At 38.5% G+C, this 172,460-nt stretch carries 132 protein-coding genes and 1 riboswitch; of the genes, 59 read left to right on the top strand and 73 right to left on the bottom strand.

The window, feature by feature from the left end:
* Positions 1–893: putative metal-binding motif-containing protein (locus tag AAC073_RS17330; RefSeq protein ID WP_339925062.1), on the bottom strand; the 893-nt coding region annotated here is incomplete at its 3' end.
* Positions 894–1,130: 237 nt separating this feature from the next.
* Here AAC073_RS17330 and AAC073_RS17325 point away from each other — a divergent pair.
* Together AAC073_RS17325 and AAC073_RS17320 are read left to right on the top strand one after the other, a co-directional pair.
* Positions 1,131–3,455, top strand: a complete 2,325-nt coding sequence (locus AAC073_RS17325; RefSeq protein ID WP_339925061.1) for a dienelactone hydrolase family protein — start codon at positions 1,131–1,133, stop codon at positions 3,453–3,455.
* Positions 3,456–3,484: 29 nt separating this feature from the next.
* Complete coding sequence (locus tag AAC073_RS17320) at positions 3,485–4,969, top strand: NAD(P)H-hydrate dehydratase (RefSeq protein WP_339925060.1); 1,485 nt, start codon at positions 3,485–3,487, stop codon at positions 4,967–4,969.
* Positions 4,970–5,177: 208 nt separating this feature from the next.
* Here AAC073_RS17320 and AAC073_RS17315 read toward each other — a convergent pair whose 3' ends face one another.
* The 6 genes from AAC073_RS17315 to AAC073_RS17290 all read right to left on the bottom strand — a co-directional run bounded on the left by AAC073_RS17315 (position 5,178) and on the right by AAC073_RS17290 (position 13,451).
* Positions 5,178–5,759, bottom strand: a complete 582-nt coding sequence (locus AAC073_RS17315; RefSeq protein WP_339925059.1) for a ribonuclease HII — start codon at positions 5,757–5,759, stop codon at positions 5,178–5,180.
* A complete protein-coding gene (locus AAC073_RS17310) occupies positions 5,734–8,406 on the bottom strand; it encodes a glucosidase (RefSeq protein ID WP_339925058.1) in 2,673 nt (890 codons plus the stop codon). The genes AAC073_RS17315 and AAC073_RS17310 overlap by 26 nt, the downstream gene beginning before the upstream one ends.
* Before the next feature lie 229 nt (positions 8,407–8,635).
* Positions 8,636–9,754, bottom strand: a complete 1,119-nt coding sequence (locus tag AAC073_RS17305) for a glycosyltransferase family protein (protein WP_339925057.1) — start codon at positions 9,752–9,754, stop codon at positions 8,636–8,638.
* 8 nt (positions 9,755–9,762) lie between these two features.
* Positions 9,763–10,575: a UDP-2,3-diacylglucosamine diphosphatase gene (locus AAC073_RS17300; protein ID WP_339925056.1), complete on the bottom strand. Its 813-nt coding sequence runs from the start codon at positions 10,573–10,575 to the stop codon at positions 9,763–9,765.
* Positions 10,576–10,738: 163 nt separating this feature from the next.
* The gene (locus tag AAC073_RS17295; RefSeq protein ID WP_339925055.1) at positions 10,739–12,082 is read right to left on the bottom strand and encodes an ATP-binding protein; all 1,344 of its coding nucleotides are present in this window, start codon (positions 12,080–12,082) and stop codon (positions 10,739–10,741) included.
* Positions 12,072–13,451, bottom strand: coding sequence for a sigma-54 dependent transcriptional regulator (locus AAC073_RS17290; protein ID WP_339925054.1), 1,380 nt, complete (start codon positions 13,449–13,451; stop codon positions 12,072–12,074). The genes AAC073_RS17295 and AAC073_RS17290 overlap by 11 nt, the downstream gene beginning before the upstream one ends.
* A gap of 203 nt (positions 13,452–13,654) precedes the next feature.
* Here AAC073_RS17290 and AAC073_RS17285 point away from each other — a divergent pair, with 203 nt between their 5' ends.
* A complete protein-coding gene (locus AAC073_RS17285) occupies positions 13,655–14,083 on the top strand; it encodes a peptidylprolyl isomerase (RefSeq protein ID WP_339925053.1) in 429 nt (142 codons plus the stop codon).
* 54 nt (positions 14,084–14,137) lie between these two features.
* Here AAC073_RS17285 and AAC073_RS17280 read toward each other — a convergent pair whose 3' ends face one another.
* From AAC073_RS17280 to rsfS, 5 genes are all read right to left on the bottom strand, one after another.
* On the bottom strand, positions 14,138–14,572 hold the full coding sequence (locus AAC073_RS17280) for a hypothetical protein (protein ID WP_339925052.1): 435 nt from the start codon (positions 14,570–14,572) through the stop codon (positions 14,138–14,140).
* A 152-nt stretch (positions 14,573–14,724) separates the two neighbouring features.
* Complete coding sequence (locus AAC073_RS17275; protein ID WP_339925051.1) at positions 14,725–15,606, bottom strand: hypothetical protein; 882 nt, start codon at positions 15,604–15,606, stop codon at positions 14,725–14,727.
* Positions 15,539–16,324 carry a UDP-2,3-diacylglucosamine diphosphatase gene (locus AAC073_RS17270; protein ID WP_339925063.1) on the bottom strand — a complete coding sequence of 262 codons (786 nt, stop codon included), beginning with the start codon at positions 16,322–16,324 and terminating at the stop codon, positions 15,539–15,541. The genes AAC073_RS17275 and AAC073_RS17270 overlap by 68 nt, the downstream gene beginning before the upstream one ends.
* 163 nt (positions 16,325–16,487) lie before the next feature.
* Complete coding sequence (gene ftsH, locus AAC073_RS17265; protein WP_339925050.1) at positions 16,488–18,524, bottom strand: ATP-dependent zinc metalloprotease FtsH; 2,037 nt, start codon at positions 18,522–18,524, stop codon at positions 16,488–16,490.
* Between the two features lie 68 nt (positions 18,525–18,592).
* Positions 18,593–18,946, bottom strand: a complete 354-nt coding sequence (rsfS, locus tag AAC073_RS17260) for a ribosome silencing factor (protein WP_339925049.1) — start codon at positions 18,944–18,946, stop codon at positions 18,593–18,595.
* Between the two features lie 100 nt (positions 18,947–19,046).
* Here rsfS and AAC073_RS17255 point away from each other — a divergent pair, with 100 nt between their 5' ends.
* The 7 genes from AAC073_RS17255 to AAC073_RS17225 all read left to right on the top strand — a co-directional run bounded on the left by AAC073_RS17255 (position 19,047) and on the right by AAC073_RS17225 (position 25,643).
* Positions 19,047–19,808, top strand: coding sequence for a biotin--[acetyl-CoA-carboxylase] ligase (locus tag AAC073_RS17255; protein ID WP_339925048.1), 762 nt, complete (start codon positions 19,047–19,049; stop codon positions 19,806–19,808).
* Between the two features lie 66 nt (positions 19,809–19,874).
* Entirely contained in the window at positions 19,875–21,194 is a 1,320-nt protein-coding gene (ahcY, locus tag AAC073_RS17250) for an adenosylhomocysteinase (protein ID WP_339925047.1), read from the top strand.
* Between the two features lie 380 nt (positions 21,195–21,574).
* Positions 21,575–21,970 (top strand): DoxX family membrane protein, encoded by a 396-nt coding sequence (locus tag AAC073_RS17245; protein WP_339925046.1) that lies wholly within the window; start codon positions 21,575–21,577, stop codon positions 21,968–21,970.
* Positions 21,971–21,976: 6 nt separating this feature from the next.
* Complete coding sequence (locus AAC073_RS17240) at positions 21,977–22,642, top strand: Crp/Fnr family transcriptional regulator (RefSeq protein WP_339925045.1); 666 nt, start codon at positions 21,977–21,979, stop codon at positions 22,640–22,642.
* Between the two features lie 324 nt (positions 22,643–22,966).
* On the top strand, positions 22,967–23,134 hold the full coding sequence (locus AAC073_RS17235) for a hypothetical protein (RefSeq protein WP_339925044.1): 168 nt from the start codon (positions 22,967–22,969) through the stop codon (positions 23,132–23,134).
* Positions 23,135–23,163: 29 nt separating this feature from the next.
* Positions 23,164–25,350, top strand: a complete 2,187-nt coding sequence (locus AAC073_RS17230; RefSeq protein WP_339925043.1) for an alpha-L-fucosidase — start codon at positions 23,164–23,166, stop codon at positions 25,348–25,350.
* A gap of 128 nt (positions 25,351–25,478) precedes the next feature.
* Positions 25,479–25,643: a DUF1328 domain-containing protein gene (locus AAC073_RS17225; RefSeq protein WP_339925042.1), complete on the top strand. Its 165-nt coding sequence runs from the start codon at positions 25,479–25,481 to the stop codon at positions 25,641–25,643.
* 96 nt (positions 25,644–25,739) lie between these two features.
* Here the strand turns inward: AAC073_RS17225 and AAC073_RS17220 are convergent, their stop codons facing one another.
* Together AAC073_RS17220 and AAC073_RS17215 are read right to left on the bottom strand one after the other, a co-directional pair.
* Positions 25,740–26,123 carry a DUF3037 domain-containing protein gene (locus AAC073_RS17220; RefSeq protein WP_339925041.1) on the bottom strand — a complete coding sequence of 128 codons (384 nt, stop codon included), beginning with the start codon at positions 26,121–26,123 and terminating at the stop codon, positions 25,740–25,742.
* Positions 26,101–26,895, bottom strand: coding sequence for a HipA family kinase (locus AAC073_RS17215; protein WP_339925040.1), 795 nt, complete (start codon positions 26,893–26,895; stop codon positions 26,101–26,103). The genes AAC073_RS17220 and AAC073_RS17215 overlap by 23 nt, the downstream gene beginning before the upstream one ends.
* Before the next feature lie 337 nt (positions 26,896–27,232).
* On the opposite strand from AAC073_RS17215, the gene AAC073_RS17210 reads away from it, so the two are divergent.
* The 4 genes from AAC073_RS17210 to AAC073_RS17195 all read left to right on the top strand — a co-directional run bounded on the left by AAC073_RS17210 (position 27,233) and on the right by AAC073_RS17195 (position 31,601).
* Positions 27,233–27,805, top strand: a complete 573-nt coding sequence (locus AAC073_RS17210; protein WP_339925039.1) for a Crp/Fnr family transcriptional regulator — start codon at positions 27,233–27,235, stop codon at positions 27,803–27,805.
* A 280-nt stretch (positions 27,806–28,085) separates the two neighbouring features.
* Positions 28,086–29,459, top strand: a complete 1,374-nt coding sequence (locus tag AAC073_RS17205) for a TolC family protein (protein WP_339925038.1) — start codon at positions 28,086–28,088, stop codon at positions 29,457–29,459.
* Between the two features lie 18 nt (positions 29,460–29,477).
* Complete coding sequence (locus AAC073_RS17200) at positions 29,478–30,434, top strand: efflux RND transporter periplasmic adaptor subunit (RefSeq protein ID WP_339925037.1); 957 nt, start codon at positions 29,478–29,480, stop codon at positions 30,432–30,434.
* A gap of 6 nt (positions 30,435–30,440) precedes the next feature.
* Positions 30,441–31,601: an ABC transporter permease gene (locus AAC073_RS17195; protein WP_339925036.1), complete on the top strand. Its 1,161-nt coding sequence runs from the start codon at positions 30,441–30,443 to the stop codon at positions 31,599–31,601.
* Between the two features lie 124 nt (positions 31,602–31,725).
* Here the strand turns inward: AAC073_RS17195 and ygiD are convergent, their stop codons facing one another.
* The 9 genes from ygiD to AAC073_RS17150 all read right to left on the bottom strand — a co-directional run bounded on the left by ygiD (position 31,726) and on the right by AAC073_RS17150 (position 40,793).
* A complete protein-coding gene (gene ygiD, locus AAC073_RS17190; protein ID WP_339925035.1) occupies positions 31,726–32,553 on the bottom strand; it encodes a 4,5-DOPA dioxygenase extradiol in 828 nt (275 codons plus the stop codon).
* A 375-nt stretch (positions 32,554–32,928) separates the two neighbouring features.
* Positions 32,929–33,126: a hypothetical protein gene (locus AAC073_RS17185; RefSeq protein ID WP_339925034.1), complete on the bottom strand. Its 198-nt coding sequence runs from the start codon at positions 33,124–33,126 to the stop codon at positions 32,929–32,931.
* The gene (locus tag AAC073_RS17180) at positions 33,116–33,955 is read right to left on the bottom strand and encodes a class I SAM-dependent methyltransferase (protein WP_339925033.1); all 840 of its coding nucleotides are present in this window, start codon (positions 33,953–33,955) and stop codon (positions 33,116–33,118) included. The genes AAC073_RS17185 and AAC073_RS17180 overlap by 11 nt, the downstream gene beginning before the upstream one ends.
* A gap of 815 nt (positions 33,956–34,770) precedes the next feature.
* Complete coding sequence (locus AAC073_RS17175; protein WP_339925032.1) at positions 34,771–35,379, bottom strand: DUF975 family protein; 609 nt, start codon at positions 35,377–35,379, stop codon at positions 34,771–34,773.
* Between the two features lie 493 nt (positions 35,380–35,872).
* A complete protein-coding gene (locus AAC073_RS17170) occupies positions 35,873–36,268 on the bottom strand; it encodes an endonuclease domain-containing protein (RefSeq protein ID WP_339925031.1) in 396 nt (131 codons plus the stop codon).
* Positions 36,269–36,441: 173 nt separating this feature from the next.
* Positions 36,442–37,470 carry an alpha/beta hydrolase gene (locus tag AAC073_RS17165; protein WP_339925030.1) on the bottom strand — a complete coding sequence of 343 codons (1,029 nt, stop codon included), beginning with the start codon at positions 37,468–37,470 and terminating at the stop codon, positions 36,442–36,444.
* A 4-nt stretch (positions 37,471–37,474) separates the two neighbouring features.
* Positions 37,475–38,275 carry a pyrroline-5-carboxylate reductase gene (proC, locus tag AAC073_RS17160; RefSeq protein ID WP_339925029.1) on the bottom strand — a complete coding sequence of 267 codons (801 nt, stop codon included), beginning with the start codon at positions 38,273–38,275 and terminating at the stop codon, positions 37,475–37,477.
* A gap of 70 nt (positions 38,276–38,345) precedes the next feature.
* Entirely contained in the window at positions 38,346–40,016 is a 1,671-nt protein-coding gene (locus tag AAC073_RS17155) for a M1 family metallopeptidase (RefSeq protein ID WP_339925028.1), read from the bottom strand.
* A 15-nt stretch (positions 40,017–40,031) separates the two neighbouring features.
* Positions 40,032–40,793, bottom strand: coding sequence for a creatininase family protein (locus tag AAC073_RS17150; protein WP_339925027.1), 762 nt, complete (start codon positions 40,791–40,793; stop codon positions 40,032–40,034).
* Between the two features lie 156 nt (positions 40,794–40,949).
* On the opposite strand from AAC073_RS17150, the gene AAC073_RS17145 reads away from it, so the two are divergent.
* A complete protein-coding gene (locus AAC073_RS17145; RefSeq protein ID WP_339925026.1) occupies positions 40,950–41,801 on the top strand; it encodes a sugar phosphate isomerase/epimerase in 852 nt (283 codons plus the stop codon).
* Between the two features lie 49 nt (positions 41,802–41,850).
* Here the strand turns inward: AAC073_RS17145 and AAC073_RS17140 are convergent, their stop codons facing one another.
* The 3 genes from AAC073_RS17140 to AAC073_RS17130 are packed head-to-tail and all read right to left on the bottom strand — an operon-like array spanning position 41,851 to position 45,047.
* Positions 41,851–43,221: an amidohydrolase family protein gene (locus AAC073_RS17140; protein ID WP_339925025.1), complete on the bottom strand. Its 1,371-nt coding sequence runs from the start codon at positions 43,219–43,221 to the stop codon at positions 41,851–41,853.
* A 44-nt stretch (positions 43,222–43,265) separates the two neighbouring features.
* Entirely contained in the window at positions 43,266–44,243 is a 978-nt protein-coding gene (locus tag AAC073_RS17135) for an NAD(P)H-quinone oxidoreductase (RefSeq protein WP_339925024.1), read from the bottom strand.
* 3 nt (positions 44,244–44,246) lie between these two features.
* Positions 44,247–45,047: a universal stress protein gene (locus tag AAC073_RS17130; RefSeq protein WP_339925023.1), complete on the bottom strand. Its 801-nt coding sequence runs from the start codon at positions 45,045–45,047 to the stop codon at positions 44,247–44,249.
* Between the two features lie 103 nt (positions 45,048–45,150).
* Here AAC073_RS17130 and AAC073_RS17125 point away from each other — a divergent pair, with 103 nt between their 5' ends.
* Positions 45,151–45,666, top strand: a complete 516-nt coding sequence (locus AAC073_RS17125) for a thioesterase family protein (RefSeq protein ID WP_339925022.1) — start codon at positions 45,151–45,153, stop codon at positions 45,664–45,666.
* Between the two features lie 253 nt (positions 45,667–45,919).
* Here AAC073_RS17125 and AAC073_RS17120 read toward each other — a convergent pair whose 3' ends face one another.
* Entirely contained in the window at positions 45,920–46,861 is a 942-nt protein-coding gene (locus AAC073_RS17120) for a hypothetical protein (RefSeq protein ID WP_339925021.1), read from the bottom strand.
* Between the two features lie 287 nt (positions 46,862–47,148).
* Complete coding sequence (locus AAC073_RS17115; protein ID WP_339925020.1) at positions 47,149–49,158, bottom strand: dienelactone hydrolase family protein; 2,010 nt, start codon at positions 49,156–49,158, stop codon at positions 47,149–47,151.
* Positions 49,159–49,550: 392 nt separating this feature from the next.
* Here AAC073_RS17115 and AAC073_RS17110 point away from each other — a divergent pair, with 392 nt between their 5' ends.
* Positions 49,551–50,381, top strand: coding sequence for a phytanoyl-CoA dioxygenase family protein (locus AAC073_RS17110; RefSeq protein ID WP_339925019.1), 831 nt, complete (start codon positions 49,551–49,553; stop codon positions 50,379–50,381).
* A gap of 74 nt (positions 50,382–50,455) precedes the next feature.
* Here AAC073_RS17110 and AAC073_RS17105 read toward each other — a convergent pair whose 3' ends face one another.
* From AAC073_RS17105 to AAC073_RS17070, 8 genes are all read right to left on the bottom strand, one after another.
* On the bottom strand, positions 50,456–51,781 hold the full coding sequence (locus AAC073_RS17105) for a DEAD/DEAH box helicase (RefSeq protein ID WP_339925018.1): 1,326 nt from the start codon (positions 51,779–51,781) through the stop codon (positions 50,456–50,458).
* A gap of 140 nt (positions 51,782–51,921) precedes the next feature.
* Positions 51,922–52,503, bottom strand: a complete 582-nt coding sequence (locus AAC073_RS17100) for a DUF4136 domain-containing protein (protein ID WP_339925017.1) — start codon at positions 52,501–52,503, stop codon at positions 51,922–51,924.
* A gap of 383 nt (positions 52,504–52,886) precedes the next feature.
* The gene (locus tag AAC073_RS17095; RefSeq protein WP_339925016.1) at positions 52,887–54,548 is read right to left on the bottom strand and encodes a ribulokinase; all 1,662 of its coding nucleotides are present in this window, start codon (positions 54,546–54,548) and stop codon (positions 52,887–52,889) included.
* 288 nt (positions 54,549–54,836) lie between these two features.
* The gene (locus AAC073_RS17090) at positions 54,837–55,346 is read right to left on the bottom strand and encodes a hypothetical protein (RefSeq protein WP_339925015.1); all 510 of its coding nucleotides are present in this window, start codon (positions 55,344–55,346) and stop codon (positions 54,837–54,839) included.
* Positions 55,347–55,761: 415 nt separating this feature from the next.
* Positions 55,762–57,447, bottom strand: a complete 1,686-nt coding sequence (locus AAC073_RS17085; protein WP_339925014.1) for an NAD-binding protein — start codon at positions 57,445–57,447, stop codon at positions 55,762–55,764.
* 142 nt (positions 57,448–57,589) lie between these two features.
* Positions 57,590–58,102 (bottom strand): hypothetical protein, encoded by a 513-nt coding sequence (locus tag AAC073_RS17080; RefSeq protein WP_339925013.1) that lies wholly within the window; start codon positions 58,100–58,102, stop codon positions 57,590–57,592.
* 442 nt (positions 58,103–58,544) lie between these two features.
* Positions 58,545–58,898 (bottom strand): hypothetical protein, encoded by a 354-nt coding sequence (locus AAC073_RS17075; protein ID WP_339925012.1) that lies wholly within the window; start codon positions 58,896–58,898, stop codon positions 58,545–58,547.
* A gap of 343 nt (positions 58,899–59,241) precedes the next feature.
* Positions 59,242–59,439: a hypothetical protein gene (locus AAC073_RS17070; RefSeq protein ID WP_339925011.1), complete on the bottom strand. Its 198-nt coding sequence runs from the start codon at positions 59,437–59,439 to the stop codon at positions 59,242–59,244.
* A 263-nt stretch (positions 59,440–59,702) separates the two neighbouring features.
* Between AAC073_RS17070 and AAC073_RS17065 the strand changes: the two genes are divergently transcribed.
* From AAC073_RS17065 to AAC073_RS17030, 8 genes are all read left to right on the top strand, one after another.
* Complete coding sequence (locus AAC073_RS17065; protein ID WP_339925010.1) at positions 59,703–62,111, top strand: PSD1 and planctomycete cytochrome C domain-containing protein; 2,409 nt, start codon at positions 59,703–59,705, stop codon at positions 62,109–62,111.
* Between the two features lie 3 nt (positions 62,112–62,114).
* Entirely contained in the window at positions 62,115–63,572 is a 1,458-nt protein-coding gene (locus AAC073_RS17060) for a DUF1501 domain-containing protein (protein ID WP_339925009.1), read from the top strand.
* A gap of 201 nt (positions 63,573–63,773) precedes the next feature.
* A complete protein-coding gene (locus tag AAC073_RS17055) occupies positions 63,774–64,499 on the top strand; it encodes an aldo/keto reductase (protein ID WP_339925008.1) in 726 nt (241 codons plus the stop codon).
* Between the two features lie 35 nt (positions 64,500–64,534).
* Positions 64,535–64,729 (top strand): hypothetical protein, encoded by a 195-nt coding sequence (locus AAC073_RS17050; RefSeq protein WP_339925007.1) that lies wholly within the window; start codon positions 64,535–64,537, stop codon positions 64,727–64,729.
* Between the two features lie 27 nt (positions 64,730–64,756).
* Positions 64,757–65,713: an aldo/keto reductase gene (locus tag AAC073_RS17045; protein ID WP_339925006.1), complete on the top strand. Its 957-nt coding sequence runs from the start codon at positions 64,757–64,759 to the stop codon at positions 65,711–65,713.
* A gap of 604 nt (positions 65,714–66,317) precedes the next feature.
* On the top strand, positions 66,318–66,746 hold the full coding sequence (locus tag AAC073_RS17040) for a response regulator (protein WP_339925005.1): 429 nt from the start codon (positions 66,318–66,320) through the stop codon (positions 66,744–66,746).
* A 443-nt stretch (positions 66,747–67,189) separates the two neighbouring features.
* Positions 67,190–68,665: a sulfatase gene (locus AAC073_RS17035; protein WP_339925004.1), complete on the top strand. Its 1,476-nt coding sequence runs from the start codon at positions 67,190–67,192 to the stop codon at positions 68,663–68,665.
* Positions 68,666–68,809: 144 nt separating this feature from the next.
* Complete coding sequence (locus AAC073_RS17030) at positions 68,810–70,228, top strand: Glu/Leu/Phe/Val dehydrogenase (protein WP_339925003.1); 1,419 nt, start codon at positions 68,810–68,812, stop codon at positions 70,226–70,228.
* Between the two features lie 126 nt (positions 70,229–70,354).
* Here the strand turns inward: AAC073_RS17030 and AAC073_RS17025 are convergent, their stop codons facing one another.
* Together AAC073_RS17025 and AAC073_RS17020 are read right to left on the bottom strand one after the other, a co-directional pair.
* Positions 70,355–71,221, bottom strand: a complete 867-nt coding sequence (locus AAC073_RS17025; protein WP_339925002.1) for a DUF1080 domain-containing protein — start codon at positions 71,219–71,221, stop codon at positions 70,355–70,357.
* A 25-nt stretch (positions 71,222–71,246) separates the two neighbouring features.
* Positions 71,247–72,335: a hypothetical protein gene (locus AAC073_RS17020; RefSeq protein ID WP_339925001.1), complete on the bottom strand. Its 1,089-nt coding sequence runs from the start codon at positions 72,333–72,335 to the stop codon at positions 71,247–71,249.
* Between the two features lie 186 nt (positions 72,336–72,521).
* On the opposite strand from AAC073_RS17020, the gene AAC073_RS17015 reads away from it, so the two are divergent.
* Positions 72,522–73,934: a Gfo/Idh/MocA family oxidoreductase gene (locus tag AAC073_RS17015; protein WP_339925000.1), complete on the top strand. Its 1,413-nt coding sequence runs from the start codon at positions 72,522–72,524 to the stop codon at positions 73,932–73,934.
* 204 nt (positions 73,935–74,138) lie between these two features.
* Positions 74,139–75,728 (top strand): arylsulfatase, encoded by a 1,590-nt coding sequence (locus AAC073_RS17010; protein ID WP_339924999.1) that lies wholly within the window; start codon positions 74,139–74,141, stop codon positions 75,726–75,728.
* A gap of 137 nt (positions 75,729–75,865) precedes the next feature.
* On the opposite strand, the gene AAC073_RS17005 is transcribed toward AAC073_RS17010, so the two are convergent.
* From AAC073_RS17005 to AAC073_RS16980, 6 genes are all read right to left on the bottom strand, one after another.
* Entirely contained in the window at positions 75,866–77,029 is a 1,164-nt protein-coding gene (locus tag AAC073_RS17005; protein ID WP_339924998.1) for a VCBS repeat-containing protein, read from the bottom strand.
* 1 nt (position 77,030) lies between these two features.
* Positions 77,031–80,120 carry a PVC-type heme-binding CxxCH protein gene (locus AAC073_RS17000; protein WP_339924997.1) on the bottom strand — a complete coding sequence of 1,030 codons (3,090 nt, stop codon included), beginning with the start codon at positions 80,118–80,120 and terminating at the stop codon, positions 77,031–77,033.
* Positions 80,121–80,471: 351 nt separating this feature from the next.
* Entirely contained in the window at positions 80,472–80,660 is a 189-nt protein-coding gene (locus AAC073_RS16995) for a hypothetical protein (protein ID WP_339924996.1), read from the bottom strand.
* Between the two features lie 144 nt (positions 80,661–80,804).
* A complete protein-coding gene (locus tag AAC073_RS16990) occupies positions 80,805–81,584 on the bottom strand; it encodes a DUF1080 domain-containing protein (RefSeq protein WP_339924995.1) in 780 nt (259 codons plus the stop codon).
* A 57-nt stretch (positions 81,585–81,641) separates the two neighbouring features.
* Positions 81,642–83,159, bottom strand: coding sequence for a DUF4301 family protein (locus AAC073_RS16985; RefSeq protein ID WP_339924994.1), 1,518 nt, complete (start codon positions 83,157–83,159; stop codon positions 81,642–81,644).
* Positions 83,160–83,520: 361 nt separating this feature from the next.
* Entirely contained in the window at positions 83,521–84,861 is a 1,341-nt protein-coding gene (locus AAC073_RS16980; protein WP_339924993.1) for a DUF5723 family protein, read from the bottom strand.
* Positions 84,862–85,004: 143 nt separating this feature from the next.
* Here AAC073_RS16980 and AAC073_RS16975 point away from each other — a divergent pair, with 143 nt between their 5' ends.
* Both AAC073_RS16975 and AAC073_RS16970 read left to right on the top strand, forming a co-directional pair.
* Positions 85,005–85,793: a hypothetical protein gene (locus tag AAC073_RS16975; protein WP_339924992.1), complete on the top strand. Its 789-nt coding sequence runs from the start codon at positions 85,005–85,007 to the stop codon at positions 85,791–85,793.
* Complete coding sequence (locus AAC073_RS16970; RefSeq protein WP_339924991.1) at positions 85,787–86,794, top strand: S41 family peptidase; 1,008 nt, start codon at positions 85,787–85,789, stop codon at positions 86,792–86,794. The genes AAC073_RS16975 and AAC073_RS16970 overlap by 7 nt, the downstream gene beginning before the upstream one ends.
* Before the next feature lie 13 nt (positions 86,795–86,807).
* On the opposite strand, the gene AAC073_RS16965 is transcribed toward AAC073_RS16970, so the two are convergent.
* Together AAC073_RS16965 and AAC073_RS16960 are read right to left on the bottom strand one after the other, a co-directional pair.
* Positions 86,808–89,846: a PVC-type heme-binding CxxCH protein gene (locus AAC073_RS16965; RefSeq protein ID WP_339924990.1), complete on the bottom strand. Its 3,039-nt coding sequence runs from the start codon at positions 89,844–89,846 to the stop codon at positions 86,808–86,810.
* 10 nt (positions 89,847–89,856) lie between these two features.
* Positions 89,857–91,437 (bottom strand): hypothetical protein, encoded by a 1,581-nt coding sequence (locus AAC073_RS16960; protein ID WP_339924989.1) that lies wholly within the window; start codon positions 91,435–91,437, stop codon positions 89,857–89,859.
* A gap of 607 nt (positions 91,438–92,044) precedes the next feature.
* Here AAC073_RS16960 and AAC073_RS16955 point away from each other — a divergent pair.
* Positions 92,045–92,923 (top strand): arylamine N-acetyltransferase, encoded by an 879-nt coding sequence (locus AAC073_RS16955; RefSeq protein ID WP_339924988.1) that lies wholly within the window; start codon positions 92,045–92,047, stop codon positions 92,921–92,923.
* A gap of 110 nt (positions 92,924–93,033) precedes the next feature.
* Here AAC073_RS16955 and AAC073_RS16950 read toward each other — a convergent pair whose 3' ends face one another.
* Positions 93,034–93,285 carry a hypothetical protein gene (locus tag AAC073_RS16950; protein WP_339924987.1) on the bottom strand — a complete coding sequence of 84 codons (252 nt, stop codon included), beginning with the start codon at positions 93,283–93,285 and terminating at the stop codon, positions 93,034–93,036.
* A 793-nt stretch (positions 93,286–94,078) separates the two neighbouring features.
* On the opposite strand from AAC073_RS16950, the gene AAC073_RS16945 reads away from it, so the two are divergent.
* Positions 94,079–95,410 carry a Gfo/Idh/MocA family oxidoreductase gene (locus AAC073_RS16945; protein ID WP_339924986.1) on the top strand — a complete coding sequence of 444 codons (1,332 nt, stop codon included), beginning with the start codon at positions 94,079–94,081 and terminating at the stop codon, positions 95,408–95,410.
* A gap of 145 nt (positions 95,411–95,555) precedes the next feature.
* Here AAC073_RS16945 and hmpA read toward each other — a convergent pair whose 3' ends face one another.
* The 3 genes from hmpA to AAC073_RS16930 all read right to left on the bottom strand — a co-directional run bounded on the left by hmpA (position 95,556) and on the right by AAC073_RS16930 (position 99,965).
* Positions 95,556–96,761: an NO-inducible flavohemoprotein gene (gene hmpA, locus AAC073_RS16940; RefSeq protein ID WP_339924985.1), complete on the bottom strand. Its 1,206-nt coding sequence runs from the start codon at positions 96,759–96,761 to the stop codon at positions 95,556–95,558.
* A 446-nt stretch (positions 96,762–97,207) separates the two neighbouring features.
* Entirely contained in the window at positions 97,208–98,362 is a 1,155-nt protein-coding gene (locus tag AAC073_RS16935) for an SGNH/GDSL hydrolase family protein (protein WP_339924984.1), read from the bottom strand.
* Between the two features lie 163 nt (positions 98,363–98,525).
* Positions 98,526–99,965 (bottom strand): sulfatase-like hydrolase/transferase, encoded by a 1,440-nt coding sequence (locus AAC073_RS16930; protein WP_339924983.1) that lies wholly within the window; start codon positions 99,963–99,965, stop codon positions 98,526–98,528.
* A 173-nt stretch (positions 99,966–100,138) separates the two neighbouring features.
* Here AAC073_RS16930 and AAC073_RS16925 point away from each other — a divergent pair, with 173 nt between their 5' ends.
* The 9 genes from AAC073_RS16925 to AAC073_RS16885 all read left to right on the top strand — a co-directional run bounded on the left by AAC073_RS16925 (position 100,139) and on the right by AAC073_RS16885 (position 114,611).
* A complete protein-coding gene (locus tag AAC073_RS16925; RefSeq protein ID WP_339924982.1) occupies positions 100,139–101,695 on the top strand; it encodes an arylsulfatase in 1,557 nt (518 codons plus the stop codon).
* Between the two features lie 51 nt (positions 101,696–101,746).
* The gene (locus AAC073_RS16920; RefSeq protein ID WP_339924981.1) at positions 101,747–103,099 is read left to right on the top strand and encodes a nucleoside hydrolase-like domain-containing protein; all 1,353 of its coding nucleotides are present in this window, start codon (positions 101,747–101,749) and stop codon (positions 103,097–103,099) included.
* Between the two features lie 116 nt (positions 103,100–103,215).
* Complete coding sequence (locus AAC073_RS16915; RefSeq protein ID WP_339924980.1) at positions 103,216–105,198, top strand: heparinase II/III family protein; 1,983 nt, start codon at positions 103,216–103,218, stop codon at positions 105,196–105,198.
* Positions 105,199–105,381: 183 nt separating this feature from the next.
* A complete protein-coding gene (locus tag AAC073_RS16910; protein ID WP_339924979.1) occupies positions 105,382–107,262 on the top strand; it encodes a sulfatase in 1,881 nt (626 codons plus the stop codon).
* A gap of 73 nt (positions 107,263–107,335) precedes the next feature.
* Positions 107,336–109,111, top strand: a complete 1,776-nt coding sequence (locus AAC073_RS16905; protein ID WP_339924978.1) for a sodium:solute symporter family protein — start codon at positions 107,336–107,338, stop codon at positions 109,109–109,111.
* A 672-nt stretch (positions 109,112–109,783) separates the two neighbouring features.
* Complete coding sequence (locus tag AAC073_RS16900; protein ID WP_339924977.1) at positions 109,784–112,132, top strand: TonB-dependent receptor; 2,349 nt, start codon at positions 109,784–109,786, stop codon at positions 112,130–112,132.
* Between the two features lie 6 nt (positions 112,133–112,138).
* On the top strand, positions 112,139–113,059 hold the full coding sequence (locus AAC073_RS16895; RefSeq protein ID WP_339924976.1) for a DUF4249 domain-containing protein: 921 nt from the start codon (positions 112,139–112,141) through the stop codon (positions 113,057–113,059).
* 672 nt (positions 113,060–113,731) lie between these two features.
* Positions 113,732–113,965 (top strand): hypothetical protein, encoded by a 234-nt coding sequence (locus AAC073_RS16890; protein WP_339924975.1) that lies wholly within the window; start codon positions 113,732–113,734, stop codon positions 113,963–113,965.
* A 388-nt stretch (positions 113,966–114,353) separates the two neighbouring features.
* Positions 114,354–114,611: a hypothetical protein gene (locus tag AAC073_RS16885; protein WP_339924974.1), complete on the top strand. Its 258-nt coding sequence runs from the start codon at positions 114,354–114,356 to the stop codon at positions 114,609–114,611.
* A 247-nt stretch (positions 114,612–114,858) separates the two neighbouring features.
* On the opposite strand, the gene AAC073_RS16880 is transcribed toward AAC073_RS16885, so the two are convergent.
* From AAC073_RS16880 to AAC073_RS16870, 3 genes are all read right to left on the bottom strand, one after another.
* The gene (locus AAC073_RS16880; RefSeq protein WP_339925064.1) at positions 114,859–115,092 is read right to left on the bottom strand and encodes a hypothetical protein; all 234 of its coding nucleotides are present in this window, start codon (positions 115,090–115,092) and stop codon (positions 114,859–114,861) included.
* The gene (locus AAC073_RS16875; protein ID WP_339924973.1) at positions 115,082–115,297 is read right to left on the bottom strand and encodes a transposase; all 216 of its coding nucleotides are present in this window, start codon (positions 115,295–115,297) and stop codon (positions 115,082–115,084) included. Before AAC073_RS16875 ends, AAC073_RS16880 begins: the two co-directional genes overlap by 11 nt.
* A 289-nt stretch (positions 115,298–115,586) precedes the next feature.
* Positions 115,587–116,201 (bottom strand): DUF4230 domain-containing protein, encoded by a 615-nt coding sequence (locus tag AAC073_RS16870; protein WP_339924972.1) that lies wholly within the window; start codon positions 116,199–116,201, stop codon positions 115,587–115,589.
* Positions 116,202–116,401: 200 nt separating this feature from the next.
* Between AAC073_RS16870 and AAC073_RS16865 the strand changes: the two genes are divergently transcribed.
* Entirely contained in the window at positions 116,402–118,084 is a 1,683-nt protein-coding gene (locus tag AAC073_RS16865) for an AMP-binding protein (RefSeq protein ID WP_339924971.1), read from the top strand.
* Here the strand turns inward: AAC073_RS16865 and AAC073_RS16860 are convergent.
* Positions 118,081–118,656, bottom strand: coding sequence for a sugar O-acetyltransferase (locus AAC073_RS16860; protein WP_339924970.1), 576 nt, complete (start codon positions 118,654–118,656; stop codon positions 118,081–118,083). The two genes, AAC073_RS16865 and AAC073_RS16860, sit on opposite strands and share 4 nt — an antisense overlap.
* Positions 118,657–118,659: 3 nt before the next feature.
* Positions 118,660–119,199, bottom strand: coding sequence for a DinB family protein (locus AAC073_RS16855; RefSeq protein WP_339924969.1), 540 nt, complete (start codon positions 119,197–119,199; stop codon positions 118,660–118,662).
* Between the two features lie 171 nt (positions 119,200–119,370).
* Here AAC073_RS16855 and AAC073_RS16850 point away from each other — a divergent pair, with 171 nt between their 5' ends.
* The 3 genes from AAC073_RS16850 (at position 119,371) to AAC073_RS16840 (ending at position 122,769) form a co-directional block, all read left to right on the top strand.
* Positions 119,371–120,738, top strand: a complete 1,368-nt coding sequence (locus tag AAC073_RS16850) for an exonuclease domain-containing protein (RefSeq protein ID WP_339924968.1) — start codon at positions 119,371–119,373, stop codon at positions 120,736–120,738.
* Between the two features lie 42 nt (positions 120,739–120,780).
* The gene (gene mgrA / locus AAC073_RS16845) at positions 120,781–121,800 is read left to right on the top strand and encodes an L-glyceraldehyde 3-phosphate reductase (RefSeq protein WP_339924967.1); all 1,020 of its coding nucleotides are present in this window, start codon (positions 120,781–120,783) and stop codon (positions 121,798–121,800) included.
* Between the two features lie 171 nt (positions 121,801–121,971).
* Positions 121,972–122,769, top strand: coding sequence for a hypothetical protein (locus tag AAC073_RS16840; RefSeq protein WP_339924966.1), 798 nt, complete (start codon positions 121,972–121,974; stop codon positions 122,767–122,769).
* Between the two features lie 368 nt (positions 122,770–123,137).
* Here the strand turns inward: AAC073_RS16840 and AAC073_RS16835 are convergent, their stop codons facing one another.
* The 6 genes from AAC073_RS16835 to AAC073_RS16810 form a co-directional block, all read right to left on the bottom strand.
* The gene (locus tag AAC073_RS16835; RefSeq protein ID WP_339924965.1) at positions 123,138–123,788 is read right to left on the bottom strand and encodes a hypothetical protein; all 651 of its coding nucleotides are present in this window, start codon (positions 123,786–123,788) and stop codon (positions 123,138–123,140) included.
* 20 nt (positions 123,789–123,808) lie between these two features.
* The gene (locus AAC073_RS16830; protein WP_339924964.1) at positions 123,809–124,507 is read right to left on the bottom strand and encodes a Sir2 family NAD-dependent protein deacetylase; all 699 of its coding nucleotides are present in this window, start codon (positions 124,505–124,507) and stop codon (positions 123,809–123,811) included.
* A gap of 31 nt (positions 124,508–124,538) precedes the next feature.
* A complete protein-coding gene (locus AAC073_RS16825; protein WP_339924963.1) occupies positions 124,539–126,518 on the bottom strand; it encodes an OmpA family protein in 1,980 nt (659 codons plus the stop codon).
* A 5-nt stretch (positions 126,519–126,523) separates the two neighbouring features.
* A complete protein-coding gene (locus AAC073_RS16820; protein ID WP_339924962.1) occupies positions 126,524–127,684 on the bottom strand; it encodes a hypothetical protein in 1,161 nt (386 codons plus the stop codon).
* Between the two features lie 483 nt (positions 127,685–128,167).
* Positions 128,168–131,575, bottom strand: a complete 3,408-nt coding sequence (locus AAC073_RS16815; RefSeq protein ID WP_339924961.1) for a DUF1080 domain-containing protein — start codon at positions 131,573–131,575, stop codon at positions 128,168–128,170.
* Positions 131,576–131,603: 28 nt separating this feature from the next.
* Positions 131,604–132,869 (bottom strand): Gfo/Idh/MocA family oxidoreductase, encoded by a 1,266-nt coding sequence (locus AAC073_RS16810; protein ID WP_339924960.1) that lies wholly within the window; start codon positions 132,867–132,869, stop codon positions 131,604–131,606.
* A gap of 169 nt (positions 132,870–133,038) precedes the next feature.
* Here AAC073_RS16810 and AAC073_RS16805 point away from each other — a divergent pair, with 169 nt between their 5' ends.
* A complete protein-coding gene (locus tag AAC073_RS16805; RefSeq protein ID WP_339924959.1) occupies positions 133,039–133,263 on the top strand; it encodes a hypothetical protein in 225 nt (74 codons plus the stop codon).
* A gap of 11 nt (positions 133,264–133,274) precedes the next feature.
* Complete coding sequence (locus tag AAC073_RS16800; RefSeq protein ID WP_339924958.1) at positions 133,275–133,529, top strand: Rho termination factor N-terminal domain-containing protein; 255 nt, start codon at positions 133,275–133,277, stop codon at positions 133,527–133,529.
* Positions 133,530–133,913: 384 nt separating this feature from the next.
* On the opposite strand, the gene AAC073_RS16795 is transcribed toward AAC073_RS16800, so the two are convergent.
* Positions 133,914–134,180 carry a hypothetical protein gene (locus AAC073_RS16795; protein ID WP_339924957.1) on the bottom strand — a complete coding sequence of 89 codons (267 nt, stop codon included), beginning with the start codon at positions 134,178–134,180 and terminating at the stop codon, positions 133,914–133,916.
* 438 nt (positions 134,181–134,618) lie between these two features.
* On the bottom strand, positions 134,619–136,982 hold the full coding sequence (topA, locus tag AAC073_RS16790; protein ID WP_339924956.1) for a type I DNA topoisomerase: 2,364 nt from the start codon (positions 136,980–136,982) through the stop codon (positions 134,619–134,621).
* A 169-nt stretch (positions 136,983–137,151) separates the two neighbouring features.
* Between topA and AAC073_RS16785 the strand changes: the two genes are divergently transcribed.
* Together AAC073_RS16785 and AAC073_RS16780 are read left to right on the top strand one after the other, a co-directional pair.
* A complete protein-coding gene (locus tag AAC073_RS16785; protein WP_339924955.1) occupies positions 137,152–137,628 on the top strand; it encodes a histidine phosphatase family protein in 477 nt (158 codons plus the stop codon).
* Between the two features lie 84 nt (positions 137,629–137,712).
* Positions 137,713–139,107, top strand: coding sequence for an MATE family efflux transporter (locus tag AAC073_RS16780; protein ID WP_339924954.1), 1,395 nt, complete (start codon positions 137,713–137,715; stop codon positions 139,105–139,107).
* A 1,832-nt stretch (positions 139,108–140,939) separates the two neighbouring features.
* Here AAC073_RS16780 and AAC073_RS16775 read toward each other — a convergent pair.
* The 5 genes from AAC073_RS16775 to AAC073_RS16755 all read right to left on the bottom strand — a co-directional run bounded on the left by AAC073_RS16775 (position 140,940) and on the right by AAC073_RS16755 (position 145,890).
* Positions 140,940–142,895, bottom strand: a complete 1,956-nt coding sequence (locus tag AAC073_RS16775; RefSeq protein WP_339924953.1) for a hypothetical protein — start codon at positions 142,893–142,895, stop codon at positions 140,940–140,942.
* A 297-nt stretch (positions 142,896–143,192) separates the two neighbouring features.
* Positions 143,193–143,474: a Trm112 family protein gene (locus tag AAC073_RS16770; RefSeq protein ID WP_339924952.1), complete on the bottom strand. Its 282-nt coding sequence runs from the start codon at positions 143,472–143,474 to the stop codon at positions 143,193–143,195.
* Between the two features lie 2 nt (positions 143,475–143,476).
* On the bottom strand, positions 143,477–144,118 hold the full coding sequence (locus AAC073_RS16765) for a thiamine phosphate synthase (protein ID WP_339924951.1): 642 nt from the start codon (positions 144,116–144,118) through the stop codon (positions 143,477–143,479).
* Complete coding sequence (locus tag AAC073_RS16760) at positions 144,115–145,167, bottom strand: AIR synthase-related protein (RefSeq protein ID WP_339924950.1); 1,053 nt, start codon at positions 145,165–145,167, stop codon at positions 144,115–144,117. The genes AAC073_RS16765 and AAC073_RS16760 overlap by 4 nt, the downstream gene beginning before the upstream one ends.
* Positions 145,168–145,890 (bottom strand): class I SAM-dependent methyltransferase, encoded by a 723-nt coding sequence (locus tag AAC073_RS16755; protein ID WP_339924949.1) that lies wholly within the window; start codon positions 145,888–145,890, stop codon positions 145,168–145,170.
* Positions 145,891–145,959: 69 nt separating this feature from the next.
* A riboswitch (TPP riboswitch) is annotated at positions 145,960–146,055 on the bottom strand.
* A gap of 168 nt (positions 146,056–146,223) precedes the next feature.
* Between AAC073_RS16755 and AAC073_RS16750 the strand changes: the two genes are divergently transcribed.
* Positions 146,224–148,140 (top strand): D-arabinono-1,4-lactone oxidase, encoded by a 1,917-nt coding sequence (locus AAC073_RS16750; protein ID WP_339924948.1) that lies wholly within the window; start codon positions 146,224–146,226, stop codon positions 148,138–148,140.
* A gap of 781 nt (positions 148,141–148,921) precedes the next feature.
* Here AAC073_RS16750 and AAC073_RS16745 read toward each other — a convergent pair.
* The 5 genes from AAC073_RS16745 to AAC073_RS16725 form a co-directional block, all read right to left on the bottom strand.
* Positions 148,922–150,274 (bottom strand): hypothetical protein, encoded by a 1,353-nt coding sequence (locus AAC073_RS16745; protein ID WP_339924947.1) that lies wholly within the window; start codon positions 150,272–150,274, stop codon positions 148,922–148,924.
* Positions 150,275–150,523: 249 nt separating this feature from the next.
* Positions 150,524–151,999 carry an IS1634 family transposase gene (locus tag AAC073_RS16740; RefSeq protein WP_339924946.1) on the bottom strand — a complete coding sequence of 492 codons (1,476 nt, stop codon included), beginning with the start codon at positions 151,997–151,999 and terminating at the stop codon, positions 150,524–150,526.
* A 295-nt stretch (positions 152,000–152,294) separates the two neighbouring features.
* Positions 152,295–153,254 (bottom strand): catalase, encoded by a 960-nt coding sequence (locus AAC073_RS16735; protein WP_339924945.1) that lies wholly within the window; start codon positions 153,252–153,254, stop codon positions 152,295–152,297.
* Positions 153,247–154,656: a peroxidase gene (locus AAC073_RS16730; protein ID WP_339924944.1), complete on the bottom strand. Its 1,410-nt coding sequence runs from the start codon at positions 154,654–154,656 to the stop codon at positions 153,247–153,249. Before AAC073_RS16730 ends, AAC073_RS16735 begins: the two co-directional genes overlap by 8 nt.
* 4 nt (positions 154,657–154,660) lie before the next feature.
* Positions 154,661–155,986 carry a peroxidase gene (locus AAC073_RS16725; RefSeq protein ID WP_339924943.1) on the bottom strand — a complete coding sequence of 442 codons (1,326 nt, stop codon included), beginning with the start codon at positions 155,984–155,986 and terminating at the stop codon, positions 154,661–154,663.
* A gap of 389 nt (positions 155,987–156,375) precedes the next feature.
* Between AAC073_RS16725 and AAC073_RS16720 the strand changes: the two genes are divergently transcribed.
* The 10 genes from AAC073_RS16720 (at position 156,376) to AAC073_RS16675 (ending at position 172,084) form a co-directional block, all read left to right on the top strand.
* Positions 156,376–158,250 (top strand): sulfatase-like hydrolase/transferase, encoded by a 1,875-nt coding sequence (locus tag AAC073_RS16720; RefSeq protein ID WP_339924942.1) that lies wholly within the window; start codon positions 156,376–156,378, stop codon positions 158,248–158,250.
* 3 nt (positions 158,251–158,253) lie between these two features.
* Positions 158,254–160,482 carry a metallophosphoesterase gene (locus tag AAC073_RS16715; RefSeq protein WP_339924941.1) on the top strand — a complete coding sequence of 743 codons (2,229 nt, stop codon included), beginning with the start codon at positions 158,254–158,256 and terminating at the stop codon, positions 160,480–160,482.
* A 206-nt stretch (positions 160,483–160,688) separates the two neighbouring features.
* Positions 160,689–161,810 carry a Fic family protein gene (locus tag AAC073_RS16710; protein WP_339924940.1) on the top strand — a complete coding sequence of 374 codons (1,122 nt, stop codon included), beginning with the start codon at positions 160,689–160,691 and terminating at the stop codon, positions 161,808–161,810.
* Positions 161,811–162,047: 237 nt separating this feature from the next.
* Positions 162,048–163,004, top strand: coding sequence for a Fic family protein (locus AAC073_RS16705; protein WP_339924939.1), 957 nt, complete (start codon positions 162,048–162,050; stop codon positions 163,002–163,004).
* Between the two features lie 181 nt (positions 163,005–163,185).
* Positions 163,186–163,419, top strand: coding sequence for a hypothetical protein (locus AAC073_RS16700; protein ID WP_339924938.1), 234 nt, complete (start codon positions 163,186–163,188; stop codon positions 163,417–163,419).
* An 88-nt stretch (positions 163,420–163,507) separates the two neighbouring features.
* Positions 163,508–164,155 (top strand): hypothetical protein, encoded by a 648-nt coding sequence (locus tag AAC073_RS16695; protein ID WP_339924937.1) that lies wholly within the window; start codon positions 163,508–163,510, stop codon positions 164,153–164,155.
* Between the two features lie 377 nt (positions 164,156–164,532).
* The gene (locus tag AAC073_RS16690; protein WP_339924936.1) at positions 164,533–165,117 is read left to right on the top strand and encodes a hypothetical protein; all 585 of its coding nucleotides are present in this window, start codon (positions 164,533–164,535) and stop codon (positions 165,115–165,117) included.
* A gap of 263 nt (positions 165,118–165,380) precedes the next feature.
* A complete protein-coding gene (locus tag AAC073_RS16685; RefSeq protein WP_339924935.1) occupies positions 165,381–168,104 on the top strand; it encodes a family 78 glycoside hydrolase catalytic domain in 2,724 nt (907 codons plus the stop codon).
* 624 nt (positions 168,105–168,728) lie between these two features.
* A complete protein-coding gene (locus AAC073_RS16680) occupies positions 168,729–170,000 on the top strand; it encodes an SIR2 family protein (protein WP_339924934.1) in 1,272 nt (423 codons plus the stop codon).
* The gene (locus tag AAC073_RS16675) at positions 170,000–172,084 is read left to right on the top strand and encodes a DUF87 domain-containing protein (protein WP_339924933.1); all 2,085 of its coding nucleotides are present in this window, start codon (positions 170,000–170,002) and stop codon (positions 172,082–172,084) included. The genes AAC073_RS16680 and AAC073_RS16675 overlap by 1 nt, the downstream gene beginning before the upstream one ends.
* Positions 172,085–172,460: the final 376 nt, after the last annotated feature.

Raw genomic sequence — 172,460 nt, 5'->3', positions numbered from 1 at the left:
CCATCCTTATCCAGGTCATCATCTAGTGTATTTGGATCACAATCGTCATCTATGCCATTGTAAGGGATTTCCGCTTGCTCTGGGTTGATGTCTGGATTGGTGTCGTCACAATCCTCCACAGCAATGAAACCATCCTTATCCAGGTCATCATCTAGTGTATTTGGATCACAATCGTCATCTATGCTATTGTAGGGAATTTCCGCTTGATCTGGATTGATATTTGGAAAAGAGTCATCACAATCAAGATTATTGGTTGCATAATCTGAACAGTATTCATCACAAATTAAAACGGCTTCAGCATTTGCATCACCAAAGCCATCTCTATCCAGGTCAGGGTAGGCCACAATTTCTTCACCCCAGGTTGATCTTATTAGATCTATGCTTCCTTGAACATAACTTGTCCCGTTGTACACATTTCCCAAGTGATCTGGGATTGCTAAATTATCCGATAAGGAACCAGAATAATTGATTAAGGTTCCATCCGTTCCTGTCGCTTCTATACTTACTTTCCAGTCAAATTTCACAAATTCTCCAATCATTCCACAATCATCGAATAAACCGCTTTCTATCTGTAGGTCCTGAATAGATGGTCCTGTAATTGGTGTATTTAAAACCTCCAGTATACCATTTTCATCGAAGCGAATACTATTTAAATCTGAAAATGACCTTATCCTGGATTTATAATGACCTCCTCCATGTCCATAATTCGCAACGGTAACCTTTACAGAAGTAACAGTAACTCCTTCAGGGATATTAAACTCGAATGAAGGACTATTGCCTTCATTTAGTAAAAGTTCGTAGAGATCTGAATTATTAATGAGTCTACATTGACCAAAAGCGTGCAAAGTGAAAAAGAATAAAATTGCAGCGAAAAAATAAAAGGATTTGGGCATGAATTCGGCTTGTTTATGTAGTGATCATTAGGATTTCCTAAATGAGAACCTTCAATTCACCCTGATTGAAATTGTATAGGGCAAAAATACAGTTTAATATTAATTTTTGAAACTAAGCTTTAATTATTTTACATGCTCTGCTGATGATTTTATGGTTGTAATTCAAATCATTATTAGTTTTTGGAGCAGTCATTTATTATTTTACCTTTTAATTATTAGCTATTCCTAAGACCCCTTATGATAAATTTATCACTACTACTTTTCTATAGTGTTATTTCATTGGTCGACAGCCTGCCTCAAGTTCTACCAGGAACGAGAGAAGGTATAGCACCTGTTTCCCAAGAAGCCTTTTCCAGAGATTTATTGAATGGGGCGCATCGTTTTGTGGAGGTGAAAATCGAAGAGGCCAAGAAAAAAAGAATGCAAGACTGGACGAATGGATTTTCATCTAATGAACATAAAGAGGATTTTTTGTCCGAAAAGCGCGATAAATTGAGGTCCTTATTAGGGCTAGCCTCCCTACCGGTAAAAGAGAACAAAATTGAAATAATAGCCAATGTTTCAAACCCTATTGCAGTAGCAGAAACAGAAAAATACACCATATACCAGATCAAGTGGCCGGTGATAGAAGGTATGTTTGGTGAAGGGCTCTTACTCAAACCTAAAGACCATCCGAAAGGTCATGTTGTGGTTTTACCTGATGCGGATCAGCTTCCTGAGCAATTTGCTGGATTGGTTCCGGGAATAGCTGAAAGTTCTCAAATGGCGAGACATTTGGCTGTAAATGGTTTTGAAGTAATCCTTCCAACTTTGATCAATAGACAAGTGCTAGAAAAAGACCAATCGGCCAGGGAATGGATTTATAGACAAGCCTATCAAATGGGCAAACACCTGATAGGTTTTGAGGTGCTACAAGTGATGGCAATCACGCAATATTGGCAAGACCATGGGGCTAATAAAATAGGTTTGGCAGGTTTCGGAGAAGGAGGCCTGATTGCTTTGCTTGCTGCTGCCTTGGATACAAACATTGACGCAAGCTTAATCTCTGGTTATTTTGGCCAACAGCAAGCGAAATGGGAGGATCCCATTTATCGAAACATTTGGGACTTTTCCACTCATTTTGGTGACATTGAATTGGCCGCCATGGTAGCTCCAAGAGGCTTGGTGATTGAGCACAGCCAACTGCCGGAAGAAGTCATCCTTACTACCCAAAAACCTCTGGAGTATAATCCATTTAGCTATTCCGGATATAAAGGGGCGCTTAAACAAACAGATTTTAAGGTTTTACAGGAAACCTTTAATCGAATACCTCTTATTGAGAAAAATGCCAAGGATAGTAGGGTAATGGTGGTAGGGGAAAACAGTAACTCCATTGCTTACGGGTCAGCGAAAGGGCTCAATACCTTGCTAGGTTTTATGGGAGTGGAGGGAAAAATTGTTCTTTCCGATGATATACCCAAAGACCAAAGAAAAGGTTTTAACCCTAAGGATAGGCAGCTTAGGATAAGAAAAAGCATGGAAGCTTATGTTCAACAGCTGATGCATTTATCGCCGGTTACTAGAAATGAGTTTTACCTGCATAAAGTGATGCCCGAATGGGCCAATAAAAAATGGAGTACGAAAAGCTATCATCCCTATGAAAAACCAAATCAATTTATTAAAAAGAGTCAGAAGTATAGAGCATATTTCAAAGATGAAGTAATCGGAAGCTTTTCCGACGATTTATTACCGGGAAACCCAAGCAGTATTCAGGTTTATGAAGAGGAAAAGTGGAAGGGATACTCCATTGAGTTGGATGTTTTTCCGGAATTTGGAGGCGGAGGGATACTGTTGCTACCTAAGGACATTGGTAAGGGGGAGCAGCGTCCGGTAGTGGTGGTGCAACATGGTAGAAATGGAGTGCCTGAAATTGTAATAGAAGGGCATACAAGCTATAACAATATGGCAGCAAAACTGGCAGAGGAAGGATTTGTAGTATTTGTCCCTTATGGTTTGTTTTCAGGAGAAGATCGATACCGCTGGCTGGACAGGAAAGCCAATAACATAGGGAAGAGCCTTTTTTCTTTTGTTTTGGCACAACACCAGCAATATTTAAAATTCCTTGGGGGTTTGCCTTTTGTGGACAAAAACCGCATCGCCTTTTATGGTAAAAGTTACGGGGGCGAAACAGCTATGAGAATCCCATCCATACTGGAAGGTTATGCCCTCTCCATATGTTCCGCAGATTTTGGAGATTGGACGAGGAAGGTCGCCGATACCTCTTTTTATAACAGCTTTATGCATACCATAGAATGGGAAATGCCCTACTTCAATATGGGCAATACTTTCAGTTATGCAGAAATGGCCTATTTGATATTTCCCAGACCATTCATGGTAGAGCGGGGTAGACATGACTTGGTTCAGCCAGATGAATGGGTGGCTTATGAATACGAAAAAGTCAGGTCCCTTTACACTCAGTTTGCTAAGGGGGATAAAACAAACATAGAATATTTTAATGGAGGTCATGCTTCGAGAAATAAAGGAGTATTTGATTTTCTTCACCAGCATTTGAACTGGCCTTAATTAACCGTTGATTTTTATTAGATCAAATTATGCAAAAAATAATATCTGGAACTCAAGTGAAGGAGCTTGATAAATTGTATGTCCAGGCATCGGGCATTACTCCCTACCAATTAATGGAGAGGGCGGCAAATGAATTTTGCCATTGGTTTACGGCTAATTTCAACAAAGAAAAGACCATAAATATTTACTGTGGCATCGGTAATAACGGAGGAGATGGCTTGGCCATTGCCCGCTTATTGTCGGAAAAAGGGTATGTTATAAAGGTGACGACAATAGGTGATCGTGAAAAAGGGTCCACCGATTTTGTTAAGAACCTCAAAGCCCTGCCACCAGGGATTGTTACAAGCAGTTGGCAAGAATTAAAGTCCTCAGAAATCACCATTGATGCCGTTTTCGGGGTGGGGATAAATAGGCCCCTTGAAGGTGAATACCTTGAATTGATTAGAAGGATTAATGAAGAAAAAGGCCTGAAGATCAGTGTAGACCTTCCATCGGGCCTTCCTTCTGATACACCTGCTGACGGGGAGGTGTTTCATGCAGATTATACTGTAAGTTTTCAGTTTCCCAAGTTGTCCTTACTTTTCCCCGAACATGCACAGTATGTAGGTCAATTGGTTGTAAAAGACATTGGAATGGAGCAAAAACACTTTGATGATTTCCCTTCGGAGCGATACTTTTTTTCGGGAGAATCTCTTGCAACCTTCCATAAGAAATTCCATGCCTTTAGTCATAAAGGAGATTTCGGGCGCATAATTTTAGCAGGAGGTAGTTATGGTAAAATGGGCTCCATTTGCCTTAGTACTAAGGCCGCTTTGCGTACTGGTTCAGGGTTGGTTTTTTGTAAAATTCCAGGTTGTGGTGTAAACATTATTCAATCTACCATTTCTGAGGCCATGGTCTTGAGACCAGAAGATGAAATGGATATTGATGCTAGCATCGAACTTTCAGGGATAGACGCCATAGGCGTTGGTCCCGGATTGGGCAATGGAGAAAACGCCCAAAACCTTGTAAACTATATTCTTGAAAATTATGCAGGTCCTACGGTTTTGGATGCAGACGCCATTAATATTTTAGGGGAAAATAGAGATTGGCTCACTTTATTACATGAGAATGTAATTCTAACGCCTCATTTAAAAGAGTTTGAACGGCTAACAGGAGTTAAATCCGATAATCACCTACAGCGAATTAATTTGGCTAAAGCGTTCTGTATGGAAAATAACTGTAGCCTGGTTTTAAAAGGAGCATTCAGCCTAATGAGTTTTCCCGATGGAAGCCAGGTGTTTAATAATTCAGGAACCGTATATATGGCCACTGGCGGATCAGGAGATGTGCTTACAGGTATGCTCACCTCATTTTTAGGACAGGGTTATACTATGAAAAATGCAGCCATCTGTGCCGTCTTTCACCATGGCGATGCTGAAGAACTTGCTGGGAAAAAGCTACGAAGAGGAACTTTGGCTTCGGATATCGTTGAAAACATTCCGCAAAGTTTTCTGGCATGGGACATTAAGTAAAAGTCAAATTACTTGATTTAGCGTTGATTATAGCTTAAAGTAGACAAAAGCGTCACTGCGAACCCTATTTTAGGTGGCACTTTGGCGGGTAAGGGTGTGGCAGTGTCTTTTTTTTGAGAATTATTGCAATTTACGCTTCTCAAACTACCTTAAATGCCCAGATGATCAAATTTATTTTTTAAATAAAGTCGACCTAGGTTTATTGTTTTTACTTAGGCAAAAGACGGAATGATTTTCTATGATGTGGGCTTGCCCCCAGTTCTTTGATTCCCAAGCGGTGGATTTTTGTAGGATATCCTACGTTTCTTTCCCAACCATATCCTGGGTAGGCTATTGCAAGATCGGCCATTAATTCATCCCTGTAGGTTTTTGCTAGAATGGAGGCAGCCGCTATGCTGGCATATTTCCCATCACCTTTAATGATACATTCATAAGGTATATCATAAACCGGATTGAATCGGTTGCCATCAATCAACAAGAATTCAGGTTTGGTTTTTAATGCCTCAATGGCCCGGTTCATTGCCAGAAAGGATGCGTTCAAAATATTGATTTTATCAATTTCTTCTACCGTCGCACTGGCAATGGCCCAGGCCAAAGCATTGGTTTTTATTTCTTCAGTAAGTTTCTCCCGGTTGCCTTTCGTCAATTTCTTTGAATCATTAATCCATTCATTGGCGTAGTCGGCGGGTAAGATCACTGCAGCAGCCGTTACCGGACCACTGAGGCAACCCCTGCCCACCTCATCACAACCAGCCTCTAATCTATTAGGAACTAAATTCGGTAGCAGCATTGGGGTAATATTCTTGTTCCTTATGGTATTTATGAATTAACTCAGCAACCAAGCCTGTCCAACCTGTTTGATGCGAAGCACCTAAACCACGGCCATTGTCTCCATGGAAGTACTCGTAAAATAGGATCAAATCCTGGAAATGCGGGTCTTTTTGCATTTTTTCATTGTCTGCATAGATGGGGCGGTTTCCGTGTTGATCTTTCATAAATATATTGATCAGCCTGAGGGATAGTTCTTTAGCAATAAGGTCTAAAGTGATGTATTTCCCCGAACCTGTAGGATACTCGATCGAGAAGGTACCGCCATAGTAGTAATCAAATTTTTTCAGTGATTCAATAATCAAATAATTGATAGGGAACCAAATAGGACCACGCCAATTGCTATTTCCACCAAACATGGTCGTCTCAGATTCGCCCGGAGCATAGCTGATTGAGAATTTATTTCCATTGATTTGGACCGAGTAGGGGTGTTCTAGATGATCTTTGGAAAGGGACCTAATGCCAAATTCAGAAAGGAATTCTTTTTCGTCAAGCATTTTATTAAGAATACTTTTCATGCGATGCCCTCTCAACAATGAAAAAAGCCTTCTTTTATCCCGGCCAGGATGAATCCAGTTCGAAACCAACGCGGCCAATTTGGGTTTTTCTTTAAAGAAAAAGTTCAGTCTCCTTTTAAATTCCGGCAGGTCATCAAATAATTCTTCCCGAATAGGTTCCACTGCAAACATTGGAATAATGCCTACTATGGATTTTACTTTCATAACCTTTGGCTCTTCTCCAGAAAGATGGAGTACATCGTAGAAGAAGTTATCCTCATCGTCCCAAAGACTAATGTTATCTTTAGAAATATTGCTCATGGCACCTGCTATGTTCAGGAAGTGTTCCAGGAACTTAGTGGCCGTATGTTGGTATACTTTATTGAAGACACAGAGATCTAGGGAAATCCTTAGCATATTGAGGCTAAACATGGCCATCCATGAAGTAGCATCCGCCTGTTCTAGCTTGCCAAAAAACTTATCTACATGACTTCTGTCAAAAACACTGATATTATCAAGGCCGAGAAATCCTCCTTCGAAGATATTCTTGCCTTCCATATCTTTTTGGTTGACCCACCAGGTAAAGTTCAGCAGCAATTTATGAAATGCTCGTTCAAGAAATTCCTGGTCGCCGACCTTATCTTTGTTGTTTTTTCTATCTATCTGATAAACACGCTGCACTGCCCAGGCATGGACAGGAGGGTTAACATCATTGAAATTCCATTCATAGGCAGGCATCTGCCCGTTTGGGTGCATGTACCAATCATTCAACAACACCAGCAATTGGTCCTTGGCAAAATCAGGGTCCAATCGGGCTAGCGGGATGGTGTGAAAAGCGAGGTCCCAAGCCGCATACCAGGGGTATTCCCATTTGTCAGGCATGGAAATAATGTCATAATTCTGTAGGTGTCGCCAATTGCTATTTCTCCCTGATTTTCTTTCTTCGGGGGGCAAGTACCTTCCAGAATCACCTTCCAACCAACGCTCGACGTTGTAATAATAAAATTGTTTGGTCCACAACATGCCTGCATAAGCTTGTCTTTGGATCAAGCGCATTTGCTCGTCTTTTACTCTTTCCTGAAGGACGTCATAAAATGAATTCGTGTCCTCAATTCGATTTTGAAGGATGCTTTCAGCATTTTCAATAGGGTCTTCAGTTTGTAATTTTTGCATTCTGAAAACAACCTCAGCTTGGCCTCCTGCTGGAATTGTCAATTGGTAAATTGCTGCTGCTTTCGTTCCTGTATTTTTTGGATTCAGGTGCTGCTCATCTCCATTGATCACATAGTCATTGATAGCATCTTTGAGGTATTTTTTTTGATTGCCAATGTGATATAACCGTTCTCTATTGGTTTCATTGTCACAAAATTTCAGCTCAGGATCTCCTTTGAAGTTAAAAGTGTAGTTACCTGATTTGGGTGAGTAGGCTTTAATTTTATTTTTCCCATTTTTCCGCATTGTAGGGATAAATGGTTCATCGCCAGTAAACCAGGTTTTTCTAAACCAGATAGTGGGCATAACACATAGGTTAGCTTCCTTAGCCCCCCGGTTATGGATAGTGGCTTTACAGACAATGTCTTCAACATCTTCTTTGGCATACTCCAAATAAATATCAAAATAGGCATTGTCATCAAAGATACCAGTATCTAATATTTCGTATTCTTTGTCGGTTTTACTTCTTCTTTGATTTTCATCCAACAATTCCTGATAAGGAAATTTGCTCTGCGGGTATTTGTAGAGCATTTTCATGTAACTATGGGAGGGAGAAGAGTCCAGGTAATAGTACAGCTCTTTTACGTCTTCACCATGATTCCCCTGATTCCCTGTAAGGCCGTACAACCTCTCTTTGATCATTTCATCCTTACCATTCCAAAAAGCCCATGAAATGCATAGTTTTTGTTTGTTATCGCTGATACCGCCTATACCTTCTTCACCCCATCGATAAGCCTTACTTCTGGCGTCATCATGGGTCACATTTTCCCAAGCGGATCCATCAGGGCTATAGTCTTCTCTAACAGTACCCCATTGCCTTTCAGTAAGATAAGGGCCCCATTTCTTCCAATGCCGGGTTTTTTCCCGGTCTTCCTTCAATCGCTTTAACTCTATATTCATGGATAGTTCGCACCTAATTAATAAAGAGCGAATTTAAACTATTTAGATTTCTTTTTGCCAAATTTCCCAAGTTGTATTTTGCTTTTTTTTTATACCCCTTATTTTTTATTGGTATATAGCCTTGTAAAATTAGGCTTATAAAGTCACCATATTTTTAGGTTTTCGGTCTAAAATAAGAAATAGACAGTGTTTTGGATGGTGCTTTTGGAGAAAGATACCAGAAATAGTATCAATAAGCATTGACTTTTTCATCGGAAGAAATTTCATTCACCATTTCAAAAACATGTTCTTCCAATGAGTTTTGCCATGCTTTATAAGTGGCATTCTTATGCTGAGTATCTTTTAGACTGCCAATGTATCGTTTCAAAACCTTAAGATCAAAGGTTTTAGACGCTTTTCCTGCGCCAGCTTTTTCGGCATCAATGGCATTACAATGCTGTTCATATTGTCCTTTTACGGGCACCATGAGAATGTTTTTACCTAGGTACATGGCCTCTCCTATAGATTCAAAACCTGCCGTAGTGAGAAATCCTTTGCATGTTGCCATCTTCTCTAAAAATAGGCTTTCATTGATTTGGTGAAAAACAAGGTTTGGAAGTGCTTCATAGGGATCCGAGACCCCTGAATTGTCCCAAAATGCCTGAATATCTGAATCTGGGTTTTCTTTAGCAGATTGGATCAATTCCTGCGCATATCCAGGGTTTACCACATAGGCCAGAAAAAAATTTTCTTCTCTTACCGCTGTTTTTTTTATAATTTCTTTTACCAGTGGAGGCCATACTTTTAGTCCATTTTTCCGATTGGCCGCAGATGGCTGCCAGAGGGACAAAGCAATTTTCACTGCAGCACCATGGCAAGTGATTTTAGTATTTAACTTAAATAAGAACTTGTTGATTTCACCCTGTTTGTAAAAATTGAAATCAGGATGAAAGGAGAGGTATTGATGTCCTATGGCAATAAATTTGGTTTTTGGTCTAAATATTAAATTGTACAGTCCACCCAAAATATCGTAAAAATTAATGATTCCATCTGGCTGGTGAAAACTGACTTGATGGTCAATTTGCTTTAAAGTCCGAAAAAACTGAGGGGATTTTTTTAAATTTTCGAATATCGTGGCCCTCAATTTAATGGATTTATTTGCCTTGTCGGTGATGAAATTAGGACTTGGAATGCTATAAACAGGACAATTAAATGAAGCTAAAAAGTAGGAGGGAATTTTTCTCCTTTTGCTTGTCCCTAAAATAACAGCAACGATAACGTGTCCCTGTTTTTCTAAAACATTTTTTAAAACCTGAGCTTGGGTCATGTGACCCCTGCCTTCTCCCTGAACGATAAACAAAAATTTCATTCTTGACTTTAGTAGAATTTTTTCGCCTGATTTACAGGTATATCTTTCATTTTTACGACCTTCTTGTTGTTCAGTTGACTAAAATCCAATTCATTATAGTATATGAGTTGCCAGTTTCCCTCATGATCTTCTGCTAGCGCACTTAGGGTTTCCACCCAGTCGCCCGAGTTATAGTAGTCAATCCCGTCTATGTTTCTTATCTCAGCTTTATGGATATGGCCGCAGATAATTCCATCACAATTCTTAGATTTAGCCACCTTGCATAACTCTTTTTCAAAATCATCGATATAAGTCACCGCCGATTTAACCTTAGATTTTACGTATTGAGAAAGTGAAAAATAGGGGAGTCCTTTTTTTCGGCGATACAAGTTAACTTGTGTATTGACCCAAAGTAAAAAGGTATAACCAATGTCCCCAAGATAGGCTATCCATCGAAGGTTGGTAGTGATATTGTCAAAGACATCTCCATGGGTTACAAAATACTTTCGTCCATGACTTTCGTATACCATGTCTTTGAGAATTGAAAGCCGGCCGATTTCCAGAGGGAGAATTTGATCTAAAAAATCATCATGATTGCCTCTTAAGTAGAATACCCGCGTACTGTTAGCATCCACCATTTTCAGGATCCTATTGAATACCCTGGTGTGTTTTCGCTTCCAACTGCCTGATTTTTTCAGTTGCCATCCGTCAATAATATCGCCATTAAGGATAAGGTTTTCGCAATGATATTGCTTTAAAAACCTGACCACTTCCTTTGCTTTGGAGCCTTTGGTCCCAAGGTGGATGTCGGAAAGAATAATTGTTTTAAAATCTGTTTCCAAAATGAATCTGTTTTGGAAGCAATTTAAGTAGTACAAATGAACTGGTAATGAACTACTTATTGTATAAATGCTAATTTAATGGCATTTTCATTCTGTTATGTGAACAAATTGTTATTTAGTGGTGTAGGGGTTCCATACAGCAACAGAATGGAATTGATGTAAATCAGGCATTAAAAATCAATTTGAAAACAGTGCCCACACCTACGCTAGACTTTACCTGCAAATTTCCCTTGTGGCGGCGCATGATTTGCTTAGATAAGCTAAGCCCTATGCCTGAGCCTTTTTGTTTGGTAGTGAAAAAGGGTATGAAGATTTTGTTTAGCGCCTCTTCTTCTATCCCTTTGCCTGTATCGGCTACTTCTAAAATGATCTTACCATTGTCATCTATATAAGCGCGGAGGTTAATTTTCTTTATCTCGGTCTCTTCCATCGCATGGACGGCATTTTGAGTCAGATTTATAAGCACCTGTTCGATTAATGCGCAATCCGCAAATAGCAACAGGTCTTTGGGTAAAATGTCCTTGTTGATTTTGACGGCTTTTTCTTCACATTGATTTTGAAACAAGATTTCTAGTCTGTCAAAAAGTTCCTCTATTTTGATTGCTGTAAATTTAGGATTGGGAATGTGGGCAAGACTTCTAAAATCACTGACAAAATTAATAAGCCCTTCGCTTCTTTTTTCTATAGTGGAAATTCCCATTTGATAATCCTGTAAATCTTCATGTGCTACAGAACCTTTATTTTTAATCTTACTTTTCAAATCAGAATTTATGGTTGCAGCCAATGAGGAGATAGGAGCAATAGAATTCATTATTTCATGGGTAAGCACTCTGATGAGATTTTGCCAAGCCTCCATTTCTTTTTCCTCAAGCTCGCTTTGAATGTTTTGTAAGGAGACTAATTTGAATTTCACATCCCTTAATACCAATTCAATCGCATAAACCGACAATTGCATTATCCCATCGGGATGGGCGATTTTGATTAGCTCACTTCCGCCAGTTCTCAGTTGGTCTATGGCCTGGTACAATTCCTTGTTAATTCCTGATATTTCCTGAATATGAGTCAATTTGTCAATGTTTAGCATTCGCTTGGCAGCGGTATTTAATATCTGCACACTTCCATCTGCCTCAAAGGTGATAAGGCCTATGCTTAAGTGCTGAAATACGGTGCGGAAATATTGAAAATTTGCTTCTTTCTCTAATTGGTCTTCCTTGAGTTTCGCCAGAATGGCGTTGAACTCTATGTGCAGGTCGTCAGTTTCAGTCCCATCAAACTTTACAGGATATACAGTAGCATAATTATTCTTTTTAATATTATCTAGGAACTGCCTGACTTTTTTGAAGCTACTTTCTGCATACCTGATCAAAAGAATCAATTGTACAAAAGTGACAATGAAAAACAATGAAATAGCAAATGCTCCTGCTTCATTGGTAATAATATACCCCAGTAAAAACAGACTCAATGCAAGGACAAAGACCCTGCCCATTAATCCGATTTTATAATCCATATTTTTCCAACCTTCTATAGAGTGAAGCCCTGGTTAATCCCAATTCTTTAGCAGCTTTGGAAATATTTCCACCGTTTTTATCGATCGCCTTTTGTATCATGTTTTTTTCGACCTCATCAAGGTTCAAGGAATTTGTATTTATTTTATCATTGGCAGGCTTTGCCGAAAGAAAAAAGAAATCTCTGCTGTCCAATTCTTCTCCTTCAGCCATTATTATGGCCCTTTCTATGGCATGTTGTAGCTCTCTGATATTTCCTGGCCAACTGTATCTTTGCAACAATTGGTGGGCACTGTGCTTTAATCCTTTGAATTGCTTTCTGTATTTAGTGGCGTAGACCTTTAGAAAATGATCTGCCAAGGTAGGTATGTCATCCTGTCTATCCCTTAGCGGAGGTAGGAATATTTCTACAGTGTTGATTCTATACAACAGATCTTGGCGGAAGGTGCTTTCTAAAATCATGTTGTGAATGGGCATATTGGTGGCGCATATCAACCGGATGTCTATGGGCAAAGATTTATTACTTCCAATCCTGGTGACCTCTCTTTTTTGGAGGGCTGTGAGTAACTTTGATTGAAGGGGCATACTAAGATTTCCTATTTCATCAAGAAATAAGGTGCCGTTGTCCGCTACTTCAAACCTTCCCGCCCGGTCTTCTTTTGCATCTGTATAGGCTCCTTTTTTGTGCCCAAAAAGCTCACTTTCAAATAGGCTTTCTGTAATGGCTCCCATGTCTACCCCTACAAAAATTTCATCATTCCTCTCAGATTGGTCATGGATAGCCCTTGCTATGAGTTCCTTTCCTGTGCCATTTTCACCCAAAATCAATACGTTGGCATCGGTTTTTGCTACTTTTTCGATAATGGAAAAAACATTCTTCATGGCAGCACTATGGCCGATGATTTCTGAAAATGGTTTTTTCATATCTGCCTGCAATTGCTTCTGCCGACTGGATAGTTTGTCTACCTGGTTGTAGCTTTCTTTAAGCTTAATGGCTGCAGACAGTGTGGCCAGCAATTTTTCGTTTTGCCAGGGCTTTAGAATAAAATCTGTAGCCCCTTCTTTAAGGGCCTGCACCGCCATTTCCACATCACCAAATGCGGTGATGAGTATGACCACTGCTTTGGGATCCATTTCTTTGATTTTTCTGAGCCAGTGAAACCCTTCCTTACCGGAAGTTGTGTCTTCAGTAAAATTCATATCCAGAAGGATGACATCGTAATTGTTGTTGTTGATCAAAAAGGGGATCCTTCTTGGATCCTTTTCGATGAACACTTCTTTTGCATGTTTTTTCAATAACATCTTGGCTGCAAAAAGAAGGTCCTCGTTGTCATCTACAATCAATATTTTGCCTAAATATTTATCCTCCATTGTTTTTTGGTTTACTACTGCTGAAATTATGCCAACCTTTTATCCCTCAATTTAGCAATATTTGTACGTTTTGACCTATAATCATGTTCGAAAGTGGACATTTTCTTTTCGATATTGAACACTAATGTAATCGATCACCCATATTTTTTAATCCCCTAAAATTTCTGTTACCTTTGTGCATCAAACAAAAAAAGATACAAACTATGTCTGTAGCAACTAAAGGAAATACCGTAAAGGTACACTACACAGGAAAACTTAACGACGGAACTATATTCGATTCTTCTAAAGATAGAGAACCTCTTGAGTTCGTATTGGGAGATGGCAAAATGATAAAAGGATTTGATGTTGCCGTAGAAGGCATGACGGTAGGAGATGATATCAGTGTAACCATTCCCACTGAAGAAGCTTATGGTCCAAAAAGAGAAGACATGATGTTGGATGTTCCTATTGATCAGGTACCAGCAGATATTAAGCCTGAAGTAGGTATGGATTTATCGATCCAAAACCAACAAGGTCAGCCTACCCCAGTAAAGGTTGTACATATTGACGAAACAAAAATCACATTGGATGCCAATCACCCACTAGCTGGAGAAGATTTGGTATTTGATATTAAACTTGTTGAAGTAGTTTAAAAATTGCTTCTCATCTTTAAAACAAAAAAAGGACTTGGTATTCAAGTCCTTTTTTTATTCCTCCAAACTGGCATCTTTTTCAAGCGTTCCGTGCGGATTGGCATAAATGCTTTTGGTCTTGTTGTATTTGGCATTACCAACTTCAACAACGAAAATTTTGCTATTGAGGTGGGTGAAATCATAATTTTTTTGTAGGCCTCCATCCGGCAAAAGTTGGTCTTGAAGGATCAAATTGCCTAAAATGTCAAATATTTTTACGTTTGTTAACTGGGCATTGGGTTTGTCTAAAATCAGCTTGAACTTTTTATTTCCAACTGATTTTAAATCAAAATTAATGGCAGGGGTGTTCAATTCCTTAGGGAATGAAATCTCGGTCTCAAAGGACCTGCTAACACTCTGGGCCTCTGCAGAAAATTTTCCGGAATAGAAAAAGATTAAAAAAAGGAGTACAGATAATATTATTGTAACGGTATATTTTTCTTCATTCATTAACGTCCAAATTGCAAAGATCGATCCGAATAATTTTAAAAATTCAACTTTAATTAATATAATTTAACAAAATTATAATTAATAAGGGGAATTATGGCCATAAAGCAATAAATATTATTTTGTTTTATGTAAGTGGTATCATTGCAATAGAATTAAAAATTTTTTGGACGCTCAAAAACCGAAACACCTTTTTCATTGGCTAAAATGAGCTGTTGATTGGATAATGCTAGGCGATTATATGTTTTAGCCGTAGGTAGGGCAATAGATTTAGAAACTTTTGTTAGATAGTTTGTTTTTACCAGTTGATCATTTATAATAGCATAAATAAAATCGCCATCGATTATAGCGCTATTATTGGCCGATAATGAGATTTTCTCTATAAAATTAGCCTGATTATCAAATATATATATCCCTTCACCTGCTACTTGAAGAAATAATAAATTATACCTCTCTATTAACAGGATAATCTCCAGCTCATCATCCTGAATTATAGTATTAATGGCTTGCGCTTGTTGCAGCTCATTATTGTTGAGGTTAACCTTTTTCAGATTGAGATCTGATTCATCATATACCCAAAGGCTATTGTTATTTCCCAAGCTGGCTTGGCTTATCCATCCGAATACACCTGCTTCAGCTATGGATTTGCTGATGATGGGATTCAAAAATCTGTCAAGAATTTCAAAACGCTGCAAAGGCGAGCTGAATAGAAAAATATTTACAGTTTTGAAAGCGTCCAAATGGGTAAGGGGAGCACTTAAGGAGGTGGCCAATTGATTGATTGATTCTCCTTTGGCATTGTATTGATAAAGGTAGCCTTGCTTATCAGTTATAAAAACATTTTCCTTGCCATCGGTTGATATTTTATCCATGCCAAGGATTTTAGCATCCCATAGTTTGACAAAGTCTTTTTGTTGTCCGAAGGTCAAAGGGACTATTGTAAAGGCCAATAACCATGTTAAGATCGTTTCAATTAGCCTTGATAGCATAGCCATTGTATTGCTTAAGTTGAAAGCTCTGCCCATCAAATTCTCCATAATAACATTGATTAACCCATTCCCCAAGATTAAAATATACAGAGGTGGAGCTAATCGGTAAGTTTAGCGGCAAATGTCTGTGACCAAACACATAATAATCAAAATGGATTTTACTTTCTATCTCCTTGCTGTATTGATACAACCATTCGTGTTCTTGCCCTTTAAATTCATCTTCTTTCTTTAACTCATTGGTCAGTCGGCTGTCTTTGGACCAGGCTTGGGCTATGGCTATTCCAATATCTGGGTGCAGCCATTTGAACATCCATTTGCATGCGCTGCTTGTGAAAAACTTTTTAAGTAGTTTGTACTTATTGTCACCAGGGCCTAGGCCATCTCCATGACCGACCAAAAATCGCTTTTGGTTTACCTGAATTTCTTGTGGATGGTGGAATACAGGGATGCCCAATTCCTCAGAAAAATAATCTTTCATCCATAAATCATGGTTGCCGGTGAAGAAAAACAAGGGAATGCCCCTGGTTCTCATCATTGTGATCTTGGCAAAGAATCGAAAAAATCCTTTTGGAATCACTTTTTCATATTCAAACCAAAAGTCAAATATGTCTCCAACGAAAAAAACCGCGGCAGCATCATCCTCAATTTCACCTAGCCATTTCACTATTTTCTCCTCTCTTTTTCGACTTGATTTGTCATCAGGTGTACCCAAATGAAAGTCAGAAACAAAATAGACCTTCTGAGATTTGTTTAAAGAGATTTTCATTTTATTGTCCAGATGGGTCGTACTTTGATTTGATGACATGGCTATTAAAGGATCGGTTTATCGTAATAAAATTACAGTTTACAAATAACTATTACTAACAATTGCTAAATCAAAAAAGGAGGGTTTCCCCTCCTCTTATCATATTTCGCACAAAGATTTAGATTTAATCTTTATTCTCTATAACGTCTTCTTTTTTATCATCTGAATCAGATGTTCCTTCCTTAACCTCAATTAAGGCAGTTTCTTCTTCTGATAACTTAGTAAACTTTTCGTAGGTTGTTTCCTTATCAAAGGGTCTTTTACCTATTAGTTTTTCTAAGTCTGCTTGAAACAAAATCTCTTTTTCTAATAGTTCCTTGGCAATTTTCACCAATTCTATTTTTTTATCTTTCAAAAGGTCAAGTGTCTTTTTATAGGCAAACTCGATCAACTTACGTACTTCTTCATCTATGGTCTGTGCCGTATTTTCAGAGTAAGGTTTGTCAAATTTGTAGTCATTGGATTTACTGTCGTAAAAGGACACATTACCAATTTTGTCATTCATACCGTACACAGAAACGATAGAGTAAGCCATTTTAGTAATTCTCTCAAGGTCACTCAATGCACCTGTAGATATTTTACCAAAGGTAATTTCCTCTGCAGCTCTTCCTCCTAGTGCCATGCACATCTCATCTATAAGTTGTTCTGTTTGGTATAGGAATTGTTCCTTAGGTAAGTACTGGGCATATCCCAATGCAGCTATTCCTCTAGGCACTATACTTACTTTAACCAATGGATCGGCATGTTCTAAGAACCAACCCGCAACAGCATGTCCTGCTTCATGATAAGCAACAATTTTCTTCTCTTCAGGAGAAATAATCTTATTTTTCTTCTCAAGACCTCCAATTACTCTGTCTACAGCATCTTGGAAATCCTGCATGTCTACAGCACTTTTATTACGTCTGGCTGCTATCAATGCAGCTTCATTACAGACGTTAGCAATCTCAGCACCTGCGAATCCAGGTGTTTGAGCCGCTAATTTTTTTGGCTCTATGTCATCAGCAGTTTTTATAGGTTCCAAATGAACTTTAAAAATTGCTTCTCGACCTACCATATCTGGCTTGTCTATGCTTATCTGTCGGTCAAACCTACCAGCTCTTAGAAGGGCACTGTCCAGAACGTCAGGACGGTTGGTTGCAGCAAGTACAATTACACCTGAATCTGTTCCAAACCCATCCATTTCAACTAGTAGAGAGTTGAGGGTGTTTTCACGCTCATCATTGGATCCAGGCATTTGACCTTTTCCTCTTGAACGGCCTATTGCATCTATTTCATCTATAAAAATGATACAAGGTGCTTTTTCTTTGGCTTGTTTGAAAAGATCACGTACCCTAGCAGCACCTACTCCAACAAACATTTCTACGAAATCAGAACCCGATAGGGTGAAGAACGGCACTCCTGCTTCACCTGCCACGGCTTTGGCCAGCAAAGTTTTACCTGTACCTGGAGGGCCGATTAATAGAGCACCTTTTGGTATCTTACCACCTAGCTTGGTGAATTTGTCTGGTGTCTTAAGGAATTCAACAATTTCTTCTACTTCTTCTTTTGCTTCGTCCAATCCAGCGACATTGTCAAAGGTGATTTTCACCTTGTTCTCAGCATCAAATAACTGCGCCTTTGACTTGCCAACATTAAAGATCTGTCCACCTGGTCCACTTGGTCCGGACATTCTTCGCATCATCATCCAAAACAGAAAGAATATTAGAATAAGGAAGCCAAAACTAGAAATCCAATTGCCCCAACTTTCTTCCTCTTTAGCGGAATAACCTATTCTTTCACCTTCGGGTAATTTTTCTTCCAGTTGGGTGTAATTCTCTATAAAGTTGTCAACTGAAGCAATTTTAATTTTATACTGCGGTCCTGTAGGATTAGAAAACCTGTTTTGGCCCTCAAGTTCGTCTTTATAACGTTGGTTTTCAAGTGCCTCATCTTTGAGGGTAACTTCTACATAGTTTTGGTTAAATATTACCGTTACTTTTTTAACATCGTTACTTAAAACCATGTCCTCAAAACGCTTCATCGTAATTTCAACTGTGGCAGTGTTTTGATTAAACCAAGTAACGCCGATCAAAACAATAACCGCAGTGATAATCAAATAAAGTTGAACATTCGGTTTTTGGGGAGGTTTTGGAACAAATTTTTTAGATTTATTATTACTCATGTCTATATTTTTAATGCTTAAATTTTTGTTAGAACGAATTAGATAAAGGAAAGTTTTTATCCATGAAGTTATTGAGGATTTATTTTAGTGATTTTTGCATCACCCCAGAGTTCCTCTAATTGATAAAATTCCCGCTTATCTTTTAAGAAAACATGAACAACTACATTTACATAGTCCAACAGTACCCATTGGCTGGTGCTTTTCCCTTCACTCATCCAAGGTTTTTCTTTATTCGTTTTGTAAACTTCTTCTTCAATCGCGCTGGAAATTCCCTCCACCTGTGTGTCGGATGTAGCTGAACAAATCACAAAAAAATCAGTCATCGTGCTAAAGATATCTCTTAAGTCCATCATTACGATGTCAGAAGCCTTTTTATCTTCCATTCCTTTTACTATAACTTTGCACAGCTCTTCTGCCGTCATATGTTTATTTATGGTGTATTTTAATTTTATTTACTTTTTATCCATAACTTGAGATGAATCAATAAATATCCAGATTATGGGATGAAATAACTAATTATAGATGCATAAAATCCTTGCCAATACTGTTTTTTTAGGAAAAGAAATTATAAACCTGACAGACTGTCATTCTACTAACGAAGTTGCCCTTTCTATGGTTCGGTCAGGGTTGGCAAAAGAAGGTACTGTCATCATTACCCCAAAACAAATACGAGGAAAGGGACAACGTGGAAGTCTATGGGAATCAGCGCCAGGTTGTAATTTGACTTTTAGTATGATTTTTTATCCGACATTCTTGTCTGTCGATGAACAGTTTATGCTTAATATGGCTATAGCCATTGGCGTACAGCAAGGGCTGAACCGTTTCATTAAAGGCGTAAAAGTAAAGTGGCCAAATGATTTTTATCTTGATGATAAAAAATTGGGAGGAATGTTGATAGAAAATCGCCTTAAAGGGAGGTTGTTGGAAAGTAGCATTATTGGACTGGGTATCAACGTTAATCAAATTGACTTCAGTGTAGGCAACGCCATTTCTTTAAGAAACGTTTCTGGTGAGAAATTTCATTTAGATGAAGTGCTAAATGTAGTTTTAGAAAAAGTAGAGCAACAATATCTTTACTTACAAAGTGAATCCTACAAATCCATAAAAGAGAATTATCAAAAGGTACTTTACCTGTTTGATGAGTGGGCGACTTATGATGATGGAGCGCTTTTTAGTGGTAAAATTACTGGAATTGGAAATTACGGGCACTTAGAAATGTGTAAACAAAATGGACAGTTTGTACGTTATGAGCTCAAACAAATAAAATTAATTAAAAAAGACTGATTTTCATTTGTGTCTACTTATAACTAAATTTGTCAAAAATTTCCTAGAAACTATATAATAAAAAATATGTCAGCGACAAAATCACAGGAATTCGTTCAGTATAAAGTGAAGGACCTTTCACTTGCAGCTTATGGACGTAAAGAAATCCGACTTGCAGAGAGTGAAATGCCCGGACTAATGGCACTTAGAGAAGAGTTTGGGGAAACCCAACCTTTAAAAGGAGCTAGAATAGCAGGATGTCTACACATGACCATACAAACTGCAGTATTGATCGAAACATTGGTTGCTTTAGGGGCTGAAGTAACCTGGTCTTCTTGTAATATCTTTTCAACACAAGACCATGCTGCTGCTGCAATTGCCGCTGCTGGTATTAGTGTATATGCATGGAAAGGACTTTCAGAGAAAGATTTTGATTGGTGTATCGAACAAACCCTCTTTTTTGGTGAAGAAAAAGCGCCTTTAAACATGATTCTTGATGACGGTGGAGATTTGACCAATATGGTTTTGGATAAATACCCTGAATTGGTAGGGAATATCAAGGGACTTTCCGAAGAAACAACTACTGGTGTCCATAGACTCTATGAAAGGATGAAAAATGGTACTTTACCAATTCCTGCCATAAATGTCAATGATTCTGTTACCAAATCTAAATTTGATAACAAATATGGATGTAAGGAATCCTTGGTAGATGCCATTAGAAGGGCTACCGATATTATGATGGCAGGTAAAGTAGCTGCTGTAGCTGGATATGGTGATGTAGGAAAAGGATCCGCAGCCTCACTTCGTGGAGCAGGTGCCAGAGTGATTGTATCTGAAATTGACCCTATTTGTGCCCTTCAAGCAGCCATGGATGGTTTTGAAGTGAAGAAAATGATTGATGCGGTCAAAGAAGCAGATATCGTTGTAACTGCAACGGGAAACAAAGACATCATTTCTGAAGCCCATTTCAGAGCCCTTAAAGACAAAGCCATTGTTTGTAATATTGGTCATTTTGACAATGAGATAGACATGGCTTGGCTCAATGGTACCTATGGAGACACTAAAGACGAGATTAAACCTCAAGTAGACTTATATAACATTGATGGCAATGATATAATTGTACTTGCTGAAGGAAGACTTGTGAATTTAGGTTGTGCTACCGGACATCCTTCGTTTGTAATGTCTAATTCATTTACCAACCAGACTTTGGCCCAATTGGAATTGTGGAACAACACTGACCAGTACGAGCCAGGCGTTTACATGCTTCCAAAGCATTTGGACGAAAAAGTTGCTGAATTACATCTTAAAAAACTAGGTGTAGAACTGGATCAATTGTCTGAAGACCAAGCAGAATACATAGGTGTGAGTGCTCAAGGGCCATTCAAGCCTGAATATTATAGGTATTAATAGTTGTCATTCATTTATATGGAAACCTCAACCTTACAGGTTGAGGTTTTTTTTATTGTATATTTTTACGATTGGGAAGTGCTTAATACCAGCTACTTAATAGGTCAGTCCAGCTATTTCTGGTGAGTTTGGACTGCTACCAGCTTTATACCTTTCTATGAATTGGGGAAATAAAAATCAGTTGACATTGTCATGCCTAATGTTTGATTTAGTATTTTGTGTAAATAATTTTAAAGCATCATTTGATAAGGGTTTTTCTAACTCTCCTATAGAAGTTTTTTATTGAAAGTAAAGCAGATTAATAGGGTTTTGAGAATAGAAAAACTGTTAATTTCGGAAATTGACGAAATGACCCTTTTCCATTTTAAAATAAGCATTTTATGAAATCAATTTCTTATGTATTCATTAGGTTAGGGATAGGAATTAGTATGTTGGGCCACGGGTTGGTGAGGATTCCTAAACTTATGGCTTTTAGTGAAGGAATGGTTGATAATTTTAAAGATTCAATCTTACCCGAGTTTCTGTTAATTCCATTTAGCCTTGCATTGCCATTTATAGAGTTTTTTATAGGTTTATTTTTGGTACTGGGTTGGCAAACCAAAACAGCAGCTTTTGGAGGAGGGGTTTTAATGCTTGTGTTGATAGGAGGAACTACTTTAATAGAGAATTGGGCAGGTTTGCCCACACAAATGATTCATTTATTGTTTTTTGTTTTGGTTTATGAGTTTAACAATGCCAATGGCTGGGCACTGGATCGCTCACAAGAAATTAAGTAAGGAAATATGATTCTTAAAGAAAACCTATCTGGCTTTTTGCCATTCTTTTCAGATTTACGCCTCTTAGATGCGCTAGCAAATGAAGGGAAAATCATGGAAATTAAAAGCGGTGAGACGATAATACAGCCAGGTCAATTCATTAAAATGGTTCCAATATTATTAAGTGGAAGCATTAAAGTTTTGCGTTTGGATGAAGAAGGGAGGGAATTGTTACTGTATTATATTGATCCAGGTGAAACTTGTGCCTTGTCACTGACTTGTTGCTCTTCCCATAGAGCTAGTGAGATCAGAGCAGTAGCAGAAGAGGACAGTGTATTGCTTAGCGTTCCTGTAGACAAACATGAAAAGTGGACGGAGGAATTCAAGCAGTGGAAAGATTACGTTACGGATTCCTACCGGATTAAATTTCAAGAACTGTTAAAGACTTTAGATGCTGTTGCCTTCAAGCGCATGGATGAAAGATTGATGCGCTATTTGGTGACAAAAATGAAGCAATTGAAAACCAATGAACTTGCTACCACCCATCAGGAGATCGCAAATGAATTGGGTACTTCCAGGGAGGTGATTTCAAGACTGCTCAAGCAATTGGAAAAAAAGAAATGGATCGAATTGGGTAGAAACGTAATCTATATCAGAGATGATTTTGAGGAATTGATTCACAAGTTGAATTGACCCCAATTTTAAGTCAGGTTCACTAGCTGAAAGCGCGTCAATAAAAGTCCGAATAATTGTGTTACTTGTTACCTGTTATTTAAGTTCCAGCTATTGTCTTTGTACTGGATTTATGAATCGTTTGTTTTCAGCATTTTTTATACTTAATTTTTCATCAGTATAATTTTCTTCTCAAAAGGGGATTAATGGCCCGAATATGACAATGGTGCCATTGACGTTTTGTCAGGGAATTATTTTAAATTAATCCCAACAGACCTGGAGATGAATGGCGTTACATTGTTCAGAATCTGATCTGTAGAAACCTGTGAATCAGCGCTGAAATCTTTGGAAGATAAATTTACCAGAGGCAGTTGCAATGGTGGAAAAGGAAATAGAGTGTTTTGCTTTTTCTTAGAAGCTTTGATCAAAGAACTAGGCAGGGGCAGGATGCATTTGAATAAAACACCAACTCCTTTACCGGAGAAAGCCCACTGGAATTTATTAGATCCTTAAGACTTCAAAGAGCAGCACTACTTTAGAAAATGTACCAATTTTCTATTTCAGAGGTGACCTATAAAGTAGGCTTTTACAATGCGAAAAATTTCTCAAACCCTGTAAAAATAATTTTGGTGTCTTATCTTGCCAATAAAAAAACAATAATGAACAGTAAATTATTTCTTTTTGGCCTTTTAGTAGTCTTATTTGTGAAGTGTCAACCCTCCCAGACGGAGCCACTGACTCCAGTACTTCCGATACCCGATGAAAGGCAACTTGATTGGCAAGGAATGGAGTTTTATGCTTTTGCCCATTTTAATATGAATACTTTCACCAATATGGAATGGGGAATGGGCGATGAAGATCCCGCACTGTTTAACCCTACAGATTTTGACCCCAAACAGTGGGCAAAGGTTTGCAAAGAGGCTGGGATGAAAGGAATTATCATTACTGCCAAACACCATGATGGCTTCTGCCTTTGGCCTACCGCTACCACTGAGCACTCTGTTAAAAATGCAGCTTGGAAAGATGGTAATGGAGATATTATCAAAGAAGTAGCTGAAGCTTTTAGAGCTGAAGGACTCAAATTTGGGGTTTACCTATCACCTTGGGATAGGAACAACCCAGAATATGGAACCCCTAAATATGTAGAGATTTTTAGAGCCCAACTTAGGGAGTTGCTTACCAACTATGGGGAGATTTTCGAGGTGTGGTTTGATGGAGCCAATGGTGGTTCTGGTTATTACGGAGGAGCGAATGAAGAACGTAGGGTCGATAAAAAGAATTATTACGATTGGCCTGGGACGATTGAAATTATCCGAGAACTTCAGCCTAAGGCCGTGATTTTTGGCGATGCAGGCCCAGATGTTAGATGGGTAGGAAATGAACATGGTTTCGCTTATCCAACTACTTGGTCCAATCTTTTGAGAGATTCTATTTATGGTGGAATGCCTGAATATTCAAAAAAATATTCATCAGGTCAGGAAAATGGAACGCATTGGGTACCGGCTGAATCGGATGTATCTATCCGCCCAGGTTGGTATTACCATCCTTATGAAGATCACAAAGTGAAATCACTACCCGAGTTATTGGATATCTATTACAACAGTATAGGAAGAAATAGCGCTTTATTACTTAATTTCCCTGTAGATAGGACAGGGCAAATCCATGAAAACGATGTAACACAGCTGATGAAATTGGTTGATAAGCTGAAGGAAGATTTCAGCCAGAAAATTTCATTGAACAGCGGTGATCTCTCTGCCTCTTCTGAAAATGGTCAATATGCTGTTGAAAATCTATTGAGTTCAGAAATGGGATCCTTCTGGAGCCCTGCTTCAGGCGAGGTATCTGCTAGCGTTACCATTGACTTTGATGGAGCCCGGACTTTCAATCGTTTTTTGGTTCAGGAAAATATTTCACTAGGACAAAGAGTGAAGTCATTTGAACTTGAAGTTCAAAATGAAAAGGGTGAATGGCAAAGCATAGCCAAGGAGACGACCATAGGCTATAAGAGAATCCTAAGACTTCCAGATACGAAAGCAACAGCTGTGAAATTCACCATTCATGATGCAAAAGACAGTCCCGTAATAAGCCATTTGGCCTTTTATGATGCGCCTAAATTATTACTGCCTCCAGTTGTGGATAGAGACAAAAATGGAACAGTAAAATTAAACGTTGTTGAGGAAGGGGTGCAAGTGTATTACAGTCTGAATGGTAAAGATCCTGTTCAGTCTGGTCAAGTTTATACCCAGGCTTTAGAAGTAATGCATCCGACCAAATTAAAGGCTGTGACCAAAGATCCAATTTCAGGTAAATTCAGTGAGGTGGTTGAGGTTAATCTGCAATTGGCTAAAAAGAATTGGACGGTAGTGGATGGAGGTGAGAACTCAGGAAATCTTATAGATGAAGATCCAACTACCAATTATATAAGTGATCAAAACTTAGCAACCATAGATCTGGGAGAAAATCAGGAAGTTTCAGGCTTCACCTATTACCCAATGCAAAACAGGTATTTGTCTGGCTTGATCAAAGAATTTGAATTCTACACGAGCCTGGATGGAAAAAGCTGGAAAAAAGCTACAGCCGGAGAGTTTGGTAATATCGCCAACAGTCCAATTGAACAAAGAATTGAATTTGACGCGAGGGCGGCAAGGTATATTCAATTAAAAGCAAAGAGTACCACTGATGCTGAGCCAGCAAGTTTTGCTGAAATTGGGGTGATATTGACCCAATAAAACAGAAAATTATCTCAAATGAACAAAATGGGTGTAAATTATTTGTATTTAGGGTAAAGTGCAGAATTTTGGATTGGTTTTTGTCTATTGGATTGGAAATAAATTCTTAACCAAAAACCACTGATACTATGTTAACTTGGGTAATCACATTTCTAGTAGTCGCTTTAATAGCTGCCGTTTTAGGCTTTGGAGGACTGGCTTCCAGCCTTGCATCAATTGCAAAAATCATATTTTATATTTTCATCGTCTTGTTGGTGATAAGTCTTATTGCTGGAGGAGTGAATGGATTTTAAATAAAAACCTACCCGATTGTAAAGATCGGGTGGGTTTTCATTTTTTAGCATCATCGATTATCAATAAGCTGATTGGAATTATGACAAAATTTTTCACTACATCACAGATTCTTCGAAAAGCTTTTGCAAGGTTTTCGTTAGGTCTTTGCTCAACCCAGGGTGAGGCCTTGAAGTTTGAATAATAGAACTTCTTACAGCAGTAAGCCACCTGAAGCGTGAAGCCAGGTCCATGGTTGCAATTTGTCCTCCATCAGATTTTCCATTACAAATTTTTTCAAATGAATTCAAGTTCAAAAGAATCATTTCAATATCAGCATCTGGATCTAAGGCTAAAATCTTCTCCTTGGAGAAATGGATTTTTACCCCTAAGAAGCCACTTTTATGGTCACATATAATCACACCAACATTAATAAATTCTTCGCGTTCCACCCTTGGTACCACGCGCAAGACCGCATATTCATATAAGTGATTTTCTTGCATCGTCTGCTTCTTTGGTGAATTGATCTGCATAAGACAATCTTAGCTTTAGAAAATCAGCATAGACTGTTCGCAGTTCCTCTGCATTTTCTCCGTCTCTTCCTGCCAACAACCACTCATCTGGTATCAGCGAAACAATGGCTTTAATCTTATCTTCATTTAAAATAGAAGTGAATTCATCATTCACCTCAGCCAAACTTTCAGCTTGTTGCAGTAACACATGGTTGGCGATAATCGGGAATGATTTGGTTGCATTTTCTTTCCATCTTGTCCATCCATGCTGAAATAGAAATGCGGCACCATGGTCAATGAGCCAAAGCTCTCTGTTCCACATCAACATATTTGTGTTTCTAAAGGTCCGGTCCACATTGGTGATGAACATGTCAAGCCAAACGATTTTTGAAGCCAACAAGGGATCTACCTTTGAAACCAAAGGATCAAAATTGATGGCTCCGGATAAGAAATGCAAAGCGAGGTTTAAGCCTTGGCTACCCTTTAATAAATCCTGTATCTCTTCGTCTCCTTCAGATCTGCCAAATGCTGGGTCCAGGTTGGCAAAGACAAGTTCGGGAATTTTAAGCCCCAGCAATCGTGCGATCTCTCCGCCAAGGAGTTCTGCTATCAATGCTTTTTCACGTTGGCCTGCACCACGGAATTTTAATACGTAATTAAAACCATCATCAGCAGCTGCAAGTGCTGGAAGTGATCCACCTTCCCTTAAAGGCTGCATGTACCTGGTCACATTTACTGTTCGCAATTGTGGTAATTGTTCCATAGATTTTTGTATATGGGTTTGTATGGAAATTGTGTAAACCCTTCCTACCTGCAATTTGGGGCTAATTAATGAACTAAACCTGAATAGAGAACAGAATTTTAAATAAGGATTGAAAATTATTATTAACCAAATGTTTTTTTCTTGCTTTATCGAATCAAGAAGACACAGGCACTGCAAATTCATCTTATTTTTTTGTAGCTTCACCTTTAATGATTATCACCAATTGGGTAGTAGGACCATAGCTCAAGAGCTGCCTGATTAAAGAAACAATAACTGTAGCAACTTTGCAGGAGAATTTCGCTTTTAAAACAATTGTTTTCCTATACCCTAGACATTTATGAATATTTCGGATTTTTTAAAAGCACTGGTGCCATTTACAAACGATGAATTGGATGACATTCTCAAACACTTTAAAAAAGAAGGTTTTTCAAAGAATCAAATGCTTGTTCACCAAGGTGAGGTTTCTAAAACCTTGTACTTTATAGAAAGTGGACTGGGTAGAAGCTTTTACCTCAATCAGGCGGGGAAAGAAATCACCCAATGGTTTTTTGGTAGTGGGAAATTTATGGCCAGTGCGGATAGCTTTTTTCAGCAATGTCCCAGTTTGTATTTCATTGAGGTTTTAGAAGATGCCGTGATATACAGTATCACAAAAGAGAAGCTGGATGAATTGTTCGATACTTATCCTAAAATGGAAAAGCTAGGAAGGTTGGTCAGCACCGAAATGCTCACCAAAGTAGTGAATAAATTAAATGCCATTCAATTTCAGACTGCCAAAGAACGGTATGAATACATGCTGGCTGAGTTCCCAGACATTTCTTATCAAGTTTCATTGGGTCACATCGCTTCCTATTTGGGCATGACGCAAGAAACATTGAGCCGTATCCGGAAAAGCAATTCAAGTAAGTAGGTTGTAATTGAAAAGTTTTTATCGAAATCGGTCACTCTTGACAAAATAAAATACCAGACTTTTTCTGGCCTTCAAAGGTTATGGTTTTTGGAGTAGGGTGGAAGGCGTTAAAAAGAAGAGTTAGCTCCATAAAGAGATCCACTCTTTTTTAGCCAATAAGGATAAGATACAATTTTAGAATATTCGCCCGACATAATCTATATTTCACTTTTTGATATAGGTCAAAAGATAATCGCTGCTACCTCAGGATCTTTGTATTGTAATTATAAAACAATTTACAATGAAACCATACAAAGGAGCATTTGCGATTCTATTGATTTTGCTTTTAACGGTGATGCCTTCGCTAACTAAGGGGCAGGAGTTAGATCCAATATTGAAAGGATTGATCAATAAAGGGCTGAGTAAAAGCCATACCATAAATGGTAAGTACTTGGATGCGGAACAGGCCAAAGTTGACCAACAATTGGCGAAATCAGTGTTTTTGCCCAAAATTACATTAAATGGGAGCTATACCCATTTGAATGATGACATTACTTTTGATGAGAATACGAGAACCCTATTAACAGAAACCCAAAAGCTTGTCATTAAAGACGCTGCAGGATTGCCTTTTAACTCAACTTTCCCAAATACCATCCCACTTCAGGAGGTTCCGGTTTTGCAAAACCAAAATATTCTGAGGTCATCAGTAGATGTTGATTGGGTGTTGTTTAGTGGGCTGGAAGCAAGCAATGCCCTCCAAGCGAGCAAACACAAGGAAGCCTCACTGAATTATCTAGGGATGGCAGAGGAAGATAAAATCGCTTTGAAAATCATAGAAGCCTATGATAAACTTGCCTTGGTAAAAGCTTCAAAAAAAGTTCTTACTACTTCAGAAAACTACTTGAATGAGCAGGCAACTTATGTCAATAAGGCCATTGAAAATGGTCTGGCAACACCTATCAGTCGAAATAAAATTGAACTGGCAAGGCAACAATTGAAAGCCAAAAAGCTTGAATTTGAACACAACAATATCCTGCTAATAGAAGTACTTCACCAGCTTACTGGAGAGAGTAGATCGGATTTAAGAATGCTTCATCCGCAATTGCATTCGTTTTCTGTAGATGGTGATGCCAACGGTCAGAAACGCAATGAAATCAAAGCTTTAGAAGAAGCTGAACAAGCGACCCAATTTCAGGCCAAAATGATAAAGAGCAATTTCATTCCTAAAGTAGCCCTGAAAGGTCACTATGAATTTATTGAAGAAAATTTATCATTGCTAGATCCAAAATGGTATGTAGGCGTAGGGCTAAAATGGAATGTTTTTGACGGCAACCAATCGCGCTTAAAAAGAAGAAAAGTTCAATTGGAGACTGCTAAATATAGAGAACAGATTGAAGAGGCCAATGAAATGATTGCCTTAGGAATATCCAAGGCTGAAATAAGCTACGAATCGGCCTTATTAAACAGTAAGATAGTTCAAAAGGAAATTGACCTGGCCAATGAAAATTATGAGATGGTCGATACGCAATACAAAAACAACCTGGCTTCGATCAATGATGTGTTGGATGCTCTAACTGATGTTGAGAAGGCCAATTTCAAATTGCAGGAATCTTATTTTAAAGAACGCCGAGCTGTGGCAGATCTGCTTCATGCCAAAGGAATACTTAATTACTAACCCATCAAAAATATAAAAATGAATACTTATAAAAATATACTACTAGGCAGTTTCGCAGTACTCGCATTGAATTCATGTCAGCAAGAGCAGTTAACCCCCAATAGAGGTAAAGTGAAATTTGAAACCATTTCAGTAAGTAACAAACTTGCCGGAAGAGTTGACAAAATATTTGTAGAAGAGGGGCAAAAAGTTAAGAAAGGAGATACCTTAGCCACAATTAATATTCCAGAAGTCCAAGCCAAAATGCTTCAGGCTGATGGAGCCATTTTGTCAGCTCAAGGACAATTCAATATGGCTTTAAATGGTGCTTCAATAGAACAACTAAACCAGATTGATGGCCAACTAAATGCTGGTAAAGCACAGTTGAATTTTGCTCAGGAATCTTTTACCCGTCTTGAAGCCATGTACAAAGATTCCTTGATAACCCAGCAGCAATTTGATGAGGTCAGGATGAAGCTCGACATGGCGAAAGCTCAGGTAGCTGCTTTAGCGGCCAAGCGAGATGAGGTGAAAAAAGGAGCGAGGGAAGAGCAAATTGAGCAAGCCAAAGGACAGTTGGATAGAGCAAAGGGGGCTAGGGAAGAAGTTGCCACCGCTTCTCTAGAGCAGTTTCTTATTGCTCCAGCAGATATGTCGGTAGAAACCATTAGCCTGGATGAAGGAGAGTTACTTACCCCCGGTTTTACCTTGTTCAATGGTTACAAAACCAACAGCATCTATTTCAGGTTTACTATTCCCGAATCAAGGATTTATGATTTTGAAGTAGGGCAGGAGTTAAGCTTAGTCAATCCTTATACCGAAGAAGAAGTAGTAGGTAAGATTGCAGCTATCAAGCAACTTGCCAAGTATGCTGACATTACAAGCACAGCACCCTTGTATGAGTTGTCCGAATCAATTTATGAATTAAAAGTAGTACCTACTTCAAATGTTCAGGGACAGAAGTTTTATATCAATGCTACTTTTCTGATAAAATAAAAAACAATGAAAAAATTCATAGGCTTATTAAAACTGGAATTCAGGCGTATTTTTTCCAATAGTGTCCTGATGGCAATCTTCTTTGGGGCGCCCATAGGCTACGGTATTTTATTTGGCTATGTGTACCAACAAGCCAAAGTCAAGGATTTGCCCATCGTTATAGTGGACCAAGATCAAAGTCCTGCATCGGATAAAATAATTGATGCTTTTGAAGACAATGAAGGCTTACATGTTTTTGATGTAAGGGCAATCCCTGGGGATATCATAAATGAAATGCCTGTAAATCAGTATGTCGCAGTAATTACCCTGCCCACTGATTTTGAAAAGGATCTTTTGCAAAAAAAACATCCAGAGGTGCGTGTAGATTTGAACATGGCAAATATTTTAAATGCCAACACAGCAAGCAATCATATCAATACGGTATTGATGACAATCAATGCTGGAATTGAAATAGAAGGGCTTAAAAAGCAAGGTTTCCACCCAGATCAGGCGAAAGCATCTTATGAAAGTTTTAAAATTAATTTCAATAAACTATATAATTCTACAGGAAACTATGTGACGTTTATGTTGCCTGGACTGCTAGCTGCCATTATGCAACAAATTATCTTTTTGGCAATGGCCTTGGCTTTCTCTCGAGATTTTGAGGATGGTTATTTTGGTAAGCTTGTAAAAGAAAGCAAGTCTTCGATTTATCACATAGGCTTAAAGGCAACTCCATTTCTGATTATGCTTCCCTTTATGTGGTTCATTATTAGTTTATTGTTGACCTTTTTTAATGTTAATTTGGATCTTTTAAATCTCCCCATGTTGGTTTTGACCACCTTGTTAACATTTGCTTCCATGTTTATTGGTATGTTGTTTTCAATAGCCATTCCAAGTCAGTTGAAAGCGACAGAGTTGTTGATGGTAATTTCTACGCCGGCATTTATTTTAAGTGGTTTTACCTGGCCTACTTCAGCTATTCCCGAACTTATTACCAATGTTGCCCAGTTTATTCCTGTTACACAATTTTTAAGTGGATTTAGGAAAATCGCTTTTTATGGAGGGGATCTGTCTTCAATTGGACCTGAAATTAGGATTTTAGTCGGGATAATTTTAGGGACTTTAATTGCAATGGTTTTCCTACTTCAATTCAAAATTAATCGCTTTGATAAAAAGAAAAATTGATATCCAATGAGGGGGTATTTTTCTGGTAAAAGGGATTTTGTCAGTGTTGTTGCAAAGATATTGTAACGATGCTGACAAGGTCAAACCTTTGCTAGGGAATTTTACCAAGGTTTAAAATCCAAATTCAATTAAACTTCACTGAAGTCATAGACAATGATCCTCCAATGGGCTGATCGTTAAATATAGTTGTTTCATCCTTTTTCTCCTTTAATGCCAAAGCATAGAGCAAGGGCAAATAGTGTTCAGGGGTTGGGATTGCTAGGTCAAATGCCCTTCCTTGACTTCTAAAGTCTATTAAACTTTGAAAATCCCCATCTTCAATGAAGGCCTTCATTTTCTCGTTGGCTTCTATGGCCCATTCAAATGCAAACGGTTCTCCCTGCAGTTTGTCCCAAGCGACTTTCCCCAAGTTGTGCACCATATTCCCGCTGCCAATAATTAAAACTCCTTTTTGCCGTAACAGGGACAATTGCTGCGCCAGTTCGAAGTGGTATTTTGCAGGCTTAGTATAATCCAGACTCATTTGTATAATGGGAACATCTGCTTTGGGGTAAAGGTGTTTGACCACGCTCCAAGCCCCATGGTCCAGCCCCCAACTCTCATTCAGTCCAATTTTAGTATTGGTGATTAAATCCTTTGTTTCCTGGGCCAGAGAAGGGCTGCCCGGGGCAGGATATTGCACGTCAAATAGGGCTTGGGGAAAACCTCCAAAATCATGAATGGTTCTTGGGTTTTCCATAGCAGTTACATAAGTGCCTTTGGTTTCCCAATGGGCAGAAATACACAATATAGCCCTTGGATATTGAATTTCTTCCCCTACCTTTTTAAAACCCTCTACAAACACATTCTCTTCAATTCCGTTCATCGGGCTGCCATGTCCAAGAAATAATACAGGCATTTTTTGGGTTCTAGAAAAGGATCCGGAGAGTTTGTTTAAAGCTTTAAGTGGCATGGATAATTTGATTATTGGGTGGCTTGAAATTTTAAATTTTAGGGGTTAGGATTAAATGTATTCATCCCCTATATAGGTATACTTTTGTTTATAAATAAAGGGTTACCTTAATTTTTTTTAATTGAATAAAAGAAAAAAAAAAAGACCCTAGCCATAGATTTTGTTAGGATTATAACAAGTGATTTTGGCGGAATTGTTGCACAATAAAAGCAACTAAACCACCAAAATCAGTTTTCAATCAGCCATTTACCCGGAGACTAGTGCCCCGGCAATCAAAATGTCAGCCCTAGTGGTTTTATTTAAAAGATAAATTTCATCCCAAGATCAATTTAGAAGCAATGCAATGACACAATGGGATTCCTGTACCACCTATACTTATGCTTTTTTGTGCTTCATAGGAGAATAACTACAAATCCCTTGGCGTTCATATTTGATTTTATTTTCGGACAGGAGCATCACTAGTATTTTTCTGGTTTCTTCCTCTTCCAGACCAATTTGCTCCCCTAGGTCAATTTCGTTAATCCGACCTTTACTTTGCTTTAATGCTTTGAAGTAATGTGCTTTATTTTTCATAGGGGGATATTTTTTTAATTGCGATCATCATGTGTGGACTTAAAGGCAGTAGGTTGCCATCATTTTCAGTGAGCTGAATTAGTTCTAACAATGTTTTTCTTCGTTCACTATTTTCCATATTGGCAAAATAATTTTTGTCCAACCAGGCCATGCCTTCCACTGCATAAGTATTTATATGGATAAATTCTTGGTTCAAGAACTCATCTTTAAGTTGATTGGGCGTGTGATAATAAGCTTCAGCCAATAGCCATGGGAAATCCAAGGGTGGGTTGTGTATTCCTGAGGTTAATTCTTCTTTACACATTTCGAAAAATGATTTTTTGTGAATCAATCCATTTAGGAGGCCCACCAAAGTTGAAGCAGTGTAGTTGATCGCGAAGCCCAAAACAATGCCGTTGGTTTTTAAAACCCGTTTTGCTTCTCGAATGGTCAATTCGCGGTCAGCCTCCTTTTGAAGGTGGTAAAGTGGTCCGTGGAGAATAATCAGGTCAGCAAAATTATTTGGAAATTGTAAATTCCTAGACTCACCTCTGTGAACATGAAATTTATTATTCGGTTTATTGGCTCTTTTTAAGGCGATTTTAATGTGCTTTTCAACTGGTTCTACCATATGGACTTGATGCCCTTTTTGGGCAAGCCATTCCGAATACTTTCCGGTACCGCCACCTATGTCTAGGATACAGGAAGGAGAAGGAGGCAAGTATTTGTCTATAAGTGATTTTATTCTTTCAAATTCAAATAGGCCCATGCCTTTGTCCAATCGGGTTTCTTCAGAAGCTTTGGTGTAGAAATGGTTGATGTTGTTATTGATTAAGTGTTTACTTTTCATCTAAAACATTAATGTCCCACACATTTATAAATGTTGAAAACATTTAAAAACGAAGCGGCAATTGATTAAAAAATCAACTGGTCTTGGTTAAATAATTAAAAAGGGTGTGATTATCTGTTCATAGGAAATCAGGAGATTCCCATGGAGCAATTGCTCGTTAGACGAGTTTGCCTTTTAAAAAGACACAGATAATATGTTGATTTCAGTATAACAGATGATAAAGGTAGGGGATTAGATTTAATTTTTACTGATTTTAAAGGATTTTTTAAGATGGTATTACTTTTCGATTGAGGTTAAGATTTTGTCAGTATTGTTGCAGGAAAAAAGCAACAATACCGCCAAAATCAGTTGAGGTACAGACAATATTACAGGGGCTATTGCCCCTGCCTACAAAAATGTCACCCCTGACCGGGGTTTTATGTTTATTCGAAATTTAATGCGGTTGACAATTTTAGCCTACCAGCCTGAGTTTGATTTTATATATACCTCAGCTTGAATTAAATTATCATTAAGAATGGTTAAAGCCTCACTGAAAGCACTTTTGGGGGTTTGCTGAGGGTAGGAAAGGGTGAAGCAGTCTCGCCCGTTTTCGATCCCTGAGCCTGTCGAAGGGTCCCATGACTTCTTCTACGCAAATTCCTCCCTAAGCTTCGGAATGACGATTTTCTCATAATTGTAAGCCGAACTCAGATAACCAATAGTTAAATTGGCTGAGTTAAAAAAAGAAAACCAACTCCCTTGACAATATTCGAGAGAGTTGGTCTATTGATTAATTTATTTGCGAGATAGCTTTACTCTTTGCTAGAAAAATGATTTTAGATAACCTCAGGGATGACATTCCTGTCTTTTATGTCCATATAAAATTTAGCCAGCGTCACATTGGCAAAGGGGATAAACCACAAAAATCCAATTCCCAAGGTAAGGATACAAAGCAAAGCCATACCAAGAAACATCAAGAACATAAGGAAAAGCTTCATTTTGTAACCATTCATCATTTGCTTGCTTTTGTCAATGGCATCCAGTGGGCCGATGTTTGGGTCATCAGCGATGATATAGAAAGTCATGGCATAGGAAAGGGCGGCAATGATTCCCGGGATTATCAATAAAAGCATCCATAGAATAACAAATATTATTATCAGTAAATAGGCGCCTAAAGCTGTACCAAAATTCTGGAAGCCATCAAATATTTGTTGCAGTCTTACATATTGATTGCGGGCAATGCTTAAAGAAAATAGGGCAAGACCTAATGTCATAGGTCCTGTAATTAACAAGGTTCCCAAACTTATCATGGGGTAGTATTCCGCCATCCCTTGTAAAAAACCCATAATGATATAATATACAAGAAAAGTACCTATGGCCAGCCCCCAATTACCCTTTAGGGATTCACGTGCCATTTTCATTAGTTCTACATTCTCTGTTCCCATGTTTTTATCTTTCAGGTTTTAGGTGGCTAGGTAGCGTTTGTTCTTTTATAATTGTTGGAAAAATATTAAGAGCTTAGCCCTTAGGATTGAATATAAGTTAAATTTTAGACGAGACCAATAGTTTGAAATATTATTTGCCATTTTGGTGCGTTTTGATTTATACCGGACCCTGATCGGAGGAAGGAGCAGGATATACGGATACGTTCCCCTATGGCTTCGGCTCCGCTCAGCAGTCGGGTTTGAAGTGAAGCAACTTGATTTAAATAGGTGCTTAGAGGTGTTTGATTAAGTACCGCGTAAGTTAGACAGTTACGTAAAAAATCCCCCTTGCCCCCTTTTGAAGGGGGACTTTGTTACGTTAGGATTTAACATATGCGGTTTACCTTCAAGCTTTATCAGCACAATTAATTTCAGAAAATCAGCCTAAAATGTCATTTGCTGCAACTCCCCCTTATTAAGGGGGCAGGGGGATTTTTAATCAAATATCCCAAGTTTAGAATGAGGTTTTAGGAATATCATTTTTCAATTCCCAATTATCAATATAATTTCCTATCTCCATTAAAACATAGGGCATAGATTTCTTGACATCCCTGTCCAAAAACCTTAGAAAAAAGAGATCCATTTTCACCAAAATCAATTGCCGTTTTTGGTCTTGAACCACCGATTCAGGATATAAATGGCTATCTCCATCAATTTCGATTACCAATTGTAATTTCTTAGAGTAAAAATCAACAATAAAATGCCCTAATGGTTTTTGCCTATTGAAGGCATACCCTCGAAATTGTCTGCCTTTTAACTTTTGCCATAATAAAACTTCGGATAGGGTTGAATGAGTTCTTAAGTCTCTGGAAAATTCTTTTAAATTTTTATTATAAGGAAGAAAATGCATGGTAAAATATAGAAATTTTTACGCTTATTTTCTAGATTTCCTCTTTAAAAACAGGGTTTAGCGTTTTAAATTTTATTATATTATTTAAAAACACGTAACAAAATCCCCCTTGCCTCTTAGAAAGGGGGATTTGGATATTTCTCCAATTGACGATTGCGTTACTGACTTTAAATTTATTTCTCCATTACATTCACACTATCCGCCGGGCTAAGCTGAATCACCTCCTGCAGAAACCTTATGCTTTCCGCTAGCACTTCGTCCCAACTATCCGTTTTTAAGCTGGAAGCGATCACATGGTCACCGGCCTCAGGGAAAGCTACTTTTCTTTTTTTGTTTTCTGGGGTACTTACACTGGCATACATGTCCAGCATGGCAGGAACAGAGACCACTTTATCCTGTTCTTCCTCATTTTTGTAATAATAGGCCAGAAACAGCGGTTGTTTTACTTTTTCAAAAGTCTCCTTGTTCATTTTACTTTTAAGCAACACAGCCAGACTTGTGTAGGCATTGATATGATAATTCTTTGCCCAATATTTTCCTTCTTCGGGTTCTCTTTCTATCACCTGCACCCCATTTTCATTGGTCATGGTCATTTCCATTAACTGCTTCATCCAAGGCTGAAACAAGGGATCAAGTCGATCACCATAGATGGCGATACATGGGGAGTATAAAACCAAGGAATGAATTTCCGGTCTTTCCTCCGCCAAGATCAATGACAAAGCCCCACCCATAGAGGTTCCTACTACGATCACGCTATCGCCCAATTGTCTGCTGATCATATAGGCCTTTCTTGCCCCATCCACCAGACTTTTGGCATTTAAGTGTTCAAAAGCATTTGCTCGCTCTATGCCATGTTCCGGTAGTCTGGCCAAGTAGAGGTTGGCACCAAAATGTTTGGCCAATTGCTGATGTACAGGATCACCTTCCATCTGGCTGGCACCAAAGCCGTGTACATAGAGAATACTGTAAGCGGTTTTTTCCTTTTTCTCAGGGTCAGCCCAGACTATCTTGGCTTCATTATTAGGTTTAAGGCCTTGCACAGTGTCTTCACCCTGCTGTATATAGGCTTCCAGGTCGTTGAGATTTGATGGCACTTCAGGATAGCTGCCTGATAGGTCCTGAATACTTTCTTTTGGTCCGAGCATATAAAAGATGACAATAAAAATGGCTGAACCCATCAGCCAGGGAAGGACTCTTTTCATGATTTTATTTTTTGATGTCTTCGTAAGAGGCAACTACCCCTCGAACCATGGCAGAACTGAAGCCATGGTGCTCCATTTCATTTAAGCCCTTGATGGTAGAGCCTTTTGGCGTCGTTACCTTATCTATGGCAGCTTCAGGGTGAATCCCTTTCTGAATAATCAATTCGGCTGCACCTTTTACGGTTTGGGTCACAATTTTATTGGCTGTTTTGGCATCAAAACCTATTTGGATACCTCCCTGTGTCATGGCACGCATAAAGCGCAAGACAAATGCAGTGCCGCAAGCCCCCAACACCGTAGCGGCTTCCATCAGGTGTTCTTCTATCGTTATGCTTATGCCTACACTATTGAATATTTCCTTGACTGTATTTTCGGTTTCTGGGATGAAATCATCACCACAGATACAAGTAATGGATTCTTTAATATCTGCCGCTATATTGGGCATAACCCTAAAAACCGTAGTGCCGGGTTCGAGTTCAGCCTTTATGGCCTGCAAGGTAATACCGGCAGCTAGCGAAGCAATAACTTGCTTGTCTTTCTTTAAAAATGGTTTGATCTCCTGTAAAATAGGCTGAATATTGTAAGGTTTTACACCTAAAATTACAAAGTCTGCATCCTTCACAGCCTCTTTATTGTCTGCCAATACCGTGACACCTTGGGATTCCAGGTAAAACAAACTTTCCGGATGTCTTTTGGTGACGATCAGTCTTTTACCATCAAATCCTTCTGTACTCAATAAGCCGTTTGCTATAGATAGCCCAAGGTTTCCGCAACCTATGATGGCTATTTTTTTATTATTGTCCATTGATATAGTCCTTATTTAAAATCCAAGCGATAAATTTACTCATAATTTATGAGATATCGAGAATGCTTGTTTATTCGATGGCTTGGATTTGTTGCACATAAATGAGAAAGTTAGGTTCTACTTCAATGGCTACATTAGCTGCAAATTTTTCAGCCCTTTTCCAGCCCTTTTCCGGATCAATCCAATGCGTCTTTTCCTTTTGATTGATTTTCAAAGGCATGGCAAAATTGGCAACCGTGTTCTCCCACCGGTAAAACAATTTGTTATCCTTCCAGTAGTATTGAAAAATAGGCACCTTTTCGGTGCGTAGGTATTGGTCAAAAAAAGCCTGAAGATTCAAACCACTTTCTTCAGCCAAAAAGGTCTCTATTTCAACGGTAGTTACCGTCTGATGGTAAAAAACCTTGTTCATTTTCCTTAATATGCCTCTCCATTTTTCATCATTGTCAATCAACTGCCGTAGAGTATGCAGAATATTCGCCCCTTTGAAATACATGTCTCCGGAACCCCGTTGATTAACATCATAATCCCCAATAATTGGCCCATCGTTTCTTATGATATTCCTAGCCCCTTGAAGGTATTGATTTCCGGCAATGACGCCATAATGATAGTCCAAGAAAAGACTTTCCGAATAAGTGGTGAAACTTTCATGAATCCACATGTCGGCAATGTCTTTATAGGTGATGTTATTGGCAAACCACTCGTGACCTGCTTCGTGAATGATGATATAGTCAAAGGTAAGTCCCCAGCCTGTTTCACTAAAATCCTTGCCCTTGTACCCATTGGAATAGCCATTTCCATAGGTGACCGCCGACTGGTGTTCCATGCCAAGATAAGGTACTTCGATTAGCTTAAAACCATCCTCATAAAAAGGGTAGGGGCCAAACCAATGTTCGAAGGCCCGCATTAATCGAGGCACATCCCTGAATTGCACTTTGGCTTTTTCGAGGTTTTCTTTGAGGACATAATAGTCCAAAGTTAAAGGCCCTTTTTCACCCTGATACATTTCTGAAAAATGCGCATAATCCGCTATGCTTAGGTTTACCCCATAATTGGCTATAGGATTGCTTACAAACCAGTGATAAGTGCTTTTCTTGTCCTGGTGTTTTTCTATTTCACGAAGCCTGCCATTGGATACGTTTACAAGCGGATCGGGTACTTTTACACTGATCAACATGCTATCAGGTTCATCGTACATGTGGTCTTTACAAGGCCACCATAGACTAGCTCCATCCCCTTGGTTAGAATTGGCGATAAATGGTTTTCCCTTATTATCTTCTCCCCAAGTCAGTCCGCCTTCCCAAGGAGGATTAGGGCTTATTTTAGGTGTTCCACTGTAGGTAACTTCCAGAAAATTTAAATCTCCTACCTTTTGGTGCTCAACAAGGTTAACAAAGTAAGCGTTGCCCTCCCTTTTAAATTTTAAGGATTTTCCTTTTTGAGAAAATTCCTGAATTTTCATAGGCTGTTGCAGGTCAATTTGCATGACCTGTCCGGGCTTTAATACCTTATAATAAATGGTATTGCTACCTTCAATGGATTTTTGTTTGGGCTTGACCTCTATGTCGAGGTGATAATAAACCAGGTCCCACCATTCTCGTTCGGGAGTAATGCTTCCACGCAAACTATCCTGTCTGGAATAAGAATGTCCTGTTTGTTGGGCCATTCCGGTAGGAACAAAATAGGTAGTGAAAAGTAAAAGGATTAGGGCAAAGGTTATTTTTTGCAAAGGTTTTTTCATTAATTATTTTGTGATTTATTCATACCTGTCATTGATATCCAAATTGGACAGATCAATCATCAGCTCAGCAATTTTTTCACTGGTGTCCTTTAAGAAGCGTTCGCCTTTTTCTGCTGTGGAGGCTTTAGGGTTTCCTATGCCGGTATCTTCTGTGACCATGGACCATTTTCTCTCTGCCCAAGCCCAGCCTTCACGAATGGCTTTCACTTTTGATTTCTTGTCTTTACCCTCCCCAGCTTCTTCCAAAGGCATTACCAAATGGCTGTGAAGATGCATGATAAGGCTGGTTTCCATCTCATCTGCATGGTCTCCCATGTGTTCAAAATACTTGGGTTTGTCCATGGCTTGAAACCAATTACATGTACTAAAAAACATGTCAGGAAATAATAAACCTATTTCTCTCAATATGGTTTTAAAATCATTGCCCCCATGGCTGTTAAGGATAAGCAGTTTTGGAATACCTTGTCTATGCAGAACAGTAACAAGGTCCTTCAAAATGGCCAATTGTGTACTGGGATTCAAATTCATGTCTAAGTAAATATCCGACTGACCGGTGTTTACCCCAAAAGGAATGGTAGGGAGAATCATTACCTTTGCTCCGGCTTCCCAGGCAATTTTACCGGCAGCAGCTCCAAAAGCATCCGCTTCATAAACATCGGTCCCATAGGGAAGGTGATAATTATGGGCTTCCGTAGCGCCCCAAGGCAACACCGCCAACTCAATTTTCTCTTCTTTTAATGCTTTCCAGTTGGTCTCGGCTAAGATATATGGTCTCATTTATAAAAGGTTTGGTAATGCGAAATATCTCTAAAAATGTAAATAAACCACAAATTTTTAGAATTCCCATCCATAAAATTCCTTAGTTCCCTCTATATTGCAAGATCAAAATGTAACGCTGACAATAAACAGTAGCATAAAATAAACCTAATCATCATGTCACAATCAAAAAACAATAGAAGAGACTTTGTCAAAAAGAGTATCTTCGGTACTATAGGAGGAGTGGCTCTGGCTGGTTCCAGCCTAAAAGTAAACGCGGCAACATTGGCAAAGCCCTCTGATCTTAAATTGGCATTTGCTGGCTATACTTTTGTTCATTTCAAGTTGGAAGAATCATTGGAAATGATTCAAAAAGTAGATGTAAATTACCTTTGTATCAAAGATTTCCATTTGCCTATGGACAGTACTGATGCTGAAATAGCCGCATTTCACAAGCGTTTGGCAGATGCAAATATAAAAGGCTATGCAGTGGGTCCAATTTATTCGAAAACGCAGGAGGCCATAGACAAGGCCTTTGATTACGCCAAAAGGGTTGGAGTAGATATGATTGTTGGTATTCCAAGAATTGAAGATTTACCCTACCTTGATGCTAAGGTAAAAGAGTTTGATATCAGGTTTGCCATCCATAATCATGGTCCGGAAGATAAATTGTATCCAAATGCAACCGTTATCATGAGCCATATTAAAGATTTAGACGAGCGTATCGGGATGTGCTTCGACATTGGACACAATATGCGTGATGGACACGATCCTGTAGCGGACATTAAAAAGTACAAAAGCCGTATTTTTGATTTACACTTAAAGAATGTTTCTAAGGCAGAGGCAGAAGGCAAAACAATTGAACTTGGAAGAGGAGTTATCGATATACCAGCAGTGGTGAAAATGCTTGCCAAAGTCAACTATACAGGACACTTAGCCATGGAATATGAAAAAGACATGAAAGATCCAATGGCTGGAATTGCTGAATCAGTAGGTTATTACCGAGGCGTTGTTGATGGCTTAGGTTGATAGTGAATTGGCATGAAAAATAATAGCGAGTAGCTTTACTTTAATGGAGCTACTCGTATTTTTTTGCTATTTCGCTAAGTTTTTCTTTTATGGTTTTTTCATCGAGCCACTGCCCTCTAGCCATCACCCCAAGAGGAGCTTTCAGATGTCGCAGATCATCCAATGGATTTTCCTTCAACAGAATCAAATCTGCCTCCATTCCTTCTTCTATTTCGCCGAAGTTCCCGTCAAAAAATAAGGCTGGGTTAATTGTTCCTGTTTGTAATATTTCCAATGGCCTTAAGCCGGCAGCCAGCATTCCTTGGATTTCATGATGGATGGAAAATCCTGGAACATTAAATACTTGGGGAGCATCAGACCCTAGAAGCAAACCCTGACCATCCTCCTGCAAGGCTTTGATCAATTGGTACCGCAATTGATTGAATTGCTTCCATTTTACCTCATCGAAATTGTCAGCTTTGGTCAGGTTATTTTTACTGTTTACCCAATTTTCTCTGGTTTGAGGACTCATGTATTGCATTTCTTCCTGATTGACCAATTTTTCAGCCGGAATTGGGGAGAACCAACGCTCAAAAAGGGACTGTGTAGGGACCACCCATACTTTGTTTTTTTTGCTTAAGGCTACCAGTTCAGGGATTGTATTTGAGTCTGCCAAATCCGTGAAATTATAGCCAAAGAAACCATTCTCAGTAGGGTTAACGCCTGCTTCTTCAGGGACCAACCCTTCAACAAATCCGTCGATATGATCAATGGTTTGGTAGCCGTTTTCCAAAGCATGTCTGATTCTGACCAAATTGGAGACATGCCCAGCATAGGATATTCCATATTCTTTCGAGGCAATAACAAGGGTATCAAATACATGTTTTCTGATACCCGGATGGAGTTTTAAAAAATCATAACCTGCTTCTGCATAGTCTTTGACTTTTTTGCGTGCTTCCTCCGGAGTAGTGACGGTATTCCCATTTAAAGAAGGGCTGGACGTATAGATCCTTGGGGATAAAATTTCTTGGTTTGCAGCTTTCTCTCTCAAAGGAAGGTGGACATCATTCCCAAGCATGCCTCTAATGGTAGTTATCCCATTGGAGAGGTACAAGAATAAGGTCTCCTGAACCAAAGGGTCATCCCAGGGTTTGTCAGGAATATGAGCATGCATTTCTGCTAATCCTGGAAGCAGGTAATTTCCTTTGCCTTCAATTACTCTGGCCTCAGCAAAATCAATTTCTTCTTCCAAGGAGAGGATTTGTTCAATTTCTCTTCCCTTAACAATGACATGAGAAGGAGTGATGGCTCCCGATCTGACATCCACAATATTTACATCCTTAAATATGATCTGATCAGCCGTTAAGACCCGGGTTTCTTTTTTTGCATTAAATCCAAAAAGGGCTACTATAATGAAAAGGGCAAGAAAATGATTTTTCATAACAGGTGATCGTTTTCTGGTTAGCGGATATTTTTTGTTTTATTTTATGCCAAAAGCAATATCTTACCGATATGCTTTGAACTCTCTAGTAACTTGTGTGCTTCCGAAGCCTCAGCAAGTGGAAAAGCAGTATGGATCACAGGCTTAATTTTATCAGGGAACAAAGGCCATATTTTTGCCATTAATTGGGTAGCGATATGTCCCTTGTATTCCTTTGATTGGGGCCTCAGGGTAGATCCTGAGAGTACCAGTTCCTTGGTCATTATTCGAATTAAATCTACTTCCCCAATTCTATTCTTCATCGCATTAATCATGATTAACCTTCCTTTTCGATTCAATAGGCGAAGGTTTTTGAGGGTATATTCTCCACCCACCATGTCCAGAATTATATCTATTCCTTTTTTGCCAAGGGAATCTTTAATGGCCACCTCGAAGTCTTTTTGCTTGTAATTGATTGCCAGAATAGCACCCAAATCCAGGCAGGTTTCACATTTTTCTTCGGAACCTGCTGTAGTAATTACCTGACCGCCCATGGCTTTAATCATTTGTATGGTAGCCACCCCTATGCCACTGCTACCTCCATGTACGAGGACGGTTTCATTCTTTTTAAATTTGCCAATTTCAAAGACATTGTTCCACACTGTAAAAAAGGTTTCTGGAAGGGAGGCTGCTTCTTCTAGACTAAGTCCCTCCGGGATTGTCAAACATTGCTCCTGAGGGGCAGATGCATATTCAGCATAACCACCCCCACTTACTAAAGCGCATATTTCGTCGCCGATTTCCCAAGACTTCACATTTTCACCAAACCCAGCCACCCAGCCGGATATCTCCAGCCCTGGTATATCCTTTGAGGCCCCTTCCGGGGCGGGGTAATTCCCTTGTCGCTGCGCTATATCAGGTCTATTGATGCCTGCTGCCCTGACTTTTATTAATACTTCATCTTGACCAATTTCAGGAATGTCCCTTTCTGTGATTTTTAAAACCTCAGGTCCTCCAGGTTTTGTGATAACTACTGCTTTCATAATTTATTTGATGACCAAAAGTGGAATATGTGTATGGTAAACCATTTTCGCACTATGGCTATTTTTGAAAATAAAATCGAGAAAACTCCTGTCCTTCGAAAACATGACCAGTAGGCTATCTGATTTATTTTTGATATAATTTTCTAATCCTTTATCTGTATTCACTTCTTGAAGCATTTCAAAACTAAACTCGCTGTCGGGGAAATTCTCGTTCAAATATGCTTCTAGACCCTTGAAAATGATGTTTTTATTGAAATCCGGCTTATTTTCTACATGAATAATCTTATAAGGCAGGTTCCATGTTTCTGTAAGTGTGATCAGTTTTTTGAAAATGCCTTCCTTTTCATTCTTCAAATCAACGGCTACTTTGATGTTTTTTATGCTTTCGAAAGAAGAACAAAATGGTACCGCTAAAACAGGAATTGCACTTTCTTTAATAACTGTGGCAGTATTTGAGCCGATAAGATTTTTCTTAATCCCACTGGCACCCTGAGTACCCATGATGATAAGGTCATAATCACCATTATTTGCCGTAGTGAAAATCGCTGAGGTGACAGTCCCTTGAATAATTTTAAAATCAATGTCGACAGCGTCCCCTATTCTTTCTTTTATTTTTTTTAATTCAGTTTTGGCATTGTTTTCGATTGTTTGAGCCATTCTAACAGCTTCAGCTGCAAAATCATAGACGGCAAAATAGGAAAAAATTAAAGTGATAGAAGAACATTGTTGCTGAGCATAGGACACAGCAAATGACAGTGCATTGTCTGCATTTTCTGAGAAATCAGTTGGAACAAGGATCTTCATAGTAGGCTTATTGTTTCCATTAAGTTAATGAATATTAATCTAATTCACACAATGATTTAAATCATATATCTTTGTAGGATAGAAGCATCAAACTTAAAAAATTATGTTCGAATATAATAAAGACAAACACTATCCTAAGGAAACGGAAAGTAGAGTAGTAATTCGATTCCAGGACTGTGATCCTTTACAGCATCTTAATAATGCGAAGTATTTCGATTATTTTTTCAATGCAAGGGAGGACCAGGTGCCAAAGCTATATGGCGTGGAGATGATGGATTTTATCCGGAAATACCAGGCCGCATGGGTGGTTTACAACCACAATATTTCTTATATCAGGCCAGCTCGCGTAGGAGAGTGGATCAGGATCATGAGCAGGATAATATGGCATGATCATCAAACTGTAATCGTTGAGTACTACATGACGGATGACAATAAAGAAGAACTAAAAACTTTGATGTGGACCACTATGCGTTATGTTGACATGAAACAAGGTAAATCCTTGGATCATTCAGGTGCTGTTAAAGATTTTCTATTGGCCACTTCTGATGAGGTGGATATAGCTAAAACCACATTCAAATCAAGAATTAAAGATATCAAAACAAACCTTTTAAAATCATAAGGAGGTTGTGATTTGATGGTAATATTGCGGTAAATTGGTCCTATTACCGTCACTATCATTTATTGCTGTCCAATTTGTAAGAAGCTAAACCACTGGAGTTGTTTTTCTATCCGCTTGAGACTATTTTATCTTAGTGGTTTATCAACCCTTTCCATTCAGAAAGAGACCGTAAGTCATTGTAGCTTTAGATGAAATTTAGGATTAGGAATTATAGCTTTCAATAGGGGACATAAGGTAAATTGACTAATTTTTATCAACTGAATAAATTGTAGCGAACAATTAGCCTGTCACCTGATTTCCATTTAATCCATCCTTGACCAATGGTAGAAAAATCACTGTTTGTCAGGTTTACTTTTAGCCAATCCCCCCGGACGGCGACAGGTTGAAGGAATGCATAAGCTGTGACATTTTCCGAAGCCTTGTCCAATGGTTTAATCCTTATTTTCTGTGGATATTCTTTCTGGATCTCTACGCTATTGATGTTAAGAATAAATTCCGGCCAATAGATTAAATCTCCACTAAACTTGTCGATAAGCACCGATTGACCGGTTTGTTGATTGATTTCCACTTCTAACATATATTTACCAGAGGTAAGTACTTTTATCATCAACCAATCGTAATCAAGTTTCAATATCTCCGGTAAAAAATAGGCAGGTGCATATTGTATATCGTATTGTCCTTGTAACGTTTTGGTAAATACCAAACTGTCAATGGGTTCTCCAATGCCATTCCAAGCCTTTGGCTCAGATGGAGAATAAAAATACAAAGTGCTGTTCTCTGTAAAGCTGGGGCTAAAGAATCCTTGCCCCATACCGTTTTCAAAGGTTAAATATCGGATAGATAGTGCAGGTGCCGTTGGTTTTGGTGGGCTTTCTTTTTGTTGGGGTAAATCTTTTTTTTCTTCGATTTCCAAATGTCGCAAGTACCCAAGAATGAGTAATATAGCCAGGACAAGAAAGAGGGCAATATTTAAGTAAATAATGGCGGTAGTCTTTAATCTACCGGCCAATACAATGGCTAGGATTAAAGCCCCCAATGCGTACAATAAAGCATAGCCAAAGACTATTGTTGCTCCGGCGAGTCCTTGGTTTTTACCTACGCCCATGTAACTGGAAAAAAGACCTCCAAGGATAAAAAACACAGTTATTGTGAGGAAATAAAATAAAAAACTAGAACCTTTTAGTGCTTTTTTCATGGATCAATTGTTTGTTTAATCCGAAATTAATTGTGCCATTAAGTAGTTGGTACAATAGCTGGTTGGGCAAATACTTTATTAAGAAGACTGACTAAATTCTGCATTTTTAGGATTGGCGATTGAACTGGCCAAACTTCTTTTGTTTCGTTTTATGGAAATGAATTAATGGGGTAAGAAACCCTATTTGACCTAGGTTTTAATGATAATATCCCCTATAAATTTAAAGTTTTTTTATAATAAACAAAATAATAAATTTGAAATTCCAATCTTTTCCAAGTGTGATTATTTTATTTAATAAGTTGCAGTTGTTGGTTTACAGCTTTTTTCAGCACATTATCTGACCAAGCAAAAGCTGGAGGAATTTCACCTGCAAAGTAAGTTTTTGTAGGATAGGCTAAAGCAGGTATCTGATAAGTATCTGTAATTCTAAGTACATTCAGTAGCTCCAATGCGAAATCTCGTCCATTTTTTGGACTCGGTTGGTCGTGCGTTTCGGGTGGATTTGACAGGTACATGCTTTCACATTTCTCATCCATCATGGCAGCATACATGGCTATGACTGCCATTCCATCCCTACCTGCGATACTGATTTTGGTAGGATCTACTTCTGGTAGGGTCCTGCAATATTCAAGGGCTCTCATGGCATCATATATTTGCATAGAGGCTTTAGTTCTTCCGATCCAAGCAGCAGCACGCCTTACATGCCAATCGAGTTCTGGGGCCCATCCGACTTCACCAACACCTCTTACTTCCAGGTAAGCGATGTTGTGATTCTCAGCCAACTTATTGGCATAACCTTCACTTTCCCATCTTTCTTCTCCTGGGCTTCTTAGTACTAGAAGTAGAGGAGACTTCTCCTCTTGAGGCTGCCTAAAGAATATATTTACTTTGAGCCGCCATCCCTTTTCACTGTTGAAACTATAAGTTTTATTGCCAAATTTGGATAAATCTGCAGTTCGGTAAATCATTTCACCTTCAAATTCCATGGCCGAATCTGGGAATGCCCCGAAAGTTCTGGATTTAAGGTAATTTTTCACCTTCTTTTGATGGGCATTGAGTGCTTCAGGGCTCTCTATAGCTGGTAGCGCTACCTTTTGTATGAATGAATCCTGTATGGTTTTGGTAAGGTCAGTCTCCGGAGGAGTACCCATATAGACATCGAGGCTATCGGATGGTAGTAAATTGTCAACGTTGGTTTCTACATCCGCTATTGTTTCAGGCGCTACTTTTTTGTCCATTAGGTGTTGGAGAAAAAAGGAGAAAATGGCTTTTCTTGAAATGGGATGGTAGGAATGACCTCCTGTCGTTTCTACCAGGGAAACATTATTTTCCGCATCAAAATTACCATAAAATTGCGATAAGGTCTTGTAAAACTGCCGGGTTGACTCAATTCCATAAAGTTCATCCCTATCTGATTGCGCAATAAGCAGCGGTCGTGGTGCTATTAATGCCCCTACATCCGTAAAATCTATCTGAAAACCATTGTTAACCATCATGCAATCACAATGGCCATCTATCCTTCTTTCTCCCACTTGAGAATCCATTGTCCCCGCGCCACAAACGGGCGCGGTGGCTTTAACTCTAGGATCTGCTGCAGCAAAGTACCAGCTTTGGGAGCCACCTCCGGAAATCCCCGTGGCGCCAATGTTTTCCATGTCCACATCAGTACGGGTAGCGAGGTAATCCAAGCCTCTAATGGCATTCCATAACTCTACAGCTGCAGGGTTATAGCCTCTAGAATACCAATTGAACCAACCCTTATTATAGGCTCCCCAATGATGTCCCCAAACCTCCCCGAATTGAATGGTATCAAAAATTAAGGTAACAAAACCCAACTCGGCTAATCTTCTGGCATGGGCCTGATAATTTGTTTTTTGACCATGAGAATGGCCTGAAAGATAGATTACGGCAGCACGTGGTTTTTTGATATTGTCAGGAACATAAAGATTTGCCGGCACGAAGAGATCAGGAAGGGACTCGTAGTAAAATTTTTCAATGCGAAAACCTTTTTGCTGCAGGGTACCAGTAGGATATATCTTTGGTGGATCTCTTTCCTCGTCCATACTGAAACCCATCATTTCTATAAATTGATCGTATTTTAAAGGCCGGATTGAATCCCAGTCCGCTATTGTGGAAGATCTCGAAGTGAAACCGTCAGAAAGACTTTCCGCTTCCTGGTTTAGGTAATGCATGATATTATTAGAAGCGATTTCGTTTACGGCTCTTGGCAACTCTTCTTTGCATGCTGAGGTACTTAATATCAACAAGCTGATTAGGCTCAGGATTAAATATTTCATTTTTGAGATTTCAATGAAGTAGTAAGATAACAATTGCAATTTTTTAAAGCCAATACTTTTTTATTAGTGTCTTGTCCAGACAATCAAAAGTAGCTTAAATATCAATAAGGGTTCTGTTACAGCCATGGCGTTATTAAATGAACGATGTAAAATTAAATAGGCTTCGATTTGATTTTAAGGGGAATATACTACATATTGGATTAGGTTTTGTTTATTTATGATAGGTTTGAAAGTTAAATCACTAACCGCATCTCTAATTGGTATTTGTACTTTTAAGTACAACTGGCAATTGAAGGATTTATGCTTCCCTCATAAGAAACTGAAATGTTGATTTAACTCAATTTTATCCTAAAATGATTCCTTTTTTATTAACTATGTTTTGCTTGTAGATTATGAGATTGAACAAAGAACAAATTGCGCAATTCCACAAAGATGGCTATGTACTCGTAAAAGGTTTTTGTAGCCAGGAAGAAACCAAAAAACTTTATAAAGTAGCTATAGAGGATGAGGCCATGGGCAAAAATGCCATGGATCTAAATGATCAGTCCGGAAAAAAAACCAAGCTTTCCTTGTGGTTTAAGCCAGGAAATGATGTATTTGGTTATTTAACTAGGAGTGAAAAAATGGTGAATTCTGTAGGGCAATTACTAGAGGGGGATGCCCCTGTTTGCCACTTCCATTCCAAACTGATGCAGAAAGAACCCAAAGTAGGTGGTGCATGGGAGTGGCACCAGGATTACGGTTATTGGTATAAAAATCAATTTATGTTTCCCGATCAACTGATCAGTGTGATGGTCGCATTAACAGAAGCGAACCAACAAAATGGCTGTTTGCAGGTGATCAAAGGTTCTCATAAGCTTGGAAGGGTAAATCATGGATTTGCAGGAGAGCAGGTAGGTGCGGACATGGTGATGGTAGAAAATGCCTTGAAGACCATGGAACTTGTATATTGTGAGATTGACCCAGGAGATGCTTTGTTTTTCCATAGCAATTTGCTACATAGGTCAGCAGCCAACCTTTCGGATTCTCCAAGATGGTCGATTATATCCTGTTTTAATTCTCAGTCCAATATTGCTTACAGCGAAACATCTACAGCATGGACAGAGGCCATAAAACCGATTCCTGACGAAGCCATTATTAATTGGCAGGCTGATTCTCTATCAAATGCTGATTTTCTCAAGAAGGAAAACGACCCTGCTTTGAAAAAAACTGGCTGGGAGTAAGCGGTATTGAGTTGAGGGAAAGGATGGAATTGACCTGATAGAAGTTATTCAATTTGGGCAATAAAAACCCAGTGCTAATTGGCCACTTCCATTTTGACTTTTAGCTTTTTGAGTTTTTCTCCGGCTGTATTGGCAAATAGCTCGTCTACTTTATCTGTAGGGATGGCTACATAGGTAGCATTTTCCAGAATACTAATCTTGCCTATCTCACTTCCCTTTAAGGCGCCTTTCTTGGTGAAAAAACCAACAACATCCCCTTTGCTGATTTTGTTCTTTTTACCAACGCTGATATAAACGCAGGTAAGGTTGGAGGGCTCAGGGACTTTAAAGTCCTGGCGAAGTTTGTATTCTGGTAGGTTACTGTCTACATAGTCTGGCATTGATTCCTCATTGGCCAGGACCAAGTAACTTTGTCCTTCAGCCATCATTCTGGCAGTTCTGCCATTTCTATGGATAAAGGCATCCTTCCTTGGTGGAAGTTGGTAATGTACGATATGTTTGATTTCGGGGATGTCCAATCCTCTGGAAGCAAGGTCAGTGGCGATAAGCAAAGAGTGCGTACCACTTCTGAATTTGATTAGGTTTTTTTCCCTGTCGATTTGTTCCATACCTCCATGTAAAACGGCATGTTCGAAACCAAAATCTGTTAAGAGAAGGCTTATTCTATCTACTGCATCGCGGTGATTACAAAAAACCAATGTACTTTCTTGTTCAAAATCAGCAACAAGCCGCATCAAAGTGTCTATTTTTTCTACGCTTGAGGTTTTGACTAGTTGTAACAGCAAGGTCATGACCTCGTCATCTTTTAAGAAATTCACCTTTTCATAAGTGCTAAAAGGAAGGAATTCAGGTATGTTGTCTAGTGGAGTAGCAGAGGTTAGGAAATATTTTTGCTCTTCGCCCAGGCCTTCAAAAATAACACTTAGTTGTTCATGAAAGCCAAATTGTAAAGATTTATCAAATTCATCAAGAATAACCATGCTGATGTTCAGGTCTTTTAAGTTGCCTTTTTGAGCATGTTCTGACAATCTTCCTGGGGTACCTATCACCACCTGAGGTTTCTCTATTAACCTATTCTCTTCCGTCCTCATAGAGTGTCCACCGTAGCATAGGCATGCATGGAAGTCAGTTTTCAAAGATTTGAAGACCTCCGTAATTTGGATTGCCAACTCTCTTGAAGGAATGATTATTAGGGCAGTTGAATCAGCAGCTGCCGATTCCAAATGCTGGACCATTGGTATAAGGAAGGCCAAGGTTTTCCCTGATCCTGTTGGAGCCAAAAGCATTAAAGGGGTGTCGGCAGTGGCTTTTTCCATAAATTCCAATTGCATCTTATTGAAATTTTCTAAAGAAAGCCTATTTAAAAAAGTCTCCTTACTTGTTTGCTTATTCGTCTCCATGATGCAAAGATACAGATAGGCAGCGAGACAAAGATGGTTTATGCAAAGAATTAAAATGCCAATGCAGCAACAAATTTATTTTGCTGCTGCATTGGCATCGTTAAGGGTAGGATATGTAAGCCCAGTTTTACTTTAATTTTTTAGTTTCTTGTTAAAATTTTGAATTGGTCCATTACCTTGTAGGTGGCTCTGGTCAAGTCAATATGGATGTTTGGAGAATTGTAGTCAAAGTAGGCTGAAGTATAACCTTGCCAGATCGTATTCCCTTTTTTATGGTCTATTACCAATACCACAAGCATGCCATCGTTTTGGGTATATTTAATGGCATTGTAATTTTCTCCTCTTTTTTGTCTTTCCAAGCTGTCCAATACAGATTCTTCCACAAGTTCTATTCCTTGCTTTTTAAGCCAATAATCAAAATTAGGTTGATTGTAACCCCTATACCGAACCTCACTCATGTAAAGCTTGTGTATGATAAGTAGGTCGGGATTGTTGTCTCTTTCTCTAAATCCCTGAGATCCCAAACGAGAGGAAATGGATTTTTCAATAATTCCTGTAAAATCTCTTTCGTTTTTTCCTTCTTCGGCAACAAATCCAAAGGTTTTGTATTTTTTAAAGGTTCCCCTGTAGTTATAATCGTACTCTGCGATAAAATCTCTCTGTGACAAACAGCCTGAAGTTATTATCAGTAAAACAAAGGTAAAGTAGTTGAAGTTTTTCATAAATTTTTCCTGAGAAGAGGTGAAGCATTTTAATCTAAAATATTTTAATGATGTATTTCAATAGATAGGTCAAAATATAAAATTGTAATCTTAAAATTAACTTCAGAATTAAATTTTTGTTTAGGGTTTTCTCACTAATAATAGAATTAATGTTAGTGAATTCCAGTATTAAATCCAAGTTATTGACTGATTTTTGAATAAACTTAGGGTACTGAATACTAATGGACTATAAAAGGGGGCCTTCTAAGATTCAATTTGGAATTAAACCTAGTAGTATAAAATGTTGTTCCTCTTTAAAGCGACTTAAACTAAAAAATGGCAACCAGAATTGGCTGCCATTTTAAGTCTTTTTAAATATATACTGTATAAAATCGAGTGATCTTTTAGCGCTGATTTTCTATGAAATTACCAAAAGTAAGGTACTCTTCATATTTGGTTTTATAGATTTTAGCATTTTCAGGATTAGGGAAGTATACTTTGTCAAATCCATTCCCCATTGCCGCTATTGCATCCGTGACTGTGGGGTATATACCAGCGGCCGTAGCAGCGTAAATGGCAGCTCCCAGTGCTGGAGCCTGTTCTGATTTAGCTACTTTGATAGGCATATCAAGCACGTCTGCTAGTGTTTGCATGACCAAAGTTGACTTTTTAGCTACTCCTCCCAGTCCTATCACTTGCTCGATGGTTACCCCTTCTTGCCTAAATCTCTCAATTATTTTTTTAGACCCATAACAAATACTTTCTACCAAGGCTTTAAAAACATGCGCTGCATCTGAACCCATGTCTAGCCCTTTTATAGCCCCTTTGAGGTTTTGATTGGCATCTGGAGTCCTTCTTCCGTTGATCCAATCCAAGGCCAATACTTGTGTGGTTTCTGGTGATATTTTTTCCGCATCATTAGAAAGCGTCAAAATTAAATTCTGCTCCAACAGGTCTATTGTTTGCTCTTTTAAACCTTCTTCGAGTGAAGAATCGTTAATCGTATTCCTAACAGGTTTGAGCAATAACTTAACAAACCAGGCCAAAACATCACCAAATGCTGACTGCCCAGCCTCAAGTCCTATTTTACCAGGAATTACCGAGCCATCCACCTGACCACAAATACCTTTTACCGTTTTTTCTTCCAACGATTCATAAGAACTAACCATGATGTCGCAGGTAGAGGTGCCCATTACCTTTACGAGGGTTCCTTCTTCTACTTCACCACCTATGGCTCCTGCATGTGCATCAAAAGTGCCAACGGCCACAGGGATTCCTTCTTCTAAATCAAGCTTTATCGCCCATTCTTTGGACAATAATCCGGCTGCTTGATCAGATGTATAGGTTTCTTTGTAAAGTTGCTCTTTTAATTTTACCAACCTTGGATCTAATTTTTCCAAGAATTCAGCATCAGGAAGACCTCCCCAGCTTTCATGCCAGAGGGCTTTATGACCTGCAGCACACCTACTTCTTTTGAAGGCGATAGGGTCTTTCCCACCGATAAGGGTGAAGGTTAAATAATCACAATGTTCCATCCAGGAATAAGCGGCTTCTGCCACTTCAGGGTCCTCTCTAATAATGTGGAGAATCTTTGCCCAAAACCATTCGGAGGAGTAAATACCACCTTCATACTTAGTAAAATCTTCACCTCCCCAAGTTCTGGCCAGGTGATTAATTTCATCCGCCTCTGCGATGGCTGTGTGGTCTTTCCATAAGATCATTTGTGCATTGGGGTTTTCTGAAAATTTTTCGGAAAGTGCCAATGCATGACCATCTTTATTAACAGGCAGGGGTGAGGAGCCAGTCGTGTCTATGCAAAGTCCTTTTATTTGAGATTTTTCCAAGCCTGATTTTTGAATTACGGCTTTTACCGTATGCATTAGGCCCTCCAGGTGATCTTTTGGATGTTGCCTGTATTGGTTTTTTGACGGATTGCAATATTCCCCTGCTTTCCAGCGAGGATAGTTAAATACTTCGGAGGCAAGGGTGACACCATCAGAGGCATTGACCAAAATGGACCTGACAGAATCTGTTCCATAGTCTATACCCAATACATAATTGTCCATATTGATAATTTTGGATTGTTAAAAGCGTGAAAATAAACTTGAATTCGGTAGAGATTTTCAAAGATGCACAGAAATATCAAAGTAAGCCAACCATTTCAACTTGTCCTTTAAGCCTAGTAAAACTAAGCTGGGTTGTTCAAATGGATAAATTTACTTGAGACTTGAGTACGGAAAATGAATCCCAATGCGTATTTCGAGTTTGATGTAAAAATATACGGAAAAAATCTTAAATGGCCCATTAGGACCTATAAAAATACGGAGACTTTATCTCAATTTACGTGTGGGCTTTTAATCCTCTTCAAGTTGGTGCCAGGTTTGAATTTCTAAAATCTTATTTGCCTCGGTTTTGATAGCCATATGGTACTCGTAAGAAATTGATTTTAATGTTTTGCTATCCAAAGCAGAGAATACTGTCCATACCAAAGTCCAATCTCCTTTTAAAATGCCACGATTTACACGGACACTGGTCAACTTAGGCTCACTAAATGACAGATGATTCATGAGGTTGTGTTCAGATTTCCAGTGGGTAATCTCCTCGATACTGTTGTGAATAGAATCTGTATTCGTATTGATGCATTTAAATTCAGGATGGATAATTTCCTTTATATAGTCGTAGCTTTCTAGCTGCAGCCCCTTGAGGTATTTTTTTATTAACTCTTGATCACTTACTTCTGTAGGGTTTTTGGTTACAGGAGGATTATGATCTTCCTTGTTTTTCTGAATCTGGTCTTCATATTTGCTTGAATACAAATATCCCGGAAGGAAAGCGAGTGCTAAAGAGTTTTTAATGTTGGTCATACTCGGGTATCAATCTTAAAAGAATTATTTAAGGTGATTTATATGTAGATTTAATAGCAACATTTTACTTGGCAATGTTTTTATTTACAATAATACGCATAATAAATTCAATTTTAATGGTTTAACCGATGATTTTTTGTAAATGGATACTAATGAATATAGCCTTTTTTTACCGTTATTAAAACGTTTTAAGCATCTTTTCTAATGACACGGTACCAAAGTTTAGGGTAATAATACTATTAAAATGGTAGTTGGTAGACTTCTTAAGGTAGCCTATTTTACTGTTGGCTTTGATTATTTAACTGTTGTATGGGAATTAAGTTGCTTGAGTTGATTCGATTTATCAAGGCTTTCTTTCTTTCCTTGTGGCTTTTAATAAATATAAAAAGGTGTTTGTAATGACTTTAGGATAAAATTATCCAAACTTTTTAAAGAATATATTTTCAGCTTCGGAGGTACCTATGAGTATAATTTCGTCGTCTTTATTTAAAACAGAATTGGGCTCAGGATTTAAGATCAACTTTCCTTTTTGTTGTAATGCAATGATCGTACATCCTGTAACCTGACGAACACATGAGGAGGCAATTGATTTACCTATCAGTTGATCAGGGACCTGTATTTTAATCAAATCAAGTCCTTCGGCAACCATTAAAACGTCACTTTTTTTCAATAAGTTATAAATTGCATTGGCACCCATCGAAGCATAGGACATGACAAAGTCCGCTCCAGCTCTATGCATGGTGTCCAGATTTCTTTCACGGGTAGACCTGGTAATTATTTGAATGTCAGGCCTTAATTTTCTGCAATAAATACTAAGATAGGCATTGATGTCATCATCGTGCGTAGTGATGATGACACATGGTGCGTCATTAATTCCAGCCTCTACCAGTACCTCTAGGTTTGCCGCATCTCCATATATGTATTTGCCATTGGATTTGATTCTTTCCTTTTGTTTTTCAACTATTTTATATTCCAAATTTCTCGCTTCCAGGGCTTCACCAGTGGCTCTTCCTACACGCCCTCCTCCGATAATGAGCAGCGGGTAAGTAGTCTCTTTTTGAATACTAAAAAGTGCATTGTAGGCTTTAATTTGTTCAGAAGTTCCAGCCAAAACCAATACTGCGTTTGTAGTAATTATTTCATCAGGTTGAGCGGTATGAAATGCACCTCTGATCCAAAAACCCAATACACTTACACCTACGGTCTCGCGGAGCTTCGTTTCGCGCAAGCTCTTGCCGACTAAAACAGACCCTGTAACGGTAGCTTCCGCGATACTTAATTCTTCAAATTTCCCAATGATCAAAGCGTTGGCTTTGCCAACACTCGCCCTTCTTGAAAGGGAGGTGCCCATCATTTTTCCCAGACTTAAAACATTATTACAACCTGCCAGACCGAGAATATCCTCAGAAGCCTCGAAATTGCAGGTAGCTATGATTGGGATATTTTCGTTGACCTCTCTTATCGTAAAAGCCACATTGGTATTGACTACATCTGAGGAGGTGGAGGCCACAAGGTTGGCTTTGTCAATGCCTGCATTTATGTAGGTAACGGGATCGTCAAGATCTCCCAACATTACTACTATTTCCATCTCGCTTAACCTCAATCCTTCTGTGAAATCCTGAACAAGAAGTACGTAGGAGGTCTTGAATGTTTTAAGTTTTTTTATCAAGGCGATTGATACCTCATCGTAATGAGTAAAAATAACATGTCCACTAATCGATGGATCTAATATTTTTGGCACCCGAGATTGTTCCTGAGCTTTCATCCAAGGAGAATAAAAAAAATTAATGAAGGTAAAGGGAAACAAAACCAGCAAAAACAACATGCCAGAAAGTAAGACAATCATGGTGTAAACACGGCCCCAATCTGTTTCAAAAGTGATGTCCCCAAAACCCAAGGTGGTCATTACCGTGAAAGTCCAGTACAACCCTGTAACCCATGAAAAATACCTGCCTTCACTCAACATGATTAGGTGAAAAGTAATGGTGAAAATTACAATCAAGACAAATAAAACGAATAGAAACCTAAATAATAATTTGAGGTTACGCCTGTGGGGTTTGTTTTGAAGCAGGTAACTTATTTGAGAACTTAAAAACTTCATTTATCATCAAATTTAAGAAGCATATATACACAACTTTTCGTACAAAAGCATGCTTATATAAAATTTGCCAGATAAAAGATTATTATAAAAAGAAATCCCGTTCAAAGTTAAACCTTAAACGGGATTGTCTGTTACTGAATATTTATTCTCTCAGCTTTGATGTTGAGACCTCTTTTAGTAAGATGGCATTCCATTTTTGAATCAATGGCCACTCACCAGATAAATCAGAATGTTTGTCCCCATCAAAAAAGCACAAAATTGACTTCTCCGTTGGTTCTGAGAAATGGTTTATGATCAGTGATAATTTATCAATTATTTCTGATTTGTTTGACCCCTTCCCTACATGCCGACTTTGTTTTAGCAAATCCAGATGGGAAATGTTATCCGTAGAAACCAATAGAAAACCTGCCTGGGAAATAGGATCCATAAATAGCAGTTTGTGCTTTTCAAAATCAATCCCAATACCATAACCACCTCTCCAAAAATCCTTTTCTCCTATCAAGAGGCCATTTTTCGCTGCCTCCTCAGTGAATTTTCTATGGTGGAATTTCTGAATATTGGTTTGTTTTTTCTTGCTAATATATATAGGTGCAATAAATGCCAGGATTGCAGCTAGGGATATTCCCAAGCTAACTGGTTCGATATCTACAATCATTTTATTTTTTGTTTTAAGTGTTGTAAGAAAAATATTGGGGTGCATGGCAAAACCCAGATTATTCAATGGAATTTTATAATTTTACCCAAAGAATAAATTTAGTTTCGATAGGATTACCTATTCTTAATTTCAGGTTATGCCTAATTTTAAGAGAAATATTAAGAAGAAGCTTAATCAGTAGACCGATATATTAGCTTTTTGGGAATATGAATTGATGGACAAATTCCTCAATAGGCTGTTTCGTGATTTAAATCCTCGGCAATCACTTGGTCAAATTAAGATGACTTGATTGAATGTCTGGGTTAAAAACAAAATTCCTTTCGCTAATTTTAATTTCTCCTAAAGTTTAGTTTTAATAGAGGTACCCTTAAATTGAATTAAGCAATAAGTAGGTGTTTGCCTTTCTGTGTATCAATAAAGAGCAAAGAAAAATCAAAAGTTATTACCAAAAGAAGTGGAAGGGAAAGAGGATTTGTTTTAAGTAATGATAAAGCACCCAATTGTGTGGGATAAAGCTTTTTACACTAAAACATGGGGTAGGATTCCAAGAAAATTCCTGATTCTTTATTCCTGCGAATAAACCTTCAATTAAAAAGTTTTTGAATGCGTTCCCTTCTTCATATACAGAAGGAAGTGCAAAGAAATCTACATAACCAAGTGATTTGACGGAGGCTTCCCTTTCATCGGAAGTGTTAAACCCTTGTGTTGGGGAAAACGGCAGCAAAAATGACCATATAAGTACTGCTCCGGAAAGCAGCAAAGTCAATGACATTTTTATTTCTTTTAGTTTTCTCATTTAGGCAGTAAATTTACTTATTTTTTTAATGATTACATGATTGTTATCCTTTTATTTCTTAATCATATTAAAGTTCTTAACCATTTGTATATAAGTAGGTTAAGTAAGTAATGTGCTTGTGTAAAAAATAATGGTAATTACTTCGATTTACCTTAATACTGTTTTATTAAAAATTACCTTTAAAAAACCAAAAACTATGCTGGGGATTTTTTTGGGTAAATGTGGAGAAATATGTGGTAAAGTGTGGACTGCAAAGGCAAATAGAAAGCTGAAAAAGTATTTTCAAAAAGTAATAGGCTTAATTAAAAAAAGCTGCCACCGAAGGTGACAGCTTTAATGCGATTTATTGCTCAGAAATCACTACTTCCTCCACTATTTCCACTGAATCTTCAGTTTCCATAAGTATTTCATCATTCTCCATTTCGATCTCTACCTCTTCTTGTTCTACAGGGGTATCAATTTGTGATTCTACTGGTTTTTTGCCGCAAGATGCCACTAGGCTGGATGCGACGATCATCATAACAACGATGCTTGTTCTCATTTTTTTATTTCTTTTTTAATGTCTCTTTAGACATGGATACTATTATAAAAAGTATGCCAAAAAATCAATATTGTGTGCTTACCCTTATTTATTTTTTTAAGCTTTTATGCAATGTTTTCTTCTTAGAACTTATAGCCCTTAAAACCATGCAATTGACCTGGTTGAGTTTACTTTTATTTTATGAAAAATCCGTATAAATTGTAAATCAATGGCTATAAAAACAATGGCTTTGCTTTTACCGTGTAAATAACTATTTTAACGATATGAATAGTGAAAAGGCAGTAAGTTTTTATTGGATGATACCGATTTGGGGATGGTTAATTTTCGTGGTATTGGCTTTAGGCTGTGAAGAAAACCAAAGAAATGAAACAGTCAATTTCCCCAATGACATCAGTTACAACCTTCATGTCCGGCCTATTCTTTCTGAAAATTGTTTTACATGTCACGGCCCGGATGCCAATAAAAGAGAAGCTGGCCTTAGATTGGATAAAGAGGAAGATGCTTATGCCGCTTTGACAGAAAGTCCTGGCAAACATGCCATCGTTCCTGGAGATCCGAATGCCTCCGTGGCCTTTCTCCGAATACTTTCTCACGATGCGGAAGAGAAAATGCCACCTCCTTCTTCCAATTTGCAGCTTAGTGATCACCAAATCAAGCTTATAAAAAAGTGGATCAATCAAGGCGCTATCTATGAACCACACTGGGCATTCGTACCCCCGAAGAAACCTCAAATCCCGAAAGTTAAAAATGAGGAATGGGTAAATAATGAACTTGATTATTTTGTATTGGAAAAGATGGAGGAAGCTGGTTTAACTCCTTCTCCAAAAGAGGATAATTTGACTTTAGGTAGGCGGCTTTACTTGGACTTAACAGGTTTACCACCCAATCCTAAGGATTTGGACCAAATGGACAAAAGTTCATTTGAAGTTGCAGAAATAGTGGATAGGTTATTTAAGTCAAAAGCCTATGGGGAGAAAATGGCCGTGACTTGGATGGATGTTGCTAGGTATGCCGACAGTCATGGTTACCAAGACGATTATTACCGGACCCAGTGGCCTTGGAGAGACTGGGTGATTCATGCCTTCAATGAAAACATGCCTTACGACCAGTTCATCACCTGGCAACTTGCTGGAGATCTCATGCCTGAGGCAACTATGGAGCAGATACTGGCTACAGGATTTAACCGTAATCATAAAATTACAGAAGAGTCCGGCGCGATAGATGAAGAGTATCGGGTAATGTATGCCATTGACAGAACCAACACCCTAGGAAAAGCCCTATTGGGTGTTACTTTGGAGTGTGCCCAATGCCATGACCATAAGTACGATCCATTTTCTCAAAAGGAATATTTTCAAACCTATGCTTTTTTTAATAATGTAGCAGAATGGGGAATTGAAGAATCTAAACCAGGCTTTTCCAAAAAAAGTCCTGCAAAATACCCGCTGATGGAAATTAGCGAGACATCAGCTAAAGAAGTGCTACAATTTATAAATATGCCGGATAGTGCCAGCAGAATGAACAGGATGATGACAGGGATGCAAAAAGGCGCCAATTATAATTCTCTTCTTCAAGAATCTACCGTCTTGAAGGTGGCCGTGATGGGGGATTTGGATAGCACTCGATCTACTTATATTCTTGAAAGGGGGGAGTATGATGCGCATGGGGAGAAAGTAGCGCCAGGTGTTCCTGCTTCTATTTTCCCATTTCCGGAGAATCTACCTAAAAATAGGCTGGGATTATCAAAATGGTTATTTGATGTTAATAATCCATTGACCGCAAGGGTGTATGTAAATAGGATTTGGCAGGAAATTTTTGGTACAGGTTTAGTAGATACTCCAGGAGATTTCGGGCTGCAGGGCAATTTACCAACCAATCAGCCTTTACTTGACTGGCTGGCAGTAGACTTTATAGAGAATGGCTGGGACATTCAGTACCTATTAAAAAAGATAATGTTGTCAGCTACTTATCAGCAATCTTCTAATGTGAATACAAAAAGTTTTGAAAAAGATCCTGACAATAGGTTTTTGGCACGTTTTCCCAGGCGAAGGCTTAAAGCAGAAGAAATAAGAGATTTGGTGTTGGCGACTAGTGGCTTGTTAAATAATGAGGTAGGTGGGCCATCTGTAAAGACTTACCAACCAGAAGGGTTATGGGAGGCTGCCACATCTGGCAGAGGCAATCTTTCCATATTCCAATTGGATACAGGGAAATACCTGTATAGAAGAGGGCTGTATACCTTTATTAAAAGAACAGTTCCTCCACCCAATATGATGCTGTTTGATGCAAGTAATAGGGATGCCTGCGAGGTAGAAAGGTTAAAAACCAGCACTCCCTTACAAGCCTTGGTTATGATGAATGACCCAGTGGTCTTAGAAGCCTCTCGGGTATTTGCAGGTAGATTATTAAAGAAAAATGACAAGGTGGAAGCTGGAGTGGATTATGCTTTTTACAGTGTTATTGGTAGAAAACCTGATAAAAATGAGCAGACAATTTTGATGAGTCATTTTGAAGCTTTTCTAAATGAGTATAATAAAGACAAGTCAAAAGCAATAAAAATATTGGACGTAGGGAAGTTTCCACTGACTGATGAAATACCTGTGGCATCACATGCTGCATTGATGCAGGTCATTGCACTAATTTATAATTTGGAAGCCACTATTACAAAAGCTTAAACCATGGAAAACGAATTCATAAAGCATCGATTAAATCTCAATAGAAGACATTTCCTTTCCAAATTAAGCTTAGGATTAGGGAGTGCGGCTTTAGGGTCACTTTTAATTCCTGATTTATTCAATGGAGTAAACAAGGACGGGACAGCTGGTAAAGACCTAGGATTGCCTCATTTTGCCCCCAAGGCAAAAAGAGTGATCTATTTGTTTCAAAATGGAGCCCCCTCCCAATTGGAATCTTTTGATTTCAAACCAAAATTACGGGATTTATGGGGGCAGGAATTACCAGAATCCATCCGACAAGGGCAAAGGCTCACGGGCATGACAGCCAGTCAAACTAGCTTTCCTATGGTGGGGTCCTTCTGTGATTTCCAGCAATATGGTGAAGCAAGGGCTTGGGTTAGTTCTCTTTTTCCTCATACAGCAAAAATTGTCGATGATATATGCATAGTCAAATCCATGCATACGGAGGCAATAAATCACGATCCAGCACTTACCTTTTTTCAAACCGGAGCACAACAAGGCAATCGACCTAGCATGGGTTCTTGGTTGAGTTACGGCCTTGGAAGTGAAAATAATAATTTACCAGCCTTTACGGTGTTGCTTTCCAAAGGAAAAGGAAATGGCCAAGGGGTCTATGCAAAACTTTGGAACAATGGGTTTTTACCCTCAGCACATCAGGGGGTTCAGTTTAGCAATGGCGAAGATCCTGTACTCTACTTGAACGATCAGGAGGGTATGAGTAAAGCTGGAAGAAGGAAAATGTTGGACAATTTAGCAGCCTTGAACCAACATGCTTTCGAAAAAGTGGGTGATCCTGAGATCCAAGCTAAGGTGGCACAGTATGAACTTGCCTACAGGATGCAAACGGCAGTACCTGAAGCTACTGATTTGTCTAAAGAGTCAGACAGCGTTTTTGAGATGTACGGTGAGGATAGCAGGAAGCCAGGTACTTTTGCGGCGAATTGTCTTCTAGCACGGAAACTTTCAGAATCTGGTGTCAGATTTGTGCAGTTGTACCATCAGGGATGGGATCATCATGGTAACCTTCCTAATCAAATGGCTGACCAAGCTAAAGATGTGGATCAAGCTTCGGCCGCCTTGATAAAAGACCTGAAACAAAGAGGGCTATTGGATGAGACCTTAGTCATTTGGGGTGGGGAATTTGGAAGGACGAATTATTCCCAAGGAAAATTGACTGAAGATAACTATGGTCGAGACCATCATCCAAGATGTTTTAGCATATGGATGGCAGGAGGGGGGATAAAACCTGGAATGGTTTATGGTGCTACGGATGAGCTGGGATATAATATTACGGAAAATCCCGTACATGTGCATGATTTTCAGGCCACCGTATTGCATCAACTGGGGTTGGATCATGAACAATTGATTTATAGACATTTGGGAAGAAAATTTCGACTTACTGATGTTTCAGGTAGGGTTATTAAGGAATTATTGGTTTAAAAAAATTGAAATTTTACACCCTTAGTTGAAACTTGATCATCTGATTTTTGTTTAATTTATTAGAATTTCGATTTTAGCTTCCATTAAATAGTTTACATACTGGGATTGCACAAATTATATTAATTCTCTATTTTCTTCTAAGTGATTTTTAAAAAGCAGGCCTTTAAATAGCTTCTGACTTTAACTACATAACCAACGATAATGAAAAATTTAATATTTAAAAACGGGGATAGCATGCCATCACTTGGCTTGGGAACCTGGAAGTCAAAACCAAATGAAGTTTATGAAGCGGTGCTTCAAGCCATAAAGGTGGGTTACAGGCACATTGATTGTGCTTATGTCTACAAAAATGAAAATGAAATAGGCAGTGCGATAAGTGATGCCATCTCCCAAGGTTTAGTGAAGCGGGAGGAATTATGGATTACTTCTAAATTATGGAATGATTCCCATTTGCCAAATGATGTACTTCCTGCCATTAAGAAGAGCCTGAGTGATTTACAACTGGATTACCTTGATTTGTATTTGGTTCATTGGCCAATAGCATTAAAAAAAGGGGTTGGATTACCTTCTGAACCAACAGACTTTTTGACCAAAGAAGAAGCTCCTTTAGGTGCCACTTGGGCTGAAATGGAGAAGCTTCAAAAAAATGGACTCTCACGTCAAATTGGCGTTTCTAATTTTAATTCCGCCAAAATTGAAAGCCTTAAGTCAAGTGCATCACAAATGCCAACTGTCAACCAAATAGAGTTTCATCCTTACCTACCACAAGTTGAGCTAAAGGATTATTGTGATAAAAACGACATTCTTATTACAGGATATGGCCCTTTAGGTGCCGCCTATAGGGTTGCGGACAATGAAGTCGATCATCCTATTTTGCTAGAAAATAAGGAATTGTCGGTTATGGCAAAGAAAAAACCGCCTCAGTAGCGCAGGTAGTACTCGCATGGGCAATTAATAAGGGAGTGGCTGTAGTGCCTAAATCCGTCAATTTTCAAAGAATTGAAGAGAATTTCGGGGCAAGCGAATTGAAGCTTGATGACGAAGACATGTCTATTATAGATAATCTGGGAGGTCCTTATCGTTATACCCATGGTGGTGCCTGGGTTGGAGAAGTAAGCCCTTATGAATTTTCGGATATTTGGGAAGAGTTTCTATAAGTTTTAACAACAACAAAGATTTAAATCATGAAATACTTAACTTTTAAAAATCAAGATAAAATGCCTATTCTGGGATTGGGAACATGGAAATCCAGTCCAGGCGAAGTTTATCAGGCAGTACTTTGGGCACTAGAGGCAGGTTACAGACACATAGATTGTGCAGCCATCTATCAAAATGAAAAAGAAGTAGGTGATGCTTTAAAAAAAGCTTTTGAAGAAGGCATCGTAAGTAGGGAAGAGGTTTGGGTGACTTCTAAATTGTGGAACAATGCCCACGAAATGGACAAGGTGGAGGGTGGTCTTCAGAAAACACTTGCGGACCTTCAGCTCGACTATCTAGATCTTTACTTGATACATTGGCCTATTTCTTTAAAAGAAGAGGTTATGTTTCCAAAAACTGGAGATGATTTTCTCGATTATCAATCCGTTCCACTTTCTGATACATGGAAAGGCATGGAAGCCCTTAAGGAAAAAGGACTTGTCAAGCATATTGGTGTTTCCAATTTCAATATTTCAAAACTGAAAGAGATACTTAAATCTTGTGTAGTTGCTCCAGAGATGAACCAAATTGAATTGCATCCCTATTTACCTCAAGATGGGTTGGTGCGTTTTTGCAAGGAAAATAGCATTAATATAACAGCATATTCCCCATTGGGGTCGGCTGATAGGCCTAAAGCCAGACAAAAAGAGGATGATCCCATCTTGATGGAACACAAGGTTTTTAAGGACATTGCGCTAAAGCACGGGGTTTCAGTGGCTCAAGTGTTGATCGCATGGTCTCTTCACAGAGATATAGCAGTTATCCCTAAATCATCTAATAAGGAAAGAATAAAAGCGAACCTTGAAGCCAAAGATGTCGAACTTCAGCAGGATGACATGAAATCCATCGCAGCTATCAATAGTCATCATAGGTATATTGATGGGACATTCTTTACAGAGGTGCCTGGAAGTCCTTTCCGTCAATCTGATCTATGGGAGAATTAATAGATAGCGCACAGCAAAAGGCTGCTTTGTAGACAGACTTTTGCTGTGGGCTATTTAAAGAACAATAAGGAAAAACGATTTTTTTATGTTTTAAATTTGCTTTAAAGCAACTAGGGGGCATGTGTTTTTTACCATTTTTCGATTTGAAATCTACTGGAACATTTAAACAAACTTAAAATGGGTAATGAAAATTGATTGAAATAATTACCTAATAACTAATGCTTAAGTAAAAAAAGCATAATATTTTTGATGATTCATTAATTTTTTTCAAAAAATACTGCTAAATATAAAAAAATACGATAGTTTCGTGTGTCCTAAGGATAACAAGTAAACTTTCAATTTAATGACACTTGAGGTTTAATTGAATTAAGTAGGGTTGATTTTCTTGGTTATATTAAGCGAAAGATTATTCCACCATTAAACTTATTTATAAATTTATGGGTGTATCTTTAGTTTAACCTTATTGATGTATAAATTTAATAAGTGTCTGATTTTGAATTATTTGAAATGAATAAGCGGAATTTTGTTTTTATACCCAGACCAATTAATTTAAATATTCGCTGCATTTTTAATGAGGGTATTAATAATTTAGAATAAAAAAACCATGAAATCAGCACATATTTTATTGGTAGAAGATAATGAAGGTGATATATTTTTAACAACCGAAGCCTTAAATGAAAGTAAGAATGAAAGTATGGTCAGCATTGCCCGTGACGGTCAAGAAGCACTAGACTTTATTTTTAAGATAAATGGGTTTGAGGAAAAAGCTACTCCTGATTTAATCATTTTGGACGTTAATCTTCCTAAGAAAAGTGGGCATGAAGTCTTGATTGAATTGAAAAGACATGATTCTTACAAACAAATCCCTGTGATCATCCTTTCCACCTCAAGTTCCAAAAGAGACATTGATATGTCTTACAAGAATTTTGCAAATTGTTACATTACGAAGCCTGTTGAAGTTAATGATTTTATGGAGGCCATTTCTGCCTTACAGAAATTTTGGTTAGAAACAGCTACCCTTCCAGTCAACTAAACTGAAAAATTCACCATTAAAGTTAATCCCAGATTAGGCAATAGGATTCGTAAAGCCTGTTCCATATTTACGGGAAGAGTTACAATCGCAAAAAAAATCAAGCTGTTTGAATATTTTAGCATAGCACCGCTATAATTAAAACAGTATCTAAATGGCTGATTTTGTCCGCTGCGGCAGATCAGCACCTAAAAGAGGGGCTATTATTTCAGGTTATAGATCATTCGAAAAATCAGGCATAGCTTGAATTTCACAAAATATTCTTCGCGCTAACTTTTGACTTGGTTGGAACAGCTCCAATCCGGAAACCTTAAAAGAACCCAACCTTTCTAATTTTTAATAACTATTTACCTTTAAATTCTTTGGGTAGCGTAGGAAATATTATTTTATAGCTTTGTTAAATGGCTAAGGTTCGGTATCTTCTGTCATTAATAAATATGACACAGATGATTCCTAAATTTCCTATCCGCTACAATAGCGTTCAATATTTATTCATTCTTTCAATCATAGCTTCGATAGCAAGCTGTACAACCAATTCGGAGAATAAAGAATTGGCTAATAATCCAATGCCACCCAATATTGTAATCATTTTTACAGATGATCAGGGATATGGAGATGTTGGGATTTTTGGTGCGAAAAATATATCCACCCCCAATCTTGACCAAATGGCTGCAGACGGTGTGCAGTTCACAAACTTTCATGTATCCAATGCAGTATGTTCTGCGTCACGGGCTTCACTTCTAACAGGGTGCTATTCGAATCGACTTGGGATTTTTGGAGCGCTTTCGGATAAAAGTAAACATGGATTATCTCCCGATGAGACCACAATAGCCGAGGTTCTAAAACCAAAAGGCTATGCCACAGGCATTGTGGGTAAATGGCATTTAGGACACCTTGAGCCATTTCTTCCAACCAAGCAAGGGTTTGACGAATTCTTTGGGCTTCCATATTCCAATGATATGTGGCCTTATCATCCTGAAAGACCAGAGGGTTATCCACCGCTTCCATTGTATCAAAATGAATCAATAATAGATACCCTAAGGGATCAAAGCCTATTGACCACTTGGTATACAGAGAAGGCTGTGGATTTTATAGACAGAAATAACGAAAAACCATTTTTTCTTTATCTGGCTCATAGTATGCCCCATGTACCACTATTTGTTTCTGATAAGTTCAAAGGAAAATCTAAAGCTGGCTTATATGGGGATGTGATTATGGAGATAGATTGGTCGGTAGGTCAGGTGATGCAAGCCTTAAGAAAAAATGGTTTGGAAGAAAATACCCTGGTGATATTTACTTCTGACAATGGGCCATGGCTTTCCTACGGTACACATAGTGGAAGCACTGGCATTTATAAAGAAGGCAAAGGGACTTCCTGGGAGGGGGGTATTAGAGTGCCAGCGATTATGCAGTGGAAAGGGAATATTCCAAAAGGGAAAATCCAGGACAAGATGGCCATGACAATTGATTTATTGCCTACTATAGCCCATATTACTAACGCACCTCTTCCTCAAAAATTGATCGATGGAAAAAATATTTGGCCATTGATACAAATGGAAAAAGAAGCGGAATCACCGCAAGAGGCTTATTATATTTATTATAACAAAAATGAACTTCAGGCTGTTATTTCAGGTAAGTGGAAATTGTACTTCCCTCATAGGTATCGCACACTACCAGAAAATTTTGTTAAACCCTCGAATGGTATACCTGGTAAATATGTGATGTTGGATTTGAAAGAAATGGAACTTTATGACCTTGAAAATGACCCCTCCGAATCCAAGAATGTGATTGAAGAATATCCCGAAGTATCTGAAAAAATGAGTGCAATGGCTGACAATGCTAGAAGTGACATGGGGGATGCACTTCAAGGAATAGAGGGTAAAAATGTTCGTTTACCAATGGAATTTGTAACTGCGAAATAGAAATCACTCTGTATATGCCTTGGAAATTCAATGCTGCACAAAGGAATGTTTTAAAGGTTTAAGCTTAGCAAGAGGTTTCGCCATTTAGGCATAGACCTTGCAGTTAATTATATGAAATTCAGTTTAAAAATTAAATGAAGTTTTATGAATGCAAAGGTGGAGTACAGTCTGTTTGATGACGTATGTAAAGTTGTTGATGATGCAGCCAGTCATATGGATATGCATCCAGGACTATTGGAACAAATAAAGCTATGCAATAGTATCTATAAATTTAGTTTTCCTCTTAAGAATGGGGATGGAACTTACAAAGTATTGCATGGATATAGGGTGCAGCATTCTCATCATAAATTACCGGTAAAGGGAGGAATAAGGTACAGCAGCTTTGTAAATGAGGAGGAAGTAAAAGGCTTAGCAGCCTTGATGACCTATAAATGTGCCTTGGTAAATATACCCTATGGGGGCGCTAAAGGTGGGGTAAGGATTGATCCCAAAAAATATACAGTTGAACAACTTGAGAAAATTACAAGAAGGTATACTTCTGAGTTGATCAAAAAGAAATTTATAGGACCAGCGATAGATGTACCTGCACCTGATTATGGTACAAGTAGCAGAGAGATGGCTTGGATTGTAGATACTTTTGAGGCTTTCAACCCTGATGTAATAAATGCCAAAGGATGTGTTACGGGCAAGCCCCTTTCCCAGCATGGGATAGAAGGCCGGACAGAAGCCACAGGAATGGGGGTTTTTATAGGCATTCGGGAAGCAGTAAGTGTTAAAGAAGACATGAGCTCCTTAGGATTAAAAGTAGGGTTGAAAGGTAAAAAAATCATTTTGCAGGGGCTTGGTAACGTAGGGTATTTTTCGGCAAAATATTTATCTGAGGCGGGCGCTAAGATTATTGGTATCGCTGAATACAATGGTGGGATTTGGGATGAAAATGGCATAGACATAGAGAAAGTCAAAGCCTACCAAACGGAAAATAAAAGCTTTAATGGTTATTATAAGGGCGATTTTGTGGAGGATGGTAATGCTTTGTTAACCAAGCCATGTGACATACTAATTCCTGCTGCGCTAGAAAATCAAATAACCTCAGTAAACGCTCACGATATTCGAGCAAAGATTATTGGAGAAGCCGCGAACGGGCCTGTTACGCAAGAAGCCAATGCCATTCTTTTAGAGAAAGGAATAATGGTTATTCCAGACATGTATTTGAATGCAGGAGGGGTAACAGTATCTTATTTTGAATGGCTGAAAAATTTATCCAGGGTTTCTTTTGGGAAATTAGAGAAGCGGTACGACATGAAAAAGTACGAAGAGCTTTTACTAGGTATAGAGAAAGCTACAGGGGATTCCTTTAGCGAGGAACAAAAAAGGATTATTATAAAGGGTGCCAGCGAACGAGATCTTGTTAATTCTGGTCTGGAAGAAACGATGGTTACAGCTTACCATCATATGAATGGTGTTCGCAAAGAAAAAGGTATAAAAGATTTAAGAACAGCTGGGTTTATTGTAGCACTTGAAAGGATAGCGATATCTTATATGGATTTGGGTATTTTCCCATAAAACACCTTGTGATACTTCCCTTTCAAAAGGGATGGTGCTTCGCAAATAAAAACAGCCACAGATGGTATTCTGTGGCTGTTTTTTTAATTTCAGTATTTCTTACTTCTATTTAAGTCGAATTGTCTTTTATTTTTGATTTTTTAATAGATTTAGCACTTCTTTCAACTTTTCTGTATCGTCTTTGTAAGGACTCAAATCAAAAATTTCTACGCTTTTAAAATCGATAGGATGACTTTCACTTTGAAGGGAAACATAGCCTGTTGAAATCAATTGACCATCTTTTTTGACATCTGGGTTATGATTGCTCACATTACCCCCTCCCATTTGAGGCTGCAAATAAGTAAGGACCGTGTCTCCTTCAATGATATGATGGATGATGGAGTCACCCAAAACCAAGAAATCAGCAGTTACCCACTGATCGCCATGATAAGTTTTTGAATTAGAACTGACACAGTGAGGGGTGAAAAGTTCTCCGTCCATTACGACATTTGTACCGGGCGTGCAGAGATTGCTTGTCGTTCTTGGTTTTTCTCCATCGCCCCCCAAAAGTTGACCTTCTATAGAAATAGGAAAGTCCTGGTCTCTGGTCATTGTTTCCGGGTTTTGTCCGTGGAGCATTACTCCTGAATTTCTCCATGCCCAACCTTCACCGCCTGGAGCCTGTTCTCCTACAAACCTATACTGTACACGGTACAAGTAATAAGAAAAGGATTCGTCATAGAAGATATGCCCATATTGTCGATCAAAATCTTCGTAGCCATCGTACCTTACTTTTAATAAACCGTCCTCTACCCGAAAAGTATTGGCATAATTTTCATCGAGTTCATGTTTGGCTATTTTAATGCGCCAGTTGTTCATGTCCTCTCCATTAAAGAGGCTGCGCCACCCATCCGCTATATTGATGTTTTCGCTTTTGTTTGAAGCGGTGCATGATGCCAATAGCGTACATAGGATTATAAGTACTTGATATTTTCTTAGGAGACATGTCTTCATTGGGCTAGTGTTGTAAGTGAATTAGTTATTGTTTCGGTTGAAGTTTCAATTTTAGTACTTTCGCTTTTTGGATACCTTTAGGCAATGTACTGGGGTTTATTAAAGCGTAAAATGATTGACCCTCATCTGCGAAGTTAAGTAAAAAGAGAATGTTCAGTGGTAATTCTATAGGGTTTGACCACCCAGTCTCATAATTGTATACTTTTAATTGTTTGCCGAGTAGCTTGCTTCTCTGGGGCGAACCATTCAATATCCCGTCTAGATAGACTACAGCAAATCCATTCTTTAATGCAAAAAGATTGGTAATTTCACCTTCTGCTAAAACAGACCCATCATTGCCAATAGGGATTTCTTGTCCTTTTATTTCTACGAATCCTTCGGAGTCCAGAGAAACACTGTTTTGCCATGCTCCATTATTTTCCAGGTTGTATTTGCTGATTAGAGGTTCTTTATTGAAAACAAAATACAGCGAATTTCCCAAAACACTTATAAGGGCAGTAGGGGGTATAAAATGAAGGTTTTCTTGGTACTTGCTTTCTGGCGATAATTTAAGAAAGGGTACAGCCTTACCCGTATTTGGGTTTAATTTCTCCAATAAATAATTGTCTCTGTAATACCCTAAATTATAAGGGTTTTTATTGTCTCTTCCCGGGTGAAAGAGAAGCAATTCATCTTTATAAATTTCTATGGCATTTTGATTTCTTTTAAGATCAAGAGAGCCACTTTGGAAGGGCATATTTGTCTTTTTTAGGAGGTTTAATTGCTCATCGAGCAAGCCAATTTCTCCTCTGATTGATTTCGCCAGGATGTTTCCATTGTCCGTTATTTTGAGCCCATTTACATAAAACAAGCTATTTTCACCTTCTGATGGAACCGTGTTTTTAGCCAGAACATTTCCTAGACTATCAAATTTTAAATATTCCCCAGATCTATAATTGTAAATCAATCCCGTCTGGTTAGCATAAGCCCCGGCATGAATGTCTCCTGCAAAAGGGATTTCAAGTGTATCTAAAAACACCAAATCAAACTGGGCAGTATTGCTTTGAAAAGTATTACATGCCCCTGTAAAAAACACAATTACAAAAATAGGAAATAGGTGATTCTTAACTTTCATCCCGAAATTTAAGTGCATTTTCCAGCCTTTTCAAGTTTTTTGCTTAAAGTAATTTTTGAAATGGAATGAAATTATAGACTTTTACATTAACTTCAAATCAAAATATCTTTGGATAGCGCATTCAATTTTCCAACTGTGCTTTAATTTTCAGATATTTATAAATAGACCAAATAATTAACATTACTAATGAATAACCAAAGAAGACGATTTTTAAAATCGAGTGCCATGGGTGCTGCAGGTATTTCTTTAATACCTTCATTTGTTCTCGGGAATCAAACCGGACATATTGCACCTAGTGAAAAAGTGAATTTGGCCTGTTGTGGTATTGGCCACCGAGGTGGTGAGGTTGTCAAATCTTTACATGCTACAGGCCTGGCCAATGTCGTAGCACTTTGTGATGTGGACATGGGAGCAGAACATACCCTTGAGGTTATGGAGATGTTTCCTGATGTGCCAAGATATAAGGATTTCAGGGAGATGTTCGATAAAATGGGCAAAGATATAGAAGCTGTCTCTGTAGGTACTCCAGATTTTTCTCATTTTCCTATCACCATGCTTGCCATGTCCATGGGGATACATGTATATGTTGAAAAGCCTATGGCGAGAACGTTTAATGAAGTGCAGTTGATGATGGACGGTGCAAAAAAGCACAAAGTGGTCACTCAGATGGGAAATCAAGGTCACTCAGAAGCCAATTATTTTCAATTTAAAGCCTGGAAAGAAGCTGGTATAATAAAAGATGTGACGGCCATGACAGCTCACATGAATGGGCGTAGAAGATGGCATGGATGGGATCCAAAGATCAATTCCTTTCCTGCAAAGCAACCAATGCCATCCACTATGGATTGGGATACCTGGCTAGGTACCTCGCATCACCATGATTATAATGAAGACCTAGTCAATGGTCAATGGAGATGTTGGTATGATTTCGGTATGGGCGCACTGGGAGATTGGGGTGCACATATTATGGATACCGCACATGAATTTCTTGAGTTGGGATTACCGGAAGAAATAGAACCATTAAGACTTGACGATCACAATACCTTCTTTTTCCCTATGGAATCAACATTGGCTTTCAAATTTCCGAAAAGAGGGAATATGCCGCCAATGACCATTACCTGGTATGATGGACAAAACAATATTCCCCCTGTTCCTGCTGGTTATGGCGTTTCTGAACTTGATCCAAACATCCCACCTCCAAGTAATGGACAATTGCAACCGGCTAAACTTAACCCAGGTAAAATCATATACGGTGGAGACCTAACCTTTAAAGGTGGATCTCATGGCAGTACACTTTCCATCATCCCTGAAGAAAAAGCCAAAGATATGGCCGATCAATTACCAATAGTACCTGAAAGTCCCTCCAACCACTTTGCCAATTTCCTAAAAGCATGTAAAGGAGAAGAAAAGGCCAGGTCTTCCTTTGAAATTGCAGGTCCATTGAGTCAGGTGTTTTCTTTAGGTGTTTTGTCCCAGAGATTAGGTGCAAAATTAATGTTTGATAGAGAGACCAAACAAATTACCAATCATGCGTTGGCCAATGAATTACTAGCTGGTGTACCACCGAGAAAAGGCTGGGAAGCGTATTATAAAATGTAGGCTAATTATCCCCTAAGGGAGATCGTAATATAAGCGTTATTAAATCAAATTACTGGTACGGGTACGTCGCAGGCTTTGCTGTGAGCTACCCGAACCAATTGGTTTATACCTAAATAAAATCCGGTTGCCCAAATGTTATGAAAATGTACCTAAGGGCAGATTATCCTGATTTAGAATCACAAGATTAAAAGCCATAAACCCAATATGCTGAAATTATTTACTCACTTTAAAAAGTTTCCTTTTTGCAAAACCAATAACCTTATCGGATTGGCTTTGTTGCTTGGGATTTGTGTTTTGGTAGGTTTTTCATTCAAGGCTTCGCCAAAAACTGAACGACCGAATATAGTGATCATCTTTGCCGATGATATGGGGTATGGTGATATCAGTGCACTAAACCCGTTGTCCAAAATAAACACTCCAGCTCTTGATGACTTGTTGAAAAGGGGAATTTCTTTCCAAAATGCGCATGCAAGTGCTTCTGTTTGTACTCCCTCAAGGTATGGCCTACTTACAGGTCGATATGCCTTTAGAACGCCTAAAGCTTCCAGAGGAATAGGTGGATTTACTCCTTCAGTGATTGAAAAAGACCGCCTCACCATTGCTGGGATTTTAAAAAAGGCAGGGTATACTACCGCTATTACAGGCAAATGGCATTTGGGTTTGGATTGGGGCACAAAGGACCATAAAGAAGCTCAATTAAACTCAAATACAGGTTATTCAAATGTTGATTATACATTGCCTGTACAATCAGGACCCAACGATTTTGGTTTTGACTATTCTTTTATTCATCCTGCATCCCTGGACATTCCTCCTTATTTCTTTTTAGAAAATGGAAAAGTAATCGATCAAGAGGTGGTGTTGACTACAGATGTTTACCCCATAAGGAAAGAAGACACAAAATTCTCTTGGGACAAAAAACACAGTGACGACAAAGCCGTTTATTGGGAGAAGGGTGTTTGGTGGCGCTTGGGAGAGATGTCAGCTTCATTTAGCGTTGAAGAATGTTTAGAGACAATCGTAAATCAAGGTGAGCAATTTATTGGCCAGCAATCGACTGATAAGCCATTCTTTTTGTACATGCCACTTACAGGACCACATACACCTTGGTTGCCTTCTGAAGAGAATAAAGGGAAATCAGGGGCCGGATTATATGGTGATTTTGTCATGGACATAGATCAGGCAGTCGCAAGAATCAAAACTAAATTGGAGGCGGAAGGCTTGCTTGACAATACCCTAATCATATTTAGTAGTGACAATGGGGCTTACTGGCCAGCTGAAGAAATCCTTCTGCATGGACATGATTCCAATAAAGGAAGTAGAGGACAGAAAGGTGATGTATGGAATGGTGGTCATCGGGTTCCACTTATAGTGTCTTGGCCTGATGGAATTAAAAAAAGCAATACCTATGAGGGCTTGGTAAGTCTAACGGACATCTATGCTACAATGGCCACGATGGTTGGAGTGGAAATACCTGTAGGCGAAGCCATAGACAGTAAGGCATTTAATCCAGTCTTGGCAGGCGACATGTCTTTTCAAACCAGAGATAACATGATACATCAATCTTCAGGTGGAATGTATGCCATTACTTCAGTTGACTGGAAATACATTGACGGATTGGGATCCGGAGGTTTTACCTTTCCAGCTAATTTAACCCCCGAAAACAATGGTCCAACAGGTCAGTTGTATCAATTGGGTAAGGATCCTTTGGAAAGTGAAAACTTATTTTCAGGGTTTCCCGAAAAAGTTAATGCTTTGAAACAACAGCTCGAAGACATTAAAAACATCGAGAAGTAAATATCATTTAACGCAAAAGTGCTATTCATAAAATAGCATTCTTATCTCTTTTTAGGGTTCGTTTTGCTAGGGATACAAGATTGATTTCTAGTATTATGCCCTGCCTTCCTCCTTGAAGAAACGATCCTTCTTAAGGATTAATTGGCCAGTTGCTCAAATACGAAGACTCCCTTTTTATTGGCCACAATAATGTCCATTCGATCATTACCAAAAAAATCTGTAACAATTACCTGAACACCTACACCTGAATTGTCATCAATTATATGTTTGGTCCATCTTGGTGATTTGCCTGGCAAGTATTCATACCATGCAAGGAGAGGGGGCTCTTTTCCACCTGGATCTTTGCCCATGTGAGCAAAATAACGTTTACCTGTTACCAGGTCCTTATTCCCATCTCCATTGATATCCACCAATTCCAATCCGTGTGTTTGAGAAAAACTTGTGTCAATGAGGTACGTTTTCCAAGCTCCTGTTGGCTGTTGGGCATGCCACCAAATGCCAAGTTGATGTGCTGCCGAAGATATTACTTCAGCCTTACCATCCCCATTTAGATCTTGTGCATACATTTGGGCAGCCGGCTCTCCTAAATCTACCGAATGAAATTTCCATAGTCCTGTGGTTGGAATTTCTGGCGATTCCCACCAACCTTCGGTTATAATTAAGTCTGAATTCCCGTCACTATTGAGGTCACCCAAGCCTAAGCCGTGTGCATATTTGGCCGTACCAGGGCTTTCTTTTTCGCTTATAGTGAATTTTTCCCAGACTAAATTGTCAGGGTCGGAAGGTGCCTTGTACCATACCATTTCACCTGAGTCCGGAATACTCCCTACCAAATCTTTCCTACCATCTTTGTCGATGTCAAAAAAACCAGCAGATTCATTTCCCAAAGCGGGGCAAATGGTGTGAACCTCCCATAAACCGGGTTCATTCTTAGGATTTTCAAACCAAAGAACGGCTTCACCCGGAAATCCTATCCTTACAAAATCTATCCAGCCGTCCATGTTTACATCCATTCCATGACTGATAAATGCATTGCTGTAGCCTTTATCGTATTCAAATAGCTGAGGTGTTTCCAATTCGTGGGGCTTCCAGGCTGGTGCCTCAAACCAATAGGCCCCAGCCATAACATCCATTAAACCGTCCTGATTCACATCGCCTACGGCAGCTCCTTCGGCAAGGAATTGAGTAGTGAGCACATGTTTTTTGAAGGTTATTTTTGAGGATTGGGCATAGCTAGAGGTAGGGCAAGTATAAAAAACGAGTAGCAGAGCGCAAAGAAGTAAATTGGTTGATTTTGACATTTTATCGAAGGCTTAGTAAATAGGTCATTAAACCATTGAACTGAGGTTGACTGAGTGAGCTCCCAAAATGATCTGGCATTAAGGTTATATTTGAAGGGATCTGCTCATCGATGTCTTTTTTGGCGATCGTGAATTCCTTACCTGATTGATCGGCCATTATCAAAACCTGTCCATCTTCCCTTCTGAATAAACCAGACATTGTTTGCCCGTTTTTTAGATTGATTGAGTAGGTGCGGAAGTTTTCCGAAATATTTCTATTGGGATCCAGTACCTTTGTTGCAAGGGCATTGAGCCCCCAATTGCCTACCCCATCTAGTTGTGGTCCAATCATTCCTCCCTCTTCTCCAATGCTGTGGCAAATTCCGCAGTTTTGTTGAAACAATGTTTTCCCAGCGCCAAGTTGGGAAGAGTCGCTTTGGTAACTTTCTGTTCTTTGTGCAATCAGTGCCTGTTTTTCATCACTTATTGGCGGTAAATTTTTAGTTAATTCATCAAAAGCTGATTTTTGCTTTTCACTCGCTCCCGAGAGAAACCTTTCTTCCACCTGCCTGGACTTTAAAACCCTTGCAGGTGCATGCCCCTCTTTGATTAACTTTAGTAATTGATTTTTTCCAGTATTGTTGGTCGCAAGTTGAATAGATATGGTTTCCTGTAATTCCATAGGCGCGTTCATAGTACCATTTACCAAAGCCGCAAAAGACTGTTGAACGCTTGCTTTGGCAATGGCTTCTGCCATTTTCTTCCTAAAGCCTATGCTGCTGTTGCCATCTTTCAACCAGCTCTCCAAAAAGCCAACTTGTGTTTGAGGAGCAATTTCCATTAAGGCATCAGCAGCTAGGATTCTAAGTTCTTCTTCTTCCTGACGGTTGCTTATCAATTCCTTTAATTGGGCAATATTTTTGTCTGCTTTTAGTAAGCCTACCATTTGAATTGCGAATTTTAATTCATCCAAATCATTTTCTGTTTTACCGATTTTATTGGTGGATATTTTTTGGAAAATTTCACTGCTTAAATATTGATTCCAAGTATTTAGTGCAGGAGGTAGGTCCTTTCCTTGTTGTTTTACGCCATTATTCAAAGCCATTGCTTTTTTGAAATCAGGGATTTCGGCTCCTTTTTCTCTTGCAAGCGCAATTATTGCTTCCACCCTTGATGCTGGTAGGTCTCTTGCTATTGACGTTAAATAAGCCAAGAATGAATTTTCTGGAAGTTCATTGTTTTGTAGGTATTTGAATAAGAATTCTCCTGATGTTTTCGATTTTGTATCGGAAAATACCAAAGCGACTAATTTTTTTTCTTCCAGCGTCCAATCCTCTGCTGCCATCTCGGTCGCTATTTTGGGATTTTGTGCATGTTGATATAAGGCGTATTTTAAAGCATATATTAAATGACTGTCCGCTTCATCCACCTCTTGTAGTGCTTTCAAGATGGGAGAAACCATGGTAGTGTTTTGATTTCTAATTAAGGTTTCGGCAGCTACTCTTTTTACGTGAGCACTTTCATCCTTTAATCCATTTTTTAACCATTCCAGTTTCTCCTTGTCTAAATCATGGTATTCTCCCAAAATTCTATGGGCATGAACCCGCACAAGTTCCTCTTCATCTAATAGTGCTTTTTTAAGCACATTGTCCTTTAGAGCATCAAGTCTAAACAAAGCCCATAGCACCTGAACCTTCTGAATATTGGAGGTATTTCCATCTGTTTCTAATTTCACTAAGGCAGGTATTGCTGAATCCTTAAAACGATCCACCAATTCATCCGTAGCCATCATTCTCGTCTGAAGGATAGGGTCGTTTAATTTTTCGATTAGAATGTCAAGGTTGACTGTTGACCAATCTAGTGGTGTTTTTACCTGACCCTTATAAGTGATTTTCCAGATTCTACCACTGTTTCTATCTCGCTCAGGATGATTGAGTGGGACTTCGTAATGGCCTATAATACTGTTGTAAAAATCTGCTATATACATGGCGCCATCCGGCCCAATCTTAATGTCTACAGGTCTAAACCAAGGGTCTTTGCTAACTAAAAAATCAGCCTTTCTACTGGCTTTTGGGCTGGAACCATTAAATGTAATTGTACTCCTACTGATCCTGCATGTAACTACATCACCAGAATAAAAACTGTTTTGGTACTCGGTTGGAAACTGGTTGTCTGTATAGTAGACGAGTCCGGACAAAGCGGTGGAATTAAGCCCATAGTCCATCATAGTAGGGGCATGCCCCATATTCGGCTCTTGTTTTCCCCATTGGGTGTAATTGCCATTTCTTATGATCTGGTAAATAGGCAAAGTATGGCAATCCGCAGAGTAATGGTAGCCCCACTTGTCGAGGTCTGAACCAAATGGGTTGATCCTGCCGTCACTTGTTTTCTCTGCATGCTGCCCATCCAAGGTAAATCGAAAAGTATTACCAGATGTCATTTTTATAGCGTCCCCATCCTTTCCGGAGACTGTAGAGACATTGCTAAATCCATGGGATGCATGCATCCAACCATCCATTCCTCTGAAAAGATTGTTGACCATGCCGTGGGTATCTTTGGTCTCAAAAGGCCCTAAGATAACCTCTCTTTTGTCCGCAATATCATCAGCATTGGTGTCATAAAACCTATATAGGTTGGGGATGCTAAAGGCTATGGCTCCACCTTTGACAGGTTGTATGCCAATGGGAATATTTAAATCGTTGGCGAAATCTGTAATTTTATCCGCCTTTCCATCTTTGTTGGTGTCTTCCAGTATACTAATCCGGTCAGTACCTTTACCAGGCCCCGCTTTAATAGGATATTCAGATGATTGAGAAACCCACAGCCTACCTTTTTCATCAAATGCCATATTAATAGGCTTGGTGATATCAGGTTCTGAGGCAAAAAGGGTGATTTCAAAGCCAGGAGGCAGGATGAAATCATTTTTCTCTTCTTCTGGATGCTGAAAAGCCGTAGACCTTACATGTTCAGCGTAGATAGGATCAGCTTCTTCTTCTATATAAGCATCTGTAGGTTCTTTTTGGGTATCTGTTCTGCCATTTTGTTGATTTCCACTTTCGCAGGCAAAAAATAGGAGTGCAATTAGGCTAAAGATTAGATATTGGGTTTTCATTAATTGATTGAAAATGAAGGGTAAATAATCTTGTTAACTTAAGATTTATTCTCTAAACAATCAATGAAAAATTGCTTTCATTATATGAAAGGTAAAATTTTTACCTAATTTATGGGTATGGATTGAACTTATAAGTCGACTTCAGGTCTATTTACCGTATAAATGCATGGTCTAAAATTTTGGGGGAAGGAGCAGGTGCAGACTTTAAGGACATTTCAATTTGAGGTGAATTATTTGATACACTTAAATTGCTAAATGTTATTAGTTTATAAAACATGCTTATAAATTTATCTAATGCCGACCTTGAATAAGATAGCCCTCGTAAAAGAGGGGGTTGACATTAATTGATAATCAACTTTCGTCCTTCATTGTTTTCAATAAGCCTAATCCAGAACTGAAAAAAACAAAGCCCAGAACGAGGCTTACTGTAATGATTTTCCAATCTCCATTTTCAGGAACTAAAAATAAATAAGCTCCATATATTAGTGCTCCTAATCCTAATATCGAAAGAAATGGTCCAAAAATCTTTTTAAAATTCATAGTAGTTTTATTTGCCTTTAGCTCAAAAATATTGCCAATCTTTATTACCAAAAGATTAGATGGCTAAAATATATTTAGTGGATTAATGTGAAGGTCAAAAAAAAGCATCTTCCGATAATTTCGAAAGATGCTTTTGAATTTTGCTTAAAAGTCCGTGTCGGCTTTTTCCAGTTTTAATCTCTCTATCCAAATGTTTCGGAATAGCACTTCATGTCCTTCGGCTTGAAGCTTAATTCCTCCAGGACGATTGGTAATGCCTTCACCACCATCTCTTCCTCCATCGATGCCAGAATTTGGTCCTCCCCATACTTTCTGTATGGATACGTTTTCATGAATCTTTTGACCATTGAAATAGATAGTGGTCATTGCTTTTTCACTCAATTTACCATTTTCATCAAATCGCGCAGCTCTAAATTTGATGTCATAGGCATTCCATTTGCCAACACCATTGTAAATTTCATAAGGAGCAGCTTTTTCATTGATTATGGCTGCCATTCCATGGGTAGTGCTATCTCCATCCAAGATTTGAATTTCATAGCGATTTTGTAGGTATACGCCGCTGTTGCCACCTTCGTTTTTTATTAGAAATTCCACATGAAGTCTAAAATCTGTGTATTTCTTTTTTGTGACGATATCTGCTGCACCATATTTGCCACCAGCACCTGAAGGATCGTTGGCACTTACCGTTTCTCCTTTGTCTACAGGATCAGGAACAATTTCCCATTTGATAGGAAGTTGAGCTGCAATTCTAGGGCCTTCCCAGTAGGTCCAGTTTTTGTGTAGGGCACGTTTTTTACCGTTAAACAATTGATCTGCATCCTTAGGTGCTTCTGTTCCCACACCAACTTGCGCCAGTGAAGGAAGCTGAAACAAGATGCTCAAAAGGAAGAGGGTCAAAATTTTATTAGTACTGGCTAAGTTCATAATCTCGTGTGAAAATATTGTAAGAAAAGGTAAATGAAAGAACATTTCCTTCAGTGATTATTGGTGAACGTCCCGAAGCAAGTCATTGATGGTTTTAACAGGATTAAAGGTTATCAATGGCACCACTACAAAAATCGAGTTCCAGTTGGCCATGGAACCGTTCCACAGACCTGGTAGTTCCTGCGCTTTCAAATCTCTGCCGCTTTTTGATTTGTGTGTTATAAATCCGGTTTTAGGGTCTCGGTATTCCATAAGGTTAAAAGCTTTTCCTTTATAATCCCTTATACCACACACCAAATCAGTAGGGTTGAAATGCGTGGAGGATTTAAAGTGAGCTTCCTGCGTTTTGTCTTCAAGATTTAATTGGGCTGTTTCACCAATCTGAAGGGACAAACTTCCGTCAGAATCTTTAACCCAAAAAGGTCCACCTCCTGGTTCTCCAGTATTTTCCACCATGCCACAAACCCTCATAGGGCGGTTGAGCTTTTCTCTAAGCCAAGACGCTTTTTCATCCAGGCTTTTAGCGTCATAAGAGGGGGCTAATTTCCCGCCAATCACTTTAGTAAATACTTCCTCTGCTTGACTAACAGACTTATCAGTGATTTTATTGTCTAATTCTTCGAGGGCTGAAAAAGTTTTGTCTTGCGCTTTTATTAGCAATCCACCAATTGCCTGCTTATAGGTAGTAGTAGTGTCCTTTAAACGATCCGGAACTACATTGTCAATGTTTTTTATAAACACCAGGTCAGCCTCAATTTCATTCAGGTTTTCCAGCAATGCGCCATGACCTGCAGGCCTAAACAATAGTTCACCGTTGTCCTCACCAAAAGGATTATTGTCTAGCCCTACAGCAATAGTGTCGGTAGATTTTTTTTGCTGCGAAAAGCTGATCTCGAATTTTACTCCAAATGCCTTCTCCATTTTTGGTTGAACCTCAGCCACCTTTTCTTCAAACTTCAATTGGTGTTCTGGAGAAACAGTAAAATGAAGCCTTACCGTATTGTCTTTGCCAACTCCGTACTGAGCGCCCTCTACAAAATGTTCTTCCACTGGGGTTCTGCTTCCGTCAGTATATTGATGAAACTTTAACAGACCCTTTGGCAAACTGCCATAGGAAAGGTGATCATCATCTAGTAGATGTTGGACAATAAGGCCGTACTTTTTCTCATCAATGGCTTTTGAAATACTTGTACCTGCTTTTTTTAAGCTGTTGTCTAGATCCTGATAAAAAGCAAAAGATTTGATTTCAGAAATGAAGGTTTTTGCAAAGTCATCACTTTCAAAGCTGTTGTCTCCCTTTTCTAAAAAGCTAAAAAGGTTTTTAAACATTCTACTTGCAGCACCACTTGCGGGTACAAATTTCACAATAATTTTATCCTTGGACTTTTCATTGTAATCTTTTAATGCTTTTTGAAGCTCAGCATCATTTAATTCAAGAATACCATCACCGATTTTTGCTGCATGATCGATGTCTAAAAAAGGAAAACCATCTTTGAAGTTTTTGATTTGTTCTTCAACTATTCCCAGTGGCATGCCTTGGGCTTTTATTCTATTTTCGAGTTCGTTAGTTAACATGGGTGTGAAATGTGGTTATTGATCTTTTAAGATGTTCCAATATAATAATTCATTTTATGAAAGCCCCATTTATCAATAGGAAAATCCATTGAGACCTTCCATTTGAAAGTCATTTGGAGATTGGTAAAAAGGCTTTGTATCATAGTGTGACTTTGTACTACGGGAATTATAAAAAAACACGGTAGCAAAGAGCATTCACACCTGCTATAATAAGCAAGTTTATTGCCAGAAAAACATTTTAACCTTTTAAATCCCTAATAATAAAATAACGATTTCATTACTTAAATAGAAACGCTAATGGCTAGTCAAGGCCAAAGCAATGATGAATTCAAACATTGAAGAAGTGGAAGAAAACACTAATTTATGATCCAAATCCCCATGATAAACCCAAATGAATGTCTGCTCTATGACTATCATTCTTTATTAGGTTAGTGATTACCGAATTGCTGCCAATGAAAAAGCCACCGTATTGGAACCCTAAACCTCCTGTGAAATTAGAGATTTGGTGTTGCATCCATGGTGAATACAATTCAAATTTACCTAACACAAGCCTTGGCGTAATTACTATTAAATCAGCAGCGCTTAAATTAATATTATTACTTTCATTATTAATTCTTTTTTGACCATAAAGGGAGATTTGGAAGGTTTTTACAGGGCTAAATTCTAAATATGCAGACATCGTTCTTGGTAAATTAACCCTTATATCGGAATCGGCATCGTTTATTGTAAAATAGCCTGAATCTACAAGTTGCTGTTCTATTTCTTCTACATTCCCATCAAGGTTATCAATTCTGAAATATTCATTCTGTGGGATGTTTACAGCATAATTTTTGTGTCGTTGGTTGGATCCCATACCCATACTGCCGAGGTTTTTTACGGACAAACCGATATTTAAGAGAGGATCATTGTCCTTTTTAATCATATAATTAACACCCAGGTCTACTCCCAGTCCTCCGGGATTAAACCCCCGCCATAAATCATCTTGTAGGTCAAAGCCATCTTCATTTTCCCACCTTTCGTCATAAGAAAGATTAAGGCTTCCGATTGCATCTGTTATTAAAGTTTCATCCTCAGAATGAATAATTGTTGCTTTTAATTTGTCTACTCCAAAATTGGAATAGCTTCCTGGGAAAAGCAATTTAAAATTTCCACCTACCGACAAAGTATGAAAATCAGTATCCAGAATTTTTCTTCCTACAATGAATCCAAGTTCCATCCATCCTGAAGCATTGATCCGTTGGTTTTCAGGTATATTAATGGATGTTTGAACATTGTTTTCATTTGCGTTTTGAATAATTGAATTGCCTAGTTCAGGGTTAAAGTCTATTATATCCACCTTAGCTTTGACTTCTGTAGTAATACCAAAGGACCATTTATCAAACCTTAGACCAACTGCAGGTCCCATTACCGAAACATCTGTCCGTAGGTTAACTGGTTCTTCTACGTTATCAAAAATATTATCAAAAACATCTGGGTTGTCGATAATGTCTTGAGCAGAAAGTACATTATTGTCTACACCTGCATTAATTGAAAAAAGTGAAACTTCTACCTTTTTGCTAAGATTGTTGATTTCAGCGGGATTCATCTTGGCATTGATCATGCCTTTTCTCTTGCTGTTTTGTACTCCAAAATAATTCTGCTGCGCGATAGAGATACCATTGCTAACTATTATAAAAAGAGAGATTAATAGTGCATTTTTCATGAACATTTGTTTAAAAATTTAGTTAAAAAATTAATCCTTAAAATTAGTTAAATTATATTTATTTCCTTCTTTTTGGTGAGAGACTATCTCGGAAATTCAAATTTAATTGTAATTTGTGTTCCTCAATTGTTAAATAAATTTTAATGCTAAAGATATACCATAGCCTATCCTTCTTTTTCCTCTGCTGGTTATTTTTAGTTTACAATAGTAATGGTCAGAGTTTAGGCGATGTATGGTTGTCCACAGGTATCCAGTCAATGTCCAGTAAAGATGAAGGTTTCTCTTTATTGAATTACAAAGGCAATAAATCTACAAGTTCTGTAGGTTTTGTTCTACGTAAGAAGAATAAAACACATTTGATTCAAGGAGATTTTTCCTATGGCGTATTGGCCAATAAACCCGGTGGCACGATGAATGAAATGGGGGTAAATCTTACGACACTCACCTTTTATCATAAATTAAAAACTAGCTCCAAAGGGTTCCAATATGGCTGGGCCAATAAGAACACCATGCATATAAGAAGACATAACCAATTTAGTAATTATAGTTTCCGCTATGATTATTTCAGCGGTTTAGGACCTGTAGCCAAACACCTTTTGCCATTTGAATGGAAGAAAAAGTCTTTTCTCTGGCAAAACATGGCCAATTGGCAGTTATTGGGAATTCAGGTCAAATCAGGGTATATAGGAGCTGAGCCAGAGAACTACCAAACCGATAAATCCTTAACCGATAATTTTTTTAATACTGTCAGCCCATTTGTTCCTCTTAGAGATTTGGATTTGAATTTTTCTTCTTCCCTTTTTTGGGAACTCCCTACGGGCAATAAACTAGGTCTTAGGTACCAGGCCAATTATACTAAACTTTCTGGTATTAAGAGCGTTTATCGATTGGATCATTCCGTCGATCTGATATTAAATGTTAGGTTATGGTAAATAGGATTAATTTCTGCTTAATAATAGTGCTTTTGTTTTCGTCCTGTGACGCCTGGGTAATCCCGGAAGATCCTAAAACCGAACCTTTAGATATTTTTGATAGCCTTTGGAAAGATGTAAAAGAAAGGTATTCGTTTTTTGAACACAAGGACATTGACTGGGAAAATATAAGAACAACTTATAGAGCAAAAATAACCAGCGATATGGGTTCTGTAAATTTATTTGATGTTCTAGCAAGCATGTTGTTTGAATTAAGAGACGGTCATGTAAACTTGTCTGCGGGATTTGACAACAGTAGGAATTGGGAATGGTACCAGGATTATCCAGACAATTACGATCAAAATATTATTGATAAAAACTATCTCCGTCGGGATTTTTGGATCAGTGGACCTTTAAAACATCAGTTTATTAATGATGTGCTTTATGTGAATTACCGCTCATTTTCTCAAAAAATAGCCGAAAGTAACTTGCAAGTAGTTTTAGAAAGAGCCAAACTAGGACGTGGTATCATTATAGATGTGAGGAACAATGGAGGCGGCAGTCTTGGAAATGCCTATACCCTTGCTTCAGCTTTTACTGATAGTGAGGTTCCGGTAGCCCGAAAAAGAATAAAAAATGGCATCGGCATGGATGATTTTTCTACCTGGGAGGAAATAACTGTCCCTGCTGGAGATAATGTTTACAGTGGACCAGTAATTGTTCTTACCAATAGGAGGTCTTATAGTGCTACCACTTTTTTTGCTCAAATGATGAAAGAATTGCCTCAGGTGACCATAGTGGGGGATCAGACCGGCGGTGGTGGGGGTATACCTGTCTATGGAGAATTGATTAATGGCTGGACTTATAGATTTTCAGGTACTCAAACCATTGATATGGAGGGGAGACAGATTGAGGATGGGGTTCTTGCTGATGTTAGGGTAGATTTAAACCCCATAAGTACAGCAAAGGGTGAGGACAATATTATCACTACCGCTTTGAGGATACTTATGGGGAACAATTAATTTGAGTCAATTTTTATTTAGCTCCCTTCAAGTAAGCCAATAGATCTGCCATTTCTTGATCAGTCATGTTTTGCTCCAAACCATTCGGCATCAATGAAAGCCCAGGGTTTTGTATGCTTTTTATTTGAGTACGCAGGATGTTTTCCTCCGTGCCATAAGCAGTCCTTAAACTTAACGAATTGGCAGATTCTGCCGCAATTCTACCAGTTACTTGTTTGCCCTCATGAGTGGTAACCGTAATTGCCTGATAACCCGGGAACACTTCATAATTTGGTACGATCGTATGTAGTAGCAAGGCCAATGCTGGCTGGTTATTAATGCCGGATAAATCTGGGCCTACGTCTCCTCCTTCGCCTGCGTAAGTATGGCAGGTAGCGCAGTTTAATTTAAAGATACCTGCACCGTTAGCTGCATTGCCTTTTATATCCAGAATTCTCTTGTGTTCCTCATATACCTTCATCCTACCTCCTGATTCCAATTCCTTGAAAAGATCTTCTGCACGTGATCTCACATTTGAGTCACTTGCTTTCATTAAAGAAAGCCTTGTTGAAGAGGAGATTTCAGCAGGGTTGATTTTGCTTTGCTCAATAGCCTTCAACAATTGGTCGCGAAGAATTGGTCTGGAAACCATGGTGGCAATTACAGCTCCTTTCGTTTTAGGAGTATAAGCTTTCCACGCATTCGTTTCTATAAGGATTTCCCCTGCATCCACACTGTTTAAGTTGCCTAAGGATTGAATCGCTGCCAATTGAATTTCCGGTGGATTGTTTGGGGATAATAATTCCTTTAAGGAAGCTTCTGTCTCGCCTGGTGAAAAATAACTTAATAATGCTGTAGCCTGAATCCTGGAAGTCAAACTGTCTTCAGCCGTAGAAGCTCTTTTTGTAGTTTCCTGAATCAAAGCATCCAATTGTTCTTCGGATTTGGTATAGGCATCCAAATAATTTTTTTCGCTGCCTTTAATATGTCTTTCACTGCCTTTTAAAAGGCCAAGTAGTAATGAGAAAGTGCGGTTGTCCCATTCGCTATTGATAGACGAGTCGATCAGGTCTGTCAATTCTTTAGCTGAAACGGAACTACCGATTAGTTCCCCTAACTCAGACCACATTGGTAGTTGTGAAAAAGTAACTTCTTTCTTTTCAGTTTTCAAAATGTTTAAGAAAGAGATTTCCTGGCCTTTTAGTGCAGTCATTACAGCAGCCCTAGTCCATGGGTCTGATGCGTCTTTTTGAGCTATTTCAGCTAAGTAAGGCAGCCATTCCTTTTTATTGTCGCCACCAAAGGTAAGTGCAGTCATGTAACGTACCCTTGGGGCTGCATCTGTAGCTCCTTTTATTAAATTGCTGGCCAATTGATCTGTAATGTTTGATTTCAAACCGATTATCGCAATGATCTGTTCTCTAATGTTTGGGCCATTGTCATCATAGATAGTGGAAAGCATCTTTTCATCCAAAGCATCGAAATGGTACAATAACCATATGGCCTTCACCTTACCTTCAATTGATGTGTCAGACAAGGCCAGCGCTTTAAGCGGAGCAATTGCTTCCTGTGGCATTTTTTCCAGTACCAATCTAAATGCTGTATTTCTTTCCCACTCATCGTTAGATGAAAGTGCTGTGGTTAGCATATCCATACTTGCTTCCGAGGAAGTAGGGAATACTGTCTCTACAGTATTGTATTCAAAATTGTCTCTAGTAATTCTGTAAATTTTACCTTTGCCTTTGCCACTTTCAAAATCAAGTGCTCCTCTGGTTTCTTCTGGTACGTAAGAGGGGTGATCGATAACTTTTCGATACATGTCGGCCAAATACATTGCTCCCTTAGGTCCGTGGGATAAGAAAACTGGGTTGAACCAAGAATCTGAAGAAGATAAAAATTCAAAATCTTCATGAACCCTTTCAGAGATAAAAGTGGCGCCATTGTTTTTGACCGATTGCCTTTGAACCAGGTTTTGAGCTGGCTCACAAATAAAAGCATTGCCTTTATGTGCTTCATGCAACCCTTGACTTTCAAAAATTAAGGTCCCGCAAGCAGAGGTAAAAGTACCTTGATGCGATAAGCCCATTAATTTAGGGATATAATCTGCGGTAGTAATGCTTTTACTTATAGGGTAAACAAATCCTTCCGCTTCCGCTGGTGATACATCCTCAATTGTTTTATTGAAAAGCAAGTTGGGGTTATTACTTAATTGATCAGGTTCCATTACGATGTGCTGTAATGGATGTCTATTGCTTGATCCATATCTTCTACCAAAAGCATCAAACGCAAGTCCGAATTGACTTTTCCCGCCTCTCAACTGAAATTCAAACGTTTCAGGATTAAATCTGCCATCTGCACCATTAAATGAGACAGGCTTTCTTTCAGGGTGAGCAGGTGAATAGACCTCACCACCATTTAAACCACTGGTGACATATATCCAGCCATCTAGCCCTAAGGTAGGGTGGGAGGTTCGGATTTGAGCAGTTCTGTTGGCGTTAAAACCAGTGAGTACGATTTCTTTAATGTCTGCTTTACCATCACCAGTAGTGTCTTTGAAGTAATAAATATGTGGTGCACAAGTTACAAACACCCCACCTTTCCAGGCCATAATGCCATTTGGGTAGGTGAGTCCTTCTACAAAGACACTTCGTTGATCGTATTTTCCATCTCCATCGCTGTCCACTAATCTGGATATTTTCCCTAATGTATCTGGTTTCTTTCCATCCATAGGATCTGGGTAACCAGTGTTTTCAGCAACATAAAGTATGCCTTCTTCATCAAAGGCAAACGCTGACGGATCCGCTACCAAAGGGTCTGCAGCTATTAAATCTATTTGTAGTCCAGGTTCTAACTGGAAAGCCGCCATTGAAATCTTTAATGCAGAAGAATCTTTATAAGTATATTGAGGGGAATTGACAGGATTCTCTTGGATTTCAAATTTTGGAGGAGAATCCACCACTGTTTTTTCCTGTTGACAAGCCACTAACAAAGCGAAACAAGTCGCAATAGACCAATTCCTTGAGGATATAAGGTAGTTTAACAAGTTATTATGATTTTTTAATTTGCAATACATGAGAAGTGGTTTATCGAATTTCAGGTGGAACATTTCCATAATTCCAAGGCTCCCCATTAAAGACAGGTGCTTTTTGGAAATCGGGTAAAGGACCAGGTTTAAGGGGTTCAATGAGTTTTAGACTTTGGTCAACAATTTGGTTGCCTGCCGTAATTTCTAAATTACTGTATGAGGTAAGCCGGGTTTCGTAGCCGCCACCATTTAAAGAGAAGGCTTCTAGTGTTGGAACATAACCAACGCAGTCATTGGCCATGCTAACAGGGAAGGTGAGTGGGAATTGACTTCCTGCTTTTATTTTAAGACCAAGTTCACAGAAAAATTCTGCGGGGTTACTTATAAGCACAACAGGTCCGAGCTGTATGGCTTGAATTTCTACAGTATGCGTAGGGTGTTGTTTTCCGAAGCTATCAAGCATTACTGTTTCCTTAGCAAAAACCCAGTCGGTTTTCCCCACTTCTTCAGGTCTTTTCTTAACCATAGCCATACTTTTACTAACTTTTTCTTCAGAAGGCATCCTTCTTTTGATGTTAATAAATTCTCTTGAGGTAGAAATAGGAAAGCTGGTGCTTCTAGGGATGGACAACAGTATTTTAACTGCTTCTGCCCCAACATTGGCTCCTACAAATCTAGCCCAATCTTCACCAGCCCTGTTTTTATTCGGGTTACGGTTATTGACTTGGGTCACATCTCCACTTGCTCCTTGGAGAAAGACTACTATACATTCTTTGCCTAATGCTCCTTTTATAGTTTGTTCCATATAGTATACCCAATTGGCTGAAATACCTCCTGGGTTGGTGGTAGAATGGCAAGCGAAATTTACTATGCAGCCTATGCATTTACCTGCCTTATTCCAAGTTCCAATAACACCTACTTCAGGATCAATTGGACCAGCTACTTTAGAGATATCTGGGTTTAATTGTCCTGGATGGGTATAGGTCATTCCATCTTTCATAAAAAAGCGTCGATTGTATGCGACTTTATCTTCAATGCCACTGCCCACCCCAATTTCTACTTCCTCCAAATCTTCCAGCGCTTTTAACGCCGTTTTTATAGTCGTTTCTTTGGTGGAGGCCAAGTATTTGGGGTCCGCACAGGATGATTGTTTGTAGGCAAGGTCCTGAACGAAAGGAGAAGCGTGGTCATACTGCCCTGGCATAACCATTGCAGTTGGGCCAGAAGAATGAGAATGCGAAGCTGATATTAAAATTTCTTCTTTAGTTATCTCAAATTTGGCAGCGATACCTTCTTTGATCTCATCTACCCAGGGCTGGTATACTGCTAAAGCATCGAAACCGATAATTACCACTTTTTTTATACCGCTTTGAAATGCGGAAACCCTTACCTTACAGGGATCATGAAACGTTTTGTGGTAATTCTTGCCATAGTTTCCAGGGCTTTCCATTCCAATTTCTGGAGAAATATCTCCATCTGCAAAAGCAGCTCTTACGGGAGCTTCAGAGACATTTGGGTTTTTGATGGCGGTGTTGGCTTCAACTGTGCTTATTGAAAGGCCTAGTCCAGCAGAAAGTAAAGTGGTTTGTTTTAAGAATTTTCTTCGAGATGATAAATCAACAAATGTATTTTTTAACATAACAAATAAAATATTGGCTTGTGGTTGTGGAAAAGTGTACGTTACCAAAGTTAACGTAAAAACACGGATAATATAATGCAAATCGTTGATAATTCCATTTTTTTATATGAAATAGGCAAAAGATTCGGCTGTGATAACCTCTTTTGAAGATTTGATTATAAATAATTCTCTTGGCTCAATTAACCCATATTAGTTAATAATATTTTTTAAGCCTTTCCTGTGTTTACGGGAAGTGTTGCAATTTCAAGAAAATCAGGATGATTGGAGGTTTTAGCAAAACATTGCGGTGGTGAAAATGAAAACCGCCACGAGGTGGCTGATTTTTTCCACCGAGGCAGATCAGCACGTAAAGGGTTCTCACTTGCATATTTCGGGTCTGCACTGAGGTTGTATTTATTGGGAGCATTATTAGAAGATTCTATTGATTTTCTTGAAATTACGTTTAATTTGAAAGACTGATTGCAGCGTTTTGGGTAATTTGGAAAAGAAGATTGGATTTTTGCTTATTTTCTAAAACAATTGGAATGGGTTTAACGCAATATTTTTCATCATCTTTGGCTTCCTATTTTCAAAAAGTGCTAATTTTAATCGATTTATTTAAGTCATTATGATTTCAAAACAAGAAAAAATTTCACTTTTTAAAGAACTTACTTTGGATGATGCCTCTTTGAAGGCCTATTTCAAACGAATTGGTTTTGAAGGCAAGGCAGAAATGAGCCTTGATACCTTAAAGAAGCTTCATAACCTTCATCCACAAGCCATTCCTTTTGAAAATATTGATCCATTATTGGGAATACCTGTAGAATTGACTTTGACAGCGGTGTTCAATAAAATGGTTAATCAGGGTAGAGGAGGATTTTGTTTTGAGCAAAACATGCTTTTCGGCGCGGTATTGAATACAATCGGGTTTGATGTGGTAGGCTTGTCAGCCAGAGTATTTTGGGAAATTGGCGAAGGAGAAATTCGGCCAAGGGACCACATGTTGTTATTACTGAACTTGGAGGGAGTGAAATATATTCTAGATGTTGGATTTGGCTCTGCCTCTTTTTCTTCTCCTTTGGTATTGCAGCAAGAAGGAATTCAGGATACTGGGGACTATCAATATCGAATTAGTTTGGTTTCGGGGTTTTATTATTTGGAGATAAAGATAAAAGACTCGTGGAGATTGATGCATAGGTTTGGGTTAGAGGCTCAAATGTTACCCGATTATGAAGTCGTCAGTTGGTACCTTTGTACTTCACCCAAATCTGTTTTCACAAAAGATTTAATGGTCGCCAGAAGTTTCCTTGGTGGTAGGTACGCTCTTCACAACAATCAATTTACTGTTCATAGGAAAAAGGAGAAAAGTGTGAAGAAAACGCTTCATAGCTTAGATGAAATTACTAGCCTCTTACAAGATGTATTTTTGATAAAGCTTCCGGAAAATGACAATTTAAATGCGAAGTTTCAGGGATTGCTAACTCCGGTCAATATTACTATAAAATAAAAAGGCCTCTTAAAAAAGAGGCCTAAAAAATTTTAGCTGTTAATAAATTCCACAGGATTAAAAAATAGAATGAATAGGAATTTTGCTGTCAAATGAAAAAAAAATACAGTTTAGTTTAAATGCATTTCATGGTATACTGCTTTCGGTTGTGCTAACTGAAATTGTAAAGTATCTTCTTTTTGGTTGTTGTTATTTTTGGGCATCTTACCTATTCTCCAGTTTGCAGGTTTGTGAAACCTGCCTTCATTCTTAAACTTATCAAAAGTTTCAGGATCATCCTCAGCATTTCTAATGGCCTTGATCGTAAATAATAGTCCTAAAGTCGCTCCGAGTATTGCGTATATAAAAATGTAAGTGTTCATATGCTTAATTTTATTTTTTTACTCTTTCAATTCGCCGAAGGATAAAACTTCTTAATTCTTGCTTTAACCTTATTCAGAATGATTGATTAACAATTCAAATTTAAGGAAATTTTATTATATAATTCAATTAAAAATCACTCTTTTTTTGGTTAAAATTTTGTAAATATAAAATAGTATTTTGTTGTATTATTTTTGTATTTCACATTGTCTTTTTAGGTGGTGTTCGCTACGGGTTTATTTTTCGTATCGTAAATTCATCATTTTCAGAGGTTTTTATTTTTATCGATCAATGTTTAATGACATTCTATCTCCTGATTAAAACTGGAGGCTTCTGTCAAAATTCCAAACAAAATTTTGTGTGAACGGTGCGTTCTGAAAGTTTTTAAAAGTAAGCTTGAGTAGGGTTACTCCATCCCAAATTGACATCAACTCAATTCAACTTAAATTATAAATTTGTGTCTTTGAAAAATCGGCTTTTCGCCAGTTTAGAACATCTTTGAGTTAATAAAGATAACCAGAATCTTATAAGCCTATTTTGTTATTATCTGTACAGGAAGTCGAATTCTGCTTTGCCCAGGTGGCTATTTTAGATTATTTTTTGTTAATTGAATTTGTTTTATTTTGAAAGTGCATTCTGCTTTTAAAAAAGAAAGGATTTTAACTCATCCGAATAAAAATCGTTTTATGCTTTATTAACTACTAGTCAGGAAAGAATAAAGGAGTAGGCTATTTAAAATGAATACGAAAAATCATTGCTATTAAGAGTAGAGATAAATCAATTAACCAATATAACATGACTGAAAAGAAAAAATCCTCTTTGTCCAGACGAAAGTTTATGGGCACAGGTCTGCTTAGTGCAGCAGGGTTAGGGGTGTTGCCACAAGTGAGTTTAGGCAAATCAACGGATAGTAGAAATGAGGCCAATGAAACATTACGTTTAGGTTTCATTGGAATGGGTAGGCAAAGCAATGGTCTACTTGGTAGCTTTATTACTTTACCGAATATAGAAGTAGTGGCAGGCTGTGATGTTTATGAAGACAAAAGGCAAAGATTTTTAAATCGAACCAACGATTATTATAAAGGTAAGGGGAAAACAGTAGAAGTTGCTGTCTATGAGAATTACCATGACCTTTTGGCAAGAAAAGATATAGATGCTGTAGTCATAGCTAGTCCAGATCACTGGCATGCGCTTATGGCCATAGATGCTTGTAAAGCTGGTAAAGACATTTATTTGGAGAAACCATTGACCTTTACTATAAAAGAAGGGCAGGAGTTGGTGAAAGCAGTTCGTTCCAATAGCATTGTTTTAGCAACTGGAAGCATGCAAAGGTCTTTTGATAACTTCCAGCACGCTGTGAAAATGGTGCAAAAGGGAAGGATAGGGACAATTAAAAAAGTTTATGCTTGTGTGGGCGGACCTCCAAAACCTTATGATTTACCGAAGGAGGAAATACCTGCAGGTCTTAATTGGGACATGTGGTTAGGGCCACTAGCTGCAGATGTTCATTTCAACAATGACCTAAACCCACCTATATCCATTAATCCTCCTGAGAACGAAAAAGTCTGGGGTGCATGGCGTTGGTACAAAGAGACAGGCGGAGGATTGACGACAGATTGGGGCGCACATATGTTTGATATCGCTCAGTGGGCTATAGGGATGGATAGAAGTGGTCCAATAGAAATTATTCCGGCGGGATATAAAGACACCAAATATTTAACATTTATCTATTCAAATGGGGTGACTGTAACAGAAGAACCTTTTGATAAAAAAGAAACAAGGGGATGTAAATTCGTAGGCAAGGATGGATGGATAGAAGTTTCCAGATCGCATTATGAAGCTTCTGATGATACCTTGTACCCATTGATAGCGGAAGGTGAAGATTTAAGAGGCGGTGCTGGTACTGCGCACCATATAGATTTCATAGAATCAGTGAGAAGAAGAAAAGACCCAATAGCTCCAGTAGAAATTGGACATAGTACCTGTACGACTTGTAATCTAGGTAATATTGCTTATGACTTAGGTAGACCACTAAAGTGGGATCCAGAGCATGAGAAATTTGCAAGCCCAGATCCTGAAGCGGAGAAACAGCTTCATAGGACATATAGACCTGGATACAGATTGTAAACAAAAAAAGCGAAATCTTAACGGTTTCGCTTTTTTTGTTTCGTGTTCATTTACTTCGTTAAACCAAATGGCTTGCTACGGAGATCTTAATTTTAAAGTGAGAAAGATCCGATTTATACTGTTTGCTGCAAAACGATTTTTTGGTTTAGTTTAAACTTAGCAATTGAGGACCAAATTCCTCAAATGAAATGGCTTCTACAGGAACACCTTTTGCAATGAGTTCTTTGTGTTGCTGCGCAATAAAACCTGCAGGTCCACATATATAGTACTGTGATTCTATAGGGAATGCTTTAATTTTATTAAAGTCTAATGGGCCTTGCAACACGCCATCCTTTTCATCTTTTGCTGTCAGCGCATCGTAGAAAATATGCTGACTTAAATTAGGATGATTTTTAGCTATAGCCTTCACATCCTCTCTGAATGCATGAACCGTCTGGTTTCTGCATGCGTGGACCCATGTTAAGACTTGGTTGGGTTTATCAAAGCTTAGCGACTGAAGCATACTGATAAGAGGAGTAACGCCAACTCCTCCGCTTATAAAGGTTATCGGCACTCCTTTTTTTGGGTCTAAAGTGAAATTCCCAATTGGTGCAGTAAGATCTACCAAGTCACCAGTTTGTATATGATCATGAAGAAAATTACTGATCATTCCATTTATGTTCAAATTGGGATTGAACTCTTTTTTGACAGAAATTCTGTAAAAATGTGCATTCGGCACACTTGATACACTGTATTGCCTTGCTTGATTTAACCCCAATTCAGGTAGAAATACCCTAAGACTTAAAAATTGGCCAGGGATATGAGAAATTACATTTTCTCCATCGCAAGGGTACAAATAAAAAGAGGTTATTTCGTCGGATTCTTGAACTTTTTCCTTTACTCTAAAAGGCCTCCAACCTGTCCATCCACCTTTTTTATTGGTTTGATCTTTATAGATACCAGCTTCTATCCCCATCATCAAATCGGCTAGTTGATTGTAAGCGATTTCCCAGGCCTCCAAAATTTCCAGACTGGCGGCTTCTCCTAGCACTTCCTTTATAGAGGCAATCAAATGATTACCCACAATTGGGTAATGTTCAGGCCGAATTTCCAAGCTGACATGCTTGTGACCAATTCTGTGAAGCTCGGGCAACAAAACACCTGGGTTTGCAATGTGTTCTGCATAGGCCAACACCGCCATGGCCAAAGCTTGTTGCTGCTTACCGGTTTTTTGGTTGCCCATGTTGAAAATATTTTTCAAATCAGGATGATGTGAAAACATTCTTTTATAAAAGTGAGTGGTCAAGGCTATCCCATGCGCTCTAAGTACAGGGACTGTAGCAGTTATTATTTCTCGTTGGCTGTTATTCATGATACAATTGAGATAATGTGTTGACACCTCTTGAATTTTACTGAGGACCATAATTGATTGACGTGTATCAAAGGTAGACAAAAGAATAAAAGATAAAAATATCCTTATATATTTTTATTCACAATAAAATAAGAATTAACAAGATTGTAAAATATAATTTTGATGCTGAATTAAGGATTATTCATATAAAAAAGTTAAAGCAGCACAAGAATTAAAACACCATAGAAAATAAAAAAAATACTGCTTATAAGGTATGTTTATTTTGAAATTAAAAAATTTTATTTTGACAGTAGGGATAAAAATAACTTTGAAGTAGGATTAAATAAATGTAGGTGGCCGGATTAGGTTTGATTGCAGTGGATAGTGAAACCTTCTAAAATTTATAATTTTGAAGTTATTTCACCAGTTAAAAGAAGGCTTATTTCAGGTTTGTTTTCATTAACCTTCTATGGCGCCAATAGATTTTTTAATTCAGGCAATAGGAATTCATACATTCTATAATTACCCAAGTCATTGAAGTGTGTTCCATCTACGGTGCCCTCATTGTCAAGGCCAATCAGCTCTTTGCTAAAGATATAGTGGATGTTTTTATTGTTCTGTTTTGCATCCAGGTATACTTTTCGCAGGGCATTGTTTTGTTGCTGAATGTAGGACAAGGTGCCGAATACAGTTGGATCATTCTCTTTAAAATAGGCATAGTTTCTGATAATACTTTCCACTAAAACAATTGGAACGGAATCGTCGATGTTTCTGATGAAAGCGATCGTCTCAGGTAAATTTTTCAATATGGTATCAGGAGCTGAGTTTGGCGTACAGTCCAATACGATAACAGAAGGCTTAGAGGGCATGATATATTGCACAACGTCTTTTTCAAATCTTCCATTACCACTGAATCCAAGGTTTATGACCTCTTTGTTGATTTCTCTCTCTAATAATGCGGCGTAAGTTAGTCCCGGTCTGGAAGCAGAAGCCCCTTGGGTAATGCTCGTTCCGTAAAATATTATGGGGTTTTCCCGATCAATAATTGAATCTATTGGTTTGGTGATAGTGGCTTTCTCATCTATGCCGATTTCAAGTATTTCTACCCCTTCGTATAGAGGGAGATTTAGCAAATATTCCCGATTTTCTTTGGTCATACCTGTAATCACAGTCGCCTCATTGGATACTTCTTTACCCGGAATGGCAACCCCTACAAATTGCCACCTACCTTTAGTAAAAGCGTATAAATCCAAACCGTTGCTGGCAATTGGAGTCATATTGCCTTTAACCCTGTTGTTCTTCAAGGTCCATCGAATTTTTATTGTAGGTGAGTTAGAGGTAAACCTGATAGCTATCCCTGAACTGTGCTTTGACAAATTCCATACCGCAGGCCTCACTTCACTTTCGGCCTCAGCAGGTAATCTTGAATAAAACTTATTGCCTGGAAGTATACCAAGTACTTCAAAATCAGATGCCTTCTTGTAGTAAAAAGTTGGGGCATTTTTCTCATTTGAATTTGAATGACTTTGAGCCAAAGTATTTTGGCCTAATGTACTAATCATCGTACAAATAAGAATTGTAAAGTAAAAGTTACCAGCTATCTTGGCCAATATATTTAGCATAAAATTTTTAATTATAGGAGTTTGTTACCGAATGTATACAATGGCTTCTAAAACAATTGCCATAATTTAATTAGGGTACAATATAATACAAAGGTCGTAAGGATAGAAAGAAATTGAATTCTATGGTGAAATCCTTACAACTCAGGTTGAGGAATAGTTTAAATTAATGCTGAATTGATGAAGACGTAAATCTAGTAACTTCCAATTCTTTCCCCCATTTCTCCATGGACTTTAAAAGAGTCTGGTAAACTGCTGGTTTTTCAGCTTTTAGATCCTTGCTTTCAGACAAGTCCGTTTTAAGATTATAAAGGGCTCCTGACGGGGTAAGCTCATTTTGAACAAATTTCCAGTCACCCTTTCTTGCTGCTTTGGCCTCCGGAGTCTTCCAATACAAAATCCTTTCAGTAAGCGCTTTTTGATCGGTCATTACTTCCAAGAAACTTTCGCCATCCAATCCTGTGGGGCCGTTAGACTGAGGAAGAGGTGTTTCTATGATAGATAAGACTGTTGGCAAAATATCAAAAGTCATAAGGGTTTCATTGGAAATTGCTCCTCCAGGTATTTTTCCCGGCCAATAGGCAATCGCCGGCACCCTGTGACCGCCTTCGTAAAGGTCTCCTTTTTCACCTCTTAGAACACCATTTGACCCAACTTTCGGCCAGGTTTTACCATCGTAATCAAGGTATTGCCCATTGTCTGAGGTGAAAAATATAAGGGTATTTTTATCCAGACCTTCTGCTTCTAAATATTCAACAAGCCGTCCTATATTTTGATCCAAAGATTGAATCATTTCCTTTAAAATTTTAGGAACATCCTTGGGCTGGTGAGGACCTAGTTTACTATGAGCTCCCGGTTTATTACTGGTGAAATCTTCTCCTTTTATTCGAGTTTGTAGTTTGCCATCCTCAGGAGATTGCCAAGGAAAATGTACCCCCAGGTGGGCCAGATAAAGAAAGAAAGGTTGGTTTTTATTTTTCTCAATAAAGTTTATTCCATTTTCAGTGATCAGATCTGTGGTGTAACCTTTCTGAAAACTCAATTGACCATTGTGCCACCAGTCTTGATAGCCATACCTGTCTATTTTACTAAAATAATCCCCACAGCCTGAGGTCAATCCCCTGAATTCATCGAAACCAAATTTGGTCGGGTTAGCCTTTGGATGATTTCCCAAATGCCACTTACCAAAAAAGGCAGTCACATAACCTGAGCCTTTCAAATAGTCTGCAATTGTTTTCGGTTTACTATGGGCATTACTGCTAATGCCATTAACACTCCCAGTTCCAGGCTCCTGCCAATGTCCGGGAAGGGGGTCTTCTATGCCTACTCTTTGCTGGTATCGGCCGGTTAGTAAAGCAGCCCTTGTGGGGGAACACATGGCGCCATTGCTATGGAAATCAGTGAATAACATGCCTTTTTCAGCTAGCCGATTAAGGTTTGGAGTGTCGGCTATACCTCCGTAGAATCCTCCCAGATCTCCGTAACCAATATCATCTGCCAGGATGATGATGATATTGGGTTTGGTACCGTTTTGGGCTTTTACGGACAGCGCATAAACCGACTGAAATACGCAAAAAGCTAATGTAATAAATCTGGATTGACTCATTTTTATACCCTGTTTAACGATTAAATTATTGTCAAGACTTAATATACTACAAGTAGAGCGGTCGATCAGGCCATTTTCTTTAGCGCACTTATAACTGATTAGGCCAAAGGTTTCCTAATATTTATCTATATTGTTCTTTCAAATTTTAAACTCAAAACATCATCTATAATTCTATGAGGCCAATTCTTACCTTCAATTCATTATGTGTTTTATGCATCAGTCTATTCTTTTTTGCTTGTAAACAAGAAGTTTCTACTACATCAGAAACACCACAGAAACCCAATATCGTCATTATTTATATGGATGATTTGGGATATGGAGACATGAGTGCCTACGAAGCAGGTTTGCTTGAAACCCCAAATATGGACTTGCTTGCCAACGGTGGTGTTAAGTTTACCGCTGGATATGCTTCTTCGGCCACCTGCTCACCTAGTAGGTACGCCTTGTTAACAGGTACCTACCCTTGGAGAAATAAAGATGCTAAAATTTTACCAGGTACAGCACCCTTATTAATTGGAACATCGGAAATGACTATCCCTAAAATGCTGAAAAACCAAGGATATGCAACTGCAGTAGTTGGTAAATGGCATATGGGGTTAGGTGCAGGCTCCGTCAATTGGAATGAAAAAGTAAGCCCAGGTCCTAATGAAGTTGGGTTTGACTATTCTTATATAATGGCAGCTACTCAGGATAGGGTACCTACGGTATACCTTGAAAATGGCTTAGTAGAAGGGTTGGATCCTAATGACCCTATTGAAGTGAGCTATGATAAAAACTTTGAGGGTGAACCTACCGGAAAAGACAATCCTGAAATGTTAAAAATGAAATGGCATCATGGCCATAACAATAGTATTGTCAATGGAATTCCTCGCATAGGCTTTATGAAGGGAGGAGAAAAGGCAAAATGGGTGGACGAAGACATGGCAGATCATTTTCTTGAAAAAGCACAGGCCTACGTCAAAGAGAAAAAAGACCAACCATTCTTCTTGTATTATGCCTTGCAACAACCACACGTGCCAAGAACACCTCATCCAAGATTTGAAGGAAAATCAGGAATGGGACCTCGTGGGGATGTTATTTTGGAAGCGGATTGGTGTGTTGGACAATTTATGGAGACCCTAGAGAAAGAAGGTCTTCTTGAAAATACCCTCATTATTTTCTCGAGTGATAATGGCCCCGTCTTGAATGATGGTTATTATGACGATGCAGAGGAAAAGGTTGGAGACCATACTCCGTCAGGACCATTAAGAGGAGGTAAATACAGTTTGTTCGAAGCTGGCACTAGAGTGCCTTTCGTAAGTTATTGGAAAGGAACTGTGCCATCTGGAACCACAAATGCCATGGTGAGTCAGATTGATATTTTCAACTCTTTGGCAGCACTTGTAGGCAGTGATGAAAGAACTGCAGATGGTGAAGATTTTTCTGAAGTATTCCTGGGTAAAGTAGACAAAGGTAGAGAATCATTGATTTTGGAAGCTACTTCACGTACAGCCTATCGCAAAGGAGATTGGGTATTGATACCTCCATATAAAGGTCCTGCAGCCAATAAAATGGTGAACATAGAACTGGGAAATGATCCTGACTTTCAGTTGTACGATCTGAGTAAAGACATGGGGCAGCAAAATAACCTGGCAAAAGAAAATCCTGAAAAGCTGAAAGAACTGCTAGAAGAATTTATCGCTATCAGAGGAGAGGACTTTGTCAATACAGCCGCTTTAGAGTTGAAGTAAATGCCTAGCTGAAGGAATTATATATGCATTTAATAACCCTACAATACTGATATGTCCAGCTTAATTTTTAAAACCACTGGATTGTTCCTGTTGACTTTGTTACTCTCAAGTATGTCTTTTGGGCAAGAAAAGCCACAGGTCATTGTACTCACAGATATTGGTGGCGATACGGATGATGAACAGAGTTTAGTTAGATTCCTGTACTATTCAGATCAATTTGAAATAAAGGCCATCTGTGCAATCAGCAGACTTGGCCATGGCCAGGATATCAGGCCGGAGTTGATATATGGGCATTTAGAAGCGTATAAAGCGATTTACCCAAATTTATCCCTACATACCAAAGAATACCCAGACCCGGATCAGTTGATGGGGCTAGTTAAAAATGGACAGGGAAATTCTGAGGCAATCGGAGAAGGCTTCGATTCAGAGGCATCTGAAGCCATTGTTCGTATTGTAGATAAGAGTGAGGAAACCATTCATATTTCAGTTTGGGGAGGACTTAGGGAATTGGCCCAGGCCCTGTGGAAAGTGAAAAATAACCGTACGAAAGCCGAACTCGACCATTTCTGTAGCAAAATTCAAGTGCATGCTATTGGGGATCAGGACGGACACAGAGATTATATTCTCGAGAATTTTAAATCCCTGAAATTCATTGCCAATGGCTATGCCTGGTATGGTTTTACAGGTGTTGTACAGCTTTCTACTTTTAGAGGGATGTACATGACTGGAAACCAGCAGATGCAAAGTTCGGATTGGGTAAAAACAAACATTCATGGGAATGGACCATTAAGTGATAGGTACCAATTAAATGGCCATGGAACCAATGGCATGAAAGAAGGGGATTCTCCTTCTTTCATGGGATTGATTGGGAATGGTTTAAATGTGGCAGTACATCCCCAATGGGGTGGCTGGGGTGGGAGGTACCGACCTCTTTCAAAATCATTGTACATTGATGCTCCCGATTTTATGGAAGGTACTTTGAACGAAAGACATGGCGTAGCCAGGTGGAGGACAGCTTTTCAATCTGACTTTATGGCAAGGGCCAAATGGGCCATTTTACCTTTTGACCAGGCCAATCATAATCCTGTTGTGATAGTTAATGGCCATAAGTCAAGCACTCCCTTGTATATAAATGCCCAGCCGGGTAAGGAATTAGCGTTGGATGCGGTGGCAAGTACTGATCCGGATGGTGATGCACTGACTTTTAGTTGGTGGGTTTACAATGAGATTTTCCAACCTGTTAGCCCTATTGATTTCAAAGGTTCTGAAAAAAATTCAGAAGTGAAAATTAAGGTTCCACCCATGGCTCCAGGGATGCAACTGCACCTTATTCTAGAGGTCACCGACAAAGGCTTACCTGCGCTGACCACTTACAAGCGTGTCATTATAACGGCATCAATATAAAATTACTCCATCAAACTTATTGCTTGATGTTAGATGAATGATTCTGGAATAGCCAAGAATGCTCTGTCATTCTATCCTATACTTTAAATAAGTAATAAACAATAAAGCCCAAATCTATGCCTATTCTATTGCCTTCATTTGGCTATAAAATTTCACTCCTCATTATTGGTTTTTGCCTTGTTTTTTCAGCTTATTCTCAGGAAAACAGAAACCTGTTGACCAATTCTTTGAGCAGAAAACAAATAGCAGATAATTTAACCAGTGCAAAACAATGGGTAAATTACCCCTCCTATGAGGACAGAGATGCATGGAATCAACTCCCTGAAGAAGTCCGAAAAGCCATAATTAAAGAGGGAGAGGCTTACTTAAATTACGATTGGCCAATTATCAAGGCCAGCATGTACCTTGAGTTTACCCGTACAGGAGATAGATCTAAAGATGCTACGGTTAACAGCGCCAGGAAAAAGGCCCTTCAAGCCTTAATGATGGCAGAGCTGGTAGAAGGAAAAGGTAGATTTTTGGATGACTTGGTCAATGGTGTATTTGCTTTTTGCGAACAGACTTATTGGGGAGCCTCAGCGCATTTTTATTTGTATGGATTTGATGGAAGCATTGCTAGTCCTACCACCGTTTTACCCGATATTGAAGACCCAATCATAGATTTGATGGTTGGAGATATTGCTAGTGATTTGGCCTGGACCTTGTATTACTTCAAGGATGCTTTTGATGTCATCAGCCCTGTAATAAGTAGAAGGCTTTCCTCAGAATTAAAGAAAAAAGTATTGCAGCCTTTTTACGAACGCAATGACTTTTGGTGGATTACGGGATGGGGCGAAGGAAGAGTGAATAACTGGACCCCATGGTGCAATTTCAATGTGCTAACAGTCTTATTACTGGTAGAAGAAGATCCGATTAAAAAGCAAGATGCAGTTTACAAATCCATGCAATCCGTGGATTTATTTATTAATTCCTATCCAGATGATGGTAGTTGTAGTGAAGGGCCTGCCTATTGGGCGCATGCAGGAGGCAAAATGTTTGACTACCTAGAACTATTGGACAAAGCCTTAAAAGGTGGAATAGCTCCTATATTTTCGCATCCACTTATAGGAAATATGGGGAAATACATCTATCGATCTCATATTAACGATGGCAGTTATTATATCAATTTTGCAGATGCTCCTTTAAAAATCAAGCATGATCCGGGAAGGATATTAAGGTATGGTAAAAAAATCAATGACCCTATTATGGAGAAGTTTGCTGCATTTTTGGCAAACAATAGAAGTGAAAATGAACTGGTAAGCTCAGGAACGATAGGGGGTAGGTTAGGAAATTTGTTTATGCTAGCGTCCTTAGAGGATTTAAATGCACAAGCTCCTCTGATTAAAGATTTCTATTTTCCTGATTGGGATGTAGTTATAGCCCGTGAAGAATCAAACACCAAAGGCTTTTATTTTACAGCAAAAGGTGGTAATAATAACGAACAACATAACCACAATGATGTGGGGTCTTTTATGCTTTATTATGATGGAAAACCTGTTCTTATTGATGTAGGAGTGGGGACTTATACAAGACAAACTTTTAGTCCTGAGCGGTATTCCATTTGGACCATGCAATCCAATTATCACAATTTACCCCTCATTAATGGAGTAGCACAAAAAGCCGGTGAGAATTTTAAAGCTACAGGTTCCAGTTATCGTCTAAAAAATAATGAGGTTCATTTTCAGACAGCTATTTCTGCCGCCTATCCGAAAGAAGCAGCAGTAAAAAGCTGGGAAAGGTCTTTTACATTTAGGAGAGAAAATGGTTTAATCATCAAGGATCATTTTGAGCTGGATAAAAATGATAACACCACAACCTTTCATTTTATGAGTGCATTGCCTGTAGCGTTAAAATCTTCCGGTCTGTTAGAAATTAGGGGAGAGACGTTTTCGGTTTTTACTCGATTTGACCACAGAAAACTTGATGCCACTGTAGAAACCATTACAATGGAAGACCCTAAGTTAATTTCCAACCATGGGGAGGAATTGTATAGAATTGTTTTTAAATGGAAAGAAGACAAGCTCAAGGGAGACATTGAGTTTTCGATCAGCGCTAAATAAGTAGGTGGCAATGGTTGGATTATTTTTTTTCTCATGAATGATTGTGGGTTACAATTACAGGTGGTATAGGCCATGCATGGTTTATCCGGTCATCCTCGAAATAAGGGCAATAACATAATTTTAACCCCTATTTCAGTAATTAAGTGATTTTTTCAATTAGATTGTAGCTTTAAAAATAGATCTATGAAAAATATCATCTATCTCTTCCTGCTTTTGAGTGGTGTTGCTTGCGAGACAAAACATAAGGAGGTCGGGAAACCAAATATTCTGTGGATCTCTCACGAAGATTTGGGGCCAATATATGGTTGTTATGGGGATGAATATGCTTCTACTCCTACCATTGACGAGTTGGCAGCCAAAAGTATTAGATTTACGCAGGTTTTTTCAAATGCGCCAATATGTGCACCAGCACGTTCGACCCTGATCACAGGTATGTACGCTGTTTCCCTAGGTACCCAGCACCTAAGATCTACCATCCCAGTTCCTGAGTCAATGAAAATATTGCCTGAAGTATTGCGGGAGGCAGGTTATTATACAAGTAACAATGTAAAGACAGATTATAACTTCAGCCATGAAGGCAGGTGGAATGAAAGCAGTAAAGAGGCGCATTGGAGGAATAGGCCAGAGGGAAAGCCTTTTTTTAGTGTTTTTAACTTTATGATTACTCATGAAGGACCTACCAATGCTTTGCGGCCCGAGGATACCTCCAACTTAACAACTCACCATGATCCTGCTAAAGCAGTGCTTCCTCCTCACCTGCCGGACAGTCCTAAAATGCGGGAGATATGGGCCCACATGTACGACCTATTGGAAGTATTCGATGGGCAGGTAAAAGATTTATTAAGCCAGCTTGAAGAGGATGGATTACTGGACGAGACCATTGTTTTTCTTTTTGCTGACCATGGACATGGTTTGCCTGGACACAAGCGTTGGCTTGACAACGCCGGTTTACAAGTCCCCTTTATTCTGCATGTTCCAGATAAATACAAACATTTAGTGGAAAACATTTCTGGTCCTGAATCGGATAGGCTAGTCAGCTTCGTTGATTTTGCCCCGACTACGCTTTCTTTGGCAGGAGCCAATGTTCCAGAAATGATGGAGGGTAATGATTTTTTACGAGAGGAAGAAAATAAATATGCATTTGGCTATAGGGACAGGGCAGATGACTGCTATGAAGTAGCAAGGTCCGTTTACGATGGCCGTTATTTGTATATTCGTCATTTTATGCCCCAGCTACCGTATTTCCAAAATGCCTTAATTTTCAATAAAGGAGGGAGTTATACGGAGATGAATAGGCTCAGAGAGGCTGGTCAATTAACGGATGCAGCAAAAAAAATGTATGCCACCAAGCCCGTGGAGATCTTATTTGATTTACAAGAAGATCCTTTAGAACAAAATAACCTTGCCTTTATGCCAGAATATGAAAAGAAAGTAGCAGAATTGGCAGGAAAAATGGATGATTGGATGATTCAAAATAGAGATACCGGTTTGCTTACCGAGGGCATAATGATGCAGCAGGCGAGCCAAGCAGAGGAAAGTGTATATGCTATCAGCAGGGCTTATTCAGAGGAGTCCTTCAAGGAAGTACTAAAAGTTGCTAAAATGGTAGGGAAGATCAAACAACTTTCCGAAGTAATTCCTCACTTAGAGAGTGAAAATGATGCAGTTCGGTTTTGGGCACTTATAGGAATAGATGCATTTGAAGGAGATACAGGTCTATTAACAGCCAAAATACAAGAAATGTTGTCAGATGAGGTGCCAGCAGTAGCTGCAAAAGCAGCCGAAATTTTGATTAAATACGAAGAGAATAAGGCCGCTTATGAAGTGTTAAGTGATTTGCTTTTGCTAGAGGATGAAGTTCAGGTTTTACAGGCGGCCATTAGTGTTCGCCGACTGGGAGCCAAGGCAAAACCACTAATTCCAATAATTTCGTCAGAAATTTTCCCTAAATATTCAGGAGATATTTGGGGGAGGTATAAAAGCTGGAGTTACCCCATGTTTATAGGAATGGCTTTAGACCAGGCACAGATTAATTGTGGAATAGATGTGTCCACACGAAAATAGATAAATTTTAAACCCAAAATCATCCAAGAATTCACTTTATCGAAAAAATCATACCCACTTACAAATATAAATTATGCTTTTACAAGGAATTGATTGGTTAATATTGGTTGCTTTTTTTGCTGTTTCTCTAGGAATAGGCTTGTACAGTTCCCGACAATCATCCAAAAATATAAATGAATTCTTTAAAGCCGGCGGTAACCTGCCATGGTGGATTTTAGGTACCTCTATGGTAGCCACCACCTTTTCCACAGATACGCCAAACCTTATTACAGATATAGTAAGAAAAAATGGCATATCAGGCAACTGGGTATGGTGGAGTTTTTTATTGACTGGAATGTTAACTGTATTTTTCTTTGCTAAACTTTGGAAAAGATCTGGTGTGTTGACCGATATAGAGTTTTATGAATTGCGCTACAGTGGTAAAGCAGCCTCCTTTTTACGGGGCTTTAGGGCAATTTTTCTAGGCTTGTTTTTCAATGTCGTGATTATTTCTGGCGTTTCTCTGGCGGCAATTAAGATCGGAGGGGTATTACTGGGAATAAGCCCAATAGCTACTTTATTGATTTCAGGAATTGTCACTGTTATCTACAGTTCTTTAGGAGGTTTACGTGGTGTGGTGTTTACGGATTTTATCCAGTTTATCCTGTCTCTGGCAGGAGCAATTGCAGCCGCCTGGGTAGCAGTGAACCATCCAGCAGTTGGGGGACTTGAAAATCTTGTCAACCATGAACTCATCGTGGATAAACTTGATTTTATTCCTGATATTGCCAATACGGAGATTTTCCTTACAATATTTCTAATTCCATTGTTTATTCAGTGGTGGTCGGTGTGGTATCCGGGGTCTGAGCCTGGTGGAGGAGGCTTTATCGTCCAAAGGATGCTCGCTGCAAAGGATGAAAAGAACGCCTTGTCATCTGTTATGTTTTTCACCATAGTTCATTATGCCATTAGACCTTGGCCTTGGATATTGGTAGCCTTGTGTAGTATCATTGTTTTCCCAGACATGGCTTCACTTCAAGCCGCATTTCCAAATGCTGATGCATCCATTGTTCAAGATGACATGGCCTATCCCGCTATGCTGTCCTTTATGCCTGTGGGGATTATGGGATTAGTGGTTACATCCCTAGTTGCCGCTTATATGTCTACTTTGTCTACCATGCTAAACCTAGGAGCGTCGTACATGGTCAATGATTTTTACCAGAGGTTCATCAAACCTGACAGCACACAGAAACACCTTGTAGCTGTTGGAAGGATAGCTACCGTTATGATAATGGTATTGGGTGGATATGTGGCTTTGCATTTGGAAAATGCCCTTCAGACATTTAGTATTTTGTTACAAATAGGTGCAGGAACTGGGTTAATTTATATTTTGCGTTGGTATTGGTGGAGAATAAATGCCATGAGCGAGATCGTTGCAATGGCAGCTTCCTTTCTAACAGCCTTGTATTTTGCTTTTGTTCATGACCGTTATTTTGAGTCGTTTGCAACCCATGAGGAACTGATTGTAGGTATAATGGTCACTTCACTTTGTTGGATTTCTACGGCCTATCTTTCCACACCTACAGATAAATCCGTTCTAATATCCTTCGTCAAAAAGACCAAGGCTCCAGGCCCAGGTTGGAAAAGAATACATACCCTAATAGGAAATACTGGCGAAAAAATAGATACCACTGGATATTTTGATTTTCAAGCTGCCATCCTGGCATTTGGTGCTGGGGTAATTGGGGTTTATAGTTTCCTGTTCGGTACAGGGAATGTTTTATTAGGAGATATGGTCAATGGAATCTTACTAATTGTATTAGCCGTTCTTGCATTTTGGACCTTGTTTGCTTTAAGGAAGCGATTCTAAGATTTAAGGTTCAACGTGGTCACCCGGCGGCTGAGCGGAGTAGAAGCCATAGGGGAATGTATCCGAAAACTCCTACTACTTCAGCTCAATTGTTCTTTTACCATTAATGACGTCAGGTATAACCGGTAGCTGTTCAATGGAGGTGTGTTTGGCTGGCTCGTGGGTTGTCATCCACGGCTATTATAGTTCAGACCCTTCCGGTCTGGATTAATTTGTAAAGAGATCGAAAATACTTATTTTATTCATATCATCCAGATTAGACCATCTGCCGGTGGCTGTGCCTGTCGAAGCCATAGGGAATTGTAAACGTTTTTACTTACCCTTTCGGCTCTGCTCAGGCTCTGGTTGCTTTCGACTCCAATTGGCTTCGGTTACTTTTGACTCGGATTAGTATACTGGTCTCTGAACCCTAATCCAAAATTCTGAAAAAAATAATGGTGTAGCAAAAAGCGATGACTCAACGTCTTGGCATACGAAAATCTATGGTTTAGGAATTTTGAAGAATTTGACAATTTAAAAAAAATATCAAAAGCAGTTTATAGCTGTCAATTGATCATTGTAGTTTTTTACGAAAAGAACTGCTAGATTAATAAATTGTTAGGGAGTATTCTAAGCAATGGATTTTAATTAGATTTACCTTTTTATTTATTGTTTTGCTTATTTGGATAGAAAATGAGAATACTTATAATTGGCTTTTTATTATTTTTTCTTGGTGTCCCAGGGTTTTCTCAGAAAATCACTATAAGTGGTACAGTAAAAGAGGAAGGCACAGGAGAAAATCTAATTGGGGCGAATATTTACGATAAAATATCCCAAAAAGGAGCTGTTACCAATCAGTTTGGCTTTTACAGTTATACAACTACAAGCGATAGTTTGGATCTGTATTTCAGCTTTGTAGGATTTCAAACCAAGCATTTAAGTTTTGCTGCAAGTTCAGACACGGTGATCAATGTAACATTGGCTCCTGACGGTACGCTTGCGGAGGTTGTTGTTTCAGCGGCAGATATGGACCAAATTCAGGAGGTCACAAGGATGAGTTCTATAAATGTGCCAATAGAACAAATCAAGGAGTTGCCTGCCTTAATGGGTGAAGTAGATGTTTTTAAGGTATTACAACTTTTACCAGGTGTACAATCTGGTACAGAAGGAGGAAGTGGTTTGTATGTGAGAGGAGGAGGACCGGATCAAAACCTTATTTTATTGGACGGGGTGCCGGTATACAATGCCTCACACCTTTTTGGTTTCTTTTCCGTTTTCAACGCAGACGCCATCAATAATGTAGAACTTATCAAAGGGGGTTTTCCTTCCAGGTACGGTGGACGACTCTCTTCAGTGATTGATATAAGCATGAAGGAAGGCAACATGCAAGAGTTTAAAGGAGAAGGCTCCATAGGATTAATAGCTTCAAAAGTGACGGTGGAGGGGCCTATAAAAAAGGATAAAACTTCTTTTATTTTATCTGCCAGACGGACCTACCTGGATATCTTGGCTCGGCCGATTATCAAAGCAGCTACTGAGGGAGATGAAAATATAGGGTATTATTTTTATGACCTGAATGGCAAAGTCAATCATATCGTCAATGATAAAAACAGGTTGTACCTGAGCGTGTATTCTGGAGATGATAAGGCCTATTCCAAGTTTAAAAACTTTTATGTCAATGATCATGAACGAACAGATTATGATGAGGAATTTGGCTTAAAATGGGGGAATTTTATCTCCGCTCTAAGGTGGAATAATGTGATCAATAGTCGTTTGTTCAGTAACTATACTTTTACCTACAGCCGATACAATTTTGACCTCTTTAGTAATTATGAAGAGAAAATCACTGGTTTAGGGGCTACTGAGACGAACACCTATTCAGACAGGTATTTTTCTGGGATCAGAGATTGGGCTGGAAGAGCAGATTTTGAATTTATTCCTAATCCGGATCATTATTTCCGATTTGGTACCAATGTGATTTTTCATAAATTTTCACCCGGTGTATACGCAAGTAAAAGCAGTGGAGGGGAGAATGATCTCCAATTAGGTGCAGACGAATTAAATTCTACAGAGTATGCAGTATATGCTGAGGACGATATCAATATTACCAATCGCTTGAAAGCCAATTTGGGGCTTCATTACTCAGGTTTTTTAACAGATGGACAAACTTATAATTCTTTGCAGCCAAGGATAGCGGCAAGATACCTGGTCAATGCTACGACTTCATTGAAGGCCTCCTATGTTACCATGGCACAATTTATTCACTTACTTACAAATGCTGGACTTGGTCTGCCCACAGATTTGTGGGTGCCTGCAACTGCCAATATTGGACCTCAAAAAGCGATGCAGTTGGCCATAGGAGGGGTTAAAAACTTCAATGGTTTTGAACTTAGTGCAGAGGCTTATTATAAGACCATGGATGGTTTGATTGAATACAAAGATGGTGCTACTTATTTCAACCTAGATGAAGATTGGCAGGATAAAGTAGCTGTTGGTGAAGGGGTGAGTTATGGTCTAGAACTATTGCTTCAGAAGAAGGTGGGTAAAATATCCGGATGGGTTGGATACACCTTGTCTAAAACTGATAGGAGATTTGAGGAGATAAACTTCGGAGAATGGTTTCCTTATAAATATGACAGAAGACATGATGTGAGTCTTGCACTTACGCATGAATGGACAGACAATAAGGATTTTTCGGTAGTCTGGGTATATGGAACCGGAAATGCAGTTTCACTTCCGACACAACGTTATGAAGGGGAGGATGTGAGCTTTTATGGAGGTTCATGGAGACCAGATATAGAATACTATGAAAGTAGAAATAACTTCCGAAACAGGGACTACCATAGACTAGATTTGAGTTTCAGTTGGTGGAAGACCAAAAAATGGGGAGAACGAAAATGGACGCTTGGTATCTACAATGTCTACAACCGGATGAATCCTTTCTTTATGGATATTGGTTATGACCAGCAGAGCAATAAAAAGGTTAAACAATACAGCCTTTTCCCCATTATTCCTTCGTTTTCTTACGGGTTTAAATTTTAAATGAACATGAATACATTAATTAGCTATCGTAGATATTTCCTGCTTATTTTTATAGTAGGAGGCCTGTTCATCAGTTCTTGTGAAAACACAGTTGACATTGATATCCCTTTTGAAAAACCACAGGTGACATTGAATTCAACCCTCATTCACAATACCTTTCCAAAGGTAAGGCTCACTTTTTCGAGACATATTCTTGACAACAATTGGGAATTTGAACCAATAACAACGGCGGAAGTGAAACTAACTGCTGATGGTCAATCTTTTTACCTTGACTATAATGAGGAAAGTGGGGAGTACATTAGTTTGGATAATATGGTAATGGGAGGAAAAGAATATACAGTTGAAGCCAATGTTGAGGGCTATGCTATTATTAGTGCTTCTGCAAATGTCCCAAATCAGGTTCCGATTAAAGATTTGATTTACAATGGAAAGGCACAAGTAGACGCTTATTCCACGAGTGACGACATTACGTTGGTTTTTGACGACCCTGTTGGTGAGAATCACTATGAAATTTCAGCTTATTATTACCGCCAAGATACCTATATCGATCAATTTGGAAATGAAGTGTATTATTCTGACAATCAGCCAATTTATCTCCAACCTAAAAATCCTACCTATGAGACCGATTTTTTCTCAAATGGTGGTATACTTATAGATGACAAACTTTTTGAAGGAAAAGAAGCCAAGATCGACTTTTTTACCAGTGGGAATTATATGGAATTAGACAATGGAGGAGAGGTTCATTTTGTATTGAAAGTAGTGTCCCCAGGTTATTATTATTTTCGATCTACCTCTGCTTTACAGGATTGGAATGAAGGAGATCCTTTTGCTCAACCAGTTCAAGTATTTTCAAACATCGATAATGGTATTGGGATTTTTATGACGGGAAATGTCTCTTCAAAAAAGGTGATTACTGGGCCTGATTAAAACCAGATTGTTCAATAGGATTCGTTATTCTGCATGAATTTAGTGAGCAATGACAACGATTTGGCTCAATTTACCTGCCTAATGATACTGACAAATTGATTTTAATAGACTTTTAAGAATGTTTTAAACCTAGTTTTTGATATCGAAACCTACGGTAAATCTCCCATTAAATAATTCCTAAAAATTCAAATTGTTTAAGTCCGTGGGAGAGCCCCTCTAGGTGCAGTCTATTCATGGTGTTGACTGGGTGTAGTACCTACACCTAGTCAAACGCACATTACACCCAGATGGTGTATTGGATATTAGATTCAGGGAAAAAATTATGGTTAACTTGCTTCAAATGGTTAATTTTTGGTAGAAACACTAATATAAAAAACTGGAAACCTACAAAGTGCCTCTCACCTTTGATTTTGTAATATATTTGGACAAAATTATTTCGGGTAAATTCAATCCCGATGACTGCAGCTTTAATTTAAATACGTCAATCTGAATCAAGGTTAGCTTAATTTTGACCAGATACTTTGCTTTCCCTTCATTTGTTCATAGTATCTTGCCTTTTACTTTCTTGAACATTGGGAAAAATGCACACGGTAATTTTTGATGTTTTATACGGAATGTTTATATTTTTTAAGCTAATTTCGATATTTAAAAAAATCTATTTATGTTTATTACATGAATAAATGTTATTTAATATTGTTTGCATGGCTGGTTGTTAGTTGTAAATTAGAAAGCGATTCCTCGGTAGAGATCGCCCCTGACCAGTTGGAAATCGTTAGTGCTTCCATAGAGCACAGGGCTCTATTCGAAGAGTGGATAGGTGATAGCAGTAATCCAAACGCGAGAACTAAGCGAGGCCAATACAATTCTGGTGATCTCGTAGAGATTCGTATTGATGGCGCCATCTGATTAGCGGTACCAAGATTGGAGGATCCGAGTACTTCACTCTCCTTTGTTTTGGATTCTGAAAATAGGATAGAAGACGCTATAATTAGCAATTCGGTTATCAACCGCGATCAATCCGTTACCAGTAGGATTATCTCGCTGGACAACCAATTGAAGGGAACTGTCGTTCATAATTACGACGGGTCGCTGAGGGACGTTATCTCAGCAAATGGATTCGGCGATTGGTTTCGGGAAACCGACTACTGTGTGGGTGAGGTAGCTGCTCCGTTCGATTCGGCAATTGCAAACGTAGCGATGGATCTGACCTTTGCAGCGGCCACAGGCGGTTTTTGGATCCCAGCAGTTCTCTTAACCTGTTCCGCTTTCGGGCTAGCTAGAATGTAAGACTACTATGAAAAACCTACTTGTATATCATTTGGTGGCTAATGGTTCCACAGTTATTTATTTGTATCCTTGGCTGGAAGGCTGGATTTCCACCCCAGTCTTTGCACTTTTTGCCTTTGTGCATACTTTCATTCTCCACCCCATAGTAGATTACTACAGGTTAGTAGAACTGGGTAAAATTGGAAAAGGTGACTTTGGAAAGATGTGGAAGTGGGGTACCTTGTACAGGCTCAAATATTACTCAAGTCTTACGTTCGGAGTTTGAAATTGTAAGTTTGAATTATGTAGTTTCGAACGGTCCGGATGTTCAAAATTATAATGTAATTATGACAGGGAAGATTTCGTCTAAAAAAATGGAGGAGCAGCCCAATTGAAATAGCATATCGCTTCATTCTGGAATTCACTTAGAATTACCCCCTCTAGGCGTAGTATATTCATGGTGGTGACTGGGTGTGAGTTTGCAACTACACCCTACTATCCTTTCCAATATACTATTGGAATATACGTCAAACTCACCAATAATCCACTTCAATTAAGCCTTTCAATCCTGAATAATTTCTAGCACTTGAATAAAGAAGATCTTCAGGCTTCACAACAATGCCAGCCCTCACTGGGTTTTCATGAATATAGGTCATCCTACTATCGATCATTTCCGGTTGGAACAATTCAATTGCATGATTATCATGCAACCAAAATTGCATTTCACCTACCCGCTTATTGAATTTGGCCTGATATTCAAAGATCAACTTTTAACCACTCACATCTACTTTCATGCGGGTTTTCAAGAATTATTTTCAGCAATTTCTTACTCGTAAATTTCTTGAAATCTCTCACCCAATCAGATAACTTCCCGTCTTTTTGCTGGACAACTAAATGGATATGATTGCTCATGATCACATAGCAATACATATACAAGCCTTTTTCTTGTCGGCAAAACGTAAAGTTTTCCAAAATAAAATCTCGGTAGATTTTTCTGGTGAATACGTCTGCTCAGGCTACTACTTGGAAGGTTAAGAAATAAGGCATTTCTTGATCACGAATTTGATAAGCTTCTCCCATAAAATAAAAATAACAAGTATCGCTCGAATTGCAAATTCTTATAATAGAAATGTGTAGTTACAAACTCAACTAGGCAAACGCACATAACACCCAGATGGGGATATTTTTTTCAACAATACTGACAAAATATTGATCTAAGTTATCAACTTAATATTACTATCCAATGTCTTCGATCCTTGGATTAAAATTTTAAATTATTCAAATCAGTAGGGGAGGCGATTGTCGTCTCTTGATATTGTAAACTCCAACCCAGAGTATTCGTCAAAATATAAATTTTGGAGAGCTCATTGATCAACCTTTCTTTTGCGTCTCCTTTGAGGTCGGACTGGTCTATCTTTGTCTGAATCAATTTATCTACACTGCCTTTAATTTTGTTATAGTCAGCAGCATCAAACTTGTTGAAATAATCCTGACTGACATCGTAATATTGGAGATCAGGATAAATGCTGATTTCTGGTTCAGGAAGGAATAGAATACGCACTTGCTTGGCTTCCTGGTCGATTTCCGTTTTAATTTGTCTCAAGTCGTAAGCGATCGTTACTTTTGCATTCACTATCACCAATGCTTTTTTGTTAGCAGAGAAAATATCGAAATAGTTCTTTTTGGTATTTTTATAACTCAGCACCTGAGAAAACTGACCTTCAGTTACGATCAATTTCCCTACTTGCTTTATTTGTTGCTCTAATAATGCTGAATTGAGTTGTATTTCTTCTTTCTGGTCACTTTTGCCCATAAAATACTGAATTGACCAAATAACAGCTATAGCGGTGATGATTCCTGCCAAAAACCTAAACATAATTTTGCATAATGACCTAGATGACTTTTTTAATCTAACAAAAGAAAGGAGAAATAGATTGCCTTCCTATAAAATATTAGTTGAAAGCAGGTGTACGTAGAATATTTGGGGAAATTTTAAAAGGAAAAACCTTTTAATAAAAGAAATACATTGAATATATTAGTACGAAAGCCCAAATCAATACACTCAAATTAACAATTATGATGGATTTTCCATGGTTCAAATTTTATCCGGAAGCCGTTCCTAAGCAAATAGACCCGGAGCAATACAATAGTGCTGTAGATCTTTTCGAAGAAAGTATAAAAAAATATGGCGATGCAATCGCCTATGAATGCATGGATAAGACCATTTCTTTCAATGAATTGGATAAGTTATCTGCCAACTTTGCTTCTTTTTTACAAAATGAGTTTAAATTAAAAAAAGGAGATAGAATAGGGATTCAAATGCCTAATCTTCTTCAGTACCCTATAGTCATGTTTGGTGCGCTCAGGGCAGGTTTGATTGTGGTCAATACCAATCCTTTGTATACTTCCTCTGAAATGGAACATCAATTTTCTGATGCTGAAGTGAAAGCCATTGTTATCGTCGCAAATTTTGCTCATAACCTCGAAAAAATCAAAGAAAAAATTGGAGTCAAAAAAATTGTGATTACCGAAATTGGGGATTCACTTGGAGGATTCAAGGGGACTGTAGTCAATTTGGTAGTCAAGTACATTAAAAAAATGGTTCCTGCTTACAATATTCCTGAAGCATGGAGCTTTAAAAAAGCCATGGCGGCAGGCGAGAGCAAAAGCTATGAAAGACAGCAATTAAAAGGGGAGGACCTTGCCTTTTTGCAATATACTGGAGGTACTACTGGTGTGTCTAAAGGCGCCATGTTGAGCCATGCCAATATAGTGGCAAATATGCAGCAGATTTCTGCATGGATGAAACCAAAATTAATAGAAAGGGAAGAAACAGTAATTACTGCCCTTCCCTTGTATCATATTTTCGCTTTGACGGTCAATTGTCTTGCGATGATGAAAATAGGAGCCCATAATGTTTTAATTACCAATCCCAGGGACATGCCGGCATTTTGTAAAACCCTTAAGAAGCACCCCTTTAGTGTCTTTACAGGAGTCAATACGCTATTCAATGGCTTGCTAAATCAAGAAGCGTTTAGATCCCTCGATTTTAGCTCATTGAAAATATCCGTTGCAGGAGGAATGGCGCTACAATCATTCGTAGCCAAGAGGTGGAAAGAAGTAACCGGTGTTCCTATCTCAGAAGGATACGGTCTTACCGAAACTTCTCCTGTAGTTACTTGTAACCCCATAGACGGTACCGAAAGAATTGGCACCATTGGTATTCCTTTGCCAAATACAGAAGTAAAAATAGTAGACGACGCTGGAAATGACTTGGCATTAGGTGAAAGAGGTGAGTTGTGTGTAAAAGGACCTCAAGTAATGCCGGGGTATTGGGAAAGACCTGACGAAACTGCTGATAGTTTTATTGGCAAATGGTTTAAAACGGGAGACATTGCTGTCATGGATGCCGATGGATTTTTCAAAATTGTTGACCGGAAAAAAGAAATGATTTTGGTTTCTGGTTTTAATGTTTATCCTAATGAAGTAGAGGATGCATTGTCTGCTCACGACATGGTCAATGAAGTAGGCGTCATAGGCATTCCTGACGAAAGATCAACCGAACGTGTGATTGCTTACGTTGTTCTCAATGATAAGTCACTCACGGCTGAGGATTTGATTGCTTTCTCCAGAGGAACATTGACAAGCTATAAAGTACCCAAGGAAATTTATTTTGTAGAGGAGCTTCCAAAGTCTAACGTAGGAAAAATCCTTAGAAGGGTAATAAAAGAAAATCACGTAAAGAAGATGGCGAATTAAGCCATCTTCTCCCCTTGATCGATGTTTTTAATAATTTTGGCGGGATTTCCACCTACTATTACGTCTGCTGGTACGTCACGCGTGACCACTGCACCAGCAGCCACGATACTTCTGTCTCCGATGGTGACGCCGGGGCAAATAATTGCTCCTCCTCCCACCCAAACATCGTCACCTATAGTAACAGGCTTGCCGAACTCAAGTAAGCTACTTCTGGTTTTAGCGTCGAGTGGATGCGTGGCGGAATAAATATGAACTCCAGGACCAAACATACTTCGGTTACCGATCCTTATTGGTGTGATGTCTAAAAGAACACAATTGAAATTAAAAAATACCTGATCCCCGACATTGATATTATAGCCGTAATCACAGAAAAAAGGAGGTTCTAAGCCAAAATCCTTTCCTACACTATTGAAAAGTTTTTTGACAATTTTATAAGTATGTGCGCTGTCCCCTGGGAGATTATAGTTAAGCTCCTTGAGTAATTGTCTTGCTTGAAACCTGTCTTTGCTAAGTGTTTCATCTGATGCAAGATACAGTTCTCCATTGAGCATTTTTTCTTTTTCAGATTTCATGGTTTATTTCAGATTTACTTGTTTCTTGATTTGGGAAAGATGTCTTTTTTCATGACTCAAAATTATTTTTATGGCCGTGTCTAAAGGGTATACAATCCATTTATTGGCGGGTGAATAAATCATAATTTTCTGATCTAGAAAAGGCTCTAGCTTTAAAATATAATTAGACAATTGGTCTTGTTTGTCGAAAAAATGCCCCTTTAAGTCATTGTTATGTATTTTTTCTAATGGTTCCCAAGAACTAAAAGTTTTAGCCTTGGTGTTTTTATTCATAGCGGATAGGATTTGTTCTCCAATTTTCTTGCCATAAAAAGGCACTTTACCCAAAAGAGGTTGCTTAAAATTCTGGTCAATTATTTGCTTAAAAATGGGAAAGTAGGAAGCATTAACTTTGATTAAATGGTCAATAATTTCCATTGGACTCCATTTTCCTGGCCCAGGTTTTAAGTTTAAAGTAGTAAGGTCATATTCTTCTAGTAGCTTTTCAAATTCCCAAGTGATTTTGGTCAATTCCATTTGCCAGGCATCTGCTTTTTCTTTCATTATTTCCGTATTTTATTAAGTAGTTGAATTAAAAGATGCCCTAAAGGAAATTGTTTGGTTAGTTCTTCAGTTTAATAGCTAATATTACACATTTGGCTACTTTTATTCAAGTAGAAATTAAAGGAATCAATTTTGTTTCTGCTGAGTATTGTTTTTATTTATAACCTATTTATGTATGCAATTGTAGATATTGAAACTACGGGAGGATTTAATGCTAGCAATAGCATCATTGAAATCGCTGTAGTTTTCCATGATGGAGAGAAAATTACTGGTCAATATGAAAAACTATTGGATCCAGGAATCCCAATACCCGGCTTTATAACAGGGCTGACAGGGATAGATTCCCAGATGCTCGAGGGGGCACCAACGTTTGGCCAAATAGCAGAGGAGCTTTATAGTTTATTGGAGGATAAAGTGTTTGTTGCCCATAATGTAGGTTTTGATTATAGTTTTGTCAAACAGGCATTTGAAAAAGAAGGGATGGAGTACAAACCCAAACGGCTGTGTACAGTTCGACTGAGTAGAAAGGTTTTTCCAGGCCTTCGAAGTTATAGCTTGGGACGATTGTGTGAATCCAGGGGAATAGTAGTAAATAACCGTCACCGTGCCATGGGGGATGCTTTTGCTACCACGATATTGTTTAAGCAACTCCTAGAGGCAGACCAGGAGGGGATTATTGATCAGGCTATAAAAGGCAAAAACAAAGCTTTAACATTGCCGCCGAATATTAGCAAGGAACAGTTTAATGAAATCCCTCAGGCTACTGGGGTTTATTATTTTCATGATACCAACGGGAAAGTTATATATGTAGGCAAAGCGATCAATATTCAAAGCCGTTTCAATGGTCACTTTACGGGAAAAGCTAAATTGAACCTTAAAAGTGAGATCTGTGATGTAAGCTATGAGGTTACAGGTAGCGAGTTGTTGGCATTGTTGCTGGAGGCAATGGAGATCAAAAGATTGTGGCCAAAGTACAACAGGTCCCTTAAAGTAAAGGCAATGTCATGGGGCATTTTCTCTTATTCAGACAGGGAGGACTTTACCCGGTTTCAAATCAATAAAATTACTCCAGGTTTTCAACCATTAGCTACTTTTACAAGCCATGCTACAGCCTGGAAGTTCTTAGTAGATAAGAACAAGGAATTTAACCTCTGCCCCAAACTTAATGGGATCCAAAAAAAGAATGGGGCCTGTTATGATTTTCAAGTAGGGGAGTGCAAAGGTGCTTGCTGTGGAAAAGAAACTTCCGAGGATTACAATGAAAGGGCGCTTGAGGTCTTTGCTGCTGTGAAGATGGAAGGGGAGAGGTTCTTAATAAAAGACAAGGGAAGAAACCCGGAGGAAGAAGTGGCCCTATTCTTTGAAGATGGATTCCTCTCTGCCTATGGGTTTATAGATCTAAGCAATTCTTACACTTCATCTGAAGAAGTGGTGTCGGCGCTTAAACCTGTTAAAAGAGTGATTGAGACCCGCTATCTATTAAAGGCTTTTTGGGATAAAATACCAGAAAATAACATCATATATTTATCAAATAGTTGAAATCTCCAACAGTTATATTTTCCATAAAACAATAATTATAGTATGACAATTAACGATAAAGAACCTTTAGAAACCTATGCACCAAGCCCTTCAAGGTATGAAGGTATGAAGTATCGAAGGTGTGGTAAAAGCGGTCTTGATTTACCAGCCATTTCCTTGGGCCTATGGCACAATTTCGGTCATAGTGATGACTTTAAAATAGGCAGGCAAATATTGAGAACAGCATTTGATTTGGGTATTACCCATTTTGACCTGGCAAACAACTATGGCCCTCCTTATGGTGCTGCCGAAGAGAATTTCGGAAGAATTCTCAAAAAGGATTTTTCAGCGTACAGGGATGAGCTATTGATTTCCTCCAAAGCAGGCTGGGACATGTGGCCAGGCCCATATGGGAACTTTGGCTCTAAGAAATACTTGGTGTCTAGCTTGGATCAGAGTTTGAAAAGGATGGGGCTGGATTATGTAGATATTTTCTATCACCATCGCCCAGACCCGGATACGCCACTAGAAGAGACCATGGGAGCATTGGATTTGATTGTTCGTCAAGGAAAGGCCCTCTATGTAGGTATTTCTCAATACAATGCTGCGGACACCGCTAAGGCTTCTAAAATACTAAAAGAACTGGGTACTCCTTGTTTGATTCATCAGCCAAGATACAATATGATGGATAGATGGGTTGAAAAAGAATTACTAGCTGAATTGGGAGCATCGGGTATAGGAGCAATTGCCTTTTCCCCATTGGAACAAGGTGTATTAACCAATAAGTACCTAAACGGATTTCCTGAAGATTCCCGGGCGATAAAAGATGGTAGGTACCTTAAATCTAGTAATATCACACCTGAAGTGTTGGCTCAAGTAAAAAAGTTAAATACACTAGCAGAAGAGAGAGGACAAAGCCTTGCGCAAATGGCCATTGCCTGGCTTTTAAAAAGCCCTGTAATCACCTCAGTTTTAGTAGGTGTAAGTAAGGCGTCTCAACTCCAGGACAATGTAAATAGTTTGAACAATTTAAGTTTTTCGAAGGAGGAATTATCAAAGATAGAAGCCATTTTAAAGGAATAAAAGTGCTTTATCTAACCCTATGCTAACAAAATAGGCCCTAACGGTTGTTTTCCCGACTTAGGGCCTTTTTATTTTCCAATAATTATATTTTTAAAGGCAAAAATTATTTATAATCGGTTTAATTTCTATTTTAAATTTGTATATTGGCTTAGAACCCAAAAACAAGAAGATATGAAAAAGCAGCTAATTATTTGGTTAATATCCGTAATGGCAGTAGTCAATGTTTATGGACAGGATGAACGATTTTTAGTCTTGGAATTTATCAAAGTCGAGCCTAATAAAGTATTGGATTATTTAGAATATAAAGAATTTCTAGCCGAGGTTTACCAACAAGAAAAAAACGATGGTCATATTAAAGGTTGGGATTTCTGGTCACTTCAATCAGGATCTGAATTGGAGGGTGAAAATTTTCAATATGTAACAGTCACCTATTATGAAGACCCAATATCCATGATGAATGGGAACAACATGAATCATTTGATCAATAGTGCTGTGCAAGCTTTTCCCGAAATGAGTGCTGAACAAGCAAAAGATAAAATCGCATCCTCTCTGGAAATGCGTGATTTAGCTGTTAGAAGCTATATGTTAGAGGTCGCGAAAACAGAGGATGATTTTCAATACAAACCTGGAATATTGGCTACCTTCGACCTAATGAAGGCGGTGGAAGGTAAATTCCAAGAATACGAAACTGCAGAAGAGGAAATTTTCCTGCCATTCCATCAGAAAAAAATTAACAATGACTTAATGGAGGATTGGAGATTCTTAAGGACTGCACTTCCAACAGGAAGTGAAGCAAAATCTACTCATTTAACCATGAATATTTATAGAGATTACATTCAGTTCTTCAATTCAATGGAGTACGAAGACATGGAAATGACGGATAAAGAGCAAGAAGCCATGCTTGAAGGTTTGAAATCCAGAGAACAAAAGTGGGTTTATTTAGCAACCTTGCAATCCATTGTAAGATAATCATAACCTGAATTATCCAATTGGATTAGTGAAGCCTGTCCTAACTTTGCTCCGGGAGGGTTTAAATCGCTAGAAAATCAAGCTGTTTGAAGATTTTAGCATTGCTATGGTGATATTGAAAACAGGAATGAAGGGGCTAATTTTGCCTGCCGTGGCGGATCAGCGCCTTATAGAAGGTAGATTACTTATTTGGGGTTTAAAGTGGATAGGGCCAATTTGTAACAATGATTAAACAGAAATATCCAGTATAGGGTGGTTTCTGTTTAATCATCTTTTTTTGTTTTATTTCTTCCTTAAAATAGATCGGGTTATTAAGTTTACCTTGTGCCTGTCATAATGGTAAACTCAAACTATTTTTTAATTCAGCTTTATGGGTTGAAGACTGCATTTTTCCAACCGAAATGATTACATATTTTAACCATCAAAAAATTAACGCCAGTGTGAAAGACCACGAGTAGGAAAATTGCTAACAATGGTACACCTAATATTTGTAAAGGCCAATGATAAGTCCAAACGCCTAAATTGATGGTAATGATTTCTCCATAAGTAGGGAAGATCATTGCTACCACAATCGAAAGTAGAATTTTAGTGGAAGTTTTACTGATGTTAAACGATGAAAACAAGTCTTTTTCTAGCTGGTAGATATAAGTAAATGCCAAGGCCCAGGCAAATGGTAGCCAATAGGGGAAAGACCTATCGAAAGACAGGTCATGGTATTCCCAATAACCAAAATAAATCCCCCATAATTCACAGCAAACCCCCAAAACGCCTCCTAACAAGGTACCCGTTAAGAAGACCATTTTGTCTTCAGCATTTCGCTTCCATCTTTTTACCAGCGAATAAATAAGGTAGCAAGCAAGTAATAAACCTATCCAAAAATCATATGCATGAAAAAAGCCAATGAGGAAACCTGCAAGGGTAAGTTTAACAATGTTTTTGGCTAATATGCTGCAGGTTTCGGTTGCTGTCGTTTTACTGTATCCCGTATCCAAGTACTCAGTTTTAAAAGTGAATAGCAAAACTATAAAATATATGTTTATTAGTGCTTAAAATTCCAATTTTTCAAAAGGTTTTCCAATTTGTTTACTCCAATGCTGGCTTTTTCTTTGATTGGAAAAATATTTTCCTGAGTATTTAATACAGGGATTTTAGGGTCAATTATAAATTTTGGAATGTCTTTGGCCGCAAAGTCTATCAGCCCAGCAGCAGGATAGACCAGCATGGAAGTACCTATCACTGCCAAAGCATCGGCACTTTCCACTTCTACTATGGCTTGACTCATTTTGGGGACGGGTTCACCAAACCAAACAATATAAGGCCTCAATTGACTTCCTTTCTCGCATTTATCGCCTAGGCTTAACTCCCAACCATCCATTGGATAAATCAAAGAGGGATCAATAGTGCTCTGTGCTTTAAACAATTCACCATGTAGGTGCAGGACGGATGAAGAGCCTGCTACCTCATGCAAGTTGTCGACATTTTGGGTAATAATGGTTATTTTGTAAGAATTCTCTAGGGCTGCAAGTTTAAGGTGGGCCGCATTGGGCTTAGCTGTGAGGCAGGCTTTTCTTCTTAAATTATAAAAATTCAGGACTTTCTCCTTGTCACTTTCCCATCCCCGAGGAGAGGCAACTTCCATAACATCATGGCCTTCCCAAAGACCATTATCATCACGGAAGGTTTTTAAACCACTTTCCGCTGAAATACCAGCACCGGTTAGAATTACGAGATGCTTCATTTAATATTTAGGTTGATATACTTGAATAATTTCAATAGCGTACCTGAACTTCCACCTTTCGATCCTCCGGTCGCGAACTCCTTTTGCTTCCGCGAATCAATAAGGCGCCAGGTTGGCGTTCTATCTTGTCCTTGGCTATTCCGAACTGATTTAATAAAATCCCCTCAACTACAGCTGCACGCTTTTCAACCAGTGTCATATTATAGGAGGTGCTGCCAGTATTATCGGCAAACCCTTTCACCAAAATTTTTGCCTTGGGACTTCGGTTTAGACTATTTACCAAAGGTACTAACTTTAATTTTTCATTTTCTGATAAGGTACTTTGATTTGATTCAAAATAAATTTCAGTATAAAAACCATTCTCAATTAATTCAGCTTTTTTTTCAGAAGGATTTGGCAACGGAAGTGGGACACCCATGTGAATTGTATTTATAGGTTGGGCAAATTTGTATTTTTGTCCCCCTAGATCTTTTCCTGGAACCGCCTTGAAACCAGTTCCCGTAACCATTTCAGTACTGTCCAAATAGGTAAGCGCAGTTGTATCTCCTAAGGCCACTGAATCAAGAGGGGTGGCGCTGTTAACATAATTAGGACGGTTTACTGAAGAAGATTTCCTGTAATAAGGCATTGGATAAGGAATATTGAAATTGGAACTTTGGCCCTGAGAAGACTCTAAATATTGATCACCTGCGTAAGGCTTATTTCCATCCACCAAAGTATTTTCATTGTAACTCCTGTATACCGTTTCTGTTTCTTGCGGCAAAATCATTTCCGGTTGCATTCTTCTAAATGGGTACTGCCAGACAATTACCGAATCAGTTCTTTCTGCGGTCTCAATGTTTCGAGAATTAAGTGATGAAAAAATAAGCGTACTGTCCTTATTGGTTTTGGTTGCTTCCGTAGCAGAGCTTTCTTTAACATTACTTTTAATAGAAACGGCTATATCTTCTGGTCTATTTTCAATTTCTGGATTGATGACACTTTTACCATTGTCGATGGCAGAAGCTGTAAGCATTGCCATAGAGTCTGTTTTAGAATTAGCAGACTTTATTTCAGTAACCGTTCTAATAGCTGTTGAGGACGGACTTATTGCATTGGCCCGAAAGACATTCTTAGAAGGGAATAAGCTAATTTTTAATCCAAAATGATGATTAAAAAACCAATCTTTGTTATTTTGAGCGTCACCTCTAAAAGTCCTCCCACCTGGGCTTAAGGCAATGCCTGGATAGGCTGCGTATTCTTGAAAGGCATCGGAAAAGCTTGTTCTGGAGGTACCGCTTACATCATCGATATAATCAGTATTGGTCCTCTTTACATCTGATTGGACATAAAGTTCTATTTGTTTTGTTAACCTCAATCTTACCCCAATACCTGCTGCTAAATAAAAGGTGTTATCCTTATAGCCATTGTCACTGGATGCTTGTAGTCCACTCAAGTCTGTTTCGAAGGTCCCATCGGTTTCCAATGTATTTTGCGAAAAATCATATTGGTTTCCATCTGCATCTAAAAGGTCTCCTTTAGGCTTGAATTGCACCCATCCACCACTCGCCGTGAAATAGGGTGCTATCAATGAATTTTCAAGCAGTATTTTTCCATTATCGGTTCTGAAAACAAAGCCTAAACCCAAGTCCCTAACTTGGGTTTTGAAATTTAAGGCCCTGTTGAAATTTGGCGCAGTTATTTGTAAACGATTCTCTTTGTCTCTAAATCTATCACTCATAGACAAGGAATATTGACCACCACTGAGAAGAAGCCCCCAGCTAGCACTAATTCTCTGTTCGATAGATATTGAGAGGGAAGGAGTCTGGTTATAATTGGCATTGTAAGAATAAGCTTGTCCTAAAGAATTCCAGTCCAGAAATTTTTCATGGCGATAATTACTTAGGTCCCCATAATAATTGGAATACCCTAAACCCGCACCTAACCGGAGCTTGTATGGATTCAGTTGCGCCATTAGATCCCCTGTCTGGCCTATCAATAATCCTATGAGTAGAAATATGGTTCTGAGCACAGCTTTTATTGTTTAAGTCCTAACCAAATATTGAATTCGGCACTAAAGCCAACAAAGGGATATAAGGTTACATTTTCAAATTTTGAGTTGACGGTAGACGAGGTTAATACCGCTCCAGCATTGAAACGCAATATTCTGAATATACTGTAACCTAATCCAATGTAGGAAGGTCTACCGATAAGTGGACCGCTGATTTCAGTTTGATTGCCGTCTGTCATATTTGAAAAAAATACGCCAGTTGAAATCGAAGCATTTCCTAAGAATTTGGTAAAATTTTTATTGCCCAATGGCAATGATATTCCAGCAAATGCAGAGGTGCCGTATTCCAGGTCGTTGAAGCCTCCACCAAAGTAGGTCCCAGCGTATCCGATATTAATTGGTAAATAGTGGGGTTTTTTCTCTGTCGGATAATTGTCAATCTCCCGTATATCCACCAGCATTAGCAAATTAGATCGTAGGTATTGATCCGTTTCTGCTTTGGTAAGGGCCACAAGCTGGTCTATAAGTTGGTTTGCATAGTAAGCTTTGTCAGTACCTTCAGCCTCACTGCTTTTCTTTAATAAATTAAACTTGGCATTTTTCAACCTAACGCCATGAACCTGTTCAATTTTTTGTTTTACGACATCACTGAAACCTGCGAAATCTTGATCCAATTGATGGGTATAATTGCTTAGCCCCTGGTTAACTATTTCATTTAACTGAATGATCATTGCCTTTTGGGAGACCAAAGCTTTTACCTCTTTTTTGGTGACTTCAAAATTTGCCTTTAAGTAAGTTTCCAGATTGGTGTGAATGGCATCCTTGACAGCTGCCATCTCCGCGGAATCCGTAGTGTTGTAATAATAGAAGTTTAAGGTATAGTTTTCACTACTTCTAAGTGGGTAGGCTACATAAATTTCAAAAACAGAAGGACTTGTTAGGTAAGCGGCCTTCCATGTATAAGTTTCAGCGGTATTGATTTTTTTTGTGGTTTTATGGATTTTTACTTCCACCCGTCGTATGCCTTCAGGTAGAAGGCCGTCAATTAGAAATCTTTCTTCTGAGGGAAGGGGAAGTCCAGAATTGATCTGATTTTTCTCAGGAGAAAAACTTACCGATTTTATTTGACCAATAACCTCCATAGGTAAAGTCAAAACTAAACATAAGATTAATAAATTTTTCATCATATTCTTTGATTGGAAAGGATCAATGTAGATAATTATTTTATAGATTTAATTTTTATACAATAATGTTTTTTAATATTTAATATTATAAATTAATCTATAATCATGCCAGATTATAGCTTGACTTTTAGTTTGTTTTTAGTAGGAAATCAAATAGGCAGAAAGTGGTCGCTTATAAAGCATTTTATCCTTCAAATTGTTTATTTCTGAAGGTTTTTTTAGCATTTATTATTGGACCTTATCCATATTCATTTGAGTTAGTCACTAGCGATTTTCCATTTTAAGAAATTGACTATAACCTGTTAAGGAAGCTTAATTTGATGTTTCCGCTTAGCATTTTTAAAAACATTAGGCACAAAAAAGGAGAGACAATCAAATTGTCTCTCCTTTTTAATTTTATTGATTCTAAATGTTTTTCAATTAGGCAACAGTTGGCAGGGTGAAAGAAATTTTCTGGATTTCTATACCTGTACTGCTTGGCTATTTTTAAAGCGTTTTTACCCTGATATTTTTGAAAAACAAGTTGTCTCCATGACCAAGAAATCCTATATGGCCTTTTTCCTTGGAAAGTCCAGGATGCTCTCTTTTGTCTAAAGTTCCATTTTTACGGGCATCGGCAATATTTACATCAAGGATTTTACTACCGTTTAAAATGACCTGAATTCGATCACCTTTCACGATGACTTCTTGATAGTTCCACTCACCTACAGGCTTTAAGTGTCCTTTTTTAGCAGCACTAGTACCATAAAGTGAGCCATGGTACTGATAAGGCTTGAGCTTGCTGTATATCTCTGCTGTATCATCCAGAATTTGAAGTTCCATGCCTTCATAAGCTGCATCTCCTTTTAAAGGTGCTCTAATACCCAAACCATTGTTTGCTCCTGGAGTTAGTTTGAATTCAAACCTGAATTCAAAATCACTATACTCTTCACTAGTCATCAAATTTCCACTTCCACCTTTATCAGGATAAATGGCCAATACGCCATTTTCAACAATATAGTCTGTTTTATTTCCAGTCCATTTATCTAGGTTGGTTCCATCAAACAATACTTCAAAGCCATCTTTTTTCTCTTGTTCGCTAAGCTCAAATTTTGGGGCTCCAACTAGCTCACGAATATATATATCCCTGTAGGCTACGTAGGTGCCATGTGCTTGGAGTTCGATCTGCCCTGTTGGGAATATTGGAGATTCTCTGTCCCAAAAATTCTCTAGGGTTACATCATCTACTACCAATTCACCATTTAAATAAACGGTAACTTTTTCGCCTTGCATAAGAATATGGAAAGTATTCCATTCTCCAACTGGGTTATCGGCAACTTTTATTGGCTTACTAGGATGTTTTTGGTTGTTGTACAGACCTCCTGATCCTACTTCAGCACCCACATTAGTTCTTGCGATATCCCAAATTTGAACTTGAGGTGTTCCTCTCAAATAGATACCAGCATCTCCATCAGCAGTGATCTTCCAATCCACAAACATTTCAAAATCACCAAAGTCTTTTTCTGCCGCAATGTTCTGACCTTTACCTGTAAAGACAAGTAAACCGTCCTCTGCTATCCAGCCAGTTTTCATGGTTTCATTGGCTTTTTCTTGTTCGCGTTTGAATGTTCTTTCGGTCATTTCTGCCCTTTTTATTGGATTGCTGAAAACACCTTTCCAACCGTCAAGGTTTTCTTCATTGAACAAGCTGTAAAATCCAGCCGTTGTAGGCATCTCATCGAGGAACTTCTTAAGAGAAGTTTTATAATATTGACTGTCCTGCCCACTGATCACTTCAATGGTGCGCTCTACGATACTCTTCACTTTGTTACCGAAAAGGGCATCATTGTTCTGAACAATATTCATCACTGCTCGAGCAGCAGCTTGCTGATAGGTTGGTATTTCTTGGTATTTTCCAGCAACAAGTAATGCTTGAAAAGTAGGGTAGTTGCCTAACTTGTTTAATATCGCTTGAATGTTCTCCTGACTTTTGGCCAATTCCAAAGCGTCTCTTAGCATTAAAACTTTCTGAACATTTGCTCCATCAGTTGCTGGCACTAACCTCACGTAACCTGCCAATGCTTCTTCCATCAAATTATCGGTACTTGCATTTCTAGCGATATGTAATAATGGCCCTGTGGCTGCAGGATCTTCTGCCTGATTCAAGGCACTTACCACAGCCTGTCTTTGTTTTACATTTCCTGTTTCATAAATGTCCTGAAGCTTATTCAAAGCTGATTGTCCACCAGTTTTGGCCATGACTTTGTACAAGTTCATTTGTTTATCCAATGCCAATTGAGGCAATAGGTCCATAGCCCATTTGGTTTCTGAAGCTACATCTCCTTTTAAGGCATTTGCAACAATAATAGCTTCCTGGATTTTACCCAGGTCATCTGTATTGCTTTCACTTTTTAATAGTGCTATCAATTTCGGCAAATCATCCGAAGTGGCCATTGAAGAAAGTGCCGTTAGCGCAGCAGTTTTGACCTCTGGGGAATCGCTAGAAGTAGCTGCAAATACAACATCAATTTGATCTTCAGCGGCTCTTGAAGCCAATAGACCTAATAATGCTATTTTGTTTTCATTGGATGCATCAGCAATTCTATTGGCTATTTCAGCTGTAACATTGTCTCCATTCATGCTTTGCAAAGCAGCTACCAATTGCTTTTTATCTTCATCGTCAACCACAGTAAAAAGATCTAAGATCTCTGTCAACGCGAGATTATCACCTGATGTTACGATAGAAGAAATGGCTGTTTGACGAATATCGGCATTCGTACTTCCCAGATAAGGTAAAATGGTTTGGGCGATAGCATCGTTTTTTACACTACCCATTCGTTGAAGTATTGCTACAACAGCTTCATCAGAGCCTTTGCTCAATGTTTTTTTCCAATCATCCAGTCCTTGAATAAGTTGATCATCGGTAAGGTAGCCTAAAGCAGTACCTCTATACCTGTATTCATCCGCTTGAGAAGCTTTTATAATTTGTTTGTTTGCTTTTTCGGGAGCATATTTCACCAATAATTCTAAGGCACCAGCCTTGGTATGGTAATGCTCCGCTATATCGGTGGATTTATCTAGTTTTTTTGCCAGTTTTAAGGCTAACTTAGTGTTACCTTTAGCACCTAAATTGTCAATATACCTTAGGTATTGTGCTGAAGCATTACTAGGGTCGAAAGTAAAACCTGTACTTTCAGCGGATGCAAACAGTGACCCAGCACTTGAGGGCTCAGCAATATTGGCAAGCGCATAAATGGCTACTCTTTTTAGCGACGCATTAGTAGAATTAACATAAGGTGAGATCATTTCAGTAGCTGCTGTTGATCGAATATCTCCTAAAGCCTCAATAAAATTGGCTTTTTGGTCCTCATTGCTAGTTGTTTCTAAAGCCGCCATTAATGCTGCTTGTGCAGTAGGAGAGCCAATATTTGCCAATACCCTTGAAGCTGTTCCAGAGAGTCTTTCATCGGTTAAATACGGCTTGATGCTTTCTACATTCGTGTCTTTGGCAATCCACTTTATTTGTTTCAATACAAAGTTTTGTGATTCCGGGTCATTCAGTTTTTCAAGCGCATCGCTGTAGGCTTCTACCGCCATGTTTGCTTGCTCTTCTCGGCCATCCTTACTGGCGTAAAATGCAAAACCGGCCAATGCATACTCTATTTTTTCATTGTTAACACCTGGTTTTAGCATAAGGGCCATTTCTGTGATGCCACTTGCTCCAAGGTTTTCCATCTGCTTCATCGCAGTTTCTAAGTTGCTGGCATTTTCAGCCGGGAAGCGGTTGAGCAAATCAGCAATTTTAGTGGCCGTAGTTCTTCCCGCATCGAGTTGATTTTGTGCCTGGCTTAAAAACACCTGCCCCATAAAAAGGCAAAGTAGGATAGCCACTTTTTTTATAAAATATTTTTCCATAATACTGGTATTCCTTTTATTTTTTAGATCAAATGGTATAAGGTGCTCTCATTGGCTGATTCACGAGCCTGTTGGCCCCTTCATCATTTATGAATTCTAATTTGACAGGGTCAAAATTCAAATCCCTATTAAGTCTCAAGGCTGCCAATCCCATGTTTACCAAGGTGCATGATCGAAAACCATTTTGCTCGTTGAGGGCAAATTTCTTTCTGTTTTTAACCGCATCTACAAAGTCAGTAACTTGAGGTGCAGGCTCAGGGAATTGTGCCAATTTCCTTTCCATATTAGGAATGTCCGATTTAAAGCCTCTGTAAAGCTTGCCATTTGGGCCTTCTATATAAGGTGCTTCAGTAGTTCCTTCTCCATCCAGAATGATTTGACAGCCATCTTCATAGGTGTAAGTGATTTTCCTCCAAGTGCCTACAGCCTCAGGATGCTGTTGTGGCCCATCCACTTCTACTTTAACTGGGCTGGTGTCATCTTTTCCCAAGAAGTATTGGACTGGGTCCAGGTAGTGTTGTCCCATATCTCCTAATCCACCTCCGTCATAATCCCAATAACCTCTGAAAGTCCCATGTGTGCGGTGTTCATTATAAGGCTTGTAGGGAGCTGGGCCTAGCCAGCGATCATAATCAAGTTCTTTGGGAATAGGCATTTCATTCAAGCCAGTTTTCCCTACCCAGTAAAATTTCCAATCAAATCCAGTTAATTTACCTACGGTTACTTTGAGAGGCCAACCTAGCATTCCAGAATCTACCAGCTTCTTGATGTTTTTGACTTCGGTATTCATACCATAAAAGTTACTATCAAAACGAAACCAAGTGTTCAATCTAAAAACATTGCCATGTTGCTTCACAGCTTCCATGACTTTTTTTCCTTCTCCTATGGTCCTTGTCATTGGTTTTTCGCACCAAATGTCTTTGCCTTGTCTCGCCGCATCTGCAGCCATAATACCATGCCAATGGGGAGGAGTAGCAATGTGTACAATGTCAACTTCAGGAAGTTGGATGAGGTCTCTATAATCAGCAAAAGTTTTAACGTTTTTACCTAAAGTTTCCTGAGCGATTCCAATGTGACGAGTGTCTACATCACAAATGGCTACCGTTTTGGTTCCTGCATAATTGAAATGGCCTCTTCCCATGCCGCCAACACCTATTATACCTTTTGTTAAATGATCACTGGGTGCAAGATGTCCTTTACCCAAAACGTGTCGGGGTACAATACTTATACCTCCCAGCGCCAAAAGACTACCTTTAAGGAAGGTTCTTCTGGAATTTTTTAAGTTACTGCTCATATTTAATTAAAATTTTTCTTAACTATTGATACGTGAATATATTTCCTTGTGAAAGGATAAACAAATAAAATAGGACTTAGGGTGAAATTTTACTGTGAAAATTGGTATCAAAGTCAATTTGGAATGGTTTTGGTTATAATTTACATATAATAAAACAAAATAAATAAAGATGGAAAAGAATAATCAAAACAATAAACAGGACGATTTCCAGAATAATAGTTTCATAGATGCCCAGAAAGAAGCTGAAGATGGAAAAGCTGGAAAAAAATCTTCCGAGAAGGGCGAAGAAAAGTCAGAAGATAAAGCGAAAGCTAAAGATGATTTAGAACGGGCAAAAAATGCCGATAAAGAAGTGACTACCGAAAGTGAAAGATATAGAAGGGACAACGCTTAAATGATACTATCATGCCGAAAGGAAAACTTAGTAAAATTAAAAACGAGGCTCAATATGAAGCCCTTCGGGATAAAGGGTATAGTAAAGAGAAATCAGCCAGGATTGCCAATTCCCCAGATGCTGCAACAGCTCAAAAGGGAGGGAAAGCACCTGATTATGAGGAGTGGACTAGAGAAGAACTCTATAATAAAACAAAAGAAATAGGTATAGAAAACGTAAGCCACCTAAAGAAAGAAGAGCTAATTGATAAGCTCAGAAATCATTGAATCTTCATGCCTAATGATAGTCCAACCCCAACCAATCTGCTGAGAAATAATTGGTTTACTCTAATGGTATAGAATGTGTGAAATAAATAGGATACTTTCGTCTCAATCCAATTAATTGAGACGAAAGTTTATCAATTCAAATTTGAACGGTTTTTGAATTACCTGTAATGAATCAAGTTCAATAACAGCAAACTTCATTAAGTGAAAATATGGAAGTCACAGCTAATACCTAGAACAAGTAAAAAGCATTTTCAGACACATCCAAAAGTATATTTTTATTTAACGGCAAATCGGATTGTGGGCTAAAAATAGTACAGGATGTATTGTGACTAGATAATTTTTGAAACTTACCTTTCTTAAAAAAGAATGGGAACTATAGAATAATTAGTCCCTTCTTTCTTTTCTTTTCTTCATGGCCTTCCTCCAAAAAAGGTATAAAATTAAAACCAGAATGGGTAAAATAATAAATATTACCAAATCGCTGGTGTCTGAAGGATCTATTGGGTCAGTAGGTTTAGGAAGACCTTCTTGAATTTGCGCCATGAGCCCTTGTGGTATCATGGTCGTAACTAAAAGTGATACCCAAATTGAAAGTTTTACCCTGATGTTGGAATCACTGTGTTTTTTTAATATTGAGGATTTATCTTCCATTTGTCTATTTATTTAGATGAATAGTTGTCCTTAAATATTATGAAAACATCATGCCAAAACTTGAAGTTGTATTTATATTTATTAATACAATCATGAAAAAAATTAATTCATTAAAGAAAAAGCTGGTTGGCGCAAAAGCTGGGTGAGTAAATGACTTTAACGCTAGCAAAATCAATTTACTACAAAAAATGGGGGGGATTTGAAGTTTAGGTTTGACCTGAACTATGCAATAGATTATTTATTAGGTGATGATCCGCCGCAGAGGCCAAAATCAGTCAATTTGTTGCTATTTTGACTTCACCATAGTAATGCTAATACGCAATCTTGAAATAGCCTAATTTTCTATTGATTTAACCATTACCCTAGACATGTTAGAAATCCGATTTACAAAATCTGGGTTTAATGAAACAAAAAAGGCAGGTATCAACCTGCCCTCTTTTATTTCTTAGCTTTCGTTTCCTTTTTCTTTTTTGCTGGAGCTTTCTTTGCCGGAGCCTTTTTGGGTTTGGCTTTTTTAGTGTCTCCCTGCGCTTCAATGATCTTCATGACTTCTTCGTAAGTCAATGATTCTGCTTCTTTGTCTTTTGGAATCTTAAAATTGCTTTTTCCCATCTTTATGAAAGGACCCCATCTTCCATTTAGCACCTGTATGTCAGGGTTTTCGTCAAATGATTTGATGTGTTTTTTGGCATCAGCCTCACGCTTGTCTTTGATCAATTGTATGGCTACCTCTTCGGAGACTGACAATGGATCGTATTCTTTCCCTAAAGAAACAAATTTGCTGTCGTGCCTGATATAAGGTCCAAAACGGCCAATTGCGGCAACTATTTTTTTGTCCTCAAACATTCCAACATCTCTGGGAAGCTTGAACAATTCCAGCGCGTCCTCTAGCGTAATGCTTTCAATGAACTGCCCTTTAAGTAAGCTGGCAAATTGTTTTTCTTCATCTTCTGCATCTCCAATCTGCACCAGAGGGCCAAATTTACCCAGCCTGGCGATGATAACCTTGCCAGTTTTTGGATCTATGCCCAATTCCTTGCTTGAATTAACATCTGTTCTTTTAATGTTTTCGGTCAATTCAACCTTAGTATGGAAATTGCCGTAAAAATTCTGTATCATTTCTTCCCAAGGTTGTAGGCCTTGAGCGATTTGGTCAAATTCCTTTTCCACTTTAGCCGTAAAGGAAAAGTCAATCACATTTGGGAAATGCTCAACAAGAAAATCATTAACCACCATGGCAATATTGGTAGGGAAGAGTTTGTTTTTTTCTGTCCCTGTCGTTTCTGTTTTTTCTGTTTCAGTAAAAGCCCCATTCTGGATGATCATTTCAATGAATTTCCTTTGGGTTCCATCCCTAGACTCCTTTATTACATAATTTCTTTTTTGAACGGTAGAAATCGTAGGAGCGTAAGTAGATGGCCTACCGATACCCATCTCCTCAAGTTTCTTCACCAAGGACGCTTCTGTGTACCTTGCAGATGGTCGGGTATAAGATTGGCGTCCCTTCATCTCGGTCAACTGTAAAAGCTGTCCCACAGTCAATGGAGGTAATAGCCCTTTTGCTGTTGTCTCTTCTTCTTCGTCCTCATCTGTACTTTCAAGGTAAACTTTTAGGAATCCTTGAAATTTGATCACTTCACCATTGGCACTTAATGTCTGATCTGCATTTGAAATGGCTATCGATACATTGGTTTTTTCCAATTGTGCATCTGCCATTTGAGAAGCAATTGCTCTTTTCCAAATCAATTCATACAAGCGCTGTTCATTCCTATCCTTTCCGGCGTTTGATTCTGAAAAAGAGGTGGGCCTGATGGCTTCGTGGGCTTCCTGGGCACCTTCGGATTTAGATTTGAATTTCCTTTTGTTGTGGTATTCATTCCCATAAGCTGATTTTATTTCTTTTTCAGCATCCTTTAATGCATCCTCAGACAAATTAAGACTATCTGTCCTCATGTAAGTAATCTTACCTGATTCATATAGCTTTTGGGCAATGTTCATTGTTTGAGCTACAGAGAAATACAATTTTCTACTTGCTTCCTGTTGCAATGTAGAAGTAGTAAATGGCGGTGCCGGACTTTTCTTTGCTGGTTTGGTTTCAAGAGATTTGATTGAAAAATCTGCTTGGAGACAATTCTTTAAAAATGCCTCTGCTTCCTCCTTGGTTTCAAACTTTTTAGGTAATTCAGCAGAAAGTGTCTTTCCTTCAACATCGAAAAGTGCGGTTATTTTAAAAGAAACGGTAGGGTTAAATTTTTCAATTTCCCTTTCCCTGTCTACAATAAAGCGAACAGCTACTGACTGAACCCTTCCAGCAGAAAGACCTGCTTTAATTTTTTTCCATAAAACCGGAGAGAGTTCAAATCCTACCAAGCGGTCTAAAATTCTTCGGGCTTGTTGTGCATTTACCAGATCATAATCGATAGTCCTTGGGGATTCTAATGCTTTTGAAATTGCAGATTTAGTAATTTCCCTAAAAACGATCCTTTTGGTGCTTTCATCTTTTAAATTAAGAACCTCTTTTAAATGCCATGAAATTGCCTCTCCTTCACGGTCATCATCACTCGCTAGGAAAACTGTCTCTGCACCCTTAACTAATTTTTTTAATTCTTTTATTACTTCCTTTTTATCGGCGGTGACTTCATAAGTAGGTTTGAACTTATTCTTTACATCTATAGCATTTTCACCCTTAGGGAGATCTCGAACATGCCCGTAGCTGGAAGCAACTTTAAAGTCTTTCCCCAGGTATCCCTCTATTGTCTTGGCCTTTGCAGGTGACTCGACTATGACTAAATTCTTTGGCATGGTTGGTTTCTTTATAGATAAAAGTAAATGGGATCAGGTAAAATTCCACAATTCAAGTCCTAAAAATAGATGTCATATTATTCTCTTCCAAATAATCATTCAAAGCAATTTTTATTGCCGATAAAAATTCCACATATTTATTATTCTTTTTGCAGTTAAAATTGAGCAGATGGCTAAGGAATTATTATTGGTTAGGCATGGCCTTACAGAGGCACCAAGTTTTGAGACAATTGATCTTAAAAGGAACCTTACAATACCAGGTATAGACCAATTGAAAAGGCTGTCCCACCTGTTGAAAGTCAGTGGTCAGGTTTGTAATCATCAAGTCTATAGTCCAGCCAACCGCTGTAGGCAAACAGCTGATATTTTGGCATCTCAAATAGAAATTGGTGAATGTTCCCTTGTCAATAAAATTTATCAGGCTGATCACAAGGTATTACTCCAGGTCATTCACAGCTTAGGAAGCACAACAAATCATGCCATGATGGTAGGGCATAATCCAGGAGTGAGCCATTTGGCTGCCTACCTTACTGGTGAGGATCATTTACTCTTTTCTCCTGGAATGATGGTAAGAATTAACTTTTATGTAGAAGAATGGGAGCATATTTCAAAAAATAGTGGGGTGCTCGAAGAAATCCTTCAATAAAACTGTTTTATTATGGAATGTTTAAATTGACTATGGTAGGTCAACACCAGATTAATTTACGGTTCTTTGGCATTGATTAACCTTATGAAAAAGCTTGTTTCAACTTATCAATTATTTTTACTCGCCATCCGTGGAAGTGAGCAGGACTTTACCAAGCTTCCCATAAAGACCGGTATATTTCTTTTGGCGATTCCTATGATCTTGGAAATGATCATGGAATCACTTTTTGCAGTAGTGGATATATTTTTTGTTGGCAGGCTAGGAGAACATGCCGTGGCCACCGTAGGCCTTACTGAAGCGGTGCTTTCAATCATCTATTCACTTGGGGTAGGCATTAGTATGGCAGGCACCGCTTTGGTAGCGCGTAGGTTTGGTGAAAAAAACTATAAACAAGCAGGTACATTGGCCTTCCAATTATTGTTGGTAGGGGTTTTGGTATCCATGGCTTTGGGAATTGCTGGTTTTCATTTTGCGGAAGATATCCTTCGATTAATGGGAGCGGAATCCGAAGTTTTAAAAAGGGGAACCTCCTATACAAAGATCATTTTTGCAGGCAATACGGCAGTTATGTTATTGTTTTTGATCAATGGAATATTCCGTGGGGCAGGATCTGCTCATTTGGCAATGCGGGCATTGTGGATTTCCAATGGGTTGAATATATTTTTAGATCCATTGTTAATTTTTGGCCTTGGATCCATTGACGGCCTTGGTTTGGTTGGAGCTGCTTGGGCCACGACTATTGGTAGAAGCATAGGCGTACTGTACCAATTGTACCACCTCTTTAATGGGAAACACCGCTTGGTTATAAGAGCTTCCAACCTTTTGATACGTTGGGAAACGCTTAAGAAAATTATTAATATATCCATCGGAGGAATGGGGCAGTTTTTAGTGGACTCCGCTGCTTGGATAGTGCTTACACGAATCGCTTCTGAATTTGGAAGTGTTGCTGTAGCAGGATATACCATAGCTTTTAGAATATTGCTTTTTAGCCTTATGCCGGCCTGGGGTTTATCGGCTGCTGCTGCAACGCTTGTTGGGCAAAATTTAGGAGCGGGGAAAGCATACCGTGCAGAAATAGCGACTTACCTTACCGCCAGGTATAACTTTATGTTTTTGGCAGGGGTGACAATAATCTATTTGTTTTTTGCAGATGCGCTTGTAGCGGCGTTTACCCAGGAAGAGGAAGTAAGGGCCATAGCAGCAACAGGGTTAAAGGTAACTGTTTTAGGCTATGTGTTTTATGCGGTAGGCATGGTGATGGTTCAAGCCTTTAACGGTGCAGGCGATACCACCACACCTGCCTATATTAATATTAGTGTATTCTGGTTATTGGAAATTCCTTTGGCCTATTATCTAGCGATCGTTTATGGTCTCAATACTACGGGTATCTTCATTACCATTGCTTTTTGTCATTCTCTTCATGCGCTGGTGGCGCTGTGGTTTTTTAGAAAAGGAAAATGGAAATTTGTGAAAACCTAAAGCCGGCACCATGGGGCAGATTAGGTTTAAAGGGATTTAGCGGTTAACTAGTTAAAATGGTTTTGCTGTAAATCATTTTAAGAAAAAAATAAAACTACCGGTCTATGTGAAACCGGTAGTTCGGGAAAATAGGTTTTGATAAGGTAAATAATGTTTGTTTGACACTGCCCTAATATTATTCAAATATATCAAATAGGGGTATAGAATAGTGGATCTAAATGTTTTTATTCAGGGTATGAAATGTTATTTTTTCGCCTAAAGGCAAAGGCATTAGCTAAAAGTAAGGTTTGGTAGCTAACTTGGATTTACATCGATAACCGTTTTTATTTAGCGGGGATTGGAAGACATAGAAAAGCTAACGTGGAGTTGATCACGTATGAGATTTTGTCAGCATTGTTGCAGAAAAAAGAGCAACAATACCGCCAAAATCGAGCTGTATAGGTTATTTGTGCCAGGGGTTGGCACCCCTAGTTACAAAAATATCACTCCTCTGGAGTTTTAGGTAACGGTAAAATTGACTCGCATGGAATTTAAATCAACGGAGAATTAGATGGAATTCTAAGACCTCTGCAAAAAGTAACATTTGGCAGTTAATTAAAATCAACACTAATTTCTTTTTTATTCCGGCCTTATGGAAATTAGTAAAATGATTTCTCAATGGCGTTAGGAACAAAAAAGCTGTCTGACGCCTTTTCGGCGGAGTTTTTTTTTGTTTAGCCAGTGAGTATTCATTTTGTGTTAAGATTTACATTGAGCCTTGATTTTTTTGGTTCGTTTTTTCATCAAGGAAAAAATGAACAGGAAGAGATAAGGTTAACCAGAAGCTTAGGCCTTTAAATCATATCAAGGGGTTAATTAATACCTGTAATAGTATAAACTGTCCAATTTTACTTTGATTACGTTAAGTATATAAAGAGTTAGAAACAAGTCTAAAATTTTGGCAACAGTAAGGTAGGGTAACTTACTTGTCTCGAGATTTTGTCAGCATTGATGCAGAAAAAAGAGCAACAATACCGCCAAAATCATGCTGTATATGTTATTTCTGCCAGGGGTTTGCACCCCTAGCTACAAAAATATCACTCCTCTGGAGTTTTAGGTAATTGAAAAATTGACGTTTACGGAATTTAATCCAATGGAGAAAGAGATGGAATTCTAAGACCTCTGCAAAAAGTAACATTTGGCAGTTAATTAAAATCAACACTAATTTCTTTTTTATTCCGGCCTTATGGAAATTAGTAAAATGATTTCTCAATGGCGTTAGGAACAAAAAAGCTGTCTGACGCCTTTTCGGCGGAGTTTTTTTTTGTTTAGCCAGTGAGTATTCATTTTGCGTTAAGATTTACATACATCCTTGACTTTTTTGGTTCGTTTTTGTGTTAAGCCTGCCCTGAAGCGTAGCAACTCAGGGGAAAAAATGAACAGGAAGAGATAAGGTAAACCAGAAGCTTAAGCCTTTAAATCATATCCAGGGGTTAATTAATACCTGTAAAAATATAAACTGTCCAATTTTACTTTGATTACGCTAAGTATATAAAGAGTTAGAAACAAGTCTAAAATTTTGGCAACAGTAAGGTAGGGTAACTTACTTGTCTCGAGATTTTGTCAGCATTGTTGCAGAAAAAAGAGCAACAATACCGCCAAAATCGAGCTGTATATGTTATTTGTGCTAGGGGTTTGCAACCCTAGCTACAGAAATATCACTCCTCTGGAGTTTTAGGTAATTGAAAGATTGACGTACACGGAATTTAAATCAATGGAGAAAGAGATGGAGAATTATATGGAGTATTGCAATAGCATTTAGGCCCTATAAAAAGACTACTGCCGATTCTAGCTTAATAAACAGTCGTTAGGATTACAAGGCTGTCAATGGCAGACAAGTTTATTGTAACCTCTTTTGGAGGGTTTAAAACGAGACGTTTTCCTTTGTCACCTTGCATAAATACGCCAAGTGCAGTTTCGCCATAAGCCGAAGCCTGTTCTTCTAATTCTGAAAAAGTCGCTGTGTCCACATTTATTTCGTACTCTTCAATGCTCCTAAAGATTATTTCAGGGCCTCCCACCGTAAACAGTTCATTGTATATGCTATACAGCTCTCTTTGCATGGCAATACTTGCCAATAGATGACTTAAAATCAACGGACTGATGATTACTTCGCTTTGGAAAGATTTCAACAGTGATTCATTGCTAGGGTCAGCCAATTCCAATAAAATAGAAGGGTTTTTAATGGATTTTTCCAAAACCTCCTCAAGCAAAACAAAGCCTACCATGGTTCTTGCATCAGCCTCTTCCTCTTCCTCCATCCTGTCACTACTTACCATTAAAATATGGTCAAAGGTTTCCGCTTCAACCTTCTTTATGACGGACTCTCTCAAATAATCTGCAACAATATGATCGATTACTATTCTCTTATGTACTTCACTTACAATCCCAAAATCCTTTTTCCTGTCTTGAAGTGGCTTTAATGAGACGATCCTTATATAGTAGGATTCATCCTCATAAGTGGTCAATTCTTTAATTAAGGAAGGCACATGTTCATTCCAGCCCAATACCAAAATTCTAATTATTCCCGTCTGTTCCTCTACAGACAAGGCTTTTTTCTTAGGGAGTTGGGTTCCTACTTTCTCAATCGAGTCCTTTTCCAATTCCAGGTCTGAAAAATTTCTGGCTATCAGGATCAACTGGTCTTTCTCTTTTATAATTTCATTGCCATCAATATTTAAATAAGGAATGAAAACAGCATTTTCCTCTCTGACGATGCCTAAAACGATCGCCTTAGTGAATGCTTTTTTGACAGTATTTAAAGGGTGATTTATGGTTTCTGGGAATTCCCGGGTAAAAATATTGTTTTTAGACAACTGGGACAGCAGCTCGTTATATACTTGTGAAAGCCCTGGATGACGGATGTTTTGTGCCATCAGGCGGCTAATGATTGCATTGCTTCCAATAATTTCCAATGGTCCGCTATAGGATCTGTAAGCAGCATTTATCTTGTGATCATCTTGGATCTCGGCGATAACATAAGGCAGGGTAGTGAAGTTAAACTGCCTGGCTTCAGCATTCAGAGACAGCAGGCACTTAATGGTTTCAACATCTGGGTTGATCAGTTCTTTGCGGTCATAGGCTAAACTTGGAATTATAATGACCGCGGCATTTAGGGCGTCCACCCTTCGCAAATGCTCTCTGTCAATAGAGACACCAGTGCGCAAAATTACTTCGTGAGCACGGCGTCCGATCATGGGATTGTCCTTTAGCTCCTGCATCTGAAAGGGACTAACTTCTTCAGATAGGATAATCAGTTGTAATTTCTTGATGTTAAATTTTTCGAACAATCTTTTCAATCTTCCTGCTGACTGGAAGATTTCCGCAGCAATGTGAATCGTTCTATTGGACCAACCCAGGATAACTAAATGATTGTTGGCAGTTACTGGGGTAAGGCCTTGTTCTAAATGTCGAATTTTCCTGTTCATCCAGGTGGTTATGATGGCTACCAAAGAACCCAAAAAGATCACATAACCTGCTATGGTAAGAAGGGTGGAGATAAAGCGGCGCCAATTGCCTTGGTCATCACCTAAGTAACCAGGGTCAGTAAGCCTAAGGAATGCCCACCAAACTGCTTCACCCAAGGATTGAGAAGGGCTGTCAGTAGGTATCACTAGTAATCCCCCGAAAATGGAAATCATGCCTATTAATGCTGCAACTACCAAAAGCTGGTACTGAGCACCTTTTACCAACTGCCTTTCTAAAGTAAATAAAATTTTCCGCCGAATTCTAGGTCTTTTTAATCGCATATAATATTTAGCCAGGAGTTTTTCTGCCCTTCAATATAAAAATTAAGTTACAATAAACGATAAAGTTTTTAAGAGTCCATGTACCAACATTGCGACTATTGAAATGCTTAAGCGGTAACCTTGTCAAAGGGATTTTTTTGAGAAGTAGTGGCGATGAAGGGATTCGAAACGAGCACCTGAATAATAAAGAACTCGAGAAGGTGGGAATTGTTGTAATTAGTAGGAAATAATTAAACTTATAAAACCAGGTTGTGCAATGAAATGGCCATTGCACAACCTGGGTAATATTATTTAGGGTTAAATATCTTTTTCGGCTTCGATCAATCGGAAATTGTTAACCGTTTTCCCTTCAAGGTGCTTGCTCCATTTTTCCAGCAATGGTTTTTCCAAATCTACCTCTCTGTATTCATCGGGATTCATAATGGGTAGACCTTTTACAATAGGATAGATCCTTTTGCATGATTTGCAGTGGAGCCAGCCTTCCAGCACACGCTTATCTGTATCTTTTGTTATACTGGTCAACTCCAGATCAGATTTATCGAATGGGCAACATAATTTATCAATGGTAGATAATCTCATCGTTAATTTGATTGTAATGAATTAAAATAATTTTGTAAGGCGCTGACGGGGTCTTGATTTTGCATTACTCCTGAAATTAAAGCTATACCTGAATGAGGAAGTGCATTTAGCTCACCAAGGTGTTTTGTTTTAATTCCTCCCGCCAAGAATATTGGCATATTAGTGATTTTTCCTGCTTGTTTTATGGAATCAAAGCTAACTAAATCACAATGCTGAGTAGTGGAGGTAGGATAAACAGAGCAAAAGGATACGTAATCAAAGCCCAATTGATCCGCCTGTCGGATCAATTCCAGGTCATTATTGACCGTCAATCCTACCATGTGTTTTTTGTTCAAAAACGCATTAATGGAGGATAAATTCGAAGGGATGCTGTCCAAATGAATGCCGTCTACCCCTTCTACATTAAGTAAATCCCATCTATTGTTTACCAAAATTGGAAAGGTATAAGCAGCGGCCAATTCCACCACCTTACTTGTAAATGCTACTGCATCCTGGTCTTCTCCGAAATGATCCCAAATTTGCACAGCAGCAAGAGGGAAATCAAACAGCTTTTCAAGGGTAGGGAACAATATTTCTTCTGGTTTGTCCGATGGGTCAATGACCAGATAAATGCCTTGTCCACTTTGAATATTTAGTTTTTTCATTGCCAACCTTTTTTATATGCTCCAAAAAAAGCTTCCCAGTAGGGGTCTGTCGACTGATAAATCATGGGCGTTTTAATGCCGGCTTTATCAATTAAAATCCCCTTATCAGCTGCCGTTAACCGCCCTATTTCAGTACAGTCAATATTTTCATTGGCCAACCTGTGCTTTATTTTTATTACCTGCTCTTTTTTGCAAGTGATGAGCATGGCACCTGCCCCAATGCAATGATTTGGATCTAAAGAGAAAAGCTGACAAACCGCTGCCTGAACTTCTCCTACGGGAATCAAATCCTCATTGATTTCAGCCCCACAATTGGCTGCAGTGGCCAGTTCATAAATGGCTCCCAACACACCTCCTTCGGTGACATCATGCATGGCAGTCACATTCTTTTCCTCAGGATTTCCTGTAGCGATGAGGGCATCTTTTATAGAACTTGTCTGTTGAAAGGAAGCTTCAGCTTCTTGAAATACGGCTTTGCCCAGTTTATTGGTCACCATTTTTGGAAAACTCATGGCCAATATTGCAGCTGAAGAAATAGCCGCTCCCTTGGTTATCAGAATACTATCGCCAACCTGAGCTTTAGGGGTTGCCAGCAATTGCTCTTTAGGAGCGATACAAATAAAAGTGCCTCCTCCAGCAATGGTAGAATTCTGCCCTTCTACAAAACCAGTATGGCCTCCGGTGATGGCAACGCCTATTGCAGCACAATACTCATGGATATATTGCCAATAAATTTTAAAATCAGACTGACTCAAAGTTGCCGGCAAGTTCAAAACAAATTGTCCATACTGTGGCGCAAAGCCTGTGGTAGCCATGTCATTGGCCATTAAATGAACAGATAACCATGCAGATTCCTGCAAGCCTAACGTTGGAATTAAGGAAAGAGGGTCACTGGTGAGGGCCATGGACTGGCCTCCCGGTAATTCAACAATGGACACATCAATGCCAAAACCAGGGCCTACGCTTATATTTTTATTGGGTCTCCCACAATGGGAGGTAATAAAATCACCCAATAATCTTTCATCAATCTTTCCGACTTTTTCGCTCATCTATTTAACGTCGTTAAACTGCACATACAGCCCAAAGAAATCTCCGTAGGGCATGTTCCACTGCTGTACTGGAAACCATTTAGGAAGACCAGTACAAGACCAGCTTATGGTATAATCTCTCCCTTCCAATGCTTCTTCTATAATTTTTATCAGGTGCTTTGGGGTGTAAAAGGTGGCAGTGACATAAAATGGATTCTTACCAAAAAGTTGTTGCACCCTGCGGCGAAGTACTTTGGGTGAATTTCTGTTCATCATTCCCATTGCAATGCCGTATTTACCAACTCTTGCCGCTTCTCGGATCACTTTCATCGGATCTTTATAATATTCAAAAGTGGTGATAAAGGCGAGGGAATCAAAAGTATTGTCTTTGAAGGGCATGTGATGAGAATCTGCCATCACCAAATCACCATCAAACAGGTGGATGGCTTGAGATAACATCAAAGGAGAAATGTCTCCACCAGTAGACTCTATACCGATCTCTTTCCACCACCGAGTGAACCTGGTCGTGCCACAACCAAATTCCAATAAGGTTTTCACCCTTTTGTCTTTGGTTACCAACTGTTCCATTATTTTTTTCTGCCAGACCTCAGCTCTTTTATAACGGCCTTCATACCAAAGTTCATAGGTGTCTGTATGGTCTCGGTTGAAAAACCATTCGGGTCTGTTTTGCCAGTTTCTCTGTTGCTGTGGGATCAGCCCCATTTTTTGCTTTTCTATTTCCATTTTGAAATTCGTTTATAAAAAAAACATTCGACCGGAAAAAACCAGTGGAATGTAGCTTCAAATTACAAAAGGAAATCTGGCTTGCATCCCTACGTTGGCATTATCCAAATCAGGTTTCGGGTATTTTCTCAGCCCGACAATAGTCAAGCACCCCGTGCATAGTATATGGGCACAAAGATATTGAATAACCAATATAAAGCAAGCAGTCATTGTTAAGAGACCGTTTAGACTGTTAATAAATTGAAATTAATGAAGGGAAAACCATGTGTGTTTTTAATATTTTCGATAAATTAGGTAGTTGTTTAATGGTTTTTAAAATAGAAGATTAGATACATGTCCGCATTAACGAAATTTATTACCTGGAAGAAAGGTAATACAGTAGTGTCTTGGGTGCTTTTTGGCTTATTGGTTCAAGTGGTTTTTAACCGAAAGAATGTACCAGCACATATTGAAGTATTGGACGATACCCTTACCCATCATTGTTCCAGAACAAAAAGAAACCGTTGGGTTAACGTAATCAATTTCATGGTTACACCTAGGTTTATTCGAAGGCTTATTGAGGGCCAATTGAATAAAAAAATGGCAGCCCATGAATGTGTGATTTTATCTCTGGACAAGGATCTGACAAGAGATGATTTTTTTGAGCGGGAAAAACCTCTCAGGCGGCAATGGAGCAATTGGTATGGCAATCATTTTTCTGAGCCCTTGCAATTTTTTGTACCTGGAAAAGGGGAGTTTGAGAAATTTTCACCTGAAAATGAATCCTGCAATTGGTACGATTATAAAGGCTTGATGGAGGTGAGTGAAATGGTGAAAAATGCTGAAAAAGAAAACAGAAAAGTGCGTGCAGTTGGTTCTGGGCATGCCTTGACCGCAGTGGCACAATGTGAGGACTTTTTGGTTTGCACTCAAAACATGAACATGACCCAGCGGCCTGCTAAAGAGTGGATAAAATTGGATTACAAGGATGGCTTTGATGTAGAAGTGAATTTTGGCAATGAAAAAACAATGGAAAAGCATTACCTCTTTGAAACGGGGGGAGGAACAAAAATCAGGCATTTGATTCAAGCCTTGACTTATCATAAATTGGCCTTGATCAATCAGGGGGGCTCAAGTATCCAGTCCATTACAGGGGCTATTTCTACATCAACTCATGGTTCTGGAATTGGAATTGGTCCTGTTTCAGCTTTTGCTAAATCAATGACCATAGTAGGTAAAGGGGGTAAGATTTTCAGAGTTGAACCTAGCGATGGAATAACTAATCCTGTTGAATTTAAAAAGGACGAAAAAGTCAAAAAATACGGTATTGAATTGATTCAAGACGATGAGAAATTCAATGCCGTAATGGTAGGAATCGGTTCCGTGGGGATTGTGTTTTCTATGATTTTAGAAGCGCAACCCAATTACAGGCTTTTTGAGGAAAGGATCAATTATAATTGGGAAGAACTTAAAGCTGAGATGCAGAAAGAGGATGTGCATTCTTTCATTAATGCCCACCGACATTTTGAAGTATTGATCAATCCTTATAGGGACATGACTGCCGCCACTGAAGATGGTAAACAAAGGAAATGTCTGGTGACTACGAGGGATTACAGTGAAAAGCCAAATAGGGCACAGGCGGGGAGAGAAAGGAATTATATTTCCTCCTTTATTTCCGGAATAGCGATCTCTGGACGCTTGTCTCCTTGGGTGTTTAATAAAAATCATCAAGCCATCCCAGCAATGACCAACAATTCCATTCACAGACTTATAGACCATCGTGGAGATGAGGGAGGAGGCTTTGAGGATGAGTCTCGTTTTGTGTTGGATCAGGGATTGGGAGAACTAAAATTTTATGGTTATGCAGTTGAATTTGGCTTTCCATTGGAAAAGGTTTTCGATGCGGTAGACCTAATCATTAAAGTCTGTGAAGAAGCCCAAGAATACCAACACTTGTTGGCAGCACCATTTTCATTGCGATTTGTCAAACAATGTGATGCCCATTTGTCCATGATGAACCAGCACGACACTTGTATGATCGAGTTGGTAAGCGTAAAGGGAGTGACTGGTAGCTTGCCTTTATTCAAGCGATTGGAGAGAGAATTGCTGGATTTTGGAGCCATTCCTCATTGGGGGCTTTCTGTGGAGCCTTGGTATAGAGAGCGGGTGGAGAAAGCCTTTCCACGGTTTAAGGATTGGGAAGTGCAACAAGCCTATTTTGGCGGTGAAACGTTTAAAAATGCTTTTTTGTCACGTATACAGGATTCTTAATTTGGATTGCAAATAAGTGTTTAATTTTGATGAATTTGCGGGTTGTAGCGACTTCGAAGTAGATTTAATATGTAACTACCCAGATCTATAATTGAATAACTCTTGTGTTGAGAAGTTCTGTTCAACCCACTATCGGGGTTGAGAAATAGATGTGGAGTTGGCAGTCCACGGGTTTTCACCCGTGGTTATTGTTGTTGAAGCCCTTCAGGCTTCTTTCGATCACATTTTCAAATAAATTTGTTCCTGACATTTCTGGTATTTGTTTGATAAGTTAGGTAGGAATTACTACCCCAAGTCTGAAGGACTTGAACAATAATAGCCGTGATTTTTACTCACGGAAAAGTCATTACACACCTTCACCGCAACCCTGAATGGGGTTGAACCTTGATGTGAAAAATATATTTACGCTCACATACTCACTAGGCGTGTTGTACCACCAGGCTTCTTTCGATCACGTCTTCAAATAAATTTGTTCCTGACATTTCTGGTATTTGTTTGATAAGTTAGGTAGGAATTACTACCCCAAGTCTGAAGGACTTGAACAATAATAGCCGTGATTTTTACTCACGGAAAAGTCATTACACACCTTCACCGCAACCCTGAATGGGGTTGAACCTTGATGTGAAAAATATATTTACGCTCACATACTCACTAGGCGTGTTGTACCACCAGGCTTCTTTCGATCACGTCTTCAAATAAATTTGTTCCTGACATTTCTGGTATTTGTTTGATAAGTTAGGTAGGAATTACTACCCCAAGTCTGAAGGACTTGAACAATTGGTCAATCCAGCATTTTGGAAGTAGCGTTTGTGCGGGGATTTGAGGGGATTAGATTTTTGGGAATTTCTTGGGTGATTTTTTTCAGTTGCCTTAACTCAAAGCCAATTCTAAATTGAAACTTGGAGCTTGATAGGCTGCGATTTTCTTTAAATAGGGGATCCCAGGTTAATAAAACTACTGATTGAAGTTTTTTCCCCATTGGAATGGTTCTACCTACCCCTATTCCTGATGTCCAGATGGTTCCATCAAAATTTTTGCTTTCATAACCCGGTGCATAAGCTAAATTTATATTGCTTCTAGCCAACTCTCCCTGAAGTATCCAATTGCCCAGGCCAAAGCGCAATCCTCCTTTTATTCCTTCACCTGTACTTGATGGCGCCAATTGATTTTTAAATTGACGTTTGATTAATAATCCAGCAAAGGTGTGCCACTGACTGCTAATGCTGTATTTAATCCCAAAATCTCCAAATACCCCTTCTCCAAATGAAGTGAGGGGATCATACCAAAGGTACAAACCCATTCTATCCAAAACTTTTGCTTTTTTCAGGGTATTAGGCTCCTTAAGGCTAAATTTCTCAGCAGCAGTATTTGGTGGCGTAACTTTTATATTCCCTAGGGAATCAAGGTTTATTTTGCTGTAGTTATTGCCGATGTTTTGCAAGTACTCGTTAGAGATATCCTTTGTCTTTTCTTTGGCCACAGACTTGGCTTGAGCCATAGATAGATAGCCTTCCACATTCTCTCGGCCTAGTTCTTTCATTGCTCCTTTCCCATAAAAATCCACAAAATCTACATTTCTTGGGTCAATATTACTGTCTAATCTCCCGCTCAGTTGTTGTTCGATTTCAGGCATAAGCCATTCATTGCTCAGCGCTTTTAGATTTTCCTCATTTTGTACGATAATCTCCTCTACATCGGGAATTTTATCCGCTTTTTGCAAGGCTTCCTTGGATAACTCGACCTGCTTCAAAAGGTAATTGGCATTGTTTTTTAATTTATCGCTGGTAAGGTTTTCGCTGGAAATTAAGTTTTGAAGCATCTCCTTTTCTTGTTCTAGCACCTTTTGACCTCGCGTTTTTACGGCATTTATCAGACTGTCCTTTCTGGCGCTGTCCATTTGAGTAGTCTTTAATTTCTTGATCTGCTGATTTAGTGAATCGTAGGCTTCTTTGAGTGCGTGAATTTGTTTTATCTCCTCCTTGAACGGAAGCTTTTGACTAGGGGGGAGCACATTAAGTGATCTATCGGCCAGACTGGATGGATTACTAATTGTCGAAGGAGTGGGAGGGACTTGCGCAGCCGTCGAAAAAGCGAGCATTAAAGTAAAAATCAAGGAGATCCATGTCGCTTTCATAGCCAGGCTATTTCTCAATGGGTTTCAATTTTCATTTAAGGCCACAAAAAAGAATATATGGCGATAAAAATTTCATTAATACACGAATTGAAAGGAGGTGTTTTACTAAAATACCAAAATAAATTTGTATTTACAAGTATTTGAAAATCAGTGTACTTGTCATTCTGAAATTAGCTATGGATAAAGTAATCTGCTATACCTTACTTTTACGATAAGCCGCCCCTGTCTTCATCATTGGGACACCCAAAGTCAGGAAAAGTGCTTTAAAATTGACTGTTGTTCAATAGTTTTATCTAAAAGCATTATTTTTTCCTTTCCTGAAGGGAGTTTTAAGATAATCCCGAAAATTGTTTTGAGTATTTCCAGGGCTTTTTCTGCACTAAGAGCTATTCCTTTTTCCTTTAATTGTCTTTCAAACTCTTTGTAAAGCTTACAGGAAGCAAAGGCAATGCTTAAGTGAGCCTCAATCCTTCTTTTTTTATAATGGAATATTGGTCTGATTTTCAGATCAGTTTTAGTTATTCTGAAGGTGCGCTCTACTTGCCAGAGTTGCCTATAACTATCCATCACTTGGTCTGCTGAAAGCCTTGTATTGGTCACATACCCCTTCAGCCCATCCCAGACACTATCTTTCTCGTATTTTTGCTCATCTATAGTAATCGTCACATCTCCCTCTAGTTTGAGGTATTTGTTGTAACCTTTGTTGTTTATATGTTTCTTGGATAGTTTACCTGTAGCCAATTTTTTCTTGAGTCTCTCCATTCCTTTTGCTCTGTTGTGGGCATCTTTTGATGCTCTAGATGACGAAAATTGAACAATTAAACGAAGCCCATCTGGTCTTTTTAATTCAGAATATTTCTTGTCTTCAAGCTTTAGACTTAAGATTTTCTTTTTGAGGGTATCCGTTTCATTTTTGATCCTTCCTCCTAATATAAACTCACAGTTCTTTGCTCTTATAAGTTTTATGTTACTGTTCGACATTAGACCTGCATCAGCGATTACAGTTAGCTTTTCGAGCTTATATTTGGCTTTAAATCGTTCGATTACAGGTAACATGGTATGACCTTCAAAACTATTCCCTTGAAAGGCTTCATAATCCAGCGGATAGCCATTTTGGGATACCAAAAGCCCTAATACAATCTGGGGATTACTATGCTTGCCATCCTTGCTAAATCCAGATATCCTGAAGTCATCTTCATCCGCAGCTTCAAAGTACAACGTGGTTACATCATAAAATATCATTCCGAATTGACCGCCAAGTACACCAACTGTATGTGTATAGCTGATCTTCTTTGCATCTTCCATATGTGATTTATGGAACCTGTCCATGAAACGATAAATCTCATTAACAGAGATAGTAATACCCTTGTATTTTTGAAGATAATCTATCGTTTTAAGCTTGCTGACGGGATAAATTAGTCTAGAAATTACCAAATGCCTGAAAAGCTCTTCGGGTATAACATTAAACCCAATTTGGTCAAAAATTCTCCCTAAAACCAGCTCAGGTCCAAGCATCTGAACTTTCTGAATGCTATTGTAAACCGACTGATAAAAAGTATCATCATCTTGATGACCAAAAGCAAGCGTTTGTTGCCCATGAAAACTCATAATAAATTCATCGGCCAATTTTTTGAGTTTTTCGACCTCAAACTCATCAGAAGAACTTCCAATAGTTTTTACAACCTTATAAACTCCTGAACTTTTATCTATAACCTGAACTGACACACTACCAGATCGATTTGTTTTAGCCCTCACAAACATGAAATAAAGCTACAAAATAAAGATCGGGACACCCAAGACACCAAGAAAAAATAGCCTCAGACGTTGGAATCAAATATTATTAATTAAATAGTTGAAAATTGATGAAGTCAGGAAAAAGAATATATGGCGATAAAAATTTCATTAATACACGAATTGAAAGGAGGTGTTTTACTAAAATACCAAAATAAATTTGTATTTACAAGTATTTGAAAATCAGTGTACTTGTCATTCTGAAATTAGCTATGGATAAAGTAATCTGCTATACCTTACTTTTACGATAAGCCGCCAGTTCTTTGTAGACCCTTCTCCTAGCACGGTTGATTCCTCCCACAGGAGTATGTTCCTTTAATCCTATCCAAGGAGAAAATTCTAATGCCTCGCCCATTTTTATTCGCTCAGCATTGTCAAAGGATTGTTGTGGAATATCCAAAGTTGCTACAGGTATTAGTTCGCCTTCCCAGGCAATAGATGTATTCTCTAAGGGTTGCAGTTCGTCATTTTTGTGTAACTGTATGTTTAAAGTAAAGGCATGGGCTTTAGCTTCGCAGTCTTTGATCAATTGTGATTTAAGAAAATTATCCCCTTTGGCTTGATTGAGAGTATAGCCTAAATTTGGTTCATTTGGTGTCAGTACAAACTTGACAAACAATTCAGGGCCATATTCAAAAGCTCCACCTGAAAAATAAGTTAGCGAAAGCAGGTTTTCATGCTTTTTGCTGTACTTAAAAGTGAGGAATATGCTTCGCCAATGGGAGGGGTTAACCGCAAATTTTACCTGTTCCCAAAGGCCAAACAATACTGCTTTGATGGCTTTTTTGTACAATGAAACATTCCAAGCAGATAAAATTGGACTGGTGGTTAAAAGCAAATTTTGGGTAGGAGAACCTATAGGGTCACTTTCTAATAATTCTCCTGGAACGTCAAGAACTTTTATAGCAAGACCTCTCCCTGAAGCAGGCTTGTCTGATTTAACTTTTGGAGGAGCATTGGAGAGCCTTATCCACGTTTGGTAAATACCCGGGTTTTTAAACAGCCCTTGCCTTAATTCTTCTGGTAAATTATTGTGAATGGTTAAGGTGGCATTTAATAAACCATGCATCTTAGGGTGAAAATTCCTAAGAATCTTGCCGTCAGCATATTCCTTGTCCAGGTAATCCTTCATCGTTTGGATCAAATCCTGGATTTCCTTTTCCTCTTTGGGGTTGTGTTCTTTAGTCATGGTCTGCGATGTATTGTAAAGCTTTAATACCGGGGAAAAAGAAATAGGCTCCACCTTTAATTAAGGTAAAATTGGGTAGGTTCTTGTACTTTTTTCTTATAGGGTAATTGGGCTCGCTAAACTCATTTGTTTTGAATTGTCCCGTATCGTAATGATTGCCGATAATGGGATCTGCATCATTCTCCAATCCCCCAAATTTGTGGAAGCTTACCCAGTTGTTTTGTACAAATTCAAACTGCCTCCGAATGTCTGTGACCATGCAAATAAAATGCAGCCCCCGCTCTTCTTCATCCCCACTCGCGTCCAATATATCATTTGGATCCAGATCGGGAGTCACAGGCTTTCCATAAGGTCTTCCTTTTCTCAACATTTGGTGTTTAGCAGCCATTTCTGAAGAGTCTATTTTACTTCTTTCGGTGACCAGGTGATCCCTGGGATTAGTTCTTCTGATATGGGCACCCATAGGGCATTTTAGCCCATCCTGATCATCATCCCAAAAGCCAAAATCATTGGATTCTGATAAGGCTGAATCAGGTTGCATGGGACACAGTGACAAAGGAGAACCGTCTGGCCACCTGCCAACCATTTTACTGGCTAGTTTGATGGCAGCGGCTTTTTCGTCTGTTTGTTCCTTCATGTAATTCCAAAAGGCATGAACATTTTGGCGCATTTGTCGAAATATTAAGTAACTGCCATTTTTCCCCAAGTCCTTTCTTTCAGGGTAATCAGGATGTAATGGCAATAATTCTTTCTTGTCCAAGGTTTTAGGTACAAAGGGGGCGGGGGCATATTCATCATAAAGGTTTTTGTAACCCATGATGAATTCTCCCGCAGGAAAAGTGGTAGCGGTCTCAGGAGGTGTCTTGTCTAATAATTCTCTTATGACAGGTCTGGAAATATCATCTCTAAAACCAAAATGTTCTTTTTGATGCTGTAAAAGAGCAGTAGGAAGGGTATGAATCAATTGAATGCCACAACGGTCCGTTTGCTCTTTTATCCTGAGCAGGCTTTTGTCCAGTTGCTCTTGGTCCTTTGCATATACCATCAAAAGGAAGTGTACACTTTCAAGGCCCCAATCCCAGTTTCCTGGATCATTTTCGCCTATATCTCCCAATACACTCCTCCTTTGTTCGGCAGACATGCCTTCCTTGAACTCCCTACAAAAACTGTTTAATACAGGTGTTTCAAGGTTAAGGAAGGCAAGTCCTTCATAGGTGAAGGCAATTTGAATTGCCTCATCTTCCGGTTTCTCATCAGCATGCGTTATTAAAGGAGTTATCTCTTTTAAAAAATCACAGGAGCCAACAGGATCCGTACAATTGTACAAAAGAAACTTGGCACTTGTCAGGTTTCCATGACCACGAACCATTAGCCCTTGAATGTCTTCTTTTTCCAATTCCATAGCTTCAAATCGTTAATAGCCATTTTTTAATCGCTTCATCATCCATCTCCTTGAATAGCCCTTCCCGGAAAGCCCTGTTTCGTTTCAAATTTTCTACACTCTCATATTGGTTTTGAGCGTACCAGAACTGTGTAATTTTTTGGTGGGCCCTGACCCCTTTCATGTACTTGCTTCGGTGATTGTATTGCTTGTGAATCAGCCAGCGGGTAGCGGGGAAACCAAAGGCATGGCTAAAAATGACAGCCATGTTTTTGGTTCTCTTCTCACTGTCTACAAAGTCATGTGCGTAGGCTTCGGAGAGGTTGTCGAAGTTAGCAATAAAAACCAAGCGTTTTCCCTTGTCCAGCTGTAACCACCGTGCTGTATGAACAGTAGGTATATAAGTAAAATAAGTTAAGAAGTTGACTAATCTTAAGCTGACAAATAAGAAAGCTCTTCTAACCCAGCCTTTTTTTAGTGGGGCGATAACTGTCATTTCATTGAGGACAGGATGTGTTTCCAGTGCTACAATTTTCCTTATCTCATCATCTGATAATTCCTCACTAGCGATATGAGGATTTTTCTCATTTTGACGTAGCATCAACATTAAGCCTACTAGGATGATTACAAACAAGGGAAAAATCCAGGCCACGATTTTGACAAAAAGAGAATCCATAAAAAAGCTGAGAACAATACAAATTATGGAGCTTGCCATGACCAGCCCTAGAAGAACAAGTGGCAGTAGCATTTGAATCTTGTTTTTCCGAGCAAAAGGAATTTCTTCTACCGCCCAATTGAGTGCAGCATTATTAGCGACAAAGTCTTCAATCTCACGTTTTATCTTCGCAGGGGTTAGCTGGGAGGCGTCTTTGGAAGTATTTAATTGTTGGGCATGTTCCCAAACGGCTGATTTAAGTTCTTTTTCCTTGGCTACATCTGTGGTACTTATAAATTTAAATCCACTATAAAAGGTATTGGCGACGGTTTTCTTATTTAGGAAACGAAGCATGTCAGCATTTCCCTCATAGTTTTCAGGGAATTCATGACTTTCTCCAAAAACCTGCTTGAGTTGGGGTGCCAGAAAATTCACCAATTCATTTAAATGGTTTTGCTTGTCCCCGACGTAACTGGTCATTAAAATAATTCTCGCAGGGAGTTGCTCCTTTTCGTCGTAGATTTGAGAAGGTAGGGTCAGCCAACTGATAAAGAAGGTGCTGGGCAATGACTTTTCGAATTGATCCCTGTTGGTTTTGAGGTCGTTTCGGAATTGAAATAAAAGTGCATTGACATTACTCAGCTTGTCCTCATTTATAGTGACAGTAAGAGTAAGTCCTCTATGTATTGTAGACATAAACTATAAAAATATTTGATACAATATAGAGTATTTTATTTCTTTTTTATAAAGAATTGCCATAAAAAAGTTAGGTTTTTATCTGTTTTAAAAAGTTAAAACCAATTGTACAATTGCTTATATAGTGGTTTTCCTTTTCGCACTTAGAATTGTACTATGATTTATGTTTTTAAACTCAGTTCGATTAAAATTGTCTTAATAAAAATGACTACATCACCACTGCAAACCACTTAAGAGGTTATCTATTACCAATTTTGAATTTATGGCCTTATTGATTAGCGTATTCGTTTTGGTTACTTGTTTATTACTGATTTTTCCTTGATAACTACACAAAGCCAAAAAAATTGAGTTTATTTATGTTTTCACGATAATAAATAGTTAAACCCAAAATGAAACATACTTTATATTTTCTTACGCTCATATTGTTTTTTGGATGTGCAAAGCCTGAGGAGGAATTGCCTCTCCCCAATATTTTATGGATCACCAGTGAAGACAATAGCCCGATTGCAGGATGCTATGGGGATGATTTTGCCACCACGCCCAATATGGATGCCTTGGCTGCTGAGGGCTTTCTTTATACACATGCTTATGCAAATGTCCCTGTTTGTGCCCCCGCAAGGAACACAATATTGACCGGGATTTATGCCATTTCAGGAGGGAATCAGCACATGAGGAGTTATTATGACAAATCAGATGTGGTAAAATTTTATCCGCAAATGCTACGGGAGGCCGGTTATTATGCCACCAATAATTCCAAAGAAGACTACAATATAAATCCAAAGCAAAATGTAAACATTTGGGATGATTCCAGTAAAGAAGCCCATTACAAAAACAGACCGGAAGGCAAGCCGTTTTTTGCGGTTTTTAATAGTACCATCTCTCATGAGAGCTCCATCCATAAATCCATTCCCAATGAAGAGCTGAGGCATAGTCCGGAAGAGGTGACTTTACCTCCTTACCATCCTGATACTCCCGAAATGCGCCATGATTGGGCACAGTATTATGACAAGGTGGAAGACATGGATCAAAAAATCGGCGAGATTCTTCAGGAATTGGAGGAAAGTGGTGAAGCGGAGAATACCATTGTGTTTTATTATGGGGATCATGGTGGGGTGTTGGCAAGAAGTAAGCGTTACGTTTACGAAGCAGGTACCAGAGTGCCATTTATTGTGAGAATACCCGAAAAATACAAGCACTTATTTCCTGCTGAAAAACCCGGAGAAAAAGTGGATCGGATAATCAGTTTTGTGGACTTGTTTCCAACTCTGTTAAGCATTATCGGAACAGATATTCCTGATTATTTGCAAGGAAAGGCCTTTTTGGGAGTGAAGAAAACACCTGACCCGGAATACGTGTACATGTTTAGAGGGAGAATGGATGAGCGCTATGACATGAGTAGGGCAGTACGCGACCAGAAATTCAGGTATATCCGTAATTATATCCCGTATAGAGTTTATGGGCAATATTTAGAGTATTTATTTAGAGCGCCATCTATTAGGTCTTGGGAAGCGGCTTTTAAAGCCGGAGAATTAAACCCCATCCAATCGGCCTTTTGGAATACCAAACCTGCAGAAGAACTGTACGATACGGAAAATGATCCTTGGGAAGTAAATAACCTGGCCAATGACCCCAAATACAAGGAAGACCTGGAAAGAATGCGGGCTGCAGCAAAAGATTGGATGTTGGAAATTAATGATACAGGTTTTATACCCGAAGCAGAGCTAATTGACAAAACGGAAGGGACGACTGCCTATGATTATATGCGCAACTCCGATATCAATTTGGAGCAATTGATAGAAGCAGCCAATTTGGCCTCAACGGCCAAAGAAGAAGACCTTTCTCAACTTAAGAGTCTATTAAAATCAGAGGAGGCTGCTGAGCGGTATTGGGGAGCAACAGGTTTATTAATATTGGGAGAAAAGGCCCAGTCGGCAACCAATGCACTGGAAGAGGCCTTAAATGACCCCTCTCCCAATGTTAAATCCGTAGCCGCTGAGGCATTGTATGGCTTGGGTGCCGAAGAAAAAGCCTTGCAAGCGCTGGCCGAGGTATTACTAACGCCCAATTCCTTTGCCAGAACACATGCGCTAAACGTAATAGACAGCATAGAAGATAATTCTAAAACCAGCCTTGATGCAGTCCTTGCAATGATAGAGAATGCCGGCGAACTGGACCGTAGCCAATATGACCTAAGGGCCGCCAGAGGCTTGCTCGAAAAATGGGACATTGACCCTGCAGACTATGATTTTGATATGGATTGGTAAAAAGTGAAAAGAAGGGCCTTCATATCCAAACTTAGCACAAGTTCTTCCTTGGTTTTTATGGGGAAGGGATTGTCTGGTGAACATAAAAACCCTATACCTCCATTTGCTTATCCCGAAGCCAACCTATTTTCAGAAGTGTTAAATAAAGCCGGTGAATTTATGCTTAGGCTTGAATTCCTGGCTTTAGAAACCCTTTTACCTCAAGAGGTAACATTAAATTTTTATAAAAATAAAACCCTACTGTATAAAATAAAAGACTATCCTTTTGCCAACCATAGAGCGGAAGTAGGGCATGAGGGTAGACAGTTTCAATTTCAGGTAGGGGCTGCTTTTCCTTATATTTTTTCTATATGGATTGAAAACCCACAGCCTGACACAGTGTTGAACTTCACCCTCAATGGGAAAGATTTTCATTTGAGCTTGGGTGAATTGGTTGATAAAAAGGAGCTATCATTTAAAAAAGATAAGTTAAAAGTTTCAAGTAATTACCTGCTAGACTTGGAAATGGGACAATTGGATCCAGAGAATTTAGGTATTTCCACAGCGGATAAAAACTTTGATATCGCCATCCTTGCAGATCCCCAGGGTGGAGATCCTAAAGTACACAAGGCTCATCCCACCCGAGTGAAAATCCACAATGCTTTTGCCGAAGACACCATAAAAAGGGTTAATGAATTGCCCAATAAACCAGTGCTGACCTTGGTTTTGGGTGATTTGGTGGACAATCAAGGAGAGTTGGCTCACTTTGAGGCAATGCGGGCATATTTGAAAGAATTGGAATCACCTATATTGTTAGCCATAGGAAACCATGAAACCAGGTATCAATCTACTTTTACTCCTGGATATAAAATGGATGAATTTAACCATTACTTTAGTGCCCAAAAAGCAATGAATGGAATGGAGTGGTTGCTTTATAGCTTTGACTTGGGCGACTGGCATTTTATAGTCTGGCCGGATCCTTTAAGAGAAAATTTTTTTGAAACCCATCCTCATTATTTCGAATGGTTGGCTTCAGACCTTGCGAAAAATAAAGACAAACCAACAGTATTCTTCCAGCATGTTCCTTCGCATCCCATAGGCATTGATCCTTTGATTAATTATGCGGAATCCATTGCCGTTAAAAGAATGTTGCTAAACCTATTGACCAAACATGGCAATGTGCGGTTTGTTTTTAGTGGACATGTACATATACCTATCATAGCCTCCCAAAAAACAGCGGTAACCTATAAGGGAATTAAAATGATTAATATTCCTGCGGCAGGTTACCGACCAAGGGCCTTTGGGGAAGAAGAAATTCATGGTGGGCCTTCTCAGGGCCTTCTGGTTTTCAGCGCCAGAGGTAAAACGGGTAAAGCTTTTTTTAAAACTGTTACAGAAGAAATTTATACTTATCCTGAAGAGATACCTGAATTTTCAACTAGCAAATTTCCGCTTTGGCTCAATTACAAATGGGAATTGCCTACCGAAAAGGATGTTCAAAATGGCGATTTTTCAGCAGGCTTGGATAATTGGCACCGACGCTATGTTTACAAAGAAAATCAGACTCCTTCTAACCTTATGGAAGTTAAGAAATTTGGTACTTATAAAGCCCTTTATTTGTTTTCGGCTAAAAGGGCGTATTCAGTTCCCGGACAAGATCGGTTGCCACAAACCATTAACCATTTGTGTCAGGCGATTAGTCTGGATAAGGAGCCAAAGGCCATTGGTTTGGATTATTGTTTGGATAAGGAATCTGTTAAGCAAAAGGAGGCATGGGCAGGTGGCTATGTTTGGCTTGAGGGTTTTATGGGGAGCACAAAACTCTTTAACATGGCTTACTGGCTTGGTAAAGGTACGCCTCTTTTAAAAGATCGCTTTTCAGATCACAAAGCTATTCCTTTTCTACATTTTGAATTGGATAGCAAAGAGGAAACCTGGAAAAGGGCCCAACTTAATTGGCAAAAAGATTATGAAAATCAAGGTATCGATGTTTCCAAGCTGGACAGGCTGGTAATTAATTTGGGGACCTGGCATATCAATGATGGAAATAGTGCCGGTTTTGGCCTGTATTTCACCAACATTGGCTTAATGGATGCTACTGGAGTTTCAAAAGTTGGAGAAAAACCGATAAAAGAAATGCCCGCTGAAAAAATGTGGTGGCTTAACAAGAACATGCCTTTCAGCCATATCGCCGGTGAACACAGGTACATCTTATCCACAAAAGCTAAAATAGGATACGATTTGTACAACTGATTTGGATTTTTTTAATTGGGGTATTGATCGTTTTTTTCTTATTACCCTTATAGGTATTAATAAAGCATGCAATCAGGTACTACGCTACCCACTAATCAAAAAGTAAGCCTGTGCGGAGAATAGAATGCTTATTAAAAGCAAAAAATGCGGAGAATATATGAATTGCGGAGAATAGAAGGTATATTGACCGCATAATTTGCGGATATATGGCTTTTTACATTCATAATAGAGACAATTGGACTGATTTTACCTGGGATAACAAGAAAGTATTATTGAAATTAAGTGAAACCAGGCACTTACAAGGAAAACTGCTGGGACGGATGGAATCGCTTGGGTTTGATTTACAGAATGAAGCAATGCTTAATACCCTGACACTGGAAATTGTAAAGTCATCTGAAATTGAAGGAGAAATCCTAGAAACTGAACAAGTGCGTTCTTCTATTGCATGTAGACTTGGAATTGACATTGCAGGTGCAATTGAATCGGAAAGGCATATTGATGGTATCGTAGAGATGATGTTGGATGCCACGCAGCGATATGATTTGCCGCTGACAAAAGAACGGTTATTTGGATGGCATTCAGCACTGTTCCCAACTGGCTGGAGTAACCTATTTAAAATAACTGTAGCTGATTGGAGAAAAGACATAAAAGGTTCAATGCAAGTAGTATCGGGACCATTGGGTAGAGAAAAGGTCCATTTTGAAGCTCCGACTGCAGAGCGGATAGCTTATGAAATGGAGAAACTTCTAGATTGGATTGAAAATGAAATAGAAATTGACCCTGTTCTTAAAGCGGCAATAGCACATTTATGGTTGGTAACCATCCACCCATTTGAAGATGGAAATGGTAGAATCACGAGGGCAATTACTGAAATGTTATTGGCACGCTCTGACAATAGCGTCAAAAGATTTTATAGCATGTCGGCCCAAATTAGGGTTGAGCGAAAACAATACTATGGCGTTTTAGAAAGAACCCAAAAAGGAAATTCTGATATCACCGAATGGATATTGTGGTTTTTAGCATGTTTACAGGAGGCAATAAACGCAACTTATGTGTTACTTCAGAAGGTACTTCAGAAAGCTGAATTTTGGAAAATGCATGTTTCAACCATTTTAAATGAACGTCAGCAAAAAATGATCAATAGCTTACTAGACGGATTTACAGGAAAACTTACCACCACAAAATGGGCTAAGATTTGTAAATGCTCTCAAGATACTGCCTTAAGAGATATCCAAGATTTGATTAAGAAAAATATATTACAAAAAGAACCAAGTGGTGGAAGAAGCACGAATTACGTATTGGTAGAAATGCCAGCTACTAACCTTTAAACTCCAATGGTGCGTGTCAGATTAACAACAAAAAGAAGTGCAATGGTCTATCGGAGTGATAGTGAGGGGGGGCTGAAACTTGGTTCTTTTATTATCTGTATAGGTATTGATAAATGAGTCTATCAGGCTTTTTTCGAGTGCTTTACTTCTCAACACCACAATTAATAAATTATAGAAATATTAATGCAATTTGCCTATCTTTGATACTATCAAATGATACTATCATGATTATATGGAATGAAACCACCTTATACAATAACAGGTAAGATTTTAAAGCTTGTTGCTTCAATTTCAGAGAGGTTAGGTGAGGTAAACGCTGTTCATCTGAGTAAACCTCCCACTGAACTAAGAAAGAAAAACAGAATTAAAACAATTCACTCTTCGCTTGAAATAGAGGGAAACACGTTGACCATTGAACAAATCACTGCAATCGTTGAAAACAGACGGGTGATTGGGCCCAAGAAGGACATTCTTGAAGTAAAAAATGCTATAATAGTATATGACTATTTGGACAAATTAAAACCCAATAGTTTTGCGTCTTTTTGTGAGGCCCATGGATTGTTAATGAATGGACTAGTTGAATCTGCTGGACAACTCCGAAGTAAATCAGTTGGAATAGTAAAGGGGGCAGAAATTGCTCATATTGCTCCTCAAAGTAGTAGGCTTAAACCCTTAATGGACGATTTATTTAATTATCTCAAGAATGATGATGATTTAATTTTAATCAAAAGTTGTGTATTTCATTATGAAATGGAATTTATACACCCCTTTATTGACGGTAATGGAAGGATGGGACGACTATGGCAAACCCTAATTTTAAAAAATTTCCACCCCGTTTTTGAGTTTCTCCCCATAGAAACTTTAATAATGGAACGTCAGGAAAATTATTACGAGGCTTTAAGGAAATCTGATAATTCTGGAGAATCAACCCTATTCATAGAATTTATGCTTGAAATTATACATGAATCATTTGAAGAATTACTTAATATACAGAATGTAAGCCTCAAAAATATTGACAGAATCAACTTGTTTAAATCAGTAATAAAGGAAGATTTCTTTTCACGAAAGGATTACCTAAAGAATTTTAGAGAAATATCATCAGCAACAGCAAGCCGTGATTTAAAGTTTGCATTTGAAAATGGAATGGTTGAGAAAATCGGAGACAAAAACTCCACAAGATATAAGTTCAAATAATAAAGGCTTACCAAGTACTTAAACAATAAACGAAACCGCGGTAAATTCATGGGTTGTAGCTCAATTTCCTTTTTCTGACATAACCGAATGGATTTTGTGGTTTTTAGCTTGTTTATAAGAGGCAATAAATTTATCATATGGTGTACTTCAAAAGGTACTTCAGATAGCCGAATTTTGGAAAATGCCTGCTGCAACCATTTTAAATGAACGTCAGCAAAAAATGGTCAATAGCTTACTTGACGGATTTACCGGAAAACTTACTACCACAAAATGGGCTAAGATTTGCAAATGCTCTCAAGATTCTGCCTTAAGAGATATTCAGGATTTGATTAAGAAAAATATACTACAAAAAGAATCAAGTGGAGGAAGAAGCACGAATTACGTATTGGTAGAAATGCCAGCTACTAACCTTTAAGCTCCAATGGTGCGATTAAGGCTCTGGTTTATTGTTGTCCTGATCGATCAGGGTTGGATGCCTTCTCCGGTAGCTTTCTGCTATGGGATTGGATAAGTTATGTCGGTCGCTTATGGAAAGTCCTATTATATCCATTTTCAATAAAAATGTGGTCTTTCCCTTAGATTCTTTGACCAAAACACTTAATTTGATCAATAATGTTAAACCGATAGGATTTGGTGTATTGTCCTTATACCCAACTCCTACATTTATTATAAATATATACAATGATTGTGGAGCATTACCTGCACTGATGAAGAAAACTACAGTCCTTGCTCTTGCCTTAACGCTACATTCCTGCGTAACTAGCACATCGGAACAAAAATCTAACGTCTTAGAACTTGAGATTGATGCGCCATTATTGATCGAATTCGAGACCCAGGAAACTGAGCTCAGTGATGCACTCGATTTGATTATTGGACATTTAAGGGCTAAGAATGCTCCTCTTGACAGCCTTTATCTAATGGGGTATCAAACTGACTCGATACCATGGAAATTTGATATAGGACACTATCAGAATTTTGTCTCAAGAGCCCTTGTTAGGCAAGATAATGCTAGGGTTGATTCGATTTTGAAATACGATACGGTTGAATTTGTACCGATCTATATCCCACCAACTGGAAACTTAAGTGGTTATGAGAGATTTATACTCTATAATCCTGAGACTGGTGAACTCAATGACTTCTTATATCAATGAAAAGTGAATGCATGCAAATAACTAGGCCTTCTGACGATTGGCCCTTTGTCTGACTTAGAGACCACAGGTTCAGGGGTCAGTTTGGTCAATTCACGTTTTAGGAAATTAGAATAACAATTGGGGAATTGTTTTCCCTTTTTTTTAGCTTGAGGAATAAAAAGGTTGGTGTTTAGAGATTGTTCTTTTGCTTTTGAGGAGATCAAGCGTATATTTTGTCGGTTTTTTTCATTTGAACCTATCAGTCCTGATCCTTACAATTGGTTCTAATCCACTATACAAGCCTATTAGATCTACTTGGAGAGTCATATTATAGCCATTTTCAATAAAAATCTGTACCATCCTTAAGATTCCTTAGCCGAAATTCTTAATTTGAAAAAATGAACTTAAAATCTTTAATCGGAATTTTAATTATTTGTCTTATAGGTCTTTCAGGCTGTTTTTCCGATACTCTTGAGGATGATAATGTAACTGGTAATTATTGGGTTTCAACGATAGATATTCCTAAAAATAGAATGTTAGGCTACTCTGATCAAAAAGACGGAAGTTTCAAAGAAATAGTTGTCCCTTCAACTCTATTAAAACTAAAATGGAATGAGAATTACTTGCTTGCAGGCAGACTTCCTGGAGAAGATTGGATAAATGAGTATTATGATGTGATTAACTCTTGTATTCAAAAAATAGAAATTACCAGAAACAATATAAAGCCTTCTGTAGGATTAGCTTTAGATTCTTCATTCATTAAAAAGGTTGATATTCTTACGGACCTTGAGTTTAAAAAACGATTAAATAAAGACCTTAGCTTTCTTCAAGAGCCAAATAGGCAATCTCAATTAATTTGGTATCTGTTCGAACTGAAAAAACATAAAGACCCTAAAATTTTCTTGAGTAAAGACTCTCTTGATAGTTATTTAACCAAAGAAGGAATTAAAGAATTTGAATACGAAAAAGAATATAAAAACTAGGCGCAATAACGGTCATAGCTAATGCTGGTTTGAAATTAAAGAATCGTATTTTGTACTTTCAAAAATCATCCTGGCTAGAAAGGAATACTTCCTGACAAAGCCCCATTGGCCATGGTCAGGAAGGCTATAATGCCCTAAATATCTTGTAATAAGATTTTTGTAAGCACTGCCTACCTAAATAATTTGCTATTGCTTAGCAGTGCCATTGATGGTAAGACTTTAGGACATGGGTTTCCGCAGATCCTATCCACAAAAACTAAAATATGAAACGATTTGTACAACTGATTTGGATTTTTTTAATTGGGCTGACTTTTTCTTGTTCTGAGAAAATAGAATATAAAGTCAATGCCCTAAAAGTCAACCACCTTAGCACTCCCCTGGGCTTGGAGGATAATCCGGTTTTTAGTTGGCAAACGGAGGAGGGTTTAGCCGACTTCTTCCAACAAAATTACCGCATTTTGGTGGCAACAAAACCTGAGTTTTTAAAAGAGGGAAAAGCAGACCTATGGGACTCAGGAGAGGTTAATTCAGATCGTTCTTTGGGGATTTCCTATGAGGGCAAAACCCTGGAATCCGGAAGAAAGGTTTACTGGAAGGTTTTGGTTCAGGATGAAAAGGGAGTGGCTTATGAAAGCCAAGCCACCTGGTTTGAGATGGGGCTTAAAAACCCGGTGGACTGGAAAGCTTCATGGATTGCATCCACCAATGCACAGGACAGCATTCCTGTATTAACACCGGCCCCCTATTTCCGTAAGGAGTTTTCCATCAATCAGCCTATACAATCTGCAAGGCTTTATATTGCCGGTTTGGGATACCATGAAGCCTATATTAATGGGGAGAAAGTGGGAGACCATGTATTAGATCCTGCCATGACTCGCTATGATAAATCGGTGAAATATGTGGTGCACGATGTGACCGCAATGCTCAATAATGGCGAAAATGCGATAGGCGTGGTTTTAGGAAACGGATGGTACAACCAGCATACCAGAGAAGCCTGGGATTTTGATCAGGCCCCCTGGCGTGGCGTACCTGTTTTGAGGGCGCAATTGAGAATTGTGGATGCTGATGGCAAAGCCCTTTGGGTCCAAACAGATGACAGTTGGAAGTATACTTTGAATGGGCCTATAATATTTGATAGTGTACACAATGGAGAAAGCTATGATGCCGGCAAGGAAATGGCGGATTGGACTTCGCAGGATTTTGATGATGCAAATTGGGAAGCCGCGCATCAGATTAGCGGGCCAAAGGGGAAAATGGTTGCTCAATTAATGCCTCCAATAAGGGTGATTGATACCCTTACACCAAAAAATCAATGGGAAATCAATGACAGTACTTTCATGTATGATTTTGGTCAAAACATCACCGGATGGGCCGATATAAAAGTAAAAGGACCTGCCAATGCAAGCCTGAAGATCCGGTATGGGGAAAGGATTTATCCTGACAGTACCCTGGACATCGAAGAGCTTAGTCGCTTTATCTGGTCCGGAGATACCCAAACGGACAGGTATTATCTGAAAAGTGATGGGATCGAATCCTGGCACCCGATTTTTACTTACCAGGGATTTCAATACATGGAGGTCACCATAAGTGAACCGGAGCTAGAACTACTGGAAATCAATGCTGCTGTGGTACACACCGACCTTCCTGAAAAAGGATATTTTAGAAGTTCAAATGCCATGTTCAATCAATTGCAGGAAAATATGCGCTGGTCATTTTTGGGCAATTACCATGGGTATCCTACCGACTGTCCACACCGCGAAAAAATGGGATGGACAGGTGATGCCCTCTTGGTGGCAGAAATGGGGAATTATAATTTTGACATGGTACCTGCTTACAGGAAATGGTTGGACGACTTTGTAGATGAGCAGCAAGACAGTGGCGACCTGCCGGGGATCATTCCTACCAGTGGATGGGGATACACTTTCAACCAAGGCCTGGATAAGGAAAGGGGGTATGGGCCGCATTGGGAAGGGGCTTTTTTGGAAGTAGCTTGGCAAATGTATCGGTTTTCAGGAGACAGTCTTCTGCTGTTCAGGTATTATCCAAACATGAAAAAGTACGTGGATTACTTGGATGCTAATGCTGAGGCTTACCTCTTAAAGTTTGGCATTGATGATCACAAACAACTGGAAAACCTCACCCAGGGACCTTTTTTATCCACAGCCTTTTTCCACTACTTCAGTAACCTATTAGCTAAAATGGCCGGTGTTCTTGGGGAGGTAGAAGATCAGGAAGCTTACCTGGAACTTTCGAAAAACATTGCCAAGGCTTTTAATAAAGCCTATCTTAATCCTCAGACGGGTCAATATGACCATGGGGGACAGGCTTCCCAGGCCGTCCCCCTTTTTACTGGTTTGGTGCCTGAAGAGAAGGAGGACCTGGTATTGGACGGATTGCTCAAAGCAATTGACACTAAAGAGGGGCATATCGATGCAGGGGTGGTCGGTACCAAGGCCATTATTCAGGTATTGATGGATTATCAGCAGGAGAATGTCTTGTTTGAAATGGCCAACAAGCGGACCTTCCCGGGTTGGGGTTATTGGGTAGATGAACTGCACGCCAATACGCTATTTCAGAATTGGGATGGGAGTCAATCTCGCAACCATATTATGTTTGGTACCATTGGAGATTACTTTTACAAGGGGCTTGGTGGCATCAGGCCCATTGATGAATCTCCGGGGTTTAAGCGTTTTATTATTCAGCCTTTACTTTCTTCTGAAATTGAATGGGTGGAGGCAGGTCATGAATCTCCCTATGGGATGATAAAAAGTCATTGGCGAAAGACTTCAGGGCAGGTTGAATTGAGTCTTACCGTTCCGTCCAATACAGTTGCTGTGTTAAGGTTACCCGCCAGAAGTGAAATAAAACCTGTGGTGGAGCAGGGGCCTTCAGTTACTTTTGAACGGGTATCCGATGAAAAAGGCGGGGAATGGTATATGGCCGATTTGCCCAGTGGCAATTATCAAATCAAGCATAAGGAGGAGTAATTCTAAACCAGAATTATGCAATAGAGATTTCTTGTTTTTCTTTAAGTGTTCCGGTTCAATTGCCACGGAAATAATAGCGCATTGATTACTAGCCCTTGTTAAGATGACCGCTGAAGTTAGCCGTGGGGATAGTTTTAAAAAATTGATTTTTTAAAGATTTACAGAGGGGGAATCCTTAAAATTTGTATCTTGTTACGGCATTCTTAGGTCAAGCTTATTTATAAATTAATGAACTGATACAAGCTGTCTATAGGAGCTACTAGGGTATCCTAGCCTTAGGGCCACTGCAATTTATACCTAGGTAAGTTAGCGGGAAATTAAACCGATTCGGAGTCCATTAAGGACAAGGACATAAAAATATAAAGTGAAATAAAACTACACAAAGTCAACCAAATAAGGATATATTGTGCAATAAAACTGCGCCTATAAACGAGTTGTGCATAATGCGAAAATTGCAAAAAAATTGAACATTTGAACTAAAAAAGCCAGCCGCATAAACAGCACATTCATTTTTTTGCCAACGCGAAAAGCCAACGCCAAAAAAAAATAAAAGAGCTGTTTTTTGCCAACGCACAAAAATGAGAATAATTTGACTAAATTGAAAAACCAAAACATAAGTTATTAATGGCAGAATCTGAATTATATTTTTACAAAGGAAACGAAGAAGTTTTAAAGAAAATAAAAGACAAATCAGACGAAAAAACTGAATCGGCTCTTCTAAATAAAATTCAAGATTCTTTTAATAAAGTTCTCGATGGAAAGAATCTATCCTTTCTTTTGGGTTCTGGCTGTTCCTCATATCAAATTCAGAATAGTGATGAAGAATGGGAAGAAATAGGCATCCCGACAATGGCACCACTTGCTAAAAATTTTTATGCTAACATTCTAACAGAAGATGACCGAAATTGGTTAAAAGACGATGTAAAACTTGATATTACGTCAACTACATTCCAAAACAATTTAGAAACTTTTTTAGGCACACTTCACAGTCTTATATATTTTTATGAAACTACCAATCAAAATGGAACGGACGAATTTAAAAAGGTCAAAGGTATCATAGATAAAGCAAGAAATTTCCTTTTAGAACAATGTCTGAATGAGACTAAACGTAGCAATGAAGATGACATAGATTTGGTAAATCTTTATAAAATGTTTTATCGCAAACTTTTATACAGAAATGCAAATCTTCCAAAACCAAGCATATTTACAACAAACTATGACTTGTACTCTGAAATCGCACTTGACAGTTTAGGAATACATTACGTAAATGGATTTTCAGGTGGTATAAAAAAATATTTTAATCCGACCATTTTTAATTATGCACTAGCTGAAAAAATGGATTTATCACAAGGTAAATGGAGTGTTATTGATAATTTCATTTATCTATACAAAATACACGGTTCTATAAACTGGGTTCAGGACGAAGAACAGACCAAACTTTTTAGAGTTAGAGAAATTCAAGAAACAAGTTTAGAAAACCTCAAAAAAAAGGATGTTATAATGATACATCCTACACCTCTAAAACAAAATGCAAGTATGGGAAGTCCATATTCAGATTTGTTTAGAGAATTTCAGAAAAGGTTAATGAGGAATAACAATATACTTATTTCTCTTGGTTATAGCTTTAGCGATGAGCATATAAATAATCTTATTTATCAAGCATTTACAATACCGTCTTTCCGATTAATCGTGTTTGGAGATTTTGCTAAAAGTGATGAAATCAAAAAACTAAAATCACTAAATGACCCAAGAATCTGGATTGTAGGTGGTAAGTTAGAAAACGGAGAAAGTCTACATTATTTTAAAGGTTTTATCGAGCAAATATTACCAGACTTAAGTAATGATGAAATTGATGACAAAATCGATAATGCTATAAAAACTCTATTTCCAAGATAATGAATAGAGAAGATAAACAAAGAGTTATTGGTAAAGTAGTAGCAATAAATTCAGACAGATTTACTGTTGAATTATTAAGTGGAATTGACAATTTTAACATTAGTGGATTTGATGATATCCATTATTTTGCTCAACTTAACAGCTACGTTGTGCTACCATACCAAAATTATTTTATAGTATCGGAGGTATCAGGAGTTCGAGAAAAAGAGCTAAATGTACCTTTCAGTAATCCTAAAGAACAAATTTTAAGTAAAAGTACTACTGGTAAATATCTAGAAATACTTCCTATTGGAACACTAAAACCAGTTGATGAAAATCCAGATTATTATAAATTTGAATTTGGAGTTAGTGTTTATCCTGCATTATATACAGACGTTCTTTACATAAAAGAAAAAGAACTTGATGCCATTTTTAATGTTAAGGAACAAATTGAGATAGTTTGTGAAAAACCTAGTGAACACAAAGAAAAATGCGATTGTGAAAAGAGAAGATATAAAACGCTTTCAATTGGTACTTCCACTATATTCCCAGATTATGAAGTTAAAATTGACATAGATAAATTCTTTGCTGGTCATTCTGCTGTTTTAGGAAATACAGGAAGTGGTAAATCTTGTACAATTTCTTCAATTCTTCAGTCTATTTATAAGCTATCAAATCATAGTGCTGTAGGAAGTACATTCATTGTGTTTGATGTAAATGGCGAATACAAACAGGCTTTTAGTGAGATATCTGAAAACACAGATATTGAAGTGCAAAATTTCTGTATCGGGAGTTCTGATAAGGGTGTAAAAGAATTCACACTACCTCATTGGTTTTTGACTATTGATGAATGGGCTTTACTTCTTCAAGCAACAGAAAAAACTCAAATACCAATATTAAGAAATGCACTAGGTTTAGCATCTGTTTTTTCTATTGGAGAAAATGTCAATGAACTCAAAAATCATATTTTGGCAACGTGCATAAGTGAGATTTTAAGAGATGAAACTAGCAGTCCATCAAAATCCGATAGGATAATATCGATACTTCAAAAATTCAATACCGCTGAAATATCATTAACAACAGAATTTACTTTTATAGACCAAGATGATAATGAGCATAATTCTGTACGTATTGGGAATCAAAACGTCAGGCTTAATTTAAGAAACTGCTTGTATGTTCATTTTGGCGTAATAGTAGGTACTGAACAATTACACTATTTCCTTGAACAAACTAACGAAGACGGTTTATCACTTTTTATTCAAGAAAAATTTCAAATGCCTTCTTATGAAAAATACCAAAAATTCACATTTGATATTATAGAAGATGCTCTCGATTTAGCTCTGTTATATGAAGAAGCACACGGAAATAGACATATTAGAGATTATTGTTCTTCGTTAATTACAAGAGTAAAAAGTATCAAGGACAGAACTGATTTTAATTTTCTAAAAAAAGATGAAGGCAATATAAGTGAGTATAAAAACAGTTTGATTGGATTAAATGAAGTAGAAGCTCAAAAATTAAAAACTAGTCAAATAATTATTATAGACATAAGTGCAGTAGAAGATGAAATTGTGGAAGTAATATCTTGTGTTATATCTCGTATTATTTATGAAAGTGTTAAGGACATAAATCCTCGAAATTCATATCCAGTAAATCTAATTTTGGAAGAAGCTCATAGATATATTTCACGAAATCCGATGGGAACATTCCTTAAAGCAAATAAGATTTTCGACTCGATTGCTAAAGAAGGGAGAAAATTTGGACTGTTACTTTTAGTTTCATCACAAAGACCAAGTGAATTATCTAAAACAGTATTATCTCAATGCAGTAATTTCATAGTCCACAGAATTCAAAATCCAGAAGACCTTGCACATATTCGACAAATTACACCGCATATTTCCGAAACGATTTTGAGGAGAATGCCATCTATTCCGACTCAACACGCTTTGATTTTTGGTCATTCGGTAAATCTTCCGACAACCTTTAAGGTTCACGAAGCAAAACCATTGCCGAAAAGTGATAATAATAGAATAAGCGAAAATTGGTTCAGACAAAAAGGATTTTCATTAACGGAAAATTTAGAAACACTAGATGAGGAAGAATAAAATGCCAACGCTAAAAGCCATACACATTCGCAATTCGCTAAAGCCAACGCTACGCCCAAAATTGCAAAAGAGTATGTCTTGCCAACACTCACTTCCGAACTAAATAAAAACATCGGAAAACCAAGCTGAACGTGAAAAGCACTATGCACAACAACGTGTATAAAACATAGCTATTATAGGCTTTACGAGAGGTTTTTGTATATTTACAAAGTACGCCAAATTTTTTATTTGGTTATATTATAAAAGAAATTTAAACATAAAAATAAAAAATTCGGCTCGTGCTAAATCCGAAAAGTTAGCGTCTTTTTATACGCTACGTTTCATACGTGTGCCGAGAGTAACGATCGGCTGAAAAATCGTTACGCAACTGTTTATA

The organism is uncultured Cyclobacterium sp. (assembly GCF_963977555.1).
Taxonomy (GTDB): domain Bacteria; phylum Bacteroidota; class Bacteroidia; order Cytophagales; family Cyclobacteriaceae; genus Cyclobacterium.
This window is presented reverse-complemented; position numbering and strand designations above follow the sequence as displayed.

What these genes read in the sequence shown, in the direction of transcription:
- AAC073_RS17165 (WP_339925030.1), bottom strand. Translation starts at nt 37,470, where the DNA reads ATGAAAAGAGTCCTTCCCTGGCTGATGGGTTCAGCCATTTTTATTGTC.
- AAC073_RS17035 (WP_339925004.1), top strand. Translation starts at nt 67,190, where the DNA reads ATGATTCCTAAATTTCCTATCCGCTACAATAGCGTTCAATATTTATTC.
- AAC073_RS17205 (WP_339925038.1), top strand. Translation starts at nt 28,086, where the DNA reads ATGAAACCATACAAAGGAGCATTTGCGATTCTATTGATTTTGCTTTTA.
- AAC073_RS17170 (WP_339925031.1), bottom strand. Translation starts at nt 36,268, where the DNA reads ATGCATTTTCTTCCTTATAATAAAAATTTAAAAGAATTTTCCAGAGAC.
- AAC073_RS17080 (WP_339925013.1), bottom strand. Translation starts at nt 58,102, where the DNA reads ATGATTGTAGATATCGAACCAGTTAGCTTGGGAATATCCCTAGCTGCA.
- AAC073_RS17125 (WP_339925022.1), top strand. Translation starts at nt 45,151, where the DNA reads ATGTTCGAATATAATAAAGACAAACACTATCCTAAGGAAACGGAAAGT.
- AAC073_RS17015 (WP_339925000.1), top strand. Translation starts at nt 72,522, where the DNA reads ATGAATAACCAAAGAAGACGATTTTTAAAATCGAGTGCCATGGGTGCT.
- AAC073_RS17315 (WP_339925059.1), bottom strand. Translation starts at nt 5,759, where the DNA reads ATGCTGCTACCGAATTTAGTTCCTAATAGATTAGAGGCTGGTTGTGAT.
- AAC073_RS16710 (WP_339924940.1), top strand. Translation starts at nt 160,689, where the DNA reads ATGGCTTTTTACATTCATAATAGAGACAATTGGACTGATTTTACCTGG.
- AAC073_RS17065 (WP_339925010.1), top strand. Translation starts at nt 59,703, where the DNA reads ATGAATAGTGAAAAGGCAGTAAGTTTTTATTGGATGATACCGATTTGG.
- AAC073_RS17075 (WP_339925012.1), bottom strand. Translation starts at nt 58,898, where the DNA reads ATGAGAAAACTAAAAGAAATAAAAATGTCATTGACTTTGCTGCTTTCC.
- AAC073_RS16700 (WP_339924938.1), top strand. Translation starts at nt 163,186, where the DNA reads ATGCCTGCTGCAACCATTTTAAATGAACGTCAGCAAAAAATGGTCAAT.
- AAC073_RS16860 (WP_339924970.1), bottom strand. Translation starts at nt 118,656, where the DNA reads ATGAAATCTGAAAAAGAAAAAATGCTCAATGGAGAACTGTATCTTGCA.
- AAC073_RS16755 (WP_339924949.1), bottom strand. Translation starts at nt 145,890, where the DNA reads ATGGAAATAGAAAAGCAAAAAATGGGGCTGATCCCACAGCAACAGAGA.
- AAC073_RS17025 (WP_339925002.1), bottom strand. Translation starts at nt 71,221, where the DNA reads ATGAAGACATGTCTCCTAAGAAAATATCAAGTACTTATAATCCTATGT.
- AAC073_RS16930 (WP_339924983.1), bottom strand. Translation starts at nt 99,965, where the DNA reads ATGAGTCAATCCAGATTTATTACATTAGCTTTTTGCGTATTTCAGTCG.
- AAC073_RS16830 (WP_339924964.1), bottom strand. Translation starts at nt 124,507, where the DNA reads ATGAAGCATCTCGTAATTCTAACCGGTGCTGGTATTTCAGCGGAAAGT.
- AAC073_RS17200 (WP_339925037.1), top strand. Translation starts at nt 29,478, where the DNA reads ATGAATACTTATAAAAATATACTACTAGGCAGTTTCGCAGTACTCGCA.
- AAC073_RS16735 (WP_339924945.1), bottom strand. Translation starts at nt 153,254, where the DNA reads ATGACTAAAGAACACAACCCCAAAGAGGAAAAGGAAATCCAGGATTTG.
- AAC073_RS17175 (WP_339925032.1), bottom strand. Translation starts at nt 35,379, where the DNA reads ATGGGAACAGAGAATGTAGAACTAATGAAAATGGCACGTGAATCCCTA.
- AAC073_RS17145 (WP_339925026.1), top strand. Translation starts at nt 40,950, where the DNA reads ATGTCACAATCAAAAAACAATAGAAGAGACTTTGTCAAAAAGAGTATC.
- AAC073_RS16870 (WP_339924972.1), bottom strand. Translation starts at nt 116,201, where the DNA reads ATGTTTAGGTTTTTGGCAGGAATCATCACCGCTATAGCTGTTATTTGG.
- rsfS (WP_339925049.1), bottom strand. Translation starts at nt 18,946, where the DNA reads ATGACGGCAGAAGAGCTGTGCAAAGTTATAGTAAAAGGAATGGAAGAT.
- AAC073_RS16945 (WP_339924986.1), top strand. Translation starts at nt 94,079, where the DNA reads ATGACTGAAAAGAAAAAATCCTCTTTGTCCAGACGAAAGTTTATGGGC.
- AAC073_RS16685 (WP_339924935.1), top strand. Translation starts at nt 165,381, where the DNA reads ATGAAACGATTTGTACAACTGATTTGGATTTTTTTAATTGGGCTGACT.
- AAC073_RS17275 (WP_339925051.1), bottom strand. Translation starts at nt 15,606, where the DNA reads ATGGAGAATTTGATGGGCAGAGCTTTCAACTTAAGCAATACAATGGCT.
- AAC073_RS17100 (WP_339925017.1), bottom strand. Translation starts at nt 52,503, where the DNA reads ATGAAAAACTTCAACTACTTTACCTTTGTTTTACTGATAATAACTTCA.
- AAC073_RS16750 (WP_339924948.1), top strand. Translation starts at nt 146,224, where the DNA reads ATGTCCGCATTAACGAAATTTATTACCTGGAAGAAAGGTAATACAGTA.
- AAC073_RS17045 (WP_339925006.1), top strand. Translation starts at nt 64,757, where the DNA reads ATGAAATACTTAACTTTTAAAAATCAAGATAAAATGCCTATTCTGGGA.
- AAC073_RS16785 (WP_339924955.1), top strand. Translation starts at nt 137,152, where the DNA reads ATGGCTAAGGAATTATTATTGGTTAGGCATGGCCTTACAGAGGCACCA.
- AAC073_RS16910 (WP_339924979.1), top strand. Translation starts at nt 105,382, where the DNA reads ATGAAAAATATCATCTATCTCTTCCTGCTTTTGAGTGGTGTTGCTTGC.
- AAC073_RS16705 (WP_339924939.1), top strand. Translation starts at nt 162,048, where the DNA reads ATGAAACCACCTTATACAATAACAGGTAAGATTTTAAAGCTTGTTGCT.
- AAC073_RS17090 (WP_339925015.1), bottom strand. Translation starts at nt 55,346, where the DNA reads ATGACCAACATTAAAAACTCTTTAGCACTCGCTTTCCTTCCGGGATAT.
- ftsH (WP_339925050.1), bottom strand. Translation starts at nt 18,524, where the DNA reads ATGAGTAATAATAAATCTAAAAAATTTGTTCCAAAACCTCCCCAAAAA.
- AAC073_RS16765 (WP_339924951.1), bottom strand. Translation starts at nt 144,118, where the DNA reads ATGAAAAAACTAAATATTCAAAGTGGACAAGGCATTTATCTGGTCATT.
- AAC073_RS17305 (WP_339925057.1), bottom strand. Translation starts at nt 9,754, where the DNA reads ATGAAATTTTTGTTTATCGTTCAGGGAGAAGGCAGGGGTCACATGACC.
- AAC073_RS16955 (WP_339924988.1), top strand. Translation starts at nt 92,045, where the DNA reads ATGATTTCAAAACAAGAAAAAATTTCACTTTTTAAAGAACTTACTTTG.
- AAC073_RS16950 (WP_339924987.1), bottom strand. Translation starts at nt 93,285, where the DNA reads ATGAACACTTACATTTTTATATACGCAATACTCGGAGCGACTTTAGGA.
- AAC073_RS17110 (WP_339925019.1), top strand. Translation starts at nt 49,551, where the DNA reads ATGAGATTGAACAAAGAACAAATTGCGCAATTCCACAAAGATGGCTAT.
- topA (WP_339924956.1), bottom strand. Translation starts at nt 136,982, where the DNA reads ATGCCAAAGAATTTAGTCATAGTCGAGTCACCTGCAAAGGCCAAGACA.
- AAC073_RS16850 (WP_339924968.1), top strand. Translation starts at nt 119,371, where the DNA reads ATGTATGCAATTGTAGATATTGAAACTACGGGAGGATTTAATGCTAGC.
- AAC073_RS16680 (WP_339924934.1), top strand. Translation starts at nt 168,729, where the DNA reads ATGGCAGAATCTGAATTATATTTTTACAAAGGAAACGAAGAAGTTTTA.
- AAC073_RS17280 (WP_339925052.1), bottom strand. Translation starts at nt 14,572, where the DNA reads ATGAATGAAGAAAAATATACCGTTACAATAATATTATCTGTACTCCTT.
- AAC073_RS17105 (WP_339925018.1), bottom strand. Translation starts at nt 51,781, where the DNA reads ATGGAGACGAATAAGCAAACAAGTAAGGAGACTTTTTTAAATAGGCTT.
- AAC073_RS17040 (WP_339925005.1), top strand. Translation starts at nt 66,318, where the DNA reads ATGAAATCAGCACATATTTTATTGGTAGAAGATAATGAAGGTGATATA.
- AAC073_RS16800 (WP_339924958.1), top strand. Translation starts at nt 133,275, where the DNA reads ATGCCGAAAGGAAAACTTAGTAAAATTAAAAACGAGGCTCAATATGAA.
- AAC073_RS17245 (WP_339925046.1), top strand. Translation starts at nt 21,575, where the DNA reads ATGAAATCAATTTCTTATGTATTCATTAGGTTAGGGATAGGAATTAGT.
- AAC073_RS17210 (WP_339925039.1), top strand. Translation starts at nt 27,233, where the DNA reads ATGAATATTTCGGATTTTTTAAAAGCACTGGTGCCATTTACAAACGAT.
- proC (WP_339925029.1), bottom strand. Translation starts at nt 38,275, where the DNA reads ATGGACAATAATAAAAAAATAGCCATCATAGGTTGCGGAAACCTTGGG.
- AAC073_RS16795 (WP_339924957.1), bottom strand. Translation starts at nt 134,180, where the DNA reads ATGGAAGATAAATCCTCAATATTAAAAAAACACAGTGATTCCAACATC.
- AAC073_RS16905 (WP_339924978.1), top strand. Translation starts at nt 107,336, where the DNA reads ATGCTTTTACAAGGAATTGATTGGTTAATATTGGTTGCTTTTTTTGCT.
- AAC073_RS17220 (WP_339925041.1), bottom strand. Translation starts at nt 26,123, where the DNA reads ATGCAAGAAAATCACTTATATGAATATGCGGTCTTGCGCGTGGTACCA.
- AAC073_RS16895 (WP_339924976.1), top strand. Translation starts at nt 112,139, where the DNA reads ATGAATACATTAATTAGCTATCGTAGATATTTCCTGCTTATTTTTATA.
- AAC073_RS16915 (WP_339924980.1), top strand. Translation starts at nt 103,216, where the DNA reads ATGCCTATTCTATTGCCTTCATTTGGCTATAAAATTTCACTCCTCATT.
- AAC073_RS17240 (WP_339925045.1), top strand. Translation starts at nt 21,977, where the DNA reads ATGATTCTTAAAGAAAACCTATCTGGCTTTTTGCCATTCTTTTCAGAT.
- hmpA (WP_339924985.1), bottom strand. Translation starts at nt 96,761, where the DNA reads ATGAATAACAGCCAACGAGAAATAATAACTGCTACAGTCCCTGTACTT.
- AAC073_RS16770 (WP_339924952.1), bottom strand. Translation starts at nt 143,474, where the DNA reads ATGAGATTATCTACCATTGATAAATTATGTTGCCCATTCGATAAATCT.
- AAC073_RS17155 (WP_339925028.1), bottom strand. Translation starts at nt 40,016, where the DNA reads ATGAAAAAACCTTTGCAAAAAATAACCTTTGCCCTAATCCTTTTACTT.
- mgrA (WP_339924967.1), top strand. Translation starts at nt 120,781, where the DNA reads ATGACAATTAACGATAAAGAACCTTTAGAAACCTATGCACCAAGCCCT.
- AAC073_RS17010 (WP_339924999.1), top strand. Translation starts at nt 74,139, where the DNA reads ATGCTGAAATTATTTACTCACTTTAAAAAGTTTCCTTTTTGCAAAACC.
- AAC073_RS16725 (WP_339924943.1), bottom strand. Translation starts at nt 155,986, where the DNA reads ATGTCTACAATACATAGAGGACTTACTCTTACTGTCACTATAAATGAG.
- AAC073_RS16780 (WP_339924954.1), top strand. Translation starts at nt 137,713, where the DNA reads ATGAAAAAGCTTGTTTCAACTTATCAATTATTTTTACTCGCCATCCGT.
- AAC073_RS16995 (WP_339924996.1), bottom strand. Translation starts at nt 80,660, where the DNA reads ATGAATTTTAAAAAGATTTTTGGACCATTTCTTTCGATATTAGGATTA.
- AAC073_RS17215 (WP_339925040.1), bottom strand. Translation starts at nt 26,895, where the DNA reads ATGGAACAATTACCACAATTGCGAACAGTAAATGTGACCAGGTACATG.
- AAC073_RS17310 (WP_339925058.1), bottom strand. Translation starts at nt 8,406, where the DNA reads ATGAATATAGAGTTAAAGCGATTGAAGGAAGACCGGGAAAAAACCCGG.
- AAC073_RS16760 (WP_339924950.1), bottom strand. Translation starts at nt 145,167, where the DNA reads ATGAGCGAAAAAGTCGGAAAGATTGATGAAAGATTATTGGGTGATTTT.
- AAC073_RS16960 (WP_339924989.1), bottom strand. Translation starts at nt 91,437, where the DNA reads ATGTTAAAAAATACATTTGTTGATTTATCATCTCGAAGAAAATTCTTA.
- AAC073_RS17185 (WP_339925034.1), bottom strand. Translation starts at nt 33,126, where the DNA reads ATGAAAAATAAAGCACATTACTTCAAAGCATTAAAGCAAAGTAAAGGT.
- AAC073_RS16720 (WP_339924942.1), top strand. Translation starts at nt 156,376, where the DNA reads ATGAAACATACTTTATATTTTCTTACGCTCATATTGTTTTTTGGATGT.
- AAC073_RS16690 (WP_339924936.1), top strand. Translation starts at nt 164,533, where the DNA reads ATGAACTTAAAATCTTTAATCGGAATTTTAATTATTTGTCTTATAGGT.
- AAC073_RS17290 (WP_339925054.1), bottom strand. Translation starts at nt 13,451, where the DNA reads ATGGAGGATAAATATTTAGGCAAAATATTGATTGTAGATGACAACGAG.
- AAC073_RS17230 (WP_339925043.1), top strand. Translation starts at nt 23,164, where the DNA reads ATGTACCAATTTTCTATTTCAGAGGTGACCTATAAAGTAGGCTTTTAC.
- AAC073_RS16965 (WP_339924990.1), bottom strand. Translation starts at nt 89,846, where the DNA reads ATGTATTGCAAATTAAAAAATCATAATAACTTGTTAAACTACCTTATA.
- AAC073_RS17070 (WP_339925011.1), bottom strand. Translation starts at nt 59,439, where the DNA reads ATGAGAACAAGCATCGTTGTTATGATGATCGTCGCATCCAGCCTAGTG.
- AAC073_RS17005 (WP_339924998.1), bottom strand. Translation starts at nt 77,029, where the DNA reads ATGTCAAAATCAACCAATTTACTTCTTTGCGCTCTGCTACTCGTTTTT.
- AAC073_RS16840 (WP_339924966.1), top strand. Translation starts at nt 121,972, where the DNA reads ATGAAAAAGCAGCTAATTATTTGGTTAATATCCGTAATGGCAGTAGTC.
- AAC073_RS17120 (WP_339925021.1), bottom strand. Translation starts at nt 46,861, where the DNA reads ATGAAAAAAGCACTAAAAGGTTCTAGTTTTTTATTTTATTTCCTCACA.
- AAC073_RS16890 (WP_339924975.1), top strand. Translation starts at nt 113,732, where the DNA reads ATGAATAAATGTTATTTAATATTGTTTGCATGGCTGGTTGTTAGTTGT.
- AAC073_RS17135 (WP_339925024.1), bottom strand. Translation starts at nt 44,243, where the DNA reads ATGAAAGCAGTAGTTATCACAAAACCTGGAGGACCTGAGGTTTTAAAA.
- AAC073_RS17255 (WP_339925048.1), top strand. Translation starts at nt 19,047, where the DNA reads ATGCATAAAATCCTTGCCAATACTGTTTTTTTAGGAAAAGAAATTATA.
- AAC073_RS17225 (WP_339925042.1), top strand. Translation starts at nt 25,479, where the DNA reads ATGTTAACTTGGGTAATCACATTTCTAGTAGTCGCTTTAATAGCTGCC.
- ygiD (WP_339925035.1), bottom strand. Translation starts at nt 32,553, where the DNA reads ATGCCACTTAAAGCTTTAAACAAACTCTCCGGATCCTTTTCTAGAACC.
- AAC073_RS17295 (WP_339925055.1), bottom strand. Translation starts at nt 12,082, where the DNA reads ATGGATTATAAAATCGGATTAATGGGCAGGGTCTTTGTCCTTGCATTG.
- AAC073_RS16925 (WP_339924982.1), top strand. Translation starts at nt 100,139, where the DNA reads ATGAGGCCAATTCTTACCTTCAATTCATTATGTGTTTTATGCATCAGT.
- AAC073_RS17095 (WP_339925016.1), bottom strand. Translation starts at nt 54,548, where the DNA reads ATGGACAATTATGTATTGGGTATAGACTATGGAACAGATTCTGTCAGG.
- AAC073_RS17020 (WP_339925001.1), bottom strand. Translation starts at nt 72,335, where the DNA reads ATGAAAGTTAAGAATCACCTATTTCCTATTTTTGTAATTGTGTTTTTT.
- AAC073_RS16900 (WP_339924977.1), top strand. Translation starts at nt 109,784, where the DNA reads ATGAGAATACTTATAATTGGCTTTTTATTATTTTTTCTTGGTGTCCCA.
- AAC073_RS16730 (WP_339924944.1), bottom strand. Translation starts at nt 154,656, where the DNA reads ATGGAATTGGAAAAAGAAGACATTCAAGGGCTAATGGTTCGTGGTCAT.
- AAC073_RS16815 (WP_339924961.1), bottom strand. Translation starts at nt 131,575, where the DNA reads ATGGAAAAATATTTTATAAAAAAAGTGGCTATCCTACTTTGCCTTTTT.
- ahcY (WP_339925047.1), top strand. Translation starts at nt 19,875, where the DNA reads ATGTCAGCGACAAAATCACAGGAATTCGTTCAGTATAAAGTGAAGGAC.
- AAC073_RS16805 (WP_339924959.1), top strand. Translation starts at nt 133,039, where the DNA reads ATGGAAAAGAATAATCAAAACAATAAACAGGACGATTTCCAGAATAAT.
- AAC073_RS16855 (WP_339924969.1), bottom strand. Translation starts at nt 119,199, where the DNA reads ATGAAAGAAAAAGCAGATGCCTGGCAAATGGAATTGACCAAAATCACT.
- AAC073_RS17325 (WP_339925061.1), top strand. Translation starts at nt 1,131, where the DNA reads ATGATAAATTTATCACTACTACTTTTCTATAGTGTTATTTCATTGGTC.
- AAC073_RS17270 (WP_339925063.1), bottom strand. Translation starts at nt 16,324, where the DNA reads ATGAAAATCTCTTTAAACAAATCTCAGAAGGTCTATTTTGTTTCTGAC.
- AAC073_RS16990 (WP_339924995.1), bottom strand. Translation starts at nt 81,584, where the DNA reads ATGAACTTAGCCAGTACTAATAAAATTTTGACCCTCTTCCTTTTGAGC.
- AAC073_RS16885 (WP_339924974.1), top strand. Translation starts at nt 114,354, where the DNA reads ATGAAAAACCTACTTGTATATCATTTGGTGGCTAATGGTTCCACAGTT.
- AAC073_RS16985 (WP_339924994.1), bottom strand. Translation starts at nt 83,159, where the DNA reads ATGTTAACTAACGAACTCGAAAATAGAATAAAAGCCCAAGGCATGCCA.
- AAC073_RS16810 (WP_339924960.1), bottom strand. Translation starts at nt 132,869, where the DNA reads ATGAGCAGTAACTTAAAAAATTCCAGAAGAACCTTCCTTAAAGGTAGT.
- AAC073_RS17115 (WP_339925020.1), bottom strand. Translation starts at nt 49,158, where the DNA reads ATGAAATATTTAATCCTGAGCCTAATCAGCTTGTTGATATTAAGTACC.
- AAC073_RS16675 (WP_339924933.1), top strand. Translation starts at nt 170,000, where the DNA reads ATGAATAGAGAAGATAAACAAAGAGTTATTGGTAAAGTAGTAGCAATA.
- AAC073_RS16970 (WP_339924991.1), top strand. Translation starts at nt 85,787, where the DNA reads ATGGTAAATAGGATTAATTTCTGCTTAATAATAGTGCTTTTGTTTTCG.
- AAC073_RS16920 (WP_339924981.1), top strand. Translation starts at nt 101,747, where the DNA reads ATGTCCAGCTTAATTTTTAAAACCACTGGATTGTTCCTGTTGACTTTG.
- AAC073_RS17140 (WP_339925025.1), bottom strand. Translation starts at nt 43,221, where the DNA reads ATGAAAAATCATTTTCTTGCCCTTTTCATTATAGTAGCCCTTTTTGGA.
- AAC073_RS17060 (WP_339925009.1), top strand. Translation starts at nt 62,115, where the DNA reads ATGGAAAACGAATTCATAAAGCATCGATTAAATCTCAATAGAAGACAT.
- AAC073_RS17195 (WP_339925036.1), top strand. Translation starts at nt 30,441, where the DNA reads ATGAAAAAATTCATAGGCTTATTAAAACTGGAATTCAGGCGTATTTTT.
- AAC073_RS17130 (WP_339925023.1), bottom strand. Translation starts at nt 45,047, where the DNA reads ATGAAGATCCTTGTTCCAACTGATTTCTCAGAAAATGCAGACAATGCA.
- AAC073_RS17320 (WP_339925060.1), top strand. Translation starts at nt 3,485, where the DNA reads ATGCAAAAAATAATATCTGGAACTCAAGTGAAGGAGCTTGATAAATTG.
- AAC073_RS16820 (WP_339924962.1), bottom strand. Translation starts at nt 127,684, where the DNA reads ATGATGAAAAATTTATTAATCTTATGTTTAGTTTTGACTTTACCTATG.
- AAC073_RS16745 (WP_339924947.1), bottom strand. Translation starts at nt 150,274, where the DNA reads ATGAAAGCGACATGGATCTCCTTGATTTTTACTTTAATGCTCGCTTTT.
- AAC073_RS16975 (WP_339924992.1), top strand. Translation starts at nt 85,005, where the DNA reads ATGCTAAAGATATACCATAGCCTATCCTTCTTTTTCCTCTGCTGGTTA.
- AAC073_RS17085 (WP_339925014.1), bottom strand. Translation starts at nt 57,447, where the DNA reads ATGAAGTTTTTAAGTTCTCAAATAAGTTACCTGCTTCAAAACAAACCC.
- AAC073_RS16935 (WP_339924984.1), bottom strand. Translation starts at nt 98,362, where the DNA reads ATGCTAAATATATTGGCCAAGATAGCTGGTAACTTTTACTTTACAATT.
- AAC073_RS17180 (WP_339925033.1), bottom strand. Translation starts at nt 33,955, where the DNA reads ATGAAAAGTAAACACTTAATCAATAACAACATCAACCATTTCTACACC.
- AAC073_RS16865 (WP_339924971.1), top strand. Translation starts at nt 116,402, where the DNA reads ATGATGGATTTTCCATGGTTCAAATTTTATCCGGAAGCCGTTCCTAAG.
- AAC073_RS17030 (WP_339925003.1), top strand. Translation starts at nt 68,810, where the DNA reads ATGAATGCAAAGGTGGAGTACAGTCTGTTTGATGACGTATGTAAAGTT.
- AAC073_RS17285 (WP_339925053.1), top strand. Translation starts at nt 13,655, where the DNA reads ATGTCTGTAGCAACTAAAGGAAATACCGTAAAGGTACACTACACAGGA.
- AAC073_RS17150 (WP_339925027.1), bottom strand. Translation starts at nt 40,793, where the DNA reads ATGAGACCATATATCTTAGCCGAGACCAACTGGAAAGCATTAAAAGAA.
- AAC073_RS16980 (WP_339924993.1), bottom strand. Translation starts at nt 84,861, where the DNA reads ATGAAAAATGCACTATTAATCTCTCTTTTTATAATAGTTAGCAATGGT.
- AAC073_RS16775 (WP_339924953.1), bottom strand. Translation starts at nt 142,895, where the DNA reads ATGCGATTAAAAAGACCTAGAATTCGGCGGAAAATTTTATTTACTTTA.
- AAC073_RS17000 (WP_339924997.1), bottom strand. Translation starts at nt 80,120, where the DNA reads ATGAAAACCCAATATCTAATCTTTAGCCTAATTGCACTCCTATTTTTT.
- AAC073_RS17055 (WP_339925008.1), top strand. Translation starts at nt 63,774, where the DNA reads ATGAAAAATTTAATATTTAAAAACGGGGATAGCATGCCATCACTTGGC.